The organism is Rahnella sp. PD4, assembly GCF_049199325.1.
In the GTDB taxonomy this organism is placed as follows: domain Bacteria; phylum Pseudomonadota; class Gammaproteobacteria; order Enterobacterales; family Enterobacteriaceae; genus Rahnella; species Rahnella perminowiae.
In genome coordinates, this window is the sequence record NZ_JBLZQF010000001.1 from 230687 (window position 1) to 461372 (window position 230686).

General features: G+C 53.4%; 192 protein-coding genes, 1 other RNA gene and 2 pseudogenes (1 of these 195 only partly in view). 111 read left to right on the forward strand and 84 right to left on the reverse strand.

Annotated features, from left to right (window positions below; translation table 11 throughout):
• The first annotated feature begins 16 nt into the window (after window positions 1-16).
• Window positions 17-442: a nucleoside triphosphatase NudI gene (nudI, locus tag ACOZIO_RS01020; RefSeq protein ID WP_129951164.1), complete on the forward strand. Its 426-nt coding sequence runs from the start codon at window positions 17-19 to the stop codon at window positions 440-442.
• Between the two features lie 43 nt (window positions 443-485).
• Here the strand turns inward: nudI and ACOZIO_RS01025 are convergent, their stop codons facing one another.
• On the reverse strand, window positions 486-2285 hold the full coding sequence (locus ACOZIO_RS01025) for a sodium:solute symporter family transporter (RefSeq protein ID WP_129951165.1): 1800 nt from the start codon (window positions 2283-2285) through the stop codon (window positions 486-488).
• A 257-nt stretch (window positions 2286-2542) separates the two neighbouring features.
• On the opposite strand from ACOZIO_RS01025, the gene ACOZIO_RS01030 reads away from it, so the two are divergent.
• The 7 genes from ACOZIO_RS01030 (at window position 2543) to ACOZIO_RS01060 (ending at window position 12855) form a co-directional block, all read left to right on the forward strand.
• The gene (locus ACOZIO_RS01030; RefSeq protein WP_421594829.1) at window positions 2543-3898 is read left to right on the forward strand and encodes an alginate lyase family protein; all 1356 of its coding nucleotides are present in this window, start codon (window positions 2543-2545) and stop codon (window positions 3896-3898) included.
• A complete protein-coding gene (locus ACOZIO_RS01035; protein ID WP_421594830.1) occupies window positions 3895-6033 on the forward strand; it encodes a heparinase II/III domain-containing protein in 2139 nt (712 codons plus the stop codon). The genes ACOZIO_RS01030 and ACOZIO_RS01035 overlap by 4 nt, the downstream gene beginning before the upstream one ends.
• A 10-nt stretch (window positions 6034-6043) precedes the next feature.
• Window positions 6044-6820: an SDR family NAD(P)-dependent oxidoreductase gene (locus tag ACOZIO_RS01040; RefSeq protein ID WP_129951168.1), complete on the forward strand. Its 777-nt coding sequence runs from the start codon at window positions 6044-6046 to the stop codon at window positions 6818-6820.
• Between the two features lie 94 nt (window positions 6821-6914).
• Window positions 6915-7625, forward strand: a complete 711-nt coding sequence (locus tag ACOZIO_RS01045) for a FadR/GntR family transcriptional regulator (protein WP_129951169.1) — start codon at window positions 6915-6917, stop codon at window positions 7623-7625.
• 251 nt (window positions 7626-7876) lie between these two features.
• Entirely contained in the window at window positions 7877-8743 is an 867-nt protein-coding gene (locus ACOZIO_RS01050; RefSeq protein WP_129951170.1) for a helix-turn-helix domain-containing protein, read from the forward strand.
• A 109-nt stretch (window positions 8744-8852) separates the two neighbouring features.
• On the forward strand, window positions 8853-10151 hold the full coding sequence (locus tag ACOZIO_RS01055; protein ID WP_129951171.1) for an MFS transporter: 1299 nt from the start codon (window positions 8853-8855) through the stop codon (window positions 10149-10151).
• A gap of 46 nt (window positions 10152-10197) precedes the next feature.
• Complete coding sequence (locus ACOZIO_RS01060; RefSeq protein ID WP_421594831.1) at window positions 10198-12855, forward strand: family 78 glycoside hydrolase catalytic domain; 2658 nt, start codon at window positions 10198-10200, stop codon at window positions 12853-12855.
• A gap of 615 nt (window positions 12856-13470) precedes the next feature.
• On the opposite strand, the gene nifJ is transcribed toward ACOZIO_RS01060, so the two are convergent.
• Together nifJ and ACOZIO_RS01070 are read right to left on the reverse strand one after the other, a co-directional pair.
• Window positions 13471-17001 carry a pyruvate:ferredoxin (flavodoxin) oxidoreductase gene (nifJ, locus tag ACOZIO_RS01065; protein ID WP_421594832.1) on the reverse strand — a complete coding sequence of 1177 codons (3531 nt, stop codon included), beginning with the start codon at window positions 16999-17001 and terminating at the stop codon, window positions 13471-13473.
• Between the two features lie 241 nt (window positions 17002-17242).
• A complete protein-coding gene (locus ACOZIO_RS01070; RefSeq protein WP_129990779.1) occupies window positions 17243-17899 on the reverse strand; it encodes an MgtC/SapB family protein in 657 nt (218 codons plus the stop codon).
• Between the two features lie 235 nt (window positions 17900-18134).
• Between ACOZIO_RS01070 and ACOZIO_RS01075 the strand changes: the two genes are divergently transcribed.
• Complete coding sequence (locus tag ACOZIO_RS01075) at window positions 18135-18416, forward strand: DUF333 domain-containing protein (RefSeq protein ID WP_129951175.1); 282 nt, start codon at window positions 18135-18137, stop codon at window positions 18414-18416.
• A 57-nt stretch (window positions 18417-18473) separates the two neighbouring features.
• On the opposite strand, the gene hslJ is transcribed toward ACOZIO_RS01075, so the two are convergent.
• Window positions 18474-18896: a heat shock protein HslJ gene (hslJ, locus tag ACOZIO_RS01080; RefSeq protein ID WP_217138590.1), complete on the reverse strand. Its 423-nt coding sequence runs from the start codon at window positions 18894-18896 to the stop codon at window positions 18474-18476.
• 243 nt (window positions 18897-19139) lie between these two features.
• Here hslJ and ACOZIO_RS01085 point away from each other — a divergent pair, with 243 nt between their 5' ends.
• The 5 genes from ACOZIO_RS01085 to ACOZIO_RS01105 all read left to right on the forward strand — a co-directional run bounded on the left by ACOZIO_RS01085 (window position 19140) and on the right by ACOZIO_RS01105 (window position 24279).
• Window positions 19140-20243, forward strand: a complete 1104-nt coding sequence (locus ACOZIO_RS01085; protein ID WP_129951177.1) for an ABC transporter ATP-binding protein — start codon at window positions 19140-19142, stop codon at window positions 20241-20243.
• Between the two features lie 64 nt (window positions 20244-20307).
• Complete coding sequence (locus ACOZIO_RS01090; protein ID WP_129990777.1) at window positions 20308-21588, forward strand: ABC transporter substrate-binding protein; 1281 nt, start codon at window positions 20308-20310, stop codon at window positions 21586-21588.
• 17 nt (window positions 21589-21605) lie between these two features.
• Window positions 21606-22517 (forward strand): carbohydrate ABC transporter permease, encoded by a 912-nt coding sequence (locus ACOZIO_RS01095; protein WP_421594833.1) that lies wholly within the window; start codon window positions 21606-21608, stop codon window positions 22515-22517.
• Window positions 22514-23329, forward strand: coding sequence for a carbohydrate ABC transporter permease (locus ACOZIO_RS01100; RefSeq protein ID WP_129951180.1), 816 nt, complete (start codon window positions 22514-22516; stop codon window positions 23327-23329). Before ACOZIO_RS01095 ends, ACOZIO_RS01100 begins: the two co-directional genes overlap by 4 nt.
• Window positions 23330-23349: 20 nt before the next feature.
• Entirely contained in the window at window positions 23350-24279 is a 930-nt protein-coding gene (locus ACOZIO_RS01105) for a metallophosphoesterase (RefSeq protein WP_129951181.1), read from the forward strand.
• A gap of 73 nt (window positions 24280-24352) precedes the next feature.
• Here ACOZIO_RS01105 and ACOZIO_RS01110 read toward each other — a convergent pair whose 3' ends face one another.
• Window positions 24353-25339, reverse strand: a complete 987-nt coding sequence (locus ACOZIO_RS01110) for a 2-hydroxyacid dehydrogenase (RefSeq protein ID WP_129951182.1) — start codon at window positions 25337-25339, stop codon at window positions 24353-24355.
• A 242-nt stretch (window positions 25340-25581) separates the two neighbouring features.
• Here ACOZIO_RS01110 and ACOZIO_RS01115 point away from each other — a divergent pair, with 242 nt between their 5' ends.
• The 3 genes from ACOZIO_RS01115 to ACOZIO_RS01125 are packed head-to-tail and all read left to right on the forward strand — an operon-like array spanning window position 25582 to window position 28861.
• Window positions 25582-28308, forward strand: coding sequence for a YdbH family protein (locus ACOZIO_RS01115; RefSeq protein ID WP_421594834.1), 2727 nt, complete (start codon window positions 25582-25584; stop codon window positions 28306-28308).
• Window positions 28305-28499: a YnbE family lipoprotein gene (locus ACOZIO_RS01120; protein ID WP_129951184.1), complete on the forward strand. Its 195-nt coding sequence runs from the start codon at window positions 28305-28307 to the stop codon at window positions 28497-28499. The genes ACOZIO_RS01115 and ACOZIO_RS01120 overlap by 4 nt, the downstream gene beginning before the upstream one ends.
• Window positions 28500-28507: 8 nt before the next feature.
• A complete protein-coding gene (locus ACOZIO_RS01125) occupies window positions 28508-28861 on the forward strand; it encodes a YdbL family protein (RefSeq protein WP_421594835.1) in 354 nt (117 codons plus the stop codon).
• A 123-nt stretch (window positions 28862-28984) separates the two neighbouring features.
• Here the strand turns inward: ACOZIO_RS01125 and ACOZIO_RS01130 are convergent, their stop codons facing one another.
• Window positions 28985-29602 (reverse strand): FMN-dependent NADH-azoreductase, encoded by a 618-nt coding sequence (locus tag ACOZIO_RS01130; RefSeq protein ID WP_129951185.1) that lies wholly within the window; start codon window positions 29600-29602, stop codon window positions 28985-28987.
• Between the two features lie 300 nt (window positions 29603-29902).
• Between ACOZIO_RS01130 and hrpA the strand changes: the two genes are divergently transcribed.
• Window positions 29903-33778, forward strand: a complete 3876-nt coding sequence (hrpA, locus tag ACOZIO_RS01135) for an ATP-dependent RNA helicase HrpA (RefSeq protein ID WP_421594836.1) — start codon at window positions 29903-29905, stop codon at window positions 33776-33778.
• Window positions 33779-33855: 77 nt separating this feature from the next.
• Here the strand turns inward: hrpA and ACOZIO_RS01140 are convergent, their stop codons facing one another.
• From ACOZIO_RS01140 to rstA, 5 genes are all read right to left on the reverse strand, one after another.
• Window positions 33856-34737 carry a trypsin-like serine peptidase gene (locus ACOZIO_RS01140; protein WP_129990772.1) on the reverse strand — a complete coding sequence of 294 codons (882 nt, stop codon included), beginning with the start codon at window positions 34735-34737 and terminating at the stop codon, window positions 33856-33858.
• Window positions 34738-35076: 339 nt separating this feature from the next.
• The gene (asr, locus tag ACOZIO_RS01145) at window positions 35077-35505 is read right to left on the reverse strand and encodes an acid resistance repetitive basic protein Asr (protein WP_129951188.1); all 429 of its coding nucleotides are present in this window, start codon (window positions 35503-35505) and stop codon (window positions 35077-35079) included.
• 757 nt (window positions 35506-36262) lie between these two features.
• Window positions 36263-37744: a carboxypeptidase M32 gene (locus ACOZIO_RS01150; RefSeq protein WP_421594837.1), complete on the reverse strand. Its 1482-nt coding sequence runs from the start codon at window positions 37742-37744 to the stop codon at window positions 36263-36265.
• Entirely contained in the window at window positions 37728-39071 is a 1344-nt protein-coding gene (gene rstB / locus ACOZIO_RS01155) for a two-component system sensor histidine kinase RstB (protein ID WP_129951190.1), read from the reverse strand. The genes ACOZIO_RS01150 and rstB overlap by 17 nt, the downstream gene beginning before the upstream one ends.
• Entirely contained in the window at window positions 39068-39799 is a 732-nt protein-coding gene (gene rstA / locus ACOZIO_RS01160; protein WP_129951191.1) for a two-component system response regulator RstA, read from the reverse strand. Before rstA ends, rstB begins: the two co-directional genes overlap by 4 nt.
• Before the next feature lie 283 nt (window positions 39800-40082).
• Here rstA and ACOZIO_RS01165 point away from each other — a divergent pair, with 283 nt between their 5' ends.
• Window positions 40083-40502: a hypothetical protein gene (locus tag ACOZIO_RS01165; RefSeq protein WP_129951192.1), complete on the forward strand. Its 420-nt coding sequence runs from the start codon at window positions 40083-40085 to the stop codon at window positions 40500-40502.
• A gap of 63 nt (window positions 40503-40565) precedes the next feature.
• Here ACOZIO_RS01165 and ACOZIO_RS01170 read toward each other — a convergent pair whose 3' ends face one another.
• From ACOZIO_RS01170 to ACOZIO_RS01180, 3 genes are read right to left on the reverse strand one after another with little or no spacing between them, the layout of a single operon-like run.
• Window positions 40566-41801: a c-type cytochrome gene (locus tag ACOZIO_RS01170; RefSeq protein WP_129990770.1), complete on the reverse strand. Its 1236-nt coding sequence runs from the start codon at window positions 41799-41801 to the stop codon at window positions 40566-40568.
• Window positions 41798-43561 (reverse strand): GMC family oxidoreductase, encoded by a 1764-nt coding sequence (locus ACOZIO_RS01175; RefSeq protein ID WP_129951194.1) that lies wholly within the window; start codon window positions 43559-43561, stop codon window positions 41798-41800. Before ACOZIO_RS01175 ends, ACOZIO_RS01170 begins: the two co-directional genes overlap by 4 nt.
• Before the next feature lie 15 nt (window positions 43562-43576).
• Window positions 43577-44326 carry a gluconate 2-dehydrogenase subunit 3 family protein gene (locus ACOZIO_RS01180; protein WP_421594838.1) on the reverse strand — a complete coding sequence of 250 codons (750 nt, stop codon included), beginning with the start codon at window positions 44324-44326 and terminating at the stop codon, window positions 43577-43579.
• Between the two features lie 348 nt (window positions 44327-44674).
• On the opposite strand from ACOZIO_RS01180, the gene ACOZIO_RS01185 reads away from it, so the two are divergent.
• The 3 genes from ACOZIO_RS01185 to ACOZIO_RS01195 all read left to right on the forward strand — a co-directional run bounded on the left by ACOZIO_RS01185 (window position 44675) and on the right by ACOZIO_RS01195 (window position 47219).
• Complete coding sequence (locus ACOZIO_RS01185) at window positions 44675-46183, forward strand: YchO/YchP family invasin (protein WP_129990768.1); 1509 nt, start codon at window positions 44675-44677, stop codon at window positions 46181-46183.
• Between the two features lie 195 nt (window positions 46184-46378).
• Window positions 46379-46888, forward strand: coding sequence for a hypothetical protein (locus tag ACOZIO_RS01190; protein ID WP_421594839.1), 510 nt, complete (start codon window positions 46379-46381; stop codon window positions 46886-46888).
• Between the two features lies 1 nt (window position 46889).
• The gene (locus ACOZIO_RS01195; protein ID WP_421594840.1) at window positions 46890-47219 is read left to right on the forward strand and encodes a hypothetical protein; all 330 of its coding nucleotides are present in this window, start codon (window positions 46890-46892) and stop codon (window positions 47217-47219) included.
• A 360-nt stretch (window positions 47220-47579) separates the two neighbouring features.
• On the opposite strand, the gene narL is transcribed toward ACOZIO_RS01195, so the two are convergent.
• Both narL and narX read right to left on the reverse strand, forming a co-directional pair.
• Entirely contained in the window at window positions 47580-48230 is a 651-nt protein-coding gene (narL, locus tag ACOZIO_RS01200; protein ID WP_129990767.1) for a two-component system response regulator NarL, read from the reverse strand.
• On the reverse strand, window positions 48227-50017 hold the full coding sequence (gene narX / locus ACOZIO_RS01205; protein ID WP_421594841.1) for a nitrate/nitrite two-component system sensor histidine kinase NarX: 1791 nt from the start codon (window positions 50015-50017) through the stop codon (window positions 48227-48229). The genes narL and narX overlap by 4 nt, the downstream gene beginning before the upstream one ends.
• A 364-nt stretch (window positions 50018-50381) precedes the next feature.
• Between narX and ACOZIO_RS01210 the strand changes: the two genes are divergently transcribed.
• The 4 genes from ACOZIO_RS01210 (at window position 50382) to ACOZIO_RS01225 (ending at window position 54568) form a co-directional block, all read left to right on the forward strand.
• The gene (locus ACOZIO_RS01210; protein ID WP_129990765.1) at window positions 50382-51800 is read left to right on the forward strand and encodes a NarK family nitrate/nitrite MFS transporter; all 1419 of its coding nucleotides are present in this window, start codon (window positions 50382-50384) and stop codon (window positions 51798-51800) included.
• Between the two features lie 224 nt (window positions 51801-52024).
• A complete protein-coding gene (locus ACOZIO_RS01215) occupies window positions 52025-53005 on the forward strand; it encodes an alpha/beta hydrolase (RefSeq protein ID WP_217159451.1) in 981 nt (326 codons plus the stop codon).
• Between the two features lie 48 nt (window positions 53006-53053).
• A complete protein-coding gene (locus tag ACOZIO_RS01220; RefSeq protein WP_129951202.1) occupies window positions 53054-53974 on the forward strand; it encodes a LysR family transcriptional regulator in 921 nt (306 codons plus the stop codon).
• Between the two features lie 99 nt (window positions 53975-54073).
• Window positions 54074-54568, forward strand: a complete 495-nt coding sequence (locus ACOZIO_RS01225) for a DUF2501 domain-containing protein (RefSeq protein WP_129951203.1) — start codon at window positions 54074-54076, stop codon at window positions 54566-54568.
• A gap of 316 nt (window positions 54569-54884) precedes the next feature.
• On the opposite strand, the gene ACOZIO_RS01230 is transcribed toward ACOZIO_RS01225, so the two are convergent.
• The 11 genes from ACOZIO_RS01230 to ACOZIO_RS01280 form a co-directional block, all read right to left on the reverse strand.
• Window positions 54885-55184 carry a hypothetical protein gene (locus ACOZIO_RS01230; RefSeq protein ID WP_129951204.1) on the reverse strand — a complete coding sequence of 100 codons (300 nt, stop codon included), beginning with the start codon at window positions 55182-55184 and terminating at the stop codon, window positions 54885-54887.
• 12 nt (window positions 55185-55196) lie between these two features.
• The gene (gene nth / locus ACOZIO_RS01235; protein ID WP_129990762.1) at window positions 55197-55835 is read right to left on the reverse strand and encodes an endonuclease III; all 639 of its coding nucleotides are present in this window, start codon (window positions 55833-55835) and stop codon (window positions 55197-55199) included.
• The gene (locus ACOZIO_RS01240; RefSeq protein WP_129951206.1) at window positions 55828-56526 is read right to left on the reverse strand and encodes an electron transport complex subunit E; all 699 of its coding nucleotides are present in this window, start codon (window positions 56524-56526) and stop codon (window positions 55828-55830) included. Before ACOZIO_RS01240 ends, nth begins: the two co-directional genes overlap by 8 nt.
• Window positions 56519-57151, reverse strand: a complete 633-nt coding sequence (gene rsxG / locus ACOZIO_RS01245; RefSeq protein ID WP_235174264.1) for an electron transport complex subunit RsxG — start codon at window positions 57149-57151, stop codon at window positions 56519-56521. The genes ACOZIO_RS01240 and rsxG overlap by 8 nt, the downstream gene beginning before the upstream one ends.
• A 9-nt stretch (window positions 57152-57160) precedes the next feature.
• Window positions 57161-58213, reverse strand: a complete 1053-nt coding sequence (rsxD, locus tag ACOZIO_RS01250) for an electron transport complex subunit RsxD (RefSeq protein WP_129990761.1) — start codon at window positions 58211-58213, stop codon at window positions 57161-57163.
• The gene (gene rsxC / locus ACOZIO_RS01255; RefSeq protein WP_129990760.1) at window positions 58214-60304 is read right to left on the reverse strand and encodes an electron transport complex subunit RsxC; all 2091 of its coding nucleotides are present in this window, start codon (window positions 60302-60304) and stop codon (window positions 58214-58216) included.
• A 1-nt stretch (window position 60305) separates the two neighbouring features.
• Complete coding sequence (gene rsxB, locus ACOZIO_RS01260) at window positions 60306-60872, reverse strand: electron transport complex subunit RsxB (RefSeq protein ID WP_013575430.1); 567 nt, start codon at window positions 60870-60872, stop codon at window positions 60306-60308.
• Window positions 60872-61453, reverse strand: a complete 582-nt coding sequence (rsxA, locus tag ACOZIO_RS01265; protein WP_015697462.1) for an electron transport complex subunit RsxA — start codon at window positions 61451-61453, stop codon at window positions 60872-60874. The genes rsxB and rsxA overlap by 1 nt, the downstream gene beginning before the upstream one ends.
• A gap of 40 nt (window positions 61454-61493) precedes the next feature.
• Window positions 61494-61934: a DUF2569 domain-containing protein gene (locus ACOZIO_RS01270; protein ID WP_129951210.1), complete on the reverse strand. Its 441-nt coding sequence runs from the start codon at window positions 61932-61934 to the stop codon at window positions 61494-61496.
• Between the two features lie 253 nt (window positions 61935-62187).
• On the reverse strand, window positions 62188-63555 hold the full coding sequence (gene dcuC / locus ACOZIO_RS01275; RefSeq protein ID WP_129951211.1) for an anaerobic C4-dicarboxylate transporter DcuC: 1368 nt from the start codon (window positions 63553-63555) through the stop codon (window positions 62188-62190).
• Between the two features lie 272 nt (window positions 63556-63827).
• On the reverse strand, window positions 63828-65033 hold the full coding sequence (locus ACOZIO_RS01280; RefSeq protein WP_129990758.1) for an FAD-dependent oxidoreductase: 1206 nt from the start codon (window positions 65031-65033) through the stop codon (window positions 63828-63830).
• 307 nt (window positions 65034-65340) lie between these two features.
• On the opposite strand from ACOZIO_RS01280, the gene ACOZIO_RS01285 reads away from it, so the two are divergent.
• From ACOZIO_RS01285 to ACOZIO_RS01310, 6 genes are all read left to right on the forward strand, one after another.
• A complete protein-coding gene (locus ACOZIO_RS01285) occupies window positions 65341-66054 on the forward strand; it encodes a FadR/GntR family transcriptional regulator (protein ID WP_129951213.1) in 714 nt (237 codons plus the stop codon).
• The gene (locus ACOZIO_RS01290) at window positions 66041-67219 is read left to right on the forward strand and encodes an aminotransferase class I/II-fold pyridoxal phosphate-dependent enzyme (protein ID WP_129990757.1); all 1179 of its coding nucleotides are present in this window, start codon (window positions 66041-66043) and stop codon (window positions 67217-67219) included. Before ACOZIO_RS01285 ends, ACOZIO_RS01290 begins: the two co-directional genes overlap by 14 nt.
• A gap of 62 nt (window positions 67220-67281) precedes the next feature.
• Complete coding sequence (locus ACOZIO_RS01295; protein WP_421594842.1) at window positions 67282-68556, forward strand: ABC transporter substrate-binding protein; 1275 nt, start codon at window positions 67282-67284, stop codon at window positions 68554-68556.
• A gap of 63 nt (window positions 68557-68619) precedes the next feature.
• On the forward strand, window positions 68620-69543 hold the full coding sequence (locus ACOZIO_RS01300) for a carbohydrate ABC transporter permease (RefSeq protein WP_129951216.1): 924 nt from the start codon (window positions 68620-68622) through the stop codon (window positions 69541-69543).
• A gap of 9 nt (window positions 69544-69552) precedes the next feature.
• Entirely contained in the window at window positions 69553-70395 is an 843-nt protein-coding gene (locus ACOZIO_RS01305; RefSeq protein ID WP_129951217.1) for a carbohydrate ABC transporter permease, read from the forward strand.
• 4 nt (window positions 70396-70399) lie between these two features.
• A complete protein-coding gene (locus tag ACOZIO_RS01310) occupies window positions 70400-71494 on the forward strand; it encodes an ABC transporter ATP-binding protein (RefSeq protein ID WP_129990755.1) in 1095 nt (364 codons plus the stop codon).
• Between the two features lie 77 nt (window positions 71495-71571).
• Here ACOZIO_RS01310 and ACOZIO_RS01315 read toward each other — a convergent pair whose 3' ends face one another.
• A complete protein-coding gene (locus ACOZIO_RS01315; RefSeq protein ID WP_217138606.1) occupies window positions 71572-72864 on the reverse strand; it encodes an MFS transporter in 1293 nt (430 codons plus the stop codon).
• A gap of 142 nt (window positions 72865-73006) precedes the next feature.
• Here ACOZIO_RS01315 and ACOZIO_RS01320 point away from each other — a divergent pair, with 142 nt between their 5' ends.
• The 4 genes from ACOZIO_RS01320 (at window position 73007) to ACOZIO_RS01335 (ending at window position 77930) form a co-directional block, all read left to right on the forward strand.
• Entirely contained in the window at window positions 73007-73906 is a 900-nt protein-coding gene (locus ACOZIO_RS01320; RefSeq protein ID WP_129951220.1) for a LysR family transcriptional regulator, read from the forward strand.
• 167 nt (window positions 73907-74073) lie between these two features.
• Entirely contained in the window at window positions 74074-75297 is a 1224-nt protein-coding gene (gene mlc, locus ACOZIO_RS01325) for a sugar metabolism global transcriptional regulator Mlc (protein ID WP_129951221.1), read from the forward strand.
• 321 nt (window positions 75298-75618) lie between these two features.
• Window positions 75619-76305 (forward strand): dethiobiotin synthase, encoded by a 687-nt coding sequence (gene bioD, locus ACOZIO_RS01330; protein ID WP_129951222.1) that lies wholly within the window; start codon window positions 75619-75621, stop codon window positions 76303-76305.
• A 128-nt stretch (window positions 76306-76433) separates the two neighbouring features.
• Window positions 76434-77930: an MDR family MFS transporter gene (locus tag ACOZIO_RS01335; protein WP_129951223.1), complete on the forward strand. Its 1497-nt coding sequence runs from the start codon at window positions 76434-76436 to the stop codon at window positions 77928-77930.
• Here the strand turns inward: ACOZIO_RS01335 and ACOZIO_RS01340 are convergent.
• From ACOZIO_RS01340 to ACOZIO_RS01365, 6 genes are all read right to left on the reverse strand, one after another.
• The gene (locus ACOZIO_RS01340; RefSeq protein ID WP_129990754.1) at window positions 77927-79585 is read right to left on the reverse strand and encodes an ABC transporter permease; all 1659 of its coding nucleotides are present in this window, start codon (window positions 79583-79585) and stop codon (window positions 77927-77929) included. The genes ACOZIO_RS01335 and ACOZIO_RS01340 overlap by 4 nt on opposite strands.
• A 49-nt stretch (window positions 79586-79634) precedes the next feature.
• The gene (locus ACOZIO_RS01345) at window positions 79635-80576 is read right to left on the reverse strand and encodes an ABC transporter substrate-binding protein (protein WP_205951558.1); all 942 of its coding nucleotides are present in this window, start codon (window positions 80574-80576) and stop codon (window positions 79635-79637) included.
• 77 nt (window positions 80577-80653) lie between these two features.
• Window positions 80654-81403 (reverse strand): ABC transporter ATP-binding protein, encoded by a 750-nt coding sequence (locus ACOZIO_RS01350; RefSeq protein WP_129990752.1) that lies wholly within the window; start codon window positions 81401-81403, stop codon window positions 80654-80656.
• A gap of 273 nt (window positions 81404-81676) precedes the next feature.
• A non-coding RNA gene (locus tag ACOZIO_RS01355) (RtT sRNA) lies at window positions 81677-81758 on the reverse strand.
• A gap of 381 nt (window positions 81759-82139) precedes the next feature.
• On the reverse strand, window positions 82140-83645 hold the full coding sequence (gene araA / locus ACOZIO_RS01360; RefSeq protein ID WP_421594843.1) for an L-arabinose isomerase: 1506 nt from the start codon (window positions 83643-83645) through the stop codon (window positions 82140-82142).
• Window positions 83646-83681: 36 nt separating this feature from the next.
• Entirely contained in the window at window positions 83682-85361 is a 1680-nt protein-coding gene (locus ACOZIO_RS01365) for a ribulokinase (protein WP_129951228.1), read from the reverse strand.
• Between the two features lie 417 nt (window positions 85362-85778).
• Between ACOZIO_RS01365 and ACOZIO_RS01370 the strand changes: the two genes are divergently transcribed.
• The 4 genes from ACOZIO_RS01370 to araC all read left to right on the forward strand — a co-directional run bounded on the left by ACOZIO_RS01370 (window position 85779) and on the right by araC (window position 90733).
• Window positions 85779-86765, forward strand: a complete 987-nt coding sequence (locus tag ACOZIO_RS01370) for an arabinose ABC transporter substrate-binding protein (protein ID WP_015697441.1) — start codon at window positions 85779-85781, stop codon at window positions 86763-86765.
• Between the two features lie 247 nt (window positions 86766-87012).
• A complete protein-coding gene (gene araG / locus ACOZIO_RS01375) occupies window positions 87013-88599 on the forward strand; it encodes an L-arabinose ABC transporter ATP-binding protein AraG (protein ID WP_421594844.1) in 1587 nt (528 codons plus the stop codon).
• A 17-nt stretch (window positions 88600-88616) separates the two neighbouring features.
• The gene (gene araH, locus ACOZIO_RS01380) at window positions 88617-89621 is read left to right on the forward strand and encodes an L-arabinose ABC transporter permease AraH (protein WP_421594845.1); all 1005 of its coding nucleotides are present in this window, start codon (window positions 88617-88619) and stop codon (window positions 89619-89621) included.
• Between the two features lie 176 nt (window positions 89622-89797).
• Window positions 89798-90733 (forward strand): arabinose operon transcriptional regulator AraC, encoded by a 936-nt coding sequence (gene araC, locus ACOZIO_RS01385; protein ID WP_095922099.1) that lies wholly within the window; start codon window positions 89798-89800, stop codon window positions 90731-90733.
• A gap of 585 nt (window positions 90734-91318) precedes the next feature.
• Here araC and uxuA read toward each other — a convergent pair.
• Complete coding sequence (gene uxuA / locus ACOZIO_RS01390) at window positions 91319-92503, reverse strand: mannonate dehydratase (protein ID WP_217159479.1); 1185 nt, start codon at window positions 92501-92503, stop codon at window positions 91319-91321.
• A gap of 197 nt (window positions 92504-92700) precedes the next feature.
• On the opposite strand from uxuA, the gene ACOZIO_RS01395 reads away from it, so the two are divergent.
• On the forward strand, window positions 92701-93399 hold the full coding sequence (locus ACOZIO_RS01395) for a FadR/GntR family transcriptional regulator (RefSeq protein WP_421594846.1): 699 nt from the start codon (window positions 92701-92703) through the stop codon (window positions 93397-93399).
• A gap of 88 nt (window positions 93400-93487) precedes the next feature.
• Here ACOZIO_RS01395 and bcsG read toward each other — a convergent pair whose 3' ends face one another.
• The 3 genes from bcsG to bcsE are packed head-to-tail and all read right to left on the reverse strand — an operon-like array spanning window position 93488 to window position 96967.
• A complete protein-coding gene (bcsG, locus tag ACOZIO_RS01400; protein ID WP_421594847.1) occupies window positions 93488-95134 on the reverse strand; it encodes a cellulose biosynthesis protein BcsG in 1647 nt (548 codons plus the stop codon).
• On the reverse strand, window positions 95131-95364 hold the full coding sequence (gene bcsF / locus ACOZIO_RS01405) for a cellulose biosynthesis protein BcsF (protein WP_129990749.1): 234 nt from the start codon (window positions 95362-95364) through the stop codon (window positions 95131-95133). Before bcsF ends, bcsG begins: the two co-directional genes overlap by 4 nt.
• A 4-nt stretch (window positions 95365-95368) precedes the next feature.
• Window positions 95369-96967: a cellulose biosynthesis protein BcsE gene (bcsE, locus tag ACOZIO_RS01410; RefSeq protein ID WP_421594848.1), complete on the reverse strand. Its 1599-nt coding sequence runs from the start codon at window positions 96965-96967 to the stop codon at window positions 95369-95371.
• A 200-nt stretch (window positions 96968-97167) separates the two neighbouring features.
• Here bcsE and bcsR point away from each other — a divergent pair, with 200 nt between their 5' ends.
• The 5 genes from bcsR (at window position 97168) to ACOZIO_RS01435 (ending at window position 106356) form a co-directional block, all read left to right on the forward strand.
• Window positions 97168-97368, forward strand: coding sequence for a cellulose biosynthesis protein BcsR (gene bcsR, locus ACOZIO_RS01415; RefSeq protein WP_129951234.1), 201 nt, complete (start codon window positions 97168-97170; stop codon window positions 97366-97368).
• Window position 97369: 1 nt separating this feature from the next.
• Complete coding sequence (gene bcsQ / locus ACOZIO_RS01420; protein ID WP_217138613.1) at window positions 97370-98113, forward strand: cellulose biosynthesis protein BcsQ; 744 nt, start codon at window positions 97370-97372, stop codon at window positions 98111-98113.
• Complete coding sequence (gene bcsA, locus ACOZIO_RS01425) at window positions 98110-100725, forward strand: UDP-forming cellulose synthase catalytic subunit (RefSeq protein ID WP_421594849.1); 2616 nt, start codon at window positions 98110-98112, stop codon at window positions 100723-100725. The genes bcsQ and bcsA overlap by 4 nt, the downstream gene beginning before the upstream one ends.
• Window positions 100722-103061, forward strand: a complete 2340-nt coding sequence (bcsB, locus tag ACOZIO_RS01430) for a cellulose biosynthesis cyclic di-GMP-binding regulatory protein BcsB (RefSeq protein ID WP_129951237.1) — start codon at window positions 100722-100724, stop codon at window positions 103059-103061. The genes bcsA and bcsB overlap by 4 nt, the downstream gene beginning before the upstream one ends.
• A 70-nt stretch (window positions 103062-103131) precedes the next feature.
• Window positions 103132-106356, forward strand: a complete 3225-nt coding sequence (locus ACOZIO_RS01435) for a cellulose synthase subunit BcsC-related outer membrane protein (RefSeq protein WP_421594998.1) — start codon at window positions 103132-103134, stop codon at window positions 106354-106356.
• Window positions 106357-106846: 490 nt separating this feature from the next.
• Here the strand turns inward: ACOZIO_RS01435 and hutG are convergent, their stop codons facing one another.
• The 3 genes from hutG to hutC all read right to left on the reverse strand — a co-directional run bounded on the left by hutG (window position 106847) and on the right by hutC (window position 109916).
• Complete coding sequence (gene hutG / locus ACOZIO_RS01440; RefSeq protein ID WP_421594850.1) at window positions 106847-107683, reverse strand: N-formylglutamate deformylase; 837 nt, start codon at window positions 107681-107683, stop codon at window positions 106847-106849.
• Window positions 107680-108942 carry an imidazolonepropionase gene (gene hutI / locus ACOZIO_RS01445; protein WP_217220577.1) on the reverse strand — a complete coding sequence of 421 codons (1263 nt, stop codon included), beginning with the start codon at window positions 108940-108942 and terminating at the stop codon, window positions 107680-107682. The genes hutG and hutI overlap by 4 nt, the downstream gene beginning before the upstream one ends.
• A 170-nt stretch (window positions 108943-109112) precedes the next feature.
• Window positions 109113-109916 (reverse strand): histidine utilization repressor, encoded by an 804-nt coding sequence (hutC, locus tag ACOZIO_RS01450; RefSeq protein WP_129990743.1) that lies wholly within the window; start codon window positions 109914-109916, stop codon window positions 109113-109115.
• Window positions 109917-110162: 246 nt separating this feature from the next.
• Here hutC and ACOZIO_RS01455 point away from each other — a divergent pair, with 246 nt between their 5' ends.
• The 10 genes from ACOZIO_RS01455 (at window position 110163) to ACOZIO_RS01500 (ending at window position 122105) form a co-directional block, all read left to right on the forward strand.
• Window positions 110163-111536, forward strand: coding sequence for a formimidoylglutamate deiminase (locus ACOZIO_RS01455; protein ID WP_421594851.1), 1374 nt, complete (start codon window positions 110163-110165; stop codon window positions 111534-111536).
• On the forward strand, window positions 111533-112117 hold the full coding sequence (locus ACOZIO_RS01460) for a HutD family protein (protein ID WP_421594852.1): 585 nt from the start codon (window positions 111533-111535) through the stop codon (window positions 112115-112117). Before ACOZIO_RS01455 ends, ACOZIO_RS01460 begins: the two co-directional genes overlap by 4 nt.
• Window positions 112118-112361: 244 nt before the next feature.
• Window positions 112362-113342, forward strand: a complete 981-nt coding sequence (locus ACOZIO_RS01465) for an ABC transporter substrate-binding protein (protein WP_129951243.1) — start codon at window positions 112362-112364, stop codon at window positions 113340-113342.
• 17 nt (window positions 113343-113359) lie between these two features.
• On the forward strand, window positions 113360-114241 hold the full coding sequence (locus ACOZIO_RS01470) for an ABC transporter permease (RefSeq protein WP_129990740.1): 882 nt from the start codon (window positions 113360-113362) through the stop codon (window positions 114239-114241).
• Entirely contained in the window at window positions 114241-115026 is a 786-nt protein-coding gene (locus tag ACOZIO_RS01475; RefSeq protein ID WP_129990739.1) for an ABC transporter ATP-binding protein, read from the forward strand. Before ACOZIO_RS01470 ends, ACOZIO_RS01475 begins: the two co-directional genes overlap by 1 nt.
• Before the next feature lie 123 nt (window positions 115027-115149).
• A complete protein-coding gene (gene hutH, locus ACOZIO_RS01480; protein ID WP_129951246.1) occupies window positions 115150-116700 on the forward strand; it encodes a histidine ammonia-lyase in 1551 nt (516 codons plus the stop codon).
• A gap of 58 nt (window positions 116701-116758) precedes the next feature.
• Window positions 116759-118456 (forward strand): urocanate hydratase, encoded by a 1698-nt coding sequence (gene hutU, locus ACOZIO_RS01485; RefSeq protein WP_129951247.1) that lies wholly within the window; start codon window positions 116759-116761, stop codon window positions 118454-118456.
• Between the two features lie 164 nt (window positions 118457-118620).
• The gene (gene hisC / locus ACOZIO_RS01490) at window positions 118621-119787 is read left to right on the forward strand and encodes a histidinol-phosphate transaminase (protein ID WP_129951248.1); all 1167 of its coding nucleotides are present in this window, start codon (window positions 118621-118623) and stop codon (window positions 119785-119787) included.
• A complete protein-coding gene (locus ACOZIO_RS01495) occupies window positions 119760-120932 on the forward strand; it encodes an alpha-hydroxy acid oxidase (protein ID WP_205951547.1) in 1173 nt (390 codons plus the stop codon). Before hisC ends, ACOZIO_RS01495 begins: the two co-directional genes overlap by 28 nt.
• A 75-nt stretch (window positions 120933-121007) precedes the next feature.
• Window positions 121008-122105 carry an iron-containing alcohol dehydrogenase family protein gene (locus ACOZIO_RS01500; RefSeq protein ID WP_217138623.1) on the forward strand — a complete coding sequence of 366 codons (1098 nt, stop codon included), beginning with the start codon at window positions 121008-121010 and terminating at the stop codon, window positions 122103-122105.
• Between the two features lie 347 nt (window positions 122106-122452).
• Here the strand turns inward: ACOZIO_RS01500 and ACOZIO_RS01505 are convergent, their stop codons facing one another.
• The 7 genes from ACOZIO_RS01505 to ACOZIO_RS01535 all read right to left on the reverse strand — a co-directional run bounded on the left by ACOZIO_RS01505 (window position 122453) and on the right by ACOZIO_RS01535 (window position 129743).
• Window positions 122453-123223: an SDR family NAD(P)-dependent oxidoreductase gene (locus tag ACOZIO_RS01505; protein ID WP_129990735.1), complete on the reverse strand. Its 771-nt coding sequence runs from the start codon at window positions 123221-123223 to the stop codon at window positions 122453-122455.
• Entirely contained in the window at window positions 123220-124545 is a 1326-nt protein-coding gene (locus tag ACOZIO_RS01510; RefSeq protein WP_129990909.1) for a hypothetical protein, read from the reverse strand. The genes ACOZIO_RS01505 and ACOZIO_RS01510 overlap by 4 nt, the downstream gene beginning before the upstream one ends.
• 2 nt (window positions 124546-124547) lie before the next feature.
• Window positions 124548-125888, reverse strand: a complete 1341-nt coding sequence (gene hisD / locus ACOZIO_RS01515; protein WP_421594853.1) for a histidinol dehydrogenase — start codon at window positions 125886-125888, stop codon at window positions 124548-124550.
• Window positions 125889-125904: 16 nt separating this feature from the next.
• Window positions 125905-126675 carry an ABC transporter ATP-binding protein gene (locus tag ACOZIO_RS01520; protein WP_129990734.1) on the reverse strand — a complete coding sequence of 257 codons (771 nt, stop codon included), beginning with the start codon at window positions 126673-126675 and terminating at the stop codon, window positions 125905-125907.
• Window positions 126675-127484, reverse strand: coding sequence for an ABC transporter permease (locus ACOZIO_RS01525; RefSeq protein ID WP_421594854.1), 810 nt, complete (start codon window positions 127482-127484; stop codon window positions 126675-126677). Before ACOZIO_RS01525 ends, ACOZIO_RS01520 begins: the two co-directional genes overlap by 1 nt.
• Window positions 127481-128488, reverse strand: coding sequence for an ABC transporter substrate-binding protein (locus ACOZIO_RS01530; protein ID WP_258453338.1), 1008 nt, complete (start codon window positions 128486-128488; stop codon window positions 127481-127483). The genes ACOZIO_RS01525 and ACOZIO_RS01530 overlap by 4 nt, the downstream gene beginning before the upstream one ends.
• Window positions 128489-128762: 274 nt before the next feature.
• The gene (locus tag ACOZIO_RS01535) at window positions 128763-129743 is read right to left on the reverse strand and encodes a LysR family transcriptional regulator (protein ID WP_421594855.1); all 981 of its coding nucleotides are present in this window, start codon (window positions 129741-129743) and stop codon (window positions 128763-128765) included.
• A 187-nt stretch (window positions 129744-129930) separates the two neighbouring features.
• On the opposite strand from ACOZIO_RS01535, the gene argH reads away from it, so the two are divergent.
• The 9 genes from argH (at window position 129931) to ACOZIO_RS01580 (ending at window position 139314) form a co-directional block, all read left to right on the forward strand.
• Entirely contained in the window at window positions 129931-131358 is a 1428-nt protein-coding gene (gene argH / locus ACOZIO_RS01540) for an argininosuccinate lyase (protein WP_217219945.1), read from the forward strand.
• A gap of 18 nt (window positions 131359-131376) precedes the next feature.
• Window positions 131377-132249, forward strand: a complete 873-nt coding sequence (locus ACOZIO_RS01545; RefSeq protein WP_129951258.1) for an amino acid ABC transporter permease — start codon at window positions 131377-131379, stop codon at window positions 132247-132249.
• A gap of 13 nt (window positions 132250-132262) precedes the next feature.
• Window positions 132263-133027 (forward strand): amino acid ABC transporter ATP-binding protein, encoded by a 765-nt coding sequence (locus ACOZIO_RS01550; protein ID WP_129951259.1) that lies wholly within the window; start codon window positions 132263-132265, stop codon window positions 133025-133027.
• Window positions 133028-133065: 38 nt separating this feature from the next.
• A complete protein-coding gene (locus ACOZIO_RS01555; RefSeq protein WP_129951260.1) occupies window positions 133066-133887 on the forward strand; it encodes an ABC transporter substrate-binding protein in 822 nt (273 codons plus the stop codon).
• A gap of 21 nt (window positions 133888-133908) precedes the next feature.
• Window positions 133909-134763, forward strand: coding sequence for a polysaccharide deacetylase family protein (locus tag ACOZIO_RS01560; protein ID WP_217234226.1), 855 nt, complete (start codon window positions 133909-133911; stop codon window positions 134761-134763).
• A complete protein-coding gene (locus tag ACOZIO_RS01565) occupies window positions 134756-135658 on the forward strand; it encodes a polysaccharide deacetylase family protein (protein WP_421594856.1) in 903 nt (300 codons plus the stop codon). Before ACOZIO_RS01560 ends, ACOZIO_RS01565 begins: the two co-directional genes overlap by 8 nt.
• Window positions 135651-137006 (forward strand): MmgE/PrpD family protein, encoded by a 1356-nt coding sequence (locus ACOZIO_RS01570; RefSeq protein WP_217138629.1) that lies wholly within the window; start codon window positions 135651-135653, stop codon window positions 137004-137006. The genes ACOZIO_RS01565 and ACOZIO_RS01570 overlap by 8 nt, the downstream gene beginning before the upstream one ends.
• Window positions 137007-137168: 162 nt before the next feature.
• Window positions 137169-138215: an oxidoreductase gene (locus ACOZIO_RS01575; protein WP_421594857.1), complete on the forward strand. Its 1047-nt coding sequence runs from the start codon at window positions 137169-137171 to the stop codon at window positions 138213-138215.
• 79 nt (window positions 138216-138294) lie between these two features.
• A complete protein-coding gene (locus ACOZIO_RS01580; protein ID WP_129951265.1) occupies window positions 138295-139314 on the forward strand; it encodes a bile acid:sodium symporter family protein in 1020 nt (339 codons plus the stop codon).
• A 62-nt stretch (window positions 139315-139376) separates the two neighbouring features.
• Here the strand turns inward: ACOZIO_RS01580 and add are convergent, their stop codons facing one another.
• The 3 genes from add to malX form a co-directional block, all read right to left on the reverse strand.
• Entirely contained in the window at window positions 139377-140375 is a 999-nt protein-coding gene (gene add, locus ACOZIO_RS01585) for an adenosine deaminase (protein WP_129951266.1), read from the reverse strand.
• A gap of 123 nt (window positions 140376-140498) precedes the next feature.
• Entirely contained in the window at window positions 140499-141674 is a 1176-nt protein-coding gene (locus ACOZIO_RS01590; protein ID WP_421594858.1) for a MalY/PatB family protein, read from the reverse strand.
• A gap of 57 nt (window positions 141675-141731) precedes the next feature.
• The gene (gene malX, locus ACOZIO_RS01595) at window positions 141732-143345 is read right to left on the reverse strand and encodes a maltose/glucose-specific PTS transporter subunit IIBC (protein ID WP_377422821.1); all 1614 of its coding nucleotides are present in this window, start codon (window positions 143343-143345) and stop codon (window positions 141732-141734) included.
• A gap of 255 nt (window positions 143346-143600) precedes the next feature.
• Here malX and malI point away from each other — a divergent pair, with 255 nt between their 5' ends.
• Window positions 143601-144632, forward strand: a complete 1032-nt coding sequence (malI, locus tag ACOZIO_RS01600) for a Mal regulon transcriptional regulator MalI (protein ID WP_129951269.1) — start codon at window positions 143601-143603, stop codon at window positions 144630-144632.
• 83 nt (window positions 144633-144715) lie between these two features.
• On the opposite strand, the gene ACOZIO_RS01605 is transcribed toward malI, so the two are convergent.
• Window positions 144716-145087, reverse strand: coding sequence for a protein YebF (locus tag ACOZIO_RS01605; RefSeq protein ID WP_129951270.1), 372 nt, complete (start codon window positions 145085-145087; stop codon window positions 144716-144718).
• Window positions 145088-145307: 220 nt separating this feature from the next.
• Here ACOZIO_RS01605 and ACOZIO_RS01610 point away from each other — a divergent pair, with 220 nt between their 5' ends.
• Together ACOZIO_RS01610 and ACOZIO_RS01615 are read left to right on the forward strand one after the other, a co-directional pair.
• A complete protein-coding gene (locus tag ACOZIO_RS01610) occupies window positions 145308-146189 on the forward strand; it encodes an NAD(P)-dependent oxidoreductase (RefSeq protein ID WP_421594859.1) in 882 nt (293 codons plus the stop codon).
• Window positions 146190-146359: 170 nt separating this feature from the next.
• Window positions 146360-147388, forward strand: coding sequence for an isopenicillin N synthase family dioxygenase (locus ACOZIO_RS01615; protein WP_421594860.1), 1029 nt, complete (start codon window positions 146360-146362; stop codon window positions 147386-147388).
• On the opposite strand, the gene ACOZIO_RS01620 is transcribed toward ACOZIO_RS01615, so the two are convergent.
• The 5 genes from ACOZIO_RS01620 to ACOZIO_RS01640 all read right to left on the reverse strand — a co-directional run bounded on the left by ACOZIO_RS01620 (window position 147378) and on the right by ACOZIO_RS01640 (window position 153189).
• Window positions 147378-148427, reverse strand: a complete 1050-nt coding sequence (locus tag ACOZIO_RS01620; protein WP_235172833.1) for an HlyD family secretion protein — start codon at window positions 148425-148427, stop codon at window positions 147378-147380. The genes ACOZIO_RS01615 and ACOZIO_RS01620 overlap by 11 nt on opposite strands.
• Before the next feature lie 47 nt (window positions 148428-148474).
• Window positions 148475-150193, reverse strand: a complete 1719-nt coding sequence (locus ACOZIO_RS01625) for an MFS transporter (RefSeq protein WP_421594861.1) — start codon at window positions 150191-150193, stop codon at window positions 148475-148477.
• Between the two features lie 188 nt (window positions 150194-150381).
• Entirely contained in the window at window positions 150382-150840 is a 459-nt protein-coding gene (locus ACOZIO_RS01630; protein ID WP_129951276.1) for a MarR family winged helix-turn-helix transcriptional regulator, read from the reverse strand.
• Between the two features lie 273 nt (window positions 150841-151113).
• The gene (gene gap, locus ACOZIO_RS01635; RefSeq protein ID WP_129951277.1) at window positions 151114-152124 is read right to left on the reverse strand and encodes a type I glyceraldehyde-3-phosphate dehydrogenase; all 1011 of its coding nucleotides are present in this window, start codon (window positions 152122-152124) and stop codon (window positions 151114-151116) included.
• A 78-nt stretch (window positions 152125-152202) separates the two neighbouring features.
• Window positions 152203-153189, reverse strand: coding sequence for a GlxA family transcriptional regulator (locus ACOZIO_RS01640; RefSeq protein ID WP_421594862.1), 987 nt, complete (start codon window positions 153187-153189; stop codon window positions 152203-152205).
• A gap of 219 nt (window positions 153190-153408) precedes the next feature.
• On the opposite strand from ACOZIO_RS01640, the gene ACOZIO_RS01645 reads away from it, so the two are divergent.
• The 4 genes and pseudogenes from ACOZIO_RS01645 to yqfB all read left to right on the forward strand — a co-directional run bounded on the left by ACOZIO_RS01645 (window position 153409) and on the right by yqfB (window position 155333).
• Window positions 153409-154014 carry a transglycosylase SLT domain-containing protein gene (locus ACOZIO_RS01645; protein WP_129951279.1) on the forward strand — a complete coding sequence of 202 codons (606 nt, stop codon included), beginning with the start codon at window positions 153409-153411 and terminating at the stop codon, window positions 154012-154014.
• 245 nt (window positions 154015-154259) lie between these two features.
• Window positions 154260-154574: pseudogene (locus ACOZIO_RS01650) on the forward strand (metallophosphoesterase); the annotation flags it as partial.
• 51 nt (window positions 154575-154625) lie between these two features.
• Window positions 154626-154985: pseudogene (locus ACOZIO_RS01655) on the forward strand (DUF4172 domain-containing protein); the annotation flags it as partial.
• A gap of 42 nt (window positions 154986-155027) precedes the next feature.
• Window positions 155028-155333: a N(4)-acetylcytidine aminohydrolase gene (gene yqfB / locus ACOZIO_RS01660; RefSeq protein ID WP_129952112.1), complete on the forward strand. Its 306-nt coding sequence runs from the start codon at window positions 155028-155030 to the stop codon at window positions 155331-155333.
• Window positions 155334-155388: 55 nt separating this feature from the next.
• Here yqfB and ACOZIO_RS01665 read toward each other — a convergent pair whose 3' ends face one another.
• Window positions 155389-155955, reverse strand: a complete 567-nt coding sequence (locus ACOZIO_RS01665; RefSeq protein ID WP_129951280.1) for a DNA-3-methyladenine glycosylase I — start codon at window positions 155953-155955, stop codon at window positions 155389-155391.
• 399 nt (window positions 155956-156354) lie between these two features.
• On the opposite strand from ACOZIO_RS01665, the gene tus reads away from it, so the two are divergent.
• Complete coding sequence (gene tus, locus ACOZIO_RS01670) at window positions 156355-157290, forward strand: DNA replication terminus site-binding protein (RefSeq protein ID WP_421594863.1); 936 nt, start codon at window positions 156355-156357, stop codon at window positions 157288-157290.
• Between the two features lie 63 nt (window positions 157291-157353).
• On the opposite strand, the gene fumC is transcribed toward tus, so the two are convergent.
• The gene (fumC, locus tag ACOZIO_RS01675) at window positions 157354-158751 is read right to left on the reverse strand and encodes a class II fumarate hydratase (protein ID WP_129951282.1); all 1398 of its coding nucleotides are present in this window, start codon (window positions 158749-158751) and stop codon (window positions 157354-157356) included.
• A gap of 246 nt (window positions 158752-158997) precedes the next feature.
• Between fumC and manA the strand changes: the two genes are divergently transcribed.
• From manA to fetB, 4 genes are all read left to right on the forward strand, one after another.
• Window positions 158998-160179, forward strand: coding sequence for a mannose-6-phosphate isomerase (gene manA, locus ACOZIO_RS01680; protein WP_129951283.1), 1182 nt, complete (start codon window positions 158998-159000; stop codon window positions 160177-160179).
• A 134-nt stretch (window positions 160180-160313) separates the two neighbouring features.
• Window positions 160314-161855 carry a YdgA family protein gene (locus tag ACOZIO_RS01685; protein ID WP_129951284.1) on the forward strand — a complete coding sequence of 514 codons (1542 nt, stop codon included), beginning with the start codon at window positions 160314-160316 and terminating at the stop codon, window positions 161853-161855.
• Between the two features lie 64 nt (window positions 161856-161919).
• Window positions 161920-162591 carry an iron efflux ABC transporter ATP-binding subunit FetA gene (gene fetA, locus ACOZIO_RS01690; protein ID WP_421594864.1) on the forward strand — a complete coding sequence of 224 codons (672 nt, stop codon included), beginning with the start codon at window positions 161920-161922 and terminating at the stop codon, window positions 162589-162591.
• Complete coding sequence (fetB, locus tag ACOZIO_RS01695; RefSeq protein ID WP_129990718.1) at window positions 162578-163351, forward strand: iron efflux ABC transporter permease subunit FetB; 774 nt, start codon at window positions 162578-162580, stop codon at window positions 163349-163351. The genes fetA and fetB overlap by 14 nt, the downstream gene beginning before the upstream one ends.
• Window positions 163352-163399: 48 nt before the next feature.
• On the opposite strand, the gene ACOZIO_RS01700 is transcribed toward fetB, so the two are convergent.
• A complete protein-coding gene (locus tag ACOZIO_RS01700; RefSeq protein WP_129951287.1) occupies window positions 163400-164095 on the reverse strand; it encodes a GntR family transcriptional regulator in 696 nt (231 codons plus the stop codon).
• Between the two features lie 264 nt (window positions 164096-164359).
• Between ACOZIO_RS01700 and ACOZIO_RS01705 the strand changes: the two genes are divergently transcribed.
• Entirely contained in the window at window positions 164360-164968 is a 609-nt protein-coding gene (locus ACOZIO_RS01705) for a hypothetical protein (protein ID WP_217159538.1), read from the forward strand.
• A 186-nt stretch (window positions 164969-165154) separates the two neighbouring features.
• Here ACOZIO_RS01705 and ACOZIO_RS01710 read toward each other — a convergent pair whose 3' ends face one another.
• The 7 genes from ACOZIO_RS01710 to ACOZIO_RS01740 all read right to left on the reverse strand — a co-directional run bounded on the left by ACOZIO_RS01710 (window position 165155) and on the right by ACOZIO_RS01740 (window position 174086).
• Window positions 165155-165826, reverse strand: a complete 672-nt coding sequence (locus tag ACOZIO_RS01710; protein ID WP_129951289.1) for an oligogalacturonate-specific porin KdgM family protein — start codon at window positions 165824-165826, stop codon at window positions 165155-165157.
• Between the two features lie 368 nt (window positions 165827-166194).
• Entirely contained in the window at window positions 166195-166983 is a 789-nt protein-coding gene (xdhC, locus tag ACOZIO_RS01715) for a xanthine dehydrogenase accessory protein XdhC (RefSeq protein ID WP_129990716.1), read from the reverse strand.
• An 11-nt stretch (window positions 166984-166994) separates the two neighbouring features.
• The gene (xdhB, locus tag ACOZIO_RS01720) at window positions 166995-169394 is read right to left on the reverse strand and encodes a xanthine dehydrogenase molybdopterin binding subunit (RefSeq protein WP_421594865.1); all 2400 of its coding nucleotides are present in this window, start codon (window positions 169392-169394) and stop codon (window positions 166995-166997) included.
• Window positions 169387-170790: a xanthine dehydrogenase small subunit gene (gene xdhA / locus ACOZIO_RS01725; RefSeq protein ID WP_421594866.1), complete on the reverse strand. Its 1404-nt coding sequence runs from the start codon at window positions 170788-170790 to the stop codon at window positions 169387-169389. Before xdhA ends, xdhB begins: the two co-directional genes overlap by 8 nt.
• Window positions 170787-171425, reverse strand: coding sequence for a TetR family transcriptional regulator C-terminal domain-containing protein (locus tag ACOZIO_RS01730; RefSeq protein ID WP_129951293.1), 639 nt, complete (start codon window positions 171423-171425; stop codon window positions 170787-170789). The genes xdhA and ACOZIO_RS01730 overlap by 4 nt, the downstream gene beginning before the upstream one ends.
• Entirely contained in the window at window positions 171422-172774 is a 1353-nt protein-coding gene (guaD, locus tag ACOZIO_RS01735) for a guanine deaminase (RefSeq protein ID WP_129951294.1), read from the reverse strand. Before guaD ends, ACOZIO_RS01730 begins: the two co-directional genes overlap by 4 nt.
• Before the next feature lie 139 nt (window positions 172775-172913).
• Window positions 172914-174086, reverse strand: a complete 1173-nt coding sequence (locus tag ACOZIO_RS01740) for an ROK family transcriptional regulator (RefSeq protein WP_205951560.1) — start codon at window positions 174084-174086, stop codon at window positions 172914-172916.
• A 419-nt stretch (window positions 174087-174505) separates the two neighbouring features.
• Here ACOZIO_RS01740 and ACOZIO_RS01745 point away from each other — a divergent pair, with 419 nt between their 5' ends.
• The 7 genes from ACOZIO_RS01745 (at window position 174506) to ydfG (ending at window position 181590) form a co-directional block, all read left to right on the forward strand.
• A complete protein-coding gene (locus ACOZIO_RS01745) occupies window positions 174506-175756 on the forward strand; it encodes an extracellular solute-binding protein (protein WP_217138649.1) in 1251 nt (416 codons plus the stop codon).
• Between the two features lie 63 nt (window positions 175757-175819).
• Window positions 175820-176722, forward strand: coding sequence for a carbohydrate ABC transporter permease (locus tag ACOZIO_RS01750; RefSeq protein ID WP_129951297.1), 903 nt, complete (start codon window positions 175820-175822; stop codon window positions 176720-176722).
• Window positions 176719-177558, forward strand: a complete 840-nt coding sequence (locus ACOZIO_RS01755) for a carbohydrate ABC transporter permease (protein ID WP_129951298.1) — start codon at window positions 176719-176721, stop codon at window positions 177556-177558. Before ACOZIO_RS01750 ends, ACOZIO_RS01755 begins: the two co-directional genes overlap by 4 nt.
• 26 nt (window positions 177559-177584) lie before the next feature.
• A complete protein-coding gene (locus ACOZIO_RS01760) occupies window positions 177585-178538 on the forward strand; it encodes a carbohydrate kinase family protein (protein WP_217138650.1) in 954 nt (317 codons plus the stop codon).
• Window positions 178539-179633: an ABC transporter ATP-binding protein gene (locus ACOZIO_RS01765; protein WP_129990710.1), complete on the forward strand. Its 1095-nt coding sequence runs from the start codon at window positions 178539-178541 to the stop codon at window positions 179631-179633.
• Window positions 179634-179658: 25 nt separating this feature from the next.
• Complete coding sequence (locus ACOZIO_RS01770) at window positions 179659-180714, forward strand: aldo/keto reductase (protein ID WP_377423184.1); 1056 nt, start codon at window positions 179659-179661, stop codon at window positions 180712-180714.
• A gap of 126 nt (window positions 180715-180840) precedes the next feature.
• The gene (gene ydfG / locus ACOZIO_RS01775; protein WP_129951301.1) at window positions 180841-181590 is read left to right on the forward strand and encodes a bifunctional NADP-dependent 3-hydroxy acid dehydrogenase/3-hydroxypropionate dehydrogenase YdfG; all 750 of its coding nucleotides are present in this window, start codon (window positions 180841-180843) and stop codon (window positions 181588-181590) included.
• 131 nt (window positions 181591-181721) lie between these two features.
• Here ydfG and ACOZIO_RS01780 read toward each other — a convergent pair whose 3' ends face one another.
• Window positions 181722-183017 (reverse strand): NCS2 family permease, encoded by a 1296-nt coding sequence (locus ACOZIO_RS01780; protein ID WP_129951302.1) that lies wholly within the window; start codon window positions 183015-183017, stop codon window positions 181722-181724.
• Between the two features lie 310 nt (window positions 183018-183327).
• On the opposite strand from ACOZIO_RS01780, the gene ACOZIO_RS01785 reads away from it, so the two are divergent.
• Window positions 183328-184233: a LysR family transcriptional regulator gene (locus ACOZIO_RS01785; protein ID WP_129951303.1), complete on the forward strand. Its 906-nt coding sequence runs from the start codon at window positions 183328-183330 to the stop codon at window positions 184231-184233.
• A 4-nt stretch (window positions 184234-184237) separates the two neighbouring features.
• Here ACOZIO_RS01785 and ACOZIO_RS01790 read toward each other — a convergent pair whose 3' ends face one another.
• Window positions 184238-184564, reverse strand: a complete 327-nt coding sequence (locus ACOZIO_RS01790; RefSeq protein ID WP_129951304.1) for a YnfA family protein — start codon at window positions 184562-184564, stop codon at window positions 184238-184240.
• Window positions 184565-184697: 133 nt separating this feature from the next.
• On the opposite strand from ACOZIO_RS01790, the gene ACOZIO_RS01795 reads away from it, so the two are divergent.
• From ACOZIO_RS01795 to ACOZIO_RS01805, 3 genes are all read left to right on the forward strand, one after another.
• Entirely contained in the window at window positions 184698-185066 is a 369-nt protein-coding gene (locus ACOZIO_RS01795; protein WP_129951305.1) for a DUF1283 family protein, read from the forward strand.
• A gap of 52 nt (window positions 185067-185118) precedes the next feature.
• Window positions 185119-185412, forward strand: coding sequence for a DUF1161 domain-containing protein (locus ACOZIO_RS01800; RefSeq protein ID WP_129951306.1), 294 nt, complete (start codon window positions 185119-185121; stop codon window positions 185410-185412).
• Window positions 185413-185597: 185 nt separating this feature from the next.
• On the forward strand, window positions 185598-185864 hold the full coding sequence (locus ACOZIO_RS01805; RefSeq protein WP_015697358.1) for a DUF3811 domain-containing protein: 267 nt from the start codon (window positions 185598-185600) through the stop codon (window positions 185862-185864).
• Between the two features lie 43 nt (window positions 185865-185907).
• Here ACOZIO_RS01805 and ACOZIO_RS01810 read toward each other — a convergent pair whose 3' ends face one another.
• Together ACOZIO_RS01810 and ACOZIO_RS01815 are read right to left on the reverse strand one after the other, a co-directional pair.
• Entirely contained in the window at window positions 185908-187527 is a 1620-nt protein-coding gene (locus ACOZIO_RS01810; RefSeq protein ID WP_421594867.1) for a rhodanese-like domain-containing protein, read from the reverse strand.
• The gene (locus ACOZIO_RS01815; RefSeq protein ID WP_129951308.1) at window positions 187520-188125 is read right to left on the reverse strand and encodes a cysteine dioxygenase; all 606 of its coding nucleotides are present in this window, start codon (window positions 188123-188125) and stop codon (window positions 187520-187522) included. Before ACOZIO_RS01815 ends, ACOZIO_RS01810 begins: the two co-directional genes overlap by 8 nt.
• Window positions 188126-188309: 184 nt before the next feature.
• On the opposite strand from ACOZIO_RS01815, the gene ACOZIO_RS01820 reads away from it, so the two are divergent.
• From ACOZIO_RS01820 to ACOZIO_RS01850, 7 genes are all read left to right on the forward strand, one after another.
• Window positions 188310-189227 carry a LysR family transcriptional regulator gene (locus ACOZIO_RS01820; RefSeq protein WP_421594868.1) on the forward strand — a complete coding sequence of 306 codons (918 nt, stop codon included), beginning with the start codon at window positions 188310-188312 and terminating at the stop codon, window positions 189225-189227.
• 79 nt (window positions 189228-189306) lie between these two features.
• Window positions 189307-189708 carry a NirD/YgiW/YdeI family stress tolerance protein gene (locus tag ACOZIO_RS01825; RefSeq protein ID WP_165383683.1) on the forward strand — a complete coding sequence of 134 codons (402 nt, stop codon included), beginning with the start codon at window positions 189307-189309 and terminating at the stop codon, window positions 189706-189708.
• Window positions 189709-189904: 196 nt separating this feature from the next.
• Complete coding sequence (locus ACOZIO_RS01830) at window positions 189905-191002, forward strand: LLM class flavin-dependent oxidoreductase (protein ID WP_421594869.1); 1098 nt, start codon at window positions 189905-189907, stop codon at window positions 191000-191002.
• A gap of 9 nt (window positions 191003-191011) precedes the next feature.
• Window positions 191012-191950, forward strand: coding sequence for an ABC transporter substrate-binding protein (locus tag ACOZIO_RS01835; RefSeq protein WP_129951312.1), 939 nt, complete (start codon window positions 191012-191014; stop codon window positions 191948-191950).
• 148 nt (window positions 191951-192098) lie between these two features.
• Window positions 192099-192797 carry a DJ-1/PfpI family protein gene (locus tag ACOZIO_RS01840; RefSeq protein WP_129990704.1) on the forward strand — a complete coding sequence of 233 codons (699 nt, stop codon included), beginning with the start codon at window positions 192099-192101 and terminating at the stop codon, window positions 192795-192797.
• A 131-nt stretch (window positions 192798-192928) separates the two neighbouring features.
• Window positions 192929-193156, forward strand: a complete 228-nt coding sequence (locus tag ACOZIO_RS01845; protein WP_015697366.1) for a hypothetical protein — start codon at window positions 192929-192931, stop codon at window positions 193154-193156.
• A 135-nt stretch (window positions 193157-193291) separates the two neighbouring features.
• Window positions 193292-194146: a pirin family protein gene (locus ACOZIO_RS01850; protein ID WP_217157056.1), complete on the forward strand. Its 855-nt coding sequence runs from the start codon at window positions 193292-193294 to the stop codon at window positions 194144-194146.
• A gap of 60 nt (window positions 194147-194206) precedes the next feature.
• Here the strand turns inward: ACOZIO_RS01850 and oxlT are convergent, their stop codons facing one another.
• Together oxlT and ACOZIO_RS01860 are read right to left on the reverse strand one after the other, a co-directional pair.
• Complete coding sequence (gene oxlT / locus ACOZIO_RS01855) at window positions 194207-195466, reverse strand: oxalate/formate MFS antiporter (protein ID WP_235172848.1); 1260 nt, start codon at window positions 195464-195466, stop codon at window positions 194207-194209.
• A 265-nt stretch (window positions 195467-195731) separates the two neighbouring features.
• Window positions 195732-196901: a serine hydrolase gene (locus ACOZIO_RS01860; RefSeq protein WP_129951316.1), complete on the reverse strand. Its 1170-nt coding sequence runs from the start codon at window positions 196899-196901 to the stop codon at window positions 195732-195734.
• 459 nt (window positions 196902-197360) lie between these two features.
• Between ACOZIO_RS01860 and ACOZIO_RS01865 the strand changes: the two genes are divergently transcribed.
• Window positions 197361-199667 (forward strand): FdhF/YdeP family oxidoreductase, encoded by a 2307-nt coding sequence (locus tag ACOZIO_RS01865; RefSeq protein WP_217138657.1) that lies wholly within the window; start codon window positions 197361-197363, stop codon window positions 199665-199667.
• A gap of 149 nt (window positions 199668-199816) precedes the next feature.
• Window positions 199817-201760: an exoribonuclease II gene (locus tag ACOZIO_RS01870; RefSeq protein WP_129951318.1), complete on the forward strand. Its 1944-nt coding sequence runs from the start codon at window positions 199817-199819 to the stop codon at window positions 201758-201760.
• Window positions 201761-201883: 123 nt separating this feature from the next.
• Here the strand turns inward: ACOZIO_RS01870 and cbl are convergent, their stop codons facing one another.
• Window positions 201884-202837, reverse strand: coding sequence for an HTH-type transcriptional regulator Cbl (gene cbl / locus ACOZIO_RS01875; protein ID WP_129951319.1), 954 nt, complete (start codon window positions 202835-202837; stop codon window positions 201884-201886).
• 196 nt (window positions 202838-203033) lie between these two features.
• Complete coding sequence (locus tag ACOZIO_RS01880) at window positions 203034-203978, reverse strand: 2-hydroxyacid dehydrogenase (protein ID WP_217138658.1); 945 nt, start codon at window positions 203976-203978, stop codon at window positions 203034-203036.
• A gap of 211 nt (window positions 203979-204189) precedes the next feature.
• On the opposite strand from ACOZIO_RS01880, the gene glgX reads away from it, so the two are divergent.
• Complete coding sequence (glgX, locus tag ACOZIO_RS01885; RefSeq protein WP_129951321.1) at window positions 204190-206475, forward strand: glycogen debranching protein GlgX; 2286 nt, start codon at window positions 204190-204192, stop codon at window positions 206473-206475.
• 134 nt (window positions 206476-206609) lie between these two features.
• On the opposite strand, the gene apbE is transcribed toward glgX, so the two are convergent.
• Both apbE and smrA read right to left on the reverse strand, forming a co-directional pair.
• Entirely contained in the window at window positions 206610-207650 is a 1041-nt protein-coding gene (apbE, locus tag ACOZIO_RS01890; protein ID WP_421594870.1) for an FAD:protein FMN transferase ApbE, read from the reverse strand.
• Between the two features lie 114 nt (window positions 207651-207764).
• Window positions 207765-208331 carry a DNA endonuclease SmrA gene (gene smrA / locus ACOZIO_RS01895; RefSeq protein WP_217156697.1) on the reverse strand — a complete coding sequence of 189 codons (567 nt, stop codon included), beginning with the start codon at window positions 208329-208331 and terminating at the stop codon, window positions 207765-207767.
• A 214-nt stretch (window positions 208332-208545) separates the two neighbouring features.
• On the opposite strand from smrA, the gene ACOZIO_RS01900 reads away from it, so the two are divergent.
• Entirely contained in the window at window positions 208546-209361 is an 816-nt protein-coding gene (locus tag ACOZIO_RS01900; RefSeq protein ID WP_217234209.1) for a mannosyl-3-phosphoglycerate phosphatase-related protein, read from the forward strand.
• A 119-nt stretch (window positions 209362-209480) separates the two neighbouring features.
• Entirely contained in the window at window positions 209481-210701 is a 1221-nt protein-coding gene (locus ACOZIO_RS01905) for a glycosyl transferase (protein WP_129951325.1), read from the forward strand.
• A gap of 79 nt (window positions 210702-210780) precedes the next feature.
• Here the strand turns inward: ACOZIO_RS01905 and ACOZIO_RS01910 are convergent, their stop codons facing one another.
• Entirely contained in the window at window positions 210781-211806 is a 1026-nt protein-coding gene (locus ACOZIO_RS01910) for a TerC/Alx family metal homeostasis membrane protein (RefSeq protein ID WP_217138662.1), read from the reverse strand.
• Window positions 211807-212245: 439 nt separating this feature from the next.
• Between ACOZIO_RS01910 and ACOZIO_RS01915 the strand changes: the two genes are divergently transcribed.
• Both ACOZIO_RS01915 and uspE read left to right on the forward strand, forming a co-directional pair.
• Window positions 212246-213001, forward strand: coding sequence for an FNR family transcription factor (locus ACOZIO_RS01915; RefSeq protein ID WP_013575564.1), 756 nt, complete (start codon window positions 212246-212248; stop codon window positions 212999-213001).
• 134 nt (window positions 213002-213135) lie between these two features.
• Window positions 213136-214092, forward strand: a complete 957-nt coding sequence (uspE, locus tag ACOZIO_RS01920; RefSeq protein ID WP_129951327.1) for a universal stress protein UspE — start codon at window positions 213136-213138, stop codon at window positions 214090-214092.
• Window positions 214093-214155: 63 nt separating this feature from the next.
• On the opposite strand, the gene pntB is transcribed toward uspE, so the two are convergent.
• Window positions 214156-215547: a Re/Si-specific NAD(P)(+) transhydrogenase subunit beta gene (gene pntB / locus ACOZIO_RS01925; RefSeq protein ID WP_129951328.1), complete on the reverse strand. Its 1392-nt coding sequence runs from the start codon at window positions 215545-215547 to the stop codon at window positions 214156-214158.
• Window positions 215548-215557: 10 nt separating this feature from the next.
• Window positions 215558-217087: a Re/Si-specific NAD(P)(+) transhydrogenase subunit alpha gene (gene pntA / locus ACOZIO_RS01930; RefSeq protein ID WP_129951329.1), complete on the reverse strand. Its 1530-nt coding sequence runs from the start codon at window positions 217085-217087 to the stop codon at window positions 215558-215560.
• Window positions 217088-217623: 536 nt separating this feature from the next.
• On the opposite strand from pntA, the gene ydgH reads away from it, so the two are divergent.
• Window positions 217624-218577: a DUF1471 family protein YdgH gene (ydgH, locus tag ACOZIO_RS01935; RefSeq protein WP_129951330.1), complete on the forward strand. Its 954-nt coding sequence runs from the start codon at window positions 217624-217626 to the stop codon at window positions 218575-218577.
• 77 nt (window positions 218578-218654) lie between these two features.
• Here the strand turns inward: ydgH and ACOZIO_RS01940 are convergent, their stop codons facing one another.
• Complete coding sequence (locus tag ACOZIO_RS01940; protein ID WP_129951331.1) at window positions 218655-219767, reverse strand: dipeptidase; 1113 nt, start codon at window positions 219765-219767, stop codon at window positions 218655-218657.
• 237 nt (window positions 219768-220004) lie between these two features.
• Between ACOZIO_RS01940 and ACOZIO_RS01945 the strand changes: the two genes are divergently transcribed.
• The 7 genes from ACOZIO_RS01945 to dauA all read left to right on the forward strand — a co-directional run bounded on the left by ACOZIO_RS01945 (window position 220005) and on the right by dauA (window position 228607).
• Window positions 220005-221600, forward strand: coding sequence for an ABC transporter substrate-binding protein (locus ACOZIO_RS01945; RefSeq protein WP_421594871.1), 1596 nt, complete (start codon window positions 220005-220007; stop codon window positions 221598-221600).
• Complete coding sequence (locus ACOZIO_RS01950; RefSeq protein ID WP_129951333.1) at window positions 221597-222610, forward strand: ABC transporter permease; 1014 nt, start codon at window positions 221597-221599, stop codon at window positions 222608-222610. Before ACOZIO_RS01945 ends, ACOZIO_RS01950 begins: the two co-directional genes overlap by 4 nt.
• Entirely contained in the window at window positions 222607-223533 is a 927-nt protein-coding gene (locus tag ACOZIO_RS01955) for an ABC transporter permease (RefSeq protein WP_129951334.1), read from the forward strand. Before ACOZIO_RS01950 ends, ACOZIO_RS01955 begins: the two co-directional genes overlap by 4 nt.
• Complete coding sequence (locus ACOZIO_RS01960) at window positions 223533-224363, forward strand: ABC transporter ATP-binding protein (protein WP_217157285.1); 831 nt, start codon at window positions 223533-223535, stop codon at window positions 224361-224363. The genes ACOZIO_RS01955 and ACOZIO_RS01960 overlap by 1 nt, the downstream gene beginning before the upstream one ends.
• On the forward strand, window positions 224360-225133 hold the full coding sequence (locus ACOZIO_RS01965; RefSeq protein ID WP_129951335.1) for an ABC transporter ATP-binding protein: 774 nt from the start codon (window positions 224360-224362) through the stop codon (window positions 225131-225133). Before ACOZIO_RS01960 ends, ACOZIO_RS01965 begins: the two co-directional genes overlap by 4 nt.
• A 74-nt stretch (window positions 225134-225207) precedes the next feature.
• Window positions 225208-226767: a serine hydrolase domain-containing protein gene (locus ACOZIO_RS01970; RefSeq protein WP_129951336.1), complete on the forward strand. Its 1560-nt coding sequence runs from the start codon at window positions 225208-225210 to the stop codon at window positions 226765-226767.
• Between the two features lie 172 nt (window positions 226768-226939).
• Window positions 226940-228607: a C4-dicarboxylic acid transporter DauA gene (gene dauA / locus ACOZIO_RS01975; protein WP_421594872.1), complete on the forward strand. Its 1668-nt coding sequence runs from the start codon at window positions 226940-226942 to the stop codon at window positions 228605-228607.
• Window positions 228608-228669: 62 nt separating this feature from the next.
• On the opposite strand, the gene kdsA is transcribed toward dauA, so the two are convergent.
• The 3 genes from kdsA to ACOZIO_RS01990 form a co-directional block, all read right to left on the reverse strand.
• Window positions 228670-229524 carry a 3-deoxy-8-phosphooctulonate synthase gene (kdsA, locus tag ACOZIO_RS01980; RefSeq protein WP_015689950.1) on the reverse strand — a complete coding sequence of 285 codons (855 nt, stop codon included), beginning with the start codon at window positions 229522-229524 and terminating at the stop codon, window positions 228670-228672.
• Between the two features lie 100 nt (window positions 229525-229624).
• A complete protein-coding gene (gene sirB1, locus ACOZIO_RS01985) occupies window positions 229625-230434 on the reverse strand; it encodes an invasion regulator SirB1 (protein ID WP_129951338.1) in 810 nt (269 codons plus the stop codon).
• Between the two features lie 2 nt (window positions 230435-230436).
• Window positions 230437-230686: the 3' portion of a SirB2 family protein gene (locus tag ACOZIO_RS01990; RefSeq protein WP_129951339.1), read on the reverse strand. Its footprint extends 140 nt past the window's final position; 250 of the gene's 390 nt are visible here — the last part of the coding sequence; its start codon lies beyond the right edge, outside the window — the gene reads right to left on this strand; its stop codon occupies window positions 230437-230439.

The following is a 230686-nucleotide window of genomic DNA, read 5'->3' on the forward strand; positions in this document are numbered from 1 at the left end:
AACTGTGTAGGAAAATATGCGCCAGAGAACTATTGTCTGCCCGTTAATTGAACATGAAGAAACATATCTGCTGTGTAAAATGCCCTCCGGCCGGGGTGTCTTTCCCGGTCAGTGGGCACTGTCAGGGGGAGGGATGGAGCCGGGAGAAACCATCGAACAGGCATTACTGCGTGAAGTGCGGGAAGAGTTGGGTGAATCGCTGGAACTGTCCCATATCACGCCCTGGACCTTCCGTGATGATATTCGCACTAAAACTTATCCGGATGGTCGCAAAGAAGAGATCTACATGATTTATCTGATCTTCCATTGCCAGGCGAAGAATACCCTCATCACCCTTAACGATGAATTTGAACGTTATGCCTGGGTGCGCAAAGAAGATTTGGCGAAGTACGATCTTAATGAAGCCACGCGCATGACGCTGAAACAGCGCGGACTGTTGTAAATAAACGGGCAGGGCTTCCGGCGGAAACCCTGCGTGATTTTCCCTATCGTTGTGACGTTACTACATGCCGTTTTAAGGCTTTTTCAGCCTGAGCCGCTTTCATGCCTTTTTCTGCGCTGCGATGCAATATCCAGCCAAAGAGCAGAATTGACAGGGCGCACAGCAGGAACAGGAGACGTCCCCACAGCGGGTTAGGTACCAGCACCATCAGCAGCAAACCCGCACCCATGTACATCGAAATCCGGCCGATTTTATCGCGTTGCAACCGGTCAAATTCATCCTGTTCATGGTCGGCATAGACAGGCGTTTCCCTATCGGTGAAGAACTGTTTGCGCCGGGTTTCACGCGCTGTATTAGTCTCACGATAAAACAAGGTGGTCAGGCAGAAAAACCCGCCGGTAAACACCAGATGCGCAAAGATGTTCCACATGATGGCCACATCCAGCAGCTCACGTGTTGTCAGCGAGATACCCAGCAGGCGGGCGACATCCGGTGCCGTGAACAGATTGGCGACGACATAAGACACGCATAATCCAAACAGTACGGTCACCCACGCGGCCCAGTCCGGAGTTTTGCGGATAAACACGCCGAGGAACAGCGGGACGACAATCGGTGCCTGCATCAGCGTGCCGACTTTCATCATCAGATCGAACAGGCTGACCGTCTGCATGGTATGCATATACTGCGCGACCAGGATCACCAGTACACCATTCACCACGCAGGCAATCTGGCCAACGCGCAACTGGTATTTGTCGCTGCGCTCACTGTGGCGGTTGATGACGGGCGTCCAGAAACTGCGTACAAAAATTCCCGAGTTTCGGTTCAGTGCACAATCCATTGAGGACATGGTGGCAGCAAACAATCCGGCCATCAGCAGGCCCACGGTGCCTGCCGGCATCGCGCGTTCAGCGAAAATCAAATACACCGCATCCGTTGCGTTTTTGCCGAGTTCCGGATGTGCAGTTGCCGCGTCAGGATACAAGATCGCTACCGCCCATGGCGGAATGAACCAGATAATCGTACCGGCCAGCATCAACACTAACGCGAACAATGCCGCTTTTTTGGCATTGAAGCTGTCTTTAGCATTCAGGAAACGGTACGAATCCTGCAGGTTATTGATGCTCTGTACATTCTTGATAAAGAAGAACAGAAAACAGGCCACCAGCAGGGAAATGTAATGCGGCCCAACGTCAGGGCCGGTAATGAAGCCGGACGGAAACTCAGTCACCAGTTTGACCGGGCCGCCGACTTTAAACAGTGCCACTGCCGCACAGGCGATAGAAATAATTGCTACTACCAGCGTCTGCACAAAGTCACTGGCCACCACGCCCCAGGCACCACTCAGCAGTGAAATCACCAGCACCACGGTGCCCGTCACCCACAGTGTCAGCGTGATGTCATGCCGGAATACTGCGCTGGCAAATACCGCCAGGCTGTTCAGCCATACGCCGGCACTGAGGATGCTCAGCGGAATGATCATCCAGGTGAAAAACTGTTCGTTGCCTTTGCCGAAGCGATGGTTGATGGCCTCGGTGGCAGTATCGACGCGCAACTGGCGAAAGCGTGCGGCAAACCACCACCAGGCAATCAGATAACCGAACACGTTACCTGCAAATACGCTGACGACATTGAAACCGTAGCGGTAAGCCTGACCGGCCGCGCCGGTAAACGTCCAGGCGCTGAACTGAATCATAAAGGCGGTCGCGCCAACCATCCACCAGAGCATTCGCCCGCCGCCGCGGAAATAATGGCTGGAGGAACCGGACGCCATTTTTTTGAAGGCATAACTGATGGCAATCATTAAGACGAAGTAACCGATCATGACCAGAACGTTAATATCCATTGTCGTTACTCTCTCGTTTGTAGGGTGAGATGTTTTTTGGTTATGTAATGAGCAAGCGTAGAAGAGAGAATGGAAATTAAAAGTCGGACAAATAAGAAATGCTTAGTTTGTTATCAAATTGTGATTCTGGTCGCTATTTGGGCTTATTGTCTGCTTTTGAGTCAATTCAGACTGGCGAAACTGAAGGTTCATTGCTTTATTAGTATGACTAAAGCGTGAAATCTCAACGGAGCAACGGCGTGTAGCCGGGAGAAAACATGAAGTTAATTCAGCGCTGTAATGTGAAAGATGCGGGAACGGGGATCACGGTGGGCGCGATGCTGATACTGACGCTGATGGCCGCTTCTGCGGATGCACTGGCGGGCGAACCGGCATTTTTAAATACGGCACAAATGGCCGTTGTCCGTCAGCAACTGCATGATCACCGTGCGGCACCGCAAACGGCAGAGGCCTATCAGCACTTGCTGGCGGCGGCGGATTCCGCGCTGAAGAAGCCTGAACTGAGCGTCACTGACAAAGGGATGACGCCGCCCGGGGGATCGAAGCACGATTATCTCAGCCTGAGTGCGTACTGGTGGCCGGACGAAAGTAAATCCGACGGGCTGCCCTGGATCCGCAAGGATGGCCATGTGAATCCCGCCAGTAAAAACGATCAGAGCGACGGGGTGCGGCTGGCCGATTTTACCGCACGGGTGCAGAACCTGACGCTGGCGTGGTATTTCTCCGGCGAACAGAAATACGCGGATAAGGCGGTCAGCCTGCTGCGTACCTGGTTTATCACGCCGGAAACGCGCATGAACCCGAATCTGAATTTTGCGCAGGGCGTACCGGGCATCTCGCCGGGACGCAACGCCGGTGTGCTGGATGGACGCTATTTTTCCACCCGGATCGTGGATTCATTAGTGTTGTTGCGCGGGGATCCGGCATGGACGGACAACGACGAACAGCAAATGCGGGCGTGGATGCAGGCGTATCTCCGCTGGTTACAGGGCAGTAAAATCGCGAAAAAAGAAGGGCGCACAGAGAACAATCACGGTAACTGGTATGTGACGCAGGTATCGGGCATTGCATGGTATCTGGGGGATAACGCGGTGATTGGCGATATGGCGAAACTGATGAAAAGTAAGCTTGATGTACAGCTGAAACCTGACGGTACTCAGCCCGCCGAGCTGGCGCGCACACGTTCTTTTCATTACAGCTATTTCAATTTACAGGCGATCAGCATGATGGCGGTGCTGGCGCAGAAAAACGGCATTGACCTTTGGCATTACAAAACACCACAAGGCGGCAGCGTGCTGACCTCGCTGGATTTCATGGCGCGCTTTACCGATCCGTCGGTGCCGTGGCCGTACAAATCACTCGATCAGATCCGAGTGCGTCCGGTGCCTTTGCTCTCGTGGGCGGATAACGCGACGGGGGAAAAACGTTACGAACAGTACATCCGCAGCGCGAAATTTACCTTGCCGCCGGCGGTGAAACCGGCGTCCGGCGGTTATCACGAAGATGTTACGCGTGGTGCGGTAATGGAAGCCGAACGTGACACCTGGCTGCTCTCATTGCCGTCTTTTGCGGCTGGTTATGTCGCGCCGCAGCCGCCGGAGGTACAAAAATGAATCACTGGCAGCCGTTGCTGATAAGCCCTGACGGGGCGGAAAAACTGCACAGGCAGATTAACGCAGATTCCCCTCTGGGGGTGGCGCTGCGTGCGCAAATCGCCACGCTGGAAAACATGCTCATGCAGCCCGTGTCGGTTCCCGGCCAGGGTGAAGCGGGCGGCCCGGAGCATACGCAGCATAAGCAGAACTATCTGGGGATCAACCTGGCAGGGCGTTTCGCGTTGATCACAGGGGAGCCCCGTTATACGGATTACGCGCTGGCACTGCTGAACGCTTATGCTGACATTTATCCCTCGCTGGGCAGCGCAACCAGCAAAGACAGCAATGCTCCAGGACGCCTGTTCCATCAGACACTGAATGAGAATATGTTCTGGCTGTACGCCGCCGAAGGTTATCACTGCGTGATGCCCTCACTTGATGCAGCTCAGCGTGAATATATTGAAGCTAACCTGTTTCGGGTGATGGCGGATGATGCACTGAAGCGGCACAGCCGCGATTTTGATATCGTGCATAACCACGGGATCTGGTCGGTGGCGGCGGCGGCGATCAGCGGTTACGCGCTGGGCGATCCGGCGCTGGTCGAAAAAGCGTTGTATGGTCTGAAAGGTGACAGTGAAAGTGGCGGATTCTTTGCCCAGCTCAGTCAGCTTTTTTCGCCAGACGGTTATTACATTGAAGGGCCCTATTATCACCGTTTCGCGCTGCGCCCGTTGCTGCTGCTGGCGGAGGCCATTGAACGGCGTCAGCCGGCGTTAAAGATTTATCAGTTCCGCGATCAGATTATCCGTAAAACCTGTGAAGCCCTGATGCAGACGGCATTCCCCGATGGCGTCTGGCCTGCACTGAATGATTCCTCTAAAACCATCAATATTCGTGATGACGGCGCGGTGATCGCCGCCAGCGTCTGCTATTCCCGCTATGGTCACCACCCGCAGTGGATCGCTGTCGCGCAACAACAACAGACGGTATGGGCCAGTGAGGCTGCGCTGGAACTTTCAGCTGCCCTGAAAGATGCTCCGGCAACGCCCGTGGACTGGGGAAGCATCGAACTGCGTGATGGGCCGCAAGGCGCGCAGGGCGGCATCGGAATTTTGCGCAGTGGCGCAGAAAATCAGGCTATGGCGCTGATGTGGTATGGCCAGCACGGCAGTATCCCGCGCCTGCATTCGGCACTTAATCACGGCCATTTTGACGGACTGCATCTGAGCCTGTTCAGCTGCGGACGCGAGTTCCTGCGTGATTATGGCTTTGGCCGCTGGGTTAACGTCGAGCCCAAATTCGGTGGTCGCTATATTCCTGAAAACAATAGTTATTGTAAGCAGACCGTCGCACATAACACCGTGGTGGTTGACGAACAAAGCCAGAATGGCGGTAACAGTCTGGAGGCAGAAAAACGCTGGGGCGAACGGCATTTCTTTGTCACGGATAATCCGGCCGGACAAGGCATGAGTGCGCGGCTCGGCAGCTACTATCCGGGTGTCAATCAGCAACGCACGGTGCTGATGCTGAACCTGCCGGAACTGTCCTCGCCGCTGATCGTCGATGTATTCCGGCTTACCAGTCATGAACTCCATCAGTACGATTATTGCCTGCATCATCTCGGTCAGTTTGTCCGCACTGATACCAGCCTTCATGCAGCCAGCCAGCTAACGCCGCTTGGCGAAGGGCACGGATATCAGCATTTGTGGGATTGCGCACGGGCTGGGATGGCGGCGGGGGATTCGGCCTTATTCAGCTGGCTCGACGGTGACAGCTACCGCACGCTGATCAGCGCCTTCCCGGATGGCGGCGAACTGATTGTCGCCCGTACCGGTGCCAGCGACCCGCATTTCAACCTGCGTAATGAACCGGCATTACTGCTGCGAACCCACGGCACTCAGGCCCTTTTTGCCAGCGTATTTGAAACTCACGGTAACTTCGATGAAGCCAGCGAAACGTCCCTGGACGCGCGTGGCAAGGTCGAGCGGGTCAGCGTGGTCAGTCATGATGATCAACAAACCGAACTGAATATTTTCTTTGCTGCTCAACGGACGCTAAACGTTCGTATCAGTAACCGCGACGCGCCGGCAGCGCAAGACGCTTTCAGCGTGGCGTGGCAATCCGCTTCACCCCTGAATATCCCTGAATCATAAAGGAGTCATTATGTTTAACGATTTGAAAGGTCAGCGAGTCCTGATCACCGGTTCAACCAAAGGCATCGGGCTGGCTGCGGCAAAAGCGTTCGCGGCGGCAGGCGCAAAAGTCGGTATTAACGGCCACCGTCATGATGCCAGTCTCGACAAACTGGCGACAGAAATCGCTACAAACGGCGGTGAGGTGGTCTATTTTGGCGCAGATGTCACAAAGTCTGCAGAATGCGAAACGCTGGTGGCGAACTTTGTCGAACGGTTTGGCGGCATTGATGTGCTGGTCAATAACGCAGGCGGACTCGGCGGACGGCAGGGGCTGGAAAACATCGATGATGATTTTTATGACCACGTGATGGATCTTAATGCCCGTTCGGCGCTGATGGTGACGAAATTTGCCATTCCGCATTTGCGTCACGCGGCGAAACAGAGCGGCAGAACCACCTCGGTGATCAGCACCGGCTCGATTGCCGGCCGGGAAGGCGGCGGGCCAGGTGCCAGTCTCTACGCCGCCTCGAAAGCCTGGCTGCACAATGTGCACCGCAACTGGGTGAAGGAGTTCACCCGGGACAACATCCGCTTTAACGTGATTGCGCCGGGCACCATCGACACCGTCTTCCATGCGGATAAAAGTGCGGAAGTGCGGGAGAAAATTGCCGGTTCCATCGCAATGGGGCGCTTCGGCACGGCTGAAGAGCTGGCACCGTCTTATCTGTTTTTCGCCTCGCATGCCTGCAGTGGCTACATAACCGGTCAGATTCTGGATGTGAATGGCGGCCAGATGGCGCCATAGCGCACAGTTCGGGAGTTTCAGTGCGGCGCAGGCATGCAGCTCACCGCCGCCTGAACTATGATGACGGCAACCTGCACAGGAAAAAGGGAAGAATATGACGATGCAGTTTGAAACCGCTGCAGGCATGACCCGTGGCCTGAATACCCATATCGCCCGCGATATCGCCCGCAAAATTCTGTCGGGCGAACTGGCGTCGGGCGCGATCCTGCCGAGTGAAATTGAACTGGGCGAACAGTTTGGCGTCAGCCGCACCGCGCTGCGTGAAGCGCTGAAATTACTGACCTCCAAGGGGTTACTTGAGTCACGGCCCAAAATTGGTACCCGTGTGAAAGAGCGTCCGCAATGGAACATGCTGGATCCGCAGTTGCTGGAATGGATGCAGGGCATGGAAGCGACAGAAGAGATCTATCATCAGTTTCTGGAATTCCGCAAGGCGATTGAACCGCATGCTACCGCGCTGGCTGCGGTGAATGCCAGTAAAGAGCAACGCATTGAACTGTCGCGTATTTACCGCCAGATGTGCCACGTCGCTGAAAATTTCGATGCCCAACATTGGGTGGATATTGATACGCAGTTCCACAGGATGATCTTCATCGCTTCCGGTAACTGTTTTTACGTGCCGTTCGGCAACGTTCTGACCACCATTTTTAAATGGTTTTTTGAGTATTCCTCAAAAGAAGGGGGGATGTGCCTCAGCGAACATCAACGCATTTACGAAGCCATCATGGCCGGCGACGAAGGCGCGGCGTTTTCAGCCTCACTGAGCCTGATGAAAGGGCATAAGCACCGGTTACACCAGAGATAACGCCCAGTAAAACCGTCTCATTCTATTTCCCCGCTGCGCAGATCTTTCTGCGCATTTTTATGTCTGATGATCCCCGGAAGTGATTTCTGATACAAAAATGAAACAAATGTCACGGGCGGTTACGCCACAATGCCAGTGGCTCATATAGACTTGTCATAATTATTACGGTCTAATCATTTTATCAGGAAAATATATTTTTATTACACACATTGATTAAAGTTAATTATTTTATTCATTAAGCCGGTGAATGTATGAAAATACTCAAGGTCAGTGATTTCTTCCTTTCGAAACATCATGCTTTTAGTTTATTCGATATGAACCGTCAGTCGATGGAAGATGTGCACAGGCATGAATTCGATGAGTTGGTTATTGTCCGCAACGGCAGCGGATTTCATATCATTAACGACCAGGTGGAATTTATTCATAAAGGCGATTTTTTTATCGTCAGCGCTCATGATGCCCACTGCTATGAATCCACCAATAAACTATCAATTACCAATATATTACTGCATAAACAACGACCCTTTCATTTTATCAATAACATTGATCAACTCACTGCGGGGATAAAAGAATATACCACCTCAATAAAAAAACGGCGTACCGGATTAACGGACGCGGAACTGACGACAGTGACTGAACTGACCGATAAAATTACCTGCCAGTGGGACACCCGTTATGATAACGCCTACTTTGCTGCTTCAGAATCTTATCTCTTATCGATGATAGTCATGCTGTACCAATGTGCCACCCGCAGGGAATGCCGGGCCAGTCCGACAGAATCCGGCAAGCGACATCTGCTGAATTATTTACGCGAAAATTACGCGTGCAGTATTAACTGGGATTATTTGTGTGAGGAAAGTGGTGTGGCAAAAAGAACCATGTTCAGATTTATCAAAGAAATGACCGGCTTTACGCCCGAAAAATTTCAGTTGCGTTACCGTTTATTAAAAACCCAGGAGTTATTACGCACCTCCGATTTAACTGTCGGCAAAATTGCTACCCGGTGCGGTTTCTCCACCACATCACGTCTGACGGAGGCCTATAAAAAACAATTTCACAGAACCCCCTCTCAGGAACGAATGAGAGTCAGTAATAGTGTCCTTAAAGCGCACTATTAATAATAACCGTCATAAACAAGAAACGTCTAATAGGGAATCATAATAACAGCAGGTGTTAAGGACAGCTCACGAATTATTTTTTTCACCGTTACCTCTGAAGGACATGATTATGTCAACCATTAAACAACCTAATCCCTGGTACGTCGGGGTGGTTTCCGGCATGGCATCATATATTGATTCTGCCGCAATTGTTTCAAACGGAACGGCCCTGGTTATTTATCAGAAAGCAATAGGAACAACATCGGCTCAGATCGGCATACTTTCCGGCATATTAACGCTGAGTATTGCACTGGGTGCTTTTCTGGGCGGCAGGCTGGGGGATTGTTATGGCAGACGCAAAGTCTTTATTGTCACTATGGCGATGATCATTATGGGTACGCTGTTGCTGGCTTTCGGTAATACCTTTCCGGTGCTGCTGACCGGCACATTGCTGGTCGGGCTGGCTACCGGCGCAGACTTGCCGGTATCTCTGGCGACCATTGCCGAAGCCGCAACGGATAAAAATCGCGGGAAAATTATCGGACTGTCGAATTTACTGTGGTTTTTGGGGATTGGTACAACCATGGCGATTTCAGCCATCGTCGGCGGCTGGGGGCGTCCGGGTGCGCAGATTATGTATCTGCATGTCTGCGCTGTGGCCGTGATTTTGCTGGCGTTGCGCTGGACAATTCCGGAGTCTCCATTGTGGCTGATTGCCCGAAACGAACGGCGTGCAGGGATTGTCACGGTACGTGCGCAGAAAGCCTCGTTTAAGGATCTTATTCACGGGAAATACCTGTGGCCTTTTGTAGCGCTGTGTCTGTTCTATGCCTTTACCAATCTGGCCGCGAATACCGGCGGTCAGTTTGGCACGTATATTGCGGTGAATGTCGTGGGTATTTCCGTCGGGCAACATTCACTGTGGAACCTGCTGACTATGCCGGTCGGTGTATTTGCCGGGATCATGTTTATGCGTTTTGTCGATACACCAAAACGCATCCCGGTATTTATTCTGGGGGCATGTTGTTTTGCGGGGGGATTCTTCCTGCCGGTATTATTTAAATTTTCTCCCGCATCCTGGTTCTGCTGCTTATTTTTTACTGCTATAGGCAGCGGCCTGGCATTTGAAGGGATAATGAAAGTCTGGTCGCAGGAATCTTTCCCGACCATGCTCCGCTCTACTGCGCAAGGTATTATCGTCGCTATTTCCCGGTTGTTATGCGGTGTACTGGCATTTATTACGCCTCTGCTGCTCGATGCCGGTCCGCTGGTGTTGTATACCCTTTTATCCGCTACGGTGGCTTCCGGTTTGTTGATCGGCTGGATCTGTTTCCATGGCAAACAACGGAATGAATTCAACAGCGAGGCCGGTACGGTGACTAAAGAAACGGCATCTGAATATCCGGCATCCGTTATCAAGCAAATCTAGTGGTTTATTTTACCGCTCAGGCAATATTACATGAGGACTCAGGAATATGCTCACAGTGATCAGACTTACATTAAATCAGGAATCAGCATTGTATGGTGTGCAGGAATTTCCGGTATTAGGCTGGGAAATTGCAAGCCATAACAGAAATGTCCGGCAAACCGCTTACCGGATCCAAATTAGCCAGGATCAGGGTTTTGATAAAATCCTGTTTCGGGGCGAATGGCAGGACGGCGAATATTCTAATAATGTCACCCTGAATGAATTCACTCTCATCTCTTCACAGCATTATTTTATCAGGGTGCAGATCCGTGATAATTATGGCGACACCAGTGCCTGGAGTTCGCCTGCGGAGATGATTTCCGGCGTGCTTTATCCCCGTGAATGGCTGGCTGATTTCATCACCTTCGAAACGCCGGCAGATAAAGATAATTCCAGAGCGACACTGTTACGGAAATCTTTTGTTCTGAACCGGGCAGCAGATATTCAGTCGGCTTTTATTCATGTCAGTGCGCTCGGGCTTTATGAATGCCATCTCAACGGTTGTAAAGTCGGAGAAGATAGCCTGACGCCGGGTTGGACGAGTTATCACAACCATTTACTTTATCAGACTTACGAGGTAACCGGTCATCTGAAAAAAGGTGAAAATGTCCTGGGTGCCATTTTAGGTGCAGGCTGGTACAAAGGTGACATGGGTTTCAGCCGTCATCGTAATTACTATGGTGAACGGAGCGCGCTTATTTCTCAGCTGATGATTAATTATAAAGATGGCTCACGTGAAATTGTGGTCAGTGATGAAAGCTGGAAAGGATACGATTCAGCCATTCTGTTTTCAGAAATCTATGACGGTGAAATTTACGATGCACGCCGGGAAACTCCCGGCTGGTGTGCGCAGGGTTTCGCAGAGGATGGCTGGCGGCCCGTCAGCGTGGTGGCGCATGAAAAATCCACGCTGGTGGCGCAGGGAAGTAACACGGTCAGAAAAATGGGAGAAATTAAGCCTGTTGCGCTGATCACGACGCCGCAGGGCGACACTGTTATTGATTTTGGCCAGAATCTCAGTGGCTGGGTTGCGTTCAGGGCCAGCGGCAAGGCGGGTGATAAAGTGGTATTGCGACACTTTGAGGTGCTCGATGCGCAGGGTAATGTGTATCTGGATAATCTGCGCACTGCCAGACAGCGAACCGAGTATGTGCTCAAAGGCGAGGCCGAAGAGACCTGGCATCCGCACTTTACCTGGCAAGGTTTCCGCTTTGTGAAAGTTGAGCAATATCCGGCGCCGCTGGATCTGAATAACTTCACCGCCATTGTTTTGCACTCCTCGATGGAACAGACCGGGCATTTCGCCTGCTCAGACCCGGCGCTGAATCAGCTACATCACAATATCCTTTGGGGGCTGAAAGGTAATTTTGTTGATGTGCCGACGGACTGCCCGCAACGCGACGAGCGGCTGGGCTGGACGGGCGATGCGCAGATTTTTTGCCGTACCGCGAGTTACCTGATGCAAACCCGTAATTTTTTCGCCAAATGGCTGACCGATCTTCGTTATGATCAGACGTCTGAGGGCGGTGTGCCTCACGTTGTCCCGGATATCCTGACCGGCTATTGTGGCAAAGACCGGCTGCTGTCCGAAGGCGGAACCCATTCCGCATCGGCCTGGGCGGATGCCGCAGTGATCAACCCGTGGACGATGTACCTGATGTATGGCGATACGCGGGTGCTGGAAAACCAGTACGCCAGCATGAAAGGCTGGATAGATTTCATGACCGCGCATGCTGAAAACCACCTCTGGCATTACAAATTACAGTTTGGCGATTGGGTGGCGCTGGATGCCAAAGAGGGCAGTTATTTCGGTGCCACGCCCGATGACCTGACGTGCACGGCGTATTATGCGTATTCCACGCAATTGTTCGCCAAAGCGGCGAAAGCGCTGAACCGCACTGAAGACTATCAGCATTACGATGCCTTACATCAGGCCATTGTCAGGCGTTTTCAGGAGGAATTCTTCACTCCATCCGGCCGTCTGGCGGCCAGAACGCAAACCGCACATATTCTGGCCCTGTACTTTAATCTGGTTCCTGATGCGTTCCGTCAGCGCACCACCGATACGCTGGTAGAACTGCTTAATGAACACGACGGGCATTTAGTCACCGGCTTCATCGGCACGCCATATTTCTGTCACGCACTCAGCCAGAATGGCCGGAACAAAGAGGCGTGGAGTTTACTGCTGAAAGATGATTTCCCGTCATGGCTGTACCAGGTGAAAGCCGGTGCCACCACGGTCTGGGAACACTGGGACGGCATCAAACCGGACGGCAGCATGTGGAGCGCGGACATGAACTCCTTCAATCACTATGCTTACGGCGCGGTGGGCGAATGGCTCTACCGGGTGGCGGCCGGGATTGAAGCCGATGAAGAGCAGCCGGGTTTCAAACACGCCATCATCAGACCACAGACCGGCGGCGGCCTGAGCTGGCTGGATACCCGCTATCAGTCCATTTACGGTGCAATCGGTGTGCGCTGGGAAGTGAGCGGTCAGACCGTGTTCCTTAACGTCACTGTTCCGGCGAATACCTCCGCCACCGTGGTCCTGACGGACGGTCAATCTGTGCAGGAGGCGGACGGGATTGATTTTGTGCGCTGTGCTGACGGATATACCGCTGAGGTGGGTTCGGGGGAATATCGGATCGAGTACCGGTTAGTTTAAGGTCAAGACATTGGGTTGCCACCCAAACGGGCTTCAAGGTCAAGACCGTGGGCGTCGGCCCACACCGACCAGAGACCCGGTAACGCGCGGGCCTCTGGACTCCGCGCTTTTTTAACTGCCCGCTACCGCTTGCTGGCTATGTTTCAGGTACCGCAGTGACAGGCTTGAAATCTTGCCGCTGCGCGGTGCCTTCTCTCGGTGTTACTCGGCCTGTGGCCTCGCCCTTCGGGCCGTCACTTCGTGACGTTGTCTCGCATAGATCGACCCGAGCCACAGGTCTCGAAGCCGCTCCGTTCAGCAAGATTTCTGAATCGCCTTCAGCTTTTTTAAAACCACAATCAGTTAAGTTGCGCAGTAGAAGCCAGAGGCCGGTTCCAAAATCACGCCGGACGAGAGGTGGAAAACCGCGCGGTATTTTGCGCGGGTTGTAACCCGATGGGAGGGCACCGCGCAGCGGCGGGATTTTGCGGCTATCACCGCGCCCGCTGAAACATAGCCTCCAGCGGAGCGCGCAGTGAAAGAGCCCGGGGGTCTTGGGGGCGGCGGCGATAAGCCGCCCCCAAGTCGGTGTGGGCCGACGCCCACGACTTTGAACTTGAAGTTGAGAAAAAAGACTCAAGACTCTGATTCGGTCTTCTTACCCGCCAGCATGGCCAAAAAGTCATATTTCTGTTGTAACTCTTTCTCCGCCGCCGCATACAACATGTCTGCCACTTCCGGCGGTTGGGCATTTAATCTTCTGAACCGCTGCTCATTATTGAGCGTATCGGTCAGCCCGCCGGATGGCGGTCTGGAATCGAGAGTCAGTGCCGGTTTACCTTCTTCCACGCGACGCGGATCGAAGCGGTACAGCGGCCAGAAACCGGTGGTGGTCAGTTGTTTCATCTGGTCGTGGCTGAGCGCCAGATCATAGCCGTGTTCTTCACACGGGCTGTACGCAATAATCAGCGACGGCCCCGGATACGCTTCGGCTTCCTGTATAGCTTTGACGGTCTGGTTAAGCTGGGCACCGAGCGATATCTGCGCGACATACACATGACCGTACATCATCATGCTCACCCCCAGATCTTTGCGCGATTTGCGTTTACCCTGCTCAGCGAATTTCGTGACTGCGCCGAGCGGGGTGGCTTTCGATTGTTGTCCGCCGGTGTTGGAATAACATTGTGTATCGAGCACCAGCACGTTGACGTTTTCGGTCAGACTCAGCACATGATCCAGCCCGCCGAAACCAATGTCATAAGCCCAGCCGTCACCGCCAATCAGCCAGATAGATTTGTCTACCAGATAATCCGCATCCGTTGATAACTGACGCGCATCCGGTGTGCCGATATCTGCCAGAATTTTACGCAACGCCGTGACATGTCCGCGTTTCACTTCCGGTGCGGAGGTGTCATCGCGCAGTCCGCCGAGCACGTCAGCCGGAATATGCTCTTCCAGTGAAGTCAGCAGACGCAGCACGCGGCGGCGATGCTGATCAACGGTCAGGCGGAAGCCCAGCCCGAACTCGGCGTTGTCTTCAAACAGAGAGTTTGCCCATGCCGGACCACGGCCATCAGAGTTGGTGGTGTAAGGCGTTGAGGGCAGATTACCGCCATAAATAGAGGAACAACCGGTGGCATTAGCGATCAGCAAACGGTCGCCATAAAGCTGGGTCAGCAGTTTGATGTAAGGTGTTTCACCACAGCCTGAACAGGCACCGGAGTACTCAAACAACGGGGTGATCAACTGAGAGGTGCGGATATCAATACGTTCCAGCGTGGTTTTATCAATTTCCGGCAGTTTAAGGAAGAAATCGTAACTGGCGCGTTCTTCTTCAAGATGGGTGATGCGATCCGCCATATTAATGGCTTTGACCGACGGATCCTGACGGTCTTTCGCCGGACAGACTTCAACGCACAGATTACAGCCGGTGCAGTCTTCCGGTGCGACCTGCAAGACATATTTCTGACCGCGCATGTCGCGGGATTTCACATCCAGCGATTGCAGCGCAGACGGGGCGTCTGCCATAAATTCCGGCTGAACCACTTTGGCGCGGATCGCCGAATGCGGGCAGGCGGCGACACAGTGATTGCATTGCGTGCACAAATCCGGCTTCCAGATCGGCACTTCTTCGGCAATGTTACGTTTTTCCCATTGGGTGGTGCCGGTCGGCCAGGTGCCATCCGGCGGGAAGGCCGAGACCGGCAGCGCATCGCCAAGACCTGCCAGCATAGTGGCAGTGACGGTTTTGACGAAATCCGGTGCTGCGTCGGACACAATCGGCGGACGTTTGCGGGGATTTTCAGGAACAGGTTGCAGCGGCACGGCGACCAGTTCTTCCAGCGTGGCGGCCAGCGCCATCCAGTTGCGGGTCACGATCTCTTCACCTTTGCTGCGGTAACTGCGGGCAATCGCGCCCTGCAATTCTTTCAGCGCGTCATCGCCCGGCAGAATCTGTGTCAGGTGGAAAAACGCCATCTGCATGACGGTATTAATGCGTGCACCAAGTTTACATTCGCGGGCGATTTTGGCTGCGTTAATCACATAGAAACGCGCCCCGCGCTCAAGCAGTGTGGCCTGTACTTCGAGCGGTAAACGTGACCAGACCTCACCGGCGCTGAACGGGGTATTGAGCAGGAAAATGCCCCCCGGACGCAGACGTTCTGCCATCTGATACAAATCGATAAACTGCCACTGATGGCAGGCGACAAAATGCGCCTGACTCACCAGATAGGCGGATTTGATCGGCTTTGTACTGACGCGCAGATGCGACACCGTTAGGCCACCGGCCTTTTTAGAGTCATAAACAAAATAACCCTGTGCGTACATTGGCGTGCTGTTGCCGATAATCTTGATATTGTTTTTGGTGGCCGACACGGAACCATCGCTGCCCAGCCCGTAGAACAGGGCTTCGAGCGATGCATGCTGTGGTAACTCTTCTTCTGCGACCGGCAGCGACAAGCCGGTGATGTCGTCATAAATGCCGACGGTAAAACGCGGGCGCGGCTGGCTGAGTGACAGTTCACGGAACACGGCGAGCACGCAATCCGGCCCGAATTCTTTTGAGGATAAGCCGTAACGGCCGCCGGTCACTTTTGGCAGTGAATCACGTTCGCCACGCGAATACGCTTCCGCCAGCGCAGTCATCACATCAAGGTATAACGGTTCTGCCAGCGCACCCGGTTCTTTGGTGCGGTCAAGCACGGCAATGCTTTTTACCGTTTGCGGCAGCACAGATAACAAATATTCAGCGCTGAATGGCCGGTACAGCCGCACTTTCAGCACGCCCACTTTCTCGCCGCGGGCCATCAGGGTTTCAATCACTTCTTCTGCGGTGCCGATCCCGGAACCCATCAGCACAATCACCCGTTCAGCCTGCGGATCACCGATATATTCGAACGGCTTATATTCACGACCGGTGAGGGCAGCAAAGGCCTTCATCGCGTCGATAACGTGCTGGCAGGTGGCATTGTAATAAGGATTAGTGGCTTCACGGGACTGGAAATAGGTGTCCGGGTTAGCCGAGGTGCCGCGGATCACCGGATGATCCGGTGACAGCGCGCGGGCGCGGTGCGCGTCAATCTGCGCCTGCGGCAACATCAGCCGGAGGGTGTCATCACTGAGCGGCGCAATTTTGTTGATTTCGTGTGAGGTACGGAAACCATCGAAGAAATGGATAAAGGGTACGCGGCTGTTGAGACTGGCAACCTGAGAAATCAGTGCAAAATCCTGCGCTTCCTGCACGCTGGCCGCAGAGAGCAGGGCGCAGCCAGTCTGGCGCACGGCCATGACATCAGAATGATCACCAAAAATTGACAACGCATGGGTTGCCACGGTACGCGCCGCCACATGCAGCACAAACGGCGTCAGTTCACCGGCCAGCTTGTACAGCGTCGGGATCATCAGCAACAGACCCTGCGACGACGTGAACGAGGTTGACAGTGCGCCGGTTTGTAACGCGCCATGGACGGTAGAAATCGCACCGGCTTCCGACTGCATTTCCATGACGGCCGGGACATCGCCCCACAGATTTTTCTTTCCTTCGCCTGACCAGGCTCCCGCAATTTCGGCCATGGTTGAACTGGGCGTGATCGGGTAGATAGCAATCACTTCATTGGTGCGATAAGCCACGGAAGCGACTGCATTATTACCATCAGTGGTGATCATGGAATACCTTTTGCTTTGCTCATAATGGCGGCCAGCGCAAAAGTCGTTTTGCTGGCGAGAATGTTAAAAGCTTAGCAGAGGCCGGATTAATCGATTTATCCTGATTGTGTGCAGGGCTATTTCAGCTGGTATTTGAAGTGGTTACGCAATGACCACAGGCACTGGGATTATTATTAGCCGCTGTGCTTCAACCGGTTTGAGACAGCGGCTAAATAGGGTACAGAAGAAATGCCCGAGGGGATTAATTAATATCGATACGTTTTATTCCTTTCACCGACATCAGCGCTTCATACAATTTATCCACACTTTGTTTCGGCCGCAGGATCACATCCAGAACCAGTTCACATTTACTGTCATCTTCGTCGCGCTGATTAATTTTGATATGGCCCGGACGAATTCGCATTTTTTGTAACTCCAGTAACACCACCGGCACACTTTCCGGCAGCAGACGTATTTCAATTAAATGGTGATGTCCGACCCAGTGGTTGCTGATCTGGCGGAAAACCTCCAGCACAATTAATGTCATGAACGCGCCATAGATGCCGATTTCATAGAGTCCGCTACCTATCACCAGCCCGATGGCGGCGGTCACCCAGAGTCCGGCCGCGGTGGTTAAACCTTTCACAATCTGTTTCTGAATAATAATGGTTCCGGCGCCAAGGAATCCCATGCCACTGACCACCTGTGCCGCCACACGGCTCGGGTCAAAGCTGACGTGAGTTTGCATCAGAATATCGGCAAAGCCGTATTTCGATACAATCATAAACATAGCGCTGCCAATCCCTACCAGTATATGAGTACGCAGACCGGCCTCTTTGGCACGTAACTGACGCTCAATACCAATTAAGCCGCCCAGGGCACCGGCGAGGGCAATACGAAGTAAAAAGTCTGTCAGCATACAAGCTCCTTATCATTATATTTTCCAGACAATGCAGGGGAAAAAGTGGTTAATTACTGTTAATTTTATTAGCCAAAGAAATAACCCGTAGAAATAAAATGTGTCTGAGTGTTTAAATTTAAGATTATTTTAGGAAAAAGTTGATGTTATTTTACTGAAGGGCTCGACTCAGGCGAAAAACGTCGGATATGATGGCGACTCGCAAAAAAAACCGTCATATTCAGGAGCAGTACAGATGATCACTGCGTTTCGCGTGTTACTGGCCGCCGGTGTGCTGGTGTTAGCCGCATGCAGCAGCCATGACGATTCGGCTGATGTTCCCCAAAAAGGTAACAGCGTTAATATCGGGCAACGTACCGTGAACATGGACAGCCCGGCCTATGCAGCCTGTTCAATGGCGGGCGGGCAATTACGGATGGCGCCGCAACTCGATGGCAGCCGCGTCGGTATGTGTTCGCTGGCCAACGGTCGCCAGTGCTCGGAAAGTGCTCTGATGCAGGGCGTGTGTAAAGCCTGATAATCGCCAGACAGCCGTCTGGCGTTTTTGCATTTAACGCGGCAGCAAATTGCCCGTTTACATCCGGTCTTTCAAACGATAAACCAACTGGTGTTTGCCCTGGGTGAGGGTCAGCTTGCTATCCTGCAAGGTGAGCGCCGCACCGTTATTGAGCACATCACTGATCACATGATCCCATTTATTCAGGTTTTCATCCGGGCATAACATCATGGTGGATGCGAGCCCTTTTACGGTCAGTACATTATTATGCAACTGACCCTGACCCATGAAGTTATTACACATTTTGCCGGATATGTGCATGTCTGAGCCAAATTCAATTTCCGGAATGCGTCCTTGCGCAGCAGGGACAGTCTGCCCATCTACGCTCAGCAACTCAAAACGGTGATGCTGCAGATCAGTCTGTTTAACGCCAGTGTTCTGATTCATGCTGCAAGCCCCCAGAGTTATTGCGGCGGCCAGAACAAACAGTGACTTTTTCATCTTCTCTCCTGAGAAATATTCCTTTGATGCTTGCCATGTCGATACATTCAACTGACTTATGCGATATTTTCTGGAGCATTATAGCGTGAATGAATGAGAATTTTAAGCCCTTAACTCCCTCGCCTGCGAAGGGGAAGGAGCTTAAAACCTTGTCCGTCTTTATCCCGTCATCTTCCCATCATAAAAACGTCATTTTAGCCCGCTAGGTTATGCCCATCATGGTTCAGAGAGATGCATCGCGGCATGAGCTTTTTATCACTCCGTCATATCCGGAAATCCTGGGGAACAAAAATTGCACTCAATGACATCAGCTTTGATGTGGAAGAGGGTGATTTTATTGCCTTACTCGGTCCCTCAGGCTGCGGAAAATCGACATTACTACGGACCATTGCCGGGCTGGAAACAGCAGAAAGCGGCACGTTATATTTTCAGCAATCTGATGTCACCACGCTGACGCCTTCTCAGCGCAAGCTGTCGATGGTGTTCCAGTCTTATGCATTATTCCCGCACATGAATGTTCGCGAAAATCTGCTATTCGGATTGCGCGCACGCGGTGAAGACAAGCGGCATTTTGCGACGCGGCTGGCGGATGTCAGCAAGCTGATGGAACTGGAACCTCTGCTCGACAGGTTACCTGCGCAGCTTTCCGGTGGTCAGCAACAGCGCGTGGCGCTGGGCCGGGCGGTGATCGCCAATAACAGGCTGTGCCTGATGGATGAGCCGCTGTCTAATCTTGATGCCAAACTGCGCCAGAGTATGCGCCGCGAAATCCGTGCAATTCAGAAAAAGCTTGGCCTGACCTTGTTATATGTCACCCACGATCAGACAGAAGCGATGAGCATGGCCGACAAAATCATCCTGCTCAACGACGGCTGTATTGAACAGCACGACACGCCGGATAACCTTTACAACAACCCGACCAGTATTTTTGCCGCGCAATTTATTGGCGCGCCGCCGATGAATATTCTGCCGCTCGAACGCCGCGGGCAGCATCACTATCTTGCCGGTACGCCGTTGCCCGTGGTGGAAAACTTTAATGAAAACGATCTGAGTCTTGGCCTGCGAGCCGAAGATATTCAGCTGATTTCGCCTGAACACGCCAGTTTGACCGCGCAGGTGGTCAGCCATGAATACATGGGGGCAGATACCCTGGTGGCCTGCGCACTGACCGGCTATCCGGCGCTGCTGACAGTGAAAGTTGCGGGCATGAAACGTTTTGCCGACGGCCAGAGAATCGGACTGCAATGGACCACGGGCGCACAATATTTTTTCATCACAGCAGACGGAAAACGCTGCTTCCACGCTGAGCAATCCTGTTTGCAGTCAGATCAGAGAGTTGCCGTGTAGTTGTCATTTTTTGCAGTTATTTATTTTTCTGACACATACAACGCCTATTGCCGAAGGGAAAATTATGTCTATTGTTCACCGTTTTTCACGTCTTGCTACCGCCGTTCTGCTCATCACCAGCACCTCTGCTTTTGCAGCAGATCCGGTGAAACTCCAAATGTATTACCCGATTGCTGTCGGTGGGAAAATCAGTCACACGGTGGATACGCTGGTGGAAGATTTCCAGAAAACGCATCCTGATATCAGCATTCAGCCGGTCTATACCGGTGATTACGCCACGACGGTCACCAAAGCGCTTACTGCATTTCGTGGCGGCAATGCTCCGCAAATCGCGGTAATCGGCGATATCGAAGCATATTCCCTGATCGACGCGGGCGCGATTTTGCCAGTCAGCGATCTGGCGAATGACGCGGACGGCAAACAATGGATCGACGGTTTTTATCCGGCCTTTATCCGCCATATTCAGGGCAAAGTGTGGAGCATTCCGTTCCAGCGTTCGACGGTCGTGTTGTACTGGAATAAACAGGCGTTTGAGAAGGCCGGTTTGAATGGCGACACACCGCCTGCCAGCTGGCAGCAGGTGGTCGATTTCGGTAAAAAACTGGTCGTACATGACGGTTCTCAGGTGAAGCAGTGGGGCATTGAAATTCCTTCCACCCCAAACGGTTACTGGAATTTCCAGGGGATTGCAGCCACCAACGGCGGCCATCTGGATAATGGTAAAGGTACGGCGGTGACTTTCGACACGCCAGCCAACGTAGAAGCCCTGCAATGGCTGACTGATCTGGCGCAGAAGGAAGCGGTTTCGCCGAAAGGTACTATTGCCTGGGGCACCACGCCGCAGGACTTTATCGACGGTAAAACCGCGATGATGGTCACGACCACCGGCAACCTGACTACCGTGCGTGAAAATGCCAAATTCCCGTTCGGCGTAGCGATGCTACCGGAGAAAACGCAGCGTGGCAGCCCGACCGGCGGTGGCAATCTTTACGTCTTCAAAAACACTACGCCGGAACAACAGAAAGCGGCGCTGACGTTTATCCGCTGGGTTTCCGCTCCGGAGCAGGCCGCGCGCTGGAGCATCGCCACCGGGTATGTCGCGACATCGCCTGCCGCGTGGGAAACCCCGGTCATGCAGGATTATGTGAAACAGGTTCCGCAGGCACTGGTGGCCCGCGAACAGCTGAAATATTCACAGCCGGAACTTTCAACTTATAACAGTGTGCAAATCCAGGAACTGATGAACCACGCGATTGAAGCTGCCGTCACGCAGGCAAAAACGCCAGCCGAGGCGCTGAGTTCGGCGCAGAAACAGGCTGACCGGCTGCTGAAACCTTATCAGTAAGGATAAAAAGGAACAGCATGAGCACATTTCACGCGGTCCTTCCGGCCACCCGCACACGCGGGTTGTCATTACAACTTTATGGCTATCTGTTGGTGTTGCCTGCTTTAGGATTTCTGCTGTTATTTACCCACTATCCGGCGCTGGCAACGGTATGGGAAAGCCTGTTCAGCGCTGCCCGCAGCGGGCATCCGGCGCAGTTTGTCGGACTGGATAACTACCGTGCGCTGCTCGATGACGATGTGTTTATGTTGTCATTACGCAATAATTTACTGTACGCCCTGATCACCATTCCGCTGTCCGTCGCGATTGCGCTGCTGATGGCGCTGGCGGTAAACCGCCGTCTGCGGGGGAATGCTCTGACCCGCGCCGCTTTCTTTATTCCTTCGCTGTTACCGATGGTGGCGATTGCCAATCTGTGGCTGTTTTTCTATACGCCTCAGCTCGGTTTGCTTAACAAAATGCTGGCGTTGTTTTCGTTGCCAGCGGTCAACTGGCTGGGCGAGCCGGGTACGGCACTTTACAGCCTGATGGCGGTTTCAGTCTGGCGTGAGGCCGGATTCCTCATGATTTTCTATCTGGCCGCATTACAGCAAATCGACCCGCGACTGGCTGAAGCGGCACAAATCGAAGGGGCATCGCGCCGCTATTTCTTCCGGCGGGTGCAGTGGCCATTGCTGATGCCGACCACATTATTCGTGCTGATCAACGCCTCGATGAATGCCTTCAGGATTGTCGATCAGGTGATTGCGATGACCAACGGCGGACCCGACAACAGCACCAGCTTGCTGCTGTTTTACATTTACCGCACGGCATTCAGTTACTGGGATTTACCGGCCGCGTCGGCAATGACTGTGGTACTGCTGGTGATCCTGGCCGTTATCGCGCTGATTAAATTCAACCTGCTGGATAAAAGGACGCACTATCAGTGAAACCATTTTCTTTCAGCCGTCTGATCCTGAATTTTACTATCTGGCTGGCGGCGTTACTGTGGTTTTTACCGGTGCTGGTCGCGGTCTGGGTGGCTATTCATCCGGCATCGGTGCAGGGCAGTTTTTCACTGTTTGCGCCGCTCACTTTGCAGAATTTCATTAATGCCTGGCAGGCGGCACCGTTTGCCCGCTACTTTATGAATACCACCTTGCTGGTGCTGATGATTGTGGTCTGTCAGCTGATTCTGGCAACACTGGCAGCGTATGCCCTGGTGCGGTTTAAACTCAAAGGTGCCGGGCTTATCTTCGCGCTGATCCTGCTGCAACTGATGATAAGCCCCGATGTGCTGATCCTGAATAACTACAAAACCATTGGTGCGCTCGGGTTGCGCGATACGCTGGCGGGCATCGCGCTGCCGTATTTTGCCTCGGCGTTTGCCATTTTCCTGCTGCGCCAGACGTTTAAAAGTATCCCGCTGGTACTGGAAGAAGCGGCGGTGGTGGAAGGTGCCAGCCGGTTTTATATCCTGCGCAAAATCTACATTCCGCTGGCGAAACCGATCTACGTCGCCTTCGCGCTGGTATCCGTCAGCTTCCACTGGAACGATTTCCTCTGGCCGTTAGTGATCACCGATTCAGTCAAAGTGCGGCCGGTCACGGTCGGATTGCAGTTATTTTCCGCGCCGGAGCAGGGCGTGCAATGGGCGCTGATCAGCGCCGCCACCCTGATGACGGTGTTACCGCTGCTGGTACTGTTTCTGATATTTCAGCGTCAGTTTGTTCAATCCTTTATGCGGGCAGGGATCCGGTAAGATCCCGACAGGAGAATATTATGACCGTGTCCATGTTATCCCCTTTATTATCTGAACGGCAGGAACAGGCACTGGGCAATGTCAGTTCGCTCTATCAGTTGCCGGAAGTCCACGACGCGCTGGTCAATGGCGCAAGGCTGCGCTTCGGGCTGATTGCTGACCCGCAATACGCCGATGCTGAACCAGAGAAAATCCGTTACTACCGCAACAGCCTGAATAAACTGGCCACCGCCATCAATGAGCTTAATGATCTCAAACTCGATTTTGTCGTCACCCTTGGCGATTTGGTGGACAGAGACTGGAGCAGTTTTCAGGCCGTTCTTGCCCGTTATGACGCGCTTCGTCACCCGCATGCGGCGGTGATCGGCAACCACGACGCACAGGTTATTTCCGAGCATCTCGGAGCGCAGAAACCGGCCATCGGCTTACCGAAAAGTTATTATTCCTTCAGTTTGCCGGGTTATCGTTTCCTGATCATCGACGGTAACGACGTCAGTTTGTACTGCAACCACGCCAATGGCGATGACCGTCAGTTAGCGGAATATATGCTGGCAGAACTGACCGAATGCCAGCAGTCACAGGCGCAGCCGTGGAACGGTGCTGTCGGGCGGAAACAACTTGAATGGATTGAGAAAAATCTGCATGAAGCGCGTGAGCAGCGCGAGGCCGTACTGGTTTTCGGTCATTACCCGCTGACACCGGTTAACAGCCATAACTTGTGGAATTGCGAAACGCTGGTGGAATTGCTGTGCCGTTACGACGTTCGTGCTTACTTCGCCGGCCACGATCACCGGGGTGGCTACGACCGTGTGGATAATACGGATTTTATTACCCTCAAAGGCATGGTCGACGGGGAAAGCAGCCTGCCATTTGCCTCGGTCACGTTGGCTGATGATGTGCTGACCCTCACCGGTTACGGCACGGAAATCAGCCGGGTGCTGAGTCGCTGAATGCGCTTCGGCAGTAATGCTAAAAGAAAAGGCTCACCTGAGTGAGCCTCAGACACCTGACCGGATAATGCGATCAGAGCAGATTCGGGCAGGCCACCCCTTTCGCCAGCTGATCAATATTCATCAGTGTGGTTTCTGAAATGCTGGTCAGCGCGTCGCTGGTCAGGAAGGCCTGATGGCCGGTGAACAGCACGTTGTGGCAGGACGACAGGCGGCGGAAAACGTCGTCAAGGATCACTTCATTAGAATTATCCTCGAAGAATAAATCGCGTTCATTCTCGTAAACGTCCATACCCAGCGCGCCGATTTTTTGCTTTTTCAGGGCATCGATAGCGGCGGTGGCATCCAGCAATCCGCCACGGCTGGTGTTGACGATCATCACACCGTCCTTCATTTTAGAGAACGCTTCTGCGTTGAGCAGATGATGATTTTCCGGCGTCAGCGGGCAGTGCAGGGAAATGACATCAGATTCTGCATACAGCGTATCCAGATCAACATATTCCGCACCGAGCTCCAGTGCCAGCGGGCTTGGATACGGATCAAACGCCAGAATGCGCATGCCGAAACCTTTCAGGATACGCATCGTAGCCACGCCAATTTTACCCGTACCGATAATACCTGCGGTGCGCTGATACATATTAAAACCGATCAGGCCTTCCAGCGAGAAGTTGGCTTCACGTGTGCGCTGATAAGCGCGATGAATGTGGCGGTTAAGACACATCATCATACCCACTGCATGCTCGGCCACCGCTTCCGGCGAATAGGCCGGTACGCGGACAACGGAAATCCCCAGTTCTTTCGCGGCGTCTAAATCGACATTGTTAAAACCCGCGCAACGCAGGGCCAGCGTTTTTATCCCCAAAGACGCCAGTTCCTGCAATACTTCGCGGCTGCCATCGTCATTAACGAAAAGGCAGACTGCATCGGCACCTACCGCCGTTTTCGCCGTTTGCGGGGTCAGCAAAAAATCGAAAAACTCCAGTTGATAGCCATAGTGTTCGTTGACCAGTTCCAGATATTTCCGGTCGTAATTTTTAGTACTGTAGACAGCCACTTTCATGGTGTTTCTCCGCAGTGAGTTTGAATCTCTGGCGAAATGCTTTCTGCATGTTTTATAAGGAATAAACAGTTTCAGAAACTATTCGCAATATGTTACCAAACTAGCAGAGCGCAGGAAGGCAGACAATTTATCCTGTGCTATTTGATTCAGGCGTCCTGGCATTCCTGTCATCAGTTATTACGCTAATTATGATATCTTGCGGGCGTTTAGACCTTTTAGTGAAGCATAAGACAAGGCAAGTCATGAGGAACGGACTAAAGAAAGGCGCGCAGATACTCCTGAGTATAGTGGTGATTATGGCGCTGCTGCTGTGGGTGTTATGGAAAACTGTGCCGCGCTGGTTACCGGTTATCGCCAGCCACTGGCTGCCTGGCGGAACACAACTGGTGCTGAAGGGGACGCCGCGCTGGTCCGGCGGTAATCTGCAATTGCCGGGCCTGCGCTATCTGGCCGGCGACTGCACCCTTGCAACGGCGCGAAATGCCCGTCTGAGTCACGACACCGGTCGCTGGGCGCTGAAGCTCGATGCACTGACGGTCGACACCGCCTGTCTGGCAAAACTGCCCAAAAACGACAGTCAGACAACGTTTTCCCTCTCAGACATTCAAAACATGCTGCCTGCCGGCAGCGTCAGCATTGGTCAGCTTTCCGTAACGCCGTGGCAACGTTACGCCGCCAATGTTCAGATCACCAATCTTGACGGCGTACAGCATCTGTCGGCCAGCGGCGATGCCCTGAAACTTGAGGCCGAACTTGACGGCAACCTTCAGCTTGCCATCCGTTCATTCAGCCTGACACCGCCGGGCAGCCCGCAGCCGGTGATGCTCAGCGGTAAACTGCTGCTTCCGGCGAATCTCGATCAGTTGCCTGAATCCGGCGAACTGCATGCCGAAATGCAGACGGCACAAGTGCCTCAGCCGCTGGATATTACGCTGAGCTGGCAGACAACCGAAGGCATACTGACGCTGGCCGAAAAGGGCAGCGATAAGCCTCTGGCGATGCTGCCCTGGAAACTGAACAATAATGAATTACAGATCACGCCGGGACAATGGCGCTGGCCTTATGGCACACAACCGCTGGCCGGGGGCGTAAACCTGACGCTCAGCGACTGGTCACCGGCGTTTGATCAGACCAACATCACCGCCCGGCTGAACGTGCTGACGCAGGGCCACAACGGCAAGGCCAACGTGGTACTGACACTCGGGCCGGGACGTATCGGTTTACTCGACAGCGATGTAGGCTTTCGCCTGACCGGTCAGGCAAATCTCCAGGCCACGTCCCTGAGTGCGTCATTGCCCGGTCAGCTCAGCGGATCGCTGCTGAACCCGACGCTTTCGTTGCGCAGTGGTTCGCTGTTACGTGCATGGGGTAAGCCGACGCCGGAACTGACCATCAGCGATGCGCGATGGCCGCTGGCAGGGGTCAAAGTGTCCGCAGAGGGCGTGAGCGGGCCGTTACAGGCGATCCTGAAAGCCCGTCACCGTTTCTGGGGCGCGTTTGATCTGCATCTCAGCGGCAAGTCGCTGGCATTCTGGCCGGATGTCGGACTGTGGAATTTCAATTACTGGGGCAATGGCCATCTGCCGCCACTCAATGGCCGCTGGGACATGTCCGGCAAAGGCCAGTGGCATGATAATCTGATCAGCATTAATTCGCTCTCGACCGGCTTTGACCGCCTGCATTACGGGCTGGTGGATGTCGATGCCCCACGTCTTACGCTTGTACACCCTTTACTCTGGAAACGTCCGCCCTCCGCCCGCTTCAAACCGCAGTATCCTGATATGCCGACGGCATTTAAGGGGGACATCAGGCTGGTGGCCAGGAAGATTTCGCTGGCGAACGGAGGCTACCTGCCGCCTGCCACGCTGGCGTTACAGCTCAGCGGCGACAGTCCGGACAGTTTCATGATGCGCGGGATGCTGGATGCCAAACCGATCGGCCCGATCCGACTCAACGGACGCTGGGACGGCGAAAGGCTGCGCGGTGAAGGCTGGTGGCCGAAACAACAACTGACGGCATTCCAGACGCTGCTCACACCCGATCTGAACATCAAATTACGTGAAGGAACCTTCTACGCACAGTCGGCTTTTTCGGCTGCCCGTGGTCAGGGGTTTGTGGCCGGTGGCCACTGGGTGGTGAAAAACGGTGGCTTCTGGATGAAAGACGGCGACCTGAGCGGGCTGGATTTCAGCCTGCCGTACCGCCTTCAGGACCAGGTCTGGCAGCTTGGCGTGAAAAAGCCGGTGACGCTGCGTATCGGCGAAGTGAATAATCTGGTCAAAATGCAGAACGTGACGGCCGATTTACAGGGGCATTATCCGTGGAGTGAACAATCGCCGCTGACCCTGAGCAATCTGGGCGTTGATATGTTGCGCGGCCATCTCAGCCTGTCGGCGCTGCGCATGCCGCAACATGATGCGGCAGTGCTGAAGCTCGAAAAAATCAATCTCAGCGAACTGTTTACGGCGCTTAAGCCTAAGCAACTGGCGATGTCGGGGGTGATTTATGGTGAGCTGCCGCTGTATGTGGAAAATCCGCAATGGATCATTCATAACGGCTGGATCAAAAACGACGGCAGCCTGACGCTGCGCCTCGATCCGCAGTTTGCCGATGCCATGGCCAGCGGTAATTTCGCCAATAGTATGGTAATTGGCCTGCTGCGGTATCTGGAAATCAGCCGTTCCGATGCGCGGGTCAGCCTGGATAATCTTGGTGTGCTGACCATGAAGGCCAAAGTTGACGGCGTGAATTACACCGACACGACGCACGGTGGCAACAAAGAAAAACGTGAAATCGTCCTCAATTATTCCCATGAGGAAAATATCTATCAGCTTTGGCGCAGTTTGCGTTTTGGCGACAATCTTCAGGAGTGGCTGCAACAGCAGATGTCTTTGCCTGCTGATGCGCTGTCAAAACGTCCGCCCGCAGCGGGACAGAAAAAGGATCCAACAGTGAGGAAGGAACAATGAAATTGCGACTTGTCGGCCCGGGCATGGTGCTTTGCGTAATGATGCTCAGCGGCTGTGTGCCACGTATCGAACTGGCCGCGCCGAAAGAGCCGATCACCATCAACATGAACGTGAAAATTGAACACGAAATTCATATTAAAGTGGATAAAGATGTGGAAGATCTGCTGAAAAATCAAAGTGATTTATTCTAGGAGCACGTATGTCCGGGCTATTTATCAAAAAGAACGGCATCAAAAAAATCAGCCTGATGTGGCTGATCAGCGGATTACTGTTTTGCAGCCAGGCATTCGCGTTAACGCTCAGTGAAGCCAAACAGCAGGGGCGCGTGGGTGAAACGCTGTCTGGCTATCTGGCTCCGCTTAAACAGGACCCGGAAAGTGTCGCACTGACTGTAAAAATCAACGACGCCCGCAGGCAGCAATACACCCAAGTTGCGCGGGACAACAACGTCAGCACCGAGGATGTGGCTAAACTGGCCGGGCAAAAACTGGTCGCCAGAGCCGGGAAGGGCGAATATGTCCGGGGCATCAACGGGCAGTGGTTGCAAAAGTAAACGGGGAAAACACAGGGCAAAAAAAAGCGCGCCTTTCAGCGCGCAATAGCTTTATCACAACATCATCTGAGCGGAACGGACAGATTCTTAAGTGAATGGGTGCTCAGATTGTGATAACGATAATTATGCTGCAGACAGTTCTTTGATAGCGGCATCGATTGCTGTTTTCGCATCAGCCTGCGCTTTTGTGGCGACTTCAGGACCGTATGCGATGCCTTCCGCGTAAACGAACTCTACGTCGCTCATGCCCAGGAAGCCCAGGAACAGCGACAGGTATGGCGCAACCAGGTCGCTCGGGGTGTCTTTATGGATGCCACCACGGCTGGTCAGAACGATAACACGTTTACCTTTCACCAGGCCTTCCGGGCCTTTCTCGGTGTATTTGAAGGTCACACCGGCACGTGCCACCAGATCAAAATAGTTTTTCAGCTGGGTAGGAATGTTGAAGTTGTACATCGGTGCCGCGATCACGATCACGTCATGCGCCTGCAATTCTTCAATCAGGGTATTGGACAGCGCCAGGGCTTCTTCCTGACGTGGTGTCAGCGGAGCATCGGATGGACGCAGTGCGCCAACCAGTTCACCGTCAAGTACCGGGATCGGATCAGCAGCCAGGTCACGAACTGTTACGGCAGAACCGCTGTTTGCAGCCTGATACTGCGCAACCAGGTAATCGGCCAGCTGGTTTGACTGAGAAAAGTTAGCCAGAATGCTTGATTTCAGAACGAGTATTTTGCTCATTAGTGAGTTCCTTAACGGTGTGATACATAGGGTGTTGGTTTTTATAACCACGATGTCCCCGGAATGGAACTTACTTTATTCACAAAGCTTATTCAGTGATAGCGCAATATTTAGAGACCTATCATCGATTTTTTTGAACAACTTAAAATCCAGACATCGCACGCCTGTTTTCAGCATGTTCAATCCCTTGTGTTAACATAGACGCAAGCAGGTAAGGCATAAACCTTCCTCATCACCCATTCAGATTCAGCCGGTGGCGGCCCATGTCCTCCGGCTGACATGCAACAAGGAATTGTGAACGTGAAATCACCGCTCGCGGCACTATCAGCGCAGTTAGACGGGCTGATGCTACGTGACCGGCAACGCCTGCAACGTCGTTTGCAGGGTGCCAGAAAGATTGATAAACCCGAAGCACTCGATGCGTTACGTGCTGAGATCCAGACTGCCATCAACGAGAGCCTGAAAAAAGTCAGCGCCCGTGAAGCCTCGCGGCCAAAAATCAGCTACCCGGAAAACCTGCCGGTCAGTCAGAAGAAAGACGATATTTATAACGCCATCCGTGATCATCAGGTGGTGATTGTGGCGGGTGAAACCGGTTCCGGTAAAACCACGCAGATCCCTAAAATCTGTATGGAACTCGGGCGCGGTATCAAAGGCGTGATTGGTCATACCCAGCCGCGTCGTCTGGCCGCGCGTACCGTGGCCAACCGTATTGCTGACGAGCTGGATACCACGCTGGGTAACACGGTCGGTTATAAAGTGCGATTTAACGATCAGGTCAGTGAAAACACCCTCGTTAAGCTGATGACCGACGGCATTTTGCTGGCTGAAATCCAGCAAGATCGCATGCTGATGCAGTACGACACGCTGATCATCGATGAAGCGCATGAGCGCAGCCTGAACATCGACTTTATTCTCGGTTATCTGCGCCAGTTACTGCCCAAACGCCCGGATCTGAAAGTCATTATTACCTCGGCGACCATCGACCCTCAGCGGTTTTCACGTCATTTTAATCATGCGCCGGTCATTGAAGTCTCCGGCCGGACTTATCCGGTTGACGTGCGTTATCGTCCGATTGTGGATGACGCAGATGATGTGGATCGTGATCAGTTGCAGGCGATTTTCGACGCAGTCGATGAACTGGGTCGTGAAAGCATGGGCGACATTCTGATATTCATGAGCGGTGAACGTGAAATTCGTGATACTGCCGATGCACTGAACCGGCTCGATTTGCCGCACACGGAGATTTTGCCGCTGTATGCACGGCTGTCGAACAGCGAACAGAACCGCGTATTCCAGTCGCATTCCGGCCGCCGTATCGTGCTGGCGACCAACGTTGCCGAAACCTCGCTGACCGTGCCGGGCATTAAATATGTCATTGATCCTGGCACCGCGCGTATCAGCCGTTACAGTTTCCGCACTAAAGTGCAGCGCCTGCCGATTGAGCCGGTTTCGCAGGCTTCCGCTAACCAGCGTAAAGGCCGTTGCGGACGCGTTTCTGAAGGTATCTGTATTCGCCTGTATTCTGAGCAGGATTTCCTGTCGCGCCCGGAATTTACCGATCCTGAAATCCTGCGCACCAATCTGGCTTCCGTCATTTTACAAATGACGTCGCTGGGTCTCGGTGATATCGCTGCGTTCCCGTTTGTTGAAGCGCCGGATAAACGCAATATTCAGGACGGCGTACGTCTGCTGGAAGAGCTGAACGCCATTAACAGTGCTGTCGATGGCCGCTATACGCTGACGCCGCTGGGGCGTCAGCTGGCGCAACTGCCGGTGGATCCGCGTCTGGCCCGCATGGTGCTGGAAGCACAGAAAAATGGCTGCGTACGCGAAGTGATGATCATTACCGCCGCGCTGTCGATTCAGGATCCGCGTGAACGCCCGATGGATAAACAGCAGGCGTCTGATGAAAAACATCGCCGTTTTGCTGATAAAGATTCTGATTTCCTGGCATTTGTGAATTTGTGGGATTATCTGAAAGTGCAGCAAAAAGAGCTGTCTTCAGCACAGTTCCGCAAGTTGTGCCGCAGCGATTTCCTCAATTATTTGCGCGTGCGCGAATGGCAGGATATTTATACCCAGCTGCGACAGGTAGTGAAAGAACTGGGGCTGCCGGTTAACAGCACACCCGCCGAATACCGTGAAATCCACAGTGCATTGCTGACCGGTTTGCTGTCGCATATCGGCCAGAAAGATGCCGATAAACAGGAATATACCGGTGCGCGCAATGCCCGTTTTGCCGTCTTCCCGGGCTCCGGATTATTCAAAAAGCCACCGAAATGGGTGATGGTGGCCGAACTGGTGGAAACCAGTCGTCTGTGGGGGCGCATTGCCGCACGAATCGAACCGGAATGGATCGAGCCGCTGGCCAGGCATCTGGCGAAAAGCAGTTACAGTGAGCCGCACTGGGAAAAAGCGCAGGGCGCTGTGATGGCAACGGAGAAAGTGACACTCTACGGACTGCCGATTGTGGCGGCGCGTCGGGTGAATTACGGCACCATCGATCCGGTAGTCTCGCGCGAACTGTTTATCCGTCATGCACTGGTGGAAGGCGACTGGCAGACGCGTCATGCGTTCTTCCGCGCTAACCTGCGCCTGCGTACCGAAGTGGAAGAGCTGGAACATAAATCCCGTCGTCGCGATATTCTGGTCGATGACGAGACTCTCTTCCTGTTCTACGAACAACGCATCGGGCAGGAAGTAGTATCGGCGCGTCACTTTGATACCTGGTGGAAAACGCAGCCGCAGGACAGCCTGAACTTTGAAAAAAGTATGCTGATTAAAGAGGGTGCGGGCAATATCAGCGCCCACGATTACCCGAATTTCTGGCATCAGGGTAACCTCAAGCTGCGTATTACGTACCAGTTTGAGCCAGGTACCGATGCTGATGGCGTGACCGTACATATTCCTTTACCTCTGCTCAATCAGGTGAGTGAGGAAGGTTTCGACTGGCAAATTCCGGGGATCCGCCGTGATCTGATTATGGCGCTGATCAAATCGCTGCCAAAACCGGTTCGTCGTAACTTTGTGCCCGCACCAAATTACGCCGATGCCTTGCTCGGGCGCATCAAACCGTTTGAGATGCCGTTGCTGGATGCGATGGAAAAAGAACTGCGTAAAATGAGCGGCGTGACAGTGTCACGGGAAAGCTGGCAATGGGATCAGGTCCCGGATCATCTCAAAATGACGTTCCGCATCGTCGATGATAAAAACAAAACACTTCGTGAGGGTAAGGATCTCACTGCGCTGAAATCGGGTCTGAAAGAGCAGGTGCAGCAAACGCTTTCTGCGGTGGCTGATGACGGCATCGAACAGCGCGATCTGCATGTCTGGAGTTTTGGCACTTTGCCGGAACGCTATGAACAAAAGCGCGGCGGCTATGAAGTGAAGGCTTATCCGGCGATTGTCGATGAAAAGGACAGCGTGGCAATCCGCCTGTTTGACAGTGAACTGGAACAGCAGCAGGCCATGCTCAGCGGGATGCGGCGTTTGCTGTTGCTGAACATTCCTTCGCCCGTCAAATACCTGCACGAGAAGTTGCCGAACAAAGCCAAACTGGGATTGTATTTTAACCCGTACGGTAAAGTGCTGGATCTGATTGACGACTGCATTTCGTGCGGCATCGACAAACTGATTGCAGAGTCCGGCGGGCTGGTGTGGCGCGAAGAAGATTTTGCCAAATTACATGAGCATGTTCGCGCAAATCTGAATGATACGGTGGTGCAAATCGCCATTCAGGTGGAACAGATCCTGACGACAGTATTCAACATTAATAAACGGCTGAAAGGACGAATTGATATCACCCTGGCACTGGCGCTTTCAGATATCAAGGCGCAGATGTCCGGACTGATTTATCGTGGATTCGTGACACAAAATGGCTGGAAACGGTTGCCGGATACGCTGCGTTATTTGCAGGCGATTGAGCGCAGGATGGACAAACTGGCCATGGACCCTCACCGCGACCGTGCGCAGATGTTGAAAGTAGAACACATCCAGCAGCAATGGCAGCAGTGGTTCAATAAATTGCCGCCGGTACGTCAGCAAAGTGAGGAAGTGAAAGAAGTGCGCTGGATGATTGAAGAATTGCGTGTCAGCTACTTTGCCCAGCAACTGGGTACCCCGTATCCCATCTCGGATAAAAGGATTTTGCAGACGATGGAGCAACTGATTTAACGGGTTCTCAACACTAAGAAACCGCCTTATACACACAAAGGCGGTTTTTTTATGTTCTGAAATGGTGATGCTTACGGTTACTGAGCGGGCATCGTTACCGCAGTACTCGCGCTGATTATCCCTGAAGAAAGGGTATTCAGGGCATCGCGGATAGCCGGAACGGCCAGTGCGCGGTTATCGGCCAGATACCGGTCTTTTGCTGCCGGCGCGGAGCTTTGAATTGCGACCAGCGACCAGCCATCGGCGTTTTTCAGCAACAGTGGTGAGCCACTGTCTCCCGGCAAAGTATCGCAGCGGTGCGATAACACGCCTGGCTGTGCCCATCCGGTGATCAGACAATCCTGATGGACGTACAAATCATCCAGATGATCTTCCGGGTATCCTGCCTGAGTCACTTTTCTGCCTTCCTGTTTTAGCAGAGCGGTCAGATCGTCGCGTGTGCCTTCCCACAATGGCAGGGGTTTAATCGGCAATGCCAGCTGTTCATCCGTCAGGCGAACCAGTGCAAAATCAAACGGCGCCGCCTTAGGCGGAACAATCCAGCCATCGCCATCGGCTTTCAGCTTCTTGCCCAATTTCGGATCGACCAGCGTTTGTAATGCGGTGATCTGATATCGCCATTTCTGATGATGAGAAATGAATCGCAGTGCCACAACTTTGTCTATTTTACCCGGAGGTGCCAGCACACAGTGGCCTGCCGTGAGGACAAGATGTTTAGAAATGAGGGTTGCAGTGCATAAATTGCCGCTCTCGGTTTCAATTTGCCCGATGGCCTGCCATGGCCAGTGCGCCGCAGCGGCCACCGGTATGCGTTGATCGTGGCCAAAGAATAGGGCTGTTTTTTCTTTCAAACTGATTGAAGGTGTGTCGGAATCTGCATCATCAGGAGAGTCTGCATGTACGAGGGGACTGGCGGTAAAACAGAAAAAGCACAAAAACAGCGGTAACGCGATGCGCATAACATTCTGACCTTGAAAACAGGGAGAACCCAGGAAGCCGTTATTATGGAACGATTATAGACGGTTATATTTCGTGGTGGATATATTTGTCCGGTAACTCAGCCTTTTGAGCCGATGACGGGCGTCATCGCGGGGTACTTCAGAAGTAGAAGAACAGGGTGATCAGTCCGCAAAGGATCAGAGAGCACAGGGTGATTTCGAACAGATAGCGGCGCAGCATCTTCCATCAGTACCTCAAGATAGAAAACCGGAGAAAAAAACACCCGGCGAACCGGGTGTTAAATCATCAGTCTTGATAATGGTGAGTAGATACGCTCACAAAGACTTCTTACTGACTACTTATGCTGCTGGTGTTGCTTTTGCAGCCGGTGCAGCTTTTTTAGCGTGTTTTACGTGTTTTTTAGCAGCCTGCGCTTTCTGAGCTACAGGAGCCGCTTTTTTAGCGTGTTTCACGTGTTTTTTGGCAGCCTGCGCTTTCTGAGCTACAGGAGCTGCTTTCTTAGCGTGTTTCACGTGTTTTTTAGCCGCTTGCGCTTTCTGAGCTACAGGAGCTGCTTTCTTAGCGTGTTTTTTGTGTTTTTTAGCAGCCTGCGCTTTCTGGGCGACTTTCTTGTGAGTCTTGTGCTTAGTCACGTGCTTGGCAGCCGGTGCCGGAGCAGCGGTAGTTGCTGCAGCAGCAGGTGCCGGAGCTGCAGTAGTTTCAGCAGCGAAAGCGACAGAAGACAGACCCATTGCAGCGGCTACAACCAGAGCTAATACTTTTTTCATCTTTAATTCCTCAGAATTTTTGTTTAAGTGTCCACCCCACTGCGGGGCCGGTATGAGGAATACTAGGCGTGTCAGGTCAGGTTGTCCGTGAGTGATTGGTTTCGGCGTGTAACGGAATGTACAAAGGAGGGGTTTTAGGAAAATCAATAAGATAGTCTTTCAACTTCAAATTCAACTTCAAAACCGTGGGCGTCGGCCCACACCGACCAGAGACCCGGTAACGCGCGGGCCTCTGGACTCCGCGCTTTTTTCACTGCGCGCTGTCGCGGTTATGAAGGACATGTCCTGCCACATTAGTGAGTGGCGCAAAATGTCATCGCTGCGCGATTCCCGAATTTCAGGATTCGAGCCTTGGGTCTCGAACCGTTCATTCGGTGCCATTTTTGAGCACACCAATAAACTTATCTAAAAGATAAAAGACATTTTGTTGTTGAATTTAAGATCGTGCGGGCGATTCAGAAATCTTGCTGAACGGAGCGGCCTGGAGACCCAAGGCTCCAGGACCGAGAGAAGGAACCGCGTAGCGGCATGATTTCCAGCCTGTCGCTGCGGTACCTGAAACATAGCCAGCGAGCGGAGCGCGCAGTAAAAGAGCCGGAGATTCTTAAGAGGTGCGGCGATAGGCGCCTCTTAAGGCCGGTTTGGGTGGCAACCCAAGGTCTTGACCTTAAGGCCGGTTTGGGTGGCAACCCAAGGTCTTGCAGGTTTGGGTGGCAACCCACAGTCTTGACTTTGACCTTAAGGCCACTCTCTCCGCCTACAAGTATCGCCCTTCCAGATGCGCCCGGAAGAATGCCGGGTTCAGCGTTTCGCCTGTCGCGTTTTTCATCAGCTGATCTGTCGTGAACCGGCTGCCATGCTGCCAGATATTCTGTTGCAGCCACTGGAACAGCGCTGTCAGGTCGCCACGGACAATATCATCCTGCAACGTGGGTATGGCTTTATTGGCAGTCCGGAACAGTTGTGCAGCGTACATCGCGCCCAGGGTGTAGGTCGGGAAGTAACCGAAGCCGCCGTCGGTCCAGTGGATATCCTGCATACAGCCGTCGCGGTAGTTGCCAACGGTATCGATGCCCAGATATTCCTTCATCTTTCTGTTCCACAGGGCCGGGATATCATCCACTTCAATTTCACCTTCCATCAGCGCTTTTTCGATTTCATAACGCAGGATGACGTGCGCCGGATAGCTCAGTTCATCGGCGTCAACCCGGATAAAGCCCGGCTGGACGCGCTGGTTCAGCTTCATAAAGTTGCTTTCGTCCAGTCCTTCGCGATGGCCGAATTGTTCGATAACCAGCGGATAGACAGATTTCAGGAACGGCTCACTGCAACCCAGTTGCATTTCAAACAGCAGGCTTTGAGATTCGTGTACTCCCATTGAACGGGCGTTGGAAACCGGCTGGCCCAGCCATTCTTTTGGCAGATTTTGCTCGTAACGTGCATGACCGGTTTCATGGATAACGCCCATCATGGCGCTGAGGAATTCATTTTCGTTGTAACGGGTGGTGATACGCACATCCTGCGGGACACCGCCGCAGAACGGGTGCGCGCTGACATCCAGACGACCGGCATCGAAATTAAAGCCCAGTTTGCCCATCACTTTCAGACCCAGCTGGCGCTGTTTTTCGATGTCAAAGGGCCCCTGTGGCGAAATGCGTGTCTCCGTTTTTTGCTTTTCGACCACGGTTTGTAACAGATCCGGCAGCCAGGTTTTGAGATCGCCAAACAGCACATCCAGTTTCTGCGAGGTCATGCCCGGTTCGTATAAATCGAGCAGGGCATCATAGCGGCTTATGCCCGCGGCCTCAGCGCGTAACTGCGCCTCCTGACGGCTCAGTTTCACCACTTCTATGAGATTTTCTGAGAAGCCTTCCCAGTCATTCGATTTACGCTGGATACGCCACGCCTGTTCACAACGTGCGCCTGCCAGCGATTTGGCCTGAACCAGGCTTTCCGGCAATAAAGCGGCCTGCTGATAATGACGGCGCATTTCACGCAGATTGGCCTGTTCCAGGTCATTAAGCTGTTCGCCGCCGGCCTGTTCCAGCCATTCACCAACCTGCTTCGCGGTGAGGATCTGATGCGTCAGCACGCTCAGCTCGGCCAGCGCTTCCGAGCGGGCCTGGCCGCCTTCCGGAGGCATCATGGCTGCTGCATCCCAGCCTGCAATCGCCGATAAATGGCCAAAGCGGGACAAGCGGGCGAAGGTATCGTGTAATTTTTTATAGGCGCTGGTCATTGTGGCTCCCTTCCTGATTTTCGTTATTAGGCTGTTCTGCAGCCAGGTTGAATGTGGGTTTTACCGGCCAGCTGAAACGCAGGCTGGCACCGCCGAGCGGGCTGCCGTCAACAGCAACCCGCCCCTGATAAGCGACGGCGATGGAATGGACGATTGCCAGCCCCAGCCCGCAGCCGCCGGTGGCGCGGTCGCGGCTCGGATCAAGGCGAACAAAGGGCTCAAAGATGCGGGTCCGTTCTTCCGGCGGGATGCCCGGCCCGTCGTCTTCCACCTGCAGGCAGGCCAGTTCACCGTCGAGCCACAGGCTGACGCGCAATGTCTCCTGAGAATAACGCAGACCGTTGTTGACCAGATTGTCGAGCACGCGTTCCATCAGGCGTAAATCCACGCCGCCGAAATCGGTATTTTGCGGCGCGTCATAAAGGATCGTGCGCGCAGTGATCAGCCGGAAATCATCGACTTTGTCTTCCAGCCATTCGGCCAGATTAACTTTTTCCAGATTAAGTGCCACCTGCGGACGGTCCAGGCGTGCATAAGTGAGCAATTCGTCGATCAGCGCTTCAAGCTGGCCGATATCGCGGTTAATGGCGTTTTGTTCCGACTCCGGCAGATTTTCACTGATTGCCAGCCGGTAACGTAGGCGCACCAGCGGCGTACGCAGTTCATGGGCGATGCCGTCAATCAGAAGTTTTTTACTGGCAACCAGGGTGCTGATGTTGTCTGCCATCTGGTTAAAGGCAACGCCCAGCCGGTTGAGGCTGGATGTCGAATCAAAATCAATACGTTCGTCGAGATGACCGTTACCGAGGCGCAGCGCGGAATTCTCCAGCCGCAGCAAATCCTGCCAGTGTGGGCGCATCCACAGAAATACCGGCAGGGCCAGCGATAAACCGATGAAGATCAGCAACCCCAGATCCAGCAGCCGCATTTCGTGCATATAAAACAGGTACGGAATAGGGCCAACGACCAGTACGTAATGGCTGCGCGGCACACGCTGAATAAAGGTATATTCGTCATCGAGCGCAATAATTTCGCCATCTTTAAGACGCTGATCCAGTGCGGGACTGAGTTTGCGTTTACCTAGCGGCTCGATATGCAGTTTGAAAGACAGATTCAGATCCAGCGTATTGATGGTCTTGTTCCAGTCTTTTATCGGAATTTCCCGCAGCTCACTACGCATCAGGTAGAGCGAGCTTTTCATCAAATCGTTCATGGACTGACGGCCGGTGCGTTCTGCGGTGACTTTGTAAACCAGCCCGACCAGCATCGCCATTACCAGAAAACAGACCAGCAGTAACAGAAAGAACTGAATGAAAAGCTTTTTCATTCCTGCAAGGTCTCCCAGGCATTGGGAGCAAACAGATAGCCTTTATTGCGTACGGTTTTGATGCGAAAGGGCTCCAGAGTGTTGTCGTACAGTTTGCGGCGCAGGCGGGAAATCGCGACATCAATGCTACGATCCAACCCGTCATAGCTGACCCCGCGAAGGTTTTTCAGCAGCGCTTCGCGATCCATAATGCGCCCTGCGTGTGTCGCCAGTTCCCACAATAAATCAAAGTCGGAAGTAGAAAGCACTATCGTTTCATCCACCAGCGTCACTTCACGGTTAACCGGGTCGATGCACAACTGACCGAAATGCAGGGCATTGCCACTGCGGAGTGTCTGAACCGGTTGTTCATTTTGGGTATTCTGCGCCGGACTCTGACGTAAATGCAGCCGCAAACGGGCCAGAAGCACCGCCGGTGGCGTCGTTTTCAGAATGTAATCGTTGGCCCCCATTTCCAGCGATAAAATGTGGTTCATGTCGCTGTCGAGCGACGTAAGCAACACAATCGGACCGGGGAACACCGGCCGTAAATCCCGGCACAGTGTCATGCCATCTTTGCCCGGCAACATGATGTCGAGCAGAACCAGATCGGGTTTTTCTTTTTCAATACGTGCCTGCGCGGTATCGCCACGTGGTTCAACCAGCACGTCAATATCATGTTTACCCAGATAGGCGGCGATCAGGTTGCCGACTTCTGCATCATCTTCAACAAAAACGATTTTATTCATTGGCTTGCTGCTTTAAGAAATCCGGTGATTAGCATAACGTGACCCGCAGGGCGACGCTATCGTGCTAGCGTAATAGAACATGTCAGTTTTGCGCGGTATTTTCCATAACCGCAAAATACTTTGGTCAAATTCTGAAATATTGCCGTTGTCAGTTTCCGTTACGCAAAGCACCGCAAGCGACTGGCAAAGTGTCAGTGAATTATGCCATTATATAGATGAATATCTTCGGCGTTATACATTGATTAAATAATTGATTGACCCTGACCAGGAAGAGGAAGAGGGGATGAATGAAAACCGCCTGGTACCCGATGCGCGCAGTCAAAAAGTATCCTTTGACTATATGGAATACTTGTCCGCATCCTGCAAAAAGAAATGGAGTTTTGTTGATGCTATTTATGGCGTGATGCCATTTTTTGGTATGGTTCTGAAATCCCGTTCGAAAAAAGAAAAATCCAGGCAGGAAGCTTTGCGTGCACTGGCCTTACAGGTGGTTTCCACCCAGGTCAGCGACGAGACCAATATTGTCCGGCTGATAGAACTGGCTGAGCAGCAAAATATGTACAGTATTGATATCAATCTGCCTTACTCGCTGACGGAAGAACAACTCACAGCAATAAAAGTAGAATGCAAACACCTGGTGCAGTTAAGCCAGAATAATGATCATTTGTTAGTCCAGATTATGCAGATGCCTCCCCGGCATTGATTTCCCCGGCTGCATTCATGAAAAAGACCGCTTTCGCGGCCTTTATGTTTTCAGGCTTTCCGCTTATTTTTTCAGTTCTGCGCGTAAGTCTTTCACGTCTGAGGCAGAAACCGGCGCGGCGGCATTTCCCCAGCTGTTACGGATATACGTCAGCACATTAGCCACATCGGCATCGCTCATGGTGGCATCAAACGATGGCATTGATGGCGCGGTCGGTTTGCTGTCCGTTGCCACAGGACGGCTGCCCGCCAGTACTACGCGCATAAGTGAAGTGGCGTCGGTCTGGTTGATAAGCGGTGAATCGGCCAGACGAGGGAACAAACCTTCCTGGCCCATACCGGTTGGGGTATGGCAGGCAGAACAACGATCAGCATAAATATTCTTGCCGGCTATCATCGCCTTATCGTCAGCTTTTACTGGCTCAGGGGCGTTGTTACCGCTGTCATGTCCGCTGTCTTTCAGATAAACCGCCACGGCCTTAAGATCATCATCCGTCCAGTGACGGGACGAATTGGTGACTTCTTCCGCCATCGGACCGGAAGCAATATCGAAACGGTTAGAACCGGTTTTCAGATATTGCATCAGATCTTCCTGCGTCCAGTTACCGACACCGGTGTGTTTGTTGCTGGTGATATCCGGCGCGACCCAGCCTTCTATCACGGTCCCTTGCAGGAATTCACTGTCTTTGTCGCCGCCGAGCAGGTTCTTCGGCGTATGACAGGTACCGCAGTGTCCCAGACCTTCAACGATGTAAGCACCGCGATTCCATTGCGCCGACTTATCCATCTGCGGTTTAAATTCGCCTTTGTTGAAGTTCAGCCAGTTCCAGCCCATCAGACTGGTACGCACGTTGAACGGGAAGGGCAACTGGTTGGTTTCAATTTCATTATGCACCGGTTGCAGAGTTTGCAGATACGCCCAGATGGCGGCGTTATCTTCGCGTGTCACTTTCGTGTACGCCGTGAACGGCATCGCGCCGTAAAGACGTTTTCCGCCGTGACCGATGCCCTCCGACATTGCGCGCTGGAAATCATCGAAACTCCATCTGCCGATACCGGTTTGCACATCCGGCGTAATGTTTGCACCGACTAAACGGCCGAACGGGGTTTCAATTGGCACACCGCCGGCAAAGGGTTTGGCGTCCGGCGTGGAGGCGGTATGACAGGCGGCGCAGTCGCCCACGGTTGCCAGATAACGGCCACGTTCAACCTGTTCGAAAGAGCCATCGCCCGCCGCGTGGCTCAGTCCGCTGATGCTCAAAGCCACTAAACCGAGTGAGAATGACGTTAACTTTTTCATGCGATCATCTCTCCCGGTTTTTTCAGATAGTAGTTACGGATTGCATGGGCGGCTTTAAACGCCAGTGCGCCGACGGTTCCGGTCGGGTTATAGCCCGGGTTTTGCGGAAAGGCAGACGCGCCGACCACAAACAGATTAGGCACATCCCAGACCTGCAGATGTTTATTCACCGAACTGGTGGACGGATCCGCACCCATCACAAACCCGCCGACGACGTGCGAAGACTGATACGGCGTACCGTTCCAGTGACCTTTCATCGGGGTGGCCACCAATTGACGAGGATTCATCGCCTTGGCGATTTCGGCTACTTTACCGGTGCAATAGGCGGCCATTTTCAGGTCATTTGCCGGGAAGTCAAAAGTGACGCGCAGCAGCGGACGCCCCAGACGGTCTTTATAGTTCGGATCAAGCGACAGATAGTTGGTTTTAGTGGTGTAGCTACTGGCTTCACAACCGATCGACATCGAACTGAGATAGTTGGCGACTGTGGCTTTTTTCCATTCGCTGCCCCATTTCGGCGTTCCCGGCGGAACAGGGCGGTAGCCGATGGGCGCTCCGCCGATGGGCGTTACGCGGATACTGCCACCGCCAAAGAAGCCCAGGCCGCTGTGGTCAAAGTTATCGTTATTGAAATCATCAATGCCCATTCCTACCGCGCCTGCGCCGATGAACGGATTAAAGTTTTTGTCATCAAAGAAGAGCTGTACGCCGTTCGCGGTCTGATAGGCATAATTACGGCCAGTGGTGCCGCTTAACGTGACCGGATCATAGGGTTTGCCGATGCCGGAAAGTAGCATCAGGCGGACGTTTTCGAAGGTAAACGCACTCACAATCACCAGGTCAGCCGGTTGTTCCCATTCATCGCCCGAAGAATCGATATAGACCACGCCCGTGGCGCGTTTGCCGGTAGAGTCGGTCAGCACCTGCATCACTTCACAGTTAGTGCGGGCTTCGAAATTCTCCTTGCGGATCAGCGCCGGTAATACGGTGGTGATGGCGCTGGCCTTGGAGTAGTTCGCGCAGCCGAAGTTTGTGCAGAAACCGCAGAAGGTGCACGGCCCCATTTTCACCCCGAGCGGGTTAGTATAAGGCTCGGAAATCAGGGAGGAGGGCACCGGGAACGCTTTGTAACCCATATTGCGCGCCGCTTCAGCAAACAATGTCGGGCCATAGGGCTGATCGAGCGGGCGGGTCGGATATTCAATCGAGCGCATCCCTTCATACGGGTTACCGCCTTCATGATGTTCCCCTTTGACGTTGCTGGCTTTACCGGAAACCCCGGCCAGACGTTCGAAAGAGGCGTAATGCGGTTCCATTTCATCCCAGTCGGTGCCCCAGTCTTGCAGAACCAACTCTTCCGGGATGGCGTTAGCGCCGTAACGCTCGGTCAGATGACTTTTCAGGCGGAATTCATCCGGCTGAAAGCGGAAAGTAATCCCCGCCCAGTGGTTGCCTGCGCCGCCGGTGCCATTTCCCGGGTGAAAAGAACCCCATTCGCGCATCGGCAACGCGGTTTGCGCCGGGTTGTTGCGGATGGTAATGGTGTTCTGGCGGGTACGTAACATCAGTTCCTGCCGGGAGCTGTAGCGTAACTCATCTGTCACCGTCGACACGTTAAAATCACGGGCGGTATCACGCCACGGGCCGCGCTCAATCGCCACCACATTCAGCCCTTCGTCGCACAACTCATTGGCGATGATCGAACCTGCCCAGCCGAGCCCGATCACCACGACGTCGGTTTTAGGTAATTTTTTTGCCATAATCGTGTTCTGCCCTTAGCTTTTTATTTTCCATGCGTCACCGCCGGAAATACTCAGCGGTTCGAGATCGAGTTTCTGATTGTGCTTGCCGATATAGTCGCGGTAGTCGTAACGTGCGCCGGGGAAGCCCAGCATTTTCCACGACACCATATTGCGGTTACCGCCGTAAATCGGGTCAGCAAAGAAACCTTCCATCGTGTTCTTCAGTGCAATGGCAAAGAACATTTTAGAGTCGATCCCTTCAAGGGTGATTTTTCCGCTCTCGAGACCTGACAGGATGTGATCCTGCTGCTCACCGGGCAGATCTTTGAATAACTTCTGATGCTGTGACCGGGTGTATTTATCTAATGCGGCCAGGCCCAGACGGTAGCGCTGTTGCGGAACCAGCGACGACTGATCGCCTTGTTCCGGCGTGCCATCCTGGAAAGGGCCTTGCATATAAAGCCGGGAGGCGGTGCCGTAGAATCCGGCCAGCTGGCGGTCAATAAATACCGCGCATCCGGCGTCTTTACCGCCCACGCTCAGCTCATCGGCGGGCACCAGACGGTCAACAATGGCTTCCATGGCGGCGGCTTCGGCTTCGGTGAAGAACACCCAGCCATCGGTCTCGATGTGCGGCGGCGGGCTGGCGTCAAAGGGGCTCCACACGGGCGTGCCTTTGAGCGTCACCGCATTTGCGGCTTTGGCTGCACCCAATACTGCGGAGGCGGCCGTGAATGAGAGAATTTGTCTGCGGGTCACGCCGGGCAAGGTTTTTTTGCTCATTTATGTTCCCTGTTTGTACATATCACTTTAAGGTCCGGACGCACTCTGCCAGGGCAGTCGGGTGGCATCGGGATAATCGTTAACCTGCTAAGGATAAATGAAAATAGAATGTAAAGATAAATAGTTCGTTTGTTAAAAATGTTATTAAATGTGTGTGATTGATATCTTTGATGTAATTTTAGGCGATATTTTTTGCGATGTGGCAACAAATTAGCCCTGCATTCACTCTGGAAATGAATGAGCATGATTTGACTGGCGATAAGGCGGTGTGTGGCCGTTCGTGGCGTGAAGGTTGAATTATGCTGACTGTACGGTAAGATCATACCTTACTCATGAAATGTGTAAGGTATGACTGAAGTCACAGATTTTTTTTCTGATTTATTGAAGCGATTTGCAGGAAACACCTGCGCCTCTTTGCTGCTTGCAGGGGGAGCCGCCTTCTATGCTGTAAGCGCCAGTGCGCTGACGGTAGGATCTGGCGAATACGGCGTTCCCGGTTATAACCTCAACGGTTTTCTGCCCGCCAGTGACCAAAGTTCCGTCTTTAATAACGGAACGCCGGCACAACCCGCCGGGATGTTGCCGAGCCTCGGCAGCCAGTACATACAGAACAATACCGGGCCCACGGCCATGGAAAAACAGCTTGCCACCGCTCTGAAAGAGCTGGGAACCACGACGGCGGACAGCGATGATCCCTTACGGGTGCAGGCGGAAACGCTGGCACTGAGTCAGGCGGCGAAACTGGTGCAAAAAGAAACCAGCAGTTTGCTTTCGCCGCTGGGCACCGTCAGCACCTCGCTGGACATGACCGGCCATAATCTTGACGGCAGTTCCGGTCGGTTATTCAGCCCGCTGTACCAGTCTGAAACCAATCTGGTTTACAGCCAGATCGGTCTGCAAAGCGAGACGGATGCCACGGTTGGTAATTTCGGCCTCGGCCAGCGCTTTAATACCGGTACGTGGATGCTGGGGTATAACGCGTTTGTGGATAACGACTTCGACCATCAGCTGACGCGCGGCAGTCTGGGCGCGGAGGCGGGGACAGATTACCTGCGCTTTTCTACCAATTATTATCAGCCGTTTTCCTCCTATAAAGCCGACAGCAGCACGTCTGCGCAACTGCGGCGTCAGGCGCGTGGCTACGACATTACCACCAAAGGCTATTTACCTTTCTACCGCCAGTTAGGCGCTTCGCTGAGTTATGAGCAGTATTTCGGTAATCAGGTGGATTTGTTCGGCAACGGCACGCGGCAGAGTAATCCGTCGGCAGTGTCGTTTGGCGTCAATTACACCCCGGTGCCGATCGTGACGGTGATGGCCGAGCATCAGGCCGGACAGGATGGGGATAATCAGGATGTAGTGAAACTGACACTGAATTACCGGCTGGGGGTGCCACTGTCGCAGCAGTTGTCCTCACAGAACGTCGCGGCAGCGCGCTCGCTGCGCGGAAGCCGGATGGACATGGTTGACCGCAATAATATGCCGGTGATGGAATTCAAACAGCGTAAGACCTTGTCGGTATTTCTGGCCACGCCGCCGTGGTCATTACAGCCAGGCGAAACGGTACCGCTGAAACTGCAACTGCACGCGCTGAATTCTGTGGTGGCGCTGAGCTGGCAGGGCGATACGCAGGCGCTGAGCCTGACGCCACCTGCGAATAACCGGAATCCTGATGGCTGGAGTGTGATTGTGCCACCATGGGATGATTCCCCGGACGCCACCAACATTTATCATCTGTCGGTGACTGTGGAAGACAGCAAATCGCAGAAAGTCACCTCCAACTGGATCACGCTGAATGTATCCCCGCCACTGACGGCTCAGCCGCAATACGGCAATGATTCAGGGCTGAATTTCTGATCGGGGCCTTCGCTCCGCCCCTTCGCGGGGGAAGGGAGCCGACCTGGCCACTGAGGGTTTAGCTTTTTGCTCCTCCCCCTGCGAGCAGTCTCTTTATCAGATCTCCTCATCAAGAAGCAGTCGCAGAGGAGGGAGTCACCACACTTTGTTACCCAAAACTTCATTTCCCTATCCTGCTCATTTCGTGGTCATGTAGTGGATGATGTTCACGTAATTCTTACCGGCCAGACAATATTAAACGACTTAACTACAGTGGGTGCAGCTATTGCGATTACGTCAGTGATGGCCGGGCTCGGGCTTAGTGGGTTAGGGGCTGTCAGTGAAATTTCCCAGTTAGAAAGACTAGCTCCAAGACACAGCACGTTAGCAGCAGGGGCTGTCCGCGCTAAGAAATTTTCAGGAAATTGGCCGACTGCGGATCTGGATGCAGCATTGAAGAAATTTGCCGGAAATCATCCTTTGGTTACAACTACGAACTCAGGAAAACGGATTTACGCTCACCCTGAGACTGGTGTACAAGTCGTTGAAGACTTAAACGGCGACTATTTCCGCATCAATGACCCCTCCCTGTCAGGCAAAAGAACCTATTTAGATCTTGATGGTATTGTTCCAAATAACAAAATACTTGAAGGGGGCAAGCAAATAGGAAGGACTCAGAGTGAATATAATGAAGTCACGCATTTTAACATTCCAGGACGTAAATAACATGAAATGTATCTCTGTACCGACCAGCCACGATGCCATGCAACGTCTTGATCTTGATGTGTCTCTTGAGGGAGATTTGATCGAAGTTACGATAACTGATGAACAATTTCAGTCTCTAATCGATACAGGTGTTATCAGTCAATTGAACCAGTTCATCGAAATTAACATAGACGAATTCGAAGATGAGAAAATTATCGGCATTCGTGATTTAACATTGGCTAAGAGTATTCTGGGGCAGGTTTCTCCATCAGATCGTGCCAATGCTGAAGTATTGGTGTCCCAAATAAATAAAGCGATTGAGTACAATACTGGCGTACTCTTTTATTTTTGACCTTAATACTCGGAGTGCTCCTCCACCTTCGCCTGTCTCTTGATCAGATCTCCTGATCAAGAGACTTCGCAAGTTTGTAGCCTTCAACGATATTCTGCAGCTTGAGCCAGCCTTCCCACATCACTATCCAGCCTGCACGACCCGTACGTTTGCTGTCGTATCAATGACCCATTTTCGCCAGCGCCGTTCGTAATAGCTGATGATCTGCCGCGCCTGGGTCACATTTTCTACCTGTAAAGAAGATCAACGGAGAAGGAAAAAGTTCAAAAAAAATCCCCGTCATGAATGCCGGGGATTTGTGTATAAGAGTCAGCCCTTCGCTGGGGAGGTTGGGAGGCGGTTTTAAGGGCTAACGCCTGGTTAAAGCACATTACTCTGCAATACCCAAACTGCCGCTTCAACGCGGGATTTAAGTTTCATTTTCTTCAGCAGATGTTTGACGTGCACTTTCACCGTGCTTTCGGTGATATTCAGACGACGGGCGATCATTTTGTTCGGCAAACCTTCGGCGATCAGTTTGATGATGTCGCGTTCGCGCGGCGTCAGGGACTGAATATCGCGGTCACCGCTCGGGCGGCTTTCTCGCAGGCTTGCCGCGAGAACGGGTGTCAGCGCTTCGCTCAGCACCATCTTCCCGGCGGCGGCGTTATGCAGCGCAGTGAGCAAATCTTCCGGCTCCATATCTTTCAGTAAATACCCATCCGCGCCACGTTTCAGGGCGGTTACCACATCATCTTCATGATTCGATACGCTGAAAACCACGATCCGCCCGGAAAGGGAGGTCTGACGCATGCTGTCGAGTGTATCCAGCCCGTTCATGCCCGGCATATTCAGGTCCAGCAGGATCAGGTCCGGATCGAGCTGTTTTGCCAGTTCGACGCCCTGTTCGCCATTACTGGCTTCACCAATAACTTTAAGGCGTGAGTCCAGCGCGATCAGCTGTTTCACGCCGTTGCGCAGCATAGGGTGATCGTCAATCAGCAAAATAGTGGAAGGGGTGGTGTCGTTCATACTTGCTCCTGGGGATTAACTGGCAGGGCTTCGGGCCGGAAACGCACAGTGACTTCTGTGCCGCCCTCCGGGCGCCGGGCGACCCGACATTTGCCGTGTAAGGTACTGGCGCGATCCTGCATGATGATCAGCCCATAATGATTTTGCTGCCCGATGTCCTGCGAAATACCGTCACCGTTATCGCAAATATTCATGTTGATTTCGCCGTCATGACACTGTAATGAAAGCGATACCCGGGTGGCATTAGCATGTTTATAAACATTGTTCAGGGCTTCACGGGCAATGTGCAACAGGTGAATGCCCTGATTGGCCGGAACGGAACGCGGCGGGATCTGATAATCGAAATCAATGGCCAGGCCCATACGGCGTGAGAATTCATCTACGGTATGTTGCAGTGCGGCGTGCAGGCCGGGGGTGTTCAGCGTCAGGCGGAAGGTGGTCAGCAGTTCACGCAACTGGCGATAAGCGGTATTGAGTTCTTCCCGCATTTGTAGCAACAGATTTTTGTCTTCTTCCGGGAAGGCATCAGCGTGCATTTGCAGGCAGGCCACCTGAATTTTCAGGCATGACAGTGACTGCGCCAGCGAGTCATGCAGTTCACGGGCGATAGCCGAACGTTCCTCCATCAGCATCAGCTGTTGCTGATGTTCCGCCTGACGTGCCAGCATCAGAGTACTGGTGAGTTGTTCCAGCAGGGTGTGTATCAGTTGCTGCTGATCGTCATCCAGATACTGCCCTGGCGGCAACTGCGCCAGCAACACACCGTAATTTTCGCGATCGTCGCGCAGGCTCCAGCTCAGGGACTCGCCACCGTCTTGTGCATGTTCACCGACCTCTGGGATGTCAGGCTGACGTGGCGAAGTGTGGCTGAATTCATTGAATACTTCCGCGCTATTATTTTCGTATTGCCGCAACTGAATACCCTTCAGCGGAGTCAGTGATTGCAACTCTTTCAGCACCGGTTCCATGCGTGCCTCAGGCGGTGCACTGGTGTGAAGCTGACGGCTCACGCGGTACAGATAATCCAGCATCTGATTTTTTTGTTGCAGATCGGCGGTTTTTTCTGCCACGCGCTGGGCCAGCTTATCGACCATTTCCGCCAGGGCCAGAGACATACTGTTGAGTGAGTCGCCGAGGATATCCATTTCATTATGTGCATCGCCATTCACCACACGGTTACGCTGATAGCGGCGGCTGAAATCCCCGGCGGTAATGGCGCTGGCCTGTGAAAGCAGGCTTTTCCAGGGCGTCAGCAGATGGCGGCGCAGGAACCAGATGGTCAGCGCCATCAGTAAAAGAGTTACCACCAGAAGTCCACGTTGGATCAGCGAAATCTGCTGTAAATGGTATTCGGTTTTGTGCTCCAGTGCCGCGACCAGCTCATCAAGCTGGCCGACAAAGACGGCAATATTGGCCGAGACATCCTGCGGGTGCTTAGCCGTAAGAAGCTGGTTGCGCAGGGTGGTTTGCCAGTACTGACGTAACGCCAGAAACTGTGGTTGCAGATTTTCGCGCTCAACAGCCTGTAATAAATCGGCGCTGTTTTGATCAGTTTCCATCTGGCTGATATAGCGGGCACTGGTTTCCTGCAGCGGTACTTCAGATAACAGCCGGTAACTTTGCATGCGCAGCGAACCCGCTTTATTGATCGCATGGGCATTGCCCTCGATACTGCCCGCCATCCACGCCGCCAGGCTCATTCCGCCAATGCCCAGAAGGCCGAGCAGCAGCATCAGCAAGGTGATCTGGCTGATGAGCGACAAAGAAGGCAGTACGCGTTTAAACATGAATAGTATTTCCTGAACCTATAGCGGACGCCGCAGATAACGTGCCGGAATGACACAAACCTGTACTGTGTGGGCATTTTTTATGATCAGGGAGCGTTTCCCTATACCCCTTTGTGATTACTCCTTTATTTCCATGTCATTCATGCTGTCGTTAACCCAAAGAATATCTCTTCTTCAACCTTTTGAATAAAAACAGTTTATTGATTTTCCGCCGGGTACTCACAAAGGATTTGTGGTGATTTTTCCGGCATTATCCACCTGCGTTTGCGTTGATTTGTATCAACATCCCGGGGTGGTGCTCTACCTAGTGTGTGCGACAGAACTCAATCATTACAACAACAATGCGTTGCCACCCGAGGTACACATGTCACATACATCAGCTTCACCGACGGAAAAACCGTCACGCCTGTTGCAGGACTGGCGTCCCGAAGACCCGGCATTTTGGGAAAAAACCGGGCATAAAGTGGCCAGCCGCAATTTATGGATTTCCGTGCCTTGTCTTTTGCTGGGATTCTGCGTCTGGATGCTGTTCAGCCTGGTCTCCGTTAACCTCAACAAAGTCGGTTTTAACTTCACGACGGATCAGCTGTTTATGCTGACCGCTATTCCGTCAGTATCCGGCGCTTTGTTGCGTGTGCCTTACTCCTTTATGATCCCGCTGTTCGGCGGCCGCCGCTGGACGGCCATCAGTACTGTATTTCTGGTGCTGCCATGCCTGTGGCTGGGTTTTGCGGTGCAGGATATCACCACGTCTTATAACGTTTTCCTGATCATTGCGCTGTTGTGCGGTTTCGGTGGCGCTAACTTTGCATCGAGCATGTCCAATATTAGCTTTTTCTTTCCGAAAGCGAAGCAGGGCGGCGCTCTCGGGATCAATGGTGGTCTGGGTAATCTTGGGGTGAGCGTGATGCAGCTGATTGCACCACTGGTCATCTCCCTGGGGGTGTTTGCGGCCTTCAGCGATAAACAGACGCTGGCGAACGGTACTGACATCTGGCTGCAAAATGCGGCCTGGATCTGGGTGCCATTTTTGATCATCGGTACCCTTGCCGCCTGGTTTGGTATGAACGATCTGGCCTCTTCCAAAGCCTCAATCCGCCAGCAATTACCGGTACTGAAACGCGGTCATCTGTGGATCATGAGTGTGTTGTATCTGGCGACTTTCGGTTCGTTTATCGGCTTTTCAGCGGGTTTTGCGATGCTGACCAAAACCCAGTTCCCTGACGTCAATATTTTGCAATTTGCCTTTTTCGGCCCGTTTTTTGGTGCGCTGGCCCGTTCTGCGGGGGGCATGTTGTCCGACCGCCTGGGTGGTATTCGCGTAACTCTGGTGAATTATATCGTCATGGCGATTTTTGCGGGTTTACTGTTCCTGACCTTGCCGGTCGGTGGCGCGGGCGGCAATTTCCCGGCGTTCTTCGCGGTGTTTATGGTGCTGTTCCTGACGGCCGGTCTGGGCAGTGGCTCCACCTATCAGATGATTGCGGTGATTTTCCGTAAACTCACCACTGATCAGGCTAAAGCCCGTGGTGCCAGCGATGATGAAGCGCTGCGTGAAGCGGTTACCGATACGGCGGCTGCGCTCGGTTTTATCTCTTCCATCGGCGCGATTGGCGGCTTCTTTATTCCTAAAGCGTTCGGGACATCACTGGCCATGACCGGTTCACCGGCGGGCGCGATGAAAGTCTTCCTGGTGTTTTACGTGGTTTGTGCGCTGATCACCTGGCTGGTGTACTGGCGTAAACTGAACAAAGGTTTTGCGACCAAACAAGTCAGAAAGTAATCTCAGCAGGCAGTGAATGGAATGAAAGGGGCTCCGGCCCCTTTTTGCGTGATCAGAACGCCGGGCACGTTTGGTATGACATCCGGGGTGGCCCTGCATTTCATGACAGCTTCCTCATGAGAAACCTACCTGTAATCAGTCATAAGCAATAACAATTCAGACTTTTTAAAACCGGTTCAGGGCGTTATAAATAACGGGACGATAACTGAAAAATGGATCCTGTGATGAAAACTGCCCACCTGGTTGACCCTGAACTGCGCCCGTTACTGGATCTTATGCCAGAACGTGTGCTTGAAGCCTCTGTTCTGCCTGATATGCGCGCTCAGCGGCAGGCAGCGGCACTGGAAAGTTTATTGCAGGATGATGGCCTGCCTGTTTCCGTCGCCCATCATCACATTACGGGTAGCGAAGGCGCGCCGGCGGTGCGTGTGGTGGTGATTTCACCGCAACATGCACGCCAGGGGCGGATGGGTATTTTGCATATTCATGGTGGCGGCTATGTGCTGGGCAGCCCTGAGCAATCGATGCCGCTGACCCGTCCGACTGCGGCGCAGCACGACTGTGTCATTGTTTCGGTGGATTATCGCCTCGCGCCGGAAACACCGTTCCCCGGCCCGCTGGAGGATTGCTATGCCGCGCTGGTCTGGATGACCGCTCAGGCAGAAGCGCTGGGCATCGACCCCGAACATATCGGTGTAATGGGCGACAGCGCCGGTGCAGGGCTGGCGGCCTCGCTGGCGCTGCTGACCCGTGACCGCAATGGCCCGAAACTGGCGTTTCAAAACCTGATGTATCCGATGCTTGACGACCGCACCGTGACCGATCCCAACCCGAATCCGGTGACGGGTGAATTCTCCTGGACGCGCGAGGACAACCGTTTCGGCTGGCACGCCTATCTTGGTCATGAAGCGGGTTTGCGGGATATTTCCTGCTACGCTGCGGCGGGCCGTGCAGAGGATCTGAGCGGATTACCGCCAGCCTGGATTGGCGTCGGTTCGATAGATTTATTCCTCGATGAGAATATCGACTATGCACGCCGGTTAATCCGTGCCGGCGTACCGGTGGAATTCAGCATTTATCCGGGCGGATTTCACGGTTTCAATGGCGATCCGGCCTATGCGCTGGCCCGCCGCGCACGTAAACAGCGTCAGGACGCCCTGGCCGGTTTTAATCCGCTGCGTCATCATCATGACTTTGGATTATAATCATCAGCAATCGACAGGGCACAACAACCGGCTGAATTAGAAAATAAATTGGATATCAAACAACTTATCTATTTGTGTAATCTCGAACGCGAACGACATTTCGGCAGGGCGGCAGAAGCCAGTTTTGTCAGCCAGCCGACGCTGTCGATGCGCCTTAAAAATCTCGAAAAAGAACTCGACCTTAATCTGATCAACCGCGGTAATAACTTTGAAGGTTTTACCGCCGAAGGCCTGCGCGTGCTGAGCTGGGCGCGTGAAATCGTCGCCGTCTATGAAGGGCTGAAACTGGAAGTCGAATCACTGAAACAGGGCATGAGCGGGACATTGCGTATAGGCGTGATGCCGCAATGCAGCGTGTCGTTGGCGCAGCTGATTAAGGCGGTCAGCGAGGCGCATCCGGGGCTGGATTATCGTGTCGCGGAAGTCAGTGCCGATCAACTGATAGAAGCGCTGAGCAGTCATTCAGTGGATGTCGGTATTGGTTTTTTTGAGTTCTCGACGCTCAATGAGCTGCGCTTTCAGCTGGTGCCGCTTGATGATGGCGGCGTTGATGTGGTCTATCACCCGGATCATTTTCCGCAGTTGCAGGACATCGGACTGATGACCGCTGAACAGGCAGTCACGCTGCCATTATGTCTGTCTGAGCCGAGCCGCTATTTCCGGCGTTATCTGGATAATTTTTTCCGCCAGGCCGGGCTTGAGCTGCGTCCGCGGCTTGAAAGCACCTCGATTTTCCAGCTGATGCAGGGCGTGTTCGTCGGGATTGGCTGTGCGCTGGTTCCGCGCGGACATCTGATTGATGAGATGCATCCTGTACTGAAACGTTGTCCGCTGGATATCACACCGATGAGCCGTCACGCCGCACTGGTGGTTGCCGAAGCGGGAAGGGCAACGCCACTGGCGCAGCATTTCTTCACAGCCGCCGGGCTTTGGCTGGCACAACAGCAGACAGAAAAACCCGACAGATAAACCATCCTACGACGGTTTATCTCCGCTATTCCTATTGATGAAAAGAATATTTAAGCTCAAGCTTTGGCGCAATATTGCGTTAAATGAATGGAGTAACACATGAAAACATTGAAAGCCGTTGTTCTGGCGATAGCCTCTGCAGGTATTTTGCTTTCAGCAGGTGCACAGGCGTCGAATAATCTTCTGGGACAACTGCAGCAGGCCGCCAACGAAGGACTGAACGGCGGCAGCAAATCCGGTTCCACCGGCACCACTTCTTCGCTGACCTCGTTGCTTAGCGGCGGCGACAGCGCATTAACCTCGACCAGCGCGAACAATGTCGCAGGTGTGTTGCAATATTGCGTGAAGAACAACGTACTTTCCAAAGCCAGCACTGAGAATGTGAAAGATCAGTTGCTGAGCAAGCTGGGTATCCAGACGGCAGAGGGTGCGGAAAGCCAGGATTATCAGCAGGGTCTGGGGGGATTGCTGAAAACCGGTAAAGATCAGAGTGTCGATCTGAATAACCTGGGGAACGGGCTGACGCAGGTAAAAGAGAAAGTGAAAACTAAGGCGTGTGATGTGGTGCTCAAGCAGGCGAAATCGTTTATTTGATTGCAGAGGCCGCTGCAATGGCGGCTTTTAACTTCAACTTCAAATTCAAGGTCAAAACCGTGGGTTGCCACCCACACTGGCCTTAAGAGGCGCCTATCGCCGCGCCTCTTAAGAATCTCCGGCTCTTTTACTGCGCGCTCCGCTCGCTGGCTATGTTTCAGGTATCGCAGTGATAGCCGCAAAATCCCGCCGCTGCGCGGTGCCCTACGTTCGGGTTGCAACCCGCGCAAAAAACGCGCGGTTTTCCACCTCTCCTCCGGCGGAATTTTGGAACCGGTCTCAGGCTTCAACTTCACAACCTCACTTTCTTAATCTTTCAAAAAGCTGCGGGCGATTCAGAAATCTTGCTGAACGGAGCGGCCTGAAGACCGAAGGCTTCAGGACCGAGAGAAGGCACCGCGTAGCGGCAAGATTTCCAGCCTGTCGCTGTGGTTGCTGAAACATAGCCAGCGAGCGATAGCGGGGAGTTAAAAGCGAAGGGAGATCCAAGAGGGAAAAAGCACTTTTCCCTCTGGTCGGTTTCGGCGCGAAAACGCATGTGATAACCGTAATTGAAAAACCGAAATTTTCTCGGTCGAGCCTTCAGTGCAACTGAGAAAATTTTAAAGAGATCCAAAGGGAAGCCCTTTCACTCCGCATAGACCTTCTCTTTACTCTCACACAAATCCTCAATCAGACAACTCCCGCACCGTGGCTTGCGGGCAATGCAGGTATAGCGGCCATGCAGGATCAGCCAGTGATGGCAGTCAAGTTTGAATTCGGCGGGAACCACTTTCAGCAATTTTTCTTCGACATCATCGACAGTCTTACCCGGCGCGAACTTCGTGCGGTTACAGACGCGGAAGATATGCGTGTCCACCGCAATGGTCGGCCAGCCGAAGGCAGTGTTAAGTACAACGTTGGCGGTTTTGCGGCCGACGCCTGGCAGGGCTTCAAGCGCGGCGCGGTCTTCCGGCACTTCACCGTTGTGTTTTTCCAGCAAAAGACGGCAGGTTTTAATCACGTTCTCGGCTTTGGCATTAAACAGGCCAATAGTTTTGATGTATTCCTTCACACCGTCCACGCCAAGTGCCAGAACAGATTCAGGCGTGTTGGCGACAGGATACAGCTTTGCCGTCGCCTTGTTCACGCTGACGTCCGTGGCCTGCGCGGAAAGCAATACCGAAATCAGCAGTTCGAACGGGGTGGTGTACACCAGTTCGGTGGTAGGATGCGGGTTGTTATCACGTAAACGGCTGAGAATTTCGGTGCGTTTTTCCTTATTCATGAACACTTCCCTTTGGCAAACTTTCTTCAGCAGCAACGTGCTGTGCCGCTTTCCGTGCTTTCATGCGCTGATCAATAAGATATTTAGCGGCCAGCAACAGACCGAGGCCGATAAACGCGCCCGGCGGCAGCATGGCCAGCAGGAACGGGTTATCGAGATGCAGCACTTCGACACGCAATACTTTCGCCCAACTGCCGAGTAACAAATCAGCGCCGTTGAACAGTACGCCGCTGCCGAGAATTTCACGCATTGAGCCCAGTACAAACATCGCACAGGTTGCTCCGAGCCCGGTCATCGCACCGTCAAGCGCGGCCAGATGGATCGGACTGCTGGCTGCGCAGGCTTCGGCGCGTCCGACCACAATACAGTTGGTCACAATCAGCGGGATAAAAATCCCCAGCGCCTGATACAGACCAAACGCATAAGCGTTGATCAGCATCTGTACGGTACTGACGACCGAGGCGATAATCAGCACATAAATCGGAATGCGAATTTCATCCGGGATCCACTTACGGAATGCGGAAATCATGGCGTTGGTACAGGTCAGCACCAGTGTGGTCGCAAGGCCTAAACCCAGGGCGTTGGTGGCAGTCGAAGTCACGGCCAGCAGCGGACAAAGCCCCAGCAACTGAACCAGTGAGGAGTTATTGGTCCACAGACCCTGAACGATTATCTTTTTGGCTTCACTCATCACGTGCTCCACAAGGGGTGAGGTGGGAAAGCTGAGACGGTACCGTCCCGATAAACAGCGCCGTGCGTTTTACGGAGCGAACGACGGCGCGCGGTGTAATGGTCGCACCGGTAAACTGATCAAACATACCGCCGTCTTTCTTCACGGCCCAGCGCTCATCGCCTGCACCGTTAACGGTCTGATTGGCGAAATGCTTGATCCAGTCTGAAATGCGCACTTCAATTTTGTCACCCAGCCCCGGCGTTTCATGCTGTTCCAGCACGCGGGAACCGTAAACTTTGCCATGAAAATCAGCCGCCACCAGTAACCGGATCGCACCGGAATAACCATCAGGCGCAGTGGTTTCAACCACCGCGGCCACAGGCTGTCCGTTTTTGCGCGCCAGATACATACGGTGCGGCGTCATGTTACCCAGTGCCTCATCAGTGACGTTGTAACATTCGTTTTGCATGTCGTTGTCGTACACGCCTGCAGGGATCACCTGATCAAACAATATTTTTTGCTGTAACAGCGCCTGATGTTCAATCGTCGGCTTGGTCATCAGGTTGACCAGTGCCGTCATGCCGGTCATCAGTGCGCCAAAGAAAGCCAGAATCAGGCCGTGGCGTCGCATGGTTGCTAACATCATTCTTCCTCAGCGATGCCCGTAAACGCGTGGTTGGGTGTAGTGATCAATCAGTGGCACGGTGATATTGGCCAGTAAAACCGCAAAAGCGATGCCATCCGGATAACCGCCGTAACTGCGGATCAGCCACACCAACAAACCAATCAGCGCACCGAAAATCAGGCGGCCTTTTGGCGTGGTGGACGCCGTCACCGGATCGGTGGCGATAAAGAACGCGCCGAGCATGGTCGCGCCGGAAAACAACCCGACCAGCGGTGAAGAGTAGCTTTCCGGTGCCAGACCCCACGCGATACCCGCGCAGACAGTCAGCATACCTAACAGGGCGACCGGAATGTGCCAGCTGATGATTTTGCGCCACATCAGGAACAGCCCGCCGGCGAGGAAACCCAGGTTAATCCACTGCCAGCCGAGACCGGCCAGCGTGCCGCTAAACAATGGCGTACTGAGGATCTGATCGGCGCTATGGCCGGAGCGCAGACCGGTTTTAAACGCATCCAGCGGTGTTGCCTGCGTCACGCCATCGACGTTCATATTGAGCTGATAGGCGGTCAGATCCAGACTGTTATGCCCGGTGAAAATAGTCCGCAGTGTATCGGTGAAGCCTGCGTGATGGTGTTGCAGGGTATCAGGCGGCAACCAGGTGGTCATTTGCACCGGGAAAGAAATCAGCAGTACCACATAACCTACCATGGCCGGGTTAAACGGATTCTGACCCAGACCGCCATAAAGTTGTTTGGCAATAATGATGGCGAAAATCGTGCCGAGTACCACCATCCACCACGGGCCCAGCGGCGGCAGGCTGATACCCAGCAAAACCGCGGTCAGCAGGGCGCTGTTATCTCCCAGACGTTTCGTCACCGGCTGTTTTCGCAGTTGTAACACGGCGCCTTCTGCCAGCAGAGCAATCACGATAGCCAGTGTCAGTTGTATCAGCGTGCCGTAACCGAAGAACCAGACCTGAGCGATCAGGCCGGGAATACACGCCAGGATCACCATCATCATGATGGTGCTGGTGTTCTGGCGATTATGTGTAAAAGGTGAGCTTGCGATCCTGAAGGCCATCTATTCCTCGTTAGACATTGTTTGGGCGGCTTTACGGGCCTTAACCCGGGCGATCGCCGCAGCCACGGCGGCTTTGCGTGGATCGCTTTCTTGTTGTTTTGGCTCGGTTTCTTCTGCGTCCTGCGCGGCCGCTTTTTTGGCTTTGGCGCGGGCGATGGCAGCGGCTACTGCCGCCTTGCGTTTGTCGTCTGCGGAAGGTTCGGCAGGTGACGCTGTCACGTTTTCTTCACCGGCAGGCTGATGTGGTGCTGCGGCTTTCTTCGCTTTTACACGGGCAATCGCGGCCGCCACGGCGGCCTTGCGGGCATCTTCCTCAGCGGGTGGCTGAGAAACGGCAAGCTCACTTTCTCTGGCTTCAACAACCACGCCAGTGTTGCCGGCTTTCTTCGCTTTCACCCTGGCAATCGCGGCAGCCACCGCGGCCTTACGGGCATCTTCCTCAGCGGGCGGTGCTGTTTCAGCCACCGGTTCAGAGGCCACAGGAATATCCTGCTGCGCGGCAGCTTTTTTAGCTTTAGCGCGGGCAATTGCCGCCGCCAGTGCGGCCTGGCGCGGATCGACTTCCGGCGTGTCAGCCACGGGTTTTTCTTCTACAGGGGCTTCTGCTGCCGGTGTCTCGCTGAGTTTTACAGCCGCTTTCTGATGCTTTTCTTCCCGCGCTAATTTTTCACGCTCCATACGCGCCTGTTTGGCTTCGAAACGCGCTTTGGCTTCCGTGGCACGTGCGCTTTCGTTATCGATGGCGCGGATTTCAGCCTTTTCCTGACGGTAATACTGCACCAGCGGAATATTGCTCGGGCAGACATAGGCACAGGCGCCGCATTCGATGCAGTCGAACAGGTTATGCTTGCGTGCTTTCTCGTGTTCCTCGCCTTTACTGAACCAGTAAAGTTGTTGCGGCAATAAACCGGCCGGACAGGATTCCGCACACAGGCTGCAACGGATGCAGGCTTCTTCCGGCCCGGGCTGTCCCAGTTCGGATTCGGACGGTGCCAGCAAACAGTTGGAAATTTTGACCACGGGTACGTTGAGCGACGGCAGGGTAAAGCCCATCAGCGGACCGCCCATGATCACCATCTTTTTATTACCCTGCGGTTGTAACTGACCTTCCTGCATCAGGTGCTCAATGGGGGTACCCAGACGCGCCCAGACGTTGCCCGGTTTTGCCATTGCTTCACCGGTCAGCGTGACCACGCGTTCAATCAGCGGTTCGCCGTCAATGATGGCGCGTTTAATGGCAAACACAGTGCCGACGTTTTGCATCAGCACGCCGATGGACGACGAGTGATGGCCTTTTGGCACTTCGAGGCCGGTCAGGATTTTAGTCAGCTGTTTGGCACCGCCGGACGGGTATTTGGTCGGGATCACCCGCAACTCAAAACGCACACCGTCGGAGATTTCAGCGCTGATCGCCGCTTTTAGTGCGGCAATCGCTTCAGGTTTGTTGTCTTCGATGCCGATCAGCACACGTTCAGGATGCAACATGTGACAGAGGATGCGCGTACCCTGGAGGATTTCCATGGCATGTTCCTGCATCAGCCGGTCATCGGCAGTGATGTAAGGCTCACATTCGGCAGCATTAAGAATCAGTGTGCGGGTCGAGGTCAGGCCGCCAGCCAGTTTGCTGGCGGTCGGGAAACCGGCGCCACCCAGCCCGGCAATACCAGCCTGACTGATGCGCTGATTCAGTTCGTCAGCAGTAAGCTGACGGTAATCGGCCACGAATTCACGGTCACACCAGGTGTCCTGGCCGTCGGCGTCGATTAACACACAAAGCTCTTTCAGGCCGGAAGGGTGCGCAGTAATGTGTGGCCCGATGGCGGTAATCACGCCTGAGGTCGGCGCATGAACCGGTACGGTACGGCCACGACCGGTGGTCAGCGGCTGACCTTTTAACACGCGGTCGCCGGGTTTCACACACAGCTCGCCTTCAGGGCCAAGATGTTGCTGAAGCGGGATGATAAAGCGCTCAGGCAGTGGCACGTTGCGCAACGGAACGTGGCTTGACTGAGTCTTCATTTCCGGCGGATGAATACCGCCGTCGAAGTCCCAGATCTTGTCTTTTTTGAGCGCCGCAAACAGATTAAACATGTTACTCCGCATGGATGACCTGAACCGGAATGGATTTCAAATCCCACTTCCAGTTTGCGGTGGTGGTTTTTACCGGCAGCATTTCGATGCAGTCCGTCGGGCAGGGCGCGACGCACAGGTCACAGCCGGTACATAAATCGGTAATCACGGTATGCACGGCACGGGTGGCCCCTACAATGGCATCAACCGGACATGCCTGAATGCACTTGGTGCAGCCGATGCAGTTGCTCTCGTCGATGTAAGCCACTTTACGCACCGGTACTGCCGCCGCGGCGTCTTCGCCCATCGGCTGAGGTTCAACGTTAAGCAGGGTTGCCAGTTTGAGCATGACCGCTTCGCCGCCCGGCACGCATTTATTGATGTTGTCGCCATTGGCGACCGCTTCGGCATAAGGTTTACAGCCGGGATATCCGCATTGCGCACACTGGCTCTGCGGCAGAATATCGTCAATCTGATCGACAACCGGGTTGCCTTCGACGGCAAAACGACGCGAGGCGTAACCCAGCAGCAGGCCAAAAACCAGCGCCAGAGCGGTCAGCGCGCCAATTGCTACCCATAATTCAAACATTAGAATTTCACCAGACCCGTGAAGCCCATAAAGGCCAATGACATCAGGCCGGCCGTGACCAGCGCAATCGAAGAACCTTTGAACGGTGCCGGAACATCAGCGACGACCAGACGTTCGCGAATGGCAGCGAACAGCACCATGACCAGCGAGAAGCCCAGTGACGCGGCAAAACCGTACAGCGCGGATTGCATAAAGTTGAACTGCTGGTTGATGTTAAGCAACGCCACACCGAGCACGGCACAGTTAGTGGTGATAAGCGGCAGGAAAATACCCAGCAGCCGATACAACGACGGGCTGGTTTTACGCACGACCATTTCGGTGAACTGCACGACAACGGCGATCACCAGAATAAAGGCCATGGTACGCAGATACACCAGCCCCAGTGGCATCAGAACAAAAGTGTTGACGATCCACGAGCAGATATTGGACAGGGTGATCACGAAGGTGGTGGCGAGCCCCATCCCGATAGCCGATTCCAGTTTCCTGGACACGCCCATAAACGGGCACAGGCCAAGAAATTTGACCAGCACAAAGTTATTGACCAGCACGGTGCCGACGAAGAGTAATAAATAAGAGGTCATAGCAATTGCCCGGACATAATAATCATTAAAAAATTCAGGGTTATTCCGTAAAGGTTTCTTTTACCCGCAGTGAGCGCTTGAAATAAGGCACAAAGACGGCGGCGGCCAATAAAGGTAACAATAAGTTACGCACGGCCAAATCATCGGTAACCGGTGAGAATGCAAAGGCTTTTACTGCCAGAAGCACGGTGCACAATAACCAGATAATATACATTTTAGGTAACGCTCTGGCGCGCTTACAAAATTGCCATAATACCGCAACGGTAAATAACCCCATCCCCAACGTGGTCACTACAGAGAAATACCATTGCAGGGTAAATGCCTGCGAGTTGGTGATTAAATATTCACGCGATTCCGGTACAAATAATGCCATTGAAAACAGAAACAGCATTAATACGACGCTGAGCAGCGTCACAATCAGATACGCCATCGGGGCCAGTAACCACCCGCCAATACGTTTATAGCCCGGATTATTCGACATAAAAGCTTTTCTCACGCTGGTTTTGCCATCAAATCAGCACAGGGAAACTTCCCCGACCTTCAAGGCGCAGTAGCTTAACCCGAGTTCGCTTCAGCCGATATCGTATTTATGTGATCAATACCTTAATCCTTCCGCCGTCTCTGCGTTGACTGCCTTCACGCGCCCCGGTCACAGACTTTTGTATGCTCCGGGGACACGCTCAGTGAACGCACTGATACAGCCTGAACGATTCAGGAATTAAAAGCGGGGAGGACTAGTGCACCGGCACCAGAATTTCGGTGGCGACGATCACCACAATCAGGCCAACCAGCACGGGAACGGAGGTCCGTTTAACCACTTCGAAAGGCGAGATTTTTGCCATGCCGGCCACTGCGACCACAACGCCGGAAACCGGGGAAAGGGTCCGGCCCAGGTTGGACGCCTGCAACATCGGAATGACCAGGTATTCCGGATTAATGCCCATTTTCGTCGCCAGTTTAGGGATGAGTTCAACGAAGGCATAGAACGACGCATTGCCGGATCCGGTAGTCATGGCGGCAAGCACGGTGATCACCACCAGTACCAGCATCATAACGATGCTGCCGGAACCGAAGTTTTGCGCCAGTCCGATCAGGCTGCTGATAAACCCGACAGTACTTAAACCCTGAGCAAACACGCCTGCCGCGACCAGCAACATCACCACGTTGGCGAATGCATCGGCCATGCCGCGATACGCCACGTCCAGACCGGCGAATACCGCTTTGCCGCTACGGTTACGCACGGTTTCAATCAGGGCGGTCAGCAGCATGCAGATCACCAGAATGGTGATGATATGCAGATTCGGCCCCCATTTTCCGTCAAAAATCAGCACACCGATAATCGGCGTGAAAGGCAAAATGGCGTAGAAAGCCGGAGCATTGGTTTCAGCCACATCGTCAGCATTTGAATCGACCGTATCCACCTGGGCTGTGGTATCGCGTTTATCCAGATAGCGTTGCCAGAAGAAATGCGCGACAGCCATTGCGGCGATGGCGGCAATCGAAATAGGCAGGGTGACTTTAAAGGCAAAATCCACCAGCGGCATGTTCGCCGCCTGCGCGGCCAGCACAACGTCACCGGATGTTGGCGAAAGGATGATTGCCGCAGGGGATGCACAAATCGCCGCCGCCGCGCCCCGGCTGATGCCGACGTTGACCATTATCGGGAACAGTGTCGCCATCAGTAACACGCCCAGACCGGTGGCGGAAGATACCGCCAGCGACATCAGACACGCCAGGATATAAGCCGCAACCATCAGAATGTACGGTGAGTTGATCATCTGTAACGGACGCGATGCCAGTTTGACGACCACATCATTGGCCCCAATATGTGTCATATAGGCCGCGAATCCGCACAGCATCATGATCATCATTCCCAGATCGCCACCGCGGCTCATCAGCAGAATTTTGACGTATTCAACGATATCTGTGGCATTCCAGCCGGTACTTTTTGTGCCTTCCGGCAGGATACTGTGGCCCATCATTGCACTGATAATCAGCAGCAATAAGCCACCTACCATCAGCACGCCGGTGGGTGAATAGCCTTTAATGATATAGCGTCCGACAAAGACGGCGACCACCAGCCCGATCAGTAATTCCAGCATTATTGTATTCCCCGAGATTAAATATGGATCCAAGTGAAAGGCGGGCACTTTGCCGAAATAGCTCACCGGGCGTAATGACGCTTATCAATTATGGGTGATGAAAAAGCGGGGAATATTTAAATTTGTGATGCTTAACGGGCATCACGAGGGGCGTTTAAAACAAACTTCAAGTTCAAAACCGTGGGCCGACGCCCACGACCTTGACCTTAAGGCCAGTTTGGGTGGCAACCCAAGGTGTTGACCTAAAGGCGGTTCGGGTGGCAAACCCAAAATCAAAGCTTCGGGATTTCCCGATAAAATCCCACGCCGATGAGGCGTCCAAACAGAAATGGTATAAATTTCCTTCCCCGTAGCCAGATTTCCAGCCGTGAAGGGGCACGCTTCCTTTGTTTCTGTCCGGCCTTACTGATCATAATCTGTAACGCCTGCGTCGCCCAGGTCGGGAACATGCGACGGCGCTGAATGCGTTTTAAATGCCGCAGCGTCAGGCGTCCGGCCTTGAGCGGTTCAGTGATGATATTCGCCGTCGCCACGGCATCCTGAATGGCCAGATTCACGCCAACACCGCCGATGGGTGACATCGCATGCGCTGCGTCGCCGATGCACAGCAGCCCCGGTTTTGCCCACTCTTTCAGACGGTCAATGCGGATCACCAGCAGGCGTACGTCTTCCCAGCTGAGGATATCTTGCTGAAGACGCGGGCGTTCGAAGGGAGATACTTCGGTCAGCAGGTCGAGAAAGGGCGCGATGCCCTGCGCTTTGAGCGAATCCAGACTGCCTTTGGGAATCGAATACCCACACTGCCAGTAATCTCCCCGGTCAATCATGATGAAGTTTTTCTTCGGGCCGCGGTGACCCATTGACCACTGCGGATCGTCCGGTCGTTTGTGAATTTTCAGCCATAACACGTCACGCGGCGTGCCATAACGGCGGACTTCCATCCCGGCCTGTTCCCGCACGATGGAATTACGGCCATCGCAACCGATCACCAGACCGGCATCAAAGTGCTGCGTTTCTCCGTCCACTTCAGCAATAACACCGGATACCTGCCCTTTATCCTCCTGCAACGACAGCACCTGTGCATTATGGATCAGCCTGAAATTGGGCAGTTGTGCTGCCTTACCGGCGATAAAGTTAAGGAAATCCCACTGCGGCATAAAAGCGATAAATTTACACTGCGTTGGCAGATGGCTGAAGTCCGCCAGCGTGGTTTCCTGGCCGTCGATTTCACCATATAGCTTTTCAGCGCGCTGGTGTGGCAGGGCGAGGAATTCGTCGAGGAAACCCAGTTGCCAGATGATGTCCAGCGTCGAAGGGTGAATGGTGTCGCCGCGAAAATCGCGCAAAAAGTCACGGTGTTTTTCCAGCACAGTGACGTCAATACCTTTACGCGCCAGAAGATATCCCAGCATTAAACCTGCGGGACCGCCCCCGACAATGCAGCATGATGCTGCTGAAGACTTTGTATCCGGTGTCATAACCACCTGCCTGGCAGAATGAATTCATATGATAACAGTTATCATTTGCACTCCTGCGCGTCAATCCATCCCGTGCTACATCACTGAACATTACCTGCACAGCGGTACAACATATCCGGCTTTATTTGCACCACCGCGATCTGCCCGTCATCTTCCCGCATGGAACGTTATTTATTCATATTCCATTTTAATCAATTGCTTAACGGCGGTTCTGCAAACTGGCAGACAAATTGCAATGTGGTCCACAGGTTGAGTTGTTGGGCCAATTTGGACCGGTGTCCGTTGAAAACAATGTGCGGAGAAGCCAATGAGCGGCGAAATAAATTTATTGCATCCGATCGCGCCACAACAAAGCGACACCCTGGTACTGGATGCGCTGACGCGTTATGTGGCGCAGTCCGGCACCCGTATCGGCGAGAAACTGCCTCCTGAGCGTGTGCTGGCTGAAGGTCTGGCGGTGAGCCGCAACACCGTGCGTGAGGCGCTCAAACGCTGGGAGGCACTGGGGATTATCGTGCGTAAAAAAGGCAGTGGCACTTTTTTGCAGTCTGAAATTACTGCCAACGACAGCTTTCTGTCCCTGCGCTTTAAAAATGATTCCGCCACCATGCTGCATGCGCTGGAAGTGCGCCGGATCATCGAATGTGAGGCTTCGGCAATGGCGGCAGTACGTGCGACGGAAAGCGATTTGCTGTTCATCGAACAGAAACTGGTTGTGATGGAAAAAGTACATCTGAGCATCGGTTCCGCAGGGGCAGAAGACTGGCAGTTTCACGCGGCGATCTACAGCGCCGCGCACAATCCGCTGCTGCTGCAAATGGTCGGCGGCATTTACGACCTGCTGCATGCCTTTTTCGAATCGCCACCGGAGCAGGCGCTTTTCAGCGACTCTTTTCCGCTGCACCGCCTGTTATATGAAGCCATTGCGCGCCGCGAACCGGAAAACGCGCGCAGGCTGAGCAACGACATTCTGAACATAACCGAACGTGACATGAAGGAAGTGATCAATGCAGCAAGATGATAAGAGCCAGCCGGTTGAGTTAAGTGAAAACACGCATTTAGTGCATGACGGCCGCCACGATCGCGGGGCGATTTCACCCCCTATCTATCAGTCGTCGTTATTTAGTTTCACCGATTATGACAGCATGATTGCCCGTTTTCGTGGTGACAGCGACCACGCATTATATTCCCGCGTCGACAACCCGACCGTGATCGAATTACAGAAGAAGGTGGCGCAGCTTGAAGGCGGCGAAGCCTGTCTGGCGTTCGGCAGCGGCATGGCGGCGATCAGTAATGCCATTCTCAGCGTGGCCGGTCCCGGCGATAAAGTCGTCTGTGTGAATCACGTTTATCCAGACACCTACCGTTTTCTGCGCGGTTTCTGCACCCGTTTCCAGATTGAATCACAGTTTGTCGATGGAGGTTCTCTGGCCGCACTCGAAGCGGCGATTCAGGGGGCGAAACTGTTATATCTCGAAAGCCCGAACAGCTGGGTGATGGGCGAGCAAAATCTGCCAGCCATTGCCGCGCTGGCCAAAAAATACGGCGTAATAACGATGATCGATAACAGCTGGGCGTCACCGGTTTTCCAGAAGCCGCTGGCGGCAGGCATCGATCTGGTTATTCATTCTGCGTCGAAATACATCAGCGGACACAGCGACGTCGTTGCCGGACTGGTGATTTCAAGTACAGAACACATCACTGCCATCAGTCGTTATATCAGCCCGTTTTTAGGCGGCAAACTCTCCGCGAATGAAGCCTGGCTGTTGCTGCGCGGCTTACGCACGCTGCCGCTGCGTATGCGCCAGCATCATGAAAGTGCGCTGGAACTGGCGCGCCGCCTGCAGGGCTATTCGCGTATCACGCAGGTGAATCATCCGGGGCTCGAGCCGCTGCCGACTTCCACACTGACCGGCTACAGCGGCTTGTTCTCCTTTGAGCTCAGCGAAGGCATTGACATTCCGACGTTCTGCAATGCGCTGACCTTATTCCGTATGGGCGTCAGTTGGGGCGGTTTTGAAAGCCTGGTGATGCCGGCCATTTCGGTGCTGAATCAGGCGGGTGAATTTAACTCGGCAAGAGATTTTGGCGTCTCACCCCGTGTGATCCGCATTTCAATCGGGCTGGAAGATACTGAAGATTTATGGCGTGACTTGAAAAACGCCATCGAAAGTGCTTGTTCCTGAAGCCATTTTTTGAAAATACCGTTCCTGTGTTCCGACTTTTTTCACCGTGGAGAATCAAGATTATGCGACACCCGAAACGTCATGTGCTCAGCCTGCTGGTGCTCAGCCTGTTTTCCTGCGCCAGTTTTGCCGCCACTAAGCTGACGCTGGTGGAAGTGATTACCAGCCCGGCACGTACCGAAATGCTGCAAAAGATGTTAACCGCTTACAAAACACAGCATCCTGATGTCGAGATCGAGGTCGTGTCGCTGCCGTGGGGGCAGGCGTTTGAAAAGCTTGGCACCATGATTCAGAGCGGGCAGTACCCGGATGTGGTGGAAATGCCGGACACCTGGCAGGGGCTGTATGCCAGTAACGGTATGCTGGCTGATCTCGAACCCCGGCTGAAAGGCTGGACAGGCACGGCAGATCTGACCGACAAAACGCTGACCATGGCGCGTTCTTCCGGTGGCACCGCAACGATGATCCCGTACGGTTTTTATCTGCGGGCGATGTTCTGGAATAAAAAACTCTTTCAGCAGGCGGGCCTGACCGACGCGCCGAAAACCATGGATGAGTTTATGGCGGATGCGAAGAAAATCAGCGCGCTGGGCAACGGGATCAGCGGCTATTGCATGCGCGGCGGCGTCGGCGGCACGAATGCCTGGATGATGTTTATGGCGGCAATGAACGGCTCGCCGGACTTTTTCGATAAAGAGGGCAACAGCATGCTGACCAAACCGGGTGCGGTCAAAGGCGCGCAGTTCCTGGTGGACATGTACCAGAAAGGTTATGCACCCAAAGACAGTGTTAACTGGGGCTTTAACGAAATCGTTTCCGGTTTCTACTCCGGTAAATGCGCCATGCTGGATCAGGATCCGGACGCGCTGATCGCCATCAAGAACAGCATGGACCCGGACGATTTCTCCGTTGCGCCGATGCCGCTCGGGCCGAACGGTAAAGCCTACCCGACTATCGGTTATACCGGCTGGTCGATGTTCAAACAGGGCAAACATCAGGATCAAAGCTGGGATCTGATTTCCTTCCTGAGTAATAAAGAAAACAACCTGACCTGGTCGAAATTCGTCGGCACCTTACCGATTTATAAGGGTGCAGAGCAGGATGCATATTACCACGCGCCACAGTTTGCAGGCTGGTTTGCCGAGCTGAACAGCCCGGATTACATCCCGCTGACCATGCCGACGCACCTCAAAGGCTGGGGCTATTTTAACTCGGTGATTGTAAAAGACAGTTCGCAGGAAACGCTGCTCGGCCAGAACGACACCGAAAGCATGGTGAAAGATTGGGCGAAATACCTGACCAAAGAACAGAAAGCCTGGCTGGCTGCGCAAAAGTAAACCGGATGACTCCGGCACGGATCTGCTGCCGGAGTTCCCCATTCTTCTCAACGGAGACGCGTCATGATGTTGGAAGTTTCACCGCCAGACACCGCTGCCGCGCCGCGCTTCCCACGTTTGCGGGCGCTGCTGGAACCCTGGGTTTATCTCAGCCCGACGCTGGTGCTGATTGGCCTGTTTATCTTTGTTCCGATGGCTATCGGCATTTCCTATGCTTTTCAGAACATACAGTTGCTGAACCCGTTCGATACCGGTTGGGTGGGGCTGGATAATTTTCGTACCATGTTTGATGACCGGCATTTTTATGCCGCACTGCGCCATACCTTCAACTGGACACTGACTTCACTGGTGTTGCAGTTCGCGCTGGGGCTGGGCTTAGCTTTATTGCTCAACCGCGAATTCCCCGGCCGCCGCTGGGTGCAGGCGCTGGTGTTTCTGCCGTGGGCGGTTCCGGCGTTTCTCTCCGGCCTGACCTGGGCATGGTTGCTCAATCCGGTAATTGGCGTGCTGCCTTACTGGCTGGCTGATCTGCATATCATTTCCGAACCGTACAATATTTTGTCTGATCCGCAACTGGCGCTGTACGGCCCGGTAGTGGCGAACGTCTGGTTCGGCATTCCGTTCTTCGCCATTACCCTGCTGGCGGCGTTGCAATCGATTCCGAAAGATTTGTACGAAGCGGCGTCGATGGACGGGGCGAGCGGCTGGCAGCAGTTTTGCAAAGTCACGCTGCCGTTTCTGGCACCGATGATTGCCATCACGGTCATGCTGCGCACCATCTGGATCGCAAATTTTGCTGATCTGATTGTGGTGATGACCGACGGCGGGCCGGCAAATTCCACCTCGATTCTGTCGAGTTTCATCTTCACCACTGCATACCGCAAACTCGACTTTGGTTATGCGTCTGCGATGGCGGTGTTCCTGCTGGTGCTGATGACATTTTATGCGCTGGTTTTACTGCGCATCCGCCATCAGTTGCTGAAATAAGGGGCTCATATGAGTGCATTGTCAATTAACGCCTGGCTTCGCAAGGGCGGGCATCGGCTGGGGATTGTGTTCTATCTGGTGTTCGCGCTGTTCCCGATTTACTGGCTGATCAAAATCTCCATCACGCCGGATAAACTGCTCTACAGTGAAGGTGTGCGGATGTGGCCGGGCGAGATGACGCTGGTCCATTTTCAGCGTGTGTTTACTGAAAGCCAGTTTCCGCTGTATTTCTTCAACAGTCTGATTGTGTCATTCGGCACGGCATTTCTGACCACAATCATTGCTGCCGGTGCGGGTTTCGCGTTTTCCCGCTTCAGTTTTCGCGGCAAAACGGTGATGGCCGCGCTGCTGCTGTTTACCCAGATGTTCCCGCTGGTAATGATCCTCGCGCCAATTTACAAAGTGATGGCACCGCTCGGGCTGACCAATAGCCTGACCGGGCTGATTCTGATTTACACCGCTTTTAACGTCCCTTTTGCCACGTTCCTGATGCAGTCGTTTTTTGACAGTATTCCGAAGGATCTGGAAGAGTCCGCGATGCTTGAAGGGTGCAGCCGATTTATGGCACTGCGCAAAGTCATTATCCCGCTGACTCTGCCGGGGATGGCGGCAACCTTAGGTTTTGTGTTTACCGCCGCGTGGAGCGAATTGTTGTTCTCGCTGATGCTCATCAACAAAAACGACGTGATGACTTTCCCGGTTGGCTTACTCAGTTTTGTGTCGAAATTCGCGGTTTCATGGGGCGACATGATGGCAGCGGCTGTGCTGGCGCTCATTCCTGCCTGTCTGTTCTTTGCGTTCATTCAGCGTTACCTGGTTCAGGGGCTGACTGCCGGTGCGGTAAAAGGATAATTCTATGGCTCAGATTACGATTTCCGATCTTCAAAAACGTTACGAAAATGTCGAAGTATTGCGACACATTAACCTGACCATTAAAGATGGCGAGTTTGTGGTGCTGGTCGGGCCGTCCGGGTGCGGTAAATCGACCCTGCTGCGCACGATCGCCGGGCTTGAACTGGCGACGGCGGGGGATATTCATATCGGTTCACGTCTGATGAATCAGGTGGCTCCGAAAGACCGTGATATCTCAATGGTATTCCAGAGTTATGCACTGTATCCGCACATGACCGTGGCACGTAACATGGGGTTCAGCCTCGAAGTCCAAAAGCGGCCGAAAGCGGAGATTGAGGCGGCGGTGAATAAAGCCGCCGATATTCTCGGGCTGACCGCGTTGCTGCATCGCCGTCCGAAAGAGTTATCCGGCGGACAGCGTCAGCGTGTGGCAATGGGCAGGGCGATCGTACGCGAGCCCCAGGTGTTTTTGTTCGATGAACCGCTTTCTAACCTGGATGCGCAATTACGGGGGCAGATGCGGATTGAAATCAAAAGCCTGCATCAGCGTATGAAGAACACCATCGTTTATGTGACGCACGATCAGGTGGAAGCCATGACCCTCGCTGACCGCATCGTCGTACTCAACCACGGCCTGATCCAGCAGGTCGGCACGCCGCTTGAACTGTACGACACGCCGGCCAATAAATTCGTCGCCAGCTTTATCGGTTCGCCGTCTATGAATTTCATCAACGGTACGCTGGAACTGGGGGATTCTGCACCGCAATTGCGGATTAACGGGCAACTGACGCTGCCGGTAGATCCTTTAATCAAGAATCTGCAAAGTGGTACAGAGGTGATTTATGGCGTCCGCCCCGAAGCCATTGTGCTGTGCGAAGAGGGCGCGCCAGGCGCGGTGCCACTGGATATCACGCTAATTGAACCTACCGGCCTGAGTGAACTTATTCACGGTAAATTTGGCACTGAAAAGCTGAGTGTTTACAGCATGGTCAGATCGGCCGCCGCGCCCGGAGACCGGGTATGGGTACAGATAGATACCGCGCGGATGCAGTTGTTTGAGGCGGATAGTCAGAAGCGGATGAGGAAAATGGGAGAGTGAAAAGCAGTAAATTTCTCGCGCGGGAATAAGTGAATCCCGGTCGGCGCCTCCCCCTTCGCAGGGGGAGGCGCGATAAGTTAAACCGCTTTTGCCTCAGGTAAGCGCATCAGCTTAAACCCGACGCCGACACCGGCAATCAGCATCAAACTGATGAATCCGGTGATCCCGTACCAGCCAAAGGAGTGCCAGAAGAATCCGCCTAACGTTCCGGCGACACTGGAACCCGCATAGTAGCTGAACAGATATAAAGACGATGCCTGACCTTTTGCACGACGGGCACGTCTGCCGATCCAGCCGCTGGCAACGGAATGGGCGGCGAAAAATCCGCCGGTGACCAGAATCATGCCGACGAAAATCAGCCAGACCGGTGAAAAAGCGGTGATTAAAATGCCCAGCAGCATCAGCGACGTTGCGCCGATCAGCACAGGGCCGCGGCCATAAACGCCGGTCAGCGCACCGGCTTTCGGCGAGCTGTAGGTGCCCATCAGGTAAACGACAGATAAAATCCCGACTATCGCCTGGCTCAGATGGTAGGGCGATGAAAGCAGACGGTAACCGATGTAGTTAAACAGGGTCACGAAACTGCCCATCAGCAGGAAACCTTCGGCGAAAAGTAGCGGCAGACCGCTGTCGCGCCAGTGCAGTTTGAAGTTAATCAGCATTTTGCGCGGTTTCAGCGAGCTTGCCCGGAAATGTTTTGATGCAGGCAGAATGCGCCAGAACATAATTGCCGCCGCGAGGGCGAAGCAGCCCACGAATGCAACGGCGATACGCCAGGAGAAGAAATCCGTCAGCACACCACTGACTAAACGTCCGCTCATGCCCCCAATGGAATTTCCGCTAATGTATAAACCCATCGAGAAGGCGACCACGCTTGGGTGGATTTCCTCGCTGAGATAGGTCATGGCGACGGCTGCCACGCCGCTCAGCGATAAGCCAATCAGCGCACGCATGATGAGAATGCCGTCCCAGCTTTGCATAAAGGAACAGACCAGCGTGCAACCCGCAGCGAGAAATAACGCTACCACCATCACTGACTTGCGCCCGACTGCGTCAGAAACAGGCCCGGTGAACAACAGGCCAATGGCCATCAGACCGGTAGATAACGATAACGACAGGCTACTGGTGGCCGGTGAAACCCCGAAATCATGCGACAACACCGGCAGGATCGGCTGAACACAATACAGCAGGGCAAACGTCGCCAGACCTGCTGAAAACAGGGCCAGCGTGACGCGGATAAACTCCGGTGTCCCACGTTTGATAAAGGGCGTTTTAAGTCCGGAGCGCGCGACGGGAGTTTCAGGATTTAACTCGTCGTCGTTGACTGAATGACTGGCTGGTGCGGCAGAAATCCGCCGGGAGGTTTTCACGGTAAGTCCTTAATGCGGAGTGCGGTAAAACTTAATTTTAAAATGTATAAGAATTTTAACGCTGCGGCGGTTATTGTCTAATATATTAATCAGTCAAAAATGATATGTTTAAAATATCAATTGGGCCGGGTTAATCCACATCATGAATCATATCGAACTGCGTCATTTGCGTTATTTCATCGCCGTTGCGGACGAACTGCATTTCGGCCGTGCAGCGGAACGTCTGCACATTTCCCAGCCGCCGCTGAGTCAGCAAATCCAGGCGCTGGAAACCCATCTTGGTGCCACGCTGTTTTATCGTAACAACCGCACTGTAAGACTGACGCAGGCGGGACAGGCATTTTTGCTGGAAGCCCGGCAGATTTTGCAGCGGGTCGGTGAGGCCTCCGCTCAGGCAGCCCGCATTCATCGCGGTGAGTCAGGCAATCTGACGCTCGGGCTGACCTCTTCGGCACCTTTTTTACGCCGTGTTTCACGCACCTTACACCGTTTTCGTTTGTCCTATCCGGACGTCAATATCCGCATCGAACAACTCAACAGCAAACAGCAGATCGAACCTTTGCTGGAGGGAAAACTGGATTTGGGCATTATGCGCAATGGCGGGTTGCCGGAAGAGCTGGAACATCATCTGGTGCTGTCCGAACCGCTGATTGCCGTGGTGCACAGCGATCATCCGCTGAATGCGCTTAAAGAGGGTGAACTGACTTTTCAACACCTTGCCGATCAGCCGTTTGTGTTCTTCTCCAAAGATGTCGGTACGTCGCTTTACGATGACATTCTCGGTCAGCTCAAGGCGCAGGGAATTACCCCCTATATTACGCAGGAAGTCGGGGAACCGCTGACCATCATCGGGCTGGTAGCCGCAGGGCTGGGCGTATCGATTCTGCCTGCTTCTTATCTGCGTATTCAGGTTGAAGGCGTGCGGTATTTGCGATTTGGTCACCGGCAGGGCACGACAGAACTCTGGCTGGTGAATCACGCGCGGCGTCCGGTGACCGCCGCAACCCGTGCATTTATGGAATTGTTGTTACGTGAAGAATAAGAAGGTGAAGTCAGAAGATGCTGTATTTCCAGTCAATTCCGAGCGTCTTTTACCGCAATTTGTGCACCGAATCACATAACGAATCAAATAGTTGACGACATATGACAAAAACCCCAACATAGCCCTAATCTTTATTTTGAAGCGCGAAAATAACAGGAGTTTCTTGAGTGATCCCCGACGGGCAACCAGGACATATCGATCAGATAAAACAAACCAATGTCGGTGCTGTGTACCGCCTGATAGATCTGTTTGGTCCTATTTCGCGTATTGAATTGTCGAAAAAGGCACAACTGGCTCCCGCCAGTATCACCAAGATTGTCCGTGAGTTATTACAGGCGCATCTGGTACTGGAAACTGAATTTCAGGATCCCGGCAGCCGCGGGCGTCCGGCCATTGGTTTAGCGCTCGACACTCAGGCCTGGCATTATCTTTCGGCACGTATCAGCCTGGGTTCAATCACACTCGGTTTACGTGATCTCAGCAGTAAACTGGTGGTGGAAGAGGTCCTTCCACTGCCGGAACAGGCGTCACAACCGCTGCTTAAACGTATTATTTCTGAAATTGACCAGTTTTTTATCCGCCATCAGCGCAAGCTCGAACGCCTTACTGCTATCGCGATTACCTTACCGGGCATGATTGACGCGCGTCGTGGCATTGTGCACCGTATGCCGTTTTATCATGATGTGTTCGATATGCCGCTGGGTGACACGCTGTCGGAACACACCGGTTTGCCGGTCTATGTACAGCACGATATCGGTGCCTGGACGCTGGCCGAGTCGTTATATGGTGCCTCGCGTGGCTGTAAAAATATGGTGCAGGTGGTCATCGATCATAACGTCGGGGCGGGAGTGATCACCGGCGGGCGCGTGCTGCACGCAGGCAGCAGCAGTGTGGCGGAAATCGGCCATACGCAGGTGGATCCTTACGGCAAGCGCTGTTATTGCGGTAATCACGGTTGCCTTGAAACCGTAGCCAGCACTGACAGCATTCTTGATCTCGTTCGTCAGCGTTTAACGGTACCCGTTCCGGCCAGCTTATTGCATGGCGTATCGCTGACCATCGAAGCCGTGTGTGATGCAGCAAACCGGGGCGATCAGCTGGCGCGCGACGTGATTATCAGCGTCGGACAGAGTGTCGGACGTATTCTGGCGATCATGGTCAATCTGTTTAATCCCGAGAAAGTACTGATCGGCTCACCGCTTAATTTGTCTCAGGATATTCTTCATCCCGCGATAATGTCCTGTATTCAACAGCAATCACTTCCCGCTTATAGCGAAAATATCAAACTTGAATCGACACAATTTTATAATCAGGGCACGATGCCCGGCGCGGCATTAGTCAAAGACGCGTTATATAGCGGTTCCCTGTTAATTAAATTACTGCAAGGTTAATATCCTTCAGCGTTCAAATTACCGCTGCGTTGGCTGCATTTGTTCGTCCGGATCACTGACATTAACCTGCTCAGCGGGATTTTCTTTTACTGCCTTGTCGTCATTTTATTAATCTGGATAGATCTTTTATGTCTGTTTTTAAATAAAAAACATATAAGACCTGCACATTAACCGCACGTACAGTCAACAAAACATTGCGCTAACGCAAACTGCTCTGATCGCGCATCGCCTAGACTTTCTGTCGTTACTTTGTCTCTGGCGGTGTTTTCTTACCGGAGACTATCTTTCAATAAGACGGAGAGATCCCGGAGCCTGAATTCCATGTTAACGCACTTTTTCGTCACGGGGACAGACGCTCGTGTAGGTAAAACCATTGTCACACGTGCCTTGCTTCAGGCCTTAGCCGCGCAGGATCGCTGCGTTTTAGGCTATAAACCTATTGCCACAGGCAGCCAGGAGCTGGCCGACGGGGTTCGAAATAAAGATGCGGTAACTCTTCAGCAGTCATCTTCTATTTCTTATCCTTTTAATAAAATAACCCCGCTGGCCTTAACTGACGAAGACATTTATGCCAGCCAGATCCCCGAAAATGTTTTTGAAATAATGACTCATGGTCTTAATTTCATGCGTGAAGAGGCAGATTCTGTAGTGGTTGAAGGATGCGACGGGTGGAGAACGTTGATCACGCCGCAACTTTTATATTCTGACTGGGTACGTCTGCAAAATATGCCGGTAGTATTAGTGGTGGGTATTCAGGAGGGGTGTGTCAGCCATGCATTATTAACCGCACAGGCAATTATTGCGGATGGTTTACCGTTGCTCGGCTGGGTGGCGAACCGCATTAACCCATGTCTGGCTCACTACCAGGAAACGATTGACGCGATCAGCGCCAATATTACAGCGCCGCTGCTGGGGGAAATTCCGTATTTACCCCGAGCTGAAAGCCGCGATTTAACCCGGTTTATTAATCTGTCCAGTTTTGATCTGAAGATGATGTCTCAGGCCTGATAGTGACGTTGTCACTACTGGTCTGTAATTAACGGGCGCTGTGTGCAAACTCAGCGCTTTTTTTTGTCTATAATTAAGTGTATCTGCCTGAGTGCACTCATCAAAGCAATGCTAAGAAAACAGAGAACATGGCCGTCAATCATTCGGAAGTCAAAACAGCTGCGGTTAAATCCTCTCATCGTCCGCTCATCCTCACTGCCTGCATGTTATCGATGTTTATGGCTGCGGTAGAAGTCACTATTGTCGCGACGGCCATGCCAACTATCATTGGCGATCTGGGGGGATTCTCGCTGCTCGGCTGGGTGTTTGCGGTCTATCTGCTGACACAGGCCATCACCGTGCCGGTTTACGGGCGTCTGGCAGATTTATACGGCTGTCGCAAAATGTTCTTTATCGGCACCACGCTGTTTTTGCTCGGTTCCGTTTTATGCGGGTTTGCGCCTTCGCTTGGCTGGATGATTGGTTTTCGTGCTTTACAGGGGCTGGGGGCCGGAGCGATCACGCCGGTTGCCACTACATTGATTGCCAATGTGTATGGTCCGCAGGAAAGGGCAAAAGCACAGGGATATTTGTCCAGCGTCTGGGGCGTCTCGGCGATTGTCGGCCCGCTGATGGGGGCATTCATCGTTTCTCATTTTCCGTGGGCAGTGGTGTTTTGGGTGAATGTGCCCATCGGTCTGGTGGCGATGATGATTCTGGTGAAATACCTGCCGCCGGACGGTCAGCGTAAACCGCACACGTTAGATCTTGCCGGTACCGGCTATCTGACACTGTCTGTCGCAGCCTTACTGCTGGCGCTGTTGCAGGCAGAGGAACTGGGATATCTGGCGCTGGCGCTGGTGGCCTTGTCAGTTTGCAGCGCCTGGTTGCTGGTCCGTCAGGAGCGTAAAACACCGGAGCCCCTGTTCCCGCTGGCACTGTGGCAAAATAAAGTCATTATTGCCGGAAACGTCGGCGGGGTGATCATTGGTGCCACCATGATGGGTATCAGCGCATTTCTACCCACCTATGTGCAGGGCGTGCTTGGCGGTACACCGTTACAGGCCGGCACCACGCTGGCTCTGATGTCGATTGGCTGGCCGCTGGCGAGCATGTTCAGCAGTCGTCTGATGCAGGCAACCTCATATCGCATGACGGCGGTCACAGGCGGATTATTGCTGGCAGGCGGCAGTCTTGCGCTGTTAGTGCTCTCCCCATCGTCCGGTTTGTGGATGGCGCGTCTTGCCGCTTTTTCGATTGGCGCTGGCATGGGGCTGTGCAACACCACGTTTATTGTGTCAGTGCAAAACAGCGTGGAACCTGCCATACGGGGTATTGCTACCGCCTCGACACTTTTTACCCGCATGCTCGGTTCAGCCATGGGTACCGCATTGCTCGGTGCGACACTCAATCTCAATCTTCAGTATCGTCTGCCACAGGTGAGTGATCCCGTACAGCAACTGATGGATAAAGCGACGCGCGGTACGCTCGAAAGCAGTCAGCTGAATATGCTTACGGACAGCGTGGCGGCGTCGCTGCACTGGGTCTTTGTCGTGTCTGCGGTGATTTCGGTGCTGGCAGTTGCAGCCGGTTTACTGATCCCTTCAGGCGACCGCCCGCACTCCGAACCGCAGCGGGAAAACTAACTTGCGGTTCGTTGTTGTAGCCTGACTGCAATTAACATCAGCGTCAGGCTCAGAAACGCTGCCACTGACGCCATGGCCATACCATCACCGACAGAACCCTGTTCAAACTGGCGCCAGACATACACCGACACGGTTTGCACGCCCGCCGGTGACAGCAGCAGAGAGGTTACCAGCTCGCGCGACGCGACGGCGAACACCATCATCATTGAGGCAAGTAAACTCGGAAACACCAGCGGCAGCAGGATCAGGCGTAATGTTTGCGCCGCTGTGGCGCCATGCACGCGCGCGGCGGCATCAAGATTTCCGCCTATCTGCTTTAATGCGGCGCTGACATAACGTACCGGATAAGGCAACAACAGGCAGCAGTACGCCAGCAGCAAAATCCCCCAGGTGTTATACGGTGTCACCGGCCAGAAGCGCTGGTTCCAGGCCAGAATCAGACCCACACCGACCACAATCCCCGGTAGTGCCGCCGGCAGCAGCGATAAACCATCAATCAATGCGGCACCGCGAATTTTGCGTGCCACCACCAGCCACGATGCCATCAATCCGGTTGCCCCTGCGATAAGTGCAGTGCCCAGCGCCAGACCGAGGCTGGTTGAAAGTGCGGCAGGGGCATCGCCATGTGCAGCAAACACATTGCCAAAGTGTCCTAAGGTCAGATTCTGCCACGAGAGCCCGCCGGACAACGTACGGGAAAACGCGGTGATCAGCATGGAGACAATCGGCAGCGCGACGGCGATCAGTGCCACCGCCATAAACAAAATCAGCACCGGGATAGTCCAGCCAGCCAGCGATTTCTGTGTGACGTCAGCCGGTTTGCCGGTCAGGCTTTCAACATTTTTACCCGCCAGTACCGCACGCTGAACGCTGTATGCGCAAAGCGCAATCGCCACCAGCATCAGCGAAAGCACCGCCGCACCGGGCAAATCGACCGGCCAGTCGGCGAGGCGTTGTTCGATACCTGTGGTGAGCATCAGAATACCGCTGCGCGAACCCAGTGCGCCGGGCACGCCGTATTCTTCAATCGACAGCGTAAACGCCAGCAATAAACTGGATGCCATCGCCGGTAACGCCATCGGCAGTGTGATGCGTATAAATGCCCGCCACGGACCTGCGCCGTGAATGCGCGCGACATCTGCCAGACGGCTGCCGCTGGCCGCCATGCTGCGTGAGACCGCAAAATACACCACCGGGAAAATATTCAGTGTCATCACCACCACCATGCCCGGCAGCGAAAACAAAAAATCATTCAGATGTAGCCATGGCAGCAGTTGCTGGACATAACCGTTAGTCTGTAACGCCAGCATCCAGGACAGCGCGGCAATATAGGGCGGCAACAGGAAGGGCACCAGAAACAGAATGTCCCACAGCGCGGCGGCGGGCAGCGCAAACAGGCCGCGTAAGGCACCCAATGGAATGCCAATCAGACCGCTGCATATCGCCACGCCCAGTCCGACCTTTAACGTGGTGGCGAACAATTTACGTAACTGAGGCTCTTCGAACACAGGGGGAAAGGCGCTGAACGGCGCGGAAAAGCTGCCTGTATCCAGATGCGGGAAGACAGCCTGCAAGGCGACAAACGTGACCGGCACTGCAACCAGCAACAGCAGTGCAATGCCCGTCACGCCCGGTAAAAAAGCGTTTCTGCTCATTAATGAAATCTCAAAAGCGGGCTGTAATGGTTAACAGCCCGTGAAAGGATTACTGCGGGCTGAACAGCTTCGCAAAACGGTCGAGAACGTCTTTACGTGACGCAGAAGCCTGAGAAACTTCCGGAAGCAATTTCAGTGACTTAAACAACGGACGTCTGGCGTCGATATCGGTACGGGCCGGCATCAGCCAGGCATCAGCCACCATTTTCTGGCCTTCAGGCGACAGTGCGTAATCGATAAAGGCTTTCGCTTCTTTTGGCTGCTGGCTGGATTTGAGGATCATCATCGGGCGCGGCGCGATGACCGTTCCGCTGTCCGGGAAAATCACTTTTACGGATTCGCCGTCCTGCATGCTGGCGTAAGATACATAATCAACCGCACCAAAGACGGCGGCTTTTGCACCCTGTAAGACGGGCGTCAGTGCCTGTGCGTTGGGTCCCGCTATGATCATGCCGTTGGCTTTCAGATCCTCAAACAGTTTCCAGGCCTGCTGTGCGTGGGCATTTTGTAACCCGATCAGCAAATCCAGAGACGCACCGGAAAGTGACGGATCCGGCGTAGTGACTTTGTCTTTGAATTCCGGTTTGGCTAAATCGCCCCAGTCTTTAGGCTCGGTAGTACCACTTTTGGTATTCCATACGATACCCAGGGCGGAAATTCCCTGTGCGACGTAATACGGTGTTTTAAACTGCGCCGGAACCTTTTCTGCGTTCGGGCTTTGGTATCCGAGCAACCAGCCGCGCTGTTCGAGATCGGTGGCGGTATCCCAGGATGCTGAGATAAGGATGTCGGCGCGCGGGTTTGCCTGTTCTGCTTCCAGACGCGCCATCACTTTGCCGGTCGTTGCCTGGAACACATCCACTTTTATGCCGGTTTGCTTTTCATATCCGGCTGCCAGTTTTTTTGCCAGAGAGCCCGGCCCGGCGGTGTAGAGCGTCAGCGCCTGTGCACTGCCTGCTGCCATTGCGAGAGAAAGAGTCATTGCTGTCATTACGCCTGTTTGGATACGGGAAAACGTTTTGGAGGTTTTATTGTGTGTGCGGTTCATCATTTTCATTCCATCAAAGGTTAAGCAACAAAAGGTGAAACAACGGAAGGGTCAATCGGGTCAACGCTGGCGATTGCGCCTTTGTCCATGCGCGCAATGCAGTGTGCGAGTGCACGAGCTTCGTGCTGATCGTGGGTGACATACACCGCCGTAGTGCCGAGTTGGCGCAACAGGGTTGCCATTTCCTCGCACAGGCTTTCCCGCAGATCGCGGTCAAGATTCGACAGCGGCTCGTCGAACAGTAAAATTCGCGGCTCGGCAACGATGGCCCTCGCCAGTGCCACGCGCTGTTGCTGGCCACCGGAAAGCTCAGAAGGGCGTCTTGAAGCGAAACCCGCCAACCCGACGCGTTCCAGCGCTGCCATCACTTTCTCCTGCTGCGCTGCACCCCGGATATTGCGCATCTGCAACGGGAATGCGACGTTCTGCTGTACGGTCATATGCGGCCACAATGCATAATCCTGAAACGCCATGCCGAGATGGCGTTTTTCCGGTGGCACATTGATTTTTCCGCTGGCGACAATTTCGCCATCGAAACTGATCTGCCCCGACGCGGGATGCAGCAATCCTGCCAGCATTTTCAGCAGCGTACTTTTACCGCAACCGGAAGGGCCGAGCAGGGCGAGGATAGTGCCTTCGGGCACCGACAAATTGACGCGATTGAGTACCGGGTGACTCCCAAAGAAATGGGAGACCTCATGGATGGCGATAGCGGGAGGAGAAGACATGCGCGCAGGCGCATTCCCGCTGATGGTAGCTGGAATGATCATGGTGGGGAACTATCCTCTTTGGGACTTAATTGTGCTGGTGAGCGTAAAGGGGGAATGTGACGGACGGATGACAACACCTTGGGGTGCCACCCAAACTGGCCTTAAGGTCAAAACCGTGGGCGTCGGCCCACACCGACCAGAGACCCGGTAACGCGCGGGCCTCTGGACTCCGCGCTTTTTCACTGCGCGCTGTCGCGGATATGACGGACATGTTCTGATGCATTGGTGAGTGGCGCAAAATGTCATCGCTTCGCGATTCCCGAATTTCAGGTTTACTCGGCCTACGGCCTCGCCCTTCGGGCCGTCACTTCGTGACGTTGTCTCGCTCCGCTCGGCTCGAGCCATAGGTCTCGAACCGTTCATTCGGTGCCATTTTTGATCACGCCAATACACTTTTCTGAAAATATAAATTCATTCTGTTTTTGAATTTAAGATCGTGCGGGCGGTTCAGAAAGCTTGCTAAATGAGAGGTTGCAGACCTGAGGCTGCAACCCCGAAATGAAGGTACCGCGTAGCGGCAAGATTTCCAGCCTGTCGCCGCGGCAACTGAAACATAGCCAGCGAGCGAAGCGCGTGTTGAAAAAGCGTGGGGAAATCCAAAAGGGGAAAAGCACTTTCCCCTTTTGGGCGGTTTCGGCGCAGCGCGTTAAGAGATCACCGCACGTAAGAAACCGAAATTTACGCTAACTCGCTTTAGCAGTGTAAGCCGCCATTGCAGCGGCCTTCTGCAAATAAATCAGCGGCTGCAAAGCTTGTAATACACCTCATTCCACCGGATCTGATTCTTAAAGTCCGGCAGCGTCGTCTCGTTATCAATCACCAGCAGTTCAATCCCGGTAAGCTCTGCATATAACCGCAGCGCGTCGATATCGAGTGCCTGTGAGAACACGGTATGGTGTGCGCCGCCGCCGAGGATCCAGGCTTCTGCTGCTGTCGCCAGTGATGGCTGGGCTTTCCAGATAGCGCGGGCAACCGGCAGTTTTGGCAGCGGATGCGGTTGTTCGATGGTATCCACCAGGTTGACCAGAAGACGGAAGCGGTCACCCATATCGATGACGCTGGCATTGACCGCCGGACCCGCTGGCGTGGAGAAAATCAGACGTGCCGGATCCGCTTTACCACCTATGCCGAGATATTGCGCGTCAAGCAGCGGTTTCTCTTCTTTGGCAATCGACGGACACACTTCCAGCATGTGCGAGCCCACCACCAGATCACTGCCCGGCTTGAAGTGGTAGGTGTAATCCTCCATGAAAGACGTGCCGCCTTTCAGACCGCTGGCCATCACTTTCATGATGCGCAGCAGGGCAGATGTTTTCCAGTCACCCTCGCCACCAAAGCCGTAGCCTTTCTGCATCAGACGCTGAACGGCCAGCCCCGGCAGTTGTTTCATACCGTGCAGGTCTTCAAAGTTGGTCGTGAACGCGCCGAATTTACCCTGCTCGAGGAAGCGGGTCATGCCGAGTTCAATTTTGGCGGCATCCAGCAGATTTTCACGACGTTCGCCGTTGAGTTTTACCGCATCCGTCAGACGATAGGTGGCTTCGTATTCTTCTACCAGCGTATCGACGTCGCCTTTGCTGACTTCGTTGATTACGCTGACCAGGTCACCAATACCGTAGGCGCTGATGCTGTAACCGAACTGGATTTGCGCAGCCACTTTATCGCCTTCGGTGACCGCAACTTCACGCATGTTATCGCCAAAACGTGCCACTTTCAGATGCTGACTTTCGTTTTTCGCGGCAGCAACCCGCATCCACTGAGCGATACGGCGATGAGATTCACCGTCCTGCCAGTGACCGGCCACTACGCTATGTTGCTGGCGCATACGGGCACCGATGAAGCCGAATTCACGGCCACCGTGCGCAGTCTGGTTCAGGTTCATGAAATCCATGTCCATGGTTTCCCAGGGGATTTCGGCGTTGAACTGGGTATGGAACTGCATCAGCGGCTTATGCAGAATGCTCAGCCCGGCGATCCACATTTTGGCCGGTGAGAACGTATGCAGCCAGGTGATGATGCCCACACAGGCATTGTCATAGTTAGCTTCACGGCATAACGCGGTGATTTCGTCCGGCGTGGTCACCAGCGGTTTGAGCACCAGTTTGATCGGCAACCCGGCTTCGCTGTTCAGGCTACTGACCACCTTCTCGGCGTTCTCTTTTACCTGACGTAATGCCTGGGGACCATACAGATGCTGACTGCCAATGGCGAACCACACTTCGAGATGTTTAAACGCGTCCATTTATGACTCCTGAATATCGGATAGGTAAAATACGAATTAATGTGCCGGTTTTGCTGCAAACAGTGGTTCTGTCGTGGCACACCATTGCTGATAACGTGTGTACAGACGCTGATATTGCTCAACGCGCTGCGGATCCGGCAGCAGTGTGCGTTCAATGCTACAGGCCATTTTTTCCTGAGCGGCAGGGACATCGTTGAATTCCCCGGCGGCGACAGCGGCAAAAATCGCGGCACCCAGCGCGCAGCACTGATCCGAGGCGACAATTTGCAGCGGACGGTTCATGGCATCAGCACAAACCTGCATGATGACCGGCGATTTACGTGCGATGCCGCCGAGGGTCAGCACGTTTTCCACCGGAATATCCTGCTGTTCGAAACATTCCATGATGGCGCGTGCGCCAAAAGCGGTCGCCGCAATAAAACCGCCGAACAGTTCCGGCGCCTCTGTGCCCAGATTGATATCGGTAATGACACCTTTCAGACGCTGGTTGGCAAACGGTGTGCGGCGGCCGTTAAACCAGTCGAGCACCAGCGGCAGATGATCCAGTTTCGGATTTGCCGCCCAGGCAGCAGTGAGATCGGTCAGCAGATTTTTTTGCAGGCTGGTCAGTTGCGGTGCCATTTCAGGATGCGCTTTGGCTGCCTGAATCAGCGGCCAGCTCAGCAGGCGACTAAACCAGGCATACATGTCGCCGAAAGCGGATTGTCCGGCTTCCATTCCGATCATGTCCGGTACCACGCTGCCTTCGACCTGCCCGCAGATGCCGGCAATAGCACGGTCATTGACGCGTTCTTTATCGGCAATGAGAATGTCGCAGGTGGAAGTGCCGATCACTTTGACCAGCGTATAAGGTTGTGCACCCGCTCCGACCGCGCCCATATGGCAGTCGAATGCACCGCCCGACAGCACCACGCTGGCCGGTAAGCCAAGACGTTCGGCCCATTCAGGCGTGAGTGTGCCAACAGCCTGTTCGGCGGTAACGGTGTCGGTAAACAGCGGATACGGCAGATGTTCAACCAGCAACGGATCAAGTGCGGCAAAGAAATCTTTGGGTGGCAGACCGCCCCATGACGGATGCCAGAGCATTTTATGTCCGGCGCTGCAACGTCCGCGCACCACTTTATCCGGCGCGGTGGTGCCGGAAAGCAGGGCGGGCACCCAGTCGCACAATTCGACCCACGAGGCAGCGGCTTGTTTAACCGCCGCATCTTCACGCGATACATGCAGGATTTTTGCCCAGAACCATTCTGAGGAATAAACGCCGCCGATATAACGGGAATAGTCAGGGAAATTGCCGCTGCGACAAAGACGGTTTATCTCTTCGGCTTCTTCTATGGCTGTGTGATCTTTCCAGAGCACGAACATGGCGTTGGGGTTTTCGGCGAATTCCGGTTTCAGCGCCAGAATGTTGCCTTCTTTATCGACAGGGGCGGGGGTTGAACCGGTGGAATCAACACCGATACCCACCACGCGCGCAGCACGTTCGCTGCCCAGACGTTGCACCACATTTTTAATCGCCTGTTCCATTGCCTCTATGTAGTCGAGCGGGTGGTGGCGGAACTGATTTTTTGCCGCATCACAATAGCGACCTTCATTCCAGCGCGGATAATAAACCACATCGGTTTCCATCTCGGCACCGGTCTGGCAATCCACTGCCAGGGCACGGACGGAATCGCTGCCAAAATCAAGACCAAGAGCAATCGCACCTTGCGTCATTCTTTCTCACTCCTTCAGGTTTGCCGTAGTCATTACGGCGGCGAATCGAATTGCTCTAACAGTAGGAGGATGCAAAAAAGTGAGTGAGGAGGCGTTAGCTGGAAGTATGCACAAATCTGCTCCCAATGATGTTTCTGTGAGGTTGGTCAAATGTTAGCGTTTGGCTAAAATCGCTATATCTATGCACAAACCTGCTGTTTTCCCGCCGTGTGATAGCGCTCTACATTCCGTTGCAAAATTACCGCTAAAACTTAACCCGTCTTACAAGAGAGTGTGACGTAAATCCTCTATAAAACCGGACTTCGCCGCACTTTCACTTTGTCTCTTTACGCTACTGATAACGTTTTCACGATTGCGGTAAACCACCCGATGTAAGACTGCGATTGTGAAAAACAACAATAAAAGTCGGAGAACATCATGCATAAATTCACTAAGGCATTAGCGGCGGTCGGGTTAGCTGCCCTTATGTCACATTCAGCTATGGCAGCCGAGAATCCGAAGCTGGGATTCCTGGTTAAACAGCCGGAAGAGCCGTGGTTCCAGACTGAATGGCGGTTCGCAGATAAAGCCGGTAAGGATCTCCACTTCGACGTCATTAAAATCGCCGTGCCGGATGGTGAAAAAACGTTGAATGCGATTGACAGCCTGGCGGCCAACGGGGCGAAAGGTTTTGTCATCTGTACACCGGATCCGCGTCTCGGACCTGCCATCATGGCGAAAGCGCGCAGCTATGACATGAAAGTCATCCAGGTGGATGACCAGTTTGTGAATGCCAAAGGCAAGCCAATGGAAGAAGTGCCGTTAGTTATGATGGCCGCGACCAAAATCGGCGAACGTCAGGGGCAGGAACTGTACAAAGAAATGCAAAAGCGTGGCTGGAAAGTGGCTGATACCGGGGTGATGGCCATTACGGCAGATGAACTCGATACGGCGCGCCGCCGCACCTCCGGTTCGATGGATGCGTTGAAAGCAGCCGGATTCCCGGAAAAACAAATCTATAAAGTCCCGACCAAATCTAACGACATACCGGGCGCACTGGATGCCGGTAACTCCCTGCTGGTGCAACATCCTGAAGTGAAAAACTGGCTGATCATCGGCATGAACGACAACACGGTATTAGGTGGCGTTCGTGCAACCGAAGGTCAGGGCTTTAAAGCCGCTAACGTCATCGGCATCGGCATCAACGGCGTGGATGCGGTGAATGAGTTGTCAAAAAGTGCCCAAACCGGTTTCTACGGTTCCCTGTTACCTAGCCCGGATATCCATGGTTACAAAAGTATCCAGATGCTGAATGAATGGGTCACTAAAGGCGTTGAACCACCGAAATTTACTGAAGTGACGGATGTTGTCCTCATCACCCGCGACAACTTCAAAGAAGAGTTGAAGAAGAAAGGTCTTATGTGATCTTCAGATGTGGTTGAAACAAGCAATACCCCTAAATAATTCGAGTTGCAGGAAGGCGGCAAGTGAGCGAGTCCCGATGAGCTTACATAAGTAAGTGATTCGGGTGAGTAAGCGTAGCCAACGCATCTGCGACTTGAAGTATGAAGGGGAGAGACGCTGCTGCAGAGTGGACGACAGGGAGACGTTGAACTGTTTTCTGCTGTGCAGCGGCGTGCATCCATACTTAATCAACTTCCAGGTAGCCACTATGACTCAGCAATCTTTCGATAATAAGACGCCTTTGCTGACACCGTCCCTGACGGAGTTTGATGCGGCCAGGCCGTATCTGGAATTCCATGACATTGGCAAAACTTTTCCTGGCGTGAAAGCGCTGGACGGGATTTCTTTCAATTGTTATGCCGGGCAGATCCATGCGCTGATGGGCGAAAACGGCGCGGGTAAATCTACGCTGTTGAAAATCCTCAGCGGGAACTATCAGCCTTCCCAGGGCAATATTCACATCAAAGGCCAGCCGGTCGCATTCAGCCATACCACGGATGCGCTCGATGCCGGTGTGGCGATTATTTATCAGGAATTACATCTGGTGCCGGAAATGACGGTGGCAGAGAACATTTATCTCGGCCAGTTACCGAGCAAACATGGTTTCGTGAACCGAAAATTGCTGCGTTACGAAGCCAAAATTCAGCTTGAACATCTCGGACTGGATATCGACCCCGATACGCCGCTGAAATATCTTTCCATCGGCCAGTGGCAGATGGTTGAAATTGCGAAAGCGCTGGCACGTAATGCCAAAATTATTGCGTTCGATGAGCCGACCAGTTCACTTTCCGCCCGTGAAATTGAACAGTTATTCCGTGTTATCCGTGAGTTACGTGCTGAAGGGCGCGTGATTTTATATGTCTCACACCGCATGGAAGAAATTTTTGCATTAAGTGACGCTGTCACTGTTTTCAAAGACGGGCGTTATGTCCGCACTTTCGACGATATGATGCAGGTGGATAACAGCAAACTGGTGCAGGCGATGGTTGGCCGTAATCTCGATGACATTTACGGTTACGCACCGCGTCCGCATGGCGAAATCCGCCTTGAACTGGAAGAGGTGAAAGCACCGGGCGTGAGAACACCGGTCAGCCTCACTGTACGCCAGGGTGAAATCGTCGGCCTGTTCGGGCTGGTGGGCGCAGGGCGCAGTGAGCTGATGAAAGGCTTATTCGGTGGCACGCGGATTACCGGTGGCACCGTCCGTCTCGACGGCGTAGCGCTGAATATCCGCAAACCGGCGGATGCTATCCGCCAGGGCATCATGCTATGTCCGGAAGACCGCAAGGCTGACGGCATCATTCCTGTGCACTCGGTGCGTGACAACATCAACATCAGCGCCCGTCGCAAAACAGTCAAAGGAGGGTGTCTGATCAACAACGCCTGGGAAGCGAAGAATGCGCGTAAACATATTGATGCGCTGAATATCAAAACCCCCAGCGATCAGCAACTGATCATGAATCTTTCGGGGGGTAATCAGCAAAAGGCCATTCTGGGTCGCTGGTTATCGGAAGAAATGAAAGTCATTTTGCTGGATGAACCGACGCGCGGTATTGACGTTGGTGCTAAGCATGAAATCTACAATGTGATTTATTCACTGGCAAAACAAGGCATTTCGGTGCTGTTTGCGTCCAGTGATTTACCGGAAGTGCTGGGTCTGGCCGACAGGATTGTGGTGATGCGCGAAGGTGCAATCTCCGGCGAACTGTTGCATGACGACGCCACCGAAGAAAAAGCGCTGGGGCTCGCCATGTTGCGGACACCCGTTCTTGATTCTGCCCATGACGCTGCCTGACTGAGGAGCAAAATATTATGTCGAGTATGACGACCAATTCAGCTAAACCGGATCAACCTTCAGCCGCCTCACGCGGCGGCCAGGGGCTGATGCGTATCTGGGACAGTTATGGCATGTTAGTGGTGTTCGCCGTGCTGTTTATTGCCTGTACCATTTTCGTGCCCAACTTCAGTTCTTTCATCAACATGAAAGGGTTAGGGCTGGCGATTTCAATGTCCGGGATGGTGGCTTGCGGGATGCTGTTCTGCCTGGCTTCCGGTGACTTCGATTTGTCAGTTGCGTCGGTGATTGCCTGTGCGGGCGTCACGACCGCCGTGGTAATCAATATGACCGAAAGCTTGTGGATCGGTGTCGCTGCCGGTTTACTGCTCGGTATGCTGACCGGTTTGCTCAACGGTTTTGTTATCGCCCGCCTGAAAATCAATGCGCTGATCACCACGCTTGCCACCATGCAGATCGTGCGCGGTCTGGCGTACATCATTTCCGATGGTAAAGCGGTGGGTATCGAAGACGAACGTTTCTTCACTCTGGGTTACGCCAACTGGCTGGGGTTGCCTGCGCCCATCTGGCTGACGGTCAGTTGTCTGATCATCTTTGGTCTGTTGCTGAACAAAACCACTTTCGGGCGTAACACGCTGGCGATTGGCGGTAATGAAGATGCGGCGCGTCTGGCCGGTGTGCCGGTGGTGCGTACAAAAATCATCATCTTCGTGCTCTCCGGGCTGGTGTCAGCGGCGGCGGGCATCATTCTGGCGTCACGCATGACCAGCGGCCAGCCCATGACCTCACTGGGCTTCGAATTGATCGTTATTTCTGCCTGCGTGCTGGGGGGCGTTTCCCTGAAAGGCGGCATCGGCAAAATTTCCTATGTTGTTTCCGGGATCCTTATTCTGGGTACCGTGGAAAATGCGATGAACCTGCTGAATATTTCTCCGTTCTCGCAGTATGTGGTTCGTGGTTTGATCCTGCTGGCGGCGGTGATCTTTGACCGCTACAAACAGAAAGCGAAAAAGACCGTTTAATCGGATTTTGTGATAACGCTTTCATCCTGTCATCGTCCGGCATTTAGCGCTATCACGGGTTAAATGCCGGGAAAACGCGTGTTTGTTCACAATATAGTAACCTTTACTGGCAGCGTTTTCACTGCCGGTTAGAATAGATGAAAAGTCCATAGCCATGTGAAGTTTCAGGAGGTTCGATGTATCACCGTATGATTCAGGATCAGCAGCAAAATCCGCTGTTACCGGGTTACAGTTTCAATGCCTATCTGGTCGCCGGTATGACACCAATCCTTGCTGACGGGCCACTGGATTTTGCCATTGACCGTCCCGGCGGCATGAAGGGCTATATCCTTAACCTGACGGTGAAGGGGCAGGGGAAAGTCTTCGACGGCGAAGATACCTTCTACTGCAACCCCGGCGATCTGCTGCTATTCCCGCCGAAAGCCCGTCATCTTTACAGCCGGTCTGCTAACGCTGATTCCTGGTATCACCGCTGGGTTTATTTCCGCCCGCGCGCCTACTGGGCTGACTGGCTCGAATGGCACACCAAAACCCGCGACGTCGGGCGTCTTTCTTTACCGAATAACACTTTGTTGCTGGAATTTGACCGTTTGTTTGCCAACATCGAACAAACGCAGAAATCGGGGCGACGTTTTTGTGAAGAGCTGGGGATGAATCTTCTGGAGCGTTTGTTGCTGCGCGCCATGGAGGAAGATCCGCAGAGCCCGCAAAAAATTATGGATCCGCGTGTTATCGAAGCCTGTCAGTTTATTACTGGCAATCTGGCGGGTGAATTGCGGATTGATGAAGTTGCCCGCCACGTTTGCCTCTCACCCTCACGGCTGGCGCATTTATTCCGTGAGCAGGTCGGGATCAATATCCTGCGCTGGCGCGAAGATCAGCGGGTAATCCGCGCCAAATTATTATTGCAGACCACACAGGAATCCATCGCGACGATTGGCCGCGTGGTGGGATACGATGATCAGTTGTATTTCTCACGGGTATTCCGGAAACGTGTCGGGGTGAGCCCGAGTGATTTCCGCCGCCGGAGTGTCGAGATCAACTATCCGGCCAAGCCGTATAAATCCCATCCGTGGCCGGAGCAGGAAAACGCGGTGGCGTATCATTTTTGAGTTTGCAGAGGGGGCCGCTGCAAAAGGGGCGACCTTAAAACCTTGGGTTGCCACCCAAACTGGCCTTAAGGGTGGCTTATCGCCACCACCCTTAAGAATCCCAGGCTCTTTTTACTGCGCGCTTTGCTCGCTGGCTATGTTTCAGGCATCACAGCGATAGCCGCAAAATCCCGCCGCTGCGCGGTTCCCTCCCTTCGGGTTACAACCCGCGCAAAAAGACGCGCGGTTTTCCACCTCTCGTCCGGCGGTATTTTGGAACCGGCCCCAGGCTTATACTTCACAACCTCACTCATTGTGATTTTGTCTTTTAAAAAAGTCAGGGGCGATTCAGAAAGCTTGCTGAACGGAGCGGCTTCGAGACTTGAGGCTCGAAGACCGAGTGAAGGCACCGCAAAGCGGCAAGCTTTCCAGCCTGTCGCGGCGCTGCCTGAAACATAGCCACGAGCAGAGCGCGCAGTTCAAGACGTGGAGATCCCAAAGAGGGCTCGTCATAGCCCTCTTTGGTCGGTTTCGGCGCGAAAGGCCGATTGATAACCGTTATTGAAAAACCGAAATTTCACAATTCAGTTATTAAGAAGTGCGAATTCATTCGCTAAAGAAGCTTTGTTTCAAAGCCCGCTCCACACCCCGCAGTTCTGCCAGTCCCCGCAGGCGTCCAATCGCTGAATAACCCGGATTGGTTTTCTTATGCAAATCATCCAGCATCTGATGGCCGTGATCCGGACGCATCGGGATAGCGCGCAGATTGCCCGCGCGGCGACGGGTTTGCTCTTCGGTCAGAATCGCTTTGATTACCGCCACCATATCCACATCACCGTCTAAATGGTCTGCTTCATGGAAGCTTCCCGGTACGTCTTCCCGCTGCGTCGCACGCAGATGAATGAAATGCACGCGGTCGGCATAGGTGGTCATCATTTTCACCAGATCATTATCTTCACGCACGCCGTAAGAACCGGTGCAGAAGCAGAAACCGTTGTGAATACTGTCGACCGTTTCTTTCAGCCATTGCATATCTTCGATGGTGGAAATAATACGCGGCAGGCCGAGGATAGGGCGCGGAGGATCATCAGGGTGAACCGCCAGACTCAATCCACATTGCTCGGCAACCGGCACAATGCTGCGCAGGAAATGCGCCATGTTTTCACGCAATTTCGCTTTATCAATACCGTCGTAAGTGGCCAGACGTGCACGGAACTGATCCAGTGTGTAGCCTTCTTCCGCACCCGGCAAACCGGCAATAATATTAGACACCAGCTGATCTTTATCCGCCTGTGTCATTGCCGCAAAGTATTCGGCCGCTTGTTTTTGCTCATCCGCGCTGTAATAAGAAGTCGCGCCTTCGCGCTTGAGCAGATGCAATTCAAAAGCCGCAAACGCGATATGGTCGAAGCGCAGGGCGCGTGAACCATCCGGCAGCAAATAGCCGAGATCCGTGCGTGTCCAGTCCAGAACCGGCATGAAGTTATAGCAGACTGTATCGATGCCGCATTCCGCCAGGTTGCGGATAGATTGCTGATAGTTAGCAATATGTTTTTCAACATCTCCGCTACGGGTTTTAATTTCCTCATGCACCGGAATGCTTTCCACGACAGACCATACCAGCCCTTTGGCTTCAATTATGGCCTTGCGTTTCTGAATTTCTTCCACCGGCCAGACTTCACCGTTCGGGATATGGTGCAGGGCGGTAACCACGCCGGTTGCGCCAGCCTGACGCACATCATCAAGTGAAACCGGATCGTTCGGGCCGTACCAACGCCATGTCTGTTCCATGTGTTTTCCTTAAAATTGTTAACTGACTGTCTGAATGTAGTTGACGCATGGCCGGTGATAAGTTCAATCTTAATGCGCGGTCTGGTCAGGTGGTCTGCTGGTCAGGCCATCAGACCGACATATGATTCAGCATCAAACCGATCTTTAATGTGATCGGGATAACAGATCTGGGATTCAGCATGAACACGGAGAAAATAATGGCATTACCCACCCTTAAAGTTGAACGGCTGTATCGCCAGATTTCTAATGTCTTGATTAATTGCATTAATACCGGTCAGTTTGCGCCGGGCGCGATGATCCCTTCTGAGCGCGATTTATCCAAACAGCTGGGGGTCAGCCGTTCATCCATTCGTGAAGCCCTGATTGCACTTGAAATCACCGGCTGGGTGGAAATCCGCACCGGCAACGGCGTATATGTCAGCGATCCGCTGCCACAGGCCACACCCGCGGTGCAAACGGTGAATACCGAAGAGGAATTCAGCCTGCAATCACTGGTAAAAGCACGTCAGGTTTATGAATCGATGACAGCAGAACTGGCGGCAATTAACGGCACTGACGATCAGTGCGAAAAGCTAAAAGCCATCGCCCGCGAATTAAACGAACTGAATGCTAATAACGACGCCTTCCTCGAAGCCGATCGCCGCTTTCATATGATGATCAGCGAAATGACCGGCAACGAAGTGCTGCACGATATGATGGGATATTTGTGGGATAAGCGACGTTCACGCCGGTTTATGCGCCTGGAGAGTCATTACACCGAAGTGGATTTCGCCCGTGAAATGAATGCCGATCATCAGGGGATCCTGGACGCCATTTTGGCGAAAGATGGCGCAGGGGCGCGGGCAAGAATGAGCCGCCATTTACAGCATGTGTATGACCAGCTATTTGCAGAATAAATGAAGAGAGCCTAAGCTCCCTCCCTTGCGAAGGGGGGAGCAAAAGAAGCTGCCCCTTAAAATTCATTATGTTCCGACCCGGCTTCACTCAGCTCGGATACGGCACCCACCCGCCGCCGTTGAGCCGGATGTAAATTTTCCCCTGATATTCCATCACCACCGAGTTCTCATTTTCTGATACCAGCGGCGTTTGTGGCAGGTTCGAGCCGAAAGTTTTCCAGTCCATTGTCGGGCTGTTAAATACTTTGCCATCGACTGCGCGGGCGACCATTTCTGAAATCGCCTGATAGCTGCTCTGACCCTCGATTTTCATCGGTGACGGCGCATGGGGGGCCTGCATACCAAAGAATTTCACGCCGACCGGAATGTGGGTAATGCCCGGGCTTGGAATGTCACGCAGACCCGATATTTGCATCTTATCGCCAACCAGGGCAGCACCATGCTCGGGCACCACCAGCAGCATGACTTTGCGGCCGGATTTATCCAGCTGATCCATAAAAGTATTCAGCTGATTCAGCAGGGTTTGTGCACGGTTATGGTAATCCGCGCCTTTATTGCTGCCCACATAACGGTTGCCGTCATGCAGCGGGATCAGGTTAAAGAAGGTCGCGGTGCGCGCGGTACCGGCTTTCTCCTGATTTTCCAGCCAGCGGGAGAACAGCTGCCCGTCGTTGAAAATCGGTGTGCCATCAAATGACGTCAGCTCATAACCCAGACCGGCCTGTGACATTAGCGGCGCTTTCATATCGGCATCATCACGCAAGTTACCGATGTAATTACCGAATACACCCGTATGATCCATAGCCAGTTGGGAAGTGAAGCCCAGACGCGCGAGATCGTCAAACAGATAACACTGCTGACCGGCAGGCTGATACAAATCATGATGCGAGGTCTGACCGCAACTGGCGCGCAGCAGGCGGATAGATGCCGGGCCGCTGTAGGCCGTGGCTGAATTAAAATTACTGAAGACAAAATCGAAACGTGACCACAGCGGTGAACTGGAAAGATTCACGGCATCCAGATCTGACCAGGCCAGCGAACAAATGTTGATCACCAGCAGGTCAAACGGCTGTGCATCAGCAGGCAACGCATCAGGGAATTTCGTCGTCTTGCGCCGTTCGTTTTGGTAAAACTGCTCCAGATAAGCGTTCAGATTGGCATTGGTCGGCGGACCATTCACGGTGTTATCCGTGGCTGATGGCGCAACGGTCACCGGTGTCGTCACGGTATTTTGGGCGATAGCCGGGGGCGTATAATGCGCGAAAAATGGCGTGATGAGGCCGCTGAGGTTAAGCCACAGCAGTGCAATAACGGTAAATGTGGTCAGCCGGATCCACTGGGAGATAAACAGATAACCAACCAGCAAAGCGAAACCGACGGCAATCCACTGCCAGTTGATAAAGCGATCGGCCAGTTCAAGCAGATAACTGAAACTGAAACCGGCAACGTCCGCCCCCTGATTGACGATTGAACGCCAGCCGGGCAGCCAGGTATCGTGATACAACAGTGCCAGCCCGAAAGGCAGGGCCAGCCACTGTCTCCAGCGATGCAGGCGCAGTGAACGTAACGGGAACAGCAATACTGCGGCAAAGACAAGATTGCTCAGTGCATCAAAATTCAGATACCCCATTGAAAGCAAAACAAATTTAAGTAAAAAATAGTAGTTCCAGGCACCCAGGCCGCGCCAGGATTGCCAGATCCGCAAATGCGGTGAAGAGGATTGCGATTCGTTCATAGTGACGTCTTGGATTTCCCTGTTGCGGCGGAGTCATCAGCCGGTATACCGGAGCGTTTGCGGCTTTTACTGACGGAGCTGGCTGTTATTCGCGTTAAATAGCGCGGCGAAAGGAAAAGGGCCGCGAAACGGTTTTTCCAGCGAGGTAGCCGGTTGCGCAGTACATATCCTGCCGGGAAAAAAATCATCGCTGCCAGAATAAAAATTTCAATAATATCTCTGATGTCCATGCTGTTACTCCGGTGCCTGAATCACAGGCGAATCGCTCACGGCAAGCGTAACGGGCACGGGTTGGTGCACCTGCGCCCGTTTTAACGGTTCTGTTTTATGTTGCACGTATGTTTCTGCCGCCAGCACCGGTGTTGCCATCGGTGGTCTGGCGGCCAGACGGCGAACTTCTGTCTGGATATCCGGTTCCTGACTCCAGAACGTCTGGCTGGTGAACACTTCTTTGACCGGCAGGCTAAACAGAAATGTCAGTACATTTTCCACATCGCTGACCTGACAGTTCGACAGAAACAGATAAAGATGACGCCCGGTAACGGTCAAAATGTCACCGTCACGGCGCAGTGAACATAAAGACATCGCCTGCTGCGGGCTGATCCCGGCGGCAGGGCGCAGAGAAATTAAAATGCCCCGGGATTCCGTCGCCAGAGAGGCGTGATCCCAAATCTCGCGCATCACCTGGCAAAAAACCGGCAGTGGCAGATAACCCTTATGGTGGGTAGGCAGCCGGCTGTCGAGCAGCAATTCGATATCGTCCGGCACATGCCGGGTATACGTGAGGTTTTGCAGATCATCCAGCAGGGTCAGGAAGTTGGAAAGGCGTGCCGCCTGCGGGACAACCAGATTCGCGCCACAGGCCTGAAGCAGGCGCTGATCGACATAACGCAAAGAGGCATTCATTTCACGCACGACAATTTTCAAACCCGTGCCGCGCTGCATACGTAAAAGATGAACCTGACGGGCCAGCACTTCCACTTCGTCATTGCCGGTAAGGGCGAAAATGACTGTCGCCGAGCGGGCATGCGCCGCTCGTGCGGCCAGTGCTTCGTTATCGTCAAACAGGAACCAGCGTTCTGAAAGCGCAGGCGCACCTTCAAGCACCGAGCGATCGGCCAGCAACATCCACTGGTCATCGCCGGTTTGGTCGGAAACTGCCGCAGAAACGTTTGTTTGAATTTCCCAGCCGGTGTGGTGGCGTATCAGCGGATAAAGCGTGTTGGCTTGCGCGCCCAGTGTGTCATGCCACCAGGAAATACCCCATTGATTAGGCTCAACATCCGTTTTCAAATCTGCAACGCCGTATATATTGCGGTGGTATAAGTGAAGCTGAGTTTTAACCGCATTAATACCGTTTCCATAGCAGATAATAAGGAGCGTTGCACCTTTATTATGGGTGCCAGAGCTCATTTCACTCAACCAGCGGGCGAATTGTTTATCACTTATCGCCTGCCAGGTACTGACCGGGAGTAATAGAATCATTAATGAGGCGGAGTGAGCAGGCAGACGATTAATATCGGCTGCAAGAGAGAGAAACGCTTTTTTGCCATTCGCTAACTGGTAATAAAAGGTTTTTTTTTGATACTTTTTCAAATAAGTGAGAAGAATGTCGTCATCCGGTACTCTGTTTTCATGTGCAGTGCAAAGTAAATTGTGCTGCGGAAAAAAAACACTGACCGGAACTTCACCTTGCTGAGCCTCAACAGTTTGACCGCAAAGATGATAAGCGGCTTCCTCACTGTCGGTATTAACCCAGTAAAGCCCCTGAGATTGCATCTGGGTTAATCCATTCCAGAATGGTTTCATGCCCAATGAAAAGGAGAGTGCCATATAGTTAATCTGCTTGTGTCATTTTTGATTAAAAGTCTGCTTTGGGCACACCGGGAATGTGAGTATAATAAATTCTAGCATTGCCACATTAAATAATCATAATACTTCATAATAATGTTTGGTACTAAAAAACCTAAACAGGTAAGGCCATTTTGGCCATGTTGTCTCAGTATTTAGATTGATGCAGGGAGAAAGAACCGGTGGGAGCCAATATTGCAGACCAGGAAGAATCCGAACCGAAAAAAGATGATGATTTTTTTGCGCTGAGTCGCCTTTTTTCTCTGTCAGAATTAAATTACGTCGATATAGCCCGTAAAGAAAAAATCCCGCAACTAATGTCCCGCTGGCCGTTACTGGCTGAGCTGGCGCAATACGGCGAACACAGCGCGGAGAAAAAATAATATGGCTGTCATTGCCTTACAGGGCGTTCGTGGCGGTACGGGGACCACCTCGGTCACGGCTGCACTGGCCTGGGGTCTTGCGCAATTAAATGAGAAAGTGCTGGTGATCGACTTTTCACCGGAAAACTTCCTGCGGTTGCACTTTGGTATGCCTGTCGCTCAGGCATGCGGATGGCGCTATGCGCACAATACGGGGACGTCCTGGCAAAACTCTGCACTGCGCTACCATTCTCATCTTGATCTCCTGCCTTACGGGCATGTCGCAACGGACGACAACAATCAGCCTGATTTCGACTGGCAAAAGGCGATCACTCAGCTTAAAAATACCGGTGTCTATGACTGGATCCTGATCGACTCTCCGGCAGCCGATCCCTTACCTGCACGCACACTTGCCGACCGCACCGTCGTGCTTCTCCATGCTGATACTCAGTCACACCTGCGTTTACATCAGTATGTGCTGCCAGCCAACGGGCATTATCTGCTCAACCAGTTCATTCCTTCCAGCCAGTTACAGCAGGATATTCTGTTGTTATGGCAGGAAACGTTGCCCGCCCTGATCCCGGTGATTTTACACCGCGATGAAGCAATGGCGGAGTCACTGGCGGCGAAACAGCCTGTCGGGGAATGGAAAAATAACAGCAAAATCAGCCGTGAGATTAACACACTGGCGAACTGGTTCCTGCTGCACTTACGCCATCCCGGGGACGTGCATAGCCAGAAAACGCCGCGGAGCCCGGCAAAATGAACCGTCTGCTCAATCTGTTTCTGGTGCCGCCGGTCGTTCTCGAATTACAAAATCGCTACCGGCATTATCGCGCCAGCCATTCCTCACGTATGGCCGCAGGTCTGATGATTATCTGTGTGGCGTTGTGCTGGTTGTTTTTACGTTTTGAATCCCCGTTCTGGCAGCGCGTTAATGCACAGCGCACCCGCTGGTATCCGCAAATTTCGCCCTCTCAGCCGCGTCTGGCCGATCCGCTGCGTTATATCGTGCAAAGTGTATGGCTGCTGATCATCCTGCCATCTGAAGGCAGACGCGGGCGTGTGATCTATAGCCGCTGGCCGCAGCAGTTGCGCGGGAAAGTCCATTTGTGGCTCAGATCATTGCCCGGACAGGTCACCCAAAATCCGCTGGAAACTCAGGTCACACGACGTATCGGCAAAATGAACCGGCTTACTAAACGCATACTGGTGTTACTGACTGCTTTGCTGACGATCACGCTGGCGATGTTCTGCATTTCTCAGCCTTTTGGCTATATCGCGCAGTTTGTTTTCGTGGTGCTGCTGTGGAGTATTGCAATGATTATCCGCCGTATTCCGGGACGTTTCCCGGCGCTGATGATGATTGTATTGTCGCTGACCATTTCCTGTCGTTATTTATGGTGGCGGTACACGTCAACGCTGAACTGGGAAGATCCGCTGAGTCTGATTTGCGGTCTGCTGCTGCTAGGGGCGGAAACCTATTCCTGGACGGTGCTGGTGCTGGGGTATATCCAGACCATCTGGCCGCTTAACCGTAAACCGGTGCCCATGCCTGCGGATATCTCGACGTGGCCAACGGTGGATCTGCTGATCCCGACCTATAACGAAGATCTGAGCGTGGTGAAACCGACATTGTACGCCGCACTCGGGCTTGACTGGCCCCGTGACAAACTGACCATTTATCTGCTCGATGACGGCAACCGGCAGGAATTCGCGGATTTTGCCCATGAAATCGGCGTGAAATACATTGCCCGTGAAACGCGTGAAAATGCCAAAGCGGGCAACATTAACCATGCGCTGAAACAGGCGAAAAGCCAGCTGGTGGCGATTTTTGACTGCGACCATGTGCCGACCCGTTCTTTTTTGCAACTGACCGTCGGCTGGTTCTTTAAAGATAAAAAACTCAGCATGTTGCAAACGCCGCACCACTTTTTCTCGCCCGATCCGTTCGAACGTAATCTCGGCCGAATGCGCCGTACGCCAAACGAAGGCGAACTGTTTTACGGACTGGTGCAGGACGGCAATGACCTGTGGGATGCCAGCTTCTTCTGCGGTTCCTGCGCTGTGTTGCGCCGCGACGCACTCGATGAAATCGGGGGTATCGCTATCGAAACGGTGACGGAAGATGCGCATACCTCGCTGCGAATGCACCGCCACGGTTACACTTCGGCGTATATTCGTATTCCGCAGGCGGCAGGGCTGGCGACGGAAAGTCTGTCTGCTCACATCAGCCAGCGTATCCGCTGGGCGCGCGGTATGGTGCAGATATTCCGCCTCGATAACCCGCTGTTTGGCAAAGGGCTGAAACTGGCGCAACGGCTGTGTTACGCCAACGCCATGTTACATTTTCTGGCCGGTATTCCGCGCCTGATCTTCCTCACCGCGCCCCTGGCGTTTCTGCTGTTACATGCCTATATCATTTATGCACCGGCTGTTGCCATCGCGCTGTATGTGCTGCCGCACATGATTCATGCCAGCCTGACTAATTCGCGCGTGCAGGGCAAATACCGTCATTCGTTCTGGAATGAAATCTACGAAACCGTGCTGGCGTGGTATATCGCCAGGCCAACGACGGTGGCGTTGTTTAATCCCCATGCCGGGACGTTCAATGTGACGGCAAAGGGCGGGCTGAACAAGCATGCTTACGTGGACTGGAAAATCAGCCGGCCATATCAAATCCTGATGTTGCTTAATCTGGCGGGTTTATTCTTTGGAATTTACCGCATTGTTTATGGACGCCCCGACGAAATTTTAACCGTACTGGTGAGCATGGCGTGGGTGATCTACAACATGATTATTCTGGGCGGGGCGATTGCCGTGGCGTTCGAATCCAAACAGGTTCGTCAGGCACACCGCGTAGAAGCCAGAATGCCCGCGTCATTACTCAAGCCAGACGGACATATTTATGTCTGCACCATCCAGGACTATTCCGACAGCGGTGTCGGGCTGGAAACCGCGAGTGCAAGCCAGTTTCAGCTTGGTGACAACGTCACGTTAATCCTGAGCCGCGGACAGCAGGAATATACCTTCCCGATGCAGATCAGCCGTGTGTTTGGTGAAAACATCGGTATGCAGCTATTGCCACTCACAACCCAACAACATATCGATTTCATCCAATGTACTTTTGCCCGGGCCGACAGCTGGGTATTACGCGAAGACAGTTTCCCTGAAGACAAACCGATGGAAAGCCTGCGTGAGGTACTGGGGCTGGGCATCCGGGGTTATCTGCGGATGCTGGACATCGCCCCGCAACGTTACCGACCGCTGGTGTCCCGAACACGATCGTTTGGCCGCTGGTTGCTGTCTTTTGCTCCGCGTAATCCATCGCTGGCCGTTCAGCCTGTTGAATCCAACCTGATGATGACAAAACAATGAAAAAACTTCCGATCACCACTTTTATGGCATCCGCATTGATGACATTAGCGTTGGGTTCTGCTGCACCGGCCTACAGTGAACAGGCTACTGCACCGGTTGTGCCGGGCAATGAGATACCTGCGCCTCAGGTGACGTTGCCGCTGGTGGCACCGGCGGTGAACCCGATGATTATTCCGGGCGCGCCGGTGCGCAACGTGATATTACCTTTTGCCGATGTAGCACCGAGGCCAGGGGCCATCACCTTGCGCGGTATTCAGCCGAACGGGCAGATTGAATTCGGTGTGCGCAGTGACGAAGTCGTGACACAGGCTACGCTGAATCTCGAGTTCACGCCGTCGCCGTCGCTGATCCCGGTCCAGTCGCATCTTAAGGTGTATCTCAACGACCAGCTGATGGGCGTTGAAGTGATTGATAAAGATCAGCTCGGCAAGAAAAATCACTTACAGATGACGATTGATCCGCGCTATGTCACCGACTTTAACCGTATCCGCCTGGAGTTTATTGGTCATTACCAGAACGTCTGTGAAAACCCGGCAAACACCACGCTGTGGCTGGAAATCGGCAAGGGCAGTTCGCTTAGTCTGCAATACCAGAAACTGCCGCTAAGCAACGATCTGGCGCATTTCCCGGTGCCATTCTTTGATGCGCGTGACAGCCGTCCGCTGAGCCTGCCGATGGTATTTGCCGCCTCTCCGGATGCCAGCCAGCAACAGGCGGCGGCGATACTGGCCTCCTGGTTCGGCACCAAAGCCCAGTGGCGCGGGCAATCTTTCCCGGCGCTGTATAACCAGTTGCCGGAAAGCCACGCCGTGGTGTTTGCGACTAACGGTCAGCGCCCTGATTTCCTCAAAGAAATGCCGCCGGTGAAAGGGCCCGTCGTGCAGATGGTCAGCCGCCCGGATAATCCGTACGTCAAAATGCTGCTGATCCTCGGTCGTGATGATCAGGACTTACTGACAGCAGTAAAAGGCATTGCGCAGGGAAATATCCTGTTCCGTGGCGAAACGGTCGGTGTCGATAAAGTGGATCAGATCCAGCCACGCCAGCCGTATGATGCGCCAAACTGGGTGCGCACCGACCGTCCGATGAATTTTGGCGAACTGAAACAGTATGCAGAACAGTTACAGTCTGACGGCATCCAGCCGAACCCGGTCACGCTCAACATTAACCTGCCGCCGGATCTGTTCCTGATTAACAGCACCGGTATTGATATGCGGCTGAAGTACCGTTACACCTCGCCACAGCTCAAAAACACGTCGCGTCTGAGCATCAGCCTGAACAACCAGTTTGTGCAGGATCTGACCCTGAAAACCGGACACGATGAGGATTCCCGGTTACTGCATCTGTCCCTGTTGCAGGGGCTGCTGGATGGCAGCAAGGATCTGAATATTCCGGCGCTGAAACTGGGTGCGGTAAACCAGATGCGTTTTGATTTTGACTACACGTCGCTGCTGGCAAGCGGCAGCGAGGGCCGCTGTGAAACCTATAACACCGTGCCAAATCATGTAGTGATCGACGACAGCTCCACCATCGATTTCTCCGGATACCGTCATTTTATGGCGATGCCTGATTTGCGCGCCTTCGCGAATGCCGGATTCCCGTTCAGCCGCCTGGCGGATTTATCCCAGACGCTGATTCTGGTTCAGCCACAACCGCAACCTGAGCAACTCACCACGCTGTTTGATGCGATGGGCAATATTGGCGCACTCACCGGTTATCCGGCACTTGGCGTAGGGCTGACCGAAGATGCGGCAAAAGCAAGAACCACCGACGCCGATCTGCTGGTGATCGGTAACTTGCCTGCGGATTTGCGTGACGACAGCATGCGCGATGATAAAAAAGCTAACTTACTGATCGAGGCAGCCCGTGATGCGGTTAACACCCCCATCCGTCAGGCGTCGTTAACGGATAACAACTCACCTGCCAGCGATGCGCGGGTGGATGCCAGTGCGCAAATCAGTGCACAAGGTCCGATTGCGGCGATCGTCGGATTAAAGTCGCCATACTTTGATCAGCGCAGCGTGGTCGCGCTGATGGCAAACGGTCAGCAGGGCTTCGCAATGCTGAACACCTCAGTGCAGGATACCCGACAGCGTGCGCGGATCTTTGGTTCAGTGGCGGTGGTACGCGATTCCGGCATCAGTAGTCTGAAAGTGGGTGATACCTATTATGTGGGCCATTTACCGTGGTGGGAACGGGTATGGAACGCAATGGCGAACCATCCGGTATTGCTGGCAGTCATGGCGGTGATTCTGGTGTTCCTGGCGGCAATACTGCTATGGACCGGGTTACGTTCTCTGGCTCGCCGTCGTCTGTCTGATGATGATCAGGAATAATTTCGTGAACAGACACTCCACGAACCGGCTTTCCCGCAACAAACTGGCGCTGGCCATTGCGCTGGCTCTGATGGCTGCGCCTGCGGTTTCTGCCCCGGTCGTGTCGCCGGAACAATGGTTGCTGGAACAGGTACGGATCGGTGAAGCCAGTCATCAGGATGATCTGGTACGTCAGTCACTGTTTCGCCTGGAATTAATCGATCCGCAGAACCCGAAAGTGATGTCCGCCCGTTTGCGTCTGCTTCTCCGCGAAGGTGACCAGACCAGGGCGCAGCAGCAGCTGGAAAAAATTAAACAGGTTGCACCCGGTTCGGATGAATATCAGCAGGCACAGCTGAGCCTGAAAATCGCCTCGCCGGAAATGCAGCAAAAACTCCAGCAGACGCGCTTACTGGCAACCGCCGGGCGGCTCGGTGAAGCTAAGGCGCAATATGACGAGTTGTTTGGCGGCCAGCCGCCGACGCTGGATCTGGCGGTGGAATACTGGCAACTGATTGCGCGCCTGCCGGGGCAGAAAGCCAGCGCACAGGCGCAGCTCCAGGCGCTGAATAACCGGTATCCGGGGGATGTGCAGTTACGCCTGCAACTGGCGCAGATGGCGTTTGACGCAGGGGATGATGCCAAAGCGGTGGCGCTGATTAAGCAAATCGCTGCCACCAATGAAGGGCGTTCGCCTGCCGCTGACTTATGGCTGGCCCAGATTAAAGACCAACCCGTGGGCCATCCGAGCGCTGAGGCCCTGCAAGAGTTTATTACTACGTTTGATACCGGTCCGCAGGTGATTGCCGCACAACAGGAGCTTCAGCGTCAGCAGGCGTTGCTGGCCGATCCGCGTTATCAGGCACGACTCCGGGGTCTGGCGCAAATTAATCGGGGTGGTTCAACCGGCGCGATTGCCCCGCTGAAGCAGGCATTGCAGGCGAAACCCAACGATGCCGAGGTTCTCGGGGCGATGGGGCTGGCTTACTCCCGTGCCGGTAACCGCCAGCAGGCGCTGACCTTATTCCGGCAGGCGAAAGCTGCCGAAACCGACGGCTATAATGCGGATAAATGGAACAGCCTGATCCAGACCAACAGTTACTGGCTGAAAATCGATCAGGGCGACAGGGCGCTGAAAACCGGACAGCTTGAACAGGCTGAAGCGGCCTACAACCAGGCACAGCGACTGGACTCCCGTGATCCGTGGGCGCAGATCGGGCTCGGCGATGTGGCGGTTAAGCGTAAAAATGACAGGCAGGCAGAGCAGGCTTATCGCCGCGCACTCAGGCTGGAGCGCGATAACAGCAGTGCCCAGCGCGGTCTGGCAAATATCTATCAGCGTCAGTCGCCGCAAAAAGCCCTGGATTACATCAGTTCACTGCCGGCTGCTTCACAGGCGAAACTCAGCGACAAACAGCGGGGACTTCAAAGTGACGTTGTCACAATGGAGGCGGAAAAATATGCTGCCCGGCACAACTGGAATCAGGCCGCGAACCGCTACGGCGAAGCGCTGAAGCTGAATCCGGACGATGTCTGGACGACCTACCATTACGCTAATGCCCTGCGTGAGGCGGGCGAAGCGGCGCAGGCGGATACGGTTTTCGCACAGCTTGCGGCGAAACGTCCGGTGGATCCGCAACAGGTTTACGCTTATGCGCTCTATCTTTCCGGCTCCGGTCGTGATGATGCCGCTCTGCACCATCTGAATACATTGCCGCAGGCGAAATGGGACGCCAACATGCGTGAAGTGGCGCAGCGCATTCAGCTCGGTAAAACCCTGGCCGCTATCGATGCTTCACTGGCCGCAGGTCATACGCAGCAGGCGAAACAGCAGTTGCAGCAGGCTGATCTGCATGACCTGAGCCTCAATCAGCAACGGCAGATCGCCATGGCCTGGCGTGATGTCGGTGACACTACCCGGGCCTTTGCGCTGATGCAGCCATTGAAAACGGCTGCGCGTTCACAACCGGCCGGACAAGACAAAGCACTGATTTATCGCAATGCCGCCAGCCTTGAGCAGCAGCTCGGCGAGCCAGAACTGGCGCGTCAGGATTACGGGCAGGCGATGGTCGCCAGTGGCATCACCGACAAAACGCCACAGGACAATGACAGTTATACACGTCTGATCCGCAACAATCCGGCGGATGACTGGCTGAAACGCGGTATCCGCTCTGACGCAGGTGATCTTTACCGTCAGCAGGATATCAATTTCACGGTGGATACGGATTCGTGGACCTCGAGCGGTACGCCGGGCAAATCTGATCTCACCGCCAACACCACCATGTTGCAGGCAGATATGCCGGTGTATCAGGGGCGGGGATTCCTGCGGGCCGACTGGGTGCGTATGGATGCCGGAACCTTTGATAACGAAAACGGTAATTACGAAGCCAGTTTCGGCACCTGTCGTGATCAGAATTGCCGCCGATATCGCAGCCAGACCGCTAACGGTGTCAGCCTTGGCGCGGGCTGGGAAAATGAACAATGGAAAGGGGATTTAGGCACCACGCCGCTGGGTTTCCCGGTGGTTGACTGGGTAGGCGGGCTGGCTTACAGCGGAGACTGGGGTGATATCGGCTGGACGACCACGGTTTCACGCCGTCCGGTGTCCAGTTCGTTACTTTCTTTCGCCGGCGCAAAAGATCCGGGCACCGGCACCACCTGGGGCGGCGTTCGCGCAACCGGTGCCAGCCTTGGGTTAAGTTACGATCAGGGGCTGGCCAACGGGGTGTGGGCTGACCTCAGCGCGCATCAGCTGACCGGTGAAAATGTCGAAGACAATACCCGCGAACGCCTGATGGGGGGGTATTACTACAAGGTTATCAACGAAGATAATCGCCGCGCGACAGTGGGCCTCAGCTCCATGCTCTGGCATTATCAGAAAGACCTTAGCGGCTACACCCTGGGACAGGGGGGATACTACAGTCCGCAACAATATTTCTCGGTTGCCGTACCGGTGAATTACCGGCAGCGCACGGAGAACTGGTCATGGCAACTCGGCGGTTCCGTCTCCTGGTCTCGCTCCTCAACCAGCGATCAAAAACGTTATCCGATCCAGAATCTGATCCCGGATTCATTACCGGATAAAAATGCCATTGAAACCGGCAGTAGTGGTTCTGGTTTTGGTTACACGTTGCAGGCACTGGTTGAACGGCGTGTCAGTTCTCACTGGACCATCGGCGGGGGAATTGATATTCAGCAAGCGAAGGATTATACGCCAAGCCATTTCCTGCTGTACGCGAGATACTCGATGAGCGGCTGGCAAGGGGATCTGGATATGCCACCGGAACCGTTAGTGCCGTACGCGGACTTTAAGTAATGCCAGACCGGGCATTAGGGCGGTTTCTTGCTTGCAGCGAAAGCGGAATCGAGATGATTTCGGTTTCTTAACAGCGGTTATGACGTTAAACCTCAAGACCTTGGGCTCGCCGCCCAAACTGGCCCAGAGGACGCGTAAGCGCGCGCCCTCCGGATTCCGCGCTTTTTCACTGCGCGCTTCGCTCGCTGGCTATGTTTCAGGTACCGCAGTGACAGGCTGGAAATCTTGCCGCGTTGCGGTTCCGTCACTCGGTCCTGGAGCCTTTGGTCTCCAGGCCGCTCCGTTCAGCAAGCTTTCTGAATCGCCCCTGGCTTTTAAAAAAACAAAACAAGTAAGGTTGCGACGTAGAAGCCTGAGGCCGGTTCCAAAATACCGCCGGAGGGAGAGGTGGAAAACCGCGTGTCTTTTTACGCGGGTTGTAACCCGAACGAAGGGAACCGTGCAGCGGCGGGATTTTGCAGCTATCCTTAGCGGCCAGCGAAAAGTGAAATTAACCAGCGCCTTGTTTATACCTGTCCGCCCCCCAATCCACCATTCTCTCCAGCAACTGCCTCAACAACACCTGTAATTCGGCCGCCTTGTCAGGTGAATACGAAAACGGTTCAATCTCCTCCATATAATTCACCTGCGCCAGCTCAAGCTGAACGGCATGAATATCCCGGTCAGGCTGACCATAAGCTCTCGTGATATATCCCCCTTTAAACCGGCCATTAAGCACATGACTGAAGCGGGTTTGTTGCTGGCAGGTTCTGTCGAGAATTTCACTCAGCGCCGGTGAACAGCTTGCGCCGCTGTTGGTGCCCAGATTGAGATCCGGTAGCCGGCCGTCGAAAAGACGCGGTATCACTGACGCAATCGAATGTGCATCAAACAGCAGCGCATAGCCGGATTCCTGTTTCATACGCGCCAGTTCTGACTGTATTTTCTGGTGATAGGGTTGCCAGATTTGATCGAGATATTGCTGGCGCTGAGTGTCTGCCGGCGTCATGCCTGGTTTAAAGGTCTCGCGTCCGTCAAAAAGCGTCTCGGGGTATAAACCTGTCGTGGCGGTGGTATACAACGGTTTATCGTCAGCAGGCCGGTTCAGGTCGATAACGAACCGTGAATACTGGCCGACCAGAATACTGGCACCCAGTGAACGCGCAAAATCATACAGCTGCGGGATATGCCAGTCGGTATCGGAAAGCGGAAGAGCGGCATCGCTCAGACTGCTGGCCACTTCTGGCGTAAGCTGCGTCCCTGCATGGGGGATGCTGATCAGTAACGGCGCGGTACCCTGGGTAAAATGGTATGGCTCAGCGATAACATTAGCAGTTGAAAGACTCATGAACGGAACTCTCCTCGTACTTCTCCACGATAGACAACAGTGCAGGGCAACTGACCACCCAGCCAGTAAACCAGTTCCGCAGGACGTGACAGCGGCCAGTGTATAAAATCAGCAACTTTTCCCGCTTCCAGCGTGCCGTGTGTTTCCTGTAAACCGAGCGCGCGCGCACCGTGGCAGGTGATCCCGGCCAGTGCTTCCTCAGGCGTCAGTCGGAATAACGTACACCCCATATTCAGCATCAGACGCAAAGAAAGCGCAGGCGATGTGCCCGGATTAGCATCACTGGCCAGCGCCATCGGCACCTGATGTTTGCGGAACGCCTCCACAGGCGGGCATTGCGTTTCGCGCAGCAAATAATATGCCCCCGGCAGTAATACCGCGACGGTGCCGCCGGCGGCCATGGCCTGCGCATCTTCGTCCGTGGCGTATTCCAGATGGTCGGCTGACAGTGCATGATGTTTTGCCGCCAGCGCACTGCCATGCAGCGAAGACAGTTGCTCGGCGTGTAATTTTACCGGCAAACCTAAGGCTTCTGCGGCATTAAAAACCCGTTCAACCTGGTCCGGTGAGAATGCCAGGTGTTCACAAAAGGCATCGACGGCGTCGGCCAGGTTTTCACTGGCAACGACTGGCAGCAATGTGTTGCAGATGAGATCTATATAGTCATCCGCGCATCCTTTGAATTCCGGCGGCAGGGCATGGGCGGCAAGGCAGGTGGATTTCACGTCGACCGGCAGCATGACGCCCAACCGGCGGATCACCCGCAGCATTTTCAGTTCACTTTCTACGCTCAGTCCGTAACCGGATTTAATCTCAACACAGGTCACGCCTTCGGCCAGCAACGGTTGTAAACGAAACAGCGCCTGTGCCAGAAGTTCATCTTCAGTGGCCTCACGGGTCGCATTCACGGTGGACAGAATACCGCCACCGCCTGCAGCAATTTCCGCATAGCTGACGCCGTTCAGTCGCTGTTCAAATTCTGCGCTTCGGTCACCGCCAAATACCAGATGCGTATGGCAGTCAACGAAGCCCGGGGTGATGATCCCTCCCTCGAATTCATGCTGTGTGGCGCCTGCGAAAACCGGACAATCTCGGGCGGGGCCGGTCCAGACGATCTTCCCGCCTGCGACCGCAATCGCGCCGTTTTCAATCAGGTTGTAATGCCCGTCCTGCATGGTCACCAGGGTGGCACCACGCCATACGCTGTCACAACGCGCAGGCGGCTCGGAGGAAAAAGAAGGGGATATTGCTACCGGCATGACAGGCTCCAGGCTGAATTCATCTTGTATAGACAACTAAAGTCAACCTAACGCATAACGGTAAAACCGGCAAGTCAGCCAGCGATAGTTTTTTCTTATTACGAGACGTCTTCCAAAATTCGAACGAAGCGATAGCGGCCATGCAAAGCCGCCATTAAGGTGTGCCGGAATCAGCCATGGCTGGTGAAACGTCCAAATAATTGATAACGGGAACCCGGATAAATCAGACGCGCGGAAGTCACTACGCGGCTGCCGCTCCAGGTCCGGCGGTGGATCAGGAGGCAAGGCTCATGTTCATTAAGTTGCAACAATTCGCGCTGCTCATCACTGGCACTGATGGCTTCAACGCGATGTTCACCCGCCGTCAGCGGCGCGATTTCCATCAGATACGTATAGGGTGTCTGCTTGTTCAGCACCTGTTGCAGATAATCGGGGGCGGTTTCCGGGTTCACAAAACGGTCTTCAATCTGCACCGGTACGTTGTTCTCGTAATGAACAATCTGCGAATAAAATATCATCGTACCCGTGGCGATACCCAGTTGCAGCGCCTGATCAGCGTCGGCCAGGCGTGCCTCGCACACCAGAATCTTGCTGTCATGACGATGACCGCGCCGGGCAATTTCATCGGCAATGTTGTGCACTTCCAGCATCGGGGTATAAGCCTTGGCTTCGGCCACGAAGGTTCCGACGCCCTGCATGCGGATCAAAAATCCCTCGCTGGTGAGTTCGCGCAGGGCACGGTTGATGGTCATCCGGCTGACGCCAATCTCATTGACCAGTTCACTTTCAGACGGCACCCGCTGATGCGGTTTCCAGACACCGGCGCGGATTTGGCTGATGATCGCCTGTTTAACCCGCTGATAAATTGGCGCGGGTGTATCGCTCATCGCGGCCGCCAGTTCAGACAATGTCTGCTGCGACACTCCCTGCTGTGGCACGGCACCATTTTGCAAAAGTGGTATGGGCTCCGACATGACTCTTACCTCACTCAATGAAATTCCAGAAATATTGGGAAAGTTTGCCTGTCCGCCCGGCAGTTTCCATCAGAGGAAAGTAAACGGAAAGGGCGTGACAGAAAACGAAATTTATAAAAAAAGGGTTGTTGCAAGTTTACAGCGCAATCAGGCATATGTATATGTATAGACAAGTCGCTTAAAAGTTTTGCAATTGTTTCCATAAAATTGCGTTTATGTTTCTTCTTACTGCTCAGGAATGCTGTCATGCCTGCTTATTTTGCTCCACGCGCTTTACTTGCTGATGGCTGGGCGCACAACGTGCAGCTGGATGTCGATGTTGCCGGAATGTTGACTGCGGTGATCCCGGACGGCGATCCGCAGGGTTGTCTGCCCCTTTCCGGCCCGGTGGTTCCGGGCATGCCGAACCTCCATTCGCATGCATTTCAGCGGGTGATGGCCGGACTGGCGGAAATCGCCGGGGATCCTCAGGACAGTTTCTGGACCTGGCGTGATCTGATGTACCGCATGGTGCAGCGCCTTACACCTGAGCAGGTGGGTGTCATTGCGCGTCAGCTCTACATAGAAATGCTGAAAGGTGGCTACACACAGGTGGCTGAATTCCACTATCTGCATAATGATATCAGCGGACAGGCTTATGCCGACCCCGGCGAAATGGCCGCGCATCTCAGTGAAGCCGCCTCGCAAACCGGCATCGGGCTGACCATGCTACCGGTGCTTTACAGTTATGCCGGATTTGGCGCACAACCGGCACAGGCCGGACAGAAACGGTTTATTCAGGATACGGACAGTTATCTCAGGCAACAGGAAATTATCCGTAAACGGCTCAGTGGTAAAAGCCTGCAAAATCAGGGGTTGTGCTTCCATTCCCTGCGCGCCGTAACCCTTGAGCAAATGCAGCAGGTGTTGCAGTCCGGCGATAAAACCCTGCCGGTGCATATTCATATCGCCGAGCAGCAGAAAGAAGTGAACGATTGTCTGGGCTGGAGCGGGCAGCGTCCGATTTCCTGGCTGTATGACAATCTGGATATTGATTCCCGCTGGTGCCTGATCCACGCCACGCACGCTGACCGTTTCGAGCTGGCAAGTATGGCAAACAGCGGAGCAGTCGCGGGGTTGTGCCTGACTACTGAGGCTAATCTGGGGGACGGGATTTTTCCCGGCGTCGATTATCTGGCACAGTCAGGGCATTGGGGCATCGGTTCCGACAGCCATGTTTCCCTGAATGTGGTTGAAGAACTGCGATGGTTTGAATACGGGCAACGCCTGCGTGACCAGCGGCGTAACCGGCTGACGACTTCAGCGCAAAACTCGGTGGGCGATGTGCTTTACACGCAGGCATTACTGGGCGGCGCGCAGGCTTGCGGCGCGGCCATCGGGCAGCTTTCTGTCGGTTATCGTGCCGACTGGCTGGTGCTCGACGGGCAGGATCCTTATCTCGCTGCGGCAAAAAATCATGAACTGCTTAACCGCTGGTTATTCGCCGGTAATGCCGGACAAATTCGTGATGTGTATGTTGGCGGCGTACCGCGCATTGTGGACGGCCAGCATGAGCAACAACAGACTGCGGCGGCGGATTTTCTGGCGCTTCTCCGCCACCTTGCGGAGGATGCCGCATGATCGCCTGGCACCATTTTGCCTTCGATGAACTGCCGGTCAGCCCATGGCGTAACGGCGGTGGCGAGACCCGTGAAATCTTCAGTTTTCCTGCCGGTAGTCATGATTTTGACTGGCGTGCCAGCATTGCCACTATCGCACAGAACGGGCCGTTCTCGGCATTTCCCGGCATTGACCGCTCCATCACTTTGCTGAGCGGGGAGGGCGTGCATCTGCAGGCACCGCCTGAGGTTGATCACTTACTCAATGTTACCGGTGAGCCGTTTGCCTTCAGCGGTGATAGTGCGCTCAGTGCCCGTCTTCTGGGCGGTGTGACGACCGATTTTAACATCATGACGCGACGGACTGAATGTGTGTCACGGGTGGTTACCGCGCAACAACATCTTCATGTGACCCGTGAAAACGGCGGGGTGGTTTATGTTATCAGCGGGACGTGGCAACAGGCGGATGGCCAGCCCCTGCGGGCGGGCGAGGGATATTACTGGTCTGAAACAGCGGCAGCATCGCGACAGGCATCGGTGAGTCTGACCCCTGTTGATCAGGCACAGAGAAGCCTGCTGTTATGGGCGGCCATTACACGATAAATACCCTGCAGGGTTGCGCTAAAAGGGAGCATGCAACGCACTGAATTGATTCACCAGCCCGCATGGGACGAGGCGTAACCGGCGCCGGATGTGGCAAAACGGCATCAGCATAAACTGGCATAAAGCTTGCTTTGTTATTTTCGACTCACTTGTATAGACAAGAATATACAGTAGCGTAATTTGCTTGCGGCGTTTGACAGTCACAGGCATTTCCCCGAGACAGGCATATTGGCAGGAGTGGCAGATGAGCAACAAGATTACCAGGGTTGTACTGAAACGTTCGTTGTCGTTGTTAGGGCTGGCAGTAGCGCTGGGCAGTATGGCTGTCAGTGCGGCACAGGCGGCCGATACGCCGGTTGCTGTGGGTATTTCGGGCTGGACGGGGTTTGCCCCCCTGACACTGGCAGACAAAGCGGGCATCTTTAAAAAGAACGGTCTGGATGTCACGTTAAAAATGGTGCCACAGCAGTCGCGTCATCTGGCCATCGCTTCCGGTTCCCTGCAATGTGCGGCGACCACGGTTGAAACCTATTTAACTTGGAACGCCAGCGGCGTGCCGATCAAACAGATCGTACAGCTGGACAAATCCTACGGCGCGGACGGTATCGCCGTACGCAATGGCATCAGCAAAGTCAGCGACCTGAAAGGCAAAACCATCAGCGTGGATGCCCCGGGCACGTCTTCTTATTTCCTGCTGGCGTGGATCCTGGATAAAAACGGCATGACGATGAAAGACGTCAAACTCGCCACTCTCGGGCCGGACGCCGCCGCACATGCCTTTATTGCCGGACAGAATGATGCCGCCGTGACTTACGAACCCTACCTTTCCACCATCCGTCAGAGCCCGGACAAAGGAAAAATTCTGGCAACCACGCTGGACTATCCGATGGTCATGGACACGCTGGGCTGTACGCCAGCCTGGCTGGATAAAAACCCAAAAGCCGCGCAGGCGCTGGTGAACAGCTATTTTGAAGCGCTGGATATGATTAAGAACGAACCGGAAAAGTCCAACGAAATCATGGGCGCAGCGGCGAAAGAGACCGGAAAACAGTTTGCAGAAGAATCCAGTTATCTGCGCTGGCAGGATCGGGATGCCAATAAGAAATTCTTCAGCGGTGAGATTGTGACCTTCACTAACGAAGCGGCGCGACTGCTGACGGAGATGAAAATTCTGCGTAAAACGCCGGACATCAACACACTCTATGACGCGAAGTATGTGAAATAGCAATGAAGGACGGCGATATGAACACTCCTGTCAGTCAGGCAGCAGAACAACCCATGACGACAGAGTCAGCCTTACGTGAGCCGGCACCGTTGCCGGCAAGCAAAAAAGTCTGGCATAACCCCATGATGGTGCCTTTGCGGCCGGTTGCCGCGCGGCATCGCGTGTTCCTCGGGTTCTGTTTCTTTGTGCTGTTTTTTGCCGTATGGGCGCTGGTGACGTTTACCGGCCTCGTCTCCGCCACATTTCTTGCCAGTCCGGCGAGTATGTTGCAGGAAGGTATTTTACTGTTTACCGATTTTGATTTTACAACCGACATCGGCATGACCGTCATGCGGGTGCTGGGTGGATTTATTCTGGCTTGCGCCATTGCTGTTCCGCTCGGCATCTTCATGGGGTCTTACAAACTGATTGAGGCTTTTTTCGAGCCGTTTGTATCGTTTTGCCGTTATCTGCCTGCGTCAGCATTTGTGCCGTTGCTGATCCTGTGGGCGGGTATTGGTGAAATGCAGAAAATACTGGTGATTTTCATTGGCTCTTTTTTCCAGATAACCCTGATGGTGGCGGTGACCGTAGGTGCAGCGCGGCGTGATCTGGTCGAAGCTGCGTATACATTAGGCGCAACCAACCGGAGTGTCGTGCGCCGGGTAATCATTCCCGGTGCGGCACCGGAAATAGCCGAGTTGCTGCGCCTCGTGCTTGGCTGGGCGTGGACTTACGTGATTGTGGCAGAGCTTATTGGCTCTTCAAGCGGTATCGGTCATATGATTGTTAACAGCCAGGCGCTGCTCAATACCGGGCAAATGATCTTCGGCATTATCGTGATTGGTTGCATTGGTTTGCTCTCCGATCTGTTGTTCAAAGCGGCCAACCGTCGCCTGTTTGTATGGAGTTCATTGTGATGAGCCATCCGAAACTGAGTGTCCGTCAGGTTGAACGTATCTTTACCGGTCCGCAGGGTGAGAAAACACAGGCGCTGTTACCGGTGGATTATCAGGTTAATGAAAACGACTTTATCACCATCCTCGGGCCCTCAGGCTGCGGTAAATCTACATTACTGCGTATTGTTGCCGGGCTGGATCAACCGACGCGTGGCGAAGTGTGGTTAGACGGTGAACGCGTGGAGGGACCCGGTGCCGATCGTGGCATGGTTTTTCAAAGTTATACCTTGTTCCCCTGGCTGACCGTTGAGCAAAACATCTGTTTTGGTTTGCAGGAGCGTGGTGTAAGTAAGGCAGCGCAAAAAGAACGCAGCGACTACTTTATTCATAAGGTCGGGCTGCGGGGTTTTGAGCAGCATTTCCCGCGTCAGCTTTCCGGCGGGATGCAGCAACGTACCGCCATCGCCCGCGCGCTGGCGAATGATCCAAAAATTTTGCTGATGGATGAGCCTTTTGGCGCCCTGGATAACCAGACCCGCGTGATGATGCAGGAACTGCTGTTATCGATCTGGGAATCCTCACGCAAAACCGTGTTGTTCGTGACGCACGATATTGATGAAGCCATTTTTATGGCCAACAAAGTGGCGATTTTCAGTGCGCGACCGGGGCGGATCAAAACCGAGGTGGCGGTTAATTTCCCGCATCCGCGGGACTATACCCTGAAAACCTCGCCGGAATTTATGGCGCTGAAAGCGCAGGTTACCGAAGAAATTCGGACCGAAACGATGCAGACAATCGAACACTGATTTCGTTGCCATGTGTCTGCAGATAACAGGTTTTTGATTCGTCATGTAATACATATATACCCGGCGGGCTGAGTCCTTCGCCGGGTTTACTTCCGGTTTAACTTGTCTATACAGGAATAGATTATGGCTTCTTCATCCCATGTGTTAACCCTTTGCCGCCTGCAACCGGGTCATGTTGATCTGCCGATGCTGCGCAAGATTTATCAGGGCAATGTTCGCCTTGAACTGGCTGAGGAGGCGCGCGCGGGCGTGCTGGCGTCACAGGAAACGGTCACCCGCATTGTTGAATCAGGAAAAGTGGTTTACGGCATCAATACCGGTTTCGGCAAGCTGGCCCAAACGCGTATTCCGGCGGAACGTCTGGCGGAACTGCAACGCAATCTGGTGTTGTCACACAGCGTCGGGATCGGCAAGGATCTGGCGGATAACGTGGTGCGTCTGGTGATGGCGACCAAAGTGCTGAGTCTGTCGCGCGGCCATTCCGGTATCCGTATTGAGATTATCGATGCGCTGATTGCTTTGTTTAATGCCGGGGTTTATCCCTGCATTCCTGAGAAAGGCTCTGTGGGTGCATCCGGTGACTTAGCACCGCTGGCACATCTTTCCCTGATGCTGATTGGCGAGGGTCAGGTTACGGCACAAGGCGTAAAAATGTCGGCAACTGACGGTCTGGCGACGGCGGGTCTGAAGCCGTTTGAACTCGGTCCGAAAGAAGGGCTGGCACTGCTGAACGGCACTCAGGTTTCCACTTCTCTTGCACTGTCCGGCCTGTTTGAGGCCGAACGTGTATTTTCTGCCGGGCTGGTGGCGGGCGCATTGTCGCTCGAAGCGATTAAAGGTTCAGTGAAACCGCTGGATGCGCGGATTCACGAAGCCCGGGGGCAGCAGGGGCAGATGGGGGTTGCAGCCGCGTTGACCGCTATTCTCTCAGGTAGTGACATTGTCACGTCTCATGCGGATTGCGGCCGGGTACAGGATCCTTACTCCATCCGCTGTGTACCGCAGGTGATGGGGGCCTGTCTGGATAATCTGCACCACGCTGCGCGCATTCTGCGCATCGAAGCGAATGCGGCCTCCGATAACCCGCTGGTATTTTCCGAAAACGGTGATGTGATTTCCGGTGGTAACTTCCATGCCGAACCGGTGGCTTTTGCCGCCGATATCATTGCGCTGGCCGTCGCTGAGATCGGTGCGATTTCCGAACGCCGTATGGCGCTGCTGCTCGATACCGGGCTTTCCGGTTTGCCTGCGTTTCTGGTTAATGACGGTGGTGTGAATTCAGGTTTCATGATTGCGCAGGTTACCGCAGCGGCTCTGGCGTCGGAAAACAAATCGCTGGCGCATCCGGGCAGCGTTGACAGCCTGCCGACTTCGGCGAATCAGGAAGATCATGTATCCATGGCCACCTATGCCGCCCGCCGTCTGGGGGACATGTGTTTTAACACCAGTGTGGTCGTAGGCATAGAAGCGATGGCCGCCGCACAAGGTATTGATTTCCATCGTCCGCTGCGCAGTTCAGCCACGCTGGAAAATGAAATGAAAGCGATCCGTGAAAACGTAGCGTTTCTTGAAAAAGACCGCCTGATGGCACCGGACGTTGAAATGATGCGTCTTTGGGCTTCCCGCGAGCATTGGCCTGCTGCGATTGAAGCGCTGCTGCCAAGCTTTGCCTGAGCAATTTTGTCTTATACCGACTGATTTATAACCCCTTATTTTAGAGAAGGAAACGACGATGAACGCTCCACAAAAAACGGCCGTTGCCCGCGTAATCCGTGCGCCACAGGGCACGGAACTGAGCTGTCAGAACTGGCTGATTGAAGCGGCATACCGCATGATCCAGAACAATCTCGATCCGGATGTCGCTGAGCGTCCGGAAGATCTGGTGGTTTATGGCGGTATCGGTAAAGCGGCGCGCAACTGGCCGGCGTTTGAAGGCATTCTCGACAGTTTACGTAAGCTGCGTGAAGACGAAACGCTGCTGGTGCAATCCGGCAAGCCGGTCGGCGTTTTCCGCACGCATACCGATGCACCGCGCGTGCTGATTGCCAATTCCAACATTGTCCCGCACTGGGCAAACTGGGATCACTTTCATGAACTGGATAAAGCCGGCCTGATGATGTACGGCCAGATGACTGCCGGTTCCTGGATTTATATCGGTGCGCAGGGCATCGTGCAGGGCACTTATGAAACCTTCGCGGAAGCGGGGCGTCAACATTACAACAGTGACCTGCGTGGCAAATGGATCCTGACGGCCGGTCTGGGCGGCATGGGCGGCGCTCAGCCACTGGCTGGCGTACTGGCCGGAGCCTGCGTGCTGGCGATTGAATGCCAGGAGTCGCGCATCGATTTCCGTCTGCGCACCCGCTATCTCGATTACAAAGCACACAGCATTGATGAAGCGCTGGCCATGATTGAAAAAGCCTGCGCTGAGAAAAAAGCCATTTCCGTCGGCCTGCTGGGCAATGCCGCAGAGGTGATGCCACAACTGGTTGCCCGCGCGAAAGAAGGCGGTCTGCGCCCGGATATTGTCACTGATCAGACCTCGGCACATGACCCGTTGAACGGTTACCTGCCGGAAGGCTGGAGCCTGGAAAAATGGCAGGATGCGCGGCAGGCAGATCCGCAATCGGTGGTGAAAGCTGCCCGTGCGTCAATGGCCAGACATGTTCAGGCAATGCTCGATTTTCATGCTATGGGCATTCCGACTGTCGATTATGGCAACAACATCCGTCAGGTTGCCAAAGACGAAGGCGTGGAAAATGCCTTTGATTTTCCGGGCTTTGTGCCGGCCTATATCCGTCCGCTATTCTGCGAAGGTAAAGGTCCGTTCCGCTGGGTGGCGCTTTCCGGTGACCCGGAAGATATCTACAAAACCGACGCAAAACTGAAGGAACTGTTCCCGGACAACGCAAACCTCATCAACTGGCTGGATATGGCGCGTGAACGCATTGCCTTCCAGGGGTTACCGGCGCGGATCTGCTGGCTGGGTCTTGGCGAGCGCCACCTTGCCGGTCTGGCATTCAATGAAATGGTCCGTAACGGTGAACTGAAAGCACCGGTTGTTATCGGTCGTGACCATCTCGACACCGGTTCTGTTGCCTCACCAAACCGTGAAACGGAAGCCATGAAAGACGGTTCTGATGCGGTTTCTGACTGGCCGCTGCTGAACGCATTGCTTAATACGGCGGGCGGCGCAACCTGGGTGAGTCTGCATCACGGCGGTGGCGTCGGAATGGGATTCTCACAGCACGCCGGAATGGTGATCGTTGCTGACGGTACCCGAGAAGCAGATGCCCGTCTTGAACGTGTGCTGTGGAATGACCCGGCGACAGGGGTGATGCGCCATGCAGATGCTGGTTATGAACAGGCACAAGACTGTGCTGAACGCCATCATCTGAATTTGCCGATGCCTGGCAAGTCATCACTGTAAGTGATTAATACGTCAGGAAATTAAATTGAACAATACTCACGGGCAGCGGCGCAGGCCGTTGCCCGTTTTGTTTCTAAAGTATTCGGAAAATGCTGCAAAAAGAGGCGTAAAACACCGCTGATTTACGGCATACTCGGGAGCAACTTAGCAGCGTGAGGTGAATAATGGCTTCAGATCTGGCAGTTTCTGATTCGGTATTTGAAAAACAGCAACAGCTCCTGGAAAAACTGGCAAGGCCCGCAGCACGGTCGCTGAGCGCTTATAACGCCGGGCTTGCGGCAGAGGCTGTGCAAAAAAAATATGGCGTGACGCATGTTGCCAAACTGGCCAGTAATGAAAATCCGTTGGGTGCCAGTCCGCTGGCGAGGGCCGCATTAGAAGCGGACGCCTGTTTCAGTGCGATTTATTCTGATGCATCAAGCATGGCGCTGCGTGATGCGCTGGCAGCAGATACCGGGGTGGCAGCCGGAAATATTGTTATCGGCAACGGTTCGGAAGACATTCTGCATATGCTGGCGCTGGCGTTTCTTAGCCCCGGCGACCGCGTGGTCACGCTGATCCCCTCGTTTGGTTTACATGAAATCTTCCCGCGCATGATGGGTGCCGATGTCACCATGGTGGGTGTTAATGCACAGCAGGAATTTGATATCGAAGCCTGGGAAAACGCGCTGTCCGGACCGGCGAAGATGTTGATTTTCAGCAACCCTTCCAATCCGGTGGGCTGCATGCTCAACCGGGAAGGATTCGCCCGTATCATTAATGCCGCGCCAGCGGATTGTGTGCTGGTGATTGACGAAGCCTATTTCGAATATTGCGAAACCGATCCTGAATACCCTGACAGTCTGCGCGTACTGGCTGACCAGCCACGACCGTGGATCGTGCTGCGGACTTTCTCGAAAGCGTACGGGCTGGCCGGGTTGCGGGTGGGGTATGGTTTAGCCAGTCATCCTGAACTGGTTAACCTGCTGGACAGAGTGCGTACGCCTTTCAACATCAACCGTTCGGCGCAGATCGCTGCCGTGGCGGCATTGCGGGATAAAGATCATGTCCGCGAGAGCATTGCGCTGGTCAGCACGCAGCGCGGACGCGTTGCGACAGAACTTACCGCGCTTGGTTTTAACGTCGCCTCATCGTATGCCAACTTCCTCTTCTTTGATTGCGGCCGCCCGGCCACAGAACTGGCACAACGCTTGCTTAGTTTCGGTGTAATTATCAAACCCTGGCGGGAAACCGGTTATGAAAACTGGATCCGCGTGTCCATCGGTAATGAACAGGATAACCGTCAGTTTATCGACAGCCTGAAATGTATCCTGGCGGAGGGGGCAGCGTGAAACGTGTTGCGCTGAACATTGACGATTTGCGCCGGCAGGCGAAATGCGCATTGCCCCGTTTTGCATTCAGCTATGTCGAAGGCGGGGCGGATGATGAACAAACGCTGAAAGACAACCGGGAGATTTTCGGGCGCTGGCGCTTTATTCCGCCGGTGCTGAACGATTCCAGCCAGCGCGATTTATCCGTCACGGTGTGCGGACAGCGCCTTTCAGCGCCGTTGCTGATTGCGCCGACCGGCTATAACGGCATGTTGCGTTTCGGTGCGGATGCCATGCTGGCCCGTACAGCGAAACATGCGGGTATCGGTTATATCCAGAGCACCGTTTCAACTGCATCGGTTGAAGAAATTGCGGCAGAAAACCTGCCGCAGCATTGGTTTCAGTTGTATGTGCTCAAAGACCGTGCCGTCACTGCCGGACTTTTGGCGCGCGCGAAAGCGGCCGGTTGCACCACGCTGGTGGTCTCGGTTGATGCGGTGCATTTCGGTAACCGTGAAAAAGATAAGCGTAATTACCGGCGGCCAATGAAGCTATCGCTTTGGAGCATGCTTGATGTTGCGCTGCATCCAGGCTGGGTATGGCGAACCTTAAAACCGGCGGGAATGCCCGGGTTCGGCAATCTCAAACCCTATGTTCCGGCGGATAAGCAACGCGGGGCGGGTGGGGCGAGCTACTTCTCGGCGCAGATGGATACCCGTCTCAGCTGGGAAACTCTGCGCTGGATCCGCAGTCAGTGGCAGGGCGCCTTGTTGATCAAAGGGATCCTGGCGCCGGAAGATGCACAACTTGCTTTTGCGAGCGGAGCCGATGGCATTGTGCTGTCAAACCACGGCGGACGTCAGCTTGACGGCTCGGTGAGTGCGCTCGAAGTGCTGCCGGACATCCGGACACTGTGCGGTTCGCAGGCGACGATCCTTATTGACAGTGGCTTTCGCCGTGGCACTGATGTCGTTAAAGCACTGGCGCTCGGTGCGGATGCGGTCCTGCTCGGCAGACCGATGCTGTATGGCGTCGCCGCAGCCGGTGAGGCGGGTGCGCAACGGGCACTGGAGATTATTTTGCAGGAAGTTGACCGCACAATCGCGCAGCTTGGTTGCACGTCGGTCAGCCAGCTGGGGCCGCATTTGTTACGTCTTCAGCCATAAGCAGTTGAATGAACAGAAAGATCCTTTGAGCATTTTCATCCGATCCGTCAAACACAACATTACGAAGAGGCAGTTATGCAGGCACAGAATATTATCTTCCCGGCACAAATTCTGCGCGGGCCCGGCGTTATCTCTCAGCTTGGTGACATTTGCGCACTGCTGGGCACGCGTGCGCTGGTGATTGGCGGGCATCAGTCACTGGCCGTCGTGGGGGATAAAATCCGTCATCAGCTGGAAGGTTCTGCCGTGGAACTTGCCGGCAGTGAATGGTTCGGCGGTGAAAGCAGCGAGCGTCATATCAGCCGTCTGGCGAAAATCGTTAAAGATAAAAAAGCCGATATCGTGATTGGCGTGGGCGGCGGTAAATCTCTTGATACCTGTAAAGCGGTTGGCGCAGAAACTAACGTGCCGGTCGTCACGATCCCAACGATTGCTGCGACCTGCGCGGCCGTCACACCGCTGACCATCCGTTATCACGACGACGGTCATTTCCGGGATTTATTCCCGCTGTCACAGGCACCGGCTGCAGTGATTATCGACAGCGAAATTCTGGCCGCTTCACCTTTGCGCTGGCTGGCGGCTGGACTTGGGGACACGCTGGCGAAATGGTATGAATTTCGTGCCATCAGCACTCATCACGGTCAGCTGAGCGGCGTCGCACGTTCTTCCAGTGCCAACAGCCGGATCTGTTATGACCTGATCGCATCTTACGGCCCTGCGGCCTGCGACGCGGTCCGTGCCGGTAAACCGAACGCCGAACTTGATCAGGTGCTTGATGCCATTTTCATGTTTGCGGGCCTGACATCGCTGATGAGCAGCGGGGCGCACGCCGCTGCTTCCCACGCCATCTATGAAGGTTTTACGGTGTGTGATAAAACCCGCGAATTTGGCCACGGCCTGCTGGTCGGTTTCGGCAACCTGTGTCTGCTGGCGCTGGAAAACCGCAGCAATGAGGAATTGCTGGAAGCGATCAAACTTGCTCAGGCCTGCGCGGTGCCGCTGCGTCTGAGTGAGATAGCAGATCTCAATGAGGATGAGCTGGAAAGTATTGTGCAGGCATCACTGCACGCGCCAGATATGGAGAATATGCCGGGGCAGGTGACGGCAGAGACGTTGTATGCGGCGATTTCGCGGGTAGAGAAAATGGCGGATCGGGTTTACCAAGAGAGGTGAGGTTGTGAAGTAGAAGGCTGCGGCCGGTTCCAAAATCACGCCGACGGAGAGGTGAAAAACCGCGTATCTTTTTACGCGGGTTGTAACCCGAACGTAGGGAACCGCGCAGCGGCGGGATTTTGCGGCTATAGCTGTGATACCTGAAACATTGTCAGCGAGCGGAGCACGCAGTTTAAGACGTGGAGATTCCAAAGAGGGCCCGTCATAGCCCTCTTTGGTCGGTTTAGGCATGAGAGGCTGTGTGATAACTGTTATTGAAAAACCGAAATTGTCTCAATCCTGCACTACGCTGCAAGCGAAAAAGCCCTCACGGCAAGTGAGAAACCGCTTCGATGTCCGGTCTGACATCAGATCCCCGCCAGGTATCCCCCGTCCACATACAACACCTGCCCGGTGATATAGGCCGCTGCCGGACTGCTCAGAAACACGGCTGCGCCGATCAAATCATCCAGTTCACCAAATCTTCCCAGCGGGATTTTTGCCTGCATCTGCTGGCACCAGCTGGCGTTATCATAAAACTCAGCGGTGAGATCTGTTTTGAAATATCCCGGCCCGATGCCGTTCACGCGGATGTTTCTGGCGGCCCATTCTGTCGCCAGAGTATGTGTCAGGCCAACCATGGCCGATTTCGATGCACCGTAGGCAGCCGCGCCGGGCACCCCGACCTGGCTGGTCAGGGAACACAAGTTCAGAATGCTGCCGCCGCCGTTTTCAGCCATCAGACGCGCAGCGGCCTGGGCACAGAAAAATGCGCCTTTGAGATTAGTGGTCAGAATGGTATCCCATAGCACTTCGTCAACCTCCATTGAGGGACATAATTGTTCGGTACCGGCATTATTAACCAGCACATCCGGTGGCGCGGACAGGGAGGCGAAAGCGTCGGCAAAGGTGGCGGGTTTTGTGACATCCAGCACCAGCGGTGTGGCATCACCGCCTTGCCGGCGGATCTGCTCACAAACGGTATTCAGGGTGGTGATATCGCGTCCGCTGACCGTCACGCGGGCCCCCGCCTGTGCCATGCCAACAGCCAGTGCCTGACCGATGCCGCGTGAACTGCCGGTGATCAGCACCCGCCTGCCTTGCAGCGAGAAACGTTGCAGGGAGAAAGGAGATATCATAATGGTTGCTCCGCCGGGCTGATCCCCGCCAGCCAGTCGCTGAATTCATCAGTGTCTTCAACCGGTTCGCTCCCGAGCATCATTGCCATCGCCAGCCCGAGGGCGGAACTGGTCTGTGTATGGCCGCTGAACCCCCCGGCGCGTAAATCAAGGACCAGCGTCGGGCAGCAGAACATGGCGAGCCGGAAAATCCGCTGCCAGTGGGGCGGCAGCCAGCCGCGGCGGGCGAGTTGCGCCAGTAACGGCTGCCAGTATTCCTCACCTTTATCGCGTAAAAATGCGGCGCGCAGCGGGGTTAACTGCCAGTTATGATCGACATATAATGTGTCACCCCGTCTCATGACGGTTACTTTGTAAAGTTCGCCGCAACGGGAAGGCTCATACAACCATAACGGATGGGCAAAAATGTTGTGGAAGGTGGCTTTTATTTCCGCCAGCAGCGCCGGAATATTGCGACCGGCAAACGCCGGGTCGAAGCTGACCAGTTGCGGAATTTCCTCCGAAGTGTCGTACCAGACATTCGCATTATGCGCATCACCGTGCGCGGTAATCACACCGTGGCCGGCCAGCGCTGCCGGTGCCAGGCGGATCCCGGCTTCAGTGAATAATTGCCGCAGGCTGTGCTGATAGGTCACGCCGTTGATCACCCAGCGCAGGTTGCTCAGTGTCTGCCATTCCAGTTCTTCATCTTCCAGACGGAAAGTTTTACCGACATAAAAACGGGCCACACGGCCACCCAAACCGGCAGTGATTTCCGGGTTTTCCGGAGAAATCAGACGGTGATAGAACAACTGATGGACAGGTTCGGCCGCCACCGCACTGACCAGGCCGGGCTTCAGCGTCGGCAGGGTGTGAGTCAGAATATCGCGGTCGGCGCGACGCTGCGCTTCTTCAATTTCTGCTTCCTGATCCCACGCCTGTTGTTGTTCGATATCGCGGCAGATGTCTGCCATGCGCCGGTCATGACGCAGGGTGTACATCAGGATCTGCCGCCCCGGCTCGCCGCAGGCATACACCGGCACGTCTACCCGAAAGCCGCTTTCACGCAACAGTTCCGCGTTGTAATACTCCTCAATGGTTTTATCTTCCCCTTCTTCATTGTGATATTTGAAGAACAGGGCGCGGCCATCATCAAGGGTCACGGTGCCGTTGAGGGAGTTGAGGCTGTACTGATCGCGGTTGATGGTTAGCTGACCGGCTGCCACGCCGGTCACTTCGCCGATAAGCTGGCGCAAAACGTCCGCCGCCTGCTGCCATTCTCCCGCCTGCACTAACTGACGCGCCTGCGCGGCCAGCGGTTCACTGCCCGTCATATTGCTCATCATTACTGGCCTTTTTTGTTGAGGATCTCAGTGCGTAATGCCGATACCGCCAGCGCGTGGCCGGGGAATCCCTCATACAACGCAAAGGCGTGCGCTTTATCGGCCAGCGGCTGATAGCCTTCGCGGGTGACGTAGCCTACGGAGATCCGTTTCATGTAATCGAATACAGACAAAGGTCCGACAGTTTTGGCGGCACCGTTGGTCGGCAGAACCGCATTCGGTCCGAGAACGAAATTGCCCAGCGTGATCGGCGTGTAATTACCGAGCAGTATTTCACCGGCATTACGGATTTTGCCCATGACGGCCATCGGTTCCTCGGCCAGAATTTCCAGATGCTCCGGCGCGTACTGATTAACAAATTCAACGGCGGCGGCGAAATCTTCGGTCAGCACTACGCCGCCATGCGTTCCGCACAATACGGCCTGGGAGAATCCGGCCCGTTTTTCGTCGAGCTGTGCCCAGTAACCGGGCAGTGCGGCGATGGCCTGTTCCGCGACCCGACGGCTGCTGGTGACCAGATACGCCGAAGAGTCCGGGCCATGTTCAGACTCGATAATCAGATCCAGCGCCGCCAGCGCGCCGTCCACACTGTCATCAGCGAGGATCAGACTTTCGCTCGGACCTGCCGGAACGCCGGGGTCGATAAGACCGGAAAGCTGACGTTTGGCCGCCACCACCCACGGGCTGCCGGGGCCGACAATTTTCAGGCATTTCGGCACGGTTTCAGTACCGAACGCCACGGCGGCCACGCCCTGTGCGCCGCCGCATTTGTACACTTCGGTGATGCCAACCAGACGTGCGGCCACCAGCGTGGCGTCATCGACTTTACCATCCGGCCCCGGCGGGGTAATGACAATGGCGCGTTTTACGCCTGCCACCACCGCCGGAATGGTGGTCATCAGTAATACGCTCGGGAATGAGCCTTTACCGCGTGGCACGTAACAGGCGACGGAATCGATCGGCACATGCCGGTCACCGGCAAACGCGCCCGGGCGGATTTCTTTCATCCACATATCTTCCGGTTTTTGTGCTTCATGGAACGCACGGACGTTTTCGACGGCGAAGCGGATCGATTCCACCACCTGCGGATCGAGGCGTTCGAATGCCGTTTCGAATTCCGTGTCTTCCGCCAGAATGCTCATATGCGGCACGCTAACGCCGTCGAAATCGCGGGCAAAACGGCGCAGGGCGGCATCACCTTCGGTACGCACCGCTTCAATGATCGGCGCGACGTGCTCGGTGAAAAAGGATAAATCGGCTTCTGTACGTTTGAACAACTCCGCTGGCAGTTCGGAAGAACCACTCAGATCATGAAAAGTCACGGCTTGAAAAGGTGCAGACATGGTCAATCTCCGGTTATCAGGCCAGTGCAGCGCGGGGATGGCCGCTGCGGATAGTATGCAGAACCTGGCGTTGCAGGTCGGTGAATTCAGGGCTGGCGGTCAGTTCCTCACGACGCGGACGGGGTAGCGGCACGTTGTAAGTCGCCGCAATCGTGCCGGGGCCCATCACCACAATACGGTCAGACAGATACACCGCTTCTTCAATATCGTGTGTGACGAACATGACGGTCAGCCGGTGCTGTTCCCAGATGCCGGTCAGTAATTCCTGCATCTGGTGGCGGGTCATGGCATCCAGCGCGCCAAAGGGTTCATCCATCAGCAAGATTTTAGGGCGGTAAGACAGTGCACGGGCGATGGCGACGCGCTGTTTCATGCCGCCGGAAAGCTCCGCTGGCCAGGCATCAGCAAACGATGTCAGTTGCACCAGTTCGAGATGCTCACTGGCCTTTTCACGACATTGTGCGCGGTTGAATCCGGCGGCTTTCAGCGCAAACTCAATGTTTTGGCGCGCCGTCAGCCAGGGCAGCAGGGTGTATGACTGAAACACCACGCCACGGTCAATGCCCGCGCCGCGAATGGTTTTGCCGTCCACCTGAACGTCGCCGCTGTCGTAATCTTCAAGCCCGGCCGCAATTGACAACAACGTACTTTTACCGCAACCGGACGTACCGACCACCGAAACAAATTCGTTGTCTGCCAGCGTCAGGCTGATGTCGTGCAATACCTCGCGCGTTTGCCTGCCAACCTGAAAACTTTTGTGCAGATGGGAAATGGTTAACACCGACATCAGGCACGCCTCTTGTTGTAGCGGAACAGTACGCGCTCCAGTGCACGCATGATCTGATCGCTGATTAAACCCAGAATACCCAGCAGCAGGATGTAACCGATGATGGTGTCAGTCTGGAAGAAACGTTGCGACACCACGATGCGGTAACCGAGGCCCGAAGTGGATGCCACCAGTTCGGCCAGCACCAGCCACGTCCACGCCCAGCCAAGACTGATGCGCAGGGCATCCCAGATGCCCGGCAGTGCGCCCGGTAACACGATACGGAACAGGATTTTGCGATCCGGCATGCCTAACGTGCGGCCTAAACCGACAAAATCGCCGGGTACCCGTTTCACGGCGTCAATCACCATCAGAACCTGCTGGAAGAAGGTGCCGATCCAGATAATCAGGAATTTTTGTACATCGTCAGTGCCGGTCCACAGAATGGTCAGCGGTACAAACGCCACCACCGGCATATAACGGATGAAATCCACCAGCGGTTCGGTCAGCGCTTTGAAGAAGCCGTAGCAGCCCGCCAGCACACCAATCACAATCGACATCACCGAGGAGATCACGAAGGCAATACTGATGCGGTACAGGCTGCTTTTAATGTCGCTCCACAGCGTGCCGTCCTGCGCCAGACTGACCATCTTCAGCCAGACATCGGTCAGTTTGGGCAGGAAAATCGGCGGGATCGCGCCGCTGCGGGTTGCCAGTCCCCAGGCAAGAAACAGGACCACGAACAGCGCCACGGCGATGCCGACGAACAATTTGCGCGACGGCAGGCGGCCAATCACCATCAGATTGAGCGGTTTACGACGTGAACTCATGGCAGGCTGTTCACGAAGCTGGCATCAATCACTTGCTCAGCCGTTACCGGTTTTGGAATAAGCCCGGCGGCCGTGGCGGCTTTGAGCACGTGCGCAAAGGTCTGGCCGGAGAAGGAATGGCTGAGTACCTGTTTGTTTTCCGCCAGCGAGTAATATTTCACGCCGTCAAACGCGGTTTCCAGATCAGCCGGTGTTGCGCCAACCGCTTTGGCGATGATGGCGCGATCCGCCGTGGTATTGGCCTGATAGTGGGTGAGGGCGGCGTCCCAGCTTTTAATCAGGGCGGCGATTTGCCCCGGTTTTTCTTTCAGCACCGAATCACGCACCACCAGCACATCGCCAATCAGTCCGGGATCGGAAGAGCCGCTGTAGAGCATTTTCAGTGACGGGTCCTGCTTTTTCGCGGCAGAAATATAGGGTTCGTAAGTCACGGCGGCAGTCACACGTTTAGCGATCAGCGCGCTGCCCGCTGAATCGGCTGGCATCGGCACTGGTGTGATATCACTCCATTTCAGACCGGCGGCATTCACCGCACTGTGCAGTAAAATATCGCTGGTCGTGCCTTCTTCAAAGGCTATCTGTTTGCCTTTCAGATCCTTAAGGGTAGTGATGTCTTTGCCGACCAGCAGGGCGTCAGCGGTTTCACTTTGATCCAGCAACAGCACGACTTTTATGGGTAAACCGGCGGACACCATCGCCATTGCGGTATGTGTGGCAATATTTGCACCGTCAATCTGGCCGCTGGCTAAAGCGGCGTTGATGTCTTTATCTTCGGCGAAGTTAACGATATCGACCTTTTCCAGCCCCTGCTGTTTAAAAATGCCCTGACTTTGCGCGACATGCCACTGGCCGTAACCCAGCCAGGGCTCAATGCCCATTTTGAAGGTGCCCGCTTCGGGTGCAGCAGCGGAGGCGCTCAGGCTGAATGTGCCGAGGGCACTAAGGCAGCAGGCCAGTGCCAGTTTGTTTTTGAAAAAGCCCGTAAAGGTCTGAGAAGGTGACATAATTTCCTCGCTTGGTGTGGGAAGAGAAAAAGACGGCTAATAAAAATCCTAATGTGCAACCCTGTATAGACAAGCTGATAAAGCAATTACCACGCCACAGTTGAAATCGCGGAAGGAAATCATGCAGGGCATTGATGTTATACATTTTTAGATAATTGATGAGAAGAAGGTAAACGAATTTATAATTAAAAGTGATAATGTGCACCACAACATGACTTTCTTTGCTCTCTCAGGGTGCAGGAAAAGCGATTGTGCCCTAATAGCGCACAGGGTTTCAGCTGGCTCTGGCTTCAGGAACGGGGATTAATGCCTGTTTAAGTGCATTGGAGAATAAAGTCATTACAGAATTAAAAGGTGCACCTTTTTTCAGTACCAGACTGAACGGTGTGGCAATCTCAATATTATCCGGCATCAGTGCGCGAAGTTTTTGTCCTCCCATAAAGGCACTGGCATAATGTTCCGGCAGAAATCCGAGATAATTTCCCGTCATCAGTAACATGGTAACGGCTTCGACTTGTACCGCAATAGCATGCGAGGAAGTGACATCCGAAAAGATATTTTTCTTGCTGTGATTAGCATAGAAATGATTCACCATTTGTGATGATTTGATCTGCGACTCTTTTATTTCACTGGCAGGAATGCTGAACAGCGGGTGTTTATTGCCGCAATAAAGGTAGGCCATTTCGTGATAGAGAAAGTAATAATCAAACTCGGGTTTTTCCTGATATACCGGCATAATACCGCAGGTGAAACGTCCGTCGATAATCCCGCGTTCAATCTCGTCCAGCTGGGTGGCGTGCAGGCGTATACTGACCTTCGGAGCCTGGCGATAAATCTCGCCTAATGCACTGATTACCGGCGATTGCGGGTCGGTGATGGTGTTGTCGATAATACCAATATTCAGCTCGCCGAACAGCTCGTGACGGGCGTGATTGAGTTTGTCGCGAAACTGATTAATGGATGAAAATAAATCCAGGCATGCCTGATAAGCCACTTTACCGTGTTCGGTTAAATAAAATCCTTCGCGCCCCCGGGTACAAAGTTTCATGCCAAAACGGATTTCGAGATCAGAGATTTGTTTGCTGATCGCCGCGAGTCCAATATTCAGTTCGTTGCATGCTGCGGTAAAGCCACCGGCTTCTACCACGGTTTTAAAGACGCGCAAAAGCTTTAAATCGGCGACGCCAAGGTTGTGCTGATTAATATCACTTTTTGCGGGTGATGTGTTTCCTGATTTGGAAAGTGGACTTTCCATAATTAATATTTACCCCCGCCTTTAAAATCTACAATATCAAATTCACCTAGCCTCACTCGTTATTACTTTGCAAGCCCGGATTGTTCAGTGCCCTTTGTCATGTGGCCGGAAGGAAGTTAATTTCACTCACCGCCAGACATGCTGCCCGAACCAGCTTTGCAACATTTATGCCATACAAGGAAAAAATATGTCACAACAGCCAGAACTGCTTTGGGGAGCCCGTTTTAAACACGGTCCAGCTGCCACCTTAAGCGCGTTATCGCGCAGCCCGGAATATTATTTTTCCCTCGCTGAATATGATCTGGAAGGTTGCCGCGCCCATGCTTATGAATTAAACCGGGCCGGTTTGCTTGATGAAAACGAAACGGTTCTGATGGTCGATGCGATTAAACAACTGGCGAAGGATTTCCGTGCCGGCATTCTTGCGCCGATTCAGGCGGATGAAGACGTGCATACGTTTATCGAACGCAGCCTGACCGGGCGGCTTGGCGAACTCGGCGGCAAATTGCGGGCAGGGCGCTCACGTAATGATCAGACCGCTAACGATTTACGTCTCTACCTGCGCGATAACGCCCGCAAGATTGTGGCGGCCCTGCTCGGACTTCAGACCGCACTGGTGAAGCAGGCGGAACAGCATATTCATACACTGGCACCGGGTTTTACCCATCTTCAGCAGGCACAGCCGATTGTATTCGGGCATCAGCTGATGGCGCATGCACAGTCATTTTGCCGTGACGTTGAACGTTTTCAGGACTGGGATAAACGTTGTGCACTGTCGCCGCTGGGCGCGGCGGCGATGGCCGGTTCAGCCATTGCCCTGCATCCTGAACTTTCCGCCAAAGATCTCGGTTACGACGGTGCCTGCGAGAACTCAATTGATGCCGTGGCCAGCCGTGATCATGTCGCAGAATTCCTGTTTGCAGGCAGTATGCTGAGCGTCAATCTTTCCCGCATCAGTGAAGAAGTGTGCCTGTGGGCCTCGCGCCAGTTCCGCTGGGTTGAGCTCGATGACGGCTACGCCACCGGCAGTTCCATCATGCCGCAGAAGAAAAATCCGGATATCGCTGAACTGACACGCGGTAAAAGTGGCCGGCTGATTGGCAACGTTACTGCCATGCTGAGCACCCTGAAAGGCCTGCCGCTCTCCTATAACCGTGACCTTGTCGAAGACAAACGTAATGCGATGGATACCGTTGAGCAGTTGCTGTTAGTGCTGCCTGCGATGGCGGGCATGATCGACACCATGACCATCAATGTTGAGCGTTTGCGTGAACAGGCTCCGGAAGGTTTTACGCTGGCGACGGAAGTGGCCGACTGGCTTTCGCGTCGTGGTGTGCCGTTCAAGGAAGCCCACGAAATCACCGGCAAACTGGTGCAGGTGTGCGAGCAATACAATCTGGCGCTGCACGAAGTCAGTGATGCGCAGTTACTGGCGGTTGATGCCCGCCTGAGTGCTGATGTACGTGAATGCCTGACACTGGAAGCGGCGATCAACGCCCGCAGCGGTAAGGGTGGCACGGCACCGGTGCGGGTAGCAGAGCAGATTGCGCGGCTGAAAACCCGTCTCGAGGCGCAGGCAAACTGGGTCAATGGTTACGCTGGCCTGTCTTTATAATCGTGCGGGAGAAGCCTGATGACCCTTTACACTAAAACGTCAGAAAGTGCGAAAAGCGCAGAGATTGATCTCAGTGAATATCACGCTGTACCCCAGCGTTATTACGGCCGGATTTTTGCCTCGGCAGTGATCCTGCTGCTGCTGGCGTTGCTGGTGAACGCCTTTGCGCATGGCAAAATCGAATGGCAGTACGTGGCACAGTTTCTCACCGCCAAAGCCATTCTTTTTGGTCTGGGCAATACCATTGTCATGTCGGTGCTGGCGATGGCACTGGGGATCGTGTTCGGCGTGATTATTGCCGTCATGCGCATGTCACAAAATCCGGTGCTGCGCAGCGTGGCAATGGGGTATACGTGGATTTTCCGCGGCACACCGCTGATTTTACAATTGCTGCTGTGGTTTAACCTGGCACTGATTTTTCCGACCATCGCCATTCCCGGCGTATTCAGCCTTCAGACCGTTGACATCATGACGCCGTTCGCCGCCGCACTGCTCGGCCTGAGCATTAATCAGGGCGCGTACACCTCGGAAGTGGTGCGTGCCGGGCTGATTTCGGTCGATCTCGGGCAGTATGAGGCCGCGAAATCCATCGGTATGACCCGCCTGCATGCACTGCGGCGGATTATTTTGCCGCAGGCAATGCGGGTGATAATCCCGCCCATCGGTAACGAATTCATCAGCATGGTCAAAACCACCAGTCTTGCCAGCATGATCCAGTATTCCGAAGTGCTCTATAACGCACAAACCATTTACTTCGCCAATGCGCGGGTAATGGAACTGCTGTTTGTGGCAGGCATCTGGTATCTGGTGGTGGTGACTGTGCTGTCGCTCGGGCAGAACCGTCTTGAGCGTTATTTTGGCCGTGGCACCCGCCGCCGCACCCGCCACTGACAGGAGCCCGACCATGAAAAGCATTATCAAAGCCGTCAATGTTAATAAGTACTTTGATCAGTTTCAGGCGCTGAAAAACATCAATCTTGAAGTTAAACACGGTGAAGTGATGTGCATCATTGGCCCTTCCGGTTCAGGGAAAAGCACATTTTTGCGCTGCATCAATCAGCTCGAACGCATCGACAGCGGCGGGGTGTGGGTCGATGACGAACTGGTCGGTTACCGCATGGACGGCAAAAAGCTGTACCCGCTTAACGACCGGCAGATTGCCCGTCAGAGGCTGAAAACCGGCATGGTGTTCCAGCGTTTCAATCTGTTCCCGGATAAAACCGCGCTGGAAAATATCATTGAAGGGCCGTGTCAGGTGCTGCTGCGTCCTGTGAAAGAGGCCACACGGGAAGCGATGGCGCTGCTCGAACGTGTCGGGCTGGCGCATAAACGCGATGCTTATCCGCTGGAACTTTCCGGCGGCCAGCAACAACGCGTGGCGATTGCCCGGGCGCTGGCGATGAAACCCAAAGTGATGCTGTTCGATGAACCGACCTCGGCGCTCGATCCTGAGATGGTCGGCGAGGTGCTGGCGGTGATGCGCGGCCTGGCGGCAGAGGGCATGACCATGATTGTGGTCACGCATGAATTAGGTTTCGCGCGGGAAGTGGCAAACCGCGTGGTCTTTATGGACGAAGGCGGAATTATAGAAAGCGGTAATCCGGAAGATATTTTGCTCAACCCGCAAAATCCACGGACGCAGAACTTTATTTCTGCCGTCCTGATCTGACCTTTTTGACGTTAACTTTTGACTATGGGAATGCCTTTATGAAAAAAACATTGTTGTCCCTCATTACCGCCGGCGTCCTGCTGAACGGCGTTGTTTCCGGTGCCGGTGCGGCGGAGCTGAAGCAAAAAGACGAAATCAAAGTGGCGATGATGCCGAACTATCCGCCGCTGGAATTCAAAGATCCCGCGACCGGTAATCTGACCGGTATGGATTACGATCTGGGCACGGAAATCGGCAAACGCCTGAACCGCAAAATCAGCTGGCAGGAAATCGGCTTCGAACAAATGGTTAACGCCGTCGCCACTAAACGTGTCGATATGATCTTATCCGGCATGACCGACACCAAACCGCGTCAGGATATCGCGACCTTTGTTGATTACTACAACAGCGGACCGCAGTTCTATACCACCGTCGCGCACAAAGAAATCAATACCATGCTGGACTTGTGTGGCAAAAAAGTTGGCACCAGCCGCCGTACCACATTCCCGGCTGAAATCGCGGCATGGAGCGAAGCCAACTGTGTTCCGGCAGGCAAACCCGCCATTGTGGTGATTGGTGCGGAAGGTACGGCGGATGCACGTACCCAGCTGCGCCAGGGGCGCATTGAAGGCGTGGTGCAGGGCAGCGAAACCCTGCCGTACATCATGAACCTGGAAAAAGACACTTATAAACCACTGGGTAAAGCCTTTGCCTATCAGGTGACCGGCATGGGGATCAGCAAAGACGATCAGCCGCTGATTGATGCGGTGAAAGGTGCGCTGACCGACATGATCGCTGACGGCACTTATCTGAAAATCCTCACCAAATGGGGCCTGCAGGATGGCGCAATCAAAGAAGTGACCATTAACAAAGGCAAATAACCTCAGGCGACGGACTGACTCATGACGATTTCACAACAGGCGGCCAGTTTATGGCCGCAAGGCAAACGCGGCTGCATGGCGCTGGCGTTTGATCTCGACGGCCCGACCGGCGATGCAATGCTTAACGGCACCCTCTGGCAGAAAGCGGATTACTTTACCTTCGGCGCTTACGGGCCCTATCGCGCGCTGGAGCGCATCCTTGATTTGCTCGATGACCACCAGCTTCCGGCGACTTTTTTTATTCCGGCGTGGGTGGTGGAAAACTGGCCGAAACAGTGTCAGGCGATTGTCGGACGCGGGCATGAAGTGGCGTATCACGGCTATCGTCATGAGTCTTTTTACGCCATCAGCGCGGAGAAACAGTTATGGGTGATGCAAAAATCCCGTGAGATTTTCTGGCAGTTTCTGGGCATCCGTGCCGAAGGTTTTCGTACGCCTTCCGGTGACTGGCATCCGGAAACGCCTGCCATGCTACTGGAAGCCGGCGTGACCTATTCCAGCAGCATGCGCGGCGACGACCGGCCTTATCTCATGAAGGTTCCCGGTTATGAACGCCCGCTGGTGGAAATCCCCGGCCGTTGGGAAATGGACGATTACGCCTCTATAGCCTATACCCGCGAGCCGAATTTCCCCTCAGGGTTAGACCGCACCGCCAGTTATGAACTGACGCTGGATAACTGGTGCCGTGAATTCGACGGTGCCATGAACGAAGGGCTGAGCCTGACCACGTTGTTCCATCCGAAAATCAGCGGAAAACCTGGCCGCATTATGTTACTCGACCTTTTTTTTGCGCACCTGAAAGCGCGGGATGACGTGTGGTTTGCGCGTTGCCGGGAAGTCGCCCACTGGTGGATGCAGGAGCATGCCAATGACTGATCATAACTGGCCGGCAGGTTACCGCTCTGCAGTGGTAATCACCGTTGATTTCAATGATATTCACGGCATTCTCAGCCAGGTACCTGCGGTGGCCGGACGCGAAAAAACGTTGTCCGTCTGGCGTTATGGCACGCTGCGCGGTATCGACCGGTTGCTGGCGTTACTGGACAGGAAAAATCTGCGCAGCTCGTGGTGCGTACCGGGCATTGTGGCGGATGAGAATCCACAGAAGATCCGTGACATAGACCGCGCCGGGCACGAACTGGCGACCTGCGGCTATGAATTCGCCCATTTTGACGGTCTGTCGTTGCATCAGCAAACCGACAGTCTGCAAAGAGGTAAAGCGGCGCTGAAAGCGCTGACCGGGAAAGTGCCGCGCGGCTTTCGTTTGCCTGCAGGTAACTGGGCACCGGGCTTTACGGATGTGCTGGCGGACGAAGGGTTCAGCTGGACATCCGGCTGGCGCGGCGATGATTTACCGTATTTCCAGCCGGTGCAGGACGGTCAGCCGTCGCGGCTGGTGGAATTGCCGCTGCATTATGAAATGGAAGACGAACCGTATTTCGCGTTTAACCTCAGCCCGGCGGTGCCGCCGGCACAGTCGCGGATTGCCTCTTACCGCCACACCCTCGGTAATATGAAGATGGATTTTGACGGATTTCACCGTTTTGGTTTGTGCTACGTGCTGCGACTGCATCCGGAAGTGATCGGCACGGCGGGGCGGATTGGTATGCTGGCGGAACTGTTGGATCACATCACGTCACATCCTGATGTCTGGGTAGCGACGGCCGGGGAAGTCGCTGACTGGTGGTCGCAGAACCGGCCGCAAAACGAGGCGTCGCATCCGGCGCAAATCTGGATGCAACACACTGCGCCGGGAGTCAGCCATGAGTAATATCACACAGCAGCAAATGTTGGCCGAATTCGTGGTGAATACCCGTTTTGATGATTTGCCAGGACGGCTGGTTGAGCGCACCAAACGACACATCCTCGACACGCTCGGCGCGGGGCTGGTGGGTTCCACCAGCGATGTCGCAAAAGAGGTGGCGGCGATGATCCTCAGTGAAGGCGCTTTCCCGCTTTCGCCGGTGTGGGGCTATCGTGAACTGACATCGCCGCGCAACGCCGCGCTGCTTAACGGCGTGGCGGCACATGCGCTGGAACTCGATGACACCGGTGGCTGCGATCATTCCGGCGCAGTGGTCATTCCTGCTTTGCTGGCGGTCCTGCCGTTATGTCCGCAGCCGGTCAGCGGAAAAGCATTTATCACGGCGGTCGTGATCGGTTATGACGTGGCGCGCCGCGTGCTTGAAGCCTGTGGCGGATATTCACCCCATAATGGTGCGGGCTGGCATTCGACCTCTACCTGCGGTGTGTTTGGTGCGGCGGCGGCAGCCGGAAAATTAATGGGGCTGAATGCGGAACAAGTCAGCGCAGCGTTAGGCATTTCCGGCAGTTTCAGCGGCGGATTGTGGGCGTTTATCCACGACGGTTCGCAGAGTAAAAAATTGCATGCAGGACGCGCTGCCGAAGGAGGTGTGCTGGCTGCGCTGAGCGCCAGACAAGGCATCAGCGGACCGTCGCAGTTATTCGGGGACAAATGGGGTGGATTTCTTTCCACGCTGGCACCGGCCAGTGCGACGCCGCAAGCCCTGACGGCACAACTGGGGGAGATCTGGAAGCTGGAACGCTGTTCCATCAAACCTTATGCCTCGTGTCGTGGCACACATTCCGCCATCGATGCCACCGGTATTTTGCTGGAAAGGCTGAATGCCGGCGCAGGGGATGTCGAAAAAATCGTCGTGCGTCTTTGCCCGTTCCTCAGTGGCATGTGCGGTGACAACGAAATTGCCACACTGGCCGCCGCGCAGATGAGCATCCGTTACGCCATTGCCGCCCGCGTGGTGTTCGGACACGCAGGTCTGCCGGCGTATGACACCGATAAACGCCAGGATCCGGATTTACTGGCGATGATCCGCCGGATTGATTTGCAGGAAGACGATACCCTGAGTGCCGACGGCGAGCCGGATGTTACGCTCATCACCCGCTCTGGCGCATCGCAAACCGTGCGGGTAGATATTGCGCTCGGCGCACCGGGGAATCCGGTTTCTGATGAGCAACTGAAAGAGAAATTTATCTCGCTGGCGACACGGGTGATTTCGGTGGAAGGGGCAGAGAGGATATGGGAGCAGGGGATGCGGCTGGATCTGGCGCGAGATATTAATGCATTCATCGGGCGGTAACTCCCTCCCCTTCGCAGGGCGAGGAGCAAAACACCGACCCGGTTCTGTGTGGGAGAGGTGCAAAGAGACAGGACAAATTTTCACTTGTTCATCCTGCGGAGCTGGTGTCAAATCAGAGGATTAGCGTCCTGCAAATAAGACCGCCAAAAAAAGGAACCTCTCATGACCCAGACCCTACGTACAGGCCTTGTCGGCTACGGCTTCGCCAGCAAAACCTTTCATTCACCTCTGATTGACGGCACGCCCGGTATCGAGCTGGCGGTGGTTTCCAGCAGTGATGCGGGCAAAGTCCATGCGGACTGGCCCAATGTGGAGGTGATAGATTCGCCGGAAAAGCTGTTTGCCGATGCGTCCATTGATCTGGTGGTGATCCCGACGCCCAATACCACCCATTTCCCGCTGGCGAAACTGGCGCTGGAGGCCGGTAAACATGTCATCGTCGACAAGCCTTTTACCGTGACGCTGGATGAAGCCCGCGAACTTGACGCGCTGGCGCGTGCAAAAGGTAAGGTGCTGTCGGTGTTCCATAACCGTCGCTGGGATTCGGATTTCCTCACGGTTAAGACACTGATTGAAGAAGGTGCGCTCGGCGATATTGTCTATTTCGAATCCCATTATGATCGTTATAAACCCCAGGTGCTGCAACGGTGGCGTGAAAGTGAGGCGCCGGGCAGCGGCATCTGGTTCGATCTGGGTTCGCATCTGCTGGATCAGGCGCTGCAATTGTTCGGATTGCCGGAAACATTGCAGGCGGATCTGGCTGTACTGCGGCCGGGCGGTAAAGCCGTCGACTACTTCAACGCAGTGCTGACTTATCCGCGACGTCGCGTGGTGTTGCACAGCACGGTTTATGCCGTTGCTGAAACAGCGCGGTTTATCGTGCAGGGTGAAAAAGGCAGCTACGTGAAATTCGGGCTGGATCCGCAGGAAGATCGTCTGAAAGCCGGTGAACGTCTGCCGCAGCCGGACTGGGGGGTCGATAAACGTGATGGCGTCATTACGCTCAGCCACGACGGCGTATTGGCAGAGAAATCGCTGCTGACCATTCCGGGCAACTATCCGGCTTATTATGCCGGTGTACGCGATGCAATTAACGGGCTGGGTGAAAATCCGGTACCTGCCGGGGATGCCATCCGCGTGATGGAAATGCTCGAACTGGGGATGCAGTCCTCAGAACAACAGGCGACCCTGAAAGTCATCAGGAACTAACACAGGATCCCGTTTTCCAGAGTGTCACGCCGGTGACACTCTTATTTTTCATTTGTTATTCATTTTGCAAGGAAGGTTCATGTCCTGGTTACAACGTCTGAAAATCGATAAGTTTTTGCTGATCCTGGTCTGTGTTGTCGTGATCGCTTCATTTTTTCCCTGTGAAGGGATTTATAAAACCTTCTTCGGCTATCTGACCACAGCCGCTATTGCACTGCTGTTTTTCATGCACGGCGCGAAGCTTTCCCGCGAAGCGATCATGGCGGGTATCAGCCACTGGCGTTTGCATGTAGTGGTGTTCCTTAGCACTTTCGCGTTGTTCCCGCTGCTCGGTCTTGGCATGAAATGGCTGGTGCCGGTGGGCATTCTGACGCCGACGTTGTACTACGGTTTTCTGTATCTTTGTGCATTGCCTGCGACCGTGCAGTCTGCGATTGCTTACACCTCGGTGGCTGGCGGTAACATTCCGGCGGCAATTTGCAGCGCGTCGGCGTCCAGTATTCTCGGGGTGTTCCTTTCACCGGTGCTGGTTGGTTTGCTGATGCATACACAGGGCGGTACCAGTGACACCTTACATGCCATCGGTTCCATTGTGCTGCAACTGATGGTGCCGTTTATCATCGGGCATCTTTGCCGTCCGCTGATCGGTGCCTGGGTACAGCGGCACAAGAAAATCGTCAACGTCACCGACCGTTCATCGATTCTGCTGGTGGTCTATGTGGCATTCAGTGAAGCGGTTGTGCAGGGGATCTGGCATCAGATCAACGGCTGGTCGCTGCTGGCGATCCTCGGTTGTTCGATTGTTCTCCTGACCATTGTGCTGATCATCAACACCTGTGTGGCGCGGCTGTTTGGCTTTAACACCAAAGACGAAATCACCATTGTATTTTGCGGGTCGAAGAAAAGTCTGGCGAACGGTATTCCGATGGCGAACGTGCTGTTCCCGGCTGCTGCCGTGGGCGCGATGGTGCTGCCTCTGATGATTTTCCATCAGATCCAGCTGATGGTCTGTGCGGTACTGGCCTCACGCTATGCCAGACGTGTGGCGCGTGAAGACGCCGCCGCGCAGGTGAAGAAAGAAGAAGTGAAAACGGTGTAATCCGTTGAATGAAAAGAAAAGGGCGGAGAACATTCCCGCCCTTTTTTATTGGGTGAAAAGCGTTATGCCGACACTTTGTCGCGAATTGCCTGCTTCTCAGCGGCTGTCAGGAATGCCATCGTCAGGCCGTTTTCCTGTGCCTTGCGGATTTCGTTTTGCGTCAGTCCGGCAGCCGGTGCAGCGACATGATATTCGTTAGCAATCTCAATGCCCTGAACTGCCGGATCATCGGTATTGATGGAGGCCAGCACGCCATGGCGCAGAAAAATCGCCAGCGGATGCTGCTCAAAAGACGCGACGGTGCTGGTCTGAATGTTAGAGGTCAGGCAGGATTCGATACCAATCTGATGTTTGGCCAGAAAATCCATCAGTTCAGGATCCTGTGCGGCTTTTACCCCATGGCCGATACGCTCAGCGCCCAGTTCGCGGATTGCCTGCCAGATGCTTTCCGGGCCTGCGGCTTCACCGGCATGAACGGTAATATGCCAGCCTGCGTCGCGCGCACGGTTAAAATGGCTGAGGAACAGACTGCCCGGGAAACCCAGTTCATCACCGGCCAGATCCAGCGCGGTAATACCGTCGCGGTACGCCAGCAAACCTTCCAGTTCTTGCAGACAGGCGTCTTCACCAAACGTACGGCTCAGAATGCCGATCAAACGCACATCGATGTCATGATGCTGCTGACCTTCGCGGATCCCTTCAATGACCGCTTCCACCACACCCGCGACCGGAAGTTTGTGGTTCATTGCCATGTAATAGGGAGAGAAACGCAGTTCGGTGTAATGCAGACCGGCGCGCGCCGCATCTTCAACGTTTTCTTTAGCAATGCGGCGGCAGGCATCCAGATCGCCGAGCACTTTAACGCCCCAGTCGAGTTTCTGCAGGAAACTTACCAGATCCGGTTCAGTATGCATCACCTGTACATGCGGGCGCAGCGCTTCAAGTTCACTGGCAGGTAAGGTCAGATTAAACTGACGGCCTAAATCCAGAATAGTCTGAGCGCGGATGTTGCCATCAAGGTGGCGGTGAATGTCTGTCAGGGGAAGGCGTGTGTCGATCATGGTGTGCACTCATTATTATTGAAATGTGCGGGGCATTATAACGGGAGAATCACCCTGAATGAAATGTTGTTGCGCAACAAGAAGGGGGTTGAATTTGCTTCCTCCCCTTCGCAGGGGGAGGAGTTAGACCAACTCTCTGATGCCAGTGATTAATTTTTCAACACCGGCTTCCACCTTCGATCGCGGGCAGCCGACATTCAGACGCAGGAAACCGCTACCTTCTTCACCATAGGTATAACCCGGCATAATGGCGACTTTTTGATGCCTGATCAGCTCATTTTGTAACTGCTTATCGTCAATACCCAGCGGGCGTAAATCAATCCACGCCAGATAGGTGGATTGTGGCGGCTGCCAGTTGAGCGGCGGGAATGCGGCGTTCAGTTGTTCCGCCACGTAACGCAGATTGCCCTGTAAATATTCCCGTAACGCATCCAGCCAGGGTTCACCGTGATGATAAGCCGCAACGTGCGCATGAACGGCAAGCACGGCCGGAGATGATAAGCCGTCGCAGGCTTTCAGCTGGTGCAGATACGCCTCGCGTGAGGCTTTATGGCTGATCAGTCCGTAAGCACCGGTCAGCGCCGGAATGTTAAAACTTTTCGACCCGGAGGTCAGTAACGCCCATTCTCCGCGTCCCACGTCATTCCACGGCGTGTGGCGGTGTTCGCCCCAGACCATATCCATGTGAATTTCATCGCTGATCACCCGCACATTGTGACGCTCACACAGTTCAGCAATAAGTGTCAGTTCTTCCCGTGTCCAGACTTTACCGGTCGGATTGTGCGGGCTGCACAGCAACAGTACAGAACAGGTTGGTTGCACCAGCAGGCTTTCCAGATGTTGCGCATCCAGCGACCAGTCATTACCGTTTTTAAGCAGCGGGCAGGCCATCATATTGCGCTGATTACCGTTTACCACGTTGAAAAACGCATCATAGGCCGGAGTGAAGGTCACCACGCCATCATCCGGCTGGCTCCACTGACGGATCAGTTGCGCAACCATGTAAATCACCGACGGGCCGTAGACCACGCTTTCCCGGTCAATCCGGCTGTTAAAACGCTGCTGAAACCAGTGCGCTACCGCGCCGAGGAAATCATCGTGATGCCAGCGGCTGTAACCGAGTACGCCGTGTTGCAGACGTTTTTGCAGCGCATCGAGAATGCAGGGTGAGGCGGGGAAATCCATGTCAGAGATGGTAAATGGCAGCAGATCCGCACTGCCGAAACGGTCAGCGACGTAATCCCACTGGGTGCACCAGGTGCCATGACGGTCAGTAACGGTGGAGAAATCAAAAGTCATTTTTTCACTCCCTGAATAAAGCTGAAAAGGGCGACCGGAGGCGCCCTGTTAATCGTATTACGCTATCACCGGTTCCGGTGCTGGCTGACTGGCTGCGGTACGGATCAGATAATCCAGTTCATCTTTTACCGACTGTACCTGCGGACCAATGACGACCTGCAGATTATGCTCGTTAAGATGAACGACACCGATAGCGCGGTTAGCTTTCAGCGTGGCATCGTCAACCCGCGACATATCCGCAACGGAAAGACGCAGGCGGGTGATGCAGTTATCCAGTGAAACAATATTACCGGCACCGCCCAGCGCACTCAAAATAACCGGCACGTTGTAGCCAGATTTACTGGAAGACGGCACGGCGGCGGCAGCAGGCATATTCTCAGATTCACGACCCGGCGTTTTGATGTTAAAGCGCACGATAGAGAAACGGAAGATAGCGTAATAAGCCGCGAACCAGATAGCGGCCACTACCGGCACCAGATACCACTTGGTCGCAGTGCCATGCAGGATCCCGAATACCACAAAGTCGATGATATTGCCGTCGGTATTACCGATGGTCACACCCAGCACGGACATAATGGTGAAGCCCAGGCCGGTCAGGATGGCGTGGATCACATAGAGAACCGGCGCCACAAACAGGAACAGGAATTCGATCGGTTCAGTGGTGCCGCCAACAACGCAGGCTACGACGCCGGAAATAAGCAGGCCTTTAATTTTATGACGATTTTCAGGTTTCGCGCAGTGGTACATCGCCAGAGCCGCACCCGGCAGGCCACCGAGGAAGGCAGGCATTTTGCCCTGAGAAAGGAACTGCGTCGCGCTTTCAGAGAAACCGTGCGTGGTCGGGCAGGATAGTTGAGCCTGGAAGATGGTCAGTGCGCCGCTCACTTCGCGGCCACAGACATCCAGCGTGCCGCCAGCTTCGGTGAAGCGGATCAATGCAACCAGAATGTGATGCAGGCCAAAGGGTAACAGCAGACGCTCACCGGAACCGAAAATCATCGGGCCAAATACACCTGCTCCCTGAATAAGACGGCCCAGACCGTTAATGCCAGCAGCGAAGAAAGGCCAGATCAGGGGGATCAGCAAACCGACCAGACCAAGCACCACGGTGGTAACAATCGGGACGAAACGCGTGCCACCGAAGAATGCCAGCGCATCCGGCAGACGGATCGTGTTGTAGCGTTCGTGCAACATGTACACAATGATACCGACGATGACCGCGCCCAGAATACCGGTGTCGATAGACTGGATGCCGAGGATCATCTGGATATTATTGGCCTTCAGCACCAGCGGATCGACGGTTGGCAAGGTGCCGTTAGCGGTCAGAAAGAAATTAATTGCCAGATTCAGTACAGCGAAACCGACGAAACCGGAGAAGGCGGCAACGCCTTTGTTTTCACGCGCCATACCCAGCGGGATAGCGATAGCAAACATCACCGGCAGGAAACTGAAGGCAAACGACCCGACTTTGCTCATCCAGACGAAAACCAGCTGGAGGAGCGGATTACCTAATGCGGGGATCAGCGTCACCACATCATGACTGCTTAACGAACTGCCGATGCCCAGCATGATGCCGCAAAACGACAGCAGAGCGACCGGCAGCATGAAAGTTTTCCCTAAACTTTGGAAGAACTCCCAAAGCGTAACACGTTGTTTTTTGTTGGCAGGCATACCCGCTCCCTGAGTTGTTTTATTAAGCGACTTGTTGATGGCGGCTAAGATAAAACGTTTTACCTAAATAATACGTGTCTGAACTCACACTATTTAATGGTGCCTTCTACAACGTGGGTTAAATAAGGTTAAACGTTTTACTCGACAGACTGGATTAGGTATAACTGTCTGACCACGCTAATTATTCCGGTTTTCGGATACGGCGGGCGGGAAGGGATCCCGTTTTATGGAATTTCAAATGAACGACAACAGCCGATGAATCATAAAAAAATCACCATTACAGATGTGGCGCAGCATGCCGGCGTTTCCGTTACCACGGTTTCGCTGGTGCTCAGCGGTAAGGGGCGTATTTCCCGGATAACAGCAGAACGGGTTAACCGTGCGGTTGATGAGCTGGGTTTTGTGCGCAACCGTCAGGCGAGTACGCTGCGCGGTGGCGAATCCGGCGTGGTCGGGCTGATTGTCCGCGATATTTGTGAACCGTTTTATGCCGAAATGACTGCCGGTCTCAGTGAGATGTTTGAAGCGCAGGGCAAAGTGTTGTTTCTGCTGCAAAGCGGCCCGTCCGGTAAAGGGCTGATGCGCTGTTTCGAGACTTTGCTGACCCACGGCGTAGATGGCATTGTGATCGCCGGTGGCGTAAATACTCTCGCCGGGCTGAAAGAAAAGGCCGAAGAATATGACGTCCCGCTGATCTGCGCGGCACGTTCCGGGGGGATCGAAGGGGTTGATGTTGTCCGACCCGATAATATGCTCGCAGCGAAAATGGCCACCGAATATCTGATCAAACATGGTCACAAACAAATTGCCTATCTCGGCGGTTTGAGCAATTCGTTAACCCGTGCCGAACGTCTCGGCGGTTTCTGCGCCACGCTGCTGCAATACGGCCTGCCATTTCGCAGCGAATGGATTATCGAGTGTGATTATCAGCATAAATGTGCCGCCGATGCTGCCGAAACTTTATTATCCCGCTACCCGAAAATCAGTGCAATTGTCTGCCATAAATCATCCGTCGCGCTGGGTGCCTATTTCGGCGTGCTGCGCACCGGTGCGCAAGTGGGTGGCGGGGCAGTAGACAGCTTCTTCCAGCAAAAAATTGCCCTGATTGGAATGGAAGATGCGCCGGAATCGGAACTGACGGAACCTCCGCTGACCTCCATTGCCAATTCCGCACGCGAAATCGGTTATGCGACAGCGAGGCGCTTACTGATGAGGATCGGGGGACAAAATCTGGAGGCACAGAATATTATCCTGCCGCCAGCGCTGGTGGAGAGGGAATCGGCTTAGCGGGTGACTGAGCGGGCATCCTTAAGGAGGGCGGCGACCCAGGGTATTGACCTAAAGGTCCGCCGGGTCGCCAGGCCCTAAAATCACTCGACAGTTGAATACTTCACATAATGGTTGGAACAGTTGAAGTGAGCGACATAACCCAGGGTGCCATTCGGGCCTTTTGCGCTGAACGGGATGTGGTAAGTCCCTTTGTCTTCTTTAACATCATCGCTGATGAAATTCAGTACCGGCACTGATGTGCCCATATTGTCTTTGTCGTTACCCCAGTTTGGAATGCGGTTTTCCATGTAATCACGGGTAACAGTATCGATGGCATTGTTCTTGCTGATATCGGCACAGGCGCCTTCTGTGGAGCGTTGCATCCACCACGGATAGACATACACTGAGCCCAGCATCAGCACCATCAAAACGAAAATGACCGAAACAATCCCGATTAATACGACTTTACTCATAATGCTTGTCACTCCTGAAAAATATCAGTCAAATCATTAGCTGCCCGGATAAACCCATCGCTAACGCCAGGCACGAAAGCGCGTATGTTACGCCACTTAGTTAGCACAGGTTAAGTAATATCAGCCTTTCTGTTGCATTCGCTTACAGAAGCCATGCCGCGGACAGAGAGCCGGGGTGGTAGCCTTTTTATACATACATTATTGACGTAAGGAGTCAGGTATGAGTCAGCAACAACCCACGGTCGCGGTACTGGGTCTGGGCGCAATGGGGCATGCGTTCGCCGCTAACCTGATCAAAAAAGGGTTCTCTACCCGTGTCTGGAACCGGACGGCTTCACGCGGTGATGATTTGGTGGAAGCCGGTGCTACACGAGGCCGTACACCACGCGAAACGGCTGAAGGCGCGGACGTGGTAATCACGATGTTGTCCGACGGCAAAACGTCACTTGAAGTCTGTCAGGGGGACAACGGTGTGCTCGCCGGTCTGAAACAGGGAGGGATTATTGCCCAGATGGGAACCCTCGGCGTTGAAGCGACAGACGCGCTGATTGCGCTGATTAAAGCGCAGCGTCCTGATGTCGTATTCTTTGATGCCCCGGTTTCCGGCACCAAAGCCCCGGCCGAGCAGGCGCAAATTGTGGTGCTGGCCAGCGGTGATCGTGAAGCCGGTGCCGCCATTGAACCGGTATTCGCCGCTATCTCCAAAGCGACAAAATGGCTCGGTGAAGCCGGACGTGCCTCCAGAATGAAACTGGTGGTCAATGCCTGGCTGATTGCCATGATGGAAGGTATTGCAGAAACGACGCAGCTTGCACAAGCACTGGGATTCACCACTGACGATCTGTGGAATGTGCTGGAAGGCGGTCCGCTGGCAGCCCCCTATATCAGGGGCAAAATGGAGATGTTCAAAAGCGGTGATTATACCCCGCAGATGCAACTGACCTGGGCGCTGAAAGACATCAATCTGGCACTGGAGGCTGGCAGTCATCTTGAACTGCCGGTCATGAAACGAATCAGTCAGACCTGGCAGGGCGCGGTCGATGCCGGTTATGGCGGGAAGGATCTGGCGGTGGTATATCGCTATCTCGGCACTAAACGTTAAGTCTTTAAAAACCTGCGAATAAATGCGTTGTCCGGTCCACGGAAGGGCCGGATATTTTTGCCTTTCGTTCATAACCCTGAAGTATAAACCAGACCATCTGGCTATTGGTCTGTTATCGGGCAACCGTGATAGCGTTGATGATTATTAACAACATCACTGCGGAGCGCGCGATGAGCCAGATATCTTCCCCTATCCCTCTGATCGATTTCAGCCAGTTTTCCACAACGCCCGGACAGAGGGAAGAATTCCTTGCACAACTGCGTTACGCCGCCCGTGAGATTGGTTTTTTCTACCTCAAAAATCATGGCGTTGATGCGCAGTTACTGAAGGATGTTCAGCGGGGTGCCCGGCAATTTTTTGCACTGCCTGAGGAAGACAAACTGGCTGTGGCGATGATTAATTCGTCACACTTTCGTGGCTATAACCGTGCTGCCTCGGAGATGACCCGCGGTCAGCCGGACTGGCGCGAACAGTTTGATCTCGGCGCGGAGCGGCCAAAACTACCGGTGACAGAAAGTACGCCTGCATGGGCAAGATTACAGGGGCCGAATCAGTGGCCGGAAGCATTGCCGGAATTGCGCCCGTTATTGCTACGCTGGCAAAGGGAAATGACGGCGATGTCGTTGCGTCTTTTGCGTGCTTTTGCGCTGGCACTGAAACTGCCGGAAGAGGCCTTTGATCCGCTGTACGGTGAAAAACCGAATGAACATATCAAACTGATCCGTTATCCGGGGCGTACGCCGGGTGCCGGAAACCAGGGGGTCGGTGCACATAAGGATTCCGGATTCCTCAGTTTTCTGTTGCAGGATGAACAGCGCGGTTTACAGGTTGAAGTAGAAGCAGATCAGTGGGTCAACGTGTTGCCTGTCCCTGATACGCTGGTGGTCAATATCGGCGAGTTGCTTGAACTTGCTACCCATGGTTATTTGCGTGCTACGGTACACCGGGTTGTATCACCCCCTGAAGGGGATGAGCGCCTGTCGCTGGCATTTTTCCTGGGGGCCCAGCTTGATGCTGTTGTGCCATTATTTCCTTTGCCAGCCGAACTGGCAAAGGAAGCGCGGGGAGAGGCAAGCGATCCTCTGAATCCGTTATTCCGCGATGTGGGTTTCAATTATCTGAAAGGGCGGTTGCGCTCACATCCTGATGTCGCGCAGCGCTATTATTCTGACCTGCTTGTGGCAAATATTACTGGCTGACAGGCGCCTGCGCAGTATCTACGCTGACCACGGTCGACATTCCCGGCCGAAGACGTTCACTTTGTTGGCCAGGTTCCAGTTCAATGCGCACGGCGATACGTTGTGAAATCTTGGTGAAGTTACCCGTCGCATTATCCGCTTTAAGGATGCTGAATTCTGAACCTGCCGCAGGGGAAATACGGGCCACATGCCCTTTAAATGCCTGATCATTCAAGGCATCGACAGTGAATACCGCCGGTGTGCCAACAACCATACCCGCCAGCTGGCGCTCTTTGAAATTGGCCGTCACCCAGACCTGTTTCGGCGTAACTGAGGTCAGTTGTGTTCCGGCACTGACGTACTGCCCGAGCCGTGCGCTGACTTCGCCGAGTTGTCCGTCTGACGGAGCAACGATCTGCGTATGCTGCAGATTGATTTGTGCCACTTCGACTCTGGCCTGGGCCGCCTTCAACGCGGCTGCCAGTGAAGCTTTGTTGGCATCGACCAGCGCCAGATTCTGTCGGGCAATATTCACCGAAGCACGGGCTTTAGCCACATTAGCCTGCGCAGTCAGCAGCGCGGCGTGAAGCTCGTCGCCGGTGGTTTTAGAAACCAGTCCTTTCTCCAGTAAAGGTCCGTTACGTCCGGTATCAAGCAAGGCTTTGCTGTGCGCGGCCTGGGCACTTTGCAGTTCAGCTTCCGCGAGTTGCAGGTTGGCCGCACCTGAGGCGCGGTTCTGCTCAAAGTTTTGCAGCGTCACCTGAGCCTGCGCGGCCGCCGCTTCTGCCTGTAACAACTCCTGACGGTAGGTACTGTCATCAATCACAAACAGCACGTCGCCTTTTTTGACTGGCATGAAATCTTGCACATTGACGTCAGTGATATAACCCGATACCTGCGGGCTGAGCAGGGTCACATTGCCCCGGATATAGGCATTATCCGTCGATTCCACCTGTGAGTTGAACGGGAACAATTGCCAGCTGTACAGCACGATCATGACCCCGATAATGCCCAGACAAAGCACCACAATAATCGATGGATAACGAAAGATATTTTTCATCAGTTTTTCCGCTTTACTCTTTTTATTCGTCTATAGAAACAAGGCAATTACCCGACAGTCTGTTTCTTCATCAGGATCCGTCCGACAATAATGTGTACGACAAGGACGGCAAAGCAGCCCAGCGACATATAAAAAACCACCCTGAAAACATCGTTATAGGCCAGCAATCCGGCCTGTTGTGTCACTTTCTGGCTCAGCAGGGCCAGACCTTCGGCATTGAGTTGCGTGCCGTCGTTTAATACCGGTTTCAGTAAATGGCTGTACTGCGCAACCCGTTCACTGACCAGCGGATTTTGCAGGCTGATGTTTTCGACCAATACGCTGGAATGAAATTTCTCTCTCAGGATCTGTATCGTCCCGAGGAAGGCGCTGCCAACCTGTGCGCCGACATTCTGAGTAGAGAGAAACACCAGGATAAAACTGATGATCTGGCTTTGCCCAAACTGCAGGGCGCGGATAAACCCGAGCCAGAGAGCGGTCGGCAGAAATACCGCCCCGGCAAAGGCGATCATTCCTTGTGTCAGGTAAAATTGCTCCGGGCGGGTATCCACCGTGGAACCGGCGTCCGTCAATGAGGCAATCGCAATCAGGGCAATCGAAAACAGATGGATGTATACGATCCGGTTGGCTTTGTGAATGATACTGACTACCACCAGTCCGGCGAAGGTTGCGACCAGAATGACGCAAAACAGCGCCATCAGCTGATCGTTAAGCAATCCGACCAGATTCAGAAACCCGACCATGCCGGTCGTTTGTTCCGACAACAGCATGCGTACGAAGAGCATCGACCCGGTGAACAGCACCATTTCAGGCGTCATCAGCCAGCGCAAATCGATAATGGGATTCTTGCGTTTCAGTTCGACCATAAATGACAGCGTCAGCGCAATAATCCCGACCACCAGCACTTCACCAATCCAGTCTTTTTCCTGCCACCAGTAATAACGGCCCATTGTCAGCACCACCGACATACAAGCCACCGCGGTGGCAATGAGCGGATAACTTATCCAGTCTGTACGTTCAAACACTTTCACCCGTGGCGGATGGGTAAGCGGCAAAATCCAGATAATGGTAAGGCAGATAAGTGAAAGGCCGGATTCCAGCGTCGCCAGTTGGTGCCAGTGGCCAAGATCTAACAAATGCGGGGATATAATGCGCGAGACAGGCAAAGCCAGCTGACTGCCCGCCAGCCCGAAACACAATCCAGCCGTCAGTTTTTTAGCCGGCGGAAAGATCTCAAACATATAAAATAATGCCAGCGGTCCGAGCGACGCCATTGCAAAACCCATGACAGCCCGCACGGCCAGGGCGGTCTGGAAATCATGAGTGAATGTCTGTCCCAAAGACGCCACAGCAAAAAACAGCAGCCCGTATTCACCAAACCGACGAAAACCAAACTGGGTACGGATTTTGTACAGCAGGATCGTGCCGGTAACGCTGGTTGCCGTATAGGCTGCCACCAGCCAGTAACTTTCCACATTGGAAATGCCCAGCGAGCCCTGTATGCCCGGCAGGTTGGAGCTGACCAGATTGATCCCAAGCCCCTGCGTCAGCCCGATAATCAGTGATGCTGTGGCATAGACAACCATCCGCAGACGCGGATAGTGCAGCAACCAGGTACTGACCTGAACGGCAAAAGGGTGATGTTGTGACGGCGGAACCGGCGCGGGTTTATCAGGTTTTACTGGGAGTTCTTTCTGTGGTGATGCTTCCCGTGTTGATAATTCACCGGCGTCCTGCCGGACATCTGAATCAGAACGCGTCGTCATCGTTATGCCTCGTAAGTCATTACCCTGCGAGTTTGTAGCTTGCTACATAATGTAATAATTCATCTCAAGGGTGTCTACCCAATTATTCATATTGATGATATTTACAAATGAAAATAACGGATAACTAATCAATAACCCAAGTGATGATTACAGGCGGGAAAGGGCATCAAACAAGGAAAAAGCGCCCTTTAAAGCGCAGCGATATTGGCGGTAATACTGGCGAGAACACCCCGGGCGATATCCACATCTTTTGGCTCAATGCCTTCCATAACGCTGATCAGAATATCATCCGTCATGATACGCACCTGATTTGCCAGTTCGGTTCCAGTTTCCGTCAGTTTGATATCTTTTGAGCGACGATCGGTTTCTCCGGGACAGCGCTCCAGCAGGCCCAGCTCAGCCAGGCTGTCGAACAGGCGAATGGCAGTAGGGTGTTCCACTTCCAGCAATGCTGTCAGTTCTCCCTGAGGCAGGCGTCCGCTGGCGGCTTCCAGATGCAGTAAGACCTGTCCCCGGGCCAGCGTCAGACCGATTGTTTTAAAACGTGAATCGCAATAAGTTCGTAACTGGCGGCCGATATGAATGGTTTCAGGCAGGAAACGGATGGCTGGCGAGGTCGCTTCCGGGCGGCGGCGTAATAGGGTCACAGGAGATCCTCACTGTCTGGGCTTAAGCGTGTTTTTGAGGCGTCAGATTAGCACGATATGCAACATTTACCAGAAAAGGCAGGCTGCCATTAACATTTTGAGACAAGTGAAAGATTCATTAGCCTCGATAGCGGAGCCAAAAGTCCGACTCTCTTTTTTGCTATATTAGTTACAACATACAATGTGTTATTTTAATACCGGTGATAGTCTGTCAGTCATAAAAAAACACCGCCTGAAGGCGGTGTCTGTCATTTTTCAGGCAGAGAGAGAGGGTTATAAACCCCGTTTTTCCATTAACAACGCCAGATCAACCAGACGGTTTGAAAAGCCCCATTCGTTATCATACCAGGCCAGAATCTTCACCAGCTTACCCCCGATCACCAGTGTGGAAAGCCCGTCAATAATAGAGGAACGGGGATCTCCCCGATAATCGCTCGACACCAGTGGCTCTTCGCTGTAACCAAGAATACCTTTCAGCGGACCGGATTCAGCCGCTTTGCGGAACGCGGCGTTAATTTCTTCAACTGTCGCTTCACGTTTCAGGTTAACCGTTAAGTCAACGATGGAGACCACAGGAACCGGAACACGCAGGGAATAACCGGTCATACGTCCGTCCAGTTCAGGGATCACTTTCCCGATCGCCTTCGCTGCGCCGCTGGAATACGGAACAATCGAAACCGCTGCCGCGCGTGCACCCCGTAAATCTTTTTCAGGCTGATCATGCAACGCCTGGCTGTTCGTATAGGCATGTGTGGTGTTCATCAGACCGTGTTCAATACCGAAAGTCTGATGCAAAACCTGAGCGGCAGGGGCCAGACCGTTAGTAGTACAGCTGCCGTTACTGACCACTTTATGTTTTGCCGGATCGTACTCGCCGTCATTGACACCCATCACGATAGTGATGTCATCATTTTTGGCCGGTGCGGAAATAATGACGCGTTTTGCTCCGCCTTGGGTGATATGAACTTCGGCTTTAGCTTTTTCAGTAAAGAAACCGGTCGCTTCAATAACGATATCCACACCCACCGTGCTCCATGGAATAGCCGCAGGATCACGTTCTGAAAAAACGCGCACCGCTTTACCATCCACCCGCAATTCGCCGTCACCAGCTTCAACATCCGCTTTTAACGTACCGGAGAGTGAGTCATATTTCAGAAGGTGAGCGAGGGTCTTACTGTCAGTAAGATCGTTAATTGCCACCACCTGGAAATCATTGCGTCCGAGAGCGGCGCGCAAAACATTCCGTCCAATTCTGCCGAAACCATTAATGCCTACTTTGACCATGATGAACTCCTTAGTTATCTGCTTTACAGTTAATCTAGTACGGAGGTGATTTGGCGGAAATGACAATAAAAGATCAATTTACGCCAATATTTTGGAGCAAAAGCGTTCTCTGTATTCTGTGGGCGTCAGTTGTAAATTACGTTCGAAAACGCGGCGCAGGTTCAGCCCGCCACCGAAGCCGGTTGAGAGGGCAATGCGCTCTATGTTTTGTGTCGTTTGTTCCAGAAGCTGTCGCGCGGCACTCAGCCGGACTTCCTCAACATATTTTGCCGGGGTTATACCTGTTTCGCGGGTGAACACGCGCGTAAAGTTTCGCGGGCTCATCGCAACACGTTCAGCAAGACTTTCAACCGACAAATCATCCGTGAGATGTTCAGGTAACCACGTCTGAAGTTTGCGGATAGGGCCATCACTGGCTTGATTCAAAAGGTAGCGGCTAAATTGCGACTGTCCACCCGGACGCCGGAGAAACATGACTAAATCCTGAGCAACACTTTTGGCGATGCTGAAACCATGATCTTCTTCGACCAGTGCAAGGGTGAGATCAAAGCCCGAACTGACGCCGCCTGACGTCCATACCGGCCCGTCCTGAACATACATCGGGCCACGCTCAACCGTTACCTGCGGGTATTGTGACTGCAGAGTATCGATCAGACGCCAGTGGGTGGTGGCATGACGGCCGTTGAGTAATCCTGCCTGGGCAAGCAATAATGCGCCGCCGCAGACAGACACTACGCGGCGGGCAGAAGGTGCAGCCTGTTGCAGCCAGCGGACAACGTCTGAACCTTCTGCTTCAGACAGACCTTTGCCGGTCACTAAGATAGTGTCACGGGGCAATGTCGGATCAAGATCGCACAACCGGTGATCCGCAAGAAGGTTAAGCCCTGAGACGCCGTGGACTACACGGTGCGGTTGCGTGGTCGCCACCGTGACCTGATAGGGTGCATTTTTTGCTTCAGGATGTGTATCGGGCAACAGGCGGTTTGCCTGCGTCAGGATGTCAGCAATACCTGCTGCTTCGAATAGCATGCCCCCGTCGGGGACGATAATCAGAAATGTGTTCATGGCATTAAAAATACAATCTGTATTAAATATGTCAAATCCACAAATGCTTTTATTGAGTCCCTGAGCAAGCGGATCAAGGCGAGAGCAGGGCAGACATACCGCATTTCGCACTTTTAGTACGGCTGAATCGCGGTAAAACTCTCATTAATACATGATCCTGAGCGACGATAACGGTATCTTATCAGCGCGGAGAATAACTCATTTCAATTCTGGAAGATTATGATTTCATCGTTTAAAAAAACCAGAAAATTCAGCACGTTGGTTATGCTGATCATTCTGGCTGGCTGTTCAAGTAAACCCCATTATAAAAAATATGACACCCATGCCTGGGATGATGAAATTGAAGATGCAGCGGATGAATATAAAGTCGACCGTAAACTTGTTAAAGCCATTATTGAGGTCGAATCCGGATTTAATCCCGGGGCGGTCAGTCCTTCCAATGCCATTGGTTTGATGCAACTAAAAGCTTCCACCAGCGGTTGTGACGCTTACCGGTATAAAGGGAAACGAGGTTGTCCTGACGATGATGATTTACGGGATCCTGAAACTAACATTGATTTAGGCACGGCCTATATCAGTGCATTGCAACGTCAGCAGCTTAACTGGATTAACGATCCGGTGACGCGCCGTTATGCTACAGAAGTTGCGTATGCCAACGGTGCGGGAGCGCTGCTTCGGACGTTTTCCAGCAATCGTCAGACTGCAATCCAGATGATTAATCAGCTGACGCCGGAAGCTTTTAACTGGCATGTCCGTCAGTATCATCCGGCACCGCAGGCACCCAGATATATGGCCAAAGTCGAAAAAGCCTATGCGGGTTTATAGCATTTGAGAGAGTGGCTGCATGAATTCTGCAGTAGTCTTGTGCGCAGGGTAACGCAGAATTCACGTAGCGCGATCAAACATCATAGATGTACACACCAGGCCGGATGGGCAGCCTGAAGAAAATAACAATCTGGCCGGTGATTGATGACCAGTCTGGAAATGTTCACCGAAGCAGGTGAGGCCTGATAAAGGACAGACAGCTAATGGGTGCGTAGCTGGATATCTTATTTAACATAATATACATTATGCGCACTTTGATTATCCAGCTTATCTCGTCTACATTGAATTGTTCTTATTCCGTTAACGGGATTTCTTCCCGGAGGTTTCTGGTGATTATTGCTCAGGTGTCCGACATTCATGCTGCAGAAAATAATGATAATCTCTCACGTTTTGAGCATGCACTGGCGTGGATTGATCTCATTACGCCTGACGCTCTTGTGCTGAGCGGTGATTTGATTGATGACAACTGGTGTGACGGTTATGCCGCCATCGCCGCTCAACTGAATAAAAGATCTTACCCGTCATTCATATTGCCCGGTAATTCTGATGACCGCACCTCAATGAAATCCATTTTGAAATGTCCTTACTGGAATAATACCTGCGAAGATGGCGCGCTGCATTTTGTTCTTGAGAAAACTCAGCGCGGTGACATGGATCTGACACACTGGCTGAGCTGGTTTTTGCAAATGCTTGAATCTACTGTGGATACGGCAATTCAGCGCATTGACCAGACGCTGGATAAATCGCGTTTCTGGCAGATTTATCACGCCAGCAATCTGTCTGCGGAACAGATAAAAGTGCTTAACCGTTTGCTCGATGGCGGCGAAAAAGGTTTCGCTGAAGGCATAAACGCAAGCCAGTATCAGAAAGTGGCAAAAGTCAGTAAGGCCACCGCAACACGGCATCTGACCGAACTTGTCTCGCGTGGCTGCCTGGTTAAATCTGCCTCGGGCGGGCGCAGCACGCGTTATCATATCCACCGGATCTTCAATTCTTATAATGCAGGAAAGTTTATGAAAAACATCACTTTTTACGGTCGTTTTGAGGCTGATATTCTTGCCGGCCGTAAAACGATCACCCTGCGTGAAGCCAGCGACGCGAATTTTGCAGCAGGGGATCAGGTTCGCGTCAGCCGTTATGAAGACGACGTATTTTTCTGCAATATTGAGATCATCGCGATTACTCCCGTACAGTTCGCCGATCTGAACGATCAGCACGCCATACAGGAAAACATGACGCTGGCAGAACTGAAACAAGTCATCAGTGAGATTTATCCGGGGCTAAACGAACTGTTTATGATTGAGTTTCGTCTTCTATAGTGACTCAGGGTGCGACGGGATCCCTTCCCTGCGCGCCCTTCTCTTCAACCATTAATCAGATTTCTTTCGCCACCTGTGCCCGTCGGAAACAATCCGGATGATGAGTATTAATCAGGCCTGTGGCTTCCAGCCAGGCGTAAACAATTGTCGGCCCGACGAATTTAAAGCCGCGTTTTTTTAAATCTTTCGAAATACGTTCTGACATCGCATTCCGGGTGGGTACCGGACCGCTATGCTGAATTGCTTTTCCGCCGATTTGTGACCAAATCCACTCACCGAAATCTTCTCCGGCTTGCTGCATGGCGAGATACGCACGGGCATTCCCGATCACTGCCGTAATTTTACTACGGGAGCGGATAATATCGGCGTTGTTCATCAGCCGTTCGATGTCTTCTTCGGTAAATCCGGCGACTTTTACGGGGTCAAATTGGCAAAAAGCCAGCCGCAGTGCATCACGTTTTTTCAGCACAATCCGCCAGGATAATCCTGCCTGAAAACCGTCCAGCATCAGTTTTTCCCACAGGGCCCGGCTGTCCCGCACCGGCTTGCCCCATTCATGATCGTGATAATCCATCATAAGTGGGTCATTCGTACCCCACGGGCAACGGATTAGGTCAGTCATCACGAACTCCTAAAATCAGAAAGTCATTTATTCTAGCGAGATTGATTTTTGTCATCATCTTTTTTTCGTATAACCATTATATTGCGCTTCTTTAAAACAAGGATGGAACCATGTTTAGTCGTTTAGTCGTTTAGTCGTTTAGTCGTTTAGTCGTTTAGTCGTTTAGTCGTTTAGTCGTTTAGTCGTTTAGTCGTTTAGTCGTTTAGTCGTTTAGTCGTTTAGTCGTTTAGTCGTTTAGTCGTTTAGGCCGTTTAGGACGGTTCCTCATTGAAAGCCACAAGCACTGAGTTTCTGTCTGGGTAAACTGTTTTTATGCGATGTTTATGATTTCCGCAAAGTTCATGTGTGCACATTGAATAATCTTGCCTATACTGTATGTTGTAACTAACTGGAGGATTTATGGCAGATTATGATTTAATTGCCCGGATGAACGGTTGTTTTAACGAGCTGGAAATCGCATTGCACGATCTGGGGAATTTTCTGGGGAAACTGGAATTATTACAGGCCCGGGTTTTTGCGCTGCCGGAAGTCGTGAAAGGCGAAGAACATAATCCGGCGGACAAAATTACGGTCACGCCTCATACCGGTGAAGATGCACAGCAACTGGCATTACAACATTTTAAGCGGCTGTTTATTCATCATAATAACGAGAATATCAGCAGCAAATCCGCCGTCCGTTTACCGGGTGTATTGTGTTATGCCGTAGACACGGCTGAGCATCAGTCAGCCCTGCTGCTGATTGAAGAAGTGAATAAGCTGAAAGCGGAACTGGAACACATCGTGACCGTCGAATCCGGTCTCGCCCGTGAACAGCGGTTTGAGTTTGTGCATACCCACCTTCGCGGCCTGATTACGCTGAACGCTTATCGTTCGGTGACTTATCTCAATGATCCGGATTCGGTGCGCTTTGGTTGGGCGAATAAGCACATCATAAAAAATGTAACCCGCGAAGAAGTCCTGGCCCAGTTGGAAAAAAGCCTGAATGCCGGACGCGCAGTCTCTCCTTATACACGGGAACAATGGATGGAGAATATTAACCGAGAGATGATAGACGTGAAGCGCCTGCCCGAACATGCCGCGCTCAAATTTAAACGTCCGGTGAAAGTGCAGCCCATCGCCCGTGTGTGGTATCGCAACAACCAGAAACAGGTGCAACACCCCTGCCCGCTGCCGCTGATTGCATTGTGCCTGCGTTCGCCGATGATGCAGGTGCCCAGGTTAGGGGAATTGCATGACTACGATGTATCTTCCGTTAAGCATAAATATAAGCCGCAGTCGCAACCTCTGCACCTGCTGATCAAACGTCTGCATTTATATACGGATTATCCGTTGTAAGCCGCCCGGAACGTAAAAAGGTCCGGTTTCCCGGACCTCATTTCCTTCTTAAAAAGCGGTCTCCTAGACTTTCATGCTGCCGACCATGGCTTCAGGACGTACCCACTCGTCAAACTGTTCTTCGGTAAGATAACCGAGTTTTAATGCTGAGGCTTTGAGGGTCAGCCCCTCTTTATGGGCTTTCTTGGCGATTTCAGCCGCCTTGTCATAGCCGATATGTGTATTCAGCGCAGTAACCAGCATCAGCGATTCATTCAGCAACTGAGTAATGCGGTCACGGTTAGGCTCGATGCCGGCTGCACAGTGTTCGTTAAAGCCGCTCATGCCATCTGCCAGCAAACGGACAGATTGGAGGAAGTTATGGATAACCAGCGGGCGAAATACGTTCAGCTCAAAGTTACCGGATGCGCCACCAATATTGACGGCGACATCATTTCCCAGCACCTGTGCGCACAACATGGTCATGGCTTCACACTGTGTCGGATTCACTTTGCCCGGCATGATTGAACTGCCCGGTTCATTTTCCGGGATCGCGATTTCACCAATCCCGCAGCGCGGGCCGGATGATAACCAGCGCACGTCGTTGGCAATTTTCATCAGCGAAGCGGCCAGCCCTTTCAGCGCACCGTGGCCATGAACCAGTGCATCGCAGGTCGCCAGTGCTTCAAATTTATTCGGGGACGTCACGAAGGGTTGTTGAGTCAGTTCTGCCAGCGCTTTTGCCACCCGCACGGCGTATTCGGGGTGGGTATTCAGGCCAGTACCGACGGCGGTTCCGCCCAGCGCCAGTTCAGCAATATGCGGTATGCTGTTTTCAATGTGCGTCAGGCTGTGTCCCAGCATAGCTACCCAGCCTGAAATTTCCTGGCCCAGTGTCAGCGGGGTGGCGTCCTGCAAATGCGTACGACCAATTTTCACAATATCACGATAGGCCGTCGCTTTATCAGACAGTGTCTTATGCAGCACTTTCAATTGCGGGATCAGGGTTTCGCGCAGTTCAATCACCGCCGCCACGTGCATAGCTGTCGGAAAAACATCGTTGGAGCTTTGGCTCTTATTCACATCATCGTTCGGATGAACTTTACGTTCTTCCCCGCGCACACCACCGAGAATTTCACTTGCCCGGTTAGCCAGTACTTCATTCATATTCATATTGGTCTGGGTGCCTGAACCCGTCTGCCAGATGGACAGCGGGAATTCGGCAGAATGCTTGTCCGCAAGCACTTCATCAGCGGCGGCAATAATGGCCTTTGCCCGCTCAGCAGGCAGTAATCCGAGGTCCATATTGACGCTGGCTGCCGCACGTTTCGTCAGTGCCAGCGCGTGAATCAGCGCCGCAGGCATTTTTTCAGAGGAAATACGAAAGTGCTCGAGGGAACGTTGCGTCTGTGCGCCCCAAAGTTTATCTGCCGGAACATCAATTGGCCCCATTGAGTCTTTTTCAATGCGAGTAGATGCCATTACTGTCTCCTTAGATATTTATTACGATGAAAAATCAGTTTTTCCGCAGGTTTTTGTTTGCCGCACGCGCTCCCACGCTTCCGTTGGCGGCCTGTTGATTATAGTGACATATAAGGCAGGCGTATAATTCGATTCGATCTCCAATCTGAAAATACATGCCAGCCGCACTTTTTGGGCCTTCGCAGTTGTAAAGCCCCCGTCGTCATTGTTTACTAGGCAGCAATATTTTCTATTCAGGATGAAGCAATGCAAAAGATGCATAACGGTGTGCAAAATTACGCCTGGGGCAGCAAAGACGCGCTGACCAAACTCTATGGAATTAAAGACTCAGAAGGCCGTCCGATGGCTGAACTGTGGATGGGGGCGCATCCGAAAAGTAGCTCTCAGGTTGAGAATTCCCGCGGTGAGTCTGTCTCCCTGCGCGAACAAATCACCGCCGATCTGACTGCCCAGTTGGGCGCAAAAGTGGCCAGGCGCTTTGGCGAATTACCTTTCCTGTTTAAAGTGCTTTGCGCTGATCAGCCTCTGTCGATTCAGGTTCACCCGAGCAAGAGTGCAGCCGAAATAGGTTACGCCAAAGAAAATGCGGCGGGTATTCCGCTGGATGCGGCCGAACGTAATTACAAAGATCCGAACCACAAACCTGAACTGGTCTATGCCCTTACGCCTTTCCAGGCCATGAACGGTTTCCGCGAGTTACGCGAAATGGTTTCACTCCTGCAACCCGTCGCCGGTGCGCATCCCTTAATTGCGACTTTCCTGACGTCTCCGGATGTGGATCACCTGCGCACCTTGTTCGCAGGTCTGCTGAGTCTGGAGGGTGAAGATAAATCCCGGGCACTGGACGTGCTGAAATCGGTTCTGGATGAGCAACACGGTGAGCCGTGGGATACCATCCGCAGCATTTCTGAATTTTATCCTGATGACAGCGGCCTGTTCTCCCCTCTGCTGCTCAACGTGATCACCCTGCAACCGGGGGAAGGCATGTTCCTGTATGCCGAAACGCCGCATGCTTATCTGAAAGGGGTCTCGCTGGAAGTGATGGCAAACTCAGATAATGTTCTGCGTGCCGGCCTGACGCCGAAATACATTGATATTCCTGAGCTGCTGGCGAACCTGAAATTCAACGCTAAACCCGCGTCGGAATTGCTGACCACGCCGGTTGTCAAGGGGGCGGAACTCAACTTCCCGATCCCGGTCGAAGATTTCGCGTTTTCGATCCATAGCCTGGCGGCTGAACCACAAACACTGGAGCAGGACAGCGCCGCGATCATCTTTTGTATTGAAGGTCAGAGTGTTCTGTTAAAGAACAATCAAACTCTGGTGCTCAATCCGGGTGAGTCGTGTTTCCTGTCAGCCACAGAGTCACCGGTAACTGTCAGCGGTAACGGCCGCATAGCACGTGTGTTCAATACACTCGCTAAATGAACAGTAGATCAAACAAAATGGGGCTAACCGCCCCATTTTGGTGATTTATTTGCTGATTCAGCTACACTCTGTAGACTAATAACGCCGTAAGGCGTTTTTTATTTTCGGGATATTTCATAAGGATAAACAGAGATATGAAGAAGTCGTTAGTCGCTGTAAGCGTCATTGTAGTCCTTGGCGCGGCCTGGACAGGCGTCTCGTGGTATACAGGCAAACTGATCGAACAACATATGGATGAACAGATTGCGGCGGCCAACGGCCAGTTGCAAAGTGCTTATCCAAAAGCCGGGCTGAAAGTCAGCTATCAGGATTACCAGCGCGGTCTGTTCAGCAGCAAGATGCGTATTGTGCTGCAACCGGATCCTGCTGCCGCAACTGCGGGCACCAGCGTACTGAAAACCGGTGACGAAATTGCCTTTATCGAAACTATCGATCATGGCCCTTTCCCTGCCGCTCAGCTGAAAAAATTCAACCTGATCCCAAGCATGGCTTCCGTTCATTCAGAGCTGCAAAACACGCCAACGGTGAAAGGCCTGTTTGATGTGACTAAAGGCAAGTCTCTGGTCACGATTGACACCCGTATTTCCTACAGCGGTGCGAGTTCTTCGGCGGCTGACATCATTCCGGTAACCTATCAGAAAGATGAAAGCCAGCTGGCCTTCTCCGGTGGCAAAATTAATGTTGATGTGGACAAAGATCTTACGGCCATGAAACTGGACGCCAGCACCGACAGCGTCGCCCTGACCTCTAAAAATCAGTGGGGTCAGCTTGAAAAAGTGACCCTGGCCGGTTTCAGCATGGACAGTGATACGAAACAAGGTAAGTTCCAGGTCGGTGTAGGTGATCAGAATCTGACCGTGAAACACATCCTGGTGAATGTTGACGGCAAAGATGCGGGTTCACTCGACAATTTCAAACTGGTGAGCAAATTCTCTGAAAACGGCAATAACATCGCCGGCCAGCAGGATTACACCATCGATGCACTGAAAATTCAGGGGGCTGATTTCGGTTCAGCCAAACTGACACTGAAATTGGACAAGCTGGATGGCGCTGCGATGAAACAATTCGCAGACAACTACAATCAGCAATCCCGCGCACTTCTGATGCAACAGGGCCAGATTGATCCGGCTGTTTATCAGCAACAGGCCGCCGATTTACTGCTGGCTAACCTGCCTCTGCTGCTCAAAGGTAATCCGAGCATCAGCATTGCACCGCTGAGCTGGAAAAACAGCAAAGGCGAAAGCAGCTTCAACCTCCAACTGGATCTGAAAGATCCGGCCGCAACCCCGGCACCCGCTCAGGATCAGATGTTATCTCAGATGGTGAATAAGGTAGATGCTAAACTGACAATTCCTCTGCCGATGGCGACGCAGGTGACCACACAGGTGGCTCAGCTGGAAGGTTACAATGCAGACGACGCCGCTAAACTGGCGCAACAGCAGGTGCAGGGTCTGGCCGCGATGGGTCAGATGTTCAAACTGACCACGGTGAAAGATGACACAATTTCCAGCACCTTCCATTACGCTGACAATCAGGTTGACCTGAATGGCCAGAAAATGACGTTGCAGGAATTCGCAGGTCTGTTCGGGATCCTGGGCGGGCCGGCAGCGCCAGCACCAACCCCTGAACAGGAAGCACCGGTAGCCCCGACGCCAGCGCCGGTACCGGCTCAGTAATCCTCTTTACTCCTCCCCGGCTAAGGGGAGGAGTAAAACCTCCTTACCTAAGGATTTTTCAGGCGTGACCACTCCTACCGATCTCCTTCGTCTGCAAGACGTTTCTTTTACGCTTAACCATATCCCGCTGCTCGAACCTGTTTCCCTCACCCTGAATCCGGGGGAATTTACCTTACTGACCGGTCCTTCGGGGAGCGGGAAAAGTACGTTGCTGAAGATCATTGCCTTATTGCAAAATCCGACCGGCGGAGAACTTTATTTCAAAGGCGAAAACGTTACGCAGATTAAACCTGAAATGTATCGCCAGCGCGTATCCTACTGCTTCCAGACGCCGTCGCTGTTTGGCGAAACGGTTTACGATAACCTCGCCCTGCCTTATCAGATCCGCAATAAAAAGCCGGATGACACTCAGCTTCGCAGCTGGCTGCAACGGGTCAACTTATCCGCAGATATGCTGACCAAACGCACGCAGGAACTTTCGGGGGGTGAAAAGCAACGAGTCGCGTTGCTGCGCAATCTGCAATTTATGCCGGATATATTATTGCTTGATGAAATCACCAGCGCGCTGGATGAAGAGAATAAAATCAATATCAACAACATTATTGCCGGGCTGGTTGAGAAAGAGCAGATCGCCGTATTGTGGGTAAGCCATGATCTCAACGAAATCCGCCACGCCAAAAACGTCATTACCCTGTCCCGTCATTTACCAGGAAGCGCGGCGCATGAATCAGCATAATATTACCAACCAGTCTCTGGCTCTCGCGCTGATCCTGGTTGTCGTCGCCCTGCTCGTCAGCAAGAAAGAAAAACTCGGGCTGGAAAAAGACATTATCTGGAGTGTCGCCCGCGCTATCGTACAGCTGATCATCGTCGGCTACGTGTTAAAATACATTTTTGATATTAATAACAGCCTGTTAACCGTACTGATGGTGCTGTTTATCTGCGTAAATGCGGCCCTGAATGCCAAAAAACGCAGCCGCAATATTGATAACGGATTCATCATTTCGTTTATCGCCATTACAACAGGTACCGCGCTGACATTAACGATTCTGATCCTGAGCGGTTCGATTGAATTCCTGCCTATGCAGGTGATTCCGATTTCGGGGATGATTGCCGGAAATGCTATGGTGGCAGTCGGGCTGTGTTACAGCAACCTTAACCAGCGTTTTCTCGATAATCAGCAAAAAATCCTCGAGATGCTCAGCCTCGGTGCACCGGTAAAAATGGCTTCCGGCCGGATTATTCGCGACAGCATTCGTGCCGCCATGATCCCGACCGTGGATGCGGCAAAAACCGTCGGAATAGTCAGCCTGCCGGGCATGATGTCAGGGCTGATTTTTGCGGGTATCGACCCGGTGAAAGCCATTAAATATCAGATTATGGTGACGTTTATGCTGCTGGCGACCGCGAGTTTATCAACGATCATTGCCGGCTATCTTGCCTACAAACGTTTCTACAATAACCGTGCGCAGCTACGCGATTTGACATCATCGTAACCTGTGCCGCTGCCCGCTGAAAAAACGGCGGGCAGACTTTTTCAGGTTTTATAAATCAGACAGCACCTGACGCAGATTGACCTCTCCGGCGGCCTCGTCACTCAGATCCAACACCCCTTCCAGATCATCCAGATGCTCCTGCATAATGACTGCCGCCTGCGCATTATCACCTGCTTCGAGCGCATCAATAATCGCATGATGTTCATCACACTGACACGACGGCACTTCATTACGCTGATACAGCGCGACGATCAGCGAGCTGCGCACCATCAGATTGGACAAAATTTCACTCAGCACATCGTTGCCAGACACTTCCCCGAGCATGAGATGAAATTCACTCAGCTCACGCACAATGGCGCGCCGGTCTTCGGATTGCACAGCTTCGCGTTCGCCGCGTAAATGGCTGTTGATGCGGTGACGGTGGCGGCGGATCACTTCCGGGCCAATGCATTCAACAATCGCCCGTTCGATAGCACGACGGGCGATAAATACTTCACGCGCTTCTTTTGCGGTCGGCTGCGACACCATGGCACCACGGTTAGGTTCAATGGTCACAATGCGTTGCATCGCCAGACGCTGTAACGCCACCTGAACGTGGTTACGGTTAGCGCCGAGCGCGTCAACAAGCTGTGATTCCACCAGACGGGTGCCGGGACGCAGACGTTGCTGCGCGATGGCTTTAGACAGAACATCGACAATGCGCTGAACTTCCAGCTGCTTGGCGGTTGTAGTTGGATTACTCATGGATTGCTAAATGGCCTCTCTCTGGCTGTTTCCGTGCAACCTACCACCCTCTGCCCACGTTCGTCATTAGTAAATGACGTTCAGTTCTAAATCATGTAACAAATCTCAACAAATAGCACATAACATTCATTGCAATTATCATTCCCGCACACATTCACAATCTCCCTGTTATGGGCTTGCGTATCCTTAAAAACTCTCACACTACACAGACAAATGTTCAGAACCGGTAAGTACGTACGTCAACCTGGTGAACACAGGACGATAATGAAACACATACTTTTGAAACACTTAATCAATTTTATCTTATTAGCACTGGGAGCCGTTTGTACCGCGCTGGTGATCTGGCTGGACGTGGCCGTCTTTAACGACGGGGTGCAGGAAATATCCGCCACTGAATTCCTGCAGGAAGTGATCCTTCTGACCATCAGTGCATTGTTTTTCTTACAGGCCAAAAAACATCCGGCATTGCGCGCGGGCATGATCCTGATTGGCGGATTTTTCAGTTGCATGCTGATCCGTGAGCTGGATGCGCTCTTTGATCTTATTCACTATGGATCATGGGTGTATTTTGCCAGCCTGTTCGCCGTCTATTGTATCGCCTGGGCCTGCATCTCACCCAAAACCAGCCTGCGCGGATTGTCGGCTTTTCTGGCTCATCCGGCCTGTCACTATATGGTTTGTGGTCTGGTACTGATCCTGGTGTTCTCACGGGTGTTTGGAATGAACATAATCTGGAGAGCGGTAATGCAGGGCGAATATGTGCGGACAGTGAAAAATATTGTCGAAGAAGGCACTGAACTGATGGGATATCTGTTGTGTCTGGGTTCTGCCCTGGCCTTCTGGCAGCGCAGTGAGCCCCTGAAAACCCTGTAAAATCCGGCCTGCTGCAAGTGGGTGCAGCAGGCTTTTTTCCAGGCTGATGAAAGACAGATAATGAGGGTGATATGTATTACTGATGCAGTATTGAGTGGCCAGCGTTGAACAATGAGCGCTGCTTTTTTCGAATATCTCAGCGCTTTCGCAAGGTTTATTTAAACAATACCAATGCAGACCTCATAATTAAAACGTATAGCCCAGGCCAACACGAAAACGACTTTGCCGTTCATCACTGTTACTGCGAACTGAAACATTACCCACTTCTACAAAAGGTGACCATGCACCGATAATATAAGCGGTTCTGAAATTGTATTCATAGTTGTACTTGCTGTTATTATAAAGGTCATATTTATCGGCTTTTTTATAAATACCTTCAAGCGTCCAGTCAAAGTTATTCCATTTATATCCCGCCCAGACATCCATACGATTTACCGTATCGTCTTCACGGGAGTCGGAAGAGCGCCGCGTGTACTCAAACCGATAACGTGCACCCAGCCACCATGCATCATTAATCGTCCAGGTCGTACGTAAATAGGGTTTGTAGGTGGAATAGCCACTGCCAGTTTCCAGTACGAATCCTGGCTGCCAGGCAACAGGCCCCTTGCTGAACTGATAATTAACGGTATATTCGTTGCCCTGCACTTCAAGATCGTTAAACGCTTTGTTAGTGTCATCTCCACCAGATTTTGAAATGGCTTCAACAGCAAAACCAAAACCATTACTAAACCGGTTAGAGATATAGACACGATCATAGTTGGCTTTACTGTCATCAAGATATTCATGACGTACATCCATATAGACTGCATGCGCATTGGTAACGGCCAGAGAGAATGAGAGTAAAAGGTATTTTTTCATGTTAAACCCGTTTTTAAATAATTAACTGCAAAAGGAATCAAAGGCTGAACATGAATTTATTCTTAATGAAATGGTGTTTCAATATTTTAAAATTGTTTTTTGATAAAGTTGAATATTCATCACATGTATTAAATTAAGCGGGATTTTAGAAATAAACCCAGGCGGTTATAAATATATTTAAAATGTGAAATATGAAGGGGGGTTCTTCATCTGGCTGCCAATTAATGATTTTTTTTGTCATTATAATCAAGGCAATTAAATAACAATGACAGGCGTGAACAGATAGCCGCAATGCGTAGTTCTGAAACACAATCCCCGGATCGCGCTTTTCTGGTGTCTGGTCCGGCAGAGACGGAAACTTCACCCACTCATTTGCCAGCCTGACAATGTGCGCCATATGCCGCGATAAACTCTCCGGCAATCGCCACGGCAATTTCGGCCGGGAGTTTGCCGCGTACATCAGGCAACCCCACCGGGCAACGCATTCTCGACAGTTGTTGGTCAGAAATCCCTTTGCCGGTTAAGCGGTAATCAAAGCGTTTACGCTTGGTCTGTGAACCAATCAGCCCGAAATAGCGAAAATCCCCCCGTTTCAGAATGCGTTCGCTCAGGGCGAAATCCAGTTGGTGATCGTGCGTGAGCACCAGAAAATAACTGTCAGCGGGCATCTGCGCCACCGTACCCTGCGGTTCGTCGTCCACGATGCAGGTAATTTGCGGGTCCACCTGTGGCGGAAACTCACTGGCGCGCGCATCCACCCAGGTAATACGGCAAGGTAACGTGCTGAGGATATTCACCAGTGCGCGCCCGACGTGGCCTGCACCGTAAACCACCACATGCGGTTGCCGTTGCCCGAGCGGTTCGAGTAACACAGAAGCCATACCTCCGCAGCATTGTCCGAGACGTGCTCCTAATGAAAATCGCTCAAAGCGACTGGTACTGGCGCCCTGTTGCAGCATTTCACGGGCAATGGCCGTGACCTGAAACTCAAGGTTACCGCCCCCCAGCGTATAAAATTGCCGGCTGGCGGTGATCAGCATTTTACTTCCGGCATCACGCGGCGTGGAGCCCTGATTCTCTACCAGGGTCGCCACCACACACGGCTCCCCGCGACTTTGCAGATCATGTAAACAGGTTACCCAGTCATCAGTACGCATAAGAACCTCCTTCAGCCGGCAACTTTTAGGGTGGTGGTAGCGATATCTGTGACAACGTCACCGTTAAAATGCAAGTGATTCACCGCGTTAAGCACTCTCTCCGGCGTGGCAGGGGCATCAAGCTGGGGATGTACCCGGTAATCAGCCAGGCTGGCAACCGCATCTTTAATCGCACACCAGACGGAGATCCCAAGCATAAACGGCGGTTCGCCCACCGCTTTGGAATGGAAAACGGTATCTTCGGGATTCTTGCGGTTCTCTACCAGTTTCACGCGCAGATCCTGCGGAATGTCGCCAATCGCCGGAATTTTGTATGCCGCCGGACCACTGGTCATTAAGCGCCCTTTGTCGTTCCACACCAGTTCTTCCGTGGTCAGCCAGCCCATACCCTGCACAAATCCCCCTTCCACCTGACCGATATCAATTGCCGGGTTCAGCGAGTCGCCCACATCATGCAGAATATCAGCCCGCAACAGTTTATATTCACCGGTTAAGGTATCGACCAGCACTTCCGCGCAGGCCGCGCCGTAGGAAAAGTAGTAGAACGGATGTCCGGCGGCTTTGCTGCGATCGTAGAATATTTTCGGTGTTTTGTAATAACCGGTAGCCGACAGCGGCACCTGATTCAGCCAGCACTGTGTCGCGACCTGCTCAAAGCTGAAATACTGATTTTTAACCCGCACCTGACCGTTGCTGAAGATAATGTCAGTGTCCTGCACATCATGGACACGCATCAGCATCTCCACCATGCGCCCTTTAATGATTTCCGCCGCGTTTTGCGCGGCCTTACCGTTGAGATCAGCGCCGGATGAAGCCGCAGTCGGTGAGGTATTAGGCACCTTGCCGGTATCGGTCGCGGTGATCTGAATACGGCTGATATCCACCTGAAATACCTCAGCAACTACCTGCGCGACCTTAGTGTTCAGCCCTTGTCCCATTTCGGTGCCGCCGTGGTTGAGCTGAATACTGCCGTCGGTATACACCAGCACCAGTGCGCCCGCCTGATTGAGAAAACTGGCAGTAAATGAAATACCGAATTTCACCGGCGTCAGCGCCAGGCCTTTTTTCAGATAAGGATTGCTGCGGTTAAATTTAGTGACAGCGTCACGTCTTGCTGTGTATTCCGCACTGTCTTCCAGCTGTTGTGTCATCTCCTGCAGCAGGTTTTGCCCGACAGGCTGGTGATAATGCGTGATGTTGCGGTTTTCCTGACCGTAGTAATTATTTTTACGCACCGTCAGCGGATCCATCCCCAGTTCACGGGCGATGTGATCGACGATATGCTCAATCGCCACAATGCCCTGCGGACCGCCAAATCCGCGATAGGCCGTGTTTGACGCCATATGGGTTCTGCAGCGATAACCGGTGATCAGCGCGTCGCCAAGGTAATACGCGTTATCAGAATGAAACATGGCGCGATCGACAATCGAACCGGAGAGATCCAGCGAATACCCGCAGTTGGCTGCCAGTTTAATGTCGATACCGTGAATAACCCCGTCATCAGTAAAACCCACGTCATAGCTGACATGAAAAGGATGACGCTTGCCGGTGATCAACATATCGTCCTGACGTGACAACCGCATTTTTGCCGGACGTCCGGTAAGATGCGCCGCCAGAGCGGCAAGGCAGGCCGCGCCCGCTGCCTGTGTCTCTTTACCTCCAAAACCGCCCCCCATGCGCCGCATATCGACCACGACTTTATGCATCGGTAAATCCAGCACTGAGGCCACCAGTTTTTGCACTTCAGTCGGGTGTTGCGTCGAGCTGTATACCAGCATCGCGCCGTCTTCGCCGGGCATCACTGAGGCGATCTGCGTTTCGAGATAAAAATGCTCCTGACCGCCAATTTCCAGCTCGCCCTGTAAACGGTGCGGCGCACAGGCCAGCGCCATTTCCGCATCGCCACGTTTATGTTGGTGAGGTTCTTCTACGTAATGTGCCTGTGCCAGCGCCTGCTTCACCGTCAGTATGGCCTCACGCTGCTGATACTCCACTTTTGCCAGCGCTACAGCAGCACGGGCGGCCTGGGCAGAAGTTGCGGCGACGACCAGCACGATCTGGCCGACATACTCCACGCAGCCCTGCGCCATCAGCGGATCGCCATGGGTCAGGGGCGCAATATCAAGGTTACCGGGCACATCTGCGGCAGTCATGACCCGCACCACGCCCGGTACGGTGTAGCAAGGTTCGGTATCGATATGTAAAATACTGGCGTGCGCGTGCGGGCTGAGCAGCGGTACCAGATGCAACTGATTGGGGAACTCCAGCCGGTCATCAACATAAACGGCTTCACCGCTGACGTGTTTATCCGCGCTATCGTGTTTCTGGCTTTTGCCCACCCCGCTCTGCAACCCTGTGCGGAACAAAGTTTCCATCTCAGCCTGAGAAAGTGATGGTTTGGATTCAGACATAATGAGTTACCCGCATCAGTGTTTCAGGAGAGGTCATTTCGATATGGCATCGGCGCAGCAGATTTTTCGCCACCTGCATGCGGTATTCGCGGCTGGCACGGAAGTCGCTGATTGGTGTGAAGTCCTGTTCCAGCGCCTGACAGGCCCGTTCGATGGTCGCCGTCTGCCACGGCTGCCCGAGTAACTGCGCTTCACAGGAGTTGGCCCGTTTCGCCACTTCCGCCATACCGCCAAACGCCACACGGGCATGCACCACCACGCCGTTTTGCACGTCGATATGTAACGCCGCGCAGACCGCAGAAATATCGTCTTCCAGCCGTTTCGACACTTTATAAATCCGCAACTGGCGCGCCGCCGGCGTGTTGCGGGGAATGCGGATTTGTTCGATAAATTCCCCCGGCTGCAACGCAGTTTTGCGATAACCGAGGAAGAACTGATCGAGTGGGAGTTCGCGCTGTGCAGCGCCACGCCGCAGCAACAATGTCGCCCCCAGTGCCAGCAGCACCGGGCCACCGTCACCGATGGGTGAAGCATTGGCGATATTGCCGCCGAAGGTTCCCTGATTACGAATTTGTTGTGAGGCAAACCGCTCAAGCAGTTCGCCAAATTGCGGGTACTCACGCTGTAAAACCCGTTGGCATTCACTGAGCGGTGCCGCCGCGCCAATATGAATAGCCTGACCGGTCAGCGTAATCGCTTTGAGCTCAGGGATATGCGCGAGCGAAATCAGCTTCGGTATCTGCTGATAACGCTGAGTCACTTCCAGCGCCAGATCGGTACCGCCCGCGACCAGACGGGAATCCGGTTGGGCAAGATAACGTTCGGCCAGTTCATCAATACTTACCGGCTGTTCAGTCGCCGAAATCGCCGCGAGTTTATCCAGCGTTTGCCGGGCATCAGCATCAAACTGATCGGGCTGAGGCGATTCGCAGATTGCTTTTGCCGCCGCCATGATGGGCCGGTAACCGGTGCAGCGGCAAAGATTGCCGGAAAGCGTTTCCTGCACCCCCTCAACCGTAAAAGCAGGTTTGTTTTTCTCCATCGCAAAAAGCGACATCACGAAACCCGGTGTGCAGAAACCGCATTGCGAGGCGTGATTATCAACCATCGCCTGTTGCACATGATGCAGCGCGCCATGATGTCTGAGATCTTCCACGGTGATCAGTTGCTTGCCATGCAGCGCAGGCATAAATGTCAGGCAGGCGTTAACCGTGCGGTAGACCAGCTGATCGTCCTGCTTTTCTGCCAGCACCACCGTACAGGCACCGCAGTCCCCGGAGGCACAACCTTCTTTGGTTCCACAACGCCCCGCGTCACGCCGCAGATAGTGTAATACTGTCGTGTCGGCTGGCAGATTTTCCGTGTGGATCCTGCCGTTCATCAGAAATTGGATCATGCGCAGTCTCCTTTCTTACAGCCGTTCAGTATCAGGGTCGTTACCTCATCAATAATGTGCTCACGCGCCTGTATATCACCCTGGAAATCACCGTACATATGCTTCACCTGCACGGCAAAGTCGGCGTAATACTGCGTCAGCGCCCAGATATGCATGATGAACAGACGGGCATCCAGTGCGCGGATTTTTCCCTGCACAATCCACTGATGGATCAGGTTCTCTTTGCCAAGAATATTCTGCGAAGCCTGAGGCCAGTATTTATGTAAATAATGACCACCGCCAAGCACTTCACTGGTAAAAATGCGCGACAGTTCAGGCTGGTCAAACGAGAAATTCAGCTTATTGCGGATATAGCGGCTTAGCACGGCTTCCGGCTCGCTGAGTGACGGGTCGAACTGAATAATGTCGCCCCAGGCTTTCAGCACTTTCTGCAAGAGTTCTTCGTAAAGTTCCTCTTTGCCTGCGATGTAATAGTGCAACTGGGCTTTTTTGATCCCTGCACGCTGCGCGATCGCCTGCGTGGTGGCACCCTGAAAACCTTTTTCGCTGAATTCTGCGATGGCCGCCGCATGGATATTCTCCAGCGTACGCTCACGTGCGAGACGGACTTTGCCGCCGGTATCACTGTTCATCATGCTGAAAGTACCTCCTGCTGAGCATCCCGTACATAAACCGGTTCGCCGTCAACGTAGGTGCAATACACATTGCGGTCATCCCCCAGCGTCATCAGCACAAACAACTTTTCAGCCAGCGTTTCACTGTTGGCGGCACGTAATTTTTGCAACGCACTGACACCCGGTTCGAGCACCACAAAATCCGCTTCTTTACCGGTATTAAAGTTGCCAATTTTATCGTCGAGATGCAGTGCCCGTGCCCCGCCGAGGGTGGCGTGATAGAAGGCTTCGAATGCAGACAAACGGTAGCGCTGAAGCTGTCCGACTTTGTAAGCTTCCGACAGTGTTTCCAGCATATTGAATGTGGTACCCGCACCGACGTCCGTACCCATGCCGACGCGGATTTGTTTCTGCCAGGATTTCTGTAAGTTAAACAGACCACTGCCCAGAAACAGATTAGACGTCGGGCAAAAAGCAATGGTTGAATCTGTATCGTGCAGGCAATCCCATTCGCTGTCATCCAGATGCAGACAGTGCGCAAACACGCAACGTTCGCCGGTCAGCCCGTACTGGTGGTAAACGTCAAGATAATGCTGATGATCAGGATGCATTTCTTTCACCCATGACAGTTCGGCGACGTTTTCGCTCAGATGGGTATGCATATACACATCGGGGAATTCCTGCTTCAACAGCCGCACTCTTTGCAGCAGTTCCGGTGAAGACGTTGGTGCAAAACGCGGTGTAAGGGCATAGCTCAGGCGCTGGCGGTTATGCCAGCGCGCAATCAGTCCACGCGTATCCCGTTCACTTTCTTCAGGGGTTTCCAGCAGGCCGGCGGGCGCATTTTTATCCATCATCACTTTGCCGGCCACCAGCCGCATATTGATGTCGGACGCTTCTTTAAACAAGGCGTCGACGGATTGCGGATGGACGGTGCCGAACACCAGTGCGGTGGTGGTGCCGTTAAGCAACAACTGGCTGATGAAGAATTTTGACATGCGCCTGGCGTAATCCGCACAGTGATATTGTTGTTCGGTCGGAAAGGTGTAGCGTGTCAGCCATTCAAGCAACTGTTCGCCGTACGCGCCGATCATTTCAGTTTGCGGATAGTGAATATGGGTGTCGATAAAGCCCGGGACGATCAGCTTATCGCGATAATCATCAATGTCCAGAACGGCAGTTTTGCGTGCCAGCGCCAGCTTGCCTTCACCTTCCTGCCAGCTTCCCAGCCAGACGATGGTGCCACCGCTGAGCAACATCAGGCCGTCTTCGATATAACGCACCTGCGCTTCACACTCTTCCGGTTGTAATACCGGCTCACGAATATCGAAGAAATTTCCGCGTACGGCGCGGGTGATGATCTGACTCATGGCATTTACCTTATCTGCAACGTTCTCGTTCACAATTGATAACAGAACTTTTGCAAATCTCATGCCAAACCTGACCATCTGGTCAGATTAATGAGTCAGACCGGATGGTCAGAAACCCAGTCAAGGTACCTGAATATCGTTACTTCAAAAGCACTTCATATTGCGGATTGAATTCGTCAAATATCGGCAGCGCGGCGGCACCCAGCGCAGGTGTGTCACTGCCGGACATGCCGAGACGAATGCGCGCACTTTGCGCATAGCGGCTGCGCACTGAATTATACAGCGGTGTCAGGCGCTTAATCAGCTTTTCTACCAGCGGTTTCGGCATGGTTCCGCCGATAATGACGCTCTGCGCGTCAAAAACACATTCCATAATATTGATGGCCTGCAACGCGGGTTCGATGGCGGTATCCAGCCATTTATCAAACACCTTCTCACCGACGTTCAGCAGGTCCTCTGGCATGGCGGTCATCGGATCCAGGCCACAGGCTTCGTAGGCCGCCTGTAACGAAACATAGCGCTCCAGACACCCTTTGTTACCGCAATAGCATTCGCGACCGCCTGGTTGCACCACAATGTGGCCGACTTCGCCCGCATTGTGTGCATGACCGGTGTAAATCCGCCCGTCGGTGAAAATGCCTGCACCCAGTCCGGTACCAATATAGAGATACACAAACGACGATAATTGCTTGGCAATACCGTGAAAACGCTCGCCGATTGCGGCCACTGTCGCATCGTTTTCCAGCGTCACCGGCCAGCCGGTCGCGGCACTTAAACGCGCTTCAATATCAACATCATCCCAGCCATGCAACGTGGTCGGCCCTTGTGAGGAAATCCCTTCCACACCAAACGGACCCGGCATCACCACGCCCATTCCTAACATTTTTCGCCAGTCAATTTTCACCTGTTGGCGCATTTCTTGCAGCACCTGATCGATAAGAGCCAGCGTGGGCTCTGGCTGCGGTTTCTGCACATGGATCAGTTTGCGAAAACGAACGGTTCCGGTCAGATCCACCAGCACAGTCAGCAGCGACTGATGATCAAGATGGATGCCTATTGAATAGGCGCTGTCAGGATTGAGTGTCAGTGGCGTTGCTGGCTGACCACGCCCTCCCGCGCGGCGCGGCAGGTGGGAAGAGAGAATTCCCGCCTGTTCGAGCTCGGTGGCAATGTTGGAGACGGTTTGGGGAGTGAGCGACGTCAGCCGGGCGATTTCAGCCCGGGTCAGTTCACCGTTAAGGCGAATGGCTTCGATCACTACCCGACGATTGTGAGCACGGGCGTGCTCAAGATTGGTGCCAGAAGTTGTTATCACATCCCTCTCCACGGTGAAGACCTTGCGGGCAGTATGTGGCCAGTGAATACAGCAATCAAATTGATTTTATAAATTACAGAAGATGAATATGACGGTGGCATCACAGCTTTGAATGTTATTGGCATGTTAATAATAATCGCCAGTCACTATTGAAATTTGAATCATCCGTGTAGCACACGTTTTATGCCCAAGATAATTCGGGTTGCAGGAAGGCGGCAAGCGAGTGAATCCCGATGAGCTGACATAAATCAGTGATTCGGGTGATGGAGCGCAGCCAACGCATCAGCAGCCCGAAGTATGAAGGGTAAATCCGGCAGGGACGCAGGGACTGGCAGAGTTATGCCTTCCCATTTTTTTTAGCCGATTAAAGCAATCAAATTGATTTAATAAACTTCACCCTGTTTTGGAGAATGACGATGAGCTTACGATTTACCCCTGCGGCCACCCTGTGCGCCCTCTCTGCCCTCACCCTGGGATATTCCGTCAGCGCGCTGGCAGAAACCACGCTCAGTGCCCTGTTTATGACCCAGGCGGCCTACAGTGAAGCGGATATCCGCGCAATGACCGCTGATTTCACAAAGCAGCATCCGGATATCAAAGTGAATCTGGAATTTGTGCCGTACGAAGCGCTGCACGATAAAATCGTTGCCGCACGCGGTGCCGGTGATAAAGGCTATGACGTGGTGCTGTTCGATGCGATCTGGCCAGCTGAATTTAACAAATACGGCCTGTTGCAGGATGTCTCGGCGCGCATTCCGGCTGAAGAAAGTAACAAGATCTTTGACGGTGCAATTTCCACCGTGACCTACAAAGACAAACGCTGGGGTATGCCGTGGATCCTCGACACCAAATATCTGTATTACAACAAAGCTATGCTGGCCAAAGCCGGGATCACCACCCCGCCGGCTACCTGGGCTGACGTTGAAAAACAATCTGAAATTCTCAAAGAAAAAGGCATCGTGAAATACCCGCTGGTCTGGAGCTGGTCACAATCCGAGGCACTGCTGTGCGACTACACCACGCTGGTGTCCGCATTCAAAGGGGATTTCTACAAAGACGGCAAGCTGAACTTCACCAATTCCGGCGCAATGAAAGCCATCAATTACATGAAAGAGACGCTGGATAAAGGGCTGACTAACCCGAATTCACGCGAGTATCTGGAAGAAGATGTGCGTAAATCGTTCTCCAACGGCGATGCGGCTTTCGCCCTGAACTGGACCTACATGTACAACATGGCCAATGACCCGAAACAAAGCAAAGTCGCAGGTGACGTGGGCGTCATTCCGGCGCCGGGAGAAACCGCGGGCGGCGCATCCGGCGTTAACGGGTCGATGGGACTGGGCATTGCCAAAGCCAGCGCACATCCGGATCAGGCGTGGGAATACATCAGTTATATGACGTCGCAACCGGTACAGAACAAATACGCCAAACTCAGCCTGCCGATCTGGAAATCCTCTTATGAAGATCCGGCGGTGCAGAAAGATCAGGAGCAGCTGATTGCAGCGGCGAAAACCTCGCTTAATGTCATGCTGTCACGCCCGGTCACCGCCGATTACTCCCGTTTATCCAATATATTGCAGCAAAATATTCAGGCGGTATTGCAGGGTAAAACCCCGGCACAGGACGGTATGGAAGCCGCAACCAAAGCCGCCGATCGTTTACGGTAAGTTTTTCGCCAACACTATGATTAAGCCCGCCGGGTTTCGTCCCGGCGGGCGTGGGAAAACCGAATGCTGACTTTACCCCAACGCGAGAAACGTCAGGCCTGGCTGCTGCTTGCCCCTATGCTGCTGATGATGTTCTTACTGACCGCCTGGCCGCTCGCCCGTACATTCTGGCTCAGCTTTACGGATGCCGGATTAATCGGCGATGGTTCTGCCCCCAACTGGGTCGGCAGCGAGAATTTCATCTATGCACTGACGGATCCGGATTTTCGCGCCGCACTCTGGCGGACGCTCTACTTCACTGTTGTCTCGGTGGTTATTGAAGGCATCATCGGCGTGCTGGTGGCCCTGTTACTGAACCAGCCCTTTTGGGGACGCAGCGCCCTGCGCGTGCTGGTGATTTTACCGTGGGCATTACCGACTATCGTCAACGCCACTATGTGGCGGCTGAACTTTAACCCGGATTATGGCAGCATCAACGCCCTGCTTTCTCAGCTCGGGCTGATTGATGCCTATCGCAGCTGGCTCGGAGACCCGGCTTCGGCGATCAATGCCGTGATGTTTGCAGACATCTGGAAAAACTACCCGCTGATCACTCTGCTGGTGCTGGCGGCATTACAAACCATCCCGGAAGATTTATTCGAAGCCGCCCGGCTCGACGGCGCTTCGGCTTTCCGTCGTTTTCGGAAAATCACCCTGCCGGCGATTGCCGCCCCTCTGGCGGTGGCGCTTGTGCTGCGTACCATCGATGCTTTTAAAATCTTCGATATCATTTATGTCATGACCCGTGGCGGACCGCTCGACAGTACCAAAACCGTCAGCTTCTTTGTTTATCAGGAATCCTTCAGCTATTTGCGTGCCGGCAGCGGTGCCGCGTACGCCATTCTGATGACGCTGATCTGCGCCCTGCTGATCATGATTTACATGGTGATGTTAGTGCGCCAGCGCCGTTCAGGGAGCAGTGAATGAAACAGAAAATCCGGCTCGTTTTACGCTACTTCGCGGCGCTGGTTCTGGCCGTCTCGATCCTTGCCCCGCTGCTGTGGATGTTCCTGATGAGCGTCAGCTCAGCGGAAGATCTGACCCGTATTCCGCTGGAGTGGTTGCCCCGTCACTGGGATTTCAGCCGTTATAGCCGTCTGCTGACCTTACAGGCCGGGACGCCCGGCGTACTGTTCCTGCATGCGCTCGGCAACAGTGTGCTGGTCGCCTGTGGCGCCACGCTGGTGTCGTTGTTACTGGCGATACCGGCGGCGTACAGTTTCTCCCGTTATCCTGGCCGCGACGGCTGGCTGTTTGGCAGCCTGGCGATCTACATGGTGCCGCCGGTAGCATTTGTGTTGCCGCTGTATTTCATCCTGCAACAGCTGACACTGCTGAACACCCATGTCGGGCTGATTCTGGTGTATTGCTCAATGATCCTGCCGTTCCTTACCTGGATGTTGAAAAATCAGTTTGACGCGCTGCCGGTGGATATCGAACAGGCATCGCGCCTTGACGGGTTGCGTTACTGGCAGGTGTTGCTGCGCATTACGCTGCCCCTGGCTAAACCGGCGCTGGGTGCCTCGGCCATGTTTGGCTGGCTGCTGGCCTGGGATGAATTTTTCTACGCCCTGCTGTTTACCAATAATATCGATGCCCAGACGTTACCGGTGACCATCGCCGGATTCACCGCCGGGCGCGCCACCGACGACGGTCTGATTGCCGCAGTCGGGATCCTTGCGGCCATTCCGCCGCTCTTTATTGCGCTCTGGCTGCAAAAAACCATGGTCAGCGGGTTAACCGCCGGCGGCAGCAAAGGCTGAATATGAACACCAGGGAATTCTCATTAATGACAACCAAACCTCAGACCCGCGCCACGCTGTATGTCACGGGCAATATTAACGTCGATTTGATCATGAGTACGCTGCATGAATGGCCGAAAAAAGGCACGGAGGCGATGCTCGAAAGCAGTTCATTGCGCCCGGGCGGTTCAGCGGGAAACTGCGCGCTGGCGCTCTCTGCGCTCGGTTCTCCTTTCCGGCTGGTGGCGAATCAGGGCAATGACCAGTTCAGCGGCTGGCTGGCGGGTATGTTTCCGGAAAGCGCATCGCGCTGGCCAACCTGTGACTGCGAAACCTCACTGACCTTTGGCGTGACGCATCCTGATCACGAAAGAACATTCTTCAGTAATCAGGGGCATATTGTGCGCCTGTCCATGCAGGACGTTCTGGGGCAAATCCCTGAAACGGCTCAGGACGGAGACTGGGTATTACTGTGCGGTACCTGGCTGTGTACCGCACTGTATGCTGACTATCCGCAACTGCTGGCACAACTGAAACAGCGTGGTTACCAGGTGGCCGTCGACAGTGGCTGGCCGCCGGAAGACTGGAGCGATGCATTGCGCGAACAGGCAGCAAAATGGCTGCCGTTCTGCGATGCACTGTTGCTCAATGAAGTGGAAACCCTCGGGCTGGCGGATGCCGTCACGCTGGATGTCGCCGCGCTGACGTTACTGGAACAGATGGCGGACAACGCTTTTTGCGTGGCGAAATGCGGACCGGATGGCGCACGTTTGTGGGCAAACAGCCTGACGCTGCATCAGCATGCTGAACCGGTCGGGGTGGTCGATACCATTGGTGCCGGAGACAGTTTTAATGCCGGATTTTTATCCGCGCTGATTTATGGCCTGCCGCCTGCCACGGCGCTGCAATGGGGAGTTCGCGTTGCCGGTTGTGCCATCAGCAGTTCCCCGCGCCGTTATCCTGACTGGCAATCGCTTTTTGGCCTTGTGGAGAAAATCTAAATGGCTCTGGTAGAACTGGTAAAAGTCGCCAAACATTATGGCAAAGTACAGGTGCTGAAACCGCTGGATCTGACCATCCCTGACGGCAGTTTCACCGTGCTGGTCGGCCCCTCGGGCTGCGGAAAATCTACCTTACTGCGCCTGCTGGCCGGTCTGGAATCCCTCTCTGATGGCGATATTCTGCTCGATAAACAGCAGATCAACAATTTCGACCCCGCCGATCGCGATATCGCGATGGTATTTCAGAGTTACGCGCTGTATCCGCATCTGACCGTGGCCGAGAATATGGCGTTCCACATGCAGGTGAAGAAAGTGCCTAAAGCCGAGCAGCAGGCCAAAGTACAACAGGCCGCAAAAGTGCTGGGTATTGATCACTTACTGAAACGGCTGCCGAAAGATTTGTCCGGCGGGCAGCGTCAGCGTGTGGCAATGGGTCGCGCGCTGGTGCGTAATCCAAAAGTGTTTTTGTTTGACGAACCCCTGTCCAACCTCGACGCACAGTTGCGCATGGAACTGCGCGCCGAAATCAAGTCTTTGCATCAGCAGTTCCGCACCACTACCGTTTACGTGACGCATGATCAGGTTGAAGCCATGACACTGGCCGATAATATCGTGGTAATGAAAGACGGTTTTATCGTGCAACAAGGCGACCCTCTGTCGATTTACGACAAACCGGTAAACACCTTTGTGGCGCGGTTTATCGGCTCACCGCCCATGAACCTGCTCAGCGGTGTCTTCTGCCATGTTGACGGTCAGCCCGGTGTGAACTGTAATCAGTTGTGGTTCGCACTACCGGAGAAGTGGGCATTGCAGGCGCGGCATTCTGAGGGAGAACCTGTCACGCTCGGTGTGCGTCCGCATGATTTAAAACCGGTAGCGCACAACGCTCAACCCGCCGCCACATTACGATTGCTGGAAGTGACCGGAGAAAGCAGCCTGCTGCACATCGACTGGAACGGTTTCCCGCTGCACGTTCAGTTCGCCGGACGCGCCCGCGTCAGTGCCGGTCAGCCGCTGTATCTGGATGCTAACTGCGAGGCGATCCATCTGTTTGACGCGCAAACGGGTGAACGGCTGGTGGAAGATTTGAGGTAAAAATGACTCTCGAGGGAGATAAATGATGGAATACCGTCTGTTAGGCCGGTCTGGCCTGAAAGTTTCAGTACTCAGTCTCGGCACCATGACATTTGGTGGTCAGGGCAAATTTGCCAAAACCGGGCAAACTGACGTTGAGGCCGCAAAGCGCCAGATAGGATTATGTCTTGATGCAGGGGTTAACCTGTTCGATACCGCCGATGTCTATTCAGGCGGTGAATCGGAAGTTATTCTCGGTAAAGCGCTGGGCAGTAAACGTCACGACGTACTGGTTGCCAGTAAAGCCCGCTTCCCGATGGGCGAAGGCCCGAACGACCGGGGTTCGTCACGTCATCATATTCTGCGCGCCTGTGAAGCCAGCCTGAAGCGGCTGAATACAGATTACCTTGATCTGTACCAGTTGCATGAATGGGACGGCCTGACACCGCTGGAAGAAACGCTGCGGGCGCTCGATGATCTGGTCAGCAGCGGCAAAGTGCGTTATGTCGGTGTCTCCAATTTCTCTGCCTGGCACGTGATGAAAACGCTGGGTGTAGCGGACGCTAATCACTTCATCCGTCCGGTCAGTCAGCAAATCCATTACACCCTGCAGGCACGTGAAGCTGAATATGAGTTGCTGCCCGCCGCGCAGGATCAGGGGCTGGGCGTACTGGTCTGGAGTCCGCTGGCAGGCGGCCTGCTTTCCGGTAAATATCGCCGTAATCAGGCAGCACCCGAAGGTACACGCCATCTGGCCGACTGGGGTGAACCGCCGGTGCGTGACGAAAGTGCTCTGTATGACATAGTCGATGTGCTGGTAGATATCGCCGAAGCACGTGGCGTTTCTGCGGCGCAAATTGCGCTGGCGTGGCTGATTGCCCGTCCGCAGGTAACATCGGTCATTGTCGGCGCGCGCAACGACACACAGTTACAGGATAACCTGCTCGCCGCCGGTTTAACCCTCAATAACGAAGAAATTGAAAGACTTAATAAAGTCAGCCAGTTGCCTTTGTTGTATCCTTACTGGCATCAGGCGCAGACCGCACCGGATCGCTTGTCTGCAGCGGATTTATCGCTGATCGCGCCCTATCTGAAGAAGTAACTGCAATAAAATGATACGCACTGAGACCGGTTAACTCTGCCGGTCTCGTTATTTTTGTGTTAATACTTAAAGAGTTTCTTTAGTGGGCCTCGTGCACACCTTGCTTTAAAACAGAGGAATACCGGGATGATTATTTTTGTTACCGGCGCAACTGCCGGATTTGGTGCTGAAATCGCACGTAAGTTTGTTAAAGAAGGTCATAAAGTGATTGCCACCGGCCGCCGTAAAGAGCGTCTGGATGACCTGAAAGCCGAACTGGGAGATGCGTTGTACGCGGTTGAACTGGACGTGACTAACCGTGCTTCTATTGAAGAGGCTATCGCCAGCCTGCCTGCTGACTGGCGTAACATTGATGTTCTGGTTAACAACGCCGGTCTGGCTCTCGGTCTGGAAAAAGCGGATAAAGCCTCGCTGGAAGACTGGGACAAAATGATCGACACCAACACCAAAGGCTTGGTGTACATGACCCGCGCCGTGCTGCCGGGCATGGTGGAACGCAACACCGGTCATGTGATTAATATTGGTTCAACCGCAGGCAACTGGCCTTATGCGGGTGGCAATGTGTATGGCGCAACCAAAGCGTTTGTCCGTCAGTTCAGTCTGAACCTGCGCACCGACCTGCACGGCACTCATGTTCGCGTCACTAACATCGAACCGGGCCTGTGCGGCGGGACTGAATTCTCCAACGTACGCTTTAAAGGTGACGATGAGAAAGTCAGTAAAACCTACGACAATACGAATCCGCTGACCGCAGCCGATGTGGCCGAATCCGTATTCTGGGCATCCACCCTGCCGGCGCACGTCAACATCAACAGCATCGAAATGATGCCGGTCAGCCAGTCTCTCGCGGGTTTACAGGTACATCGCGAAGAGTGATATTGCTTGCTGATTGACAAAAAAAGCAGCTCCGGCTGCTTTTTTTTATTATCTGCACGTTATCAGTGCCTGCAAAAAAGGCGCGGCTATACTGCCCGCGCCCCCTTTTCTGCTGATGACTGACGTAACGATTACGCGCTCAGCCAGCCCAGTTTAATCACGAACAGAATCGACAAGACGATAAGCGCTGCGTTCAGTTCACGTGCACGGCCGGTCAGCAGTTTTGCCAGCGTCCAGGTGATGAAGCCAAACGCGATGCCGTTGGCGATGGAATACGTGAACGGCATGGTCAGCGCAGTCACGGTGACCGGCGCTGCCACAGTGATGTCTTTCCAGTCAATTTCAGCCAGGCCGGACGTCATCAGCACCGCGATGAACAGCAGAGCCGGAGCCGTTGCAAAGGCCGGAACGCTACCTGCCAGCGGAGCGAAGAACAGGCTCAGCAGGAACAGGATTGCGACAACAATCGCCGTCAGACCGGTACGGCCGCCTGCGCTTACGCCTGCCGCTGATTCGATGTAACTGGTGGTCGTTGAAGTTCCGAGCAGTGAACCGAACAATGCAGCCGCGCTGTCCGCCACCAGTGCACGGCCCATTTTAGGGATGTTGCCATCTTCGTCGGCCAGACCGGCACGTTTGGTCACGCCAATCAGGGTGCCGGAGTTGTCGAACACATCCACGAACAGGAAGGCAAACACCACGCTTATCAGAGAAACGTTAAACGCGCCTTTGATGTCCAGTTGCATGAAGGTTGGCGCAATCGAAGGTGGCATCGACATCACGCCGCCGAACGGTGAGTAGCCGAGCACAATGGCCAGAACGGTCACGGCCAGCACGCCGATCAACACCGCGCCGGTGATTTTACGGGCTTCCAGCACCACAATCAGAATGAAGCCCAGCATCGCAAACAACGGACCCGGCTTGGTCAGATCGCCCAGACCCACCAGTGTTGCCGGGTTAGCGATCACGATACCGGCGTTTTCCAGCGCAATCAGCGCGAGGAATAGACCGATACCCGCCGCAATGGCCGAGCGCAGAGGCAGCGGAATACTGCGGATAATCCATTCGCGGATTTTAAAAATCGATAATGCGAAGAAAATACAGGCTGAAAGGAAAACAGCACCCAGCGCGATCTGCCAGGTGTAACCCATATGCAGAACCACGGTGTAGGTGAAAAAGGCGTTTAACCCCATGCCCGGTGCCAGTGCGATCGGGTAGTTGGCAATAAAGCCCATCAGTGCGGAACCGATTGCGGCAGCAAGACAAGTTGCCACGAAAACCGAGCCTTTATCCATCCCCGTCGCGCCCAAAATAGACGGGTTAACAAACAGAATATAGGCCATTGCTAAAAATGTCGTCAGTCCGGCCACAATCTCAGTCCGCACGTTAGTACGGTGAGCTTTTAACTTAAATAGTTTTTCTAACATGAGAAAGAATCTCTTGGTCGCGTGATCACTTTCAGTCTGGTGATCAAAAATGCACGCTTGTTATTAGTGTTGTTTTTCAAAACACGCACGCGCGACAGCAGAACGAACGCCACAATTCGTCCCACAATTATCCCGTGAAATAAGGCACGCGCGCTTAAACGTGTTTTGACGAACCCTGTCATTGCCCGCTTTGCCTGTAAAACAACCTGAGGTGATTGTTTTACAAAGGGGCATCGCACAATCTAGGAAAAATGAGTGATGCAGTCCATAATAGTTATCTCACTTATTCACTGCATAAATTAGTACACCCATGTCCCCATTCTCCCGTTTTTCGCAATATTTTACCGAAGTCGCCCGAACAGGAAGTTTGCGCAAAGCGGCAGAAGTGCTGCACGTCTCAGCATCGGCCATCAACCGGCAAATCCTGCAGGCTGAACAAACGCTGGAAACTCCGCTGTTCGAGCGCTTACCCACGGGCCTGAAACTGACGTCAGCAGGCGAAATTTTATTTGATGACATCCGCCGCTGGCGGAAAGAGTTTTCCCGCACACGCGAACGTTTTGATGAAATCCAGGGGCTGCGGCGTGGGCATGTCACCATATCCATGATTGCCGCACTCAGTGAAGGCATGGTGGCGGAGCTGATTGCCGATGTGGGTGCAGAGCACCCTTATCTGACTTTTGATATCCGCATCGAAGACAGCCGGAATATCAGTGAACAGGTCAGTTCAGCGGAAGTGGATTTTGGACTGTTGCTTGACCCCGTCGAGCATACCGGGCTGGAAGTGCGCGCTTTTGCGGAATTACCCATCGGCATCGCGATGCCGGTCGGACATAAACTGTCGCAGCAGGAATCCTTGTCGTTCAGTGATATTGCCGCTTACCGGCAGATCATTCCCTCTGAGCCGCTGATGGTGAATGCCCGCGCCAGATTGCTGTATAACCGTTATCAGCTACTGGAAACGCCGTCGATCGTCTGCAATGACGTGCGCATGATGCGCGAACTTATCCGTAAAGGGGCCGGTGTCGGCGTACTGAGTTTGTTAGACGTATTGCCGGATTTACAGGAAAAGCGGCTGGCGTTTGTGCCGCTGCAGGGTCGCAGTGCCAAACCGCTGACACTGGCGCTGTGTGTTGCGCCACGCCGCCAGTTATCCCGTGCGGCACAGATTGTGATTCAGAAAGTGATTGTGCTGATGGAAAGATTGTCGCATTAACGCTTCAGGATGGTTTCCAGCCTGAAATAATGATCAGCATCCCCGCCAGGGCGACCAAAGCGCCCAGCCAGTCGGTGGTGCTGAGCTTCATGCCATCGACAAAGCGCAACCACAGCATGGCGGTCATGACATAAACACCGCCGTAAGCTGCATACACCCTGCCGCTGGCCGCAGGATGCAGTGTCAGCAGCCAGACAAAGGCTGCCAGACTGACCGCCGCAGGCAATAACAGCAGCATACTTCCCCCTTTCCTCAGCCAGAGATAAGGTAAAAAGCAGCCGATAATTTCTGCCAGCGCAGTCGCAAAGAACAGTAAAGATGTTTTGAGCATAACAGGGCCAGGTTTACAGTCCGTAGTTCAATAGGATATCAACCAGTTTACAGGCAAAAGGTGACGTCATTCAGCCGGATGTTATAATTTAGGGATTCGCCTGAGCGATATGTCTATATAAAAGGATGAGCTAATGAATACAACGTTTATAACCCGACTGACCCGCAGTGTACTGCCGGTGGCTTTGCTGGTCATGACCGCCGGCTGGCAGGCGCCTGCGCTCGCGGCCACCAACTGTGCGGGGGGAACCTGTGTCTTTGGCGGAACCGGCAATGATGCCATGACCAACGAAGAAGCACGTCAGAGCAAAGAGCAATGGAATGAAACTCAGCGCCTGCGGGCCATGAAAAACCAGCGTAACGAGAAAGATTTCTCCAAATACGATAATTCAATTGATCTGCGTGACAAGTGTGAAGCCAGCCAGAACATCAATGCGTACTGGGAACCGAACACCGAGCGCTGTCTTGATCGCCGTACCGGCCGTCAGTTACTGGCTCCGTAAATCCTGTCTGCTAGACTCATAAGTACACTGGTTTTCATAAAAGGAATGAATGATGAAAAAGACACTTCTGGCGGCTCTGGCTGTCGTTATGCTCGCACCGCTGGTAGCACAGGCTTCCTGTGAAAGCGTGAAAGCGGACATTACCCAGAAAATCGTGGCAAACGGTTTGCCTGAATCAGGATTTAAACTGGATATCGTGCCCAATGATCAGGCCGATCAGGCCGGTGGTCAGGTGGTTGGTCACTGCGGTAATGACAGTCAGAAGATTGTTTATACCAAAACTGCAGACGCAGGTGATAATTCAGCAGCCAGTCCTAAGACCGGGACGAGCCAGGATTCACAGTGATCTCAGACCGGATATGACGGGACGGCTTTTCACTTGCAGTGAGGGTTTGATCGGGATGAGTAACCCGGCGGGAGGCCACCGCGCAGCAACAGGGGGTGTTTAGGTGGCAACCCAAAATGTTGCAGCGACTCCCGCGGTCATTTCGACTACACTGGTAGCCACTTTCCTCACAGGATGCAGTAAAAATGAAAAGACTGACCCAACAAGATATGACGGAAAGCGAACAGCGTGAGCTGAAAACTCTGCTGGATAAAGCCCGTAAAGCACAGGGCCGTGAGCTGACGAATTCGGAAAATAACCGGATTAAAGATGACTACATCGATACATTGATGGCAGAAAAAGAAAAAGTCGCTGCGAAAGCGCGTGCCGAAAAGCGCCGTAATAAAGCCGTTCCAAGCACCTCTGCAACATACGACTGGACAGCCCGCACGCATCCGCGCGGCCGCCGTTAAAAACTAACTGAACCTCTGCGTTCCTCACGCAGAGGCCTCAGCCTCAGGCTTCCGGTAATCTGAAACCATGCGTTCCGTCTTTTTCTAACTGCCCGACCAGCCCGTATTCCCAGTCCAGATAATCCTGCATCGCTTGCGGGCTGACATCCGTGCCTTCGTATGGACGACGATACCTGTCCTGTGCATCGCTCAGATAAACAGAATCACCGCGTTCGAGCAGCAGCCCCTGATCAATCCAGCCCACCGTGCCTCTTTCCAGCAAGTAAACCGGTTTGCCGGTTAATTCAGCCAATTCCGTGACAGCGTAACGTGCGAGTAAACCGCTGGTGCAGGTGACAACCCAACGTTCTTTCTCCGGCTGTAAGGCGATAATCTGCGGGATATTCCCCCGCGTGGTCCAGACTGCTCCCGGTATGCGCCGGTTACGGAAATTCGCGCTGGTCGTGAGATCGATAACGCCGGTATTGCCCTCACTCAGCCAGCCCAACAGTTGCTCCGGTTTGATGGATTCCACTGCCGGTGCAGGTGCAACCCGGGATTTCCAGTCGCCCTGTTCAGTCAGATCTTCGGGCTGAACTTCCGCGACATACACTTCCCAGTTCATCTGTGCCAGCCACGAAGCCGCCATGTGTGCACGCACACCATCATTATCCACCAGCACTACACGTGCGCCGCGAACGCTGGCGTAGTGATCGGTTTCCTGAACCAGCTGGCCGCCCGGAACGTGACGCGCCCCGGCCAGGTGCCCGGCACGAAATTCTTCTGCCGTACGCACATCAAACACGTATAACGTGCGCGTCTCATCTCGTTGCCAGTCACGTATTTGTGACAGTGTCACTGAACGCACACCTGCGCGTAAAGCCAGCGTCTGTGCGCCTTTTAAGGCGAATCTGCGGGAGGTTTCAGTCAGCGCAGGAAACTGGGTATGTTGCAGATGAGACAGCTTCTGTCGCGCCAGTGTCCAGCCAATTGTCCCGTTACGCAGTGCAGACACCGGCTGCGTAAATCCGGCATTAATCAGTGACTGAGCACCGATAATGCTGCGGGTACGCCCCGCACAATTAACAATCACGTGTGTGTTTTCATCAGGCACCACATCTTTCAGGCGCAGCACAAGTTCGCCTCCCGGCACGCTCACACCGCCCGGAATACTCATCACCTGAAATTCATCAAACCGGCGCACATCCAGTACGGCAATATTGGCGCCCTGCTGTTGCAACGCCAGCACCTGCTCCGCGCTCAGTGACGGTGTGCGGTAGTGATGTTCTACCCATTCCCCGAAGGCTTTGCTGGGCGCATTCACATCCGTAAATATCTCACCACCCGCCTCTTTCCAGCCCGCCAGATCGCCAGCCAGCAACGCGATATCCTGATACCCCAGCGATTTGAGTAATTGAGCCGCCCGCACAGTTTTACGCTCACCGCGCTGCACATTATAAAACTCGCCGTTATCATACAGCGTGACCGGTGTATGGCGGTTGGGAATGCGATCCTGCACCTCAAGTTCCAGTTTAGACAGGGCCAGGTTAGCGGCAAACAGCGGATGCCCGGTGGCAAATGCCGCTTCCTCACGCAGGTCAACCAGCGCCACCTCCTGACCGGCGAGCAGGGCTTCGCGGAGTTCGGAAAAGTGACGTAAAGGCAGCGAATTTGAATCAGACATGATTTTTCTCTTTTGACAGGTCCCAGATATTGGGAAGATGCGGGCTGGAATAGCCGGAAATAAAGGTTTTCTCTGTGCCGTCTGGCAGGTAAACCGCCCGTGATACCGCGCCGATATTACCGCCATAAACATGAATGCTGACCGATACCTGGTCCTGATAAAAATTGCTGACCTGGTGGATATCCAGCTGATCTGGCGCGATTTTTTCCACATCCCCCGGTTGCAGCGTCACCGCGTTTCCTTCGGGCTGCAGGGTGCCGTCCGGGTGGCGGATAAAATTCTGGCTGACTTCTGCGCCGCGCAGCATCCCTATCAACCCCCAGACGCGATGGTCATGTACCGGTGTTTTCTGCCCCGGCCCCCAGACAAAACTCACTACGGAAAAGCGCGACAAGGGATCGGCATACAACAGATATTGCTGATAATGCCCGGGATGCGGCTGCGCAAACTCATGCGGCAGCCAGTTATCTTCACGGATTAGCCTGCCCAGCAGATGGCTTCCCTGCGCGAGTATTTGCGTCTGCTCATGCGGTTCCTGTACCAGCCGGGTGAAATCCGCCAGAAACTCTCTCAGCGGCGCGAGCTGTAAAGGGGTCATCGCTTTGCTCCTGTCTCATGATTTTCTTCACAGGCTAGCACCGGGCAGATGCAACCAAAATTCATTTTATGGATAAGCTAATATGCAAATCACACATAAAAATGTGCATCGGGATCCAGCTTCCTGCATAAAATTGTTTTATTCTGCCCGGATACGTTATGACTAATCCTGACACTGAGTGCCCATGAAAATTGAAGACCTGACTGCTTTCGTCGCTGTTATCCGCCTGCAATCGACCCGGCTGGCTGCTGATGAGCTGGGGCTGACCCAGCCGGCAATTACCCGTCGGGTACAAAATTTTGAGGAATCGCTGGGTATTGCGCTGCTCAACCGCCAGACCAAGCCCCTGAAACCGACGCTGATGGGCAACCGTGTTTATCAGCAATGCCGGCATATTTTACGTGAAGTGGATGCGCTCAGTGATTTGGTGGCAGCCGACAGCCCGCCGTCGGGACTTCTGCGCCTGGCCGTGCCACAAAGTCTGAGTGAAAGCAGTCTGTTACCCGCCCTGAAAACCCTGTCTGCACAGTTTTCGGAAATCCAGCCAAGACTTTCCAGTGGCTGGGGCGAAGAGTTGTTGTTACGGGTACAGCAGCAGGAACTGGAAGCGGCGGTCGTGCTGTTCCCCGCCAGTAAGCAATTCCCGGAGGGTGTCGAAAGCCAGCCGCTCGGCACTGTCGATTTAGTGGTTGTCGGCCCGAAAGCCGCACAGGCTGAACCACAACGTCTGGAAGATTGTTATCAGCAAGGGTGGATCCTCAATCCGCAGGGTTGTGGTTTCCGTGCCGCCCTGCAACGCGCGCTGACAGAACAGGGTTTACCTTTGCTCATTAACCTTGAGGCATTTGGCACCACCTTACAGTTATCCCTTATCGCCGAAGGGCGCGGCCTCGGTCTGATGCCTCGCGCACTGGTTGAAAAACATGCACTACGTCCGGAACTGACATTGTATGCGCTGAAAGATTTCGCCCCCCGCAGCCAGTTGTGGCTGATTTATCCCAACGTTCCTGCAAGTCAGGTACCGGCAATAGATGTGTTTGCGGCGGCAATTGCTCACGGGCTGGATTTACCGCTACACAGCGCGAACAGTTTTGGGGAATAATCTGGAACATCCCCGTTTGCGGGCAAAATAGTTATTTTCTGCCATGCTTTTTATTACTGGAAATAAGCAGAGGAAACTGATGATGAAATCATGGATTATTATTTTGCTGGCCGCATTCGCTATTAATACACAGGCTATGGCCGATACCGGTGGCGGATTTAAAAGTGACGACACGCCCCCGCCTCAGCAAAAACAGGACAGCGGTAAGCGTGGTACGCAGGATGCCCATGAGAATAATGTTGCCAATATCCAGAAAACACAGTCGCTCAACTGGGTGACGATTGAAGGATATTTAATTAAAAAGACCGGTGAAGATACGTATATTTTCCGTGATAAAACCGGCACGATGAATGTGTTTATTAAGAAATCAGCCTGGGAAGGTCAGGAAATTACCCCTGCGGATTTGGTGAGTTTAAGCGGACGCACCGAAAAGAAAGGGCACGAAATAGTGCTGAATGCTGAGCATTTACGCAAACAATAACCGTTTCTGAATGCCTGCCTCCCCGGACTGACCTTAAGGCCAGCCGGGGTGTCACTCCCCCGCCCCTGTGATGCACATTTTTCATATTAGCTTATGAAGATAATGAATTTCTCACATAGTAAGTTGCCGTTTATGGTGATAACTCCTGCCAGCGCAGAATGTCATCCGCTGGCCTCATCACGAGGAGTGACAGCCTATGAGCGTGCAATTTATTGGTATGATCGGACACCGTCTGGCTTCTGAAATCATCCCGCCGACCGGTCCCATTTTCGATAAAAAATACATTTCTGATTTCGCCAAAGCCCATGAAGATGCCGGTTTTGACCGTATTCTGGTGGCTTATGCCTCCGACCAGCCCGATGCTTTTCTGGTCACCGCGCATGCCGGGGCCAGTACATCCCGCATTCATTTCCTTCTCGCTCATCGCCCGGGCTTTGTCGCACCGACGCTGGCTGCGCGAAAGCTGGCGACCCTCGATCATCTGCTGGATGGCCGCGTGGCGGTGCACATTATCAGCGGTGGCAGCGATGCGGAACAACGTCGTGACGGCGATTTCGTGGCGAAGTCCGGCCGCTATCAGCGCACGGATGAATATATCGATGTGCTGAAACAGAGCTGGTATTCAGAAACCGGTTTTGATCATCAGGGCGAGTTTTATCAGGCGGAAAATGCTTTCTCCGCCATTAAACCTTATCAGAAAAAACTGCCGGTATTTTTCGGCGGATCTTCCGATGATGCCATCCGCGTGGCGGGCAAACAGGCCGACGTGTTTGCGTTATGGGGAGAGCCACTGGCCAGTGCCGCAGAAACGGTGGAAGCCGTGAAAGCCTCAGCGGCAAAATACAACCGGGCGATCAACTTCAGTATTTCCTTCCGCCCGATCCTGGGTAAAACAGAGGAAGAAGCCTGGGCGAAAGCCGATGAAATCCTTTCAAAAGCAACAGCCCAGCAGGCTGAAAAAGGTCAGACGCTGGCAGCTAAACCACAAAGTGTGGGTGCTCAGCGTTTACTCAATGCCGTCGCACAGGGTGACCGTCTGGATTCCTGCCTGTGGACTGGCATCGCCGGGCTGATTGGCGGCGGTTCCAACTCTACGGCCCTGGTCGGCACGCCGGAACAGGTTTCCGATGCACTGCTCAAATATTACGATCTGGGCATTACCACTTTCCTGATCCGCGGCTTTGATCCCCTTAACGACGCCGTCGAATACGGCAAAAGCCTGATCCCGTTGACGAAGCAGAAAATCGCTGCCCGTGAAGCCCGACAACACACCGCCGTTACCGCACTGAGTTAAGGAACCCCGATGCGACTGAATGTGAGAAATCTTTTTCTGCTGGTCACGCTGACCGGCGCCGTGTTTGCTGCCAGTGCCGGACAAATTACCCTGCGGGTCGCCGATCAGAAAGGCAACATGCGGGCACAGCTGGAAGCAGCGAATAAGCTGGAAAATCTGCCGTATAAGATTGAATGGTCAGAGTTCCCGGCCGCCGCACCGCTGGCAGAAGCGCTGAATGCGCAGGCGGTGGATGTGGGTATTATCGGCGATGCGCCGCTGTTATTTGCGCAAGCCGCAGGTGCGCAGGTGAAAGCCATCGCCGTGGATAAGTCAGACGCCTACGGCACCGCGCTGCTGGTAAAACCAGACAGCCCGCTCAAAAGTGCGGCGGATCTGAAAGGCAAAAGTATCGCGACCAACCGCGGTTCCATAGGCCATTTCGTTGCGCTGAAAGCCCTCGCCTCTGCCGGACTGAGCGCCAAAGACGTCACGTTCCGCTTCCTGCCACCCAGTGATGCGAAGCTGGCGCTGACGCAAGGTTCTGTGGATGTCTGGGCGACCTGGGAGCCCTACACTGCATTCGCAGAAACGCAGGATCACCTGCGTGTTTTAGTCAATGGTCGCGGTTTGTGGTCGGGTAACAGCTTCCTTGCTGCGACGGATACGGCGCTGAAAGATAAGGCTAAACGCGAGGCCATCGCTGATTATCTGCAACGTCTGAGTGATGCGCAGGTATGGGCGTATAAAAATCTGGATACGTACAGCGAAAAACTGGCAAAAATCATCGGTTTCCCGCTGGAGGCCGCGAAGCTTGGGTTCGAGCGCCGTCAGTCCTACTGGCAACCAATAGATGCCACGACCGAGACGCAGCAACAGCAAACGGCGGATTTCTATCATGCGCAGGGATTATTGCCCGTCGCACTGAACGTCGCCGGTACCTTTGATCACTCGTTTCTGCTGAAATAATCGCGAAGAAGCATGACAACTGCCTGTTGCATCCCTCCCCGAAAAATCGGGGAGGGATATGTAGTCATCCGGATGTTAATTGACTACTCTGCTTAATCACTTTCTTTGTCAATCTGACCTCAGATGTCCGGCAAACAGGGAGCAGTAAATGAGCGACTTTCCGGCTTTATCAATCGGCATGCTTTTGTTTCCGCAACTTACACAATTGGATCTGACGGGGCCGTTTGAAGTCTTCGCCAGAGCACCGGGGGCCAAAATCCATCTTATCTGGAAAACGTCGGATCCCGTGACGTCTGACCGGGGCATGCGTATTTTACCCACCCATACATTTGAAAATTGCCCTGAACTGGATGTCATCTGCATCCCCGGTGGACCCGGCCAGATAAAACTGATGTCCGATGATGAGACGCTCACTTTTATTCGCCATAAAAGTGAAAATGCCCGGCTGGTGACTTCCGTATGCACAGGTTCTCTTGTGCTTGGCGCAGCTGGCCTGTTACAGGGGTACAAAGCCACGTCCCACTGGGCTTCGCTTGACCAGCTTACCTTACTCGGTGCCGAGCCCGTGAATGAACGCGTGGTCAGGGATCGCAACAGGATTACCGGTGCGGGAGTAACATCAGGCATAGATTTCGCTTTAAATGTCATTGCCGATATTTATGGCAACGACATAGCGCAAGGTATTCAGTTGCAAATGGAATACGACCCTGAACCGCCCTTTTTATCAGGTTCTCCCCGTGTTGCATCCGCGAAACACGTTGAGCAGGCCAAAAAAAACATGGCCTCCTTTATTGAGACAAGGCGCCTCGCGACAGCCGCCGCAGGGCTTAAATTACCCAAAGGCTAGTTTATTCATACACAGATACGCTAAGTTTTCAGCGAGTTGGATAAACTGTGAACTGTCGCCCTGCAAGTAAAGCCCGGACGTGGTTAATAGAGGATGTCGCCCGAAATCAGGCTTAGCTAACAGGATGCAGCATGGAAAATTACGCCAACAAAAGCGGTGATTCACAGGTTGTCAGCTTCCAGATTGATGCCAATTCGATTAAAGTCCGCTTTAAAAATAATCACGTATATCTTTATGACATCCGTCATCCCGGCCCTGAACATCTTGAAAAGATGAAGGAACTGGCGCGTGCTGGCTGGGGATTAAATACTTATATCGAAAGCGAAGTGAAAACTGATTTTTCATCCAAAGTATTCTGAAGTTTCCGGGGCGTCCGTGAGCCGGTCGCCCCTCAGCGCTCTCCTGAATTACAGCTTGTTAACATTCATCTGTGACAACATCATAAAACCTCGCTAGTCTTCGTAAAAAGCCCAATGTTTTCCCGGAGCATCACCATGACCCGCAAAATTGTTCAGCAATATAAAGCTTATCGCGATGATATTCGTGATCTGCAAACCCGCCGGCCAGTCCCCGGACCGCAGCTCGAACAACTCGACCCTTTCCTGTTTCTCAATCATCACGGTCCGCAGGTGTATGCACCGGATAATCTCGGTCTGCCGTTTGGTCCGCATCCGCACCGCGGGTTTGAAACCGTGACCTTTATTCTCCGTGGTGAGCTGGCACACAGCGATACCGGTGGTCATGAAAGTATTATCGGCCCCGGCGGTGTGCAATGGATGACAGCCGGTTCCGGCCTGATCCATTCTGAACTGTCTCCGGAATCGTTTAAACGTAGCGGTGGCGAACTGGAAATCCTGCAACTGTGGATTAATCTCCCTTCACGTTTGAAAATGACAGCACCGGGCTATGTTGGTTTACAGGCAAACGAAATCCCGCAGATCCCGCTGAGCAAAGGTCAGGGTACGGTCAATCTGATTTCCGGCAGCGTAGCAGGCGTCACCGGCCCGATCGCTTCACTCACCGGCGTAACCATGATGACGGTAGAAATGACAGCGGGAAGTGAAGTGACCTTACCGGCACCCGCTGCGCGACAGGTGTTTCTGTATACCGTGAAAGGCCGCCTGACGATTGAGGGTGACGAGGCGCAAGCCTGGCATCTGATTGAGCTGGATAACAATGAAGATCGCGTCATCATTACCGCAAAAGATGACGCCACGTTCCTGTACGGCCATGCCGATAAAATCAATGAACCGGTGGTGTCACACGGGCCGTTTGTGATGAACACCACACAGGAAATTAACCAGGCAATTCTGGATTATCAGGCCGGGAAATTTGATGTGAAGTTATGACAGGAAAGTATAAATATCAAAAAGGCACCGAAAGGGTGCCTTTTTGCTGTTTAAAGTTATTCAGTCACGGGCTGCCTGCATAAAACGGGCGCGCCAGGGTTTCAGTACCCAGAGTGCCAGAATGGCCGTGACAAAATCCAGCGTGATGGCACAGGTGAATACAACGTTCCACCCTCCCGTGTGCTGGTAAATCAGTGCCGCAAGCGGGCCGCCAAAAATGGATCCTATGCCCTGCGACATATACAACCAGCCATAATTGGCTGTGGCATTCTGACTGCCAAAGGTGTCGGTCAGCGTTGACGGGAACAAGGAAAAAATTTCTCCCCAGCCAAAAAACACCACGCCGGAGAGCAGAACGAACAAGACAGCATTGTCGCGGCACATCAGCCATAAAATCATCGCACAACCTTCCAGCGCAAATGCGATAAACATCGTCTGCTCACGACCAAATTTATCCGAAATAAAACCGAAAAGCGGACGTGTCAGCCCGTTGGTAAAACGGTCAATGGTCAGTGCGAGCGGCAATGCAGCCATGCCAAACACCACCGCCTCCGTGATACCAAAATCATGGGCAAACACCGCCATTTGCGATGTGACCATCAGCCCTGAAGTCGACATCATCGCCATCATGAAAAACATCAGCCAGAACAGGGGCTGCCTGAGCATTTGTTTCGGACGGTACTGTTTGCCTTCCATAACCATGACCGGCACATCCTGACGCTCGCTGAGCGACGGCGGCAGCCGTAATCCCTGGCTGGCCAAAAAACCAATGACAGCGAAAATAACGCCAAAGACAATCAACGTACTTTCCAGCCCGCGACTGGTCAGTGACGTCGAAACCGGGAACGTGGTCAGAATTGCCCCCATGCCGTATCCGGCTGCCACCATTCCCGCCGCAAAGCCACGTTTATGCGGGAACCAGCGCACCATCAACCCGACGACACCGACATAAACAATGCCGGTACCCAGTCCGCCGATGCAGCCATAGACCAGATAAAGGCCGGCAATGCTGCTGACTTGTGAGGCCAGTACCCAACTGAACCCTGATAACAGCGTGCCGATTGAAATCAGTTTCCGCGGGCCAAAACGTTCAATCAGGCTGCCCTGAAAAGGAGAAAAGAAGGTCTGCAGAATAATCAGTAGCGAGAACGTAACCTGTAACTCTGCCAGCGGAACCCCCAGTTTAAGCGCGAGCGGTTTAGTCAGCAGAGTCCAGACATATTGCGGACTGGAAATCGCCGCCATGCAAATCAGCCCCAGCACTAACTGCCGCCACCGTGCGCCAGCCGCGATTGTCATGGGCATATTCAATGTTGTCATTCGTCGTCTCCCTTATTTCCTGTCAACGCCAGCCAAAGATTTTTAACATTGCTAGCAAGAAATAAGTTCTCAGCAACAAACATGCCACATTGATTCGATAGGATTTTCAGGTAATTACACCTGCCCTATCCGACCGACAGTCATAAAGATGTCACGCCGGTCTTGCAGAATGTTCACCTGTGGTGCAGCAGGTGCAAAAAAAGAGCCTGCTTTTCGGGCAGGCTCTTTTTGCGTTTTGTTTGCGTTTTGACAAGCGGGACAGCACTTAGATTTTCAGTTTCACATAATCAATCGCACGGCTGATGATCCCGCCCTGGGCAACATCTTCCAGCGCTACCAGCGGCACGGTTTTGATGACTTTGCCGTTATCCACGATATTGATACTGCCGAGCGCCTGGCCTTTCTTCAGCGGTGCGTCAATTTGCGGATTACTCAGCACATACTGGGCTTTCAGTTTATCGGCATCGGCCTGCGGCACACTGATAAACACATCACTCAGGGAACCGACTTTGACCTGTGAATTCGCACCGAACCACACGTGTTCGTTGGAAACGGTCTGATCAGCTTTGAAAATCTGTTTACTGGTGTATTCGCGGAAACCCCAGGTCAGCAGTTTGCGCGCCTGTTCTTCGCGCCCTTTTGCACTTTTACCCCCCATCACAACAGCGATCAGACGGCGGTCACCCTGTGTTGCAGAGGCAATAATGTTGAAACCGGCGCTTTCGGTGTGACCCGTTTTCAGGCCATCCACCTGCAGGTTTTTATCCCACAAAAGTCCGTTACGGTTTTGCTGAGTGATGTTGTCATATGTCAGCGACTTCTCGGCATACATATGATATTCCTCGGGTTCCCCGCCGATAATGGCGCGGGAAAGTTTCGCCAGATCGTAAGAGGTGGTGTACTGCCCCGGCGCGTCCAGGCCATGTACCGTCTCGAAATGGGTATTGGTCAGGCCCATGCTGACCACGTACTGATTCATCATTCCTACGAATGAATCCTGGCTGCCCGCCACGTAATCAGCCATGGCTACGCAGGCGTCATTACCAGAAGTAATGATAATGCCACGGATCAGGTCACGTACGGTGACATGGTCGCCCGGCTTGAGGAACATCAGTGAGGAACCGGCCAGACTTTTATTACCGGCGACCCAGGCTTCCTGCGGAACGGTCACCACGTCATCCATGGTGATTTTTTTATGATCTAACGCGCGGTCAATGACATAACCGGTCATCAGTTTGGTCAGACTGGCCGGGTTACGGCGTTCATCCGGATTGCCGGCGGCCAGCACATCACCACTGGCATAATCCATCAGCACAAAAGACGCTGCGTCAATGCTCGGTGGCACGACAGGGAAATCCAGTGGTGCGATAGCTTTCGCACTGCCTGCGGAGAACATCAATACACAAGATAAAACACTCATTACACTACGTTTCACTGAATCTTCCTTAAACGCGCCATATTGCCGATCTATTAACAGACGGGGCAATATATCAAAAACCTATGGGATAAAAATCTGCGGCATAGGTTGCACTAAAACCCCCGTCAGAAAAACCCTTAGTCTTTTGCTAACCATTTCATAGTGAAACGGTTCTGTTACAACTTGCGTTAATTTTCACCAAAAACCTCATCCGCCGCTGCAATCAGGTTTTGTTATCGCAACACGCTGTTTTCATAACAGATCAAATACAGGGATGAACCCCTTTTCTTTCAGGGAATTTCCGTTATTCCCCGATATTTTATTGCGATAGAGGATTTCTATCGCTCCATCACAGCATTCGATTAGACGTTCTTGCATGCCCCTCCTAAACTTGTGACATAAAATTAACAATCCGGATAACAATTCATCATCCGGTTTGTTCACAGACAAAACAAAAACCACCTGCGAAGCATAACTATGAAATTCAAAACTGAGATCAAACCCTACCACGGCGCGGCCGGCGGCTGGGGTGCACTTGAATCAACCACCCGTTTCGTCTTCGACAGTAAGAAAGTCCTTTCAAACTTACGTAACCTGATGCGTGTTAACAAAGGTCGAGGTTTTGACTGCCCGGGTTGTGCCTGGGGGGATGATAATCACAGTACTTTCAGCTTCTGCGAAAACGGTGCGAAAGCCGTCAGTTGGGAAGCCACCCGTAAAGCTGTTGAACCCGAATTCTTCGCTCAACACAGTGTGAGCAAACTGCGTGCGCAGAGCGATTACTTCCTCGAATATCAGGGTCGTCTGACCCATCCGATGCGTTATAACCGCACCACCGACCATTACGAACCTATCAGCTGGGATGCCGCATTCTCACTGATCGCCAGTCATCTGAATGGACTGGAAAGCCCGGATCAGGCGGATTTCTACACCTCCGGTCGTGCGAGTAACGAAGCCTCTTATTTGTATCAGGTGTTCGGCCGAATGTTCGGGACGAACAACTTCCCTGACTGCTCAAACATGTGCCACGAAGCCAGTGGTGTTGGCCTGAAACAAAGTATCGGCGTCGGTAAAGGCACCATCCGCCTGGATGATTTTGAGAAAGCCGATGCGATTTTCGTCTTCGGTCAGAATCCGGGCACTAACCACCCGCGTATGCTGCACAGCCTGCGTCATGCGTCCGACCGGGGTGCAAAAGTGGTCAGTTTTAACACCCTGCGTGAACGGGGTCTGGAGCGTTTCGCTGATCCGCAAAAACCGCTGGAAGTGGTGACACCGAAAGCCGGTCGCATCAGCGCAGCCTATTATCAGCCAAACCTTGGCGGTGATATGGCCGCTGTACGCGGAATGGTTAAAGCGCTATTGCAGACTCACCGCGAACGTATTGCTTCCGGCCAGCCTTCCCTGTTTGATGAAGAATTTATCGCAGCCCACTGTGCCGGTGTCGATGAGTATCTGGCCGTGGTCGATGCCACCAGCTGGGAAAAAATCACTGGACAGTCAGGTCTGAGCGAACAGGACTTGCGCGAAGCGGCATCTATTTATATGAATGCAGAACGTGTGATTTGTACCTGGGCAATGGGTGTGACGCAACATAAACACTCCGTACCGACCGTGCGTGAAATCACCAACCTTCAACTGTTGTTTGGTCAGCTTGGCAAGCCTGGCGCCGGTTTGTGTCCGGTTCGCGGTCACAGCAATGTGCAGGGTAACCGCACCATGGGTATCGATGAAAAAGCGCCAGCCGCCCTGCTGGATGCGATGGAAAGCCACTTCAAATTCACGCCACCGCGTGTACCGGGGCACAACACGGTTGAAGCACTGGAAGCCATGCTGCGTAAAGAAGCCAGGGTCCTGATCTGCCTCGGGGGTAATCTGGCGGCGGCGGCACCGGATACGCCACGTACCGAGCAGGCGCTGAGCAATCTGGAACTGTCAGTTCAGATCAGCACCAAACTAAACCGTACGCACCTGACACCCGGCGCAGAAGCGCTGATTCTGCCAACGCTGGGCCGTACCGAGCTGGATATGCAGGCAACCGGTTCGCAATTTATCACGGTTGAAGACTCCTTCAGCATGGTCCATGCCTCCGAAGGTGTGGGGATCCCGTTATCCAAAGAGCAGCGTTCGGAAACGGCAATTGTCTGCGGTATCGCCAATGCCGTTCTGGGTGATAAATACCTTGACTGGATGGCGCTGGCTGACGATTACAATCTGATCCGTGATCATATTGAAGCCACCATTCCGGGTTTCAAAGATTTCAATGCGCGCTGCGATATTAAAGGCGGTTTCTATCTCGGTAATGCGGCAGCAGAACTGAAATTCAACACCCTGAGCGGTAAGGCGAATTTCAGTGCATCACCGTTGCCAGAAGTGTTGATTCCGATGGGCGACCGGAATGCACCGTTCACCCTGCAAACGTTACGTTCACACGACCAATATAACACCACCATTTACGGCCTTGATGACCGTTACCGTGGCGTTTACGGCCAGCGTGAGGTGCTGTTTATCCACCCGCAGGATCTGGCGGATCTCGGCCTGCAAGACGGCGAACTGGTAGAAATCGAAACGCTGTGGAATGACGGTGTTGAGCGTAAAGTCACAGGTTTCAAACTGGTCAGCTATGATATTCCACGCGGTAACCTGGCGGCCTATTATCCGGAAACCAACCCGCTGGTGCCGATGTCCAGTTTTGGTGATCAGACCCACACCCCGACCTCGAAAGCTGTGCCGGTGACTATCCGTCGCTGCCAACCAAAAGTTGACCTGCAACGTATCGCATAAGTGTTACTTGCGAGACATCGCGTAAATCTCCCCTTTCGCTTCAGGGTTATGAGGCGAAAGGGGCAGATGCTGCTTGCCCGAAGGGGCCAGATCGCGTAAAACTGTCTGCCGCTAATCGAGCCACATTAACCCCCAATTCTCTGGACGATATGTTTCAAGATAACCCGCTGCTCGCGCAGCTAAAACAGCAACTTCACTCTCAGACTCCACGTGTTGAAGGCATCGTGAAAGGCACTGAGAAAGGCTTTGGCTTTCTTGAAGTAGAGGGTCAAAAAAGCTATTTCATTCCCCCTCCGTACATGAAAAAAGTCATGCACGGGGATCGCGTTATCGCTTCACTGCAAACCGAAAAAGAGCGTGAAGTCGTCCAGCCGGAAAAGTTGGTTGAACCTTTTCTCAGCCGTTTTGTTGGCCGTGTAACGAAGAAAGATGACCGCCTTTCTGTCATTCCTGATCATCCTTTATTACGTGATGCTATTCAGTGCCGCGTTGCCCGCAATATCAATCATGAAGTGAGCGACGGTGACTGGTGTGTGGCTGAGATGCGCCGCCACCCGCTGAAAGAAGGCGACCACAGTTTCCAGGCTGAAATCACCGAATGGATCACGACCGGGGCCGACGAACTTGCGCCGTGGTGGGTGACGCTGGCCCGTCATAACCTCGAACGTGAAGCACCAAAAACGGATATTGCCGAACTGCGCGATGAAGGTCTGACCCGCGAAGACCTGACTGCCCTGCCATTTGTCACTATTGACAGCGGCAGTACGCAGGACATGGATGACGCACTGTATGTTAAAGACAACGGTGACGGCACCCTGCAAATGACTGTCGCGATTGCTGACCCGACGGCTTACGTCAGCGAAGGCAGCGATCTGGACAATATTGCGAAAAAACGCGCCTTCACCAACTATTTGCCAGGCTTCAACATCCCGATGCTGCCGCGCGAATTGTCCGATGATATCTGTTCACTGTGGCCGGACGTCAGCCGTCCGGTTCTGGCGTGTTCTGTTACCGTGGGCACTGATGGCTCACTGGGCAGCGACATTCGCTTCTTCGCCGCGACTATCGAATCAAAAGCCAAGCTGGCGTATGACGACGTGTCTGACTGGCTGGAAGCGGATGAGAAAAGCGAATGGCAACCGGCCAGCGATGTGATTGCCTCCCAGATCCGCCTGCTGAAACGCGTCTGTGACGTGCGCAGTGCATGGCGTACCGAGCATGCACTGGTGTTCAAAGATCGTCCTGATTACCGCTTCGTGCTGGGTGAGAAAGGCAATGTACTGGAAATCATCGCTGAGCATCGCCGCATTGCCAACCGCATTGTTGAAGAATCGATGATTGCCGCCAACGTCTGTGCAGCGATTGCCCTACGTGACAGCCTCGGTTTTGGCGTTTACAACGTGCATACCGGTTTTGACCCGTTACTGGTTGAAAACGCAATCACCGTGTTGCAGGCCAATGACGTTGAGGCTAATGCTGAAGAACTGCTGACCCTGCCAGGTTTCTGCGCACTGCGTCGCAAGCTTGATGCTTTACCCACGCAGTTCCTTGACAGCCGCATCCGCCGTTTCCAGACCTTTGCGGAAATCAGCACCACGCCAGGGCCGCACTTCGGTCTGGGCCTGGAAGCTTACGCCACCTGGACATCACCTATCCGTAAATACGGCGATATGGTGAACCACCGTTTGCTGAAAGCGATGATCCTGCAACAGTCTGCTGAAAAACCTCAGGATGACATGACCCTTCAGTTGGCAGAACGTCGCCGTGCTAACCGCATGGCCGAGCGTGACGTCGGTGACTGGCTGTATGCCCGTTATCTGGAAGATAAAGTCGGTACTGAGGTTAAGTTCAGCGCCGAGATCATCGATGTCACGCGCGGCGGCCTGCGTGTCCGTCTGCAAGATATCGGTGCCGTAGCATTTATCCCGGCTCCGTTCCTGCACAGTGTGCGTGATGAGCTGGTCTGCAGCGCAGAGACGGGCACCGTGCTGATCAAAGGTGAAGTGGCCTATCGTCAGAGTGACATCATTGATGTGAACATTGCGGAAGTCCGCATGGAAAACCGGAATGTGATTGCCAAACCGGCAGTTTAAGGTTTCGCTTTCAGCGAAGATAAAAAACCGGTCATTTGACCGGTTTTTTTATGTCCTAAAGCGGCAGTGCTGAGAAAGTGCTCTGTTCGCTCCTCCCCCTTCGCAGGGAGCCAGCCCGTTATCTCAGATCTGATAGTCAATCACCGGTTCGCCGCCCGTTGCAAACACCTTCTCTTTAATCTCATTGACCGACAGCCCCGGATTACATAACTCGATAAATCGCCAGACGTAGTTTCTCTGCAACTGGGCTTTCTTCAGCCCCAGCCAGACCGTATTGGCTTCAAATAAATGTTCCGCGTTGATCAACTGAAGACCGGTATCACGGTTGGCTTCAAATGCTTTATCAGCCAGGATCCCCACGCCCAGTCCCAGTTCGACGTATGTCTTAATCACATCAGAATCCTGCGCACTCAGCACGATATCAGCGGTCAGTGCGGCACGGCTGAAAGCCTCATCAAGACGGGAACGTCCGGTGATACCCTGACGATAGGTGATCAAAGGCTGTTCGCTCAGATGCTGTAACGTCAGCGGGTGTTGCAGCGTCAGCGGATGCCCCTGCGGTACCACGATGGCATGATGCCAGCGGTAATAAGGAAATGCGGCGACTGACGGATCATTCATTAGCCTTTCACTGGCGATGGCCACATCCGCCTGCCCGCTGAGCAACATTGCCAGCACTTCCTGTGGTGAACCCTGGTGTAACTCGAGACGGACCCCCGGATAAATCGCACGGAAGGCTTTGATAACTTTAGGCAAACTGTAACGTGCCTGAGTGTGAGTGGTGGCGATGGTCAGCACACCCGCGTCTTCTTTGGAGAAAACATCCGCCAGACGCCGGATATTCTGCGCCTCGTTAAGAATTCTCTCGGCGACTGCCAGCAACTCTTTACCCGGCTCAGTCAGCCCCAGTAAGCGCTTTCCACGACGGATAAATATCTCAACGCCCAGCTCATCTTCCAGCTCGCGGATATGACGGCTGACACCTGACTGCGACGTGAACAGCATGTTCGATACTTCTGTCAGGTTGTAATTGCATCGCGCTGATTCCCGTATAATTTTGAGTTGTTGAAAGTTCACCGCAGTCTGCCTCTTTGCTTGCCGAAAACCCTATTGTTACGATCTGTTGCTATGCCAGACAAATAAGAAAAAGCGGTTACTTATGCTTTTTACGACTATAGGAGACAGGCGATGATTTTTGACGATCGTAAAAAACGCCGGTAACCGGCGTTTTCAGGTTTTAAAACCTCTCAGCAACATGCTAACAATCCGCAGATTACTCTGGCACCGGCGTCATGACCGGTTTCCCGCTAAAATGAGCCTCAAGGTTTGCCAGAACCAGTGTCAGCATGTTTTCGACGGATTCCGGCGAACGACCTGCAACATGTGGCGTGAGCACCAGATTATCCAGCGTGAACATTTCCGGCGGCACCTGCGGCTCACCGTCCACCACATCCAGCGCGGCACCGGCGATGGCATTATTGTGCAGGCTGGCAATCAGTGCGGCACTGTCCACCACGCTTCCCCGCGCGATATTAATCAAAAAACCTTCAGGCCCCAGCGCATGTAGCACCGCGGCGTCCACCAGCCTGACAGTGTTTTTGCCGCCCGGCGTCGCCACCACCAGATAATCAGCCCATTCAGCCAGATCCGTGGTCGTGAGGAAATAACGGTACGGGCTGTCTTCCTGTTGCCGCCGGTTGTGATACCCAATCTCCATATCAAATCCGCCTGATGCGCGGCGGGCAATCAATGCACCGATGTTACCCAGGCCGATAATACCCAGACGTTTACCCGCCATTCCCGGTGTATTCCAGCGCGTTTTTTTCCATTCCCCCGTGCGTACGGCGGCATCAAATTGGGGAATTCTTCGGGTAATAGCCAGCATCAGGGCCAGCGTATGGTCCGCCACTGAGGCGTTATTGGTGCCGGGGCCATTGGTGACATGAATACCCCGTTGTCTTGCTGCAGCGACATCAATATGTTCAAAGCCCACTCCCTGCGCACAAATGATTTCCAGTGCCGGTAACACCTCCATTTCCGTTGCGCTTAATCCGATGCTGCCAATGGTTAATACCCCGCGGATTTGCCGGGCGATCTGCGGATCGAGGTTTGCGCGCTGTTCAGGCGAGGTCGCAAAATAAAGGCAAAAACCGGCGGCCTCAAAACGGCCAGGATAGCCAGCATCAAGTTCAATATGGCTGAGCAACGCAATGGTCATGGAGTTTCCTCGGGATAATGTCAGTCAATCACTAGCAGGCTAGCTTTTTCGCTTTCACTATCAACGATGCGCTTTCCCTTGTACAGCTTTTCGGCGGTTTACAGGAGAAGTTACCAAGTCCGGTCTACACTGCTTGTTATCGTCTGCATGCACGCAGTCGACCCCTTCGGCAATTTTTGTCAGATTTCCCTGAAACGGAGTGACGTCAAGTATGGCAAAGGCCCGATCCAGCAAGAAGATAAGTAAGCCTGTTGTAACAACGGAAGAAACCCGCACCATTCCGGCACATTTACAGGTTGATATTGCAGTAGATGAGTTTGGCGTGCGGATTATTGAGCCTTACAGTGATGGTGAGATTGTTCGCAGTTTCGATTCCGGGCACACCACACGGGTACGCGAAGGATTGCCGGTGCCACTGGGTGCGACCTGGGACGGACTGGGCGTCAATTTCGCGCTGTTTTCAGCTAACGCCACCAAGGTTGAGCTGTGTCTTTTTAACGAAGACGGTGAGCAATACGATGTCATCGAACTTCCGGAATATACCGATGAAGTCTGGCACGGTTATCTGCCGGATGCCCGTCCCGGCCTGCTGTATGCCTATCGCGTACACGGCCCCTATGCGCCGCACGATGGCCACCGGTTTAATCCCGCCAAGTTACTGCTCGACCCTTACGCCAAACAGATTGTCGGCGAACTGAAATGGGACGATGCGCTGTTCGCCTATGACCTGCAAAGCCCGAAGAAAGATTTGCACATTGATAATACTGACAGCGCCGCGTTTTTGCCTAAATGCCGGGTGATTGATCCCGCATTCTCGTGGGCCCGTTCCCGAAAAAGACACATTCCCTGGGAAAAAACTCTGATTTATGAGACGCATGTCCGCGGTTATACCATGCGCCATCCGGCAGTACCCGAGCATCTGCGCGGCACGTTTTCCGGCATGAGCACGCCACATATCGTGGACTATATCCGTTCTCTCGGCGTCACGTCTGTCGAGCTGATGCCTGTTCATGCTTTTACCGATGACCGGCATTTGCAGGATAATGGTCTGCATAATTTCTGGGGTTATAACACGCTGAGTTTCTTTGCGCCGCATCCGCAATATATGGCGACGCAAACCGTTAATGAGTTCAAACAGATGATTGCCACCCTGCATGCCGCAGGCATTGAGGTCATTCTGGATGTCGTTTATAACCACACCGCCGAAGGTAACGAGCTGGGTCCGACGCTGTCTTTCAAAGGTATCGACAACGCCAGCTATTACCGGCTGATGCCGGACAATAAGCGTTATTATATAAACGATACCGGTACCGGCAATACGCTCAATCTCAGCCATCCCCGCGTATTACAGATGGTCACCGACTCGCTGCGATACTGGGCAACTGAAATGCAGGTCGATGGTTTTCGCTTTGATCTGGCAACCATCCTCGGACGTGAAAGCTATGGTTTTGATGAGGGCTGCGGCTTTCTCGACACCTGCCGCCAGGATCCTATCCTCAGCCAATGTAAACTGATCGCCGAACCCTGGGATTGTGGCCCCGGCGGATATCAGGTGGGCGGCTTCCCGCCAGGCTGGATGGAATGGAACGACCGGTTCCGTGACACGGTGCGTAAATTCTGGCGTGGCGATGAAGGTCAGCTGGCGCAGTTTGTTACACGACTTTCCGGTTCAGCAGACTTGTTTAATCACCGGGGCCGCAAGCCTTATGCTTCCGTGAATTTCATTACTGCCCACGACGGTTTCACGCTCAATGACTGGGTGTCGTATGCCAATAAACACAACGAGGCAAATGGCGAAAACGGCGAAGATGGCAGCGATAACAACATTTCCGCGAACTATGGTGTGGAAGGCCCGACTGACGATCCGGCCATCAATGAACTGCGACAGCGGCAAATGCGCAATATGCTGGCGACGTTGTTGCTTTCTCAGGGGACGCCGATGCTGCTTGCGGGTGATGAGTTTGGCCGCTCGCAGAACGGCAATAACAACGCCTATTGTCAGGACACGGATATTGCCTGGGTAAACTGGGATATTGGAGACAAAGGCAAGGCGCTGTTGCTATTCACCTACCGGCTCATTGCTTTGCGTAAACGCTTCCCGATATTGCACCGGGGACGCTTCCTGACTGGCGCGCTGCATGAAAAACTGGGAGTGAAGGATGTGAGCTGGTTCCAGCCACAGGGGCAGGAAATGTCCGATGCAGCCTGGAAAGATCCCCATGCCAAATGCATTGCGATGTTGCTCGATGGCCGTGCCCAGCCGACCGGTCTGGTGCGGCAGGGCTCGCTAAGCACGGTACTGCTACTGTTCAACGCGTCACATGAAGACGTGGTGTTCACGTTGCCTTCGGTGGCGCATGGTGAAAGCTGGCGACATATTTTCGATACCTTCCAGCCGGATGACATCAACGAGCATAACTTTGAATTTGGCCGCGAGTACATCTGCACGTCCCGCACTGTGGTGTTATTCGAGCTGCTCAGCACCGCGAAACACTAAGGTTTTGGCGCGGCTTCAGATTAATAAGCATCTGAAGCCGCGCCTGCCGCCCTGCTGCATAAAGTGCACAGTCATGCCTTCAGACAGCCCTGTTCCGCCGGGCTTTGCATCCAAACGGCACCGTGAGCCTTAACCTATTCCGGGTCTTTCAGATAGGCTTTGAATTGCTCAGACATGTAGCTTTTAAACGTGTCGCCGTCTTTGGTGATGAGGTACACCGCCAGATGTTGTTGCTCTGCCAGCGCCAGCGCTTTACGGGTCCCCAACACCATCAGGCCAGTATCCCAGCCGTCCGCTTCCAGCGCCGTCGGCGCAATCACTGTCGCCGATACCAGTTTGTGCGTGATCGGCGAACCGGTCGCCGGATCAATGATGTGCGAGAGACGTTTGCCATTGAGTTCGTAATAATTACGATAACTGCCGGAGGTGCTGATCCCCATGCCCTGTAAATCAACAATCGCCTGTACCGCCGTTTCTTTATCAGTTGGTTTCTGAATTGCCACCTGCCAGGGTTTGCCCTGCGCGTTATGCCCGCGGGAAACCACCGCGCCACCAACTGACACCAGATAATTGCTGATGCCGTTACCTTCTATTAAACGTGCCAGATGATCAGTCGCGTAGCCTTCGCCCACGGTCGAGAGATCAACATACATACCGGCTAAATCTTTTTGAAGGTACTGTCCGTCCCTTTGCTGGATCACTTTAAGATGCTGTAAACCGGTGCGGGCGCGGGCGGCATCGATTTGTTCCGGCGTCGGGATTTTTACCGGTTGTTTGTCCGGCCCGAATCCCCACAGATTCACCAGCGGGCCGACAGTGATATCCATCGCGCCGCCAGTGAGCCGGCCAATACGGAGGGAGGTGATAACCGCATCCGCCATCCCCTGACTGACGGGCTGCGGCACGTTGCCCTGATATTGATTAAAACGCGACAGTACAGAGTCATCTTTGTAAGTCGACAACTGGTGATCATCTTCCTTGAGCTGCATTTCAATTTGTTCACGCAGCGCCGGTTCCCGGTTTTTATCCACGCCAGCCAGACTGACACGGTAAAACGTACCCATCGTTTTGCCCTCAATCACCAGTGGCTCAGGAACATTGCGATCGCAGGCAGATAAAAGGCTGACGCCGCACAACACAAGTGTACAGCGCAGGTAAACCGGTTTTAAGAACATGGATATAACTCGATTAGGTGCCCGTCACCGGGCATGAAAAGTATCAGGACAGTAAAGGGTAATGCTTAAACCACGGCACAACGGACACCCCGTTGACCGGTCGCGCCATAAAAATTACCGGCTGCGTTTTGCATGGCGCTCCCAGTTCTCCTGTTTTGCCTGCGCGGTTTTCTTCAACGCGACATAACAGGCACCGGCTCCGCCGTCTTTCTGAACAGCAACGCAAAACGCCTGCACGTCGTCGAGCTGCTGCAGCCATTTGGCAATATAACTGCGTACAATATTTGCATGACTTTCATCTTCCCGACCACGCCCGTGAATGATCAGCAAAGTGCGTAAATTTTCAGCCTGCGCCTGACAGAAAAAAGTGAAAAGTTCCTGACGGCACTGCTCTACTGGCTTGCGCAGCAGGTTCAGGCTGGCTTCCAGCGGATATTTCCCCTGCCGGAGTTTATCCAGCACTCCCTGTTGCACACCGTCGTGTTTGTATTCGAGAGGCTCATCGCAAGGCTGAATATTCAGAAAACCGGTAGTCAGCGGATTCTCACGCACTTCTGACACCGTATCTGCACTCACCTTATGCCCGGAAGCGGAGTTTTTGAGGTAGACCACCCGTTTATCCGACGCCAGTGGCTGTACACCTGCCATCTCCTGACTGAATAAATCATCATCTTCGCTCATCTGATTACCTCTTTTTCAGCGGTGGAACTGCACCAAATTATCGCCATAAACCCGCTGCGGGTAAAGCCGCATGCCAGTGGAACTGCGCCGGTAAAAATTCCGGAAATGGCCTGACAACCGTTAAAACTCATTTTTATATCTATACTTAGCTGCTGGGGAAGAAGTAAACCATTGAGCTTACGCTGACATTCCCTGCCCCAATTGAGGAGAAAAGATGCCTTACCTTGATGATCCCTTGATTATTTTCACTGACCTGGATGGCTCATTGCTTGACCATCATGATTACAGTTGGCAACCCGCGCAGCCCTGGCTGGATAAACTCTCGGCGGCACAGGTTCCGTTAATTTTGACGACCAGCAAAACGTCAGCCGAAGTGGCGGAATTGCAATCTGCCCTGAACCTGACACAACAGCCTTTTATTGCAGAAAATGGCGCAATCATTCACTTGCCGCCTGACTGGCGGGACGAAGCCGCCGTGCCATTTCACATTTCCGGCGCGGGTTATCCTGAGATCCGCCAGATTCTGGTGGCTCTGCGCCAGCGTTATGATTTCGAGTTTCGTGGCTTTGGTGATGTCACGGCCAGGCAGGTTGCCCTGTGGACCGGACTCACAGAGGAAGAGGCAGCACTGGCGATGCAGCGTGATGCATCTGAACCGCTGCTCTGGTTCGGTAATGATCTGGATTTCGCACGCCTGAAAAAATGTCTGATGCGCGAAGGCCTCTCACTGACACGCGGCGGGCGTTTCTGGCATGTGATGGGAACCGGTGCCGGTAAAGGTCAGGCGGTGCAATGGTTATCAGATCGCTATCAGCAAAAACGCGGTCAGCCGGTGATAAGCATGGGTCTGGGAGATGGTCCGAATGATTTATCAATGCTGGAAGCGGTGAATTATGCCGTGGTGATCAAAGGCCATCATGAGCATGAGATGCCGCTGCAGCGGGAGGATGTGGCACATATTTTTCGCACTGATGAGCCTGGCCCGCACGGCTGGAGTCAGGGGCTGAATCATTTTATTACCCTTCGTTGAGGGTAATACGTAAAAGGCAAATGACTTTATTAATAGATTGTTTTCACATTGTTTAACGTTTTGTGTTTACACAGAAGACTTCCAATAATTTTATCTATTCTAAAATTGGAGAATACCGTATGAGCGATTTTTATCAGGATGGTGTCATTACTAATTTCCATAATCTGACAAACCGTAAAGTTGAAGAACTCGAATACGATTTGCAGGTGTTCTCCGGCCGCCGTTCGATGGGATTAATATTACCGTCATTATTTTCCGAACTGGAAGGCCCGGCGCTGAGCCGTATCGTTGATGAGCTGACGAAAGTCCCCTATCTGGAAGAAATCGTTATTGGATTAGATCGCGCTGACCGCGATCAATTTTTATTTGCCCGCGAATTTTTCTCCCGACTGCCACAACGTCACCGCATTTTATGGAATGACGGTCCGCGCCTGACAGCACTGGATGAAGAGCTGAAGAAAGAAAATCTTTCGCCCAATGAACCCGGTAAAGGTCGTAATGTCTGGTTTTGTGTGGGCTACACGCTGGCCTCACGCCGCACCTCTGTCGTCGGGCTGCATGATTGTGACATTGTCACTTATAGCCGTGAGATGCTGGCGCGTCTGATGTATCCGGTGGCGAATCCGAACTTCCACTACGATTTTTGCAAAGGCTATTATGCCCGTGTGGCAGACGGAAAATTCAACGGTCGTGTCGGCCGCCTGCTGGTCTTCCCGTTACTGAAATCCCTGCAAATCGTTTACGGCCACTCTGATTTTCTTGAGTATCTGCGTACTTTCCGTTATCCGCTTTCCGGTGAATTCGCGATGCGCACGCATGTTCTGAACGATTTACGTATTCCGAGTGACTGGGGGCTGGAAATTGGCGTGTTGTCAGAATTGCATCGAAATACGGCGACCAAACGTATTTGCCAGGTGGATATCGCCGACAATTACGATCATAAGCACCAGCCGATGTCAGAAGAAGATGCGTCAAATGGTTTACAGCGCATGAGTATTGATATCACCAAAGCGCTGTACCGTAAGATGGCAATTCTGGGTGTCAATATTACCAGTGAGTCTTTCCGGATACTGAAAGCCACTTATTACCGGAATGCGCTGGATATGATTGACGGATTTGAAAATGATGCGCGTATGAACGGTTTGTCTTTTGACCGTCACAGCGAGGAATCGGCAGTAGAATTGTTCTCGGGCGCGATCATGGAAGCGGGTCAGGCTTTTGTGGATACACCGAGCGAAAAACCCTTTATCCCCAGCTGGAGCCGCGTGCAATCAGCCTTCCCTGATATGCTTGACCGCATTCATGAGGCGGTTGAAAAAGATAACGAAGGCGACGTGTAACGCCGTTTCAAACGAATGACCACTGAACGTAAAAACGCTGCAATCGCAGCGTTTTTTATGGGTGAATCTCAGGGTTGTGTTATACGGCGTCTTTTTTTCCGGGGAAAAGTAAGCTGGCAATAATACCTAACGCCAGAACGCCCAGCACCACATAAAGGCTGGCTAATGCGCTGATTTCAATACCATGATGCCACAAGTGATTACTGGCGTTCAGCGCCAGTTTGGCGGCCACGAAGAACAGCAGGAAAATTACTGATTTCTCCAGATGCACCAGATATTTACGCAGCGCTTCCAGCACAAAATACATCGTACGCAGACCGAGAACGGCAAACATCATTGCGGAATACACAATCAGGGGTTCACGACTGACAGCGATCACAGCGGGCACGCTGTCAAAGGCAAACATCAGATCAGAAATTTCCACCACGGCGATGCACAGCAATAACGGCGTTGCATAGCGCATGCCCTTCTTCACGGTAAAACTGAATCCCTGATTTTCAGGCTTTGCCAGTTCAGCTTCTACCTGCTCACTGCTGACCAGAAAATGTGGCCCCACCAGTTTAGGAAATACCGGGAAGAAACGGCGCACCAGTCGGTTGGCAATATGATCAGAGTAATCATCAGTTTCCTCATCATCTTTCCCGGCGCGCATCATCAGAATAGCGGTCCAGAGAATAACCACCGCAAATACCATTTCTACCCAGGGCCCCAGTGCCAGCAAACCGGTACCAATCACCACGAAAATGCCGCGGAAAACAATCGCGCCAATCACCCCCCAGTAAAGAATGCGGTGACGATAGCCATCCGGTACTTTAAACCAGGCGAAAATGGCCATAATCACAAACAGGTTATCAATGGAAAGTACCTGTTCCAGTGCATAACCGGTGAGGAAAAGACTGGCGACTTCCTTCCCGTGGTGAATATATAAAAATCCGGCAAAACTCAGAGAAACAGCGATCCAGAATACAGTCCAGAGGGAGGCACTTATCAGGCCGATAGGCTTATGACTGCGGTGGGCAAAGATGTCGGTCAGCAATGCCGCAACGGCTACAACGATGAAAACGATCGTGGTTTCAAACGGAAACCCCAGAGAATCAGACTGCATTACACCTTTCCTAAAAGTAAACGAAAGCTAAACGAATTAAGGCATTGTAAGCGGTTGTGAGGTGAATGGGTATCAAAGTCGATCCGCCACGGCGTTTTATGCCATAATCCGGGGCGTTTTTTTGCTGCCAGGATTCAAAAAATCTGACCGATACCGCCCCCAGACGGATATTGAAGTTCACATTTCCTCTCTTAAATTGATTCATTCGACTTATTTTCTTAAATCTCAATATTCATTTGCTTAATAAATTGATCCCGCTTTTAAGCTCATTGATTCTCAATTAGCTTCAATTCTTCGTGCAGATCAAAATAATTAGAAAAAAACCCGTTAAAAAACGGGGTTTTTTAACATTTCGCCCTTTTAGCACCTTACAGCCACTTATCACTCGCTGCAAAAGATGTTAAAATTGACCCATATCAATATTGCCAGAGTGACTCTTATGATCCCGGAAAAGCGTATTATTCGACGTATCCAGTCTGGTGGCTGTGCAATCCATTGTCAGGACTGTAGCATCAGCCAGCTTTGTATTCCTTTCACCCTGAACGAACATGAACTCGATCAGTTAGACAACATTATCGAAAGGAAAAAGCCGATCCAAAAAGGTCAGGCATTGTTTAAAGCCGGTGATGAACTGAAGTCTTTATATGCGATTCGTTCCGGCACCATTAAAAGTTACACCATCACTGAGCAAGGCGACGAGCAAATCACTGGCTTCCACCTCGCGGGCGATTTAGTGGGTTTTGATGCCATTGGTGGTTTACAGCATCCAAGTTTTGCACAAGCATTGGAAACGTCCATGGTTTGTGAAATTCCGTTTGAGACCCTCGACGATCTCTCAGGAAAAATGCCGAATCTGCGCCAGCAAATGATGCGTCTGATGAGCGGTGAGATTAAAGGCGACCAGGATATGATCCTGCTGTTGTCGAAGAAAAATGCGGAAGAAAGACTGGCTGCATTTATCTACAACCTCTCCCGCCGCTTTGCACAACGTGGTTTCTCACAGCGCGAATTCCGCCTGACCATGACCCGTGGCGACATCGGTAATTACCTCGGCCTGACCGTGGAAACCATCAGCCGTTTACTCGGCCGTTTCCAGAAATCAGAAATGTTGAGCGTAAAAGGTAAATATATCACCATTGAGAATCATGAAATGCTTTCTCAGTTAGCCGGTCAGTCAGCCCCGGTTTCTGCCTGATAATTGTGAATCGGATCTGCAAGCAATAATTTGTTGATCCGACTCAATTTCTCCTCTGTCCGATTGCTTAATCTTGGTTTACTCTGTACTTAATACACTGACCGCCGTTCTTTTACAGGTGTTAAGGAGTCCCCATGGCTAAGTATCAGAATTTACTGGTTGCTATAGACCCCAATCAGGATGACCAACCCGCACTGCGTCGTGCCGTTTATCTGGTGCAACGTAATGGCGGCCGTATTAAAGCCTTTCTGTCCATTTATGACTTCTCCTATGAGATGACCACTATGCTGTCGCCAGACGAACGGACCAGTATGCGACAAAGTGTGATCAGCGAACGGGAAGAATGGATTAAAGAACAGTGTCGGTATTATATCGAAGCGGGCATTCCCATTGATATCAAAGTTGTCTGGCATAACAAACCTTTCGAAGCCATTATTCAGGAAGTCGTTTCCTCACATCACGACTTGCTGTTAAAAATGGCCCATCAGCACGATCGCCTTGAGTCAGTTATTTTCACCCCGACAGACTGGAACTTGCTGCGTAAATGTCCGTGTCCGGTGTGGATGGTGAAAGACCAGCCGTGGCCGGAAGGTGGCAAAGCGGTTGTTGCCGTCAACCTTTCCAGCGAAGAGCCTTATCACGATCCGCTCAACATTAAGCTGGTGAAAGAAACTATTGAATTGGCGTCTCACGTTAACCAGACGGAAGTACATCTGGTGGGCGCTTATCCGGTTACCCCTATCAACATTGCTATCGAACTGCCCGATTTTGACCCGAGCGTGTATAACGATGCAATCCGCGGTCAGCATCTGATCGCGATGAAAGCGTTGCGTCAAAAATTCCAGCTGGATGAGAAGTTCACGCATGTGGAAAAAGGTCTGCCCGAAGAAGTCATTCCTGACCTTGCAGAGCATTTGCAGGCGGGTGTCGTTGTTCTCGGCGCTATTGGCCGCACCGGCCTTTCCGCTGCATTTTTAGGTAATACAACCGAGCAGGTGATCGACCATCTGAAATGCGATTTGCTGGCAATCAAACCGGATGATTTCGAATGCCCTATTACGCCCGATGACGAAGAAGATGAAGACGAATAAAATCTGATTCATGCATAAATAAAGGCCAGTCGACTGACTGGCCTTTTTCATTACTGAGGGTGATTACAATGCACGCAGAATTTTCTCTACGCTTTCTTTGGCATCACCAAACAGCATTTGGGTATTTTCTTTGAAGAACAGCGGGTTCTGCACACCGGCATAACCGGTATTCATTGAACGTTTAAATACGATCACGTTCTGCGCTTTCCATACTTCCAGCACTGGCATACCCGCGATCGGACTGCGCGGATCTTCCTGTGCAGCCGGGTTCACGGTGTCATTGGCCCCGATAACCAGCACAACGTCGGTATCGCTGAAATCATCATTGATCTCATCCATTTCCAGCACGATGTCATACGGCACTTTTGCTTCGGCCAGCAATACGTTCATATGTCCCGGCAGTCGTCCTGCAACAGGGTGAATACCGAAACGCACCTTGATACCTTTTGCCCGTAATTTCGCGGTGATGTCATGTACCGGATACTGTGCCTGAGCAACTGCCATTCCGTAGCCAGGAGTAATGATCACTGAACTGGCGTTTTTGAGCATGTCAGCCACTTCTTCCGCGCTGGCTTCGTGATATTCACCCATCTCTTCAGCATCACCGGTAGAAGAACCATCAGTACCGAAACCGCCTGCAATCACGCTAATGAATGAACGGTTCATGGCTTTACACATGATATAGGAAAGGATCGCACCGGAAGACCCCACCAGCGCACCGGTGACGATCAGCAAGTCGTTGCTGAGCATGAAACCCGCTGCAGCCGCAGCCCAACCGGAATAGGAGTTCAGCATGGAAACCACAACCGGCATATCAGCGCCACCGATTGAGGACACCAGATGCCAGCCAAACGCCAGTGCGATCACGGTCATGATCAGTAATGCGAGAACCTGAAGTCCGATGCTTTCAGTGCGAACAAACATCACCATCAGCAGGAAGGAAACAACCAGCGCCGCCAGATTCAGTTTATGACGGTGTGGCAACGCCAGCGGTTTGGAAGAGATAATCCCCCGCAGTTTGCCAAACGCCACAATCGATCCGGTAAAGGTCACTGCGCCGATGAAGATGCCGAGAAACACTTCGGTCAGATGGATATTTTCCATCACGCCTTCCATCGGCACTGCACCATGATCCAGATAGCTGTTAAAGCCTACCAAAACCGCGGCCAGACCCACAAAGCTATGCAATATCGCCACCAGCTCAGGCATTTCGGTCATTTCGACTTTTCGTGCCAGATAAACACCAATCGCACCGCCTATCACCATAGCAACGATGATCCAGCCAACATTGCCGGAGTCTGGCCCGAGGATAGTCGCGATTAACGCGATTGCCATCCCGGTAACACCGAAAATATTACCCTGCTTCGATGTCTCATGTTTCGACAGCCCCGCAAGGCTGCAAATAAACAAAATGGCGGCAACAATATATGCTGCTGTTACTAAACCCCCAGACATATGTTACCCCTTAGTTCTTACGAAACATCTTCAGCATGCGCTGAGTGACGGTGAATCCGCCGAAAATATTGATACTGGCAATCAGAACCGCGACGAAGGACAGGAAACTCACCCAACCGCCGTGGCCAATTTGCAGCACGGCACCGACCACGATAATCCCTGAGATGGCGTTAGTGACCGACATCAGCGGAGTATGCAGCGCATGACTGACATTCCACACCACGTAATAACCGACCACGCATGACAACGCGAACACGGTAAAGTGGGAAAGGAACTCTTTCGGAGCCACATTCGCCAGCCAGCCAAACAATACAATCGCTACCGCCATAATGATGAATTTGGTCCACGGCGACGCCGGTTTGGCTTCAACTTTGGCAACCGGTTCTGCGGCTTTCGCAGCCTGAGGCTGAGCAGATACCTGAATCGGCGGTGCAGGCCAGGTGACTTCACCGGATCTGACCACGGTTACGCCGCGCACAACGGTATCCTCGAAATCAATCTCAATTTCACCGTTCTTTTCTTTGCACAGCAGCTTCAACAGGTTAACCAGGTTGGTGCCGTAAAGCTGGGAAGATTGCGTAGGCAGACGACTTGGCAAGTCGGTATAGCCGATAATCTTCACGCCGTTTTCAGTGGTGGTAATTTTGTCGGCGACGGTCAGTTCACAGTTACCCCCGGTCTGAGCAGCCAGATCGACGATCACACTGCCCGGCTTCATGGATGCGACCATCTCCTGGGTAATGAGCTTCGGTGCCGGACGGCCAGGGATCAGCGCCGTCGTAACGATAATGTCCACTTCTTCGGCCTGCGCTGCAAACAGCGCCATTTCCGCTTTAATGAACGCTTCGGACATCACTTTGGCATAACCGTCACCGCTGCCCGCTTCTTCCTCGAAATCCAGCTCGAGGAATTCAGCTCCCATACTCTGGACTTGCTCTTTCACTTCAGGACGGGTATCAAACGCACGGACGATAGCACCGAGGCTACCTGCCGCACCAATAGCAGCCAGACCGGCCACACCGGCGCCGATAATCATCACTTTTGCCGGAGGTACTTTACCCGCAGCGGTGATTTGCCCGGTAAAGAAACGGCCAAATTCGTGCGCCGCTTCAACGATCGCACGATAACCGGCGATGTTAGCCATGGAACTCAGGGCATCGAGGGATTGCGCACGGGAAATTCGTGGCACGGAATCCATAGCCATTGCGGTCACCTGGCGGTCGGCCAGTTTTTGGATCAGCTCAGGGTTTTGCGCAGGCCAGATAAAGCTGACTAACGTGGTGCCTGCCTGTAATTTATCGATTTCATCGTTTTCAGGCGCATTCACCTTCAACACGATATCGGATTGCCATACATCATCGCCACTGACGACCGTCGCTCCCGCTTGTTCATACGCAGAGTCTTCAAAGCTGGCTAACTTACCGGCCCCCTGTTCGATAGCGACCGTAAAGCCAAGCTTCAGCAACTGTTCCACCGTTTTCGGTGTGGCTGCGACCCTGGCTTCATTGGTCAACCGCTCTCTTGGTACACCAATACGCATAATTTATTCCCTTCACCCTTTTCATTGATGATTTTGTCATCGACATAACAAATCACGTACAAGCCTGTCGGTTAATAGCCGTCACCGAATTTTATTTTTTCAGGCTGCTTATAACCTACTGAATATCTAATCAATAATCTACGTATCACAGTGATAGACAGGTAATTAATAATAAAAAAATTGATATAGTCCGCAAACCTGCTGCAAACCTTGAGAACCAAGCCTTTAATCCACCTTATAACGCGCATAACGCCGGATCAATCACTCAGCTCCCCCTTCCTTAACCCGCTCATGGTGGGCATAGAAGTTAGAAAATAGTGAATAATTAACATTTATTTCACTACCTGGATTATTCAACAAACTTATATACGTTATGTGTAGTGAAAAAAGTAATGTGATATGTCGTACGTGCTCGCATTATTGCCATAAATTGCTGAGACACTCGGCATTGTTACATGCAATAATCGGCCGCTAACCTGTTACACATCAAAAATTCAGCACGTTTCAACATTACTGCGCAAGGTGAAAGGATTTTTATGAAGCTGACAAAAACGATCATCGCATCGGCCCTGTTTTCTGTTTCTGCGCTGTCTGCTGCACATGCCGCGCAGGAAATTAGCCCGCAGAAAGCAGCAGCCATCAAGCCTTTTGATCGCATTGTTATTACCGGGCGGTTCAACACGCTGGGCGACGCCGCTGACGCCGTTTCCCGCCGTGCCGATACGCTGGGTGCAGATTATTTTTATATTCAGGATACCAACAGCACTAACAATAGCGGCAACTGGCGCGTAGTTGCAGACATCTATAAAAAAGATGCGCCAGAAATCAGCAAAGATCCGCACTATCGTGTTATCAACGGGGTGGTTGAATTGCCTAAAGACGTTGCTTACGGCCTCGAACCTTTCGATACCGTCACAGTTAACGGTTTCTACCGCAGCCAGCCAGACGTCAACGATGCCATTACGAAAGCAGCGAAAGAAAAAGGGGCATATTCCTTCTTCATCGTTCGCCAGATTGATGCCAACAGCGGCGGCAATCAGTACATCACTGCATTTATTTACAAGAAAGATGCGCAAAAGCGTGTTGTCCAGTCTCCGGATGCTATCCCTGCTGATTCTGAAGCCGGTAAAGCAGCACTGGCAGCGGGCGGTGCAGCAGCAGCCAGGGTTGAGATCCCCGGCGTGGCTTCCTCTGGTAGCCCAAGCCGTGATGTCGGCCGTTTCTTTGAAACACAATCCTCAACCGGTCAGCGCTACACGGTGACTGCTACTAACGGTGCTAAGATTCAGGAAGTGAATGACGTGACCGCTGCTCAGATGGTTCCGTTTGATTCCACCACTTTCACCGGCCACTTCAACAGCACCACGGATGTTTCGCAAGAAGTCGCGAACCGTGCAGCGGCCAAAGGCGCCAAGTTCTACCACATTACCCGCCAGTGGCAGAACAAAAGCGGCGGCAACCTGACTGTGAGCGCAGACTTCTTCAAATAAGTCTGAATAACAGCAGCAAAAAGGCAGCCCCGGTGGCTGCCTTTTCTTTTTTTACCGCGAGAACCTTTCTGGTCAGATTAGCTTCCCCAGGTACGCTCCAGCACGTTCACCCAGTTTTTGTAGCAGATTTTTTCCAGCAGTTCCTTGCCGTAGCCCGCTTTGCGCAACGCTTCAACCAGCACCGGTAACCCGCGCACATCTTTTAAAAACGGCGCCATTGAAGCTCCGTCAAAGTCCGATCCCAATCCGACCCCGTCCTCACCCAGGTGTTCAAGCAGGTAATCCACGTGACGCACCATGATATCGGTGCCGGTATCATCGCTGCGCTTGCCATCTTCGCGCAGGAATGGCACCGCAAAGTTCAGCCCGACGAACCCCTGGCTTTCTCTGATTGCTCCCAGTTGTTGATCGGTCAGGTTACGTGACTGCGGGCAGATGCTGAATGCATTGGAATGGCTCGCCACCAGCGGCGCATCACTTAACTCAGCCACCTGCCAGAACCCTTTTTCGTTGAGATGAGAGAGATCAATCATGATGCGTTTCTGGTTACAGGCTTTCACCAGACGCACCCCCGCCTCCGTCAGCCCCGGCCCGGTATCCGGTGAGGTTTGATATTTAAACGGGACACCCTCACCGAAAATGTTAGGCCGGCTCCATACCGGCCCCAGAGAACGCAACCCCATGCTGTAAAGCACATCGAGATTATACAACTCCTCATCAATCGCCTCAGCGCCCTCAATATGCATAACCACTGCTAATGCATGATTATCCATTGACTGTCTGATCTCCTGCGCAGTGCGGCAAATTTTCACCTTCCCCTGCGACTGCGCTTCGATTCTCAGCAGGAATGCCATCATGCCAAATGTGACATCACGTGCAAAATCGAAAGAAGGTGTCGGGGAAAAATCAGGATGTTTTTGAGTACCTTCCGGCAGAAAACGCGTATCCACTGAACGATCCGGCACGCTATTTGCTAGATCAACATCAGGAGTCGGCACCCAGGCGGCGAAAAGCCCGCCAGCAAAGCCTGCTTCACGACAGCGCGGCAGGTCCAGTTGCCCGCTGGCGGGTCCCTGAAGGAATGCACGCTCAGGATCTTGGCGATGTGCTGTCCAAAGCTGCAGCAACACATCGTTATGTCCATCAAAAACCGGCATTAATTCTTCAGTTCCGTGCGCTACGTTATTCATAAAAAGCTCTACCTTTGATTAAGCATGACTAAGACAACGGAGATTTGTTCGTGCGGGGTGCAGTAAGACCGTCATGCTGCACCAGCGTTGAACAAAGACAGTACGCTTCAAATGCGTTTTCGATATGAGATGTCGACGACGTGTTTTTCATTTAAGCCCGTTGCCCGGAATTAAGTCAAGGGTATGGCACTGTAATTTTTAATTTTACTTTTATATATCAATCTCATGGGAGTAGTTATGGTTACCAGGCGTCAATTTGTTACCGGTTTTTCCGCAATACCTGTGCTGTCCTACCTGAAGTTTGATGCCGTGTTTGCTGCCACTCCGGCATCAATACTGGTCATGGCCATCCAGCTCGACATCGTTACCAGCCTTGATCCGCATGAAAGCTTCGAATCCGTGGGCAGTGAAATTACCGGCAATATGTATCAGCAACTGGTGAAACCTAAACTGGCGTCCCCTGATGAAATCGAAGGTGATCTGGCTGTTTCATGGGCCGCTTCTGACGATAAAAAAACCTTTACCTTCAAGCTGGATCCGAAAGCCAAATGGGCCGATGGCAAACCGGTCACGGCAGAAGACGCCGCTTTCTCCCTGCAACGCGTGGTAAAACTTGATAAGAGCCCGGCCTATATTATTAACCAGTTTGGTTACACTAAAGATAACGTCGAAAGCCTGATCACCGCCCCTGACGCCGAAACGCTGGTGATTAAAACCGCTGAACCGGCATCTGAATCTTTCCTGCTCTATTGCCTGACCGCCAACGTCGGCAGCATCGTGCAAAAATCTGCCTGTCTGGCGAATCAGACCGGAGATGATCTGGGTAACGGATGGCTGAAGAAAAACAGTGCCGGTTCAGGTGCGTTCAAACTGCGCGACTGGAAAGTCAGCGAATCTGTGATTCTGGAAAGCAACAAAAACAACCCGCACGCGGGCAAGATCCAGCGCATCATTATGCGTCATATCATTGACCCTTCCGCACAGTTGCTGATGCTGCAAAAAGGCGATGTGGATATCGCCCGGAACCTGACCACCGAGCAGTTACGTCCGCTGATCAACGACAAAAACTTCACGCTGGTACAAAAAGGTATCGCCGGTACCTTTATGCTGTCTGCCAATACCGCACATCCGAATCTGGCTAAACCGCAGGTCTGGCAGGCGATCAAATGGGCCATCGATTACGAGAATATCCAGCAGCATATCGTGCCGCTGACGCATAAAATCCATCAGAGCTTCCTGCCGGAAGGTTTCCCGGCGGCAGTGAATACCATCATGTACAAACGTGATGTGGCTAAAGCCAAAGCGTTGCTGGCCGAAGCCGGTTTCCCTAACGGTTTTGAAATTACATTAGATCACTACTCCGCCTCACCCTCTTCTGACATTGTGCAGGCATTGCAGTCAAACCTCGCGGAAGTCGGGATTAAAGTCACGCTGCTGGCAGCGGAAAGTCGCCAGGTTCTGACCAAAATGCGTGCGCGTCAGCAACAACTGGCGATGACCCAATGGGGCGCGGACTACTTTGACCCTAACTCTAACGCCGAAGCCTTCTGCAGTAATCCCGATAATACCGACAAAGCCAAGAGTCGCACACTGGCATGGCGCTGCAACTGGCAGGATAAAGAAATTTCAGATCTCAGCACCAAAGCGCTGAAAGAATCGGATCCGGCCACCCGCATCAAACTGTATGAAAAATTGCAGACCAGACATATGGAAAACAGCCCGTTTGCCATCATGCTGCAACCGACCATGACCGCCGCCTGCCGCAACGTGATTTCCGGCGTGGTATTAACTGTAATGAGCACCAGCCCCTACGAGAAGGTTGTTAAAGCGTGAGCAAGAGACTCAAAGGATTTCTGAGTACCTGCATCAGCGTTTGTCTTACTTTGTTTGGTCTGTCGGTAGTGACTTTTTTCATTGGTCGCGTCATGCCGACGGACCCGGTTCTGGCTGCGGTTGGCGATAACGCCCCGCAGGCAGTCGTCGAACGGGTTCGTCATGAAATGGGGCTGGATCAGCCCCTCTGGTTGCAATTTTTCCATTATCTCAGTCAGGTATTCCACGGTGATTTAGGGCGATCCGCCCTGACCTCCAATCTGGTCACTACGGACATCGCCCGTTTTTTCCCCGCCACACTGGAGCTGGCCACAGCGGCGATCATTATCGCCGCCATTGTCGGTATTCCGCTGGGTGTCTGGGCCGCTACCCGTCAGGGAAGCTGGATTGATCAGACTATCCGCGTGGTCTGTCTGGCCGGTCACTCGCTGCCGGTTTTCGTGCTGGCCCTGCTCAGCCTGCTGATTTTCTACTCCGCGCTGGGTATCGCGCCGGGACCGGGGCGCCAGGACATCATCTATCAGGATATGATCCCACAGGTGACCGGTTTACTGACGGTTGATTCCCTGCTGGCGGGTGATATGGGCGCATTTTGGGACGCGCTCGCTCATATGGTGCAGCCGGTTCTGATCCTCGCGTATTTCAGCATGGCCTACATTACCCGCATGACCCGCACTTTTATGCTCAACGCGTTGGGCGGCGAATACGTGATCACCGCCCGCGCCAAAGGCCTCCCGGCGCGACGGGTTATCTGGAAACATGCATTCCCCACCGTCGGCGTACAACTGATCACCGTGCTGGCCCTGACGTACGCAGGTTTGCTGGAAGGTGCCGTGGTCACAGAAAACGTCTTCTCCTGGCCGGGTCTTGGACAATATCTCACCGTGTCGCTGATGAACGCGGATATGAATCCGGTGATCGGCTCAACGTTGCTGATTGGCGCGATTTATGTGCTGCTCAACCTGCTGGCTGACCTTCTCTACCGACTATTGGATCCCCGCGTAAAATGAGCACTCTTCCTGTCACACCTCAACCCCGCGCGGGCAGCCGCGCCTGGCTGCTGGCGGATACGCCGCACACCCGTACGCAAGCCGTCTGGGGCCGCCGTTACCGTATCTGGCTTGGCCTGCGTAAAAATCCTCTGGCAGTCACCGGCCTGTTCACCGTGCTGCTTGTCTTGCTGGTTTCCCTCTGCGCCCCCTGGCTGACCAGTTATGACCCAGGTGTACAAGACCTGGCGCACCGTCTGGCGAAACCCTCTTCCCTGCACTGGCTGGGCACCGATGAACTGGGCCGCGACACCCTGAGCCGCATTCTTTATGGTGGCCGGATTACGCTCGGTATGGTGATCGTGGTAGTCGCGATCGTCGCCCCGTTAGGCTTGCTGATCGGTTGCGTGGCGGGTTATGCCGGCGGTTTACTCGATCGCATCCTGATGCGCATCACCGACATCTTTCTGGCCTTCCCGCGCCTGATTCTGGCACTGGCCTTTGTAGCTGCGCTGAAACCCGGTATCGAAAGCGCCATTCTGGCTATCGCCCTCACGGCCTGGCCACCGTATGCCCGCCTTGCGCGCGCGGAAACCATGCAGGTGCGCGGCACGGATTACATTGCCGCCTGCCGTCTGACCGGTGCGACACCAGCCCGCATCGTGCTGCACCATATTATGCCGCTGTGTGTGCCGAGCCTGGTAGTGCGTATCACACTCGACATGAGTTCGATCATTATCACTGCCGCCAGTCTGGGCTTTTTAGGCATGGGCGCTCAGCCGCCATCACCGGAATGGGGCGCGATGATAGCCACTGCCCGCCGGTTCCTGTTCAGTGAATGGTGGGTACCGTTAATTCCGGCCATAGCCATTTTTGTGACCTCTCTGGCGTTTAACTTCCTCGGCGACGGGCTGCGTGACGTTCTCGATCCTAAGGAGCAATGATGCTGGTTGATATTAAAGACTTGCATATTACATTTCAGACCAACAGCGGCAGTTTCGACGCCGTTCGCGGCGTATCGCTGTCATTGGGCAAGGAGAAGTTTGGGATCGTGGGCGAAAGTGGCTCCGGTAAATCCCTGACAGCACGTTGCCTGATGAACCTTCTGCCTTCCGCTGCAAAGTGCCGCGCCGAAACGCTGTCTTTCGACGGCATCGATCTGCGCAATGCCAGCGAAAAGCAAATGCGTCAGATCCGCGGCAAGCGCGTGGGTTTCATTTTGCAGGATCCGAAGTATTCATTGAATCCGGTGATGCCGATTGGTAAACAGGTGGCAGAAGCCTGGCAAACACATAAAGGAGGCTCGAAAAAACAGGCGATGAATGCCGCCATAGAACTGCTCGATCAGGTGCGTATCCGTGATCCGCACAAAGTCGCGGGCCGTTATGCACATGAAGTCTCCGGCGGCATGGGCCAGCGCGTGATGATTGCCATGATGCTGGCACCGGATCCGGAGCTGATGATTGCCGATGAACCGACCAGCGCACTGGATGCCACCGTGCAGGCTGAGATTTTGCGTCTGCTGGATGACCTGGTGTCCGGTCGTGGTATGGGGCTGATTCTGATCAGCCATGATTTACCTCTGGTGTCGAAATTCTGCGACCGCGTGGCCGTCATGTACGCCGGGCGTATTGTCGAAACGTTACAGGCGGGTGATTTGCTCAAAGCACAACATCCTTACACGCGCGGACTGCTGGAATGCCTGCCATCGCTCAAACATCCGCGGGACAGACTGCCGGTGCTGGTACGTGACGAAGCATGGAAAACCTCATGACAGTAGAATCCCCCCCTTTAGATAACAGCAAAATTATCCTCAATAACCTGCGCATCGCGTTCGGCGATACCGAGGTGGTGAAAGGCGTGAGTTTCAGTGTCGCACCCGGCGAATGTTTCGGCATCGTAGGAGAAAGCGGTTCGGGCAAATCCACAATTTTGCGCGCGCTGGCCGGGTTAAATCAGGCATGGTCCGGTGGGATGACCATTGGCGGCGAAGACCAGGTGCCGGTGCGTCAGAAACGCTTTTTCCGCCGCGTACAGATGGTATTTCAGGATCCGTACGGCTCGCTGCACCCGCGCCAGACCATTGACCGCATCCTCAGCGAACCGTTGATCGTGCACGGGTTTCTGAATATCGAAAAACGCATAACTGATGCGCTGGCTGAAGTCGGCCTGCCACAGGCGGTGCGTTTTCGCTTCCCGCATCAGCTTTCCGGCGGCCAACGCCAGCGGGTCGCTATCGCGCGGGCGATGATTTCAGAACCGGAAATTTTACTGCTCGATGAACCGACCTCGGCGCTGGATGTTTCAGTGCAGGCTGAGATCCTCAATCTGCTAAGCGACCTGCGTGAGCGCCGCAAACTGACTTATATTCTGGTCAGTCACAATCTGGCTGTCGTAACGCATCTTTGCACCAGCATTGGCGTGATGATTGGTGGTGAAATGGTCGAACTTCTGAGCGCGGACGATTTACGGATGGGCAACGTCAGCCATCCGCATACCGCTGAGTTGCGATCGTTAAGTCTCAGTTTAGAGGAACCCGAATAAACCTTCCTGCACGGAAGGTTTATGGATTTCACGGGCGGCCCACTTTTTCACTGAAAGATAGTCAGGAGACATTAATGACATCCACCGCACAGTCTGCATTACAGTGGCAGGCGGCTGAAGAAACAGCAAAGCGTATCACCCGGAACTGGGATAAACCCGGTGAACCGGGGGGTGCAATCACCCTTTTCGACAGTAAAGCTCTCCGTGGTTTCGCGACCGGCGGACTGGCAAATCTCAGCACCTCAATACCTTTTAGTATCGATTCTGTTGTCCGCTATGCCTCAGTCACGAAACATATTTTTTCCACCCTGGCTTTGCTGAAAAGCCATGCCGGTCTGTCGGCGAGTGATACCCTCGGCCAATATTTACCGCAACTGAAAGCGCCGATGTCTCGGGTCACTGTCGGGCAGGCGCTGGACATGACAGGCGGTTTGCCGGACGTGCGGGAAACCCTCTCTCTGCTGGGCATTTCGGTTTACAACGTCAGCGAAGCCGCTGCCATTATGGAATTTCTGGCGCAGGACGGCGCGCTGAACTTCAAGGCAGGTACTGAAATTTCCTACAGCAATACCGGTTACCGGCTGGTAGAAGAGATCCTCAAACAACAAGGCATTTTGTTTGAGGATCTGCTGCAAAAGCATATCGCGCAGCCGCTGGGGATCGCCTTTCATGCCCCGGAAACCTGGTTCGATATCGTCCCGGATCTGGTCCCCGGTTACTGGCAGGACACAACAGGCTGGAAAACAGCTGTCGCGGGTTTACATTTGTCCGCATCCGGCAGCCTCACCGGCAGCCTGCGTTCGCTTTCAGTGTGGCTGCAAAGCCTGCTTTCACAAAGCGGACCCGGTGCGGGCGTACTGAAAACACTGACAGAACCACGCTATTTGCATGGCAATATTCCTTCCGCTTACGGACTGGGCATCACCTCGACACAAATCGGTGAACATAGGGTTTACGGCCACGGGGGTTCCCATGCCGGTTATAAAACCTATTTCCTGCTCCATCCTGAGCTTGACGCAGGCATTGCGCTGGTCTCTAACCGCGAAGACACCACGGCCTTTACCCACGCGCTGGACGTCATGTCGTCACTGTTAGCGACGCCGCTTCCGGCACGCAGTCATGCTTTGCCGGATGGCTTATATTCCAGCGCGGCTGAGCCTTACTGGTTGAAAGTGAGCAACGGCACTGCCAGTTATCTCGGTTCAGCGGATAATTTGTATCAGGGCGCGGATGTCGACGAAGCCATCACGCTTTCCGCGCATATGCCGATGCGTCTGCGCTGGAACGGCACCGCCATTCAGGGTGAGATCGGCCATGCACCACGTTATTTCACTCCCGTGGAACCCAACGATTGCCTGAAAATGGTACAGGGACGCTGGTATCATCCTCAATCGAAAGCCGCCTTTGATATTGAAGGCGATCAATTGCTTATCGGTGTCGGCACGTTACGCGCCAGTGGTCAGCTGACTTCGCTGGGTGCGGGACGCTTACTGGTGGAACTTCCTGACGGTCCGTGGAAGAAAAACTTCTGCCTGTATTTCCAGGGCTACACGGTAAAACTCATCTCCAACCGTAGCCGTGTATTGAATTTCCGCCGTGATGAGTGCCGCAGCACCTGGCATCCGGGAACATAACTTCTGTACAATCATCCTGCAGAACGCCCCCGGAGCACGTCTGGTGGCGTTTTTTTCATGCCAAGCTTGATTTATGTCTGCGCGATGCGGACCTGAAAGGCGTAGGCTACTCTTTTTCCGGTGAAGGAGTACCGGGTTCATATCCATTTTTCTGTCAGGTGATTTACATCCTATGAATACTTCAGGAAGACGCCATATCAGGCCTTTCAGCGCACTGATAGACGCCTGTTTTCGTGAAAAATATACGCTTCAACGTTTACTCAACGATGCCATTGCCGGCGTCACTGTGGGGATCATCGCCATCCCGCTGGCAATGGCACTGGCAATTGCCAGCGGTGTACCGCCGCAATACGGGCTGTATACATCGGCCATTGCAGGGATTGTCATCGCTGTTTTCGGTGGCTCGCGCTTCAGTGTTTCGGGCCCGACGGCGGCGTTTGTTGTTATTCTTTACCCTGTGTCGCAACAGTTCGGCTTGTCCGGTTTATTGCTGGCTACGCTGATGTCAGGTTTCATGCTTCTTCTCATGGGGATGGCGCGTTTTGGCAGGCTGATTGAATACATCCCGCTGCCTGTCACCCTCGGCTTCACCTCCGGTATTGCGATCACCATCGGTACCATGCAGTTCAAAGATTTCTTTGGTCTGACGATGGCGACAGTGCCGGAACATTATCTGAGTAAAGTGGCGGCGCTGGTAATGGCGCTGCCCACGCTGGATATTGGCGATGCCGCCACAGGCATTGTGACTCTTGGTATATTAATCTTCTGGCCAAAACTGGGATTGCGTGTGCCCGGCCATCTTCCGGCTTTGCTGGCTGGTTGTGCGGTGATGGCAATTTTCATGCAGGCAGGACACCCGATTGCCACCATAGGTTCACGCTTTCATTTCCTGCTGCCTGACGGTTCGCAGGGCAACGGTATTCCGTCAATTCTGCCGCAGTTCACCCTGCCGTGGACACAAAACGGCGGCGGGGGTCTGAGCTGGACGCTGGTGCAGGCGCTGTTACCGGCAGCGTTCTCAATGGCGATGCTGGGCGCGATTGAATCACTGCTGTGCGCCGTCGTGCTTGATGGCATGACCGGCAAAAAACACCATTCGGATAATGAACTGATCGGTCAGGGTATCGGCAATATGATCAGCCCCTTTTTTGGCGGCATCACCGCCACAGCGGCGATTGCACGTTCTGCGGCTAACGTTCGCGCGGGTGCAACCTCTCCGGTTTCTGCCATTATTCACTCGCTGCTGGTGATCCTCGCGCTGCTCATTCTGGCACCCCTGCTTTCCTGGCTGCCGCTGGCGGCGATGGCGGCGCTGTTGCTGATGGTGGCATGGAATATGAGCGAAGCGCATAAAGTGGTGGATTTACTGCGCCGCGCGCCAAAAGACGACATTCTGGTGATGCTGACCTGTATGAGCCTGACGGTGCTGTTCGACATGGTGATCGCGATTACTGCGGGTATCGTGATGGCGTCGCTGCTGTTTATGCGCCGTATTGCCAAACTCACCCGCCTGACCGAAGTCCTGTCCGAAACTCCCGAAGATGCGCTGGTTCTGCGGATCAATGGCCCGCTGTTCTTTGCTGCGGCGGAACGTATCTTCAGTGAATTGCAGGTACGCAGTGAAGGTAAGAAAGTGATCGTTCTGGTGTGGGATCGTGTGGCCGTGCTCGATGCCGGTGGCGTCAGTGCATTACGCCATTTTATCAATACCCTGCCGCTGGGCACGGAACTGAGAATCGCAGAGATCCCTTTCCAGCCGCTGAAAACACTCGCCCGCGCGAGAATGCAACCGGTTGAAGGCAAGCTAAGTTTCCACAGCTCCTTACAGGATGCGTTATAACTCTGCGCGGTAAACGACAAAGGCGACCGGAGGTCGCCTTTGTTTTATCTGCACATTGTCAGTTATTTACTGGTATCGAGCGCCGGGAAGCTTTTCACCAGATCGTCGATGGCTTTCATCTGGACCAGGAAAGGTTCCAGTTTATCCAGCGGCAATGCTGACGGACCGTCGCATTTTGCATGAGCCGGATCTTCATGAGCTTCAATGAACAGACCGGCGATGCCTACCGCCATACCGGCACGCGCAAGTTCAGCGACCTGAGCACGACGACCACCCGAAGCCGCACCGAACGGATCACGGGTTTGCAGTGCGTGCGTCACGTCGAAGATCACCGGATGGCCGCCAGTGGCATTGATCATCACATTCATGCCCAACATGTCGACAACCAGGTTGTCATAACCAAAGTTGCTGCCGCGATCGCACAAAATCACCTGATCGTTGCCGCCTTCTTTGAATTTATCGACGATGTTACCCATCTGTCCCGGACTGACGAACTGTGGTTTTTTCACATTAATTACTGCACCGGTTTTCGCCATCGCTTCAACCAGATCGGTCTGACGCGCCAGGAAGGCCGGTAACTGAATCACATCAACCACTTCAGATACAGGCTGTGCTTGCCAGGATTCATGCACGTCGGTGATGATTTTCACGCCGAATGCTTTTTTCAGCTCCTGGAAAATTTTCATGCCTTCATCCAGACCCGGGCCACGGTAGGAATGAATAGATGAGCGGTTGGCTTTATCGAAAGACGCCTTGAATACGTAAGGAATGCCGAGTTTCTGCGTCACAGTGACGTAATGCTCACATACACGCATCGCCATATCGCGCGATTCGAGTACATTCATTCCGCCGAACAATACAAACGGCAGATCATTGGCGACTTTGATGTCCTGAATGCTAACCACTTTATGTTTCATGCTTTGGCCTTTTTAGTGATAAATCTTTCATCCGGAAGTTACATAACGGATTGTTCTGGAACGGCATTCCGGATGTGATGTAAGGTAAGGTAAGTATAAATTAGTGCAACGTGACTTGCTTGTGCTCAATCGAATGGATTTGCACTTTAATCACCTCTGAAATCGGGTCTTCCGGGCACTGCTCAACAAAATAGTTAAGATCAGAGATCGCCACATGATCGCATTCCAGCTGGGCATAAATCAGCCCGCGATCGCGGATTTCATACGGATCTTCCGGATCGAACTGCAGTACCGTTTCACTGGCGCGCAGAGCCAGTTCAAACTGTTTTTCTTCCATCAGCGCCGCTTTCAGTGTATCGAGCATTTTGCGAACGATCAGCGTGTTTTCCGCTTCTTCCAGATCGTCATCTTCTATTTCCGCCATCACGCCCAGATTCCCTTTCAGCCACACACTGAGCATATGCTCGTTGAGTGTATCGCCGTTGATCGGATTCAGCAGCCACATTTCTTCGTCAAGCCAGTCGGCACGCAAGATAAGCTGAGTGGGGAAAATTACCGGCATCAGCGGCAAACTCAGTTCATGGGCAATGTGCAGAAAAATCACACCCAGTGAAACCGGTGTACCCTGGCGTGAGGACAGTACTTTGTCGATCCAGATAGCGTCAGACAGACGATAAACGCCCCCCGCGCCACCAAAACCCCAGGTGCGGTAAAACAGTTCAATCAACACTTCGAGCTGCTGATCCTGATCAAGCTCTTCGGGAACGACGCGGCGGGCTTCATCGACCAGTGCCTGCAACTGGTGGCGAACGTCGTCCGCATTGAAATCGAAACGCACGGCTTCCGTTACTTTGATCACGCCGGTACTGAGCCGGGCGGTGTTAAATTCAAAATCAGCAAGGGTACTCATAGTTATCCCATTAGCAGCGGTATTTTCGTCAGCGCCAGTTTAAGAATCAGATACAAGCAAGCGAGCGCCAGAATAAAGGCCAGCCAGCGGGTGTTCTGGCTAACAGGTCGCTTGCTCAGAGCCACAAAACCCAGCGCGATATAGATAATAACGCCAAAAATCTTTTCGGTCAGCCAGGTTCCCTGAGGGCTGAACGGATAAAAGTGTGTGATGAAGATAAGCGAAATACCACTTAATAACAGTAAAGTATCC

Coding starts and splice junctions, on each gene's coding strand:
- nudI (WP_129951164.1), top strand. CDS start 17: ATGCGCCAGAGAACTATTGTCTGCCCGTTAATTGAACATGAAGAAACA.
- ACOZIO_RS01025 (WP_129951165.1), bottom strand. CDS start 2,285: ATGGATATTAACGTTCTGGTCATGATCGGTTACTTCGTCTTAATGATT.
- ACOZIO_RS01030 (WP_421594829.1), top strand. CDS start 2,543: ATGAAGTTAATTCAGCGCTGTAATGTGAAAGATGCGGGAACGGGGATC.
- ACOZIO_RS01035 (WP_421594830.1), top strand. CDS start 3,895: ATGAATCACTGGCAGCCGTTGCTGATAAGCCCTGACGGGGCGGAAAAA.
- ACOZIO_RS01040 (WP_129951168.1), top strand. CDS start 6,044: ATGTTTAACGATTTGAAAGGTCAGCGAGTCCTGATCACCGGTTCAACC.
- ACOZIO_RS01045 (WP_129951169.1), top strand. CDS start 6,915: ATGACGATGCAGTTTGAAACCGCTGCAGGCATGACCCGTGGCCTGAAT.
- ACOZIO_RS01050 (WP_129951170.1), top strand. CDS start 7,877: ATGAAAATACTCAAGGTCAGTGATTTCTTCCTTTCGAAACATCATGCT.
- ACOZIO_RS01055 (WP_129951171.1), top strand. CDS start 8,853: ATGTCAACCATTAAACAACCTAATCCCTGGTACGTCGGGGTGGTTTCC.
- ACOZIO_RS01060 (WP_421594831.1), top strand. CDS start 10,198: ATGCTCACAGTGATCAGACTTACATTAAATCAGGAATCAGCATTGTAT.
- nifJ (WP_421594832.1), bottom strand. CDS start 17,001: ATGATCACCACTGATGGTAATAATGCAGTCGCTTCCGTGGCTTATCGC.
- ACOZIO_RS01070 (WP_129990779.1), bottom strand. CDS start 17,899: ATGCTGACAGACTTTTTACTTCGTATTGCCCTCGCCGGTGCCCTGGGC.
- ACOZIO_RS01075 (WP_129951175.1), top strand. CDS start 18,135: ATGATCACTGCGTTTCGCGTGTTACTGGCCGCCGGTGTGCTGGTGTTA.
- hslJ (WP_217138590.1), bottom strand. CDS start 18,896: ATGAAAAAGTCACTGTTTGTTCTGGCCGCCGCAATAACTCTGGGGGCT.
- ACOZIO_RS01085 (WP_129951177.1), top strand. CDS start 19,140: ATGAGCTTTTTATCACTCCGTCATATCCGGAAATCCTGGGGAACAAAA.
- ACOZIO_RS01090 (WP_129990777.1), top strand. CDS start 20,308: ATGTCTATTGTTCACCGTTTTTCACGTCTTGCTACCGCCGTTCTGCTC.
- ACOZIO_RS01095 (WP_421594833.1), top strand. CDS start 21,606: ATGAGCACATTTCACGCGGTCCTTCCGGCCACCCGCACACGCGGGTTG.
- ACOZIO_RS01105 (WP_129951181.1), top strand. CDS start 23,350: ATGACCGTGTCCATGTTATCCCCTTTATTATCTGAACGGCAGGAACAG.
- ACOZIO_RS01110 (WP_129951182.1), bottom strand. CDS start 25,339: ATGAAAGTGGCTGTCTACAGTACTAAAAATTACGACCGGAAATATCTG.
- ACOZIO_RS01115 (WP_421594834.1), top strand. CDS start 25,582: ATGAGGAACGGACTAAAGAAAGGCGCGCAGATACTCCTGAGTATAGTG.
- ACOZIO_RS01120 (WP_129951184.1), top strand. CDS start 28,305: ATGAAATTGCGACTTGTCGGCCCGGGCATGGTGCTTTGCGTAATGATG.
- ACOZIO_RS01125 (WP_421594835.1), top strand. CDS start 28,508: ATGTCCGGGCTATTTATCAAAAAGAACGGCATCAAAAAAATCAGCCTG.
- ACOZIO_RS01130 (WP_129951185.1), bottom strand. CDS start 29,602: ATGAGCAAAATACTCGTTCTGAAATCAAGCATTCTGGCTAACTTTTCT.
- ACOZIO_RS01140 (WP_129990772.1), bottom strand. CDS start 34,737: ATGCGCATCGCGTTACCGCTGTTTTTGTGCTTTTTCTGTTTTACCGCC.
- asr (WP_129951188.1), bottom strand. CDS start 35,505: ATGAAAAAAGTATTAGCTCTGGTTGTAGCCGCTGCAATGGGTCTGTCT.
- ACOZIO_RS01150 (WP_421594837.1), bottom strand. CDS start 37,744: ATGACCAGCGCCTATAAAAAATTACACGATACCTTCGCCCGCTTGTCC.
- rstB (WP_129951190.1), bottom strand. CDS start 39,071: ATGAAAAAGCTTTTCATTCAGTTCTTTCTGTTACTGCTGGTCTGTTTT.
- rstA (WP_129951191.1), bottom strand. CDS start 39,799: ATGAATAAAATCGTTTTTGTTGAAGATGATGCAGAAGTCGGCAACCTG.
- ACOZIO_RS01165 (WP_129951192.1), top strand. CDS start 40,083: ATGAATGAAAACCGCCTGGTACCCGATGCGCGCAGTCAAAAAGTATCC.
- ACOZIO_RS01170 (WP_129990770.1), bottom strand. CDS start 41,801: ATGAAAAAGTTAACGTCATTCTCACTCGGTTTAGTGGCTTTGAGCATC.
- ACOZIO_RS01175 (WP_129951194.1), bottom strand. CDS start 43,561: ATGGCAAAAAAATTACCTAAAACCGACGTCGTGGTGATCGGGCTCGGC.
- ACOZIO_RS01180 (WP_421594838.1), bottom strand. CDS start 44,326: ATGAGCAAAAAAACCTTGCCCGGCGTGACCCGCAGACAAATTCTCTCA.
- ACOZIO_RS01185 (WP_129990768.1), top strand. CDS start 44,675: ATGACTGAAGTCACAGATTTTTTTTCTGATTTATTGAAGCGATTTGCA.
- ACOZIO_RS01195 (WP_421594840.1), top strand. CDS start 46,890: ATGAAATGTATCTCTGTACCGACCAGCCACGATGCCATGCAACGTCTT.
- narL (WP_129990767.1), bottom strand. CDS start 48,230: ATGAACGACACCACCCCTTCCACTATTTTGCTGATTGACGATCACCCT.
- narX (WP_421594841.1), bottom strand. CDS start 50,017: ATGTTTAAACGCGTACTGCCTTCTTTGTCGCTCATCAGCCAGATCACC.
- ACOZIO_RS01210 (WP_129990765.1), top strand. CDS start 50,382: ATGTCACATACATCAGCTTCACCGACGGAAAAACCGTCACGCCTGTTG.
- ACOZIO_RS01215 (WP_217159451.1), top strand. CDS start 52,025: ATGAAAACTGCCCACCTGGTTGACCCTGAACTGCGCCCGTTACTGGAT.
- ACOZIO_RS01225 (WP_129951203.1), top strand. CDS start 54,074: ATGAAAACATTGAAAGCCGTTGTTCTGGCGATAGCCTCTGCAGGTATT.
- nth (WP_129990762.1), bottom strand. CDS start 55,835: ATGAATAAGGAAAAACGCACCGAAATTCTCAGCCGTTTACGTGATAAC.
- ACOZIO_RS01240 (WP_129951206.1), bottom strand. CDS start 56,526: ATGAGTGAAGCCAAAAAGATAATCGTTCAGGGTCTGTGGACCAATAAC.
- rsxG (WP_235174264.1), bottom strand. CDS start 57,151: ATGTTAGCAACCATGCGACGCCACGGCCTGATTCTGGCTTTCTTTGGC.
- rsxD (WP_129990761.1), bottom strand. CDS start 58,213: ATGGCCTTCAGGATCGCAAGCTCACCTTTTACACATAATCGCCAGAAC.
- rsxC (WP_129990760.1), bottom strand. CDS start 60,304: ATGTTTAATCTGTTTGCGGCGCTCAAAAAAGACAAGATCTGGGACTTC.
- rsxB (WP_013575430.1), bottom strand. CDS start 60,872: ATGTTTGAATTATGGGTAGCAATTGGCGCGCTGACCGCTCTGGCGCTG.
- rsxA (WP_015697462.1), bottom strand. CDS start 61,453: ATGACCTCTTATTTATTACTCTTCGTCGGCACCGTGCTGGTCAATAAC.
- ACOZIO_RS01270 (WP_129951210.1), bottom strand. CDS start 61,934: ATGTCGAATAATCCGGGCTATAAACGTATTGGCGGGTGGTTACTGGCC.
- dcuC (WP_129951211.1), bottom strand. CDS start 63,555: ATGCTGGAATTACTGATCGGGCTGGTGGTCGCCGTCTTTGTCGGACGC.
- ACOZIO_RS01280 (WP_129990758.1), bottom strand. CDS start 65,033: ATGACACCGGATACAAAGTCTTCAGCAGCATCATGCTGCATTGTCGGG.
- ACOZIO_RS01285 (WP_129951213.1), top strand. CDS start 65,341: ATGAGCGGCGAAATAAATTTATTGCATCCGATCGCGCCACAACAAAGC.
- ACOZIO_RS01290 (WP_129990757.1), top strand. CDS start 66,041: ATGCAGCAAGATGATAAGAGCCAGCCGGTTGAGTTAAGTGAAAACACG.
- ACOZIO_RS01295 (WP_421594842.1), top strand. CDS start 67,282: ATGCGACACCCGAAACGTCATGTGCTCAGCCTGCTGGTGCTCAGCCTG.
- ACOZIO_RS01300 (WP_129951216.1), top strand. CDS start 68,620: ATGATGTTGGAAGTTTCACCGCCAGACACCGCTGCCGCGCCGCGCTTC.
- ACOZIO_RS01305 (WP_129951217.1), top strand. CDS start 69,553: ATGAGTGCATTGTCAATTAACGCCTGGCTTCGCAAGGGCGGGCATCGG.
- ACOZIO_RS01310 (WP_129990755.1), top strand. CDS start 70,400: ATGGCTCAGATTACGATTTCCGATCTTCAAAAACGTTACGAAAATGTC.
- ACOZIO_RS01320 (WP_129951220.1), top strand. CDS start 73,007: ATGAATCATATCGAACTGCGTCATTTGCGTTATTTCATCGCCGTTGCG.
- bioD (WP_129951222.1), top strand. CDS start 75,619: ATGTTAACGCACTTTTTCGTCACGGGGACAGACGCTCGTGTAGGTAAA.
- ACOZIO_RS01335 (WP_129951223.1), top strand. CDS start 76,434: ATGGCCGTCAATCATTCGGAAGTCAAAACAGCTGCGGTTAAATCCTCT.
- ACOZIO_RS01340 (WP_129990754.1), bottom strand. CDS start 79,585: ATGAGCAGAAACGCTTTTTTACCGGGCGTGACGGGCATTGCACTGCTG.
- ACOZIO_RS01345 (WP_205951558.1), bottom strand. CDS start 80,576: ATGACAGCAATGACTCTTTCTCTCGCAATGGCAGCAGGCAGTGCACAG.
- ACOZIO_RS01350 (WP_129990752.1), bottom strand. CDS start 81,403: ATGATCATTCCAGCTACCATCAGCGGGAATGCGCCTGCGCGCATGTCT.
- araA (WP_421594843.1), bottom strand. CDS start 83,645: ATGGACGCGTTTAAACATCTCGAAGTGTGGTTCGCCATTGGCAGTCAG.
- ACOZIO_RS01365 (WP_129951228.1), bottom strand. CDS start 85,361: ATGACGCAAGGTGCGATTGCTCTTGGTCTTGATTTTGGCAGCGATTCC.
- ACOZIO_RS01370 (WP_015697441.1), top strand. CDS start 85,779: ATGCATAAATTCACTAAGGCATTAGCGGCGGTCGGGTTAGCTGCCCTT.
- araG (WP_421594844.1), top strand. CDS start 87,013: ATGACTCAGCAATCTTTCGATAATAAGACGCCTTTGCTGACACCGTCC.
- araH (WP_421594845.1), top strand. CDS start 88,617: ATGTCGAGTATGACGACCAATTCAGCTAAACCGGATCAACCTTCAGCC.
- araC (WP_095922099.1), top strand. CDS start 89,798: ATGTATCACCGTATGATTCAGGATCAGCAGCAAAATCCGCTGTTACCG.
- uxuA (WP_217159479.1), bottom strand. CDS start 92,503: ATGGAACAGACATGGCGTTGGTACGGCCCGAACGATCCGGTTTCACTT.
- ACOZIO_RS01395 (WP_421594846.1), top strand. CDS start 92,701: ATGGCATTACCCACCCTTAAAGTTGAACGGCTGTATCGCCAGATTTCT.
- bcsG (WP_421594847.1), bottom strand. CDS start 95,134: ATGAACGAATCGCAATCCTCTTCACCGCATTTGCGGATCTGGCAATCC.
- bcsF (WP_129990749.1), bottom strand. CDS start 95,364: ATGGACATCAGAGATATTATTGAAATTTTTATTCTGGCAGCGATGATT.
- bcsE (WP_421594848.1), bottom strand. CDS start 96,967: ATGGCACTCTCCTTTTCATTGGGCATGAAACCATTCTGGAATGGATTA.
- bcsQ (WP_217138613.1), top strand. CDS start 97,370: ATGGCTGTCATTGCCTTACAGGGCGTTCGTGGCGGTACGGGGACCACC.
- bcsA (WP_421594849.1), top strand. CDS start 98,110: ATGAACCGTCTGCTCAATCTGTTTCTGGTGCCGCCGGTCGTTCTCGAA.
- bcsB (WP_129951237.1), top strand. CDS start 100,722: ATGAAAAAACTTCCGATCACCACTTTTATGGCATCCGCATTGATGACA.
- ACOZIO_RS01435 (WP_421594998.1), top strand. CDS start 103,132: ATGGCTGCGCCTGCGGTTTCTGCCCCGGTCGTGTCGCCGGAACAATGG.
- hutG (WP_421594850.1), bottom strand. CDS start 107,683: ATGAGTCTTTCAACTGCTAATGTTATCGCTGAGCCATACCATTTTACC.
- hutI (WP_217220577.1), bottom strand. CDS start 108,942: ATGCCGGTAGCAATATCCCCTTCTTTTTCCTCCGAGCCGCCTGCGCGT.
- hutC (WP_129990743.1), bottom strand. CDS start 109,916: ATGTCGGAGCCCATACCACTTTTGCAAAATGGTGCCGTGCCACAGCAG.
- ACOZIO_RS01455 (WP_421594851.1), top strand. CDS start 110,163: ATGCCTGCTTATTTTGCTCCACGCGCTTTACTTGCTGATGGCTGGGCG.
- ACOZIO_RS01460 (WP_421594852.1), top strand. CDS start 111,533: ATGATCGCCTGGCACCATTTTGCCTTCGATGAACTGCCGGTCAGCCCA.
- ACOZIO_RS01465 (WP_129951243.1), top strand. CDS start 112,362: ATGAGCAACAAGATTACCAGGGTTGTACTGAAACGTTCGTTGTCGTTG.
- ACOZIO_RS01470 (WP_129990740.1), top strand. CDS start 113,360: ATGAACACTCCTGTCAGTCAGGCAGCAGAACAACCCATGACGACAGAG.
- ACOZIO_RS01475 (WP_129990739.1), top strand. CDS start 114,241: ATGAGCCATCCGAAACTGAGTGTCCGTCAGGTTGAACGTATCTTTACC.
- hutH (WP_129951246.1), top strand. CDS start 115,150: ATGGCTTCTTCATCCCATGTGTTAACCCTTTGCCGCCTGCAACCGGGT.
- hutU (WP_129951247.1), top strand. CDS start 116,759: ATGAACGCTCCACAAAAAACGGCCGTTGCCCGCGTAATCCGTGCGCCA.
- hisC (WP_129951248.1), top strand. CDS start 118,621: ATGGCTTCAGATCTGGCAGTTTCTGATTCGGTATTTGAAAAACAGCAA.
- ACOZIO_RS01495 (WP_205951547.1), top strand. CDS start 119,760: ATGTATCCTGGCGGAGGGGGCAGCGTGAAACGTGTTGCGCTGAACATT.
- ACOZIO_RS01500 (WP_217138623.1), top strand. CDS start 121,008: ATGCAGGCACAGAATATTATCTTCCCGGCACAAATTCTGCGCGGGCCC.
- ACOZIO_RS01505 (WP_129990735.1), bottom strand. CDS start 123,223: ATGATATCTCCTTTCTCCCTGCAACGTTTCTCGCTGCAAGGCAGGCGG.
- ACOZIO_RS01510 (WP_129990909.1), bottom strand. CDS start 124,545: ATGAGCAATATGACGGGCAGTGAACCGCTGGCCGCGCAGGCGCGTCAG.
- hisD (WP_421594853.1), bottom strand. CDS start 125,888: ATGTCTGCACCTTTTCAAGCCGTGACTTTTCATGATCTGAGTGGTTCT.
- ACOZIO_RS01520 (WP_129990734.1), bottom strand. CDS start 126,675: ATGTCGGTGTTAACCATTTCCCATCTGCACAAAAGTTTTCAGGTTGGC.
- ACOZIO_RS01525 (WP_421594854.1), bottom strand. CDS start 127,484: ATGAGTTCACGTCGTAAACCGCTCAATCTGATGGTGATTGGCCGCCTG.
- ACOZIO_RS01530 (WP_258453338.1), bottom strand. CDS start 128,488: ATGTCACCTTCTCAGACCTTTACGGGCTTTTTCAAAAACAAACTGGCA.
- ACOZIO_RS01535 (WP_421594855.1), bottom strand. CDS start 129,743: ATGGAAAGTCCACTTTCCAAATCAGGAAACACATCACCCGCAAAAAGT.
- argH (WP_217219945.1), top strand. CDS start 129,931: ATGTCACAACAGCCAGAACTGCTTTGGGGAGCCCGTTTTAAACACGGT.
- ACOZIO_RS01545 (WP_129951258.1), top strand. CDS start 131,377: ATGACCCTTTACACTAAAACGTCAGAAAGTGCGAAAAGCGCAGAGATT.
- ACOZIO_RS01550 (WP_129951259.1), top strand. CDS start 132,263: ATGAAAAGCATTATCAAAGCCGTCAATGTTAATAAGTACTTTGATCAG.
- ACOZIO_RS01555 (WP_129951260.1), top strand. CDS start 133,066: ATGAAAAAAACATTGTTGTCCCTCATTACCGCCGGCGTCCTGCTGAAC.
- ACOZIO_RS01560 (WP_217234226.1), top strand. CDS start 133,909: ATGACGATTTCACAACAGGCGGCCAGTTTATGGCCGCAAGGCAAACGC.
- ACOZIO_RS01565 (WP_421594856.1), top strand. CDS start 134,756: ATGACTGATCATAACTGGCCGGCAGGTTACCGCTCTGCAGTGGTAATC.
- ACOZIO_RS01570 (WP_217138629.1), top strand. CDS start 135,651: ATGAGTAATATCACACAGCAGCAAATGTTGGCCGAATTCGTGGTGAAT.
- ACOZIO_RS01575 (WP_421594857.1), top strand. CDS start 137,169: ATGACCCAGACCCTACGTACAGGCCTTGTCGGCTACGGCTTCGCCAGC.
- ACOZIO_RS01580 (WP_129951265.1), top strand. CDS start 138,295: ATGTCCTGGTTACAACGTCTGAAAATCGATAAGTTTTTGCTGATCCTG.
- add (WP_129951266.1), bottom strand. CDS start 140,375: ATGATCGACACACGCCTTCCCCTGACAGACATTCACCGCCACCTTGAT.
- ACOZIO_RS01590 (WP_421594858.1), bottom strand. CDS start 141,674: ATGACTTTTGATTTCTCCACCGTTACTGACCGTCATGGCACCTGGTGC.
- malX (WP_377422821.1), bottom strand. CDS start 143,345: ATGCCTGCCAACAAAAAACAACGTGTTACGCTTTGGGAGTTCTTCCAA.
- malI (WP_129951269.1), top strand. CDS start 143,601: ATGAATCATAAAAAAATCACCATTACAGATGTGGCGCAGCATGCCGGC.
- ACOZIO_RS01605 (WP_129951270.1), bottom strand. CDS start 145,087: ATGAGTAAAGTCGTATTAATCGGGATTGTTTCGGTCATTTTCGTTTTG.
- ACOZIO_RS01610 (WP_421594859.1), top strand. CDS start 145,308: ATGAGTCAGCAACAACCCACGGTCGCGGTACTGGGTCTGGGCGCAATG.
- ACOZIO_RS01615 (WP_421594860.1), top strand. CDS start 146,360: ATGAGCCAGATATCTTCCCCTATCCCTCTGATCGATTTCAGCCAGTTT.
- ACOZIO_RS01620 (WP_235172833.1), bottom strand. CDS start 148,427: ATGAAAAATATCTTTCGTTATCCATCGATTATTGTGGTGCTTTGTCTG.
- ACOZIO_RS01625 (WP_421594861.1), bottom strand. CDS start 150,193: ATGACGACGCGTTCTGATTCAGATGTCCGGCAGGACGCCGGTGAATTA.
- gap (WP_129951277.1), bottom strand. CDS start 152,124: ATGGTCAAAGTAGGCATTAATGGTTTCGGCAGAATTGGACGGAATGTT.
- ACOZIO_RS01640 (WP_421594862.1), bottom strand. CDS start 153,189: ATGAACACATTTCTGATTATCGTCCCCGACGGGGGCATGCTATTCGAA.
- ACOZIO_RS01645 (WP_129951279.1), top strand. CDS start 153,409: ATGATTTCATCGTTTAAAAAAACCAGAAAATTCAGCACGTTGGTTATG.
- yqfB (WP_129952112.1), top strand. CDS start 155,028: ATGAAAAACATCACTTTTTACGGTCGTTTTGAGGCTGATATTCTTGCC.
- ACOZIO_RS01665 (WP_129951280.1), bottom strand. CDS start 155,955: ATGACTGACCTAATCCGTTGCCCGTGGGGTACGAATGACCCACTTATG.
- tus (WP_421594863.1), top strand. CDS start 156,355: ATGGCAGATTATGATTTAATTGCCCGGATGAACGGTTGTTTTAACGAG.
- fumC (WP_129951282.1), bottom strand. CDS start 158,751: ATGGCATCTACTCGCATTGAAAAAGACTCAATGGGGCCAATTGATGTT.
- manA (WP_129951283.1), top strand. CDS start 158,998: ATGCAAAAGATGCATAACGGTGTGCAAAATTACGCCTGGGGCAGCAAA.
- ACOZIO_RS01685 (WP_129951284.1), top strand. CDS start 160,314: ATGAAGAAGTCGTTAGTCGCTGTAAGCGTCATTGTAGTCCTTGGCGCG.
- fetB (WP_129990718.1), top strand. CDS start 162,578: ATGAATCAGCATAATATTACCAACCAGTCTCTGGCTCTCGCGCTGATC.
- ACOZIO_RS01700 (WP_129951287.1), bottom strand. CDS start 164,095: ATGAGTAATCCAACTACAACCGCCAAGCAGCTGGAAGTTCAGCGCATT.
- ACOZIO_RS01705 (WP_217159538.1), top strand. CDS start 164,360: ATGAAACACATACTTTTGAAACACTTAATCAATTTTATCTTATTAGCA.
- ACOZIO_RS01710 (WP_129951289.1), bottom strand. CDS start 165,826: ATGAAAAAATACCTTTTACTCTCATTCTCTCTGGCCGTTACCAATGCG.
- xdhC (WP_129990716.1), bottom strand. CDS start 166,983: ATGCGTACTGATGACTGGGTAACCTGTTTACATGATCTGCAAAGTCGC.
- xdhB (WP_421594865.1), bottom strand. CDS start 169,394: ATGTCTGAATCCAAACCATCACTTTCTCAGGCTGAGATGGAAACTTTG.
- xdhA (WP_421594866.1), bottom strand. CDS start 170,790: ATGATCCAATTTCTGATGAACGGCAGGATCCACACGGAAAATCTGCCA.
- ACOZIO_RS01730 (WP_129951293.1), bottom strand. CDS start 171,425: ATGATGAACAGTGATACCGGCGGCAAAGTCCGTCTCGCACGTGAGCGT.
- guaD (WP_129951294.1), bottom strand. CDS start 172,774: ATGAGTCAGATCATCACCCGCGCCGTACGCGGAAATTTCTTCGATATT.
- ACOZIO_RS01745 (WP_217138649.1), top strand. CDS start 174,506: ATGAGCTTACGATTTACCCCTGCGGCCACCCTGTGCGCCCTCTCTGCC.
- ACOZIO_RS01750 (WP_129951297.1), top strand. CDS start 175,820: ATGCTGACTTTACCCCAACGCGAGAAACGTCAGGCCTGGCTGCTGCTT.
- ACOZIO_RS01755 (WP_129951298.1), top strand. CDS start 176,719: ATGAAACAGAAAATCCGGCTCGTTTTACGCTACTTCGCGGCGCTGGTT.
- ACOZIO_RS01760 (WP_217138650.1), top strand. CDS start 177,585: ATGACAACCAAACCTCAGACCCGCGCCACGCTGTATGTCACGGGCAAT.
- ACOZIO_RS01765 (WP_129990710.1), top strand. CDS start 178,539: ATGGCTCTGGTAGAACTGGTAAAAGTCGCCAAACATTATGGCAAAGTA.
- ACOZIO_RS01770 (WP_377423184.1), top strand. CDS start 179,659: ATGGAATACCGTCTGTTAGGCCGGTCTGGCCTGAAAGTTTCAGTACTC.
- ydfG (WP_129951301.1), top strand. CDS start 180,841: ATGATTATTTTTGTTACCGGCGCAACTGCCGGATTTGGTGCTGAAATC.
- ACOZIO_RS01780 (WP_129951302.1), bottom strand. CDS start 183,017: ATGTTAGAAAAACTATTTAAGTTAAAAGCTCACCGTACTAACGTGCGG.
- ACOZIO_RS01785 (WP_129951303.1), top strand. CDS start 183,328: ATGTCCCCATTCTCCCGTTTTTCGCAATATTTTACCGAAGTCGCCCGA.
- ACOZIO_RS01790 (WP_129951304.1), bottom strand. CDS start 184,564: ATGCTCAAAACATCTTTACTGTTCTTTGCGACTGCGCTGGCAGAAATT.
- ACOZIO_RS01795 (WP_129951305.1), top strand. CDS start 184,698: ATGAATACAACGTTTATAACCCGACTGACCCGCAGTGTACTGCCGGTG.
- ACOZIO_RS01800 (WP_129951306.1), top strand. CDS start 185,119: ATGAAAAAGACACTTCTGGCGGCTCTGGCTGTCGTTATGCTCGCACCG.
- ACOZIO_RS01805 (WP_015697358.1), top strand. CDS start 185,598: ATGAAAAGACTGACCCAACAAGATATGACGGAAAGCGAACAGCGTGAG.
- ACOZIO_RS01810 (WP_421594867.1), bottom strand. CDS start 187,527: ATGTCTGATTCAAATTCGCTGCCTTTACGTCACTTTTCCGAACTCCGC.
- ACOZIO_RS01815 (WP_129951308.1), bottom strand. CDS start 188,125: ATGACCCCTTTACAGCTCGCGCCGCTGAGAGAGTTTCTGGCGGATTTC.
- ACOZIO_RS01820 (WP_421594868.1), top strand. CDS start 188,310: ATGAAAATTGAAGACCTGACTGCTTTCGTCGCTGTTATCCGCCTGCAA.
- ACOZIO_RS01825 (WP_165383683.1), top strand. CDS start 189,307: ATGATGAAATCATGGATTATTATTTTGCTGGCCGCATTCGCTATTAAT.
- ACOZIO_RS01830 (WP_421594869.1), top strand. CDS start 189,905: ATGAGCGTGCAATTTATTGGTATGATCGGACACCGTCTGGCTTCTGAA.
- ACOZIO_RS01835 (WP_129951312.1), top strand. CDS start 191,012: ATGCGACTGAATGTGAGAAATCTTTTTCTGCTGGTCACGCTGACCGGC.
- ACOZIO_RS01840 (WP_129990704.1), top strand. CDS start 192,099: ATGAGCGACTTTCCGGCTTTATCAATCGGCATGCTTTTGTTTCCGCAA.
- ACOZIO_RS01845 (WP_015697366.1), top strand. CDS start 192,929: ATGGAAAATTACGCCAACAAAAGCGGTGATTCACAGGTTGTCAGCTTC.
- ACOZIO_RS01850 (WP_217157056.1), top strand. CDS start 193,292: ATGACCCGCAAAATTGTTCAGCAATATAAAGCTTATCGCGATGATATT.
- oxlT (WP_235172848.1), bottom strand. CDS start 195,466: ATGACAACATTGAATATGCCCATGACAATCGCGGCTGGCGCACGGTGG.
- ACOZIO_RS01865 (WP_217138657.1), top strand. CDS start 197,361: ATGAAATTCAAAACTGAGATCAAACCCTACCACGGCGCGGCCGGCGGC.
- ACOZIO_RS01870 (WP_129951318.1), top strand. CDS start 199,817: ATGTTTCAAGATAACCCGCTGCTCGCGCAGCTAAAACAGCAACTTCAC.
- ACOZIO_RS01880 (WP_217138658.1), bottom strand. CDS start 203,978: ATGACCATTGCGTTGCTCAGCCATATTGAACTTGATGCTGGCTATCCT.
- glgX (WP_129951321.1), top strand. CDS start 204,190: ATGGCAAAGGCCCGATCCAGCAAGAAGATAAGTAAGCCTGTTGTAACA.
- apbE (WP_421594870.1), bottom strand. CDS start 207,650: ATGTTCTTAAAACCGGTTTACCTGCGCTGTACACTTGTGTTGTGCGGC.
- smrA (WP_217156697.1), bottom strand. CDS start 208,331: ATGAGCGAAGATGATGATTTATTCAGTCAGGAGATGGCAGGTGTACAG.
- ACOZIO_RS01900 (WP_217234209.1), top strand. CDS start 208,546: ATGCCTTACCTTGATGATCCCTTGATTATTTTCACTGACCTGGATGGC.
- ACOZIO_RS01905 (WP_129951325.1), top strand. CDS start 209,481: ATGAGCGATTTTTATCAGGATGGTGTCATTACTAATTTCCATAATCTG.
- ACOZIO_RS01910 (WP_217138662.1), bottom strand. CDS start 211,806: ATGCAGTCTGATTCTCTGGGGTTTCCGTTTGAAACCACGATCGTTTTC.
- ACOZIO_RS01915 (WP_013575564.1), top strand. CDS start 212,246: ATGATCCCGGAAAAGCGTATTATTCGACGTATCCAGTCTGGTGGCTGT.
- uspE (WP_129951327.1), top strand. CDS start 213,136: ATGGCTAAGTATCAGAATTTACTGGTTGCTATAGACCCCAATCAGGAT.
- pntB (WP_129951328.1), bottom strand. CDS start 215,547: ATGTCTGGGGGTTTAGTAACAGCAGCATATATTGTTGCCGCCATTTTG.
- pntA (WP_129951329.1), bottom strand. CDS start 217,087: ATGCGTATTGGTGTACCAAGAGAGCGGTTGACCAATGAAGCCAGGGTC.
- ydgH (WP_129951330.1), top strand. CDS start 217,624: ATGAAGCTGACAAAAACGATCATCGCATCGGCCCTGTTTTCTGTTTCT.
- ACOZIO_RS01940 (WP_129951331.1), bottom strand. CDS start 219,767: ATGAATAACGTAGCGCACGGAACTGAAGAATTAATGCCGGTTTTTGAT.
- ACOZIO_RS01945 (WP_421594871.1), top strand. CDS start 220,005: ATGGTTACCAGGCGTCAATTTGTTACCGGTTTTTCCGCAATACCTGTG.
- ACOZIO_RS01955 (WP_129951334.1), top strand. CDS start 222,607: ATGAGCACTCTTCCTGTCACACCTCAACCCCGCGCGGGCAGCCGCGCC.
- ACOZIO_RS01960 (WP_217157285.1), top strand. CDS start 223,533: ATGCTGGTTGATATTAAAGACTTGCATATTACATTTCAGACCAACAGC.
- ACOZIO_RS01965 (WP_129951335.1), top strand. CDS start 224,360: ATGACAGTAGAATCCCCCCCTTTAGATAACAGCAAAATTATCCTCAAT.
- ACOZIO_RS01970 (WP_129951336.1), top strand. CDS start 225,208: ATGACATCCACCGCACAGTCTGCATTACAGTGGCAGGCGGCTGAAGAA.
- dauA (WP_421594872.1), top strand. CDS start 226,940: ATGAATACTTCAGGAAGACGCCATATCAGGCCTTTCAGCGCACTGATA.
- kdsA (WP_015689950.1), bottom strand. CDS start 229,524: ATGAAACATAAAGTGGTTAGCATTCAGGACATCAAAGTCGCCAATGAT.
- sirB1 (WP_129951338.1), bottom strand. CDS start 230,434: ATGAGTACCCTTGCTGATTTTGAATTTAACACCGCCCGGCTCAGTACC.